The sequence below is a fragment of the Caulobacter sp. ALps2 genome, from assembly GCF_058681635.1.
Genome location: NZ_CM178743.1, coordinates 510265 through 735852, shown reverse-complemented (window position 1 = coordinate 735852; position 225588 = coordinate 510265). Strand labels below are relative to the sequence as shown.

The following is a 225588-nucleotide window of genomic DNA, read 5'->3' as shown; positions in this document are numbered from 1 at the left end:
CCAAGGGCTGGGCCCTGTATCGCGTGCTCGAGGACTACATGCGCCGTCGCCTCGACGCGGCTGGCTACAAGGAAGTGAAGACGCCGCAGATCCTCGACAAGAGCCTGTGGGAAAAGTCGGGCCACGCCGAGAAGTTCGGCCACGCCATGTTCATGTGCGAGAGCGCCGAGGGCGAGGTCCTGGCGGTCAAGCCGATGAACTGCCCCGGCCACATCCAGATCTTCAATGTCGGCCAGAAGAGCTATCGCGAGCTGCCGCTGCGCATGGCCGAGTTCGGCGCGTGCCACCGCTACGAGCCCTCGGGCGCCATGCACGGCATCATGCGCGTGCGCGCCTTCACGCAGGACGACGCCCACATCTTCTGCCGCGAAGAGCAGGTCACGGAGGAAAGCGCGAAGTTCATCGAACTGTTGCGCAGCGTCTATAGCGATCTGGGCATGACGTTGGCGGACACCAAGTTCTCGACGCGTCCGGACCTTCGCGCCGGTACCGATGAAGTCTGGGACAAGGCCGAAGCCGCTCTATCCGAAGCCGCCGAGGCAGCGGGCGAGACCTTGGTCCTGCAGCCAGGTGAAGGCGCCTTCTACGGTCCGAAACTAGAGTTCTCTCTTAAGGACGCCATTGGTCGAGTCTGGCAGTGCGGCACGCTGCAACTTGATTTCGTTTTGCCGGAACGATTGGACGCCGAGTACGTTTCGGAGGATGGTTCGAAGAAGCGTCCGGTGATGCTTCACCGTGCGATCTTGGGGTCCTTCGAGCGTTTCATCGGCATTCTGTTGGAAAACTTCGCGGGTGCGCTGCCGGTCTGGCTGGCGCCAACGCAGGTGGTCGTGGCCACGATCACGTCCGACGCCGACGCATACGCCCTGGAGGTCGTCGAGAAATTGACGAAACTGGGGATGCGCGCGGAAGTGGATCTGCGTAATGAAAAGATCAACTACAAGATTCGCGAGCACAGCCTCGCCAAGGTGCCTGTGATCGCGGTGGTTGGACGTAAGGAAGCCGAGACGGGCCAACTGGCCCTTCGCCGCCTGGGTGGCGAGGGTCAGAGCGTGCTGTCGCTGGAGGACGCCCTGCGTGTCCTGAAGGCCGACGCCACGCCGCCTGACGTCGCGCGCGCCCAAGGCGTCGCGCAGCAGCCTGCTCGGGAGGCCGTGAGCGCCTGATGAACAGCATTCTCCCGTCCGCCTCGACCCTCGCCGTGGGCGCACGTCCGGCTCGTCCGAACGTGTCCGTGGTCATGGTCGTGTACCGGACGGGAGAAGCGCTGACCCAGAGCATCAAGCACGTGCTGGCCGAGCCGCTGGTCGATGAGTTCGTCATCGTCGACAACGGCTCGAGCGGCCGCGACGAGGACATGCTGCGGTCGCTGGCCCTGACCGAGCCGCGCGTCGTGCTCAAGCAGGGCCACGGCAATATCGGCTTCGCGCGCGGCGCCAACCTCGGCGCCTCGACGGCCGGCGGCGAGTACATCGTCTTCCTCAATCCCGACGCCAATATGCAGCCCGGCTGCGTGGCCGCCCTCGTCACGGCCTTCAAGGGCCAGCCGACCCCGACGGTGGTCGGCGCGCGGGTGATGAACATCGACGGCACCGAGCAGCGTGGCGGTCGTCGCGGCGACGTCACGCCGATGAGCACGGTCCTGAGCTTTGGCCAGTTCACCCGCCGCCACCCGAATCTGGCCAGCTTCGAGATCCATCGCGAAAACGAGCCGCTGCCGGGCAAGCCGGTGCCGATGCCGACCATATCGGGCGCCTGCTTTGGCATGCGTCGCTGTGACTTCGAGGCCCTGAGCGGCTTTGACGAAGGCTACTTCCTGCACGTCGAGGACATCGATCTGTGCTGGCGCGCCCGGCGCGCCGGCGGCCAGGTGCTGTTCCAGCCCAAGGCCGAGGTCATCCACCTGGGCCACACCAGCCAGGAACATCCTCTGAAGGTGGAGTTCCACAAGGGCGTGGGCCTGACCCGCTATTTCATCAAACGCGCCGACAGCCTGCAGCTGTTCGCCGCCGCCGTGCTTCTGGCCCCGGCCATCATGCTGATGTCGATCTCGCGCCCGCTGCTGTGGAAGCTGACGGGACGGCCGATCTAGGGCGCTCTTCCCTCTCCCGCAAGGGGAGAGGGATTTTCGTCACATCGGTCCGATCGACTCGAACCGCTCGCCATTCGGCCCGACGATCGAGGTGGGGGCCTTCAAGCTCTTGGCCGGCAGCATCGCCTTGTAACGTTCATAGACCGCCTGGCCGCGACCGGCCTTGGCGGTCAGGCAGAGATCGTATTCGCCCTCACGGCCCCAGGGCTTGCGTTCGGAGTCGGCCAGATCGTGGTCGGCCTTCACGGTCGCGGCGACCTTTTCCGACAGCTCCTGGTCGATGCCCGCGCCATAGCTGGCGAACTTGATGGTCACGTCGCAGCGGGCGACTCCGCCCGAGGCTTCCGTCGGCGGGGCGGACACGCAGGCGGCCAGGGCCAGGGGAAACAGCAGGACGGGCAGGCGGCGTATCATGCGGGGAAGCCTCCGGCGTGGGCCAGGGACGAGGCGGGGGCCTTGCCCAACTTGGCGCTGATCTCGCGGCCGATCTCGATCAGCGCCGCCAGGTCGTAACCCGTCTCGAAGCCGGCCCGTTCCAGCATGTAGACCAGATCCTCGGTGCCGATATTGCCCGTGGCGTTCGGCGCGAACGGACAGCCGCCCAGGCCGCCGACCGAGGCGTCCAGCACGTCGACCCCCGCCTGGACGCTGGCATAGGCGTTGGCCAGGCCGGTGTTGCGGGTGTCGTGGAAGTGCATGCGCAGGCGCGCGTCCGGCGCGGCGGCGCGGACAGCCTCGATGCGCTTGCTTACGACCCAAGGGTCGGCGACGCCGATGGTGTCGGCGATGGCGATCTCGGGCACGCCCAGGGCTGCGGCCTCGCGGGCGATGGCCACGACCTGGTCCTGGCTGACCTCGCCGTCGAACGGACAGCCGAAGGCGACCGAGATCGTCGCGGTGATCGGCGGGCCGCCGTCGATGGCCTGGCGCTCGGCGATCGCGGCCAGGGTGTCGATCTGCTGGCGCACCGTGGCGCCCTGGTTGGCGACGCCGAAGCCGTCCGAGGCGCAGACCACGACATTGGCCTCGTCGCAGCCGGTCGAGACGCAGCGTTCCCAGCCGCGCATGTTCAGCACCAGGCCGATGCGCGAGCGGACGCGGTCAGTGGGCAGGGCGTCCATGATCTCTTCCGCCCCCGCCATCTGCGGCACGCGGTTGGGATTGACGAACGACACCACCTCGGTGCGCTTGGCGCCGGCGGCTTCCAGCTTGCGGATCAGGTCAAGCTTGTCGGCGACCGACAGGATGGACTTCTCGTTCTGCAGGCCATCGCGCGGGCCGACCTCGACGATCTGGATGAAGCGGCTCATCGGGCGGGCTCCTCGGGTTCGACAACGGCCTGGGGTGCGCCGCGATAGATCGTCAGTTTCTCGTCGTCGCCGTCGGAATAGTTCAGGCCCTCGATCACCGCCACCGGACGCGGCGTCAGGCCCAGGGCTGTCAGGGCCTGGCGGAAGGGCAGTTCCTCGCGGCCTTCGACCACGGCCGGACGACCTTCCGCGACCGCGTCGGCCGCGCCTTCGCCGGTGGTCAGCTCGGTGGCGGTGCCTAGCTGAAAGATCAGGCTGGGTTCGGAATAGCCGGTCAGGGCCACCGGGCCGGCGGCGCCCGAGCGCGGCGACAGGCGTGCGCGGTCCAAGGCGTCGGCGATGTCCTTCGACAGGAACAAGGGCTCCAGGCGCGGGATCAGGCCGGCGGTCAGGGCGATGTGGGCGCCGACGCCCAGCACCCCGGCCGTGACCAGGGCGCGCACCGAGTGGTGGCGAAGCAAGAGCACCGCGCCGGCGACGCCAGCGGCCAGGGCCAGGCCGGCGGCCAGGAGGGTCCAGGCCAGGTCGTGCGTCGTGCCGAACGTCGTCTGGCCATAGACCGCGACACCGGCCAGCAAGGCGGCCATCAGCACCGACAACGCCGCCCCGATCCAGCGCGGCCACCTGGCCAGCGGTTCCCGCACGGCGGCGGCCATCAGCAGGGCCAGGGCGCCATAGGCCGGCAGTTCGTAGTGGACCAGCTTGGTCGGCAGGATCTCGAACATCAGCCAGGTCGGGACCAGCCAGCACACGGCGAACCGCACGCCCGGCTCCTTGCGCTGGGTCCAGCCCAGAACCAGGCCCGCTGGCAGCAGCAGGGTGGCCGGAAACGACAGCAACGGCGCCAGCAGGGTGTGGTAGCCAAACGGACCGGCGTGACCTTCCTGACCGCCGGCCAGCTTGGGGGCCAGGTCGCCGCCCACGGCCGCGCCCCAGAAGGCGCCGTCGGTGGCGACGGTGATCATCATCGCCCAGGGCAGGCAGATGGCGGCGAACAGGATCAGGCCCCAGGTCCAGCCCAGGTCCTTCATCCACGCGGCCTTGCGGTCCCAGATGGCCAGGGCGGCCAGGGCGAAGAAGGCGACCAGCAGACCGACGGGGCCCTTGATCAGCGCGGCGACCGACAAGCCGATCCAGAAGGCCAGCTTGGTCCATTTGCTCGACGTCTCGCCCTTCAGGTGGGCGGCGTAGACGCGCGCCAGGGCGGCCATGGCCAGGGTCGTGCCGCCGCACAGGGCCGCGTCGGTCTTGGCGATGAAGGCCTCGGTCGACAGCAGGAAGGTCGCGCCCAGGATCGCGCCGGCGATCAGGCCAGTGCGCGGATCGAACAGCGCCGCCGCGCCCCAGGCGCAGGCCGCCGCCGCCAGCATGGCGCCCAGCAGCGAAGGCAGGCGATAGGCCCAGATCCGCCGGTCCTCGGCGTCGGAGAACGCCTTGACGCTCAGGGCCTGCAGCCAGTGGATGCCGACCGGCTTCTTGAAGCGCGGCTGGTCCTGGAACTTGATAACGACGTAATCGCCGGTTTCCAGCATCTGCGACGTGGCTTGAGCGAAGCGCGACTCGTCGCGGTCCAGCGGCGGCATGGCGAACAGGCCGGGCAGGCCCGCGATCAGGGCGACGAGCGCGGCGAACAGAGGGCCGCGCCAACCGCGGCTCCAATCATCCAGGCGAGATTCAAGCGTCATGGTCGCAGCTTTAGCACGATCCTTTCGTGTGGAAATTTTTCCGGTATTAGAGGGCGATGAACGCCGTCCCCGACTTTTCCGTCGTCGTGCCCGTCTTTGACGAGGGCGAAGCCGCGCCGAAACTGGCTCGCGAGATCGCCCAGGCCTTCGCCGGCGAGAACTACGAGATGATCTTCGTCGACGACGCCAGCCGCGACGACACCAAGGCCCGCCTGATCGCCCTGAAGGCCGAGATCCCGCAGCTGCGCGTGCTGGGCCATCGCAAGAACTCCGGCCAGAGCCGCGCGGTGCGCAGCGGCATCCTGGCCGCGCGCGGGCCGATCATCGTCACCCTGGACGGCGACGGCCAGAACGACCCGGCCGACGCTCCGCGGCTGGCCAGAACGCTCCAGGCCGGTCCCGACGTGCTGGCCCTGGTCGGCGGCGAGCGGGTCAAGCGTCAGGACAGCAACGCCAAGCGTTTCGCGTCCAAGTTCGGCAACGGAGTGCGCAAGCGTCTCTTGAAGGACACCGCCAACGACACCGGCTGCGGCCTGAAGGCCTTCCGCCGCGAGGCGTTTCTGCGCCTACCGTACTTCGATCACATCCACCGCTACATCCCGGCGCTGATGCTGCGCGAGGGTTATAAGGTGGCGTTCGAGCCGGTGAACCACCGTCACCGCGAGAGCGGCGTGTCGAAATATACGAACTTCGGCCGCCTGAAGGCCTCGGTTTCGGACCTCTTGGGCGTGATGTGGCTGCAGTCGCGGTCGCGCAATCCCCAAGGCGTGGACGAAGCCTGACGCCCAAGAGGCGAGACAGCTTCACCGAAACCAAAATTCCCGCTACGCCTTAACCATGGCATGAGACTGAACGCTCGCGCCAAGGCGTGACAGCCGAAAGTGGAAGCCGGTTTCGGCGTCCGTCACGCCTCGAAGGTTAGCTTGAGCCTGTTTATCCGTTTCAGATGTTATCTGAAACGGGCAGGCTCAAAGGGGGAAGTTCGATGTTTGCGGCCATTCCGCTGCTGGCGCTGCCGGTCATCATCTACAATCTTGTCGCCTTGACCCTGGCCGGAGGCTTCAGGGCCGCCGACGCCGGCGTGCGCATGGGCGAGAAGCTGTTCACGATCCACATGACCTCGCGGGCCGAGTGGGGCGTCAGCCTGGGCGACCTCTTGCTGGCCGCCTCGCTGGTGGTGCTGTTCGTCGAACTGCTGAAGTCCACGACCAGCCGCCGCATCGCCATCATCAACCATTCGCTGTCGATGGTGCTGTTCATCCTGTGCCTGGTCGAGTTCCTGCTCTTCCCAGCCTTCGCCACCTCGACCTTTTTCCTGGTCACCCTGATGGTGCTGCTGGACGTGCTGGCCGGCTTCATCGTCACCATCGTCGCGGCGCGTCGCGACGTCGACTTCGGCGAAAACTAAGCCAGCTTCAGGCCCATCACCGACAGCGGACGTTCCAGCGGCGAGCCCAGGATGTTGGGCGAGCCGATGTCGCCGTGCCACCAGGTGGCGTAGCCCATCGACTTGAGCAGCTTCAGCGCCGATTTGCTGCGCTCGTCGGGCTGGCATTCCATGTAGATCAGCGGGCGGTGGGCCTTGATGGTCTTGGCCGCGCCGCGCAGCACGTCGATCTCCATGCCCTCGACATCGATCTTGATCAGGTGGCAGGCGGCCAGGTTCAGGCTGTCGATGGTGATCATCTCGACCGTTTCGCCAGGCTCGTCGTCGAGATAGGTCAGGGTCTCGGCGCGGTCGCGATCGGGCGCCAGGGTCATCATGCCGAAGTTGCTGGGCGTGTCGTAGCGCACGCCGGGCAGGCGCATCGCGCCCTTCTTGGCCCCAACCAGCTTCATGTGCGTATGGACGTTGGCCCAGCTGTTCAGGGCCACGCTGGCGACCATGGCCTGGTACATGATCCGCTGCGGCTCGAACGCATGGACCCGCCCGGTCGGCCCCACGAAATTGCAGAAGGCCAGGGTGTGGGTGCCCATGTTGGCGCCGACGTCCAGCACCGTCTGGCCTGGCGTGATCAGTTGGCTCAGAAGGTCCAGCTCGTCGCCCGACCACACGCCGGTCTCGCGGATGCCGTTGAAGATGTAGAGGTCGTTGCGATTGAGCAGCATCGGCCCGAAGCGCGACGGCGCCACCTCGTTGAAATCCTTCCGGGGCGGCGGGGCCTCCGGCTCGGGCGTCTCGTCGGCGAGGGGCGCCATGGCCAGCTCCCCCGGGCGCAACGCCCTGGCGCCGGGACAGGCGGCCCAGGCCCGCCACAGGCTGACGCCGGCGGTCATCGGGGCCTTGCGCCAGGGCGAGGGCAGGGCGGCCGTCCGAATCTCGGCGAGGAACGCGCTGGCGGCGTCGCCGGAGCGCACGCCGATCAGCTCCTGGCCGATCTGGTCCCACAGCAGGCCCTCGCGGATCGCCAGGGACACGCCCTGGTCGGCGTCAGGCAGCAGGGCGTCGGGAGCCTCGGCGAAGACCGTGCGCGGATGGACCAGGATCAGGTCGCCGCCGCCCATCTCGTTAAGCGCCGCGCCGAGCGCCGCGAAGGTGCGTAGCCGGATCACGCCGAAGCGCTCGGCCAGGCTGGTGGGCGGATCGGTGACCAGCGTCTCGGTCGAGACGGTCGCGCGTCCGGCGCGCTCGCCGGTCCAGGCCGTGGCGGCCTCGGCGATCGCGGGCGAGGCGTTGCACAGGTGCAGGTGGACGCTCCAGTCGGGCGCGACCGCCTCCAGTGATTCGGCCAGCCGCATCGCGGCCTCCGCCTCACGATCGCCCAGCGCGACGCTGATGACGGTCCGCGGGGCGCTCGTCGCCACGAAGTCGAAGGCTTCTGGCGAGGAATATTTGGCGTCCGGCGGTTGATCGGGCCATTCAACGGGACGGCCCAGCCGTTCGAGGGCGGCGGCCAGGCACAGCTCGGCGACGGCGTCCGGCGAGGCCTCCAGCACGATGGCGTTGCGGGCGGCGTGGGCGCTGCCCTCATAGTCGCCCCGTTCGAGCCGGATGACCGCCAGGGCCAGCCACGACGGGCCGTGCCGGGGATATTTCTCCAGGCCGCCGACGAAACAGGCTTCGGCGACGCCCAGGTCGCGGCTGTAGCGCAGGACCATGACGCCGCAGTTGAAGTGATGCTCGGCGATGTCTGGCCAGCTGTCGCGGGCCTGCTTGAAGGCCTCGAAGGCGGCCGAGACGTCGCCGAGGCCGACCGCGGCCAGGCCGATCGCCGACAGCGTGACGCCCTGGTCCCCCTCGATCCCGAAGACCCGCCGTGCGACGGCCATCGTCTCGCTCATGCGCTGGAAGCGCTGGAAGTAGAAATCCCGCGCCGCCTGCATCAGCAACTGGTAGCGGACGGGCTCCAGCGCGTCCTGGAGCCGCAGCGGCGTCAGCTGGATCCAGTCCAGCCGCGACCTCAGATAGGCGATGTCGGCGCCGGCGCGCTGAGAATCGATCATGGGTCGATCTTAGGCAAGCTCAGGCGTCCGGGAAGCCGCCAGTCTGAAAGCCACCGGTCTGGCGCAGGGCCTCCCCCAAGGCCATGGCGGCCGTGGTGGCCAGGTTCATCGAGCGCGTTTCGGGGCGGATCGGGATGACGATGCGGCCCTGGACGGCGGCGTGGACCTCTTCTGGCGCGCCCTTGCTCTCGTTGCCGAACAGCAAGGTGTCTCCGGGTTCGAACGAAAATTGGTGGAAAGGCGTCGCGCCGCGGGTCGTGAAAAGCAGCAGGCGACCCTCCGCCCGCTCGGGCGCGGCGATGAAAGCATCCCAGCTGTTATGGCGCTTGAGGTGCGCCAAAGGCCCGTAATCCAGGGCCGCGCGCTTCAAGCTCTTATCGTCCAAGGGAAAACTGCAGGGCTCGATCACGTCCAGCCCGACGCCGAAACAGGCGCAAAGCCGGATCGCCGCCCCGACGTTTTGGGGAATGCCTGGTTGAAAAAGTGCGATACGCATAATAAGCGAACCAACCACAAGGGCAGCAGGGGCTTTGCCGGGAATCGAAAGGGCTTGCGGACTTCGTCCGCGCGTCCGATACGACGATCCGACCGCTGCCTTGTGGCGGAGATCCGCATGCGGGTCGAGCAAGATATGGCGTCGAAAGGCGCTTCTCCAAGCCGGTCGCTTCCGCGGCCAGCGGAATTAAGGGGTGACTAGGTGGCCGACACCGCCGTGGGCGCAACGACCGAGCCGGAACACGGGAGCGATCCCTCCCGGCGCGACTTTATTCACATCGCCGCGATCGCGGCCGCCGCCGGCGGCGCCGCGACTCTGGTGTGGCCGTTCATCGACCAGATGAACCCGTCCGCCGACACGCGGGCCCTGGCCTCGACCGAGTTCGACCTGACCAAGGTCGCCGAGGGCCAACAGGTCACGATCAAGTGGCGCGGCAAGCCGCTCTTCGTGCGCAACCGCACCAAGGCCGAGATCGCCAAGGCCGTGGCCGACGACAGTGCGTCGATGAAGGATCCGGCGACGGACGCCTCGCGCGTGAAGCCGGGCAAGTCCAACTGGCTGATCGTCGGCGGCAACTGCACCCACCTGGGCTGCGTGCCGACCTTCGGCGGCGGCGAGTATGGCGGCTGGTTCTGCCCGTGCCACGGCTCGGTCTATGACACCTCGGGTCGTATCCGTAAGGGCCCCGCGCCCACGAACCTGGTGGTTCCGGAATACGCCTTCCTCACCGACACCAAGGTCAAGATCGGCTAAGCGAAATGAGCGGACATTCGACCTATCAACCCAAGACCGGTATCGAGCGCTGGCTCGACGCCCGTCTGCCGATCGTGCGTCTGGGCTACGACTCGTTCGTCGACTACCCCACGCCGCGCAACCTGAACTACTGGTGGACCTTCGGCGGCATCCTGTCGCTGTGCCTGGCCTCCCAGCTGATCACCGGCATCATCCTGGTGATGCACTACAATCCGAGCGCGCAAGGCGCCTTCGCCAGCGTCGAGCACATCATGCGCGACGTGAACTACGGCTGGCTGATCCGCTACATGCACGCCAACGGCGCGTCGATGTTCTTCATCGCCGTCTACATCCACATGCTGCGCGGCCTGTACTACGGCTCCTACAAGGCGCCCCGTGAAGTGCTGTGGCTGCTGGGCTGCGTGATCTATCTGCTGATGATGGCCACCGCCTTCATGGGCTACGTCCTGCCCTGGGGCCAGATGTCGTTCCACGGCGCCGTCGTGATCACCAACCTGTTCGGCGCGCTGCCGCTGGTCGGCGAGAGCATCACCACCTGGCTGTGGGGCGGCTTCGCGGTCGACAACCCGACCCTGAACCGCTTCTTCTCGCTGCACTACCTGCTGCCCTTCATGATCGCGGGCGTCGTGATCCTGCACATCTGGGCCCTGCACGTGGTCGGCCAGAACAACCCGACGGGCGTGGACCCCAAGTCGAAGGCCGACACCGTTCCCTTCACGCCGTACGCGACGGTGAAGGACGGCTTCGCGATGAGCGTCTTCCTGATCCTCTTCGCGTTCTTCGTCTTCTACATGCCGAACGCGCTGGGCCACGCCGACAACTATGTCGAGGCCAACCCGCTGGTGACGCCGTCGCACATCGTTCCGGAATGGTACTTCCTGCCGTTCTACGCGATCCTGCGCGCCGTGCCGGACAAGCTGATGGGCGTGCTGGCCATGTTCGGCGCCATCGCCTGCCTGTTCGCCCTGCCGTGGCTCGACACCTCGAAGGTTCGCTCGATGCGCTACCGCCCGACCGCGAAGATCTATTTCATGTTCTTCCTGGTGGCCTGCATCATCCTGGGCTTCTGCGGCGCCAAGCTGCCGGACGATCCGGTGATCCCGCACCTGACCACGTTCCAGCTGGGCGGTTCGGACCTGAACAGCTTCGTGTGGCTCAGCCGCGTGGCCTCGCTCTACTACTTCGCTTTCTTCCTGGTCGTGCTCCCGGTCCTGGGTCTGGTCGAAAAGACCCTGCCCGTGCCGGATTCGATCGCCTCGCCGGCCCTCTCGGCCGACGCTCACAAGGGTTGATCCCGATGCTCCGCAAACTCTCGGTTATCGCGGCGGCGGCGGGTCTCCTGGTCGTCGGCGCCGCCGGCCCGGCCCTCGCCAACGGCGGGGCCCTGCCGGCCAAGGAAGTGCAATGGTCGTTCGAAGGCCCGTTCGGCAAGTTCGACCAGGCGCAGCTGCAGCGCGGCTTCAAGGTCTATCGCGAAGTCTGCTCGGCCTGCCACTCGCTGAAGCTGGTCTCGTTCCGGAACTTCGGTGACAAGGGCGGCCCGTTCTACAGCGAGAAGTATCCGAACTCGAACGACAACCCGTGGGTCAAGGCGATCGCCAAGGACTACGAGGTCGCCGACATCGACAGCGAGACCGGCGACGCCATCAAGCGCCCGGCCACCAGCGCCGATCACTTCCCGTCGCCGTTCGCCAACGAAGCCGCGGCGCGCGCCAGCAACGGCGGCGCCCTGCCGCCGGACATGTCGCTGTTGGCCAAGGCCCGCGAAGAAGGTCCCAACCACATCTATTCGGTGGTGACCGGCTACGTGAATCCGCCGGCCGGCCTGACGGTCCCGACGGGCGGCCACTACAACCCGTACTTCCCGGGCGACCTGACCTCGGCCTGGCACGGCGATCACAAGCACGTCCCGCCGGGCGGCTTCATCGCCATGGCCCCGCCGCTGAAGGACGGCCTGGTGACGTTCGACGACGGCACCAAGCCGACCCTCGACCAGCAGGCCAAGGACGTCTCGGCCTTCCTGATGTGGGCCGCCGAGCCCAAGCTGGAAGAACGCAAGCAGACCGGCTTCGCCGTCCTGATCTACCTGCTGCTACTCTCGGGTCTGCTGTACGCCAGCTACAAGACCGTCTGGAAGAACGAGTCGCACTGACCCGATCTTCAGAGCTGAAGTTCGAAGGGCCCGGTGGAAACACCGGGCCCTTCTTCTTTGAACGCTACAGCTCCAACGCCAGCCCAGCCAGCATGGCCAGCACCTCCGGTGGGGCTAGGGGGCTGTCGCGCAGCCGATAACGAGCGGGAGCCTAGCCGCGCGGCGGGGCGGCGAGGTCCGCGGTCTTGGCTCCCATCAGCATCACGGCGCGACCGACAGGGTGCGGGCGTCGGCGGCCAGGCGCAGGCGGTGGAGGCCCCACAGGCCCGTGCCTAGGGTCCCGGCCACGCCTTCCGGCAGGTCGTCGGCCAGGCTGGCCGGCACGTTCTGGGCCAGCACCCCGCCGATCGACAGCGCGCGCAGGCGAGCGGGCGCCTTGTGCCGCGCGCTGGTGTCCAGCTTGCCCGTGGCGGTCGCTCCGCGCGTCGACAGCCGCGCCATGGCCTTCGAGGCCGTGTCGATCGCGAAAGCGCCGCGCAGCGCCGTGGGACCGTCGCTGACGCCCGCGACGATGGTCGGCAGGCCGTCGACCACCTCGACCGGCAGGACGACCTGCCGGCGCGCCCGCCAGGGCTGGTCGATACGCACCCGGCAGTGGGCGAAGTCGATCTCGACGCTGTGGCCGGCCAGGACGTCCATGCCGATCACCCCGGCGATCGGGGTGACGAAGCCGGCCCCCCGCGCGTCCAGGTCGGCGACCTTGACCGCCACGGCCGCCGTCTTCAAACCCGCGATCTCGACGGACAGAGGCAGCTCCGGCTCGGTGATGCCGGCCATCTGGGCCTTGGTCTCGTGCAGCAGGGTGCGCGGGGCCGACAGGTCGATGACATAGTCGCCGGCCATGTCGCCGATCACCGCCGGGGCGACGATGGCTCCGTTCTCGAACCAGCACGCCGTCTCACCGGCCCTCGCGGCGCCGGCGGCGCAGAGGACGGCGGCAAAAACCAGGCTGGGCGCGCGACGATGCATCATGTCAGCCTAGCTCAGCCGTGACCATTGCGCGATGGGCTCGACAGCATCGAAGAACAGCGTTCATTCTGCGTGTCGGGCGGAGGGCGAGCATGGCCGAAGAGCATCATTCCGAGCGCGAGGCGGGCAGGCGCCTGGACGCCTTCGTCGACGCGGCCTTCGCCTTCGCCGTCACCTTGCTGATCATCGCCGGCGCCGAGCCCACGACCAGCGTCGCCGCCCTTTGGCGGGCCTTGGGCAAGATCCCGGCCTCACTGGGCGCCTTCGCGCTGATCACGATGTTCTGGCTGGCCTATCGTGAATACGGCCGCCTAGTCGCGCGCCGGGACACCCTGGCGACGCTGAACGCCCTGGCCATCGTGTTCACGGTGCTGGTCTATGTCTTCCCGCTGCGGATGCTGCTCGAATCGGGCTTCGTCTGGATCTCGGGCCGGCGATTGCCAGGGGCCGACATCATCCGCACCCTGGGGGATCTGAGCGCGCTCTTCCGTATCTATGGCGCGGGTTTCGCGATCCTGGCGGGTCTGTTCGTCGCGCTCTACCAACGCGCCCTGCGCCATCCCGACCGCCTGGGCGTCGAGCCTGAAAGCCTTGATGCGATCCGCCTTAGCCGGGACATCTGGATGATCGCCGCGGTCGCCGGCCTGGTGTCGGCGGGCCTGACCTTCGGACCCATGGCCGCCGCGCCGTGGCTGCCCGGCTGCGCCTACTGGCTGATCCCTCTGGCCATAGCCCTGCGCGGACCGATCGGCCGCCTGCTGACCCGCAAGATCGTTCCCGAAGGAGCCTCGTCATGAGTCGCATGCCTTACGTCGTCGTCGCCCTGACCCTCTGCGCGGGCGCGGCGCAGGCCCAGATCCCGCCGGACGCCGCCGCGCGCCAAGCCGCCCAGGTCGCGGCGATGGGCAAGCTGGCCAGCATGGACGGCGTCTGGCGCGGCCCGGCCTGGACGATCACCCCGACCGGTCGCCACGAGGTCACTCAGACCGAACGGATCGGGCCGCTGCTGGGCGGTTCGATCAAGGTGGTCGAGGGGCGAGGCTACAACGCCGACGGCTCGACCGGCTTCAACGCCTTCGCGGTGATCTCCTTCGAGCCCACGACCGGGGCCTACGCCATGCGTTCGTACGCGATGGGGCGCGCCGGCGACTTCAAGCTGACCCCGACGCCCGACGGCTATGCCTGGGAGATCCCCGCGGGGCCGGCGACGATCAAGTACACGGCCGTCATCAAGGACGGCGTCCTGCACGAGATCGGCGAGCGCATCGCGCCGGGCCAAGCCCCGGTTCAGTTCTTCGAGATGACCCTGAAGCGCGTCGGCGACAGCGCGTGGCCGACGGCGGGCGCGATCCCGCCGAAGTAGGCCGCCTTAAGCTTCCGCCTTGCTTCCGCCGGAACGCTGGAACAGCTGCAAGGTGCGCAGCATCGCCAGTCGAGCGCTGTCGGGGTGGTGACCGCTGGGCGCCACGAAGGCGTGACCGGCGTCGTAGAGGTGGATCGGCAGTTCCGGATGCGCATCGCGGATCGCCTCGACGTCCGACAGCGGAATCAGGCTGTCGGTCTTGCCGAAGTGCAGGATGGTCGGGACCTTGGGCGTCTCGTCGCGATAGGCCACGATGTCGCCGCCGTAGAAGGCCGAGACGGCCGACAGGCCCTCGCAGCGGCAGGCGGCCAACCAGGCCGTGGTCCCTCCATAGCAGAACCCCATGGCGAACACCGGGCCCTCCATGGCGCCAATGCAGGCCTGGACGCGCGGCAGGGTGGAGACCCCCCAGCCGGTGGCCTTGCCCATGGCCATGCGCGCGTCGAGGATCGCCGGCGTGATGTCCAGGGCCGGAAAGTAGGCGTCGGCCGCGTCCATCAGGCTGGGGGCGATGACCTCGTAGCCCTGCTCGGCCAGGCTGTCTGACAGGGCGCGGATGTGCGGGGTGACGCCCCAGATGGCGTGCAGCATGACGACGCCGCCGCGTCGGGCTTCCTTGGGCGGTGCGTGATAGGCGGCGAACGGCGCGCCTGTTTCAAGGCAGGCGAGGGCGATGCGTTCACCCATCAGGCCGCTCCCCCTTCCGAAGCGGAATGCTCGGCGAAGAAGTCCACGGTCCGCTGGCGGGCCAGTTCGGCGTCGGCCAGGTCGCTGTCGGGCCGGCCGTCATTGTTGAAGCCATGGCCGCTGTTCTCATAGACATGGATCGGGACCTCGGGATGGGCGGCCCAGATGGCGGCCTTGACGTCCTCGGCGGGGATGTGGCTGTCCTTGCGGCCCAGGTGCACCACCACGGGCGCGTTCAGCGAGAGCTCGGCATTGGCGGCGATCATGCTGCCATAATAGGCCGAGCCGGCCGCCAGCCCCGTCAGCTTGCCCGCCGCCAGCCAGACCAGCGATCCGCCCAGGCAGTAGCCGACCGCGAACACCGGGCCGCGCGCCGCCAGCTCATCGATGCAGGCCTGGATGTCCGACAGCATGGCGTCGATCCCGACCTTCTGAACGTAGCTGACGCCGGTCTGGAACCCTTTGGGATCGTGCTCGGCCACGAAGCCTGGCTCGGCGCGATCGAAGATCGACGGGGCCAGCACCTCGAAGCCCCGGGCCGCCCAGCGCGCGACGTCGGCCTGAACATACTGGTCGAGGCCGAAGATCTCCTGGATCACGACCACGCCGCCCTTGCGCGGCCCCTCGGGCTGGGCGTGAAGCGCTTGGAAGGCAAAGCCGTCGACGGCGGCGGTCAGGCTGATGGTCTCGGACATGAGGCTCCTCGAACGGCGTGGGAGGTTTAAACGCCCGGCCTCGGCGGGGATCAACGAAAAACGGCCCGCGGGGCATCCGCGGGCCGTCGTTCAGCTTGATCGAGACGCGTTCAGCCCTTCTCCGGCTTCAGGGCGCAGGCGCCCATGCCGACGGCCTTGGCCCGAGCGCATGACATGGCCAGCATGCCCGCTGTCGACTTTGGCTGCGGCGCGTCGATGATATAGCCCGCGCCGTTATCGCACAGCACTTCGTAACGCGAGATCGCGGGCGTTCCGCCGCCGCCCAGATAGTTGCCTTGTACTGCGTTGCAAGACAGTCCGGCCTTCTGCGCCAGGGTCGTCAGGCCCGAAGCCGGATTGAGGTTGTCCGCCAGGCGACACACGGCGAGCTTGCCTTTGGCGACCTTTTCAGACGCCGCGAGGGCGACGCAGTCGTAGGCGCTGACCTTGCCGCCAATCTTGCTGACGATCCAGCCGAGATCGTTCTTGCACGCGAGTTCGTAGGTGACGTCCCGCGCGTTGCCCTTGTGCTTTTCGTTCAGCACCGCCGCGCTGGTCGCGTCGCAGGTGACGCCGGCTTCGGCGGCCAGCAAGACGGCGGCTCTCTGCTGCAAGGGATTGCTCGGCTCGATGAACTTGCCGCCTTCGTTCTCGGCGCGCGCGCGGCCGGTGGTGTAGCCCGTGACGACTTCGCGCAAGCCCATGACCTGGGCCATGGCGTCGCCGGTGATCAGCGTCAGGATGATGGATAGGACGATGGTCTTTTTCATGTGCAGCCCCTCTGCATATGCACGCAGATTACACCCGCGACACTCGGCGTCGAGACTCAACTTTAGTGCGATAGGGCGTGTAGGACGCGTGGCGTCTGGAAGCCGCCGAGCCCCGTGTCGCGCGCCGGTAGCGACGACCGACCGCTTATCGGGCTTGTGGCCTCACGCCAGCCCGAGGGCGCCGGCATCATCCGCCCGCCCATACAGAGCATCATGCGGCGCCTCGTTCCGGTCGAGGCGCCGCACCAGACTAGACGTTGAAGCGGAAGTGCATCACATCGCCGTCCTTGACGACGTATTCCTTGCCCTCGGCGCGCATCTTGCCAGCTTCCTTGGCGCCGTTTTCGCCGCCCAGACGGACGAAGTCGTCGAAGGCGATGGTCTCGGCGCGGATGTAGCCCTTCTCGAAGTCGGTGTGGATGACGCCGGCCGCCTGCGGGCCGGTGTCGCCGACGTGGATGGTCCAGGCGCGGGCTTCCTTGGGACCGACCGTGAAGTAGGTCTGCAGGTTCAGCAGCGTATAGGCCTCGCGGATCAGGCGGTTCAGGCCCGGCTCTTCCAGGCCGAGGGTTTCCAGGAACTCCGCGCGTTCCTCGGAGTCCAGCAAGGCGATCTCGCTCTCGATCTGGGCCGAGATGACCACCGACTTGGCGTTGTCCTTGGCGGCGCGTTCGGCGACGAGGTCGCTGTACTTGTTGCCCTTGTCGGCCGAGCCTTCGTCGACATTGCAGACATAGAGGGCCGGCAGCGAGGTCAGCAGCTGCAGCATGTGCCACGCCTTCTCGTCGTCGGGGTCGATCTTGGCGGCGCGGGCCGGGCGGCCTTCGCGCAGCAAAGCGAGGGCGATGTTGGCCAGGCGCAGGGTGTTGGCGCTTTCCTTGTCGGCGCCGACCTTGGCGCGCTTCTCAAGGGCGGGGACGCGCTTTTCCAGGCTTTCCAGGTCGGCCAGCATCAGCTCCATCTCGATGATCTCGAGATCGCTGATCGGGTCGATGCGGCCTTCCACATGGACGATGTCGCCGTCCTCGAAGCAGCGGGCCACGAAGGCCACGGCGTCGCAGTCGCGGATGTTGGCCAGGAACTGGTTGCCCAGGCCTTCGCCCTTGGAGGCTCCGCGCACCAGACCGGCGATGTCGACGAAGGTGATGCGGGCCGGGATGATTTCCTTGGAGCCGGCGACCTTGGCCAGGGCGTCCAGGCGCGGCTCGGGCACGGCGACTTCGCCGGTGTTGGGCTCGATCGTGCAGAAGGGATAGTTCGCGGCCTGGGCCGACGCCGTCTGGGTCAGGGCGTTGAACAGGGTGGACTTGCCGACGTTGGGCAGGCCGACGATGGCGACTTTAAAGGCCATGGAACTCTCGTGGATTTCGTTGGGCGGGCGATTACCACGGATGGGCGGGAAAGGCGAACCGGCGAGGGGGTCTTGCAAGAACTGCAACCGCATCAGATATCAAAGGCGCAAAGGAGCTTCCCATGAGCGTTCGACCCGTCCTGAAGATCGTGAAGGGCATTCCCGCCTCGGACGGCGACGGCGTGCGGCTGACCCGGATGCTGGGCACGCCCGAGGCCCAGATGTTCGACCCGTTCCTGATGCTGGACTGTTTCGACAACGACCAGGCTTCAGACTACATGGGCGGCTTTCCCGACCATCCGCATCGCGGCTTCGAGACCGTGACCTACATGCTGGAAGGCCGGATGCGTCACAAGGACAACACCGGCCGCGAAGGCGTGATTGGTCCGGGCGGCATCCAGTGGATGCGGGCCGGCAAGGGCATCGTCCATTCCGAGATGCCCGAACAGGCCGAGGGCCGGATGCGCGGCTTCCAGCTGTGGGTCAACCTGCCGGCCAAGCTGAAGATGTCCGAGCCCGGCTACAGCGAGTTCGAGAGCGACGCGATCCCGGTCGAGGCTCGCGACGGCGGCGTCACGGTCAAGGTGATCTCGGGCGTGACGGACAGTGGCATGGCCGGTCCGATTGGCGGCGGCGCGGTCGACGCGCTCTATTTCGACGTCGTGCTGCCGGCCGGGACCACGTTCGAGGAACCGGTCGGCGATGACCGCAGCGCCATGCTCGCCGTCTATGAAGGTCAGGTCCGGGTCGCGCACGACACGGTCGACGCGCTGTCAGGCGTGTTTCTGGGGACGGGCGACACGGTCCGCGTCGAGGCCGTCACCGACGCGCGCCTGCTGCTGCTGGCCGGGCGTCCGATCCAGGAGCCGGTCGTCTGGCATGGTCCGTTCGTGATGAACTCGCGCGAGGAGATCGTGCAGGCGTTCGACGACTTCCAGCGCGGGCGCTTTTAGGCCCTAGCGGATGTCGACCGCGCTCTCGAAATAGGCCGTGGGGCTGCCCTCGGCGTGGGCGACGATCGCGACCTCGAAGGTCTTGCCGTCGTCGAGGGCCAAATGGACACGACCGCGCCGGAAGGCTTCGCGCATCGTCTCGGGTTCGCCGGTGAGGCCGCCCTTGGCCGAGCGCATTCCTCGGTTGTCGAGATAGTGAAGTGAGAAGGTCACCGGATGGACCTGGCGGGCGATCGTCAGTTCGCCTTGGCCGGTGTGCGGCGGCTTGGGGGGTTTTGCCATCCCCATACAACGCGCGAGACGCGGTTTAGCCTCGGCAAAAGCTGGGGAGGAAAAAAGAAAAAGCGACCCGGCGTTCGTCGGGGGGGCGTGTGGCCGGGCCGCTTGCGTCCGGAAGGACCACGATGGGCGCTGTCCGGACGCTTAAGAGAAATCGCTGAGGCGTGGTCGGTTCCAAACCATTCTTGTCGCGCGGCCTCAGGCGTCGTCTCGGGGGCGGGGCGAGGCCGAACCGCCAGCGCGGCCCGCGCGAGCGGCCAGGTCGCGGCTCTGCGAGAAGCTGCGCTTTTCGGCCGGCACGGACGCGCCGCCCTTGGCCGCGATCTCGCGCCGCTTTTCCGGCGACATGGCGGCAAAGCCACGCTTGGACTTCGTCGAAGTTTCGTTTTGCAAAGCCATCGCGGCCTCCCAGTTGTTCTCTGAAAGACAAGCTAGCGAATCGCCTAATCGTTCCAACAGCTTAGCCTGTTGTTATTTCGGAGCGTCCGTTCAGTGGATCTCGCAGGCGCGCAGCATCGCCGTGGAAGCGGCGATGGCGTCCTCCGCCGACAGGCCGCGCGTGTCTCGAGCGTGGGCCAGGGCCGACGCGCAGGCGGGCCGATCGGCGTTGGCGATGGGCGAGGTCGCGGCAGAGGACGCCTGAACCGGCGCGGGTTGTACGCCCAAGAAGACGATGACGGCGATCACGGCCACCAGCATCAGAGCGGCCAGCGCCACGGCCATGACGCCGCGGCCGCTGTCGCTGGGGATGACGATCCGCTGGGTGAGGGTCATGGGGGCGTCCGTGTCGTCGGTGGAATACGCAACAGCGAACGCCGCGAGCGACGCCTGGATGTTAACGCGCGACGGGGCAAGGCGTTCTAGCGCTCAGCGACGCAATCATTTCCCCGTCGAGCCGCCGTCGTGCTAAGGTTTTCCTTGAGGCGCGCAGTCACGCCATTCGGACCGGTCCGCCAGGCGGAAGGTCCCTAGGCCCCGAAGCCGGGGCGCCCAGACATCATCAAATTCGAAGTCGGCCACGACGGGCGACAGCAACGGTTCGGGCCTGGCCCGCTCCGCGCCCTTGGCCGACGTTCCCCCTCCCTCCAGAAGGAACGCCCTTGTCCAAAGGCAATCGTGAAGTCCGCAAACCCAAGTCGGCCAAGCCCAAGGTGATCGCCGCCGCGCCGCCGACGCTCTCGCAGACCCTGGCGCCGCGCAAGACGTAGCGGCCAAACCTCGAGAAGACCGAGCGCCGCGGACCGGCGTGCTCGACCAGAGGCCACACCATGAAAACCTACCCGGGCACGCGCCCCTCGGCTCCCAAGGGCTTCAACGATCCGCGCTCGACCGGCGGTCAGCCCGTCAAGCCGCGGCCCATCGATCCCGACGCCCTACGAGGTACAAAGTCTTGATCCACGCCCCGCGCCGCGCACCGCCGACCATCGCCTACCTGATCCTGGTCCATCGTTATCCCGAACAGTTCAAGCGGCTGTTCAAGGCGATCCACGATCCGGCCAACCACTATCTCGTCCATGTCGACAAGAACGCCGGCCCGGAGCTGGAGAGCGACCTTCGCGGGTTCCTCGCCGCCTATCCGAACGCCGCCGTCCTGGAGAGCAAGCGCGCCCTGTGGGGTGGCTACAGTCTGGTCGACGCCGAACTGCGGGGCATGGCCCGGCTGCTCGAGATGGACGCCCAGTGGGACTACTTCATCAATCTGAGCGGTCAGGACTTTCCGCTGGCGACCCAGGAACGCATCCGGGGCTTCCTCGACGCCAACCGGGGCCGGGAGTTCATCCGGGTGCTCGACCAGGCCAGCATTCGGCCCGAAACCATGGGGCGGGTTCTGCGGCACGTCGTCGAACAGGGCGGTCGCATCGTCGACAGCCTGGTGACCCGGCTCTTCCTGAAGGACGCCACGCCCTATATCGGCAACCAGTGGAAGATCGTCAGCCGGACGTTCTGCGACTTCGTCTGTCACGACCCGTCGGTCGAGCGCTACAAAGCCTTCTACCGCAACACCTTCATCGCCGATGAGGGCTTCTTCCAGACCGTGATGATGAACACCGCCGCGCACGGCGAGATCGTCAACGACGACAAGCGGATGATCGACTGGGTGCCCGACGGGGGCATCAAGCTGCGTCCCCGTACGTTCACGGCGGCCGACGCGGCCATGCTGACGTCCAGCGCGGACCTGTTCGCGCGCAAGTTCGACGCCGAGGCCGACGCGGAAATCCTCGACATCCTGGAAGCCCATTTGCGGACCCAGGTCGTCGCCAACGAACCCGCGCCGGCGGTGGTGGTCGCCGAGCCTTTTTCAATGTCGATGGCTTAGCGGGTGATCAGCCGAAACCTTCTGATGGGCCTGTGCGCGACGGCGTATGTGGGCGCGATCGGCATTTCAGTGGGGGATCTCCTGCGCGACCCGCCTTTGAAGTCCTACGTCATCGTCCCCGGCGGCGACTGGTCGCGGTGCGTGGAGATCCGCGCCACCAGCGAGCGCCTGGCGCGCCGCGAGGTGTTACGCCGGCCGACACCGAAGAGCGCCGCTGGCGATTGCCCTGTCCTGCCCGCCATCCAGGCGGTGGACTCGCGCCTGGTGATCGAGCGCGGCTTCAACGCGGGGCTGATCGTCTCGGCGATCCTGGCGGCGCTGTGGGGCGTCGGCCTGGCCTTTCGCGCTTGGCGGCGAGGCGACGACCCGTTCGACTAGCTTCCCACCGACTTATCCCACCGACTGGGCGGCGAAGTCGCGCCAGGTCTTGGCTTCCTTGCGGAAATGGCTGTGGGTCTTGGACAGGCGCTTGTCGATCTCGGCCAGCTTCGCCCGCGCCTCGTCCTTGCGGCCGGTGCGGGCCAGGAAGACGGTGTAGCGGGCGATGCCTTCGAAGCCCGGATAGTGGTCGGCGGCCCAGCTGAGCGCCGTGTCGGCCTGCTCCTCGCGGCCCAGGGCGTGATAGACCCGGCCCAGGGCCAGCATGGTGTGGGGCGTGCGGCCGGCGTTGGGCTGCTCGCCCAGCTTCTCCAGCAGGGGCAGAGCCTCGCCGGGACGGTTCAGTTCGATCAGGGCGTTGGCGCGGCCCAGCAGCAGCTGGGCGTCGTCCGCGTACATGCCCGCCAGGCTGTCGGCGTAGAGCGCTTCCGCCTCGGCGTGCTTGCCGAGTTCGGTGGCGGCCACGGCCAGGCGGACCCGGTTGGCGACGGTGGGGGCGTCATCGACCGCCTGGGCGGCCTGGCGGTACTCGCGCTGCGGGTCCAGCGCCTTGCGGGCGGCCTGGCCGACGTTCCGGACGGTCTTGCCGCCCCAGAACCGCGGGCCCAGCACGGCCACCAGATAGACGACCCCGCCAACGGGCTGGAACGCCAGGATGATCCACAGCCAATACATCTGCTGGCCCGAGCGCACGGCGTGCACGCACAGAGCGATCGAGAACAGCATCGACAGGCCCAGCAAGGGCAGGGGGAGCGAGAACATGTCTGGCTCTTTCTCTCGCCGGCCGCTTTCCGTCAATCTTCCTTGGAAGGCTTGCGCGGATCCGCCTTCGGCGCGGGCGCCAGGCGCATGACCTCAGCCTGGTATCGCTCGTCGTCGCCCACGGCGGCGAAGGGCAGGGCGTCGGCCAGGGCGTCCAGCATCGGGTCCAGCCATTGGTGCTCGACCTTGTGGAAGTCGCCCAGCACATAGTGCATGACCGCGTCCTTGTGGCCTGGATGGCCCACGCCGATGCGGCCGCGGCGGAAGGCGTCGCCGACCTGGCTGGTCACCGAGCGGATGCCGTTGTTGCCCGCGGCCCCGCCGCCGGCCTTCATCCGGAAGCGCCCCGGGGCCATGTCGATCTCGTCGTGGAAGACGATGACGTCGGACGGCGCCAGCTTGAAGAACTTCATCGCCTCGCCGACTGCGCGCCCGCTCTCGTTGTAATAGGTCTTGGGCTTGAGCAGCAGCAGCTTGACCGGACCATCGGGGGTCGAGACCTGCCCTTCGCAGGCCAGGCCCTGGAAGCGCGCGCGCCACGGGGCGGTTCCCCACTTCCGCGCCAGGGCGTCGACGGCCATGAAGCCGACGTTGTGGCGGTTCTTCTCGTACTTGGGCTCGGGATTGCCCAGGCCGGCGAGGATCAGCATCGGTTGGTGCTCAGCAGCTCAAACGAAAACGGGCGGACCCGAAGGCCCGCCCGCTCTGTAGATCGGTTCGGTGACCCGACCGAGCGATTAGGCTTCGGTCGTGGTGTCGCCGGCGTCCGACTGGGCGGCCGACGAGGCCTTCAGGGTCGCGATCACGAAGTCGCGGTCCACGGCCGGCTTGACGCCTTCCGGCAGCTTCACTTCCGAGATGCGGATGGTGTCGCCGATGTCGTGGTTAGCCAGGTCGATGACCAGCTCTTCCGGGATCTTGTCGGCCGGGCAAGCCAGTTCGACGGTGTGACGGATCACTTCCAGCGAGCCGCCCTTCTTCATGCCGACCGAGATGTCCTGGTTCTTGAAGTGAACCGGCACTTCGATCTTGATGAGTTGGTGCTCGCTGACGCGGAACAGGTCGAAGTGGACCGGCTCGTCGGTGACCGGGTGGAACTGGATCGACTTGGCGATGACAGCTTGCTTTTCGTCGCCGTGTTGCAGCGTGACCAGGTGGCCCAGCAGCTTGCCGGTGTACAGCGACTTGCGGAATTCGTTGACCTTCACGGCGATGTTCACCGGGGCCTTGCCGCCGCCGTACAGGGTGCCCGGGACCTTGCCTTCGCGACGGACGGCGCGGGCCGCGCCGGTGCCGGCGCCTTCACGGACTTCAACGTTCAGAATGATCTCGGCCATGGTCTTGTCTTTCTGGAGAGCCGTATGCTCTCCGCTGCGACCCGGCGCCTATGGCTGTATTGCCACGCTCGCCAGCGTCTTTTTAGGGTCGCGCTACATACACAAAAGGGCCGGGCGACGCAACGCCCGGCCCTTTCGGTCGTGTGGAGGCTGAAATCAGCCCTTCTTCTTGGCGGCCGTCTTGGCCTTGCGCGAGTTGGAGCCGGCGCCTTTCACGGCGATCGACTCCTTGACCGGCAGGGCGCGGGGCGGCTCGGGCGGCAGGGTCGCGCCGGCCGCCTTGACCATGCAGGCGCCCGTGTCGATCAGGATGTGCTGGCCCAGGCAGAAGATGTCCTCGTAGTGCGGCTTGGACACGGCCAGGCACTGGTAGAGGTTGAGCTTGGCCATGTTCAGGCAGCTGGCCGTGCCCGGGTCGTTGCTGATCGCGTCGACGGTGGCGAGGTCGTTGTCGCCGGCCGCGCCCAGGGCGGCCAGGGCGGCCACGGCCAGGCCGCGGATCACGACGGGCTGATATGGAGCGGGGGCCGCGCGCGGCGTCAGGCCCAGCGACTGGCCACCGGTCGAGGCCTGCCGCAGCATCGCCACGTCGGCGCTCTCGGCCAGGGCCGGCGTGGTCGACAGGGTCTTGGCCGAGGCCAGGCGACCGTCGCGATCGACCACCGAGGCCTTCGACCAGGACGACTTCTGGACGTCGTAGGCCGACTGCTTCACGGCCTTGCCAGCCATGTAGACCTTCAGGCCGTCGCCGCCGATCTGGTCGATGATCAGGCCGGCGGCGCTGTCGGCGCCCTTGAACACGGCCGCGTAGGACGGGTTGGAGATGATGTTGTTGATCATCTCCTGGCGTTGGGTCGGGTTGGCCGCGATTTCGCGCACCGAGGCGACGAAGGTCGGATCCTGCAGGGCCAGGACGGCGGCGTAGGCCACGGCGCCGTGCATGAACGACTTGTTTTCGTAGGCGGCGCCGACCTTCAGCGAGGCTTGAATCTGCTCACCGTTCTGGAAGGCGGGCGAGACGGCGCCGGCGCGGGCCATGTAGCCGCGGAAGGCGCTGGCGCGCTCGACCAGGCTGGACGACAGCGTGATCGGCGGCGGCGGCGCGGGGGCCTGGACGATCGGCGGGGGCGGCGGGGGCGGCGGGGAGCTACAGGCCGCTACCAGGGCGGCCAGCGCCACGGCGGTCGTCGTCAGGACGACGCGCGTACGCGAAAAGGAACGCATTCTCGAAACTTCCCCATCAAGTCTTGGCGGCCGGCAGGTCCCTGGGCGGCGCGCATAGCAGCCCGGGCCGGCGAGATTGTGACTGTCGCCCCGTTAACCAGACTTTTACAAGCGTGACCGTGCGAGAGGCGAACTTCGCTCGCCCATCGAGGTTCCCACCTTAGTCGAACAGCTTCGACACCGACTCTTCGTTGGCGATGCGGCGGATCGCCTCGCCGATCAGCGGGGCGCACGAGACGTAGCGGATCTTGGGGCAGGCCTTGGCCTGGTCCGAGGCTTCGATCGAGTCGGTGACCACCAGCTCGGTCAGGACCGAATTGGCGACGCGGTCGGCCGCCGCGCCCGACAGGACGCCGTGGGTGATGTAGGCGCTGACCGACTTGGCGCCATGGCTCATCAAAGCCTGGGCGGCGTTGCACAGGGTGCCGGCCGAGTCGGCGATGTCGTCGAACAGGATGCAGCGGCGATCCTTGACGTCGCCGATGATGTTCATGACTTCCGACTGGCCCGGGCCCGAGCGACGCTTGTCGACGATGGCCAGGTCGGCGTCGTCCAGGCGCTTGGCCAGGGCGCGGGCGCGGACCACGCCGCCGACGTCCGGCGACACGACCATCAGGTCGTCGCCCATCGGATAGTTCTTGCGGATGTCCTCGGCCATAAGACGCGAGGGCAGCAGATTGTCGGTCGGGATATCGAAGAAGCCTTGGATCTGGCCGGCGTGCAGGTCCATCGTCAGGACGCGGTCCGCGCCCGAGCGGGTGATCAGGTTGGCGACCAGCTTGGCCGAGATCGGCGTGCGGCCGCCGGTCTTACGATCCTGGCGGGCATAGCCGAAATAGGGCAGCACGGCGGTGATCCGCTTGCCCGACGCGCGCTTCAGGGCGTCGATGCAGATCAGCAGCTCCATCAGGTTGTCGTTGGCCGGATAGCTGGTCGACTGGATGACGAAGACGTCCTCGCCCCGCACGTTCTCGTCGATGGTGACGAACACCTCGAGGTCGGCGAACCGGCGCACCTGGGCGCGGGTCAGCGGCATGTCGAGATATTCCGCGATCGCCTGGGACAGCGGGCGGTTGGAGTTGCCGGACAGCAGCTTCATGGGGATATCTCGGGGGTGGGGGTCGGCTGTTGCCGGGCCTTCTAGCAGTGATCGCCCCCGGCACAAGTGTTAACGGCCAGACTTTTTCGCTTCCGTACGCGGAGCAACGGCTCCGTGTCCTTTGAGCCTCAGGCCTCGAGCGAGATCGCCGACAGCAGGCGGCCGTAGTCGCCCTCGTTGTTCAGGAAGGCGCGGCGGTTGGAAAAGAACCATTCTTCTTCCGCCCGGGTGTCGCGGCCGACCCATTCGCGGCGCTCGACGCCAGCGGTCGCCAGGCGGTCCAGCACGAAGGACGGCAGGTCGAAAAAGCGCTTGTCCTGCGTCTCGCCCGGCTTGAAGAACCGGCCAGAGCCCGGGCAGTCGGCCTCGAACCGGTGCAGGAACTCAAGGCCGACCTCATAGGACTTGGGACCGATGCAGGGGCCGACGACGCCGGTGATGCGTTCGGGGCGGGCGCCCAGTTCGACCATGCAGTCGACGGCGGCCTGGACGACGCCGTCCAGGGCCCCGCGCCAGCCGGCGTGGGCGGCGGCCACGATCCGGGCTTCGGGATCGACCAGCAGCACCGGGGCGCAGTCGGCCGCGAGCGCGCCACAGATCACGCCCGGCGTCTTGGTCACCACGGCGTCGCCTTCAGGGCGCGCATCGCCCCACGAGCCGTCGGCCTTGATCGCGATGGTCGAGTGGATCTGGTAGCAGGTGTTGAGGTCTTCCGGATCGCCGCCGAACCAGGCGGCCGCGCGGGCGCGGTTCTCGACCACGTCGGCCGGATCGTCCTTGCTGCCCCGCCCGACGTTCAGGCTGTCGTAGATGCCCGTCGAGGCCCCGCCCTTGCGCGTGAAGAAAGCGTGTTTCACCCCCGGCAGGCTGGACAGCAGCGGCGACTGGATGGTTGGCAGGTCGTGCGTCTTGATGGTCATGTCGCGTCCTCGAAGAGGGGGGGCGAAAGGTCGGGCGCGCAAAGGCACGCGACCTTGAACGGAACGCCCATCTGCGCCTCGTTGACCAGACGATCAAGCTGTCTTGCGACCTGGTCGGCGCGATCGGGGCGAGCGCTAGCCAACGCCTGGGCGCGCGCCTCGATCCCCAGCGCCAGTAGGAACTCGCCTTGGGTGAGGATGGGGCCAGCCTTGGCGCCGGTCTCGCGCGCGGCGGCGACCACGGCCGGGAAGTCGGCCCAGACGGTCAGGTCGGCCAGGCCGGCGGTCTTCAGCGGATCGACCTTCTGGTGGCCCTGGATCGCCTGCAGCGTGTCGCCGGCCTCGGGCCGCGCCCGGCCGTAGTCGATCAGCAGCGCCGCGCCGCCGTCGGCGGCGAGGCGATGGGCGATGTCCGAGGCCAGGGCGGCCTGGGCGGGGGAGGATTCGACGATGGCGCCGGGCGGAAAGCTCCCTTCCCCCTCGATGGGGGAAGGGGGGGGGATGGGGGAAGGGCTGGGGATGGGGGAAGGGCTGGGGATGGGGGTGATCTCGGCGTCGGACGCTTGGCGATGGCGCGCTTCATCTAGCGCGGCATTCACCCCCACCTCCGCCCCTCCCCCACCAAGGGGGAGGGAGGTTTTACCTAAGCCCCGCAGCCCGAACGCCAGCTGACCATCCTCGCCCAGCCCGATCACGCGCTCGGCCCAGCCATCCTTGGTCCGCACGAACTGGCGGGCGGGCAGGCAGTCCAGTAGTTCGTTAGCCACCAGGATCATCGGCGCGCCGCCGGGGACCTCGTCCAGTCGTTCTGTCCAGCGCGGCGTATCGCCCAGCTTCGCCGCCTGCTTGGCCTTCAGCGGCGCCGACACCTCGACCAGCCACACCTGCGCCGCATCCAGGAACGCCGGCTCCAGCCGCCCCGCGCGCAGCAGGTCGCTCATCAGCGTGCCGTCGCCGGGCCCCATCTCGACCAGGCGGAACGGCGACGGTCGGCCCATCCGCGTCCAGGTCTCGATCGCCCACAGGCCGATCAACTCGCCGAACATCTGGCTGACCAGCGGCGCGGTGATGAAGTCGCCGCCGGCGCCCCCAAGACTGCCCAAGGCAGGGCGGGTGGCGTAGTAGCCGTCGCGCGGGTCGTGCAGGCAGCGGGTGAAGAACTCAGGGACGCCGATCGGTCCGTCCTGGGCGATCTGAGCCTTCAGGCGATCAAGCAGGCTCATGAGTTTCGACGGGTTCCTTCAGCGCCTTCCACATCAACCAGCCGCCGACCAGGATCATCGGGGTCGACAGCAGCATCCCCATGGTCAGGCCCAGCGGGAAGTCGGGCATGCCCAGGTCGGGATTGCGGACGTTCTCCAGCGACAGCCGGAACAGGCCGTAGGCGATCAGGAAGGTCGCCACGATCGCCCCGCGCCGTTGCAGCCACTTCAGGCGGTAGACGCAGAAGGCCAGGATCACGAACAGCAGCAGGCCTTCCAACCCCGCCTCGTACAGCTGGCTGGGGTGGCGTGGCAGCGGGCCGGCCGGGCAGATGTGCTGCGGGTGGTTGGCCTGGATCGTGGCGTTGCAGAAGACGATGCCGAACGGCCCGTCGGTGGGACGGCCCCACAGCTCGCCGTTGATGAAGTTGGCGAGGCGGCCAAAGAAGATGCCGATCGGCGCGACCGGGGCGATCAGGTCGCCCAGCTTCAGCATGTCGATCTTGTTCTGGCGGGCGAACAGCACGATCGCCGCGCAGACGCCCAGGAAGCCGCCGTGGAACGACATGCCGCCTTCCCAGACCTTGAAGACATCCAGCGGGTGGGCCGCCAGCCAGATCCGCTGGTCCTGGTTCATCAGCATGTAGAAGAGGATGTAGCCCAACCGCCCGCCGACGATGATGCCGAGCGTGATCCATAGCACCAGGTCGTCGATCTGCGGCGGGGTGGCGGTTGGGGCGCGGCCGCCCCACAGGCTGTTGGTCCGCGTCAGCCGGATGGCGAAGCGCCAGCCCAGCAGGATCCCCGCCACATAGGCCAGGGCGTACCAGCGCAGGGCCAGCGGTCCCCATTGCAGGGCCCATGGGCCGATGTGCACGACGGGGTCGATGTCGGGGAAGATCACGCGCTGGGGCTCCCTGCGGGACACATGGTCGCACTCCTATAGCCTTCACTCTTCGCTTTCATCCACCGTTTCCCATATAAGAGCTGTCGCCCACCGTCGGGCCACTCGGAACCACGATGCACAGCCAGAACCCCTTCCTCGACGAATTCGCCAAGCTGACCCAGGCGGCCATGGGCATCGCCCAGACGGCCGGCGAAGAGGCGAAGACCGCGATGCGGGCCCAGGCCGACCGTCTGGCCGCCGAGTTCGACCTGATCCGCCGCGACGATTTCGAGGCCCTGAAGGCCGAGGTGGCGGCGCTGCGCGAGGAGGTCGCCAGCCTGAAAGCGGCCAAGAAATCGCCCGCCCAAAAAGCCTCGGGAAAAACCGCGGCTTCAGGCGAGTAGCCGAATCGCCGCTCGCTTCGGACGTGAAGCGGGTTGAGACGAACGCAACGAAGCAGATTAGTGTCCCCTGGTACGTGAGCGATTCATGGCGGGGGTAACCCCCGCCGTCGCGGGCGGGGACGTAGGTTTTTCATGGATACCCAACCGGAAGACGACGACGTCCTGATGGCTCTCGATCCCCTCGAGGTGGTCGAGCATGTGCTGTCGGCCGAAAACCTGACCTTCGATCGCACCGAGGACGGCGACCTGGCCTTCGCGCTGAAAGGCGACTGGAAGGACTACGAGCTGTGGTTCGCCTGGCGGCCCGAGGCCGACTGCCTGCAGCTGTGCCTGTCGCTGGACCTGCGCGCGCCCAAGTCCAAGCGCTCCAACGCCTATGAACTGCTGGCCCTGATCAACCAGCGTGTCTGGCTGGGCCACTTCGAGGTCTGGACCGAGGACGGCGAAGTCGTGTTCCGCCACGCCCTGGCCCTGCCGGCCGGCGAGCGCCCGACCATGGCCCAGGCCGCCTCGATGATCGACGCGGCGGTGGAAGCCGCCGACCGCTTCTTCCCGGCCTTCGAATTCCTGCTGCAAGGCGCCAAGACCCCGGACGAGGCGATGGCCGCCTGCATGTTCGAGACGGTGGGCCAGGCCTGATCCCCGCCTTGGCCCTTGGCCAAGGCTTCCGGGGGGCTTAAGGGCGACGGCGAAAGTCATTCGTCGGAGCCTTTCCATGACCCCCATTCTCCTTCTCGGCGCCGGCCGCATGGGCGGGGCCCTGGCCGAGGGCTGGCGCGACGCCAGGGCCTTCTCGGCCGCCGACCTGATCATCCGGGATCCGAACGTCGACGCCGGCGCTTTCGAGGGCGCGGTGGTCAATCCGGCGCTGGAAGCGCTCGAAGCGGCCAAGACCGTGCTGCTGGCCGTGAAGCCGCAGATCTGGCGCGAGGCGGTCAGGGACATCGTCCCGCACCTTGCCCCCGACGCCGTCATCGTCTCGATCGCCGCCGGCGTCCGCGCGGCGGATATCGCCGAAGCCTTCGGCGGCCGCCGTGTCGCGCGAGTCATGCCGACCACGGCGGTGGCGATCGGCCGGGGCACGGCCTCGATCTTCGCCGAGGACGACGCGGCCCGCGCCGCCGCCCACGCCCTGTTCGCGCCGGTCGCCACCGTGATCGACCTGCCCACCGAAGACCTGATGCACGCGGCCACCGCCGTCTCGGGTTCGGCTCCGGCCTATCTATACGCCTTCGTCGAGGCGCTGGAGGCTGCCGGCGCCGCCCAGGGTCTCGACGCGGCCGACAGCGCGCGGCTGGCCCGGGCGACGATCATCGGCGCGGCGGCGCTTATGGAAAAGGGCGGTGAGGAGCCGGCCGAACTGCGCAAGCAGGTGACCTCGCCGGGCGGCACGACGGCGGCGGCGCTGTCGGTGCTGATGGGCGAGGGCGGCTTCGGCGACCTGCTGCCCAAGGCGCTAGAGGCCGCGGTGGCGCGGTCGAAGGCGCTGGGGGGCTAAACGGCATGGGATAGGGTTGTCTCAAGGCCCGCCTCGGCTCATCTCTTCGCCATGACCGACGAAACCCTAGACCGCGCCGCCGACGCCGCCCTGGCCCTCGCCGCTGATCGCGCCTGGCCCAACGTCTCCCTGCGCGACATCGCCGTCCGCGCCGAGGTCGCGTTCGCCGACCTTTACGCGGCGGCGTCCAGCAAGCCGGCCGTCCTGGCCCACCTCTCGGCCCGCTTCGACCGCGCGGCCCTGGCCGTCGACTATCCGGAAAACTCGCAGCCGCACGACCGCCTGTTCGACGCCGCCATGGCTCGCCTGGAAGCCATGGAACCCCACCGCGCCGCCCTGCTGGCGATCGCCAAGTCCGAAGGTCCGCTGGCCTCGGCCGCCCGCTTCCCCCGCATCGCCCGCGCGATCCTGGAAGCCGCCGGGGTCCCCGCCATCCCGCCGCGCCTCATCGCCATGACCGCCGTCTGGGCCCGCGTCGTCCAGGTCTGGCGCGACGACGAAGGCGCCCTGAACCGCACCATGGCCGAGCTGGACAAGCGTCTGAAACAGATGGCCGAGCGGCTGGGAAAGCTCGGGGCTGGCTTCTAACCCGGCAGCCGGATCAGAGCCCTCAGCCCCCCCATTGTCGAGCGCGACAGCACCAGGTCCCCGCCCAGCCCCCGCGCCATGTCCCGCGCGATGGCCAAGCCCAGGCCCACGCCCTTCTCGTTCTGGTTCCGGCTTTCATCCAGGCGCGAGAACGGCTTGAAGGCTTCTTCGTAACGGTCCTCGGGGATCCCCGGCCCGTCGTCATCGACGGCGATCTCGACGCCGCCGGTGAGCCTCGCCGTGGCGGTGACCTTTACGCGATCCGCGTGGGCGACGCCGTTGTCGACCAGGTTGGCCAAGGCCCGGCGGAACGCGAGCGGCCGCAGCCTTGCCTCCAGCCCCCGGGTGATCTCGGTCTCGATCATCGCGCCGCCGCGCTCGGCCTGGGCCACCACGCCCTCGACCAGGTCCGACAGATCGACCACCCGCGCGTCCTCGCCGCCCTCGCCGCGGGCGAAGGCCAGGTACTCGTCGATCATGTGCTCCATCTCGGAGAGGTCGCCCTTCATCGCCTCCAGCTGCTCGCTGGGCTCGGACATGGCCATTTCCAGCTTCAGGCGGGTCAGCGGCGTGCGCAAGTCGTGGCTGACGCTGGCCAGCAGGGCGGTGCGCTGCTCGATGTGGCGCACGATGCGGGCCTTCATGGCGATGAAGGCGTAGGCGGCCTTGCGCACCTCGCGCGCGCCGTGCGGCTTGAAGTCGGGATCCTCGCCCCGGCCGAAGGCGTCGGCCGCATCGGCCAGACGCTCGATGGCCCGCACCTGGTTGCGGATGAACAGGATGGCGATCGCTGTCAGCAGCATGGTCGCCACGACCATCCACAGGATGAAGATGTGCCCCTGGGTGGCGTAGGCCCGGTCGCGCAGGGCGTAGATCTGCAGCACCCCGTCCGGCACCTGCACGCGGATGTCGATATAGGCGGTGTAGCGGGTGGTGTCGAACCAGAACGGGTTGTCGAGCCGGTCTTCCAGCGCCCGGTCCAGCGAGCGGTCCAAAGCCGCGAACAGCGAGGGCCGGCGCCCCGTCGGCAGCTTCCTGCCCTTCTGGAAGGCGATCGACAGGGACATCGAGTCCTCGGCCCGCTTGGCCAGCTTGTCGACGGCGGCGGGGCTGGGGTCGTCCTCGTAGGACTGCACCGCCCAGGCGATGTCGCCGGCCAGGCCTTCCGACAGGCGCGAGGTCACCGCCTGCCAGTGGGCGTCGAAAAAGGCCCAGGTCACGGCGATCTGCATCACCGCCACGGGCAGGATGATGATCAGCAGGCTGCGCCCGAACAGGGTGGTGGGCAGCAGGCGCTTGATCGGACGGGGAATGTGGAAGCGGGTAGAGAGCGGCATCAATCCGGCGCCAGTCTGTACCCCACACCCCGGACCGTCTGCAGATAGCGCGGGTTCTTCGGGTCGGGCTCGATCTTGCGGCGCAGGCGGGTGACCTGGACATCCACCGCCCGGCCGGTGGCGTCGGCGGTGTCGCGGGCCAGTTCCAGGCGGTCGACGGGTTCGTGGGCCGAGCGGGCCAGGCGGCGCAGCAGCGTCACCTCGGCCTCGGTCAGGCGCACGGCCTCGCCATCGCAGGTCAGCTCGCCCCGATCGCCGTCGAAGGCGCAATTGCCCAAGCTCAGCGCCTTGCTGCCGGTCGGCCGGGCCTGCGAGCGGCGCAGGATGGCCTCGATGCGCAGCAGCAGTTCCTGCGGCTCGAACGGCTTGCCCAGATAGTCGTCGACGCCGCTGGACAGACCCTCGATGCGGTCGCTGGTCTGGTCGCGGGCGGTCAGCATCAGGATCGGCGTGCGGCCGCTCTCACCACCCTTGGACCGCAGGCGCTTGGTGAAGGCGTAGCCGTCCTCGCCCGGCATCATCACATCCAGCACCATCAGGTCGAAGTCCAAAGCGCCGAACAGGCGGTCGGCCCCGGCCGCGTCCGCGGCGGCGGTGACCCGGAAGCCGGCGCGGCTCAGGAATTCCTTGATCAGCTTGCGCAGGCGGTCGTCGTCGTCGACCACCAGGATGTGCCTTTCGCGGCGCTCTTCCGGCGTCATCGCGTCCCCGTCATGTCGTTTGGCGCCGGCCCGGGCCCACACCCTGCCGAGAACCGGCCAGGGCCGCCAGAATACGCCGCGTGCCGGCCACGCCGTCCAGCCCGCCCGTGCGATAGGCCCGCGCCAGCAGCGCCCGCAAGCGTTCGGCCGTGCGCTGCTCGAAGGCCACGCCCTCGGGAGTCAGGGTCGCCGGGCGGCGGCGGCCGTCCAGGTCGCCGGAGCCGCGCTCGACCAGGCCGGCCTTCTGCAGGTCGGCCAGGGTGCGGCTGGCGGCCTGCTTGGACAGGCTGGTCAGTTTCGACAGATCCTGCACCCCGATGCCCGGTCGACGGCGCAGCAGGAAGGCCGCGCGCCAGTGCGAGCGGCCCAGCCCCAGGGTCTCGCTCTCCAGCGCCGCGTCGACCGCGGCCCAAAGCGCGGCCTCGGCCAGCAGGATCAGCTCCAGCCCGCCGTCCAGCTCCTCCTCGCGGAGGATCAGACGGGGATCGTCCGAACCGGGCTGCAGCGGGGCTATCATCACCAAGAGTCCATTTTATTTGACGCGTTCGCCCTCGGGGCGTCTAAGGGCCGGGTTTCCCATAAGGAGGTCTTGGGCCGATGTCTCTGGTTCCCTTCGACGATCGTGACGGTTGGATCTGGCTGGATGGCCAGTTCGTACCCTGGCGCGAGGCGAAGGTGCATATTTTGACCCATGGCCTTCACTACGCGTCCTCGGTCTTCGAGGGCGAGCGGATGTACGGCGGCGAGATTTTCAAGCTGACCGAGCATACCGAACGCCTGTTCAAGTCGGCGGAGATCCTCGATTTCAAGATCCCGTACAGCGTGGCCGAGATCGATGAGGCCTGCAAGGCGACGGCGGCCAAGAACAATCTCACAGATTGTTATGTTCGCCCGATCGCCTGGCGCGGCAGCGAAATGATCGGTGTTTCGGCGCAGCAGACCAAAATCCACGTCGCCATCGCCGTGTGGGACTGGCCCAGCTACTTCGATCCGGCCACCAAGGCCAAGGGCATCCGCCTGACCTGGGCCAAGTACCAGCGTCCGGATCCGAAGACGGCCCCCGTCGCGGCCAAGGCCGCCGGCCTCTACATGATCTGCACCATCTCCAAGCACGCCGCCGAGAAGGATGGCTATGCCGACGCGATGATGCTCGACTATCGCGGCTATGTGGCCGAAGCCACGGGTGCGAATGTGTTTTTCGTCAAGGACGGCGCGCTGCACACGCCCAAGCCCGACTGCTTCCTGGATGGCATCACCCGCCGCACGGTGATCGACATCGCCAAGGGCAAGGGCGTCGAGGTCATCGAGCGCCACATCCAGAAGGAAGAGCTCTCGACCTTCACCGAGTGCTTCATCGTCGGCACCGCCGCCGAGGTGACCCCGGTCTCGGAGATCGGCGAGTTCAAGTTCACGCCGGCCAAGCTGTCTCTGGACCTGATGGACACCTACGCGGCCCTGGTCCGCAACGAGGCGCTGCAGCCGGCCTAAGGCTGGCGCCCGTCGCTAGAAATGATGACGCCGCCCAGGGATGACCTGGGCGGCGTTTTTCGTCATTTGGCCGCCATCGTCATCGCCGCCGCCACCTCGGCCCGCGCCATGGCGATGTCGCGCAGGAACGCTTCCGAGGCGTGTTCGGCGGCGTAGATCACCGCGCCGGACATCACGCCGGCCTCGGTGGCGCTGACGGTGTGGCTGCCGCAGATCCAGCGGCTCTCGGCATAGTCGCGGCCGCGGGCGTAGAGGGCGTCGGCGCGGACGGGGACGACCTCGGCCAGGATCAGGGCGACGTGCTCGCCGAAGGCCGAGTGGCCGGACGGATAGTCGGGATTGGCCGTAAGGTCGGCGCGCTTGGGCTCGCAGACCGGCGCGGAGTCCTTGCCGACATAGGGACGTTGCGTGCCCCAGTGGGTCTTGGCCACGCCGACCACCGAGCGGTCGTCGCCGGCGCGTTCCAGCAGGGCGTTGAGGATCGGGGCATTCGCGGGGGTCAGGGTCACGCCCAGCGCCGTCCCGAAATGGTGGAAGGCCGTGCCCTTGACGTCGTCGGTGGCCAGCTTCCAGCGCGGGGTGTCCTTCAAGCTGCGGCTCTGGTCGAAGATCGTGGCATCGGCGAGAGCTCGGGGCGAGCCGGGCGCGGGCGGCTGGGCCAGGATCTTGGTCAGGTCCGGACGGGCGGCGGGCTGCAGATAGCCGCGCAGGGGCGCGCCGGGCAGGGCCTCGATCGCCAGGCCGCCGCAGGCTTTCGCGGCGCGGACGGGATTGCAGACGGCGACGTCGCCGCCGGTCAGGCGCACGGTGTAGCCGCCCGGCAGGCGCGGGTCGGCCCACATGTAGTCGGTCGAGACATATTGCGCGCCGCTGGTCAGGGCGGCCGTGCGCTGGCGCACATCATTGGTCCGCGCGGCCCAGGTGTCGGCGTCGGCGCGGGTGCGGACGATGAAGCCGGCCTTCACGGCGGCGGCGATGCGGTCCTTCTGGCCGATCGGATCGTTCAGGGTCAGGTAGGCCGCGGCCGGCGAGGCCTCATCGGTGTTGATGAACACCGCCCGGCCTTCCAGCGAGGCGCGCTTGCCGCGATAGATCGCGACCTTCTCGGGGCTTTCGTCCAGGGCGAAGAAGACCTTGCCGCGCGCCGCGCCGAGCTTCGGCCAGCCACCGGCGAGGACGCCCTCCCGCAGGGTCTTGGCCTTGCCCTGCACCTGGTCTGGCGTGATCAGGCGGTCGTCGCCGAACACCGAGCGGATCTCGGCGTCCAGGTCGTCATAGAGCTTCTCGGTGAAGACCAGCGGGACCACGCCGCCGGGGATGGTCGCCGCGCCTTCCTTGGCGTTCATCATGATCAGGATCGGGGCGTGGTCGCGATGAGCGTCCGACCAGGCGCGAACCTCCTTCAGGCAGGCCACGAAGGTCACGCACGACGACCGGAAGTCGACATCGGGCATGTGGATGGTCTTGAAGCCCGGCTTGGCCATGGCGGCGGCGACCTCGGGGGTCATCACCGTCCCGCGCCCGAACACCGTCAGCGGCTTGGCGTAGCGCCCGCCTTCGGGGTCGGCGACGATGTCGATCTCCAGCTGGCGGGCGCCGGCGTTCAGCTGCTCGGCCAGCGGACGATGGCCGTAGTCGATGCCCAGGGCCGGCTGGCCCTTCGCGGCGACCATGGCCGCCATCTCGTCGGCCGGGATCGCCTGCTTGTAGGAATTGTGCGTGCCAACCGCCATCAGGTCGGTCATCCGCAGGGCATCCATCCGTTCACGGACGCAAGTCGGGCTCTCGTCGGAAGCAGGGCAGGGGGCGGCGGCGACCGCCAGGGCGGCGAGCAGGGACAGCATGGGCGAAACTCCGGAGACCAGAGCTTCGCCCTAGCGGCGCTATGTGAAGGTTTGAAGTCGGCCGCTTACGCCGCTTCCTGCTCCTCGTTGGCCGGGACCTGGCGGATCAGGTAGTCGAAGGCCGAGAGGGAAGCCTTGGAGCCTTCGCCCATGGCGATGATGATCTGCTTGTACGGCGTGGTGGTCGCGTCGCCCGCGCCGAAGACGCCGGGGATCGACGTCTCGCCGCGATAGTCGACCTCGATCTCGCCGCGGTTCGACAACGCCACGCCGCTATCCTTCAGCCACTCGGTGTTGGGGACCAGGCCGATCTGGACGAACACGCCTTCCAGGTCCACGCGATGGACGCTGTCGTGGTTGCGGTCCTTGTAGGACAGGCCCGACACCTTGCCGTTGTCGCCATGGATCTCGGTGGTCATGGCCGAGGTGACGATCTTGACGTTCGGCAGGCTGGCCAGCTTGCGTTGCAGGACGGCGTCGGCGCGCAGCTGGCTGTCGAACTCGATCAGCGTCACGTGGGCGACGATGCCGGCCAGGTCGATGGCCGCCTCGACGCCGCTGTTGCCGCCGCCGATCACCGCCACGCGCTTGCCCTTGAACAGCGGGCCGTCGCAGTGCGGGCAGTAGGCCACGCCTTTGTTGCGGTACTCGGCCTCGCCGGGGACGTTGACGTTCCGCCAACGGGCGCCGGTCGACAGGATGACGGTGCGGGCCTTGAGGCTGGCGCCGTTCTCCAGCTTGATCTCGTGCAGGCCGCCCGGAGTCTTGGCCGGGACCAGGCCGACGGCCTTCTGCAGGTTCATCACGTCGACTTCATACTCTTTGACGTGCTGTTCCAGGGCCGAGGCCAGCTTGGGGCCTTCGGTGTGCGGGACCGAGATGAAGTTCTCGATAGCCATGGTGTCCAACACCTGGCCGCCGAAGCGCTCGGCCGCGACGCCGGTGCGGATGCCCTTGCGGGCGGCGTAGATCGCCGCGGCCGCGCCGGCCGGACCGCCGCCGACGACCAGCACCTCGAAGGCGTCCTTGGTCTTGATCTTCTCGGCCATGCGGGCCTCGGCGCCGGTGTCCAGCTTGGCCAGGATCTGCTCGACGTCCATGCGGCCCTGGCCGAACGGGACGCCGTTCAGCAGGATGGTCGGCACGGCCATGACCTCGCGGGCCTCGACCTCGGCCTTGAACAGGGCGCCGTCGATGGCGACGTGGCTGATGCGTGGGTTCAGGGCGCTCATGGTGTTCAGCGCCTGCACCACGTCGGGGCAGTTCTGGCAGGATTGCGAGAAATAGGTCTCGAAGCGGTAGTCGCCGTCCAGAGCCTTGATCCGCTCGATGACGTCCGCGTCGATGCGCGGCGGGTGGCCGCCGACGTGCAGGAGGGCCAGCACCAGCGAGGTGAATTCGTGGCCCAGCGGCAGGCCGGCGAAGCGGACGTCCGCGTCACCAGCGGCGCGGGTGATGGCGAAGGAGGGCTTGCGCGCGTTGTCGCCGGCCAGGTTCAGGCTGACCTTGTCCGACGTCGCGGCGACGTCTTCCAGAAGCGCCAGCATCTCCTTCGAGCCCGCGTCTTCCGCGAGGGAGGCGACCAGTTCGATCGGCTGGCGCAGGTTCTGCAGATACTGAGTCAGTTGGGTCTTCAGACCGGCGTCCAGCATGGAGCGCTCCCAAAAAAGCCGAGGGGAGAAAGGTTAGGCGTTCGATTGTGAGGGGAGGATCGAACGCGGCGAACGATCGGAGGGTCGCGCGCCGCCCGTCCGGTGACGGGCGGCGACGCGGGTAGTCTTTTAGATCTTGCCGACCAGGTCGAGCGACGGGGCCAGGGTCTTTTCACCCTCTTCCCACTTCGCCGGGCAGACTTCGCCCGGGTGCGAAGCCACGTACTGGGCGGCCTTGATCTTGCGCAGCAGTTCGATGGCGTTGCGGCCGATGCCTTCGGCGGTCGTTTCCGTGAACTGGATGACGCCTTCCGGGTCGATCAGGAAGGTGCCGCGGTCGGCCAGGCCGACGCCCGGACGCATCACTTCGAAGTTGTTGGTGATCGTGCCCGAGGGGTCGCCGACCATGTGGTACTTGATCTTGCCGATGGCCGGCGAGCTGTCGTGCCAGGCCTTGTGCGAGAAGTGCGTGTCGGTCGACACGGCGTAGATCTCGACGCCCAGGCGGGTGAAGACGTCATAGTTGTCGGCCAGGTCTTCCAGTTCCGTCGGGCAGACGAAGGTGAAGTCGGCCGGGTAGAAGAAGACCACCGACCACTTGCCCTTCAGGTCAGCGTCGCTGACCGTGACGAACTTGCCGTCCTTGTAGGATTGGGCGGTGAAGGGTTTGATCTCGGTGTTGATCAGCGACATGAGGCGCTCCGGTTGGAAGAAGATGCGCCCTTGTAGCCAAGCGGTTTCCGATTAATCAAATTGATAAAACTAGTTCTATGGATAGAGTGTATCTATAGCTTTCGCAAAAGCGAGATGGGTCTGGGGTTTAGCCCCCGGCCGGCTTGATCAGGCGATGAATTATCGAATGTCGAGTACGGTTTCTGGGCGGCCGGCGCCCAGGACGTGGTCAAGAATTCTTGTGGGAAAGCCGGGGCGCCAGAGACGATCGGCCTTCCACGCCGAAATCCGGCGGCGTCGTCGGGCGGCGGCGCTCCGCGCGGGCGGTTGCGGATCAGCGCGCCGCCGCGGCTGTCCCAGACGGCGATGAGCAAGCTTGTCGCCGGGTTCGCGCTGAAGTTTCCCGAGGTTTGGGAGGAGGCGGCGCCCACCTAGCGCCGCAACGCCCGGGAGGGTCGCGGATCACGCGACAAGTTTAACGCCTCATTCAAGGCGCCTCAGGAACCGCCCCGTTCAGCGCGGGTTTGGCCCTCGACCCGAAAGGCGGGATCCTAGGAGGCGACCATGGACGACGGCTTCATCACCAAGCGCGGCGCGGGCGACGAAACCCATCAGCGCGTTCCGGACGAGGGCCCGCATAACCCCGAAGGCCACCTGACCACCAACCAGGGCATCCGGGTCTCGGACAACCAAAACCAGCTGAAGGCCGGCGCACGGGGGCCGGTCCTGCTGGAGGATTTCGTCCTTCGCGAGAAGATCTTCCACTTCGACCACGAGCGCATTCCCGAGCGTATCGTCCACGCCCGCGGCTCGGCCGCCCACGGTTATTTCGAGGCCTATGAAGGCGCCGCCGAACTGTCCAAGGCCGATCTCTTCCAGCGCCCCGGCGAGAAGACTCCGGTGTTCGTGCGCTTCTCGACGGTGGCCGGCGGCGCGGGCAGCGTCGACACGCCCCGCGACGTGCGCGGCTTCGCGGTGAAGTTCTACACCCAGGAGGGCAATTGGGACCTCGTGGGCAACAACATCCCGGTGTTCTTCATCCAGGACGCCATGAAGTTTCCCGACCTCATCCACTCGGTGAAGATGGAGGCCGATCGCGGCTACCCGCAGGCCGCCAGCGCTCACGACACCTTCTGGGACTTCATCAGCCTGATGCCCGAGAGCACCCACATGATCATGTGGGCGATGAGCGACCGGACCATCCCGCGCAGCTTGCGCACCATGCAGGGCTTCGGCGTCCACACCTTCCGGCTGGTGGACGCCAAGGACAAGGTCACCTTCGTCAAGTTCCACTGGAAGCCCAAGCAGGGCGTGGCCTCGACGATCTGGGACGAGGCGGTGAAGATCGCGGGCGCCGATCCCGATTTCCAGCGCCGCGATCTGTTCGAGGCCATCCAGCGCGGCGACTTCCCCGAGTGGGAGCTGGGCGTCCAGGCCTTCGACCAGGCCTTCGCCGACAGCCTGCCGTTCGACGTGCTGGATCCGACCAAGATCATCCCCGAGGAGGTGCTGCCGGTGCGGCCGATTGGTCGGATGGTGCTGGATCGTTATCCGGACAACTTCTTCGCCGAGACCGAGCAGGTCGCCTTCTGCCCCGGCAATATCGTGCCGGGCGTCGACTTCACCGAGGACCCGCTGCTGCAGGGGCGGCTATTCTCCTATCTCGACACCCAGAAGAGCCGGCTGGGCACGGCCAACTTCCACCAGATCCCGGTCAACGCTCCCAAGTGCCCGGTGATGAACTTCCAGCGTGACGGCATGATGCAGATGCTGCGGCCGAAGGGCCGCGCCAACTACGAGCCCAACAGCCTGGCCGAGACGGCCGGCGAGGAGGGCGGGCCGCGCGAATGTCCAGTGACCGGCTTCCGGACCACCAGCGTCGGCGCCGACCTGGGCGCGGAGAAGCTGCGGGTCCGGCCCGAGAGCTTCGCCGACCATTACAGCCAGGCGCGGCTTTTCTTCCGCTCGCTGGACCCGGCCGAGCAGGCGCACCTGGCCTCGGCCCTGGTGTTCGAACTTTCCAAGGTCGGCATCGAGGCGGTGCGGACGCGGATGCTGGCCAACCTGGTCAATGTCGATCCCGACCTGGCCAAGCGCGTCGGCGCGGGCCTCAACATGCCCGTGCCCAAGGCCTCGAAGGCGGCGGTTCCGGTTCAGGACCTGGAGCTGTCGCCGGCCCTGCGGATCATCAACGGCCCGCTGGAGCCCACCGACATCAAGGGCCATGTCATTGGCGTGCTGGTCGCCGACGGCTCTGACGCCAAGGCGGTCGACAAGCTGAAGGCGGCGCTTCTGAAGGCCGGAGCGGTAGCCAAGGTCATCGCGCCGAAGATCGGCGGCGCCAAGGGCGCGGACGGAACGCTGATCCCGGCCGACGGCCAGCTGGCCGGAACCCCCTCGGTGACCGTGGACGCGATCGCGCTGGTCCTATCGGAAGACGGCTGCGCGGCTTTGCTCAAGGAGGCCGCCGCCGTCCAGTTCGTCATGGACGCCTTCGGCCACCTGAAGGCCATCGGCGCCACGGACGAGGCCAAGCCTTTGCTCGACAAGGCGGGCGTCGAGCCGGACGACGGCGTCACCGACCTGGGCGGCGATTTCATCGCGGCGGCGGCCAAGCGGTTCTGGGATCGCGAGCCGAAGGTGCGGACCCTGGCCTAACGCACCGCGAGGTGGCGCTCGCGGCCGCCAGGCCGCGCGCGTCACCTCGGGTCAGGCCCTGTACAGATCCGCATCTGGGTCGTGTTGACCCCGGATCTCGGCCGCGACGATCTGCGAGGCGATGACCGAATAGGTGATGCCGTTGCCGCCGAAACCCATCACGGCCCAGGTGTGATCCATGTTCTCGACCGGCCCGATGCTGGGCAGGCCCGTCGCGCTTTCGCCAAAGGCGCCGGCCCAGCCGTAGTCGATCTCGAACGGGGTGTCCGGCAACAACCGCCGTAGCTTGGTGGTGAGGATCTCGCACTTGCGCTTCAGTTTCGTCTTGTCCTGGTGCGCGGTCGCTGAGGCTTCATCCTCGCCGCCGACGATCAGGCGACCGTCGCCCCCCATGCGCAGATAGAGATAGGGATCGGAGGCTTCCCATACCAAGACATCCCTCAGCCAAGCGGGACAGCGCTGACGCGGCTTCGAGGCGATCGCCCAGGTCGAGATGATCTCCGCCCCCGAGGTCGGGACACTCTTGGGAAACTCGTATCCGCAACAGAACACCACCGACTTCGCGCGCACCGCGTGATCGGTGTCGGTCAGCAGGGTCACCCCGTCCGGATCGCTGACGGCCCGCAACGCCTCGACAGGCGACCAGATCCGCGCGCCGCGCGCATGGGCGCGCCTCAGCAGCGCCGCCGCCAGGCGAGCCGGGTCGCCGCTGGCCGAACCGCTTGAGAGGACGGCGCCGGTGCGCTCCACGCTGAACCGCTCGCGCAAGCCCGCGGCATCCAGATACCGGCTATCCAGGCCGATCTCCGCGCGGGCCAGCGCCTCGGCTTCCAGCGCGCGATGGCCGTGGGCGTCGCCCGTCAGGTACAATGAAGACTTGTCCTTCAGCCCGCAGACGATCCGCTCTTCGGCCACGATGCGTTTCAGCGCGTCCACCGCCTGTCGCGATCTGAGATAGGCCCGCCGGGCCTTCGCCGCGCCGATCGTCTTGGCGAGCGCCGTGAGCGGCAGATCGATCTCCCACTGCAGCAGCGCGGTCGACGCCAGGGTCGAACCCATCAGCGGCGCGCGTCGATCCAATACAGCGACCGAGCGATCCTTCGAGAGTTCATGGGCCATGAAGGCGCCGCTGATCCCGGCGCCGACAATGGCGACATCGACGCTGATCGCGGCGGTCAGCGGACGCGTCGGAACCCCCAGGCCGGGGCTATCGGCCCAAAGCGATCGCCCGGTCCTGAGGTCGCGTTTGATCGTGGTTCCGGTCATCAAGGCCTCCCTGAAGCGGAGGCTTAGCTCTTGAGGCCGGTGGCGGTTCCTCGCCGCGGGGTGTCATCGTCGGCCCGTCACCAAAATCCATCTCCGGCGTTGACCCCGAAAGGCTGGAGGCTCGACAAATGCTGGACGACTTCATCGATGACCTGATTTCACGGCTGATGACGGGCGCCGGGCTGATCATGGCGGCGGCGATCGCGGCGGTGACGGGGGCCATGGCGATCTTCGCGTTCCTCGCGCCGCATGTGGGGCGAGCCTGGGCCTATGTGGCCGTCACGGCTCTGGCGGGGGTCACGGTCGCGGTGTGGAGCCTGGCGCACAAGCGCCATCGGGCGCGCCATCGGCGACCCTCGGTCGAGCAGCGGATCGTCGACCTGATCCAGGCCCATCCCAGCGGCGCCTTCGTCGCGGGGTTGGCGGCCGGGGTGGCGGTCAAGGGCAAGCCATGGGAAGCCCTGGCCATTCTCAAGGCCAGGCCGGGCAAGCCGTCCAAACCCTAGCCGCAGGGCGCGGTCTCGCCCGTCATCAGATCGACGCGGAAGCACTGCTCGCGGCCGGTGTCGTCGTCGCGAACGATCACCGCCACCGTCTCGTCCTCATCGGCGTCGTGCGCGACGTCCTCGAGATAGGCCAGCGCGGCCGCCTCCGGACTGGGCTCGTCGATGGAGCGGCCGTGGCGGCCGTGGGCGCGAACGGTGAAGGGCATGGCGGTCTCCTGCCCCCGCACAACGCCTGGCGGCGCGATTGGATTCGCCGCGGACGGTCGTCAGACCAAGTTATATTCCGGCTTGGCGTAGGTCCCGATCAGGTCGACGCCGAAGACGTTGTGGCTGACCTGGTCGGCGAACAGGGCGTCGGCCGATTTGGCGTAGAGGCCGATGTCGGCCTTGGCGGCCTCGGCCATCAGCCAGCCGACCATGGCCGCCTTGGTCCCCTGGCCGTTGATCCCGTCCTGGCCGTAGTAAGCGAAGTACTGGGCCCGGGTGATCGTTTGACCGCCGAAGCTGAAGGTCGTGTCCAGCAGGTCGTGGACCTTGGCGGCGGTGGGAGCCGTACCGAAGATCCTGGCGTAGGCCGCGCTGGTGACGTCTTCCAGCGTGGCGCTCCCATACGTCGCGGCGAAGCTGGCCGCGCCTTCGCCGACCTTGCCCAGATTGACCGCGAAATTGATGTAGCGGTTCTCGATGTTGAACGACTGGTAGTAGGCGCTGTTGAGGTTGTTGGCGTTCGGGCCGTCGGGGTTGACCAGATAGTCCATGCCCGCCGCCGTCGGCGTCTTGCCGGTGAAGAACTGGTAGGCCAGGACCGCCACCTCGCTGGTCGAGATCGCCGCCTTGGTCACCTGGGTGATGGTGTCGGCATAGCTGGTTCCCCCGGCCATGCTGGCGGCGAAGGCCTTGGTGGTCGCGTCGCCGCCGACCGAGAAGGGGGCGACGCGCAGCACGTTGGTCATGGCCATCGCCACGCGGCTGTCGACGATCGACACCGTGCGGTCCGAGAAGATCAGGCTCTCGAGGTTGATGACGCTGTCGGAGCCTTCGCCGGCTCCGCCATTGTCCTTGATCTGCCAGCCGCCGTCGGCCTTGGCGCTGATGGCGTAGCTCGAGAACTTGCCGACGTAGACGGCGGTGTCGACGCCCCGGCCGCCGTCGATGATATCGTTGCCCGCGCCGCCTACGATGCGGTTAGCGACGGCGTTGCCATTGATGGTGTCGGCCGCCGTGCCGCCGATCGCATTCTCGATCGTCGCGCCCATGGCGATGGTGACATTGCCGGTCAGGCCGCCGACGCTGGAGAAGTAGCCCGAGCGCAGGTCGATGGTCTGGGCGACCTTGTAGCCGGAGAAGTCGAAGGTGTCGGTCCCGCCGGCGTCCCATGCCGCGAAGATCAGCTTGGCCGAGGATGAGGTCGAGCTGAACCAGTCGCGGCCGGCATTCGCGTTGAAGCCGTAGACCGTGTCGCCGGTGCGGGTGGTCATGTTGGCGCCATAGGCCAGCTGGGCGGCGGCGATGTCGTCCAGCAGCGGCGAGGAGGCATAGATCCCGGAGAACGAGCCGCCGGTGTTGGCCTCGCTGAAGTAGGACATCACCGTGTACTGGCGGCTGTCCTCGTAATACTCGGCATTGGCCGCGTAGCTGAGGGGCGTGCTGCTGTCGGCGTCGTAGTCGGCCGGGTGGGCCAGGCCGATGGCGTGGCCGATCTCGTGAACCAGCACCATGCCGCCATAGTTCGTGCCGCTCGGGTTGGCGTTGTAGCCCAGGGTGGAATTGATCCAGACGTCGCCCGAGATGCTGCTGAACGAGGTGCTGCCGGGATAGTAGGCGAACGCCGCCGCGCCGGACTGGCCGCTGCTGTAGTTGCTGAACAGTATGGCGGCGTTGTTGCTGTAGGCCTCGGCGCCGGTCCCCGAGCCCACGCGCTGGAAGACGACATTGGCCACGTCGGACCAGGCGGCGAGGGCCTTCTCGGTCTGGATGATCTGGGCGGCGCTGAATTGCGAGAACGACGCGGTGTCGCTGGGCATGGTGGTCGGCGCCGTCGCGCGGAAGGCGTAGCTGACGGTCGCGGCCTTCTGCAATGCTGGACCCCAGCCGGGCTCGCCGCGGATCAGCTGCGAGGCGGCCTGGTCGACCGTGAGGCTGGTCTTGCCGGCCACCACCCCGGCGCGGGAGTCAGCGTTGACGAAGGCGTTCGGCTGCTCGCCGCCCGAGATCGATCCCGGCGTTCCCGAAAAATCGTCCGTCGCCAGAGGGAAGGGTTCAACGCTCACGATCGTACTCCACGCGCCACTCGCAGGAAGTATGGGGAAAGCTGATTTTTCCTGCAATCTCCGTTACTTGCGACAAGTGCGCGCAGTTCTCCGGCCAAGCTAAGCGTCGCCGGATCATGGCGCCGGCCGCCACAATTTTTCCATTCTAGGCAGTTGTGTGGCGCATCGGCCACACCCGTTTTCGAACATGGCGCGTTTGTCGTGCTGAGCCGGGCAAGTCGGGCCCGCGACATTTCGATTGAAGAGGGTACAACATGAAAATGCGGTTGCTGGTCAGCGTCGCGGCGGTTGCGCTAAGCGCCGCCACGGGCGCCTTGGCCCAGAGCGCCACGAGTGGTTGGTATGTGGCGGCTGACGCCGGCTACCATGAGCCGGACTCGGTCAAGGCGACATCCACGAACAACTATCAGTGGGATTTCTCGGCCGATAAGGACTGGGCCGCCTTTGGCCGCTTCGGTTATCGCTTCACGCCGAACTTCCGCATCGAAGGCGAATACGGCTATCGCCCGAGCGACTTCAAGAGCGTCCGCGGCGTGGGCGCCAGCGGCGTCTCGGGCGGCGCCACGGGTCAGCCGTTCGGTCTCTGCACCGCCGGCGTCGGTCGCACCGCCGCCGCTCCGACGTGCGGCGAGCCGGAAGGTGAGCTGAAGGCCACCACCCTGATGGCCAACTTCATCTACGATATGGCCCCGAGCTCCAGCATCAGCCCGTTCATCGGCGCCGGTGTCGGTACGGCCTGGGTGCACAACAAGGTCTATGGCCAGCTGTCGGGCGTCCCGACCGGCGCGGCGCCCTACCAGAACACCAGCTTCGACGACGTCGATCAGGCGTTCGCCCTGCAAGGCCTGATCGGCGTGGCGTGGAACTTCGCCGACAACTGGTCGATGGACCTGACCGGCCGTTACCTGCGCACGTCCAAGCTGGACTGGGGTTCGGTGACGCAGAACGCCAGCGCCACGCCGGGTTCGATCACGGACGTCGGCACGTTCTCGGGCCGCTACAAGGACACCTCGGTGACCCTGGGTCTGCGCTACACCTTCGGGTCGCCGCCGCCTCCGCCGCCCCCGCCGCCTCCGCCGCCCCCGCCGCCCCCGCCTCCTCCGCCGCCTCCTCCGCCCCCGCCGCCGCCCCCGGCCGCTCCGGCGTATGAGTCGCGCGAGTTCGTGGTCTACTTCCCGTTCGATCAGTACGTGCTGACGCCGGAAGCCCAGGCCGTGGTCCAGCAGGCCGCTGAATACGCCAAGGCCGGCGGCGCCTCGAAGATCGTGGTGACGGGTCACACCGACACCTCGGGCTCGAACGCCTACAACCAGAAGCTCTCGGAACGTCGCGGCAAGGCCGTGGCCGATGGCCTGGTCAGCCAGGGCGTCGCCGCCACCTCGCTGTCGGTCGACTGGAAGGGCGAAAGCGCTCCGGCCGTCGCCACGGGTGATGGCGTCAAGGAACCGCTGAACCGCCGCTCGACGGTGTCGATCACGTTCTAAGCGAATAAGAAGACTAAGATGGTGGGGAAGGGGTCGGCCTTAGGGTCGGCCCCTTTTTCTTGGTCCATGGCCACAAGAAAAGACGCTCCCGATGGGGCGTCGGGAGCGTCCGATCCGGCGGACCAAGAGGGCGGAGGGCCGCCGTCGCGTGACCGGCATGAAGGGGCGTCCGGCCACGTTTGGAGATGGGAGTGGGACGCGGGAAAGGGGGACCGCTTCCGCGCTCCGATAACCATGTTCGACTATACGCCGATGCCCGTCTCAGGCGAGTCGAAACGCCGAGATTCAACCAGGTGCGACAAAATGCGCGGCAGCGGCGAGGGGCGGTTCAGCATCTTGGCGACCAGGTGCTCGGCCAACAGCGGCGCCAGGCAGAAGCCGCGCGAGCCCAGACCCGTCAGCACCAGCACCCCGTCGCCGCCGATCCCGGCCAGCGGCATACGGTCTGGTGTGGTGGCGCGGATCGCCGCCCGACCCTCGACGGCCTTGTCCGCCAGCGCCGACGCCAGGCCCGGCAGGCCCTTGCTCAGCGTGTCGAGATTGCGGGCATGGTCTTCGGAGCGGACGTCGGTCGCGGTGTCGCCACGATCGTGGGTGGCGCCGAACAGCACGCCCGCGCGCGTGGGGATCGCGTAGCCGCCGAAGGCCGTGGGGGCGGGGGCTTGGGCCCGCGTCCAGCTGGCTTGGCCGCGCACGGGCTTCAGGGGCAGGGGCAGGCGGTCGGCCGTGGCGATACCCCCGGCCAGGGCCACGCGGTCGGCGCGGAGGATCAGGTCGCCACCGGCGTCCAGGAGGCGCCACCCGTCGCCGTCACGCTCCAACTGAGCGACGCGGCGGCGGACGACCTCGCCGGACCAGGCGGAGGTGACGATCGAGGGTTCGATGACCAGGCTAGTCGCCATGGCCAGACCGGCGTCGACGACGCGCATCGCTCCGGGTTCGAACAGGTCCTGCTCGGCGACCTTGGCGAAGCGGACGGGGTCGCGCTCGGTGGTGGCCAGTTGCAGCACCTCACGGGCGATCACCGCGCCGGGCTGGGCCTCGTACAGGGTCGCGGCGCGGGCCAGGGCCTGGGCGTGGAGCGCCGCGCGAGGGCCGCCGCCGGCGTCCAGGGCCGGGGTGACCAAGGCGGCTGGATTGCCCGAGGCCGCGACGCTGTCCGGATCGTCGATGACCGTGACCGCGAGGCCCTCGGCGCGGGCGGCGCGGGCGAGGGAGGCCCCGGCGATGCCGCCGCCGATCACGGCCAGGGTTTCGGGGCGTTGGGCGATCTGACGCTCACCCGGCAGCCAGGCCTCCAGCCGCTCGCGCTTACGGCCGAAACCGGGGCGTTTGGCGATCTCGAAGCCGGCCGCTTGCAGCCCGCGTCGCACGGCCCCGGCCACGGTGAAGGTCGCCGCCCTCGCGCCTGGCGCCGAGCGCGCGGCGACGGCGGCTAGAACCTCGTCGCGCCACATGGCCGGGTTCAGGGCGGGCGAGAACCCGTCCAGGAACCAGGCGTCGGCCGCTCCGTCCCAGGCCTTCAGGGCCTCGACCACGTCCATGATGGCCAGGTCCAGCACGGCGTCGAAGCCGGGCAGGTCGACGCGGTGGAAGCCGCGCGCGCGGCCGGGCCAGTGATCCAGCAGCACCTGGGCGGCGTCACCCAGCTCGGGCCAATGGGCCAGGATGCGGGAGGCCTCCTCGCGCTCCAGCGGATGCGCCTCGATCGAAAAGATGTGAAGCTTGCCGTTCGCGGGCTTCTCGCGCCGCCACAGGTCCAGCAGGGCGGCGATGTTCAGGCCCGAGCCGAAGCCCAGTTCGCCGACGACGGTGTCTCTGGAGAACCGCTCCGGCAGGCCGCAGCCCGTCAGGAACACCGCCCGCGTCTCGGCCAGGCCGTCGACGCTGGAGAAATAGACGTCGCCGTACAGACTGGACTGCGGCAGGCCGTCCTCGCGCCAGACGAGGGGGGATGGGGCGGTGGGATCCATGGCGCTGCTAGAGCGCCGGCGGGGGGGAGCGTCAACGAAAAAGGGCCGCTCCATTTCTGGAGAGCGACCCAATCCCGAACCGTCATCCCGCGACTTGTTCGCGGGACCCATTCCGTCCGCCGCAGGTGCGGAGCGGAAGACCGCTCTCACGTAGAGGCTGAACCATGGGTCCCGCGCATGAAGCGCGGGATGACGGGTGTTGTTGTGCAGCGGAGCTTAGTGAGCCGCCTTCTTCTCTTCCTGCTTCGCGGCCTCGGCCGCCGGAGCGCTCGTGGCGCCCGTCGCGGCGGCGTCGCTCGCGGTCTGGGCGGCGGCGGCCGCGGCGGTGTCGGCCGGATCGACCGGCGCGGCGGCCGCGTCGGCGGCGGCCTTGTTGGCGTCGGCGGTGGCCTGGTCCTGGGCCGAGGCGGCGTCGGTCACGGTGCTGGCGTCGGCGGCGGCGGCCTTGGCGGCGGCGTCGTCGCCGTGGGCCTCTTCCTCCTTGCCGCCGCAAGCGGCCAGCGACAGGGCCGAGACGGCGATGCTGGCGATCAGCAGCTTGCGAATGGTGCTCATGAGGTTTCCCCTGCTTGCGGCGGTATGGGCTGTCCGCCCTTTGGCGTCCGTTGACGGCAAGGAATACCGGTTCGAAAGCGCGTGCAAGTTACGACGCGCTAACCTGCCTCGTCAGAGACGAGTCGTCCTATTCGTTCGGGATCTGGGACAGCGCCTCTTCCAGCTCGGCGAAGCTGGGTTGGGCGCTGCTGGGCACGTTGCCGCGACCGATCTCGACCGAGATCTGGGCGGCGTTGCCATGCAGGTGGGCGACCAGAACGGCCTGGATGATCTTGTAGAACGAGTGGTCCTCGTCCAGCACCGAGCCGAGGCGCTGGGCCATCGGGCCGACCAGGCCATAGGCCATGAACACGCCCATGAACGTACCGACCAGAGCGCCGCCGATCATGCCGCCCAGGACGGCCGGCGGCTCGGTGATCGAGCCCATGGTCTTGATGACGCCCAGCACGGCGGCGACGATACCCAGCGCGGGCAGGCCGTCCGAGAGCATGGTCAGGGCGTGGGCGGCCTGGTGGGCCTCGTGGTGGTGCTTCTCGAGCTGCTTCTCCATCGCGTCCTCGACCTGGTGGGGATCCTCCAGGTTCATGGTCATCATCCGCAGCGTGTCGCAGATGAAGTCGACGGCGAAGTGGTCGTGAGTGATCTTCGGATAGCGGGCGAAGATCGTGCTCTCGTGCGGCTTTTCGATATGGGCTTCCAGGGCGATGACGCCCTTGGACTTCATCGTCTTGGTCAGCAGGAACAGCAGGCTGAGCAGGTCGCGATAGTCCTGCGGCTTCCACTTGGGGCCGGCGAAGATCTTGCCGAACCCGCCGAGGGTGGCCTTGATCACCGTCATCGAGTTGGAAATCAGGAATGCGGCGATACCGGCGCCGCCGATGGCCATCAGTTCGTGCGGCGCGGCGTGAATGATCACGTCCATCTTGCCGCCCGAGATGATGTAGCTGCCGAACACCAGGCCGAAGAGCAGCACGATGCCGATGATCTGGAACATGTGGTGGCCCGACCCCTAGAATGACGGCGCATCATCCGAGTTAATCATTAATCCAAGGTTCTCACGCGTTTGGGGCGCCGCGCTGTGACCTGCGACACATCGCGCGGCGGCCTCACCGGAGCGTGGCGGCCGAAAGTGTGAGCGGTTTTCGGCGCCCGCCACGCTCCGACTAAAAATCGAACATCTCGGGTTCTGATGCTTCCATCAGAACCCGAGGGGGCCTAACAGTCGTTTGATGAGTGGGGAGATCAAGCCAGCCCGGGACCACCGGAGCGCTTTCGCCATCCTCTTCGGCGTGTCCGTCGCGACCGCGATGGGGAATACCGGCATGTTGTCGGTGCTGCCGGCGATCGGCCGCCAGATCGGCATCCCCGACGCCATGGTCGCGGCGATCTTTTCGCTGTCGGCCGTGCTCTGGGCGGTCACCTCGCCGTTGTGGGCCAGGCAGTCGGACCTAAGAGGCCGCAAGCCGCTGATCCTGCTAGGCTTGGCCGGCTTTTCCATCTCGATGCTGCTGTGCGCCTTGGTGGTGTCGGCAGGCCTTCACCACCTGGCGCCGCCGATGGTGATCTTCGTGCTGTTCCTGCTGTGCCGGGCGCTGTTCGGCGGCTTCGGTTCGGCGGCCAATCCGGCCACCCAGGCCTATATGGCCGAGCGCACCACCCGGGAGGAACGCACCCAGACCATGGCGACCCTGGCGGGGGCGTTCGGTCTGGGCACCGTGGTGGGGCCGCTGCTGGCCCCGCTGTTCGTGCTGCCGGGCGTGGGTCTGGCCGGACCGATGTTCGCCTTCGCCATCATCGCCGCGGTCATGATGGCCGTCGTCCATCGCGGCCTGCCCGAGACCTTCAAGCCTGGACGCGGCGAGACCCCACCGCGCCGTCGGTTCGGTGCGCCGTGGCGCGGCGAGGGGGCGGCGCTATGGAAGGACCCACGCCTGAAGCCGTTCCTGATCTTCGGCTTTTTGGTCGCCTCTTGTCAGACGGCCCAGACCCAGACCCTGGGCTTTCTCATTATCGACAAGTTGGGCCTGGAACCGGTCAAGGCCCAGGGCTTCATCACCTTGGCCATGGCCGCCGGCGCCGTGGCGGGCCTCTTGGCCCAGTGGGGCCTGATCCGCATGTTCCAGATGGGTCCGCGCGAGCTGATGCGCTGGGGCGTCGGCTGCGCGGCCCTGGGCAACATCGTCGTGGCCTTCGCCCCGGACTATGCCGCCGTCGCCATCGGCTACGCCATCGCCAGCCTGGGCTACGGTTTCGCCCGGCCGGGCTTCACGGCGGGCGCCTCGCTGGCGGTCGACGCCAAGGACCAGGCCGGCGCGGCCGGGGCCATCGCCGCGATCAACGGCCTCAACGTCGTGGTCGCCCCGTTGTTCGTGCTGCTCTACGAGAAGATCGGCTGGGGGCCGTTCGTGCTGAACGCGGTGATCCTGGTCGCGCTGCTGGGTTACGCGCTGAGACAGGCCATGCTGCGCGCGGCCGGCGACCGCGAGGCCCGCGACGAGGCGACGATCGCGGGGCTGGAGCGGAGCGATGAGGGCGGGGTCTAATCCACCATCCGCTCCAACGTCGGCCGATCCTTCAGCACCACGTGCCGCACCGTGGGCAGCGCGATCAGCCCTTCGTCCTGCAAGGTCGTCAGCGTCCGCGACACCGTCTCGATGGTCAGGCCCAGATAGTCGGCCATGTCCTGGCGGCCCATCGGCACGTCGAGCTCGGCGGTCGCGTGGGTGCGTTCGGCGATGTCCAGCAGCAGGCCGACGACGCGCTCCTGGGCCGACCGACGACCCAGCATCAGCACGTGGTCCTGGCTGCGCTGCAGACCCTCGGCGGTCAGGCGGAACAGAGCGCGAGCCGCGTCGCCGCGCCGGGCGGCCAGCTCGCTCAACGCTCCACGGCGGATCATGCGGATGCTGGCCTCCGTCATGGCCTCGGCCGTGATCCGGTGGGTCTCGCCCATCTCAAGGCCGAAATAGTCGCCGGCGAAGTGGAATTCGTCGATCTGCCGGCGGCCGTCGCGCAGGATGCGATAGGTGCGCACCGCGCCCGACACCACCTGATAGACGTGGGTGGCGGTCTCACCCTCGCCGAAGATCTCCTCGTCGCGGGTGAAATGCGGGCAGGCACCGGGGATGGCTAGGACGGGATCGAAGGCCCCATCCAGGGCGATGGTGGCGGCGTCGACGCGAAGCGGGGACAGCATGAAAAGACCCTTCTGTTGGTAGGGTCTTGCGCCTTTTTCCATGCGCGAACCATTCGGGAGCCGCGCCTAAGGAAACCCCCTTACGCGGGGACGCGGGTGGCCCAATGACCCTCGCGGTTTTGAGGCGGATCAAGGCCTTGGCGGGGGAGGAGGGGCATCGTGCCGCTATGTCCGACCGCTCCTTGATCCTGCTGCTCGTCGCCGACGAGCCTCTCCGCGAGGCCCTGCGCTTCTCGCTGGAGACCGAGGGCTACCGCGTGGCCACTCGGCCGGATGGGCGCCCCGTGGCGGCGGTGGTCATCGACGACGGGGACGAGGCCTGGCCCGGACCGGTCGAAGGACTGCCGACCATCATCCTGACCGGCGACGCGGAGCGGCTGCTTCGCCGTGGCGTGAGTGGCGTGTCGCTGGTGGAGAAGCCGCTGCTGGGCGATGTGCTGAGCGAACGGTTGGCCGCCGTGCTTGCGCGGGCCTAGCCCGCGCGCGCCGACAGCGTCATCCGCACCAGGGCCGCCAGGTTGTCGGCCTGCATCTTGGTCATCAGCTTGGCCCGATAGATCTCCACCGTCCGGGGACTGATCCCCAGCTCCCGCGCGATGACCTTATTCGCGTGGCCGGCGACGACGCCGTCCAGCACCTGGCGTTCGCGTTCGGAGAGGGTCTCGAGGCGGTGCAGGATGGCGGCTTGGTCGTCGGTGACCGGAGCGGTCTCGGCGGCCTTCATGGCGCGTTCGAGGGCGTCCAGCATGCGGGCTTCGGAGAACGGCTTCTCGATGAAGTCCACGACCCCCGAACGCATGGCCTCGACCGCCATCGGGATGTCGCCGTGGCCAGTGATCATGATGATCGGCATGCGGATCTTCAGCGCCGCCAGCCGGGCGACCAACTCCTGGCCGCTCATCTCGGGCATGCGGACGTCGGTGATGATCACCCCCGGCCTGGCGGCCGGCAGCGCTTCCAGGAAAGCTGGCGCGCTGGCATAGGCCACGACCTCGAAGTCCGCGGATTCCAGCAGGAAGGCCAGGGACTCGCGGGCGCTTTCGTCGTCATCGACCACGTGAACGACAGCTGCGTCAGTCATCGGCGATATCCTTCTGATGATCGGCGGGCGGCAGGGTGAAGCGGAACAGCGCCCCGCCGCCGGGATTGGCCTCGGCCCAGATGCGGCCGCCATGCGCCTCGATGATCGAGCGCGAGATCGAGAGACCCACGCCCATGCCTTGCGGCTTGGTGGTCATGAACGGCTGAAACAGGCGCTCGCGCACCGCATCGGCGATTCCGGGACCGGTGTCGGCGACGCTGACCCGCGACCAGCCTTCCTCGGTGACGTCGGTGGTGATCAAGAGCGCGCGGCGGCGGCTGCTCTGGTCCTGCATGGCGTCGATGCCGTTGCGGATCAGGTTCAGCAGCACCTGCTGCACCTGGACCCGGTCGGCATTGACCGCGTCGGCGGCCGGATCCAGCGACAGGCGGACGTCCACCTGGCGGTCCTTCTCGCCGATCAGGGCCAGGGCGCTGGCCTCCTCGATCAGCTTGGACAGGCTCTCGACGGCCCGTTCGCTGGCGCCCCTGCGTACGAAGTCGCGCATGCGGTGGATCACCTCGCCGGCGCGCAGGGCCTGGTTGGCGGCGCGGTCGATCGCGTCGCGCACCTTGGCCTGGTCGGCCTCGCGGCCCCGGTCGATCAGGCGGCGCGAGCCGGTCAAGAGGTTGGCGATGGCCGACAGCGGCTGGTTCAGCTCGTGGGCCAGGGTCGAGGCCATCTCGCCCATGGCCGTCAGGCGCGAGACGTGGATCAGCTCGTTCTGAAGCTCCTGCAGGCGGGTCTCGGTCTCCTGCGTCTCGGTCAGGTCGCGGATGAAGCCGGTGTAGGAGGGGACGGGCCCCTTGGTCTCGCCGACCGCCAGCTCCATCGGGAAGGTCGAGCCGTCCTTGCGCTGGCCGACCACGACGCGGCCGGCCCCGATGATCCGCTTCTCGCCCGTGCGGTGGTAGCGCTGGATGTAGCTGTCGTGGGCGGCCGCGTTCGGCTCGGGCATCAGCAGCTTGACGTTCTTGCCCAGCACCTCGGACGCTTTCCAGCCGAACATCCGCTCGGCGGCGGGGCTGAACGAGGTCATGATCCCGGCGCGGTCGATGACCACCACCCCGTCGGGCACGGTGTCCAGGATCGAGCGCAGGTGGTCGTTGACCGCCGCCGCCCGCCGTCGCGCGGCGTGGAACCAGCCGCCGCCCACGGCCATGCCGAAGCCCACGGACAGGAAGATCGCCGCCGACAGGGCGCTGACCATGTCGAACGGGATGTGGCGGGTCACCCACCAGACCGAGCCCCAGGCGAAGGTGGTGGCGAAGACGCCCGGGCCGAGGCCTCCCAGGGCGGCGCTGACCAACACGGCCGGCACGAACAGCAGGAATGACGACGGCGCGGTGAAGGCCTCGGGCAGGTACAGGCGCGCCACCGCCGTCGCCATCACCGCCGCGAAGGCGGCCAGGTAGGCGGTGGGATGCGGATCGCTGAACAGGGTCGAGGACAGGCCCCGGGCTGGCTTCATGGGTCTTCCCAGTCGTGAAGTCCTTATAGCCGGCCGGGTTTGAGCCAGGTCAAGGCGCGGTCATTGCGTAGGTCGGAGGCTGCCTTCCTCAAGCAGAAGGAGCGGTCCGATGTCGGGCGGGCAAATAGCGTATCTGGGTCTGGTGGTGGCGGCATTCACGGCGTTCGCCGTGGTGTTGTTCGTGACCTACATCCGGGTGAACATGAAGTAGGGCTTTCAGCTCTATCCCTCACCGTCATCCCGCGCTTTATGCGCGGGGCCCTGGTCCAGCTTTCCTGGGAGAGCGAACCTCACCGCGCGCTCGCGGCGGATGGATGGGTTCCGCGCACAGGGCGCGGGATGACGTCGTCCGGGGCGCCGGGGGCGGAGAAGTCCACCCGCCTTCCACACACCGCCGCCGGCTTCGCGCGGTGGCTGACCACCACCAGGCCCTGTCCCGTGCGGGCCAGGCGCTGCTCCAGGCGGGCGACCACGAGCGCTTCTGTCGCCGCGTCGAGGCCCTCGGTCGGCTCGTCCAGCAGCAGCCACGGAGCGTTCCTCAGATAGGCGCGGGCGAGAGCCAGGCGGCGGCGTTCACCGCCCGACAGCCGCTCGCCGTCGTCGCCCAGATAGGCGGCGAGGCCCAGTGGCGCGGCGCGGATCCGGTCGGCCAGGGCGGCGTCTTCCAGCACCGCCCACAGCTGCTCGTCGGTCGCCTTGGGCGCGGCGATGCGGAGATTTTCGCGCACCGTGCCGGCGATCAGGCTGGCGTCCTGCGGGAGCCAGGCGAAGGCTGACCGGGACCGTGGGGCTTCACCCCGAAGCCCCAGCAGCGTCTCGATCGCGGTGGTCTTGCCGCAGCCGGACGGACCGACGATCGCCAGGCGCTCGCCGGGGTTCAGGGTCTCGCCGAGGATGGTGAGGGCTGGAACGCTCTCGAGCGTCGCCGCGGGCTGGGGCTGGTGGCGCAGGATCGTGTCCAGCCGCTCGCGCGCTTGCCGCGCCGCGCCGTCCTGGTCGAAGGCGTGGGCGAGGCCCGCCAAGGCGTCCACACCCATGGCCGCGGCCAGCCCGGCCAGCGCGGCGAGCGCTGGACCAGCGGAGGCCGCGCAGGCGATGGCCGAGGCGACCGCCGCGCCCAGGATCACGGCCTGGCTGGCGAGGATCAGGCCCTGGGCGCGAGCCGCGGCGATGCGGGCCTTGTCGAGCTCGGCGGCCTTGGCGTCCAGGACCTGGCCCGCCCAGGCTTCCAGGCCGTACGCGCGCAGCTCGGTCGAGGCGGCGACGAGCGAGGCGGCGGTCTCCTTCAGCGCTCCGACCCGCGCCTGGATGGCGGCGCGGGCCGGGGTCGAGAAACGCTGGGCCAGGTCGCGGGCGGTGAGGATCGCGGCGAGGGCCGCGCCCAGGATCACGACGGCGGGCGCCCAGCCGGCGAGGGCGGCCAAGGCGATGGCGGAGGTCATGCCCGCCACGGCGCTCCAAGGAGCGGACAGGCGCACGAAACGGGTCTCGATCGCGTCGACGTCCTGCACCAGCCGGGCCGAGGCTTCGCCGCGCGACATCGCCAGCGATTCCGAAGCCGGAGCGGCGGCCAGGCCGGCGAACACCGCCGGGCGGATGGCGGCCAGTGCGCGCAGGGCGGCGGTATGGCCCGACAGGCGCTCGCCGTAGCGGGCGGCGGTCCGGCCGATGGCCAGGAAGCGGATCATGGCGCTGGGCAGCAGCACGTTGAACGTATGGGCGGCGCCCAGGCCCGCCGCCCCGGCGATGGCGCTGGCGACGATGAACCACCCCGACAGGCCCATCAGCACGGTCGAGGCCACGCCCAGCACGACGGCGCTGGCGATGGCCAGGCGCAGGGCCCCGGCGCGTTCGCGCTTCTGGGCGCGGATCAGGGCGTCGAGCGGACTCACAGTCGCACCACTTGGTCCGCGACCGCCGCGACCGCCTCCGAGTGCGTCGCGATCAGGGTCGTGCGGCCTTGGGCCGCGGCGCGGATCGCGGGCAGCAGCGCGGCTTCGGACGCGGCGTCCAGGTTGGCGGTCGGTTCGTCCAGCACCAGGATCGGGGCGGGTTTGAGCAGGGCTCGGGCCAGGGAGAGGCGCCGGCGCTCGCCGCCCGACAGGCCGCCGCCGCGCTCGTCCAGCATGAAGTCCAGGCCGCCGGGACGATCGAGAACCAGGCCCACGGCGCCGGCCGCCGCCTCGATCTCGGCCCGCGTGGCGTCGCGGCGGGCCAAAGCGATGTTGTCGGCGATCGAGGCGGGCAGGATCAGCGGCGACTGGCCGGCCCAGGCGATGTCGGCGGGGGAGGGCGCGGCGCTGTCGGCCAGGATCCGGCCACCCGTCAGGGGCGCCAGGTCCAGCAGCAGGTTCAGCAGCGAGCTCTTGCCCGCGCCGCTGGGGCCGACCAGGGCCGTGATGGTCCCGGCTTCGGCGGTGAGACTGAAGATCTCCACGGCCGGCGCGTCGGCGTCGGGGTACCGGACCGTGACGCCCTCGAAGCGGATGGTCGGAGCCTTGGCCAGTGGCGTGGCGGCCGGCCTCGCCTCGGGCGCGACGAAGGTCGAGAGGCTGGCGCTGGCGGCCTGGGCGGCCTGCCGGTCGTGATAGGCGGCGGCCAGGCGGCGCATCGGGGCGTAGACCTCGGGCGCCAAGGCCAGCACGAAGAAAGCGCGCTTCAGATCCAGGGTTTCGGGGACCGGGAAGGGCAGCAGGCGCAGCAGGTTAAAGCCGCAATAGACCGCGACCAGCGCCACCGACAGGGCCGCGAAGAACTCCAGGGCCGCCGAGGAGATGAACGCCACGCGCAGCACCCGGATGGTGCGCTCGGCCAACTCGGAGGCCGAGCGCTTGAGGGCGGCCGTGGTTGGCGCCTCGGCCTGGAAGGCCAGGACCACGGGGAGGGCGCGGACCCGGTCGAGGAACAGGCCGGACAATCGCTCGAGCGCCAGGAACTGGGCGCGGCTTTCGGCGGCGGCGGCCGTGCCGGCCAGGACCATGGCGACGATGAAGGGAATGAGGGTCGCCAGCAGGATGACGGCGCAGATCGGGCTGGCGATCGCGGCGACGGCGATCATCAATAGCGGCAGGACGGCGGCCGACAACCGGGCGGGCAGGAAGCGGGCGACATGGCCGTCCAGGGCCTCGACGCCTTCCACCAGCGCGGTGACCGCCTCGCCGGTGGGGCGACGCGGGCCGCCAAACGTGTTTTTGCCGAAGATCGAGAGGGTCAGTTCGGCGCGGACCCCGGTCTTGGCCTCGGCGGCGGCTTGCGCGCCCGCGGCCGCGGCCAGCCGGGCCAGCAACCCGCGAATCGCCATGGCCGCGACCGTCAGAGCCAGCCACGGGGCCAGGGCGCGATGTCCGGCGATCGCGTCGACGCCAAATGCGAGCCCCGCCGCGAAGGCGATCGCGGCCAGGCCGTCCAGCAGCGTGAACAGCCGCGCGCGCCGGCCCGCCGGGCTCCCGGAGCGCTCAATGCGGTCCAGCCAGGCCTTCCCCGCGGATATGTGATCAATCTGTACTATGCGGGCGCCCATGGGTTGAGTGTAGGGTCGGTTCATCCGGAAGCCTTGATCCTGATCAAGGACCGGGCGGTTGCGGCGGTCTAGGAGCTTTGGCTCTCGATCGGCGTGATCTTCGGCCGTTCGTCTCGGAGCTGTCCATGGACCCCGCCGTCATAGATCTGTCGCGCCTCCAGTTCGCGCTGACCGCCCTGTACCACTTTCTGTTCGTGCCGCTCACCCTTGGGCTCAGCTTCATGCTGGTCATCATGGAGAGCATCTATGTGATGACCAAGCGGCCAATCTGGCGAACGGTGACGCGCTTCTGGGGCGTGCTGTTCGGCATCAACTTCGCCCTGGGCGTGGCCACTGGCATCACCATGGAATTCCAGTTCGGCATGAACTGGTCCTACTACTCGCACTATGTCGGCGACATCTTCGGCGCCCCGCTGGCGATCGAAGGGCTGATGGCGTTCTTCTTGGAGGCCACCTTCGTCGGGCTGATGTTCTTCGGCTGGGACAAGCTCAGCCGCGTCGGGCACCTATTCGTGACCTTCCTGGTGGCGCTGGGCACCAACCTGTCGGCGCTGTGGATCCTGGTCGCCAACGGCTGGATGCAGAACCCGATCGGCGCGACCTTCAATCCCGACACCATGCGCATGGAGGTCTCCAGCTTCCGCGACGTGCTGTTCAACCCGGTGGCCCAGGCCAAGTTCGTGCACACGGTCAGCGCCGGCTACGTGATCGCCTCGGTGTTCGTGCTGGGGATCTCGGCCTGGTACCTGCTCAAGGGCAAGCACATCGGCGTGGCCAAGCGGTCGATGACCGTCGCGGCGGCCTTCGGCCTGGCGTCCTCGCTGTCGGTCGTCGTGCTGGGCGACGAGAGCGGGTACGCCCTGACCGACAACCAGAAAATGAAGCTCGCGGCCCTGGAGGCCATGTGGGAGACGGAAGCGGCTCCCGCCGGCCTCACCGCCTTCGGCATCCCGGATCTACGGGCTCGCAAGACCCACGCCGAGATCAAGATCCCCTACGTCCTGGGCCTGATCGCCACCCGCAGCTTCGACAAGCCGGTGGAGGGCATCTTCTCGCTGGTCGCCAAGGCCGAGGATCGCATCGAGAGCGGCGTCATCGCCTACGGAGCCGTTGAAGCGCTGAAGGTCAATCCGCGGGACGCCGCCGCCCGCGCGACCTTCGAGCAGCACCGCCGCGACCTGGGTTATGCGCTGCTGCTCAAGCGTTATGTCGCCGATCCGCGGCAGGCCTCGCCCGAGCTGATCAAGACGGCCGCCTGGGACGCGGTGCCCAACGTGCCGGTGATGTTCTGGAGCTTCCGGATCATGGCCGGGATCGGGGTGCTGATGATCGCGATGTTCGCCACGGCCTTCGTGCTGGTGACGATGCGCAAGCATGACACCAAGTGGTTCCTTTGGATCGCCGTGGTCGCCCTGCCGTTGCCGTGGATCTCCACGGAGCTGGGCTGGGTGCTGGCCGAGGTGGGGCGTCAGCCCTGGGCGGTCGACGGCGTGCTGCCGACCTTCCTGTCCGCGTCCAGTCTCTCCGTGCCGCAGCTGCTGATCAGCATCGCGGCGTTCACCCTGCTGTACGGCGCGCTGGCCGTGGTCGAGGTCGGCCTGATCCTGCGCGCCATCAAGAAAGGCCCGTTCGCTCAGCACGATCCCGTCCCGGACGGTGAGCCCGCTGAACCCGAACCGGCCGTGGCCTAAAGGAGCGCTGAGTCATGGAACTCCCTATCGACTACGCCACCCTTCGCGTCATCTGGTGGGCCCTGGTGGGCATCCTCCTGATCGGCTTCGCCCTCACCGACGGCTTCGACATGGGCGTGGGGGCCTTGCTGCCCTTCGTCGCCAAGACCGACGCCGAGCGGCGCATGGTCATCAACACCGTCGGCGCCACCTGGGAAGGCAACCAGGTGTGGTTCATCCTGGGTGGCGGCGCGATCTTCGCGGCCTGGCCGTTCGTCTACGCCATCAGCTTCTCGGGCTTTTACCTGGCCCTGTTCGTGGTGCTGGCGGCGATGATCATGCGGCCGGTCAGCTTCAAGTACCGCTCCAAGCGACCGGACCCGCGCTGGCGCTCGTTCTGGGACTGGGGCCTGTTCGTCGGCGGCTTCGTGCCGGTGCTGTGCTTCGGCGTGGCCCTGGGCAACGTGCTGCAAGGCGCGCCCTTCCGCCTGGATAGCGATCTGCGGGCCTTCTACGAGGGCAGCTTCATCGGCCTCTTCTCGCCGTTCGCCCTGCTGTGCGGCTTGCTGTCGGTGGCCATGCTGGTGCTGCACGGCGCGGCCTGGCTGACCATCAAGGCCGAGGAAGGGCCGGTCACGGAGCGGGCCCGCCTGTTCGGCGAGATCGCGGCCCTGGCCAGCATCGTGCTGTTCGCGGCCGGTGGCTTCTGGGTGGCGTTCGGCGGCATGGGCTTCCGGATCGAGGGGCTGGCCGACGCCGCCGGGCCGTCCAACCCGCTGCGCGGCGCCGCCGCCGTGCGGGCTCCCGGCGCCTGGCTGGACAACTACGGCCGCCACGGCTGGATGATGATCGCCCCGGTGCTGGGCTTCGCCGGCGCCGCTCTGGCCCTCTATGGCATGCGGTTCAACAAGGCCTGGGCGGCGTTCGGCGGTTCGTCGGCCTCGACTGTCGGCATCGTGGCCACCGTGGGCCTGTCGATGTTCCCGTTCATCCTGCCCAGCAGCTTCGATCCGCGCTCCAGCCTGACGGTGTGGAACGCTTCGTCGACCCACCTGACCCTGTTCGTGATGATGATCGTCACGGCGGTCTTCCTGCCGCTGATCCTGCTCTACACGGCCTGGGTCTACAAAGTCCTGTGGGGGCGCAGCACCACCGGCGCCCTCGCCACCAACCCTGACCTGTACTGAGGAGAGAAACCCATGTGGTACTTCACCTGGATCCTCGGCCTGGGCCTGGCCGTCGCCTTCGGCGTGCTGAACGGCATCTGGTACGAGTTCAATCTGTCGGACGAGGGCGACGAGGGACTGTCGGAGCCCTGAGCCGACTCAGTTCGAGGGGCGCGACAATCCAGCGCGCCCCTTTCGAGCTCAGCCTTAACGCTTGTTAAAGGGCCGCCGGGTTCTTCTGGCATCCAGCCACGGGAGCGCGTCGACCGCCGCTCCGGGCCAGTCATCGACCGGGGAACACCATGACCGACAATACCGCACCCGCTCTGGAGCTGATCTCGTTCTGCATCGGCGAGCAGGAATTCTGCATCGACGTGAAGACGGTCCGCGAAATCCGCGGTTGGACCCCGGCCACCCCGATCCCGCACGCCCCGGCCTACATGCGCGGCGTCATCAATCTGCGCGGCGCGATCATGCCGGTCATCGACCTGCGCAACCGTCTGGGCCTGGGCGTCACCATCCCCGAAACCCGCCACGTGATCGTGGTCGTCGAGTGCCAGGACCGCCTGGCCGGCATTCTCGTGGACGCCGTCTCGGAAACCTTCACCGTGCCGCGCGACAGCCTGCAGCCGGCCCCGGATGTCGGCGTGGAAGAGCTGCGCTACATCCAGGCGATCATCTCGATGGAAAACCGCCTGATCACCTACCTGCGCATGGACGATGTGTTCCCGACCGTGGTCAGCGAAGCGGCTTGATCCTGATTTCTCCTCCCCCGTTGGGGGAGGTGGCCCAGAGGGCCGGAGGGGACGGCTCGGCGTAGGTCGGCGATGCTCCCTCAGTCGGCTTCGCCGACAGTTCCCCCAGAAGGGGAGCAGATTAAAAGAAAAGGCCGCCGGGGTTTCCCTCGGCGGCCTTTTCTCTGTCTGGTTTCCGGGGGCTCAGCCCTTGCGGACGATCCGCGCCGCGGCGGCGTGGAAGCCGGCTTCGGCGGCGGCCAGGTCGGCCACGGCGCCGTGGCGGTCGCGGGCCACGCCCATGTTGCTGGCGGCGTAGCTCTCGGAGACCTTGCGCGCCTCCTGGGCGCGCAGGGCGGCGTTGGAGGCGGCGGTCTCGTGCCAGGTCGCCAGGCTCTCGGCGGTGACTTCGGCGTTGGCGTCCGGATGCGGGGCAACCTCGCCGAAACCGATGGCCACGAAGCCGTGGATTACGCCGCCATAGTCCTCTTCCGACAGCAGGAAGGTGATCTGACGCTCCTCGGCCTGGCCGGTGTAGGCGTCGTCTTCCGGATCGAACTCACGCAGCACCAGGATGTCGCCGACCTTGAACTCGCGGTCGTTGCGGCGAATCTCGAAGCGCTTCTGGCCCGAGCGGACGGCGGCGAAATACTTGGGCCAGGTCTTGAGTTCGTGGCGGTTCATGGTGGGCTTCAATCTGGAAATGGGAGGCAGGGGTTCTGGCTGCGGAACCCTAGCGCACTGTTAATGGCTCAAACATATCCCCAGCTCCGTCATCCCGCGACTTGTTCGCGGGACCCATTTGTCCGCTGCAGGTGCGGAGCAGAACGACGCTCTCACGTGAAAGCTGAACGATGGGTCCCGCGCATAAAGCGCGGGATGACGGGTTGGTGAGGACTCTAATTCACTCGTCGATACACAGCCGGACGATCTCCGCGCGCAGTTCCGGCATCCCTAAGCCCTTCTCGGACGAGGTTGCCAGCACGCGCGGGAAAGCGGCGGGGCGCTTGGCGATGGCTTTCAGCGTCTCGGCCACGACCTTGTCGACTTCATGCGGCTTGATCTTGTCGGCCTTGGTCAGGACGATCTGGTAGCTGACCGCCGAGACGTCCAGGGCGTCCAGCGCCTCCAGGTCGACCTTCTTGAGGCCATGGCGGGCGTCGATCAGGACGTAGACGCGCTTCAGGTTCGGACGACCACGCAGATAGGCGCGCCCCAGATCCTGGAACTTGTCGGCGATCGAGCGCGAGACGCGGGCGAAGCCGTAGCCGGGCAGGTCGACCAGGCGCACCTGCTCGGCCAGCAGGAAGAAGTTGATCTCCCGCGTGCGGCCCGGCTCGTTCGAGGCGCGGGCCAGGTATTTCTGGCCCACCAGCCCGTTGATCAGGCTGGACTTGCCGACGTTGGAGCGGCCCGCGAAGGCCACTTCCGGAAGGTCGGGCGCGGGCATGGTGTCCATGCGCACGGCGCCCATCATGAACGAGACGGGCTGGGCGAAGAAAACCCGCGCCGTCTCGATCTGCTCCTCGGAGAACTCGGACTTGTCCGAGAAGTCGGGAGTGATGATGGGTTCGTCGGTCATCAGGTCGCGCTAGCGGGTTTGCCCTTGAAGCGGGCGATGATCTTGTCGATCGGGTTCTCGACCTGGTAGCGGCGCATGATGATGTACTGCTGGATGATGGTCAGGATGTTGCTCCAGCACCAGTAGATCACCAGGCCCACCGCGAACTGCGACAGGGTGAAGGTGAAGATGATCGGGAACAGCTGGAAGATGCGCTGCTGGATGGGATCGCCGGCCGGCGGGTTCATCGCCGTCGTCAGCCACATGGTGAAGCCGTACAGCAGCGGCCAGACGCCGATGTGCAGGCTGGTGCCCAGGATGCCGCCGATCAGCGGGGCCGTCGCCGGATCCCACGGGATCGCGCCGAACAGGTTGAAGATCGTCGTCGGGTCGCGCGCGGACAGGTCGTGGATCCAGCCGAAGAACGGCGCGTGGCGCATTTCGATGGTGACGGTCAGAACCTTGTACAGCGAGTAGAAGACTGGGATCTGCACCAGCATGGGCAGGCAGCCCATCATCGGGTTGATCTTCTCCTTGGCGTACAGCTGCATCATTTCCTGCTGCTGTTTCGCCGGGTCGTCCTTGTGCTTGGCCTTGAGCTTCTCGACCTCGGGCTGGATCTTCTTGATCTTGGCCATGCTCTCATAGCTCTTGTCCGCCATCGGATAGAGAACGAGCTTGAGCACGACGGTCAGCAGCATGATGGCCAGGCCGAAGTTGCCGACCAGCTTGTAGAAGATCTCGAGGATGTTGAAGATCGGACGGGTGAACATGGAGAACATGCCCCAGTCCACGGCCCAGTCGAAACGCGGGATCTCGGCCTTGCGGCTGTCCCAGAACTTCCACCACTCGGGCGCCTGGCCGTTGTACTCGTACTTGCGCAGCAGCGGCACGGTCTTGGCGCCGGCGAACAGGCGGGTCTTCTGGGTCAGGGTCGCGCCCGGGTTAAGGGCCTGGGTCGGACCGACGATGTTGACGTCATAGACATCGGTGCCGCCGACATTAGTCATGCGGTACTGGGCCTTGATGGCCTGGTCCTGGCTCGGGACCAGGGCCGCCAGCCAGTACTTGTCGGTGATACCGGCCCAGCCGCCGACCGAGTCGAAGGTCGTGAGCGGCTTGTCCTTCTTCCACTTGCCGTACTTGTTCAGCTCAAGCTTCTGGTCCTTGCCCGAGCCCAGCACGCCGATGGCGCCTTCGTGGACGATCTGGGTCTTGCCCAGGTGGTCGGTGATGCCCTGGCGCTGGACGGTGGCGTAGGGGGCCAGCTGGAATGCGGCGGTCCCGTTGTTCTTGACGCTGTCGGTCACGGTGAACATCGCCTGGTCGTCGACGGCGATGACGCGGGTGAAGGTCAGGCCGGCGCCGTTGTCGAACGTCAGGGTGACGGGGGTGTTGGGACGCAGCACCTGGCCCGGCGCGGCGGTCCAGACGGTGCGGCTGTCGGGCAGGCCCGGCAGGTTGGCGCCTGCCCAGCCGAAATCGGCGAACCAGGCGTGCTCAGCGCCTTCCGGACGGAAGAGCTCGACCGGCGGCGAGCCCTTGTCGGTGGTCTCGGCGTACTTGCGCAAGAACAGGTCGTCGATGCGGCCGCCCTTCAGGGCGATCGAGCCCGACAGGGCCGGGGTGTCGACCACGACGCGCGGGCTGGCGGCCTTGGCCGTGTCGCGTGACAGGCGCAGCGGGGCCGGGTTGCCGTTGGCGTCCAGCGTCACGCCCGGCTGGGTCGCGACCTGGGCGGCGACGGCCTTCTTGGCGCGCGCCTCGGCCTCGGCCTTGCGCTGCTGCGGACCCAGGACGAAGAACTGGTACCCGATCAGGATCGCGAACGCGCTGACGATGAACATCAGCGTGTTTTTGTTGTCGTTCTGCATGGAGCGCTTAACCGGAAACTCTGGGATCGGGTGGTTGGGAACAGGCGACTTCAGATGATGCGCCAGGCGATCTGGAGGATGGGGGCTTGGGAACCTTGGGTCCCCCGCGATCGTACTCGGCGGCGAGGCTTATCAGCGCGGTTTTGACGTCGTCAAGCAAACGCCCCCATTCGCGCGTCGTGGTTCCTCCACGCGCTATGAACACATAGTCGTGCGAAGGGCGCGCTAGAAGGGGCAGGACCAGCCGAGCGGCCTCCCGGAGACGGCGTTTGGCGCGATTTCGGTCGACGGCCCCGCCGATCTTCTTGGTGGCGGTGAAGCCGACCCGCACCGTGGGGTCCTCGTCGGGGCGTTTGCGCATCTGGATGAAGACGGCGCCGCGCGAAAGCGCCGGGGCCTTGGCCGCCAGCAGGAAGTCGGGGCGCTTGCGCAGCCGCTCGAACTTCAGCGCGGATTGGGCTTCAGCCATGAAAAAAGCCGCCTTTCCGGCGAGAACCTGAGACCAGGTCTGTGGAAAAGGCGGCTTTGATCATCGTCTTACCTCCCGAGGGAGGAAGAGAAATTAGGCGGTCAGGCGCTTGCGGCCCTTGGCGCGGCGACGCGCAACGATCTTTTGACCGTTCTTGGTGGCCATACGCGCGCGGTAGCCGTGACGGCGAGCACGCACGAGCTTCGACGGCTGGAAGGTGCGCTTCACGACGTGGCTCCGAAATGCAAAACGTTGAACGCGGTGACTAGGTCCCCGCGAGTGAGGGGCGGTGGATAAAAGAACGGGCGAGGGATGTCAACCTGAGTCGGTTCAGGGACTTAGAGAACTTGCCCCCTCCGCGCTGCGCGCTCCTCCCCCGGAGGGGGAAGAAAGAGGCGGTGCGCTCCTTCCGCCCGCCTTTGGGGGCGGACGACCGCGAAGCGGTCAGGTGGGGGGAAGCCTTACGGCGCAATCACCGCCTTGCCCACGACCTTCCGCTCGTTCAGCAGTTCAAACGCCTCCCGCCACCGCTCCAGCGGCAGTTCGGCATGCACATGCGGCCGGATCACCCCTTCGTCGGCCATCTTCCAGATCGCCTGCGCGTTCTCCCGCCCCTTCTCCGGAAACTGGCGGCCATATTCACCCGCCCGCACGCCCATGACCGAGAAGCCCTTGATCAGCGGCATGTTGACCGAGACCGTCGGGATCCGCCCCGAGGTGAAGCCGATGACTAGCAGCCGGCCGTCGAAGGCGATGCAGCGGACGCTCTCGTCGAACACGTCGCCGCCCACCGGGTCGTAGATCACGTCGGCCCCGTGGCCGCCGGTGATGGCCTTCACCTGCTCGCGGAAGCCCCCAGAAACGTCGCGGGTGACGTTGACGACCGCGTCGGGGGCGTAGAGCGCCTGCACGGCCGCCAGCTTGTCGTCGGAGGCCGAGGCGGCGATGACCCGCGCGCCGAGGGCCTTGGCCAGGTCCACCGCCGCCAGCCCCACCCCGCCGGCCGCGCCATGGACCAGCACCCATTCGCCGGGCTCCAGCCGCGCGCGGCGGACCAGGGCGACATAAGCGGTGAGGTAGGCCGCGCCATAGGCGGCGGCCTCGGCGAAGGACAGCCGCGCGGGCTTGGGCTTCAGAGCCTCGGCCGACAGTACCGCATACTCGGCGAACCCACCCAGCCGCGCCCCGCCGACCACGGCGTCGCCGACCTGCAGGCTCGTGACGCCCTCGCCCAGCTCCGCGACCTCGCCGGCGATGTCCAGGCCCGGCGTGAAGGGCAGCGGCGGCTTGAACTGATACTCGCCGCGCGTCATCAGCAGGTCGGGGAAGTTGACGCTGGCGGCGCGGACGCGGACCAGGACCTCGCCGGGGTTCACGGTGGGGAACGGAACGTCACGGACGGCGCAGCCGGCGAAGTCGGGCGCCAGGTCCTCGACGACGAGGGCGCGCATGGTGTTCGCCATCATGCCCCCTTCCCCTTCTGATGGGGGAAGGGTTGGGGATGGGGGTGACAGCGTTTCAGGATTTGGCTCGGCCGCGCGAAATCGTCTGGCGGCGTCACCCCCATCCCCGCCCTTCCCCCATCAAAGGGGGAAGGGAGACGGTAGGCGCACACCGGCCTAGACCTTCGCCTTCTCAAACGTCTCCCGCACCAGCCCCGCGATTTCCCGGCACGCCCCATCCGCGGCCGGAATCGCGCCGGTGAACGCCGTGAACCCGTGCGCCAGACTGTCGTAGCAGCGGTACAGCACCGGCACGCCCGCCGCCTGCAGCCGCTTGGCATAGGCCTCGCCCTGGTCGACCAGCGGATCGAAGCCGGCGGTGGCGATGACGGCGGGCGCCAGGCCTGTGAGGTCGGCGGTCTTGTCCGGCGACAGGCGCGGATCGGCCGGGTCGGCGTCGGGGCCTATGTAGTGGCCCATGAACCAGTCCATGGTCGCGCGGCTCAAGGGGTAGGCATCGGCATAGGTGGTCATGGACGGCGTCTCGCTGGCCACGTCCACGGCGGGATAGATCAGGATCTGGGCGGCCGGCTGCGGTTCGCCCTTGCGCTGCAGCTCCTGGGCGATGATGGCCGCGAAGTTGCCGCCCATGCTGTCGCCGCCGATGGCCGGCGGGACCGCCGCGGCGCCAAAGCGGCCGGTGTTGTCGCGCCCCCAGCGATAGACGGCCAGCACGTCCTCGAGGCCGGCCGGGAACTTGTGGTCCGGCGCCAGGCGGTAGTCGACCGAGATCACCGCCGTGCGGACGATCCGCGCCAGGATCGAGCAGAAGGCGTGGCAGGTCTCGAGATCCCCGATCACCCCGCCGCCCATGTGGGCGTAGACGATCAAGGGCGCTGTGCTGTCCTGGTTTTCCGGCCGATAGGCGCGGGCCGGGATCGAACCATTGGGGCCTTCGATCGACAGGCTCTCGGTGCGCACGCCCGGCTCCAGCGGACCCTGGACGGCGGCCAGGCCCTTGGCGCTGCCGGCCACGGCCTCGGCGGGCGACACGCTGCTCATCGGCGGCAGCTTCTTGGCCGCGTGGGCGAAGAACTGGAAGCGGGGGTCGAGGGTGCGGCCGCCGCGATAGACGACCCCGCCACCCGACATGGCCCGCAGGACCGGGCTGGGCAGCGACAGGATCAGCTTCAGGATGGTCTTCTGGGCGGCGTCCGAGGCCATGATGCTAACTCCCCACTCTTTGTTGTTTTCTTTGGTTTCTTACAGTCTCGGCAGGGCGGGCAGCCCGCCCAGGATCAGCTTGACGGCGAAGTCCGCCGCGCCCTCGGTGTCGACGGGCCGCCGCTCCAGCATCTTGTCGCCGATCTCGCGGGCCACCGCGATGCAGGCGGTCGTCAGGTAGTCGAGGTCGACGGGCGGGGCGTGCTCGCGCTCCAGCACCCGGGCGAAAGCCTCGCGCACCTCGTCGAACACGGCCACCACCTCGGGCGTCGAGCGGGCGTGCGGGATCTGCTCGCCGGGCGGACGGTCCATCCGCCAGGCCTCCTGCTCGGTGGCCACGAAGTTGAAATAGGCCAGGATCGCCCCGCGCACGAAGCTCTCGAAGTCGGTGGCCTTCTCGGACTGTTCGCGCAGCAGCGGCCGGAAGCGGCGGGCGCCGTCGTCGGCCAGGGCGTCGAACACCTCCTCCTTGGACTTGTAGTAGTTGTAGAAGGTGCCCGAGGCCAAACCCGTGCGTCGGATGATGTCGCGCACCGTGGCCGCGTCATAGCCCAGTTCGCCGAACACCTCGCGCGCGGCGTCCAGGATCGCCTGGCGATTGGCGGTCTTGGTCCGTTCCCGCTTGCCCGGCCGCTGGTCGACATGGGGCTTGGGGAAATAGGCGATATTCGACATGGGGCGCGACTCAAGAGCGGGACGATGATGACGCCCCGTCACGATCACAGCCTTACTCTGCGGCAACACGCAATACCTTAGCGGCGCGCGGTTGAATCGGCAGGGGATTACCTTTGGATTTCGCGCGCTTGATCCCGCGCTTCAGCTCCTTGCGAAGGTCGTAGGCGTACTCTCCGCAATTGATCTGGATGGTGTGGCGGGCCGAGGCGACATAGTGCGACTTCACCGCCCGGTGCATGGCGTCGCGCTCGGCGACCATGGTCGCGGCGTCCGGCATGGCGTAGCGGCCGGTCAGGTAGGCGGCGATCAGTTTCGACTGCTCCTCGGCGATCGGCATCATGGCGCACAGCGGCTGCACCAGGGCGACCATGAACAGGTTGTCGAAACGCGGATCGACCATCCGCTTCCACAGCGCGATGTCGTTGTCCGGCGCGTCCAGGGTCAGGGTGTCGAAGAACGGAAAGGTGATCTTGTAGCCGGTGCACCAGATCACCGCGTCGGCCTCGACCACGCTGCCGTCCTTGAAGAACACCTGCTTGCCGTCGAATCGCTCGATGTCGGGCTTGATCGCCACGTCGCCCGAGCCGATGCGGTTGTAGAGCTCGTGGCTGATGGCTGGGTGGGAGGCCCCGAAGTCGTGGTCGGGCTTGGGCAGGCCGTGGTCCTCGGGCCGGCCGTGCACGGCGGCGATCTTCTTCTCCAGCATTCGGGCGACCATCTTGCCGGGCAGGATGCGCGACAGCAGCGGCGGATCCTGGCTGGGGTGGTTGTTGAAGTGGTCCAGCACCTCATTGCCGAAATAGCGCGGCACGACCCAATAGCCGCGGCGCACCGACAGATAGACCGCGTCGGCGTTCTCCTTGCGACCCAGCTCGCAGGCCAGGTCCAGCGCCGAATTGCCAAAGCCGACGATCACCACCTTCTTGCCGCGCAGGTTCTCCGGCGTGGCGGGGTCGATGTAGTAGTGGCTGTGCATCTCCAGCCCGTCGAACTTGCCGGGCGGTTTCGGGTCGGGCCAGCGGGGATCCCAGTGATGGCCGTTGGCGACGCACAAGACGTCGTAGAGCCGCTTCTCGCCGGTCTCCAGGGTGATCTCCCAGAGCCCATCGTCGCGCCGCTTGGCCCAGGTCACCGCGCACTGGAAGGTGATGTGCTGGCGGAAGCCGAAGTGATCGACGTAGCTGTCGAAATACTTGGCGATGTGGCTGTGGTGCGGATAGTCCGGATAGTCGGCCGGCATCGGGAAGTCCGAATAGGCCATCTTGTCCCGGCTGGTGTTGATGTGCAGCGAGCGATAGGCGCTGCTCATGCCGTTGCGGTTCTGGAACACCCAGTTGCCGCCGATCCGGTCCGAGGCCTCGAAGCAGTCGAACGGTATGCCCGCCGCGTACAACTGCTTGCAGGTGGCGATGCCCGAACTGCCCGCGCCGATGACGCAGACCCGGGGCAGGGCGAAGGCGGCGGAGCCGTCGGCCATCGAGCTTCCTCCCGTCGCCGGTGAGCCAGCGACTTATCGTTGTTCAGGAAGCATGCGCCGCTGGTTGGAGGCGTCAATGTTTACGCGAGGGGAACATACCAACACCCGATCTTCCCGGCGAAAGCCGGGACCCAGATGGAAGAGCGCTGGGGTGGGTTCTAGGAGCGCCGAGCCTTTCCAGTCAGCCCAAGCGCCTTGAGATCTGGGCCCCGGCTTTCGCCGGGGAGACGGGATCGGGCTGGGGGAAGCGCTCAGAGCCCCTTCACCGGAACCTCGATCTCCCAGACCGCCTCGCTGATCGCCTCCAGCTTCTCGCGATACAGCGCCGAGGCGTCGTGGAGGCCCTGGTTGTAGTAGTACGGCCCCAGCCGCTCGCTGATGAAGTCGAGCAGGAACTCGGCGTCGAAACCCTTCACCTCCAGGTCCAGCTCGGTCCGCAGATAGTCCGACAGCCCCCCGACCAGCTTGGCGCGGGTGTCCTTGTCGAAGGTGATCTTGGGCATGGAGACTCCTTTGGTGGAGAGGTACCTCACTTGCCCCCTCCGCGCCTACGGCGCTCCTCCCCCGGAGGGGGAAGAAGACCGCCGCGCGTCTTCTGCCCCCTCCGGGGGCGGACGATCGCGAAGCGATCAGGTGGGGGCCAGCAGCGGCTCCGTCTTGATCTCGGCCAGGGCCGCGACGGGCAACCGTCCGCCGGCCGCCTTGGCCCGCGCCTGGCCCTTGGCGATCTCCTTCTTGAGGTCGGCGCAATAGACGTTGAAGTCGACCTGGATGGTGTGGCGGGCCGAGGCGTAGAACTGGCCGGTGTGGCGTTCCTCGTCCTTGACGATGATCCGCCGCATCTCGGCTTCCGACGGTGGGGCGTACTCGCCGGCCAGGTAGGCGGCCGCCAATTTCGCCTGCTGCTCGGCGAAGTTGACCAGCGTGGGCAGCGGCTGGGCCAGGCCCATGAAGAACAGGTTCGGCACGCCCGGCTTCATCATCCGCTTGAACAGCGGCAGGCGGTGGTCCGCATCCGGCAGCAGGGCCGGGTCGTCGAAGAACGGGAAGCTGATCTTGTAGCCGGTGGCGAAGACGATGGCGTCGACCTCCTCGACCGTGTCGTCGGCGAAGCGGACCCGCTTGCCTTCCAGCGCCTTGATCGCCGGCTTGAACTTGATGTCGCCGCAGCCGGCGCGGGTCAGGAACTCGCCCGAGACCGACGGGTGGGCCTCCAGCGGCTCGTGGTCGGGCTTGGGCAGGCCATAGTCCTCCATCCGGCCGATGGTCTTCTTGATCACCGAGCGGGCTAGCTTCAGGCCCAGCGCCTTGGGCATCCAGGCGGGCATGGCGGATTTGTCGGCCGGCTTGCCGTTCAGGTATTTCGGGAACACCCAGACCCCGCGCCGGGCCGAGACCCACAGGTTTTTCGCGATCGGCCGCTGGGCGAGCTCGCTGGCGATGTCCATGGCCGAATTGCCCATGCCGACCACGACGACGTTCTTGCCGCGCATGTCGACCGGATCGAACGGGTCGCTATAGGCGTGGGCGTGGAAGGCGGGGCCGTCGAACTCGCCGGGATATTCAGGGATGCGCGGATCCCAATGGTGGCCGTTGCAGACGAAGAGCACGTCATAGAGCCGCGTCTCGCCGGTCGACAGCGTCACCGACCACAGGCCCTCGTCCGTGCGGCGGGCGGTCTCGACGCGGGTGTTGAAGGTGATGGTCTCGCGCAGGCCGAAGTGATCGACATAGTCCTTGAAGTACTGGAACAACTGCGCGTGGTGCGGGAAGTCGGGCCAGTCCTTCGGCACGGGGAAGTCCTCGAACGCCAGCCGCCACTTGCTGGTGTCGATATGCAGGCTCTCGTAGCAGGCCGACATGCCGTTGGGGTTCTTGAAGTACCAGTTGCCTCCGATCTCGTCGGACATCTCGAAGCAGTCGTAGGGGACGCCGTGGTCCTTCAGCCGCTTGATCGTGGTGAAGCCGCTGCAGCCCGCGCCGATGACGCACGCCTTGGGGAGCCTGGTCGTCATCGCGCCCTCCTGACTTATCGTTGTTCAGGAGCGTATCAGCGTTATGTGGGTCGGCAAGCGGACCTTAGGTCAGCGGAAGCGGGGCGCGGTGTAGGTCGCCTTACACGAGGCGGCGCACTGTGCGTAGAAGCCGCCGCAGCTGCCGTCGTCGCCGTCGACGCCGCAGAAATAGAGCTGCTTGGCGCACGAGGCCCGGCACTGGCCGGCGTCACCGCCGGGGCGCGAGGCGGCCAGCGGGACCAGGGGCTGCAGGACGTAGCTCTGGGTGTCTGGCGGCGCCTGAGAGGCCATGGCCACCGGCTTGGGCTTGGCCACGACCTTGGCCGCCGGCCCGGCGAGGGCCGGGGTGGCGAGGGTCAGGACCAGCAGGGCGAGCAGGGCGCGGCGCATGGGGCCACTCTAGGGGAACAGGGTAAAAGCCGGATTAACCATGTTTCTCCTTCTCCCCTTGCGGGAGAAGGTGTCGACGCAGTCGACGGATGAGGGGTTGAAAGGCCTGTCCGGACAGCGGAGCGCGACCCCTCACCCGGCCCTTCGGGCCACCCTCTCCCGCAAGGGGAGAGGGAACTATGCCTTCAACATCTCTCGCCCGGCCCACACACTATGCGTGCCGCTGCTGAGCTTGTGCGGCAAGGCGACCCGGCAGACGATCTTGAACGTCTTGGCGTCGACGATCGCGCACTCGGACGTTCCCTTGTTCTCGTCGATCAGGAAACTCACCAGATACCCGTCGTCCTCGTCCACGGCGCCCACCTTCGGCGCGAACGGCGCCTCGCTGGCGTACACCCCCTCCGGCAGCTGAATCTCCCAGCTCTCCCCCGTCTCCAGGTCGTGTTTCACGAACCCGTTAAACAGGAACCAGCCTGGCTTGCTGGTCGTCGAATAGGCGTAGCGATACGGCTTGCCGGCGTATTTCTGGTTGAACATGCCGAACTCAAGCACCCGGTCGTCCAGATGCTTCTCGGTCGTCTCGCCGGTCTTCAGGTTGAAGCGCCAGCGGTGCAGTTTCGGCATGAAACTGTGCTCGTCCAGATAGGCCATCAGATGGTTGTGGCCGTCGGGCGCGGTTTCCAACGGGCGCGGGATCGGGTTCTCCTGGAAGTAGCCGTCCAGCACCACCTCGTCGCCGTCCTCGTACGCATTCAGCCAATGCAGCACGTAAGTCGGCGCCGCTTCGAACCAGCGCGGTTCGCCGCCCTCGCGCGGGACCAGGGCGAAGCGCGAGGGCAGGCCCTTGTGCAGACGCACCGCGTGGACGCCCTTCGCCATCAGGTCCTGGTCCCAGAACACCGGCAGGTCGTTGAGGATCGCGTAGCGCGCCGAGAAGGCCATGTCGTGCGGCAGGCGCGGGCCGGGCAGGGGCACGCCCTGGTAGACGCTGCGTTTTCCGCCGGCGTCGACCACCCCGTAGTGCATGTAGGGCCAGGTCTTGGAGTAGTTGAAGAACATCAGCTCGCCCGTGGCCTCGTCGACCTTGGGGTGGGCCGAGACGCCCTCCAGCGGCGCCCAGGCCGCGACACCAAGGTTCTCCAGCGTCAGGGGATCCAGCCGATAGGCTTCGCCGCACTGGTAGAAGGTGGCGATGGCCTCGCCGTTGTGGACAACGATGTCGGTGCTGGCGGTGTCCTTCAAGGACCCATGAGCGCCAAAGCCTGGCAGCTTGGAGGTTCCCGGACCGTCCATCAGCCCGCCCCACAGCCCCATCCCGGCTTCCTGTTCCGCCTCGAAGCACCGTGTACGGATGAAGCGGTTGCGGTAGGTGGCCTCGCCGCCCTTGAACTCGATCTGGCAGACCATGCCGTCGCCGTCGAACGGGTGGTAGCGGCCGACCGGATCGTGGACCGGGTTCTCGGTGTTGCGCAGATAGACGCCGTCCAGGTCGGCCGGGATGGCGCCTTCCAGCACCGTGAGGTCCCAGGCGTTGACCTCCTCGTGCAGCGGCGTCCAGGCGCCGGTCATGTACGGGTGGTTGGTCGGCGACAGCGAGGTCCGCACCTTGGGCAGGCGGTCGACTTTCATGGCGGTTCCTCCTTGTTGAGGCGGACCCTGACTTAGTCAGTCTGCTTGTGCAAGCTTGCCCTGACGTCCACTCAAGAGGATGGGCAGGCATAGGAGGCCCATGACCGCGCCGGCCGTCCAGACCAGGCCCGGGAACCAGTCGCGGCTGGCGAAATAGACCTGGGCGATGACCACCGGGCCGATGACCGAGGCCAGGCTGGCCAGGCTGGCCATCACGCCCTGCAGCCGGCCCTGTTGGTCCTCGCCCACCTGGGCCGACAGCAAGGACGCGATGGCCGCGTGGCCGATGCCGCCCAGGCAGAAGAACGGCAGCAGCGCGAACGCCATCCAGCCCTTGTTGGCCAGCGCGATGGCCAGATAGGCGAAGGCGTCGCAGACGATGGCCATGGCCAGGGTCTTGCGCTCGCCGAAGCGCTCGGCGACCGGGCCGGCCACGAAGGCCTGGGCCAGGGCGGTGAACACGCCGAAGCCCGCCAGCGAGAAGCCGACCGTCCATGGATCCCAGGCGAACTTGTCCTCGCCGTACAGCACCCAGATCGTGCCGCCCACCTCGCCGACGATGGCCAGCAGGACGAAGGCGGCCATCAGCGGCAGCAGGGCCGGGAACGCCGTCGCCCAGCGCAGCGAGGCGAACGGGTTGAAGGCCGCCCGGTCGAACGGCTTGGCGCGGCTCCGCGCCAAGGTCTTGTGCGACTCCGGCAGGACCAGGAGGGCCATCAGGAAGTTCAGGCCATTCAGCGCCGCCGCCGCCAGGAATGGCGCGCGCGTCCAGACCTCCCCTAGGAACCCGCCCATTACCGGACCCAGGATGAAGCCAACCCCGAACATGGCGCTGAACAGGCCAAATCGGCGGGTGCGCTGCGCCTCGGGGGTGATGTCGGCGATATAGGCCTGAGCGACGGCCATGTTGGCCCCGGTGATCCCGGCGATGGCGCGGCCGACGAACAACCAGGCCAGGCTGGGGGCCAGGGCCATGAACACATAGTCGATCGCCGCGCCGGCCAGCGAGACCAGCAGCACCGGCCGGCGGCCGACCTTGTCACTGAGCGCGCCCAGCACCGGCGCGCACAGGAACTGCATCAGGGCGTACAAGCCCAGGAACGCCCCGAACCGCCAGCCTAGGTCGCCGGTGTGACCGACCTCGCGCAGCAGGCGCGGGATGATCGGCATGACCAGGCCGATGCCGACGGCGTCGAGCATCACGGTGGCCAGGATCAGGGGAAAGGCGAGTTTGGCGCGGCTCTTAAACGGATCGGGCATAAAATTTATCATCGATAAAGTTCCTTATCGGCGATAAAGTTCGGATCGGCCGCGAGGTCAAGCTGATTCACATCGAGGCGCATGAAAGTCGATCGCCAACGCATTCTCGACACGGCGCTGGAGCTCCTGAACGAGGTCGGGATCGACGCCCTGTCGACGCGGGCCATCGCCCAGCGCCTGGGCGTGCAGCAGCCAGCCCTGTACTGGCACTTCAAGAACAAGCGCGCCTTGCTGGACGCCATGAACGGCGAAATCTTGGCGCGGGCCTCGGACGCCCGCACGCCTCGGCCGGACGAGGGCTGGCAGGACTTTCTGAGGCGCAACGGCCGCGGCTTCCGAGCGGCCCTGCTGAGCTACCGCGACGGGGCGCGCGTGCATGCCGGCACCGAGGCCGCGCCCGACGATCTGGACCATGTCGAGATCCAGATCCGGCATCTGACGGCGGCGGGGTTTTCTCCGGGCCAGGCTCTGCAGCTGTTCGTCGCGATCAGTCGCTACGTCGTCGGCTGCGTGCTGGAGGAGCAGGCCTCGCCCATTACCGGTTCAGCGCAGCAGGCGCGACTGGACGACGCCGCCCGGGCCTATCCCGCCTTGGCCGAGGCGATCGCCGACTACCGCAAGAGCGACCACGCCGGCCTTTTCGAGCGCGGGCTGGACCTGATGGTAAAGGGCGCGGAGACGGAGCTGGCTACTTCGCCGCGCTGACCCGCCACACCACGTTCCCGACGTCATCGGCGACCAGCAGCGCGCCGGCGCCGTCCACCGTCACACCCACCGGCCGCCCCTGCGCCTTGCCGTCCGCGTCCAGGAAGCCGGTGAGGAAGTCCTCCACCGTCCCGGCCGGTTTCCCGCCGGCGAAGGGCACGAAGATCACCTTGTAGCCGGCCTGAGGCTTGCGGTTCCACGAGCCGTGCTGGCCGACGAAGACGCCGTCCTTGTAGTGCGCCGGGAAACTTGTTCCCGTGTAGAAGGTCAGGCCCAGCGAGGCGGTGTGCGAACCCAGGGCGTAGTCGGGAACCATGGCCCGCTCGACCATGTCGGGCCGGCGCTCAGAGTCGCGGACCCGCTTGTCGACGTGGCGGCCGTAGTAGCTGTAGGGCCAGCCGTAGAAGCCGCCCTCGCGCACAGAGGTCATGTAGTCGGGCACCAGGTCGTTGCCCAGTTCGTCGCGCTCGTTGACCGCGGTCCATAGCTCGCCATTGGCCGGGTTCCAGCCCATGCCGTTGGGATTGCGCAGGCCGCCGGCGAACAGGCGCTTGGACCCCGTGGCCAGGTCGACCTCGAGGATCGCGGCGCGGTCGACCTCGTTGGCCATGCCGTTCTCGCCGACATTGCTGTTGGAGCCGACCGTGGCGAACAGCTTGGTCCCGTCCGGGCTGGCGATGATGTTCTTGGTCCAGTGGTGGTTGATCGGCCCGCCCGGCAGGTCGGTGACCTTACGCGGCGCGGCGGTGATCTGGGTCGTACCGGTGGCGTAAGGGAAGGCGACGATGGCGTCGGCGTTGGCGACGTAAAGCGTCTCGCCGACCAGGGCCATGCCGAACGGCGAATAGAGGCCGGTCAGGAAAGGCGTCTTCACCTCGGCGACGCCGTCATGGTCGGCGTCGCGCAGCAGGGTGATGCGGTTGGCGCTGGGCACGCCGGCCCCGGCCTTCTTCATCAGCTTGGCCTCGAAGAAGCCCTTGATCCCCTTGGGGGGCTCCTTCTTGGGCGGCGCGTTGCTCTCGGCGACCAGCACGTCGCCATTGGGCAGCACCAGCAGCCAGCGGGGATGGTCCAGGCCGGTCGCGAACGGCCGCACGCGGAAGCCGGCCGGGGCGCGGGGCGTGACGCCAGCTGGCCAGCCGACGACCTCCGAGACCTTCACGGTCGGAATCAAGGTGCGGCGGGGCTCGGGTAGGGCGGGGTTGGGGCCGTAGCCTACGGTGCTGTTCTGCTGGCCATTACTTTGACCGCAAGCCGCCAGCGCCGCGAAGGCGCAGCCGACGATCAAGATTTCGCGAACCTGACGGCGCATGGGCGCTTCTTCCTTCAGCCTGCGTTCAACGGGCATGGACTTTAGTGTGCTCTGGAGATTGATACGGTTCGACCATGGTTAAGTTCCAGTCCCGCATTTTTGATCGTCGCGGCCTGCTGGCCGGCTTCGTCGCCTTTGCCCTGCCGGGCGGCGCGTTCGCGGCCTCGCGCAAGGCCGCGCCCAAGCCGCCACCCCCACCTCCTCCGCCGCCTTTGGTGACGGTGCTGGGCGACTCGATCACGGCGGGCCTGGGCCTCGCCAGCAACATGGCAATGCCCGCCAGACTGCAGACGGCGTTGGACCGGATGAGCATCAAGGCGCGCGTGAAGGGCTTCGGGGTGCTGGGCGACACCAGCGCCAATGGCCTGGCCCGGATCGACCGCGTGCCGTCCGAGACCAGCGTCTGCGTGATCGCCCTGGGCGGCAACGACCTTCTGCTGGGCATGGAGCCCGCGATGACCAAGGCCAACCTGCGGGCCATCATCCAGCACCTGAAGGAGCGCAATGTCCGCGTCGTACTGGCTGGGGTGAAGGCGCCCGCCCTGCTGGGCGTGGCCTATGCCCGCCGCTTCTCGGCCGTTTATCCAGACCTGGCGCGCGAGCAGCGGGTGTTCTACGCGCCGGACTTCTTCACGGGGGTGATCGGGGTGTCGCGCTACATGCAGCGGGACGGGATCCATCCCAATGCCGAAGGGGCGAGGATTATTGCTGATCGATTGGCGCCAGTGGTGGCGCAGGCGCTCAAAACCTAGGGCGTGACACTCACCCGTTTCCCCGGCTTTCGCCGGGGAAACGGTGTTGGCTCTACTCCACGATCGGCTTCTTCGCCGCCACGTGGTGCTGGCCGCCGAAGATGCGGCCCATCAGGCGGCCGGCGCGGACCGTCAGCCCGTCCATCAGGATGAAGACCACCGGGATGTAGAGCAGCGACAGCAGTGTCGAGGTGATCAGGCCGCCGATGACCGCGATAGCCATCGGAGCTCGGAATTCGACCTCGGCGCCCAGGCCGATGGCGGTGGGCAGCATGCCCGCGCCCATGGCCACGGTGGTCATCAGGATCGGCCGGGCCCGCTTGTGGGCCGCGTCGACGATGGCCGTGCGCTTGTCCATGCCGTGTTCCTTCATGGCCATGATCGCGTACTCGACCAGCAGGATCGAGTTCTTGGCCGCGATGCCCATCAGCATCAGGATCCCGATCAGGGTCGAGATCGAGAAGCTGGACTTGGCCAGCACCAGGAGGCCGAAGGCGCCGCCGATGGCGAGCGGCAGAGCCACCATGATGGTGATCGGGTGGGCGAAGCTACGGAACAGCAGCACCAGCACGACGTACATCAGGAGGATGCCGGTGATCAGCGCGCCCAGGAAGCCGCTGACCATCTCCTGGATGAACTCGGCGTCGCCCGCGGCCACTTCCTTGACGCCGGTGGGCAGGTTCTTGACCGAAGCCAGGGCGTGGACGCGCTTGCCCGCCTCGCCGACGACGATGCCGTCCAGCTCGGCGGTGATGGTGGCCACGCGCGAGCGGTCCTGGCGGTCGATCTGCGAGGGACCGGCGCCGAAGCGCACGTCGGCCACCGCGTTCAGCGGCACCGAGCCGGTCGCCGACGGCACCTGCAGGGTCTGCAGCACGGCGATGTCCTCGCGGGCGTCGTCGTTCAGGCGCAGGCGGATCGGCACCTGGCGGTCACCCAGGTTGTACTTGGGCAGGTTCTGGTCGACGTCGCCGATGGTGGCCACGCGCACGGCCTGGCTGATGGCCCCGGCCGAGACGCCGGCGCGGGCGGCCTGGTCGGGCTTGGGCGTGACGACGATCTCGGGACGGGCGATCGAGGCGGTGTTGACCACGTGGGCCAGGCCCGGCACGCCGCGCATCTCGGCCTCGACCTTGCGGGCCGCGGCTTCCAGGGCCGGACCGTTGTCGCTGAGCAGGCGCAGGGTGTAGCTGCCGCCGCTGGACGGGCCGCCGCCGTTGTTGCTGCCCGCGCCGATGCGCGCGCCGGGGATCTGGGCGAACTGGTCGACCATCTGGCGGCTGAAGGCCTGCTGGCTGATCCGCTGGCCCTTGTCGGTCAGGTCGGCGGTGATCTGGCCCTTATTGACGGCGTTGCCGCCGACCGAGGCATAAACCCCGACCACTTCCGCGCGGGCGCGCAGCTCGCGGGTCACGCGCTGCACGACGGCGTCGGTCTCGTCCAGGGTGGCGCCCGGCGGCAGCTCGACCGAGAACTCGGCCCGGCCGCGGTCGGCCTGAGGCTGGAACTCGAACGGCAGGCGGGTGGCCAGGAAGATCGAGATGAAGAACATCGGGATGCCCATCGCCAGGACCTTCCAGCGATTGTTCAGGCCCCAGTTCAGGCTCTTCAGGTAAGGACCCATCCACGGCGGGTCCTTGTCCTCGTGCTTGGCGTCGGCCTTGAGCATGTAGGCGCCCATCAGCGGCGTCAGCAGGCGGGCGACCACCAGCGAGAACAGCACCGAGATACAGGCGGCCAGGGCGAACGCCTTGAAGAACTGGCCGATGATGCCGGGCATGAAGCCCACGGGCGCGAACACCGCCACGATGGTGAAGGTGGTGGCGACGACGGCGAGGCCGATCTCGTCGGCCGCCTCCATGGCCGCCGCATAGGGGCTTTTGCCCCCGCGCATGTGGCGGACCATGTTCTCGATCTCGACGATGGCGTCGTCCACGAGGATGCCGACGGTCAGCGACAAAGCCAGCAGGGTCACGCCGTTCAGCGACTGGTTCATCGGCGCCAGGATGGCGAAGGTCGGCAGCAGCGACATCGGGATGGCGACGGCCGACAGCAGGGTGGCGCGCCAGTCGCGCAGGAACAGCAGCACCACCAGCACGGCCAGCACCGCGCCGATGATCAGGGCTTCCATCGAGGCGATGTAGCTCTCCTCGATGTACTTCACGTTCGAGGTGATCTCCTCGATCGTCAGCTCGGGATGCTCCTTGTCGAGCGTCTCGATAGCCTTGCGAACCTTCTCGGCGGTTTGGACCTCGGAGGCGCCGCGCGAGCGGACCATGTTGAAGGTCACGACTTCCTGGCCGTCGTAACGGGCGCGCGAGCGCGGCTCGGCCCAGTGGTCGGTGATCGTGCCCAGGTCGGCCAGCCGCACGGCGCCGCCCGAGGCCAGGGGCACGCGGGTCTCGCGCAGCTGTTCGACCGTGCCGGCCGCGCCCAGCGTGCGGATGGCCCGCTCGGCGCCCGAAATGGTCACCCGGCCGCCGGGCAGGTCGGCGTTGGACGAGACCAGCGCCTGGCTGACGGCGGCGGCGGTGACGCCTTGCGCGGCCAGGCGGTCGGGCGCCAGGGCGACCTCGATCTCGCGGCTGACCCCGCCCTGGCGGTTGACCTCGCCGACCCCTTTCAGGGCCAGCAGGGCGCGGCTGACGTCGTTGTCAACGAACCAGCTGCGCTGCTCGGGCGTCAGGGTCGGAGCCTTGACGACATAGGTGATCAACGGGTCGCCCGAGATGTCGATCCGGGTGACGATCGGCTCCTGCATGTCCTGGGGCAGGGAGCCGCGCAGGTTGGACATGGCGTTGCGCACGTCGTTGGTGACGCGCTCGTGGTCCACGCCCAGCTCGAACTCGATGAAGGTGGTCGAGGCGCCGTCGACGACGGTGGAGTTGATGTGGCGCACCTGGCCAAGGCCCGCGATCGAGTCCTCGATCAGGCGGGTGACCTGGGTCTCCAGCTCGCTGGGCGCGGCGCCAGGGCGCACGGCCGTGACGACGACGAACGGCAGGTCGACGTCGGGGTTGTTGTTGATCCGCATGCTCCGGAAGCCGGCCAGGCCGGCGATGGTCAGGAGCAGGAACAGCAGGATGACGGGGATCGGGTTCTTGATCGCCCAGGAGGAGATGTTGCGCATCGGTGCTGGTCCTTAGCGCGCGGGCTTGGGGGCGGGCGAGGCGCTGATGCGCACCAGGTCGCCTTCGCCCAGGAAGCCGGCGCCGTCGACCACCACGCGCTCGCCGGCGGTCAGGCCGGTGGCGGCGACGCGGTCGCCGGTGTTGGCCAGAATGGTGATGCGGCGGAAGTGGGCCTTCTTGGCGGCGTCGACCACGAACACGCCGGGGCGGTTCTCGCGGTACAGCACCGAGGCCGATGGCACGACCAAAGCGGGTTGGTCACCCGCATCGATCGTGGCGCGGGCGAACATGCCAGGACGGAAGCCGCCCATCGAGGTCAGCGCGATACGGGCCACGCCCAGGCGGTTCGTGGCGTTGACTTCCGAGGTGACGATGCGGACGCGGCCGGTCATTTCACCCAGCTTCTCCGAGTAGATCTTGGCCGGCATGCCGGCCTTGACGGCGGCCAGGTCGGTCTCGGGCAGCTCGGCGTCCAGCTCCAGGCGGCTATCGCGAACGATGCGGAAGAGCTCCGAACCGGCGGTGACGATCTGGCCCTTGGTGACGCTGCGGCGGCTGATCAGGCCGCCGACCGGGGCGCGGATCGAGGTCTGGCCCAGGCGCGCGGCGGTCTCGCCCCGGCTGGCTTCGGCGGCGGCCAGGTTGGCGGCCGACGTGCCTTGGCGGGCGGTGGCGGTGTCGAGGCCGGCTTGGCTCAGATAGCCCTTGGCCTGCAGCACCAGCACCTGGCCGGCCTGGACGACTTGGCCTTCCTCGGCATTGACCGCGACCGCCGTCAGGCCGCCGGTTTCGGCGCCCACCGGCACCTCTTCCCAGGGCGAGATCGTGCCGGTGGCGTTGATCTGGCGGGCGATGGGCTGGCTCGACACCGAGACGACGCTGACGGTCGCCGTGGCGGTGGGCGAGGACTTCGCCGTCTTCGCCTTCTTGTCGCCGCAGCCGGACAGAGCGATCGCGCTCACGCCCAAGACCAAGACCAGCGCGCTCAAAGTCGGGCGGCGCCCATTGATCCGGTAAAGCACGATATTCCCCAGCGACAGTTAGAGCCCTCGGCCTTCTAGCCGACAAACCCCCGGTCGCTGAGTTAATTTGCCGTAAGACGATAAATGAACTGGAGATCCTCCCCCGCTAGGGGGAGGGTCTTGGTTCTCAGAGCCGCTCCACGATCGTCACGTTCGCCAGCCCGCCGCCCTCGCACATCGTCTGCAGCCCGTACCGCGCGCCGCGGTCCCGCATCGCATGCACCAGGGTCGTCATCAGCTTGGCGCCCGACCCGCCCAGCGGGTGGCCCAAGGCAATCGCCCCGCCATTGACGTTGAGCTTGTCGGGATCGCCGCCGGTCACCTTCAGCCAGGCGGTCGGCACCGAGGCGAAGGCCTCGTTGACCTCGTAGAGGTCGATGTCGCCGATCTTCAGGCCGGCCCGCTCCAGCGCCTTCAGGGTGGCTGGGATCGGAGCTTCCAGCATGATGACCGGGTCGTGGCCGATCACGGTCATGCTGTGGATCCGAGCCAGCGGCGAGACACCCAAAGTCTTGAGCCCGCGCTCGTTGACGATCATCACGCCCGCCGCGCCGTCGCAGATCTGGCTGGAGGTGGCGGCGGTGATGCGACCGTCCTCGGCCAGCAGCTTCACCGACCCGATCGACTCCAGCGTGGCGTCCCAGCGGATGCCCTCGTCGGTATCGTGGCGCTCGGTCGCGCCGCCCTCCAGCGTCAGGTCGATCGGCACGATCTCGGCGGCGAACTTGCCGCCCGTCGTCGCGGCCATGGCCCGCTGGTGGCTCTTCAGGGCGTAGGCGTCGAGCTCCGCCCGCGAGAGGTCGTACTTCTTGGCCAGCATCTCGGCGCCGGTGAACTGGCTGAACTGGATGCCTGGATAGCGGTCCTCGATGCGCGGGCTTTTGTAGGTCCCGAAACCGTTCTTGTAAGGCAGCTGCGATGACAACCCCATCGGCACGCGGCTCATGCTCTCGACGCCGGCGGCGATGACGATGTCCATGGCCCCGGACATCACGGTGGCGGCGGCGAAGTGGATGGCCTGCTGCGACGAGCCGCATTGGCGGTCGACCGAGGTGCCCGGCACGCTCTCGGGCAGGCTGGAGGCGAGGATGGCGTTGCGGGCGATGTTCAGCCCCTGCTCGCCGACCTGGCCCACGCAGCCCATGATCACGTCCTCGATCAGGGCCGGATCGGCGTTGGCGCGCGCGACCAGGGCGTCCAGGATGACGCCGCCCAGATCCGCCGGATGCCAGCCAGACACCTTGCCGCCCTTGCGCCCGCCGGCCGTCCGCGCGGCCGCCACGATATAGGCTTCACCCATGACTTTCCTCCTCCTTGCCGGCGCGCGTTCGGGCGGCGAAACCGCACGCACTTTCGCCTCAGGCGCTGCCGTTGGAGGAAGTGAAACAGGCGTTCGAGGCTATGTCAGCGGTGACGCGGCGTCAGGGGCCATCTGTGGCGGCGCGGCGCGACGGCGGCGCACGGCCCCGAGGAACAGGGCGAGCATGACCAGGTAGCTGAAGACGCCGCCGCCGGCGATGTAGCCAGCGCGATTGGAGATCCGGGTGTCGAGCAGGGTGGCCAGCGTCAGGATCAGGGTCAGGCCGTGGAAACCGCAGGCCCACATCGGCCACCAACGGTCTGACCGCAGGGCGATGAACAGCAGCACCAGAAGCAGGGCCAGATCCACAAGGAAAACCGCCGTCTGCGGGCCGAACCACAGGCGGGTCTTGTAGAGCAGGCCGCTGGCGAGCCAGGCCAGGATCATGGCGCCCGCGGCCAGGCGCTCGGGCCAACCGCCGCGCCAGAGGGCCACGCCGGTCGAGATCAGCAGGGCGGCGAGGCTGATCCATTGATAGAGGTGGCTGAAGGACATCGCTTCAGGGTGGCGCCATTCTTCCAGATTGCAACGACCCCGGACAGCCAAGGCCCCGGACAGCAAAGGCCGAGACAGCAACGACCCTCATCGGCTGGAACCGACGAGGGTCGCGCGCCGCGCCAAGCGCGTGGGCAGGCCAGCGCCAGGTGGCGATGGTCTAGGCGGCGATGGTCAGGCGGCCGGCGGTCTTGACCTCGTCTCCGGGCTTTTCCGCGCCCTGGCCGAACGACACGGCCGCCAAGCCCATGTCGCGCTGGGCGACCGACAGATGCTTGTGGGTGGTGACGATGCCTTCGCGCGCCGCGCCCAGGGCCTGGATGGTGTTGATGGCCGACATCAGGGCGTCCTGGCCGATCAGGGCCGAGACACGGGCGGCCTGGCGGCTGCTGGGCATCAGGGCGGCGAGGGTGGCGGTGGTGGAGATGGCGGCGTCGATGGCTTTTTCCGCGGCGAACAGAGCTTCGGCCACGGTCTCAGCGGCTTCACGGCGTTGCTTGAGCATACGAAGTCTCCCTCACGCCGACGTCGTCGGCGCGTTGCCAGTGTTGATGATGATGGGATTGGCTCGCCCCGCTCCGCGGGCTGGTCGTTCTAGGGCAGAGGGAACAGGCTTTCCAACGCGTGGAGCCCCGCCAGGATCGAACCGAACGCTAAAGCGGTCACGATCATCACGGCCGCGATGAAGGCCAGCCGGAGGGGCAGGCTCAGGTGGTTAGATCGTCCTCCGGATCCGAAGAGCAGGATTCCGACAGGAACGTCTCGTCCATCACCGCGCTGGCGATGCACAGGATCTCGCGCATCACCAGTTCGTTCGGCTTGAACGAAGCCTGCTTGCGCGTTGCTTCCACCAGGTCGGGCACCATCGACGCGGCGGTCGGGGTGACCGCCAGGCTCTTGAGCTGGCGCTCGAGCTCGCTCCACGTGATCGGGGGCATAAGTTCGGCCGAATTCAGCCGGGGCCACATGTCCTGGAAGCTGCTCACTTCCCGGCGCAAATGCGTGGCTCGGCCGATCGCGTCCTTCTGATGGGGGGTCAACTCGTTCACTGGGAACTCCTTCCTCGATGAGGTCAGCTGACCGTGAGGAAGGGCGTTCGCCTAGCCGCGCCGTGTCGGACCCCGACGCGATCGGAGGGGGGGTAACGCCCGCCATTGGGGGGGCGCCCCTGTGATCGTAGCCACCCTGGCGGGCGCGATCGAAGACCCGGCGGGCGGCGTCGTAGCGGTCCGCCGCGCCGAGGCGCTTGCGGGCCTTGTCCAGGTGCCAGTCGACAGTGTGTTTGGAGAGGCCCAGTTCGCGGGCGATCTCCTTGGAGCTCATGTGACGATCGACGAGTCGAAGGCATTCGCGCTCACGCTCGGTGAGGCGGTCGAGGCCTTGGACCTCGTCAGAAACTGAAGGATCGCCCTTGTCCATCGCGGGGAACCTTATGCGAACGCGAGGCTTCGACAAGCCGTCGGAACATTAAACCTTGGCTATTAACCCTAGGGTAGATCGCCGATAGCCAACTTCGACGAGACCTTCCACAGGTCAACGCCGCCTTCCGAGGCATGGCTGTCGATTTCGGCCAACTCTTCGGCGGTGAACGACAGGGTGTTCAGCGCGGCCAGGGAATCCTCTAGCTGGGCCACCGTGCGGGCGCCGATCAGGGCCGAGGTGACGCGAGGATCGCGCAGCACCCACGACAAGGCCAGCTGGGCCAGGGTCTGGCCGCGACGCTTGGCGATGGCGTCCAGGGCGCGGATGCGGGCCAGATTGTCCTCGCTCAGCAGGTGACCGCCGAACGAGCCTTCCTTGGCGACGCGCGAGTCCGCCGGCACGCCGTTCAGGTACTTGTTGGTCAGCAGGCCCTGGGCCAGCGGCGAGAAGGCGATGCAGCCGACGCCCAACGTATCAAGGGTGTCCAGGAGTTCGTCCTCGATCCAGCGATTGACCATCGAATAGGACGGCTGGTGGATCAGCAGCGGCACGCCTTCGCTCTTGAGGATGGCGTGGGCCTGACGGGTCAGCTCGGGCGAGTAGGACGAAATCCCGACGTACAGCGCCTTGCCCTGGCGGTGCAGGTGAGCCAGGGCGCCCATGGTCTCTTCCAGCGGCGTCGTCGGATCCACGCGGTGCGAATAGAAGATGTCGACATAGTCGACGCCCATACGCTTGAGGCTCTGGTCGCAGCTGGCGATCAGATACTTGCGCGAGCCGCCGACGCCGCCATAGGGGCCCGGCCACATGTCCCAGCCGGCCTTGGTCGAGATCACCAGCTCGTCGCGGTGGGCCGCGAAGTCGCTGTTCAGCACCTTGCCGAAGTTCTCTTCCGCGGAGCCGTAGGGCGGGCCGTAGTTGTTGGCGAGGTCGAAGTGGGTGACCCCCAGGTCGAACGCCCGGCGCAGGATGGCGCGGCCGGTCTCGAACACGTCTGACCCGCCGAAGTTCTGCCACAGGCCCAGCGAGATGGCCGGCAAGTCGAGGCCGCTGCGGCCCGTGCGGCGGTAGGGCATCGACGAATAGCGGTCGGCGGCGGCGACGTACGGAGCTTGCACGGGACTATCCTATTTGGCGGGGATCAGGGCGTCGTGGATCGGCGCATTCCAGGCGTCGGCCTTGATGTCATAGACGATGAAGTCGCTGTCGAACTGCCAGTAAGCCCAGGCGAAACCGTGCGCTTCGGCTGACCGTGCGACAGCCTGGGTATAGGCGATGCGCGAGTCCATTGGACCTTTGTCGTAGGCTCCGAACTCGCCCAGCAGCACCGGCCGCCCTTCGGCCTTGGCCCAGGCGACGACGGTGTCGAAATCCTTGTCGATCCGGGCGCGCTCGTCCGGGGTCCCCCACGGTGTTCCGACCGGCGGGATCGGGCTGGCCCACGACGCGCCCTGGTGGGTGAACGGGAACGGATCGTAGTAGTGGAAGGTCACGATCAGGTGGCGGTCGGCCTCGGGCAGTTTCAGGTCCGCCAGGCGGTGCAGGCTGTTCCAGTTGGTCGGGCCGACGATGACGTTGCGAGTAGGGTTGGTCGCGCGGACGGCCGCCAGCAGGTCGGGGATCCAGGCGTTCCAGACCGGGTCCATCGTCCGGTTCGGCTCGTTCAGCAGCTCGAACACCACCCGGTCGGGGGCGCCCTTGTAACGCTCGGCCATCTGCGTCCAGAAGGCGGTTAGCTTGGGCTTGCAGGCGACCAGGTCGTCCTGGCAGGCGTTGAAGTCGTGCTCGTCCAGGATGACGGTCAGCTTGGCGGCCAGGCCCTGCGCGACGATCTTGTCGACGGTGGCCAGCCACTTCGGATCGAGGCGGTTGCCCGCATCCATGTGCTCGAAGGCGTGCAGGTTGACCCGCACCGTGTCGAAGCCGCCGGCCTTGATGGTCTTGAAGTGGTGATCCAGCTGGAAGCGGGCCTTGGCCGGGTCCTTCCACAGCGGGTCATAGCCCAGCACGTTGACGCCGCGCTTCATCGCCGCGACTTGGGCTTCCGGCGTGATCTCACGCGCGGCGGCGGGTAGGGCGAGGGCACCGGCGACGGCGGCCAGCGCCAGGATTTCGCGTATCAAAGCCATCGCGTCCTCCCACCTCCTCGTTGTGCGACAACGTTGTCAAATGCGGTCCGAAAGAACGGACCCGAAGGTCACGCCTCGCGGCGGGCCGCTTCGCTCTCGGTGGCCGGCGAGGCCGCGCGGATCAGCTCCAGCACGTCGACGATGATCTCGCGCATGGCCGCCGAGGCCTTGTCGGCGTCGCGGGCGATGATCGCTTCGGCCACGTCCTCGTGCGAGGGGATCGAGGCGGTGCGGCCCTTGATGCGGTTGGTGAAGCGGATCGAGATGCGCAGGGCCGTGTTCACCAGCTCGTGCAGCTCGCGATAGAACGGGTTCTTGGTCGCGCTGAGGATGGCGATGTGGAAGGCGATGTCGGCGGTAAGGGGATCGTCCTCGCCCTCGGCGGCGGCTTTCATGCGGCGCAGGCCCTTGCGGATCTCCTCCAGCCCCGCCTCGTCGGCGTTACGGGCGGCGAGCGCGGCGGCGGCGGGCTCGATCCCTAGGCGCATCTCGGTGAAATCGGCCAGCAGGCGAAGGCTGAACTTGCGCTCCAGCAGCCAGCGCAGCACGTCCGGATCGAGCATGTTCCATTCGGCTTCCGGCTCGACCACGGTGCCGTGGCGGGGGCGGGCGCTGAGCAGGCCCTTGGCGGTCAGCATCTTGACCGCCTCGCGGGTGACGGTGCGGCTGGCGCCGAACTGCTTGGACAGTTCACCCTCGGTGGGGAAGCCCACCTCGGCGTATTCGCCGGTCACGATGGCCTGACCAAGTTGCTCGACCAGACCGTAGGTCAAACTCAGACCAGGCTGAGTGCGCATCGGCGAATCTTCTTTCCTGCGGCGGCGAACAAATCGATTTCGCCGCTCTGTACCGTGTTTTGTTCCGACCGCGAATGGAGCGGTGGAGCTGAATACAGCCGCGCCGGGAGCGTTCGGCAAGAGCGTTCAGGTCGGAGGTCTGACCAAAAGAGAAAAAATGGGCGACCGCGCATGGCGCTGGCCGCCCGAATTGGTCTCACCACCAGGTGGCGTAGAGCGCGATCAGGATCAGGATGACCCCGACGCCGGCGATGTTGAAGCCGGTCGAGGTCTTGTAGCTGACCCCTTCCAGCGTCACGACGCTGACCGGCGTCTTCTGCGGGGCGACCAGCGAGACCAGCACGGCTCCCGCCAGCGACAGCAGGAAGACCACGCCCACGCGGTTCATGAACGGCATGGTGTAGATCGCCTGCTCCTGCAGGTACCAGAACAGGGCGGAGAGGACAGCCGAGCCGATGGCGGCGGTCAGGGCCCCGGCGGTGGTCGCCTTCTTCCAGAACATGCCCAGGATGAAGATCACCACGATCCCCGGCGTGAAGAAGCCGGTGAACTCCTGGATGAACTGGAACGCCTGCTCGGCCCCGCCCAGCAGCGGCTTGGCGGTCAGGACGCCAATGATTACCGCGACCACGGCGGCGATGCGGCCGACGGCGACCAGCCGACCTTCGCTCTGGTTGGGGCGCGCCTTGGCGTAGACATCGAGGGTGAAGATGGTGGCGATCGAATTGATCTTGGCCGCCAGCGAGGCGACGATCGCCGCCACCAGGGCCGCGAACACCAGGCCCAACAGGCCGGGCGGCAGCAGCTTCATCATCTCCGGATAGGCCTGGTCGGGCTTGATGCCTTGCGGGGCCAGGACCAGGGCGGCGATGCCCGGCAGCACCACGATCACCGGCATCAGCAGCTTCAGGTAGGCCGCCATGGCGATGCCCTTCTGGGCCTCCTTCAGGTCCTTGGCCCCCAGGGCGCGCTGGATGATGTACTGGTTGAAGCCCCAATAGCTGATGTTCATGATCCACAGGCCGCCGACCAGCACCGCGATGCCGGGCAGGTCCTTGTAGTGCGGATTGTCCTTGGCCAGGATCATGTCGAACTTCTCGGGGAAGGTCGTCGTCAGGTGGTGGAAGCCCGCCAGCACGTCGCCATTGCCGATCTTGCCCAGCGACAGCCAGGCGATGATCAGGCCGCCGGTGACCAGCAGGGCCACCTGGACGATGTCGGTCAGGGCCACGGCCTTCAACCCGCCCCAGAGCTGATAGGCCAGGGCGAAGACGCCGATGGCGGCGAGCGCCCACATCTGGTCCAGGCCCGTGACCGTGTGGATGGCGATCGAGCCCAGCCACAGGATCGAGGTCAGGTTCACGAAGACGTACAGACCCAGCCAGAACACGGCCATCAGGGTCCGCACGCTGGGGCCGTACCGCTGCTCCAGGAACTGCGGCATGGTGTAGACGCCGTTCTTCAGGAACACCGGCAGGAAGAACTTCCCGACGATCAGCAGGGTCAGGGCCGCCATCCACTCGTACGAGGCGATGGCCAGGCCGATGGCGTAGCCCGAGCCGCTCATGCCGATGATCTGCTCGGCCGAGATGTTGGCCGCGATCAGCGACGCGCCGATGGCCCACCAGGGCAGGGCCTTGCCGGCCAGGAAGTAGTCGGTCGAGTCCTTCTGATGACCGCCCTTGTCGCGGCTGACCCACTGGGCCAGGCCGAAGATGGCGACGGCGTAGACCGCCAGGATCACGAAATCGATGGTCTGCACGGTGTTCCTCCCCCGAGGGACTGTTGTTCTTGTGGGGACTAGACTTGGGCGTTCCAGGCCGCGACCAGGGCGGCGGCGCGTTCGCCGACCTCCTGGGCCGTGTAGCCGGGACGATAGAGCTCGCCGCCGACGCCGATGCCGGCCACGCCGGCCGCGCGCCAGGGCGCCAGGTTGGCCGCGCCGACGCCGCCGACGGCATAGACCGCGATGTCCTTAGGCAGCACGTCCTTGATCGCCTTGATGTGACCCGGGCCGAACGTACCCGCCGGAAACAGCTTCAGGGCTTTCGCGCCGGCCTTCACGGCGACGAAGGCCTCCGAGGGCGTGGCGAAGCCGGGCATGGCGGTCAGGTTCAGGGCGACGGCGCGAGCGATGACTTCGGGGTCGGTGTTGGGCGTGACGATCAGCTTGCCGCCGACCCCGGCGACGTCATCGACCGCTTGAGCCGAGAGCACCGTGCCGGCCCCGCACAGGGCCTGGTCGCCGAAGGCGTCGCACAGCTTGCCGATGCTCTCCAGCGGATCGGGCGAGTTCAACGGCACCTCGACGCCCTTGATGCCGGCGGCCACCAAGGCGGCGGCGATGTCGAGGATCTCGGCCGGCTTGACGCCGCGCAGGATGGCCACGATGGGGGCCAAGGGGGGCTGGGGAGCGGCGTTGGTCATAAGCTTTACCCTTGAACTCTGGAGATCGCCGCGAGCCCGGCGAGGACGGCCGCGTCGCCGCCGACGGTGTTGGTCGCGACGCCGATCTTGGCCAGCGCGTGCGCATAAAGATCGGAGAGGTGGCCGGCGCCGATCACGGTGACGACCTCCATCGGCCCGAACCAGTCGCGGGCGGCCGCGACGTCCGCGCCGATCAGCAGGCCCGAGAGGAAGCCCATGGCGTCAGCGGAGGACATGTCCTCCAGCAACTGGCGCGCGCGGGTCTCGAACATCAGGTGGGTCAGGCGCTGGGCGCCATGTTCGGCGATGCGGGCCAGGCCCTCGGCGAAACCCTCGGCCGAGCCGTCGGCCTGAGATCCGCCGCCCGCCGCCAGGGTCGAGTGCTGCTTTAGCAGGGCGAAGGTCTCGCCGACCGGGGCGGTGACGAAGCCCATGATCTTGCCGTCCTCGACCACGGTCCACTTGTTGTGAGTGCCGGGCAGCACAAGGAGATGGCGGCCGGCGCGCAAGGTCCCGTCCAGGGCCAGGGCGCCGAACACCTGGGTCTCCTCGCCGCGCATCACGTCGGGGCCGCCCAGCGGATTGGCGCACGACAGGCCCGGGACCAGGGTCACCGGTAGGCCGTCGGCGTCGAAGCGCAGGGCCTTGGCCGCCACCTCGGCCGGACCGGCCGGGCAGGCGGCGTAGGGCGCTTCCTTCCAGCCGATGCGCGAGCCGACCATGCCGCACAGCAAGGCGCCGGCCGGATTGGCCTCGCGCCAGTCGCCGACCAGATCGAGGAAGGTCTTCTCCGGCGTGTCGGTCAGGGCCGAGACGCCCGGGCCGTCGCGGCGATGGATGACGCTCTTGCCCTGGCGCAGCCACAGCCGCAGGCGCGAGGTGCCCCAATCGCCGACGATGACGATGTCCTGGTCCATCAGTGGCTTTCGCGGGTGACGACGGAGCCCGAGGCCCCGACCAGGAAGTCGAGATCCGCGCCCTGGTCGGCCTGCAGCACGTGGTCGACGTAAAGCTTGGCGTAGCCGCGGGTGTATTTCGCCGGCGGAGGATTGGCGCGCCAGGCGGCCAGTCGGCTCTCCAGTTCGGCGTCGCTGATGGCCAGGCTCAGCGAACGCGCCGGTCCGTCGAACACGATCTCATCGCCATCGCGCACCACGGCCAGCGGGCCGCCGGCGTCGGACTCGGGCGAGACGTGCAGGATCACCGCGCCATAGGCGGTGCCGCTCATCCGGGCGTCGCTGATCCTCAGCATGTCCTTGACGCCCTTTTCCAGCAGCTTGCGAGGCAGCGGCATGTTGCCGACCTCGGGCATGCCCGGATAGCCCTTGGGACCACAGCCCTTCAAGACCAGGATCGAGGTCGCGTCCACGTCCAGGTCCGGATCGTCGATGCGGGCGCGGAAGTCCTCGATGGTCTCGAACACCACGGCCTTGCCGCGATGCTTAAGCAGTTCGGGTGATGCGGCGCTGGGCTTCATCACCGCGCCGCCGGGCGCGAGGTTGCCGCGCAGCACCCAGATGCCGCTGTCGGGCTTCACCGGATCGGCCATGGTGCGGATGACCTCGGCGTTGAACACCTCGGCGGCCTCGTACTGGGCGCCGATGCGGTGGCCGGCCACGGTCGGGGCTTCGGGATCGAGCACGGCCTCCAGCTGCTTCATCACCGCCGGCAGCCCGCCGGCATAGTGCAGGTCCTCCATCAGGAAGCGGCCCGAGGGCTGCAGGTCGACCAGCAGCGGCACGTCGCGCGACAGGTGGTCGAAGTCCTCCAGATCCAGCTTCACGCCCAGGCGGCCGGCCAGGGCCAGCAGGTGGACGACGGCGTTGGTCGAGCCGCCGATCGCGGCGTGGACGCGCAGGGCGTTCTCGAAGGCCGCGCGGGTGGCGACCTTGGACAGGGTCCGGTCTTCCTTGACCATCCGCACGATGGTCCGGCCGGTCTCGTGCGACATCGCTCGGCGGCGGGCGTCCACGGCGGGGATGCTGGCGTTGTAGGGCAGGGACAGGCCCATCGCCTCGATGATCGCGGCCATGGTCGAGGCCGTGCCCATGGTCATACAGGTGCCCGGCGAGCGGCTCATGCCGCTCTCGGCCGACATGAAGTCCGCGAGGGTCATCTCACCGGCGCGAACGGCCTCGGAGAATTTCCAGACGTCGGTGCCCGAGCCGATGTCCTTGCCGCGGAACTTGCCGTTCAGCATCGGACCGGACGAGACGACGATGGAGGGGAGGTCGACGCTGGCGGCGCCCATCAGCTGGCCCGGCGTGGTCTTGTCGCAGCCGCCAAGCAGGACGACGCCGTCGATCGGATTGCCCCGGATCGACTCCTCGACCTCCATGGCCAGCAGGTTGCGGAACAGCATGGCCGTCGGCCGCATCTGAGTCTCGCCCAGCGACATGGCGGGGAATTCCAGCGGCAGGCCGCCGGCCTCCCAGACGCCGCGTTTCACATGCTCGGCGATCTCGCGCAGGTGGGCGTTGCAGGGGGTGATTTCGGACCAGGTGTTGCAGATGCCGATCACCGGCCGGCCGTCGAACACGTCGTCGGGCAGGCCTTGGCTCTTCATCCACGATCGGTGGATGAACCCGTCCCGATCCAGCTTGCCATAGGTTCCGCCGCTGCGCAGGCGCTTGCCCGCGGTGTCGTCGCTCATGTCCGTCCCTAATGCCGGCCCCTGAGGCCTGGCCCCCGTCATCTCGGTGGCCATTTATAATATAATAATGACCCGCGCAATCGTCGCCATGTTGGAAGCGCTTCCGGATTTCGGAGCCGTTGAGCCCGGTGTCATCGGCCCAGGTGTGGCTGAAACAACGCTGTCATGGGTGGATTGATAGCGCTATCAATTTCGGCTTGAAGGTAGGAATTATACGATTATAGCTACCGAATATGGAGCAAGCGGCGTGTAGGCCGCACGTCACCGGACGCTCAAGAACGATCCGGGACGGCTCCCAACAGGGGAAGGGAACAGCGCATGCAGCGCCTCGATTCATCTCATCGCAAACTGATGCTCGCCGGCGCTTCGGCACTTGTCCTATGCGCCGCCGCGCCCGCCGTGGCTTCGGCCCAGGCCGCGCCCGCCAAGGACGACGCCACGGTCGAGGAGATCGTCGTCACCGGCCAGCGCGCCGCCATCCAGTCGGCCCAGAAGATCAAGCAGAACGCCGAGCAGCTGGTCGACTCGATCACTTCGACGGACATCGGCGCCCTGCCGGACCGCTCGGTGACGGAAGCCCTGCAGCGCGTCGCCGGCGTCACCATCGGCCGCACCTCGGACGGCCGCGACGCCGACCGCCTCTCGGTCGAAGGTTCCGGCGTGCAGGTGCGCGGCCTGAGCTGGGTTCGCGGCGAACTGAACGGTCGCGACAGCTTCTCGGCCAAGAGCGGCCGCACCCTGAGCTTCGAAGACATCCCGCCAGAGCTGATGGCCGGCGTGGACGTCTACAAGAACCCCTCGGCCGACATCATCGAAGGCGGCGTCGGCGGCACGGTCAACCTGCGCACGCGCCTGCCGTTCGACAGCGCCAAGCGCATCATCGCCTATTCGCTGGACGGCTCGTACGGCGACCTCGCCAAGAAGTGGAAGCCCAGCGGCTCGATCCTCTACAGCGACCGCTTCCAGACCGGCATCGGCGAGGTCGGCTTCCTGATCGACCTGTCGGACTCCAAGCTGAAGAGCCGCACCGACACCATCTCGGTCGACCCCTATTTCGTCCGCACCGACCTGGTCCCCGGCAAGACGGTCTATGTCCCCGGCGGCTTCGGCTATCGCAGCCTGGACTTCGATCGGGAGCGCAAGGGCATCGACGCCGTCCTGCAATGGCGCCCGAACGACCAGTGGGAAGCGACGCTGCAGTTCCTGCGCTCGTCGGCCCTGATGGCCTCGTCCGAACACGCCGTCGGTTTCAATCCGGGCTCGACCAACGGTCCAGCCGCCGGCACGGCCTTCACCTATGACGGCGGCGGCCACTTCACCAAGGGCACGCTGGCGGGCTCGCCGGGCGGGACCAGCCTGGGCTCGTCGACCATCGACACCCGCTACGCCGAGCGCAGCTCGGTGACCTCGGACTACTCGCTGAACCTGAAGTACAATCCCAACGACAAGTGGTCGTTCAGCGGCGACGTCCAGTACATCTACGCCAAGACCAAGACGGTCGACACGACGGCCTTCAACGCGCTGAGCGGCGACGCGGCCCCGGCCAGCCTGGACGTGACGGGCAGCCTGCCGGTCATCACCATGAACAACGACAAGGCCTACACCTCGAACCCGGCCAGCTACTACCTGCAGGCCGTGATGGACCACCACGACCGCAACGAGGGCAGCGAGCTGGCTACGCGGTTCGACGGCGGCTACGAGTTCGACGAGGGCGGCTGGCTGAAGTCGCTGAAGTTCGGCGTCCGCGGCACCTATCGCCAGAGCACTACCCGCGAGACCGCCTATCGCTGGGACACGGTGGCGCCGAGCTGGTCGGCCCCGTCGATCGACCAGCTGGCCCCGTACAAGGGCCATTACGCCCTCTATCCGTTCGACAACTACTTCCGCGGCGCGGTGAATCTGCCGGCGACCTTCGTCATGCCGACCGCCGAGTTCGTCCACGACTACGCCAGCTTCGCCAAGACGATCGAGCAGATCGCCATCGCGGGCGGCGGCGGCTGGCGCCCGTTCGCCGGCGACTTCGAAAGCCAGGCCCAGACGGGCGGCAAGGGCAGCACCAACCACCAGAAGGAAAAGACCCTCGCCGGCTACGCCATGCTGCGCTTCGGCAACGACGTCTCGATCGGCGGCGAAGAGCGTGAGCTGGACGGCAATATCGGCGTCAGGGTCGTCAAGACCGAGACCACCAGCCAGGGCATCCAGGTCTTCAACGCCAACACCCAGACGACCGTCCCGGCCCAGGACCTGGCCTTCGCGAACGGGGCCAAGAGCGCCTTCGTCGGCGGTCGCGACTACGTCAACGTCCTGCCCAGCCTGAACGTGCGCCTGAAGGTGACGCCGGAGATGTTCCTGCGCTTCGCCGCCGCCAAGGCGGTGGTGCGTCCGGACTTCGCCCAGCTGCAGCCGAACTACTCGATCAGCGCCACCAACGGCTTCCTGGTCGGCGGCAATTGCGCCAATTCAATCCCCGGCGGCGCCCAGGCCAACTGCGTGTTCCAGTACACGGCCAATGCCGGCAATCCGGACCTGAAGCCGATCCGCTCCACCCAGTACGACCTGGCCTGGGAGTGGTACTTCGCCTCGACCGGCAGCCTGACGGCGACGGTGTTCTACAAGGACATCTACAATTTCATCACCAACGGCGCGCAGCCGGTCACCTTCACCAACAATGGCGTGACACGCACGGTCCAGGTGATCCAGCCGTACAACGCCGGCAAGGGCTCGATCAAAGGCTTCGAAGTCGCCTACCAGCAGTACTACGACTTCCTGCCGGGCCTGCTGAAGGGCTTCGGCGTCCAGGCCAACTTCACCTATGTCGACAGCAAGGGCGCGCGTAACGCCGCGTCCAACCCGTACGACAACAGCCAGCTCACCAACATCACGACCCACGGCGAGGAGCTGCCGCTCGAGGGTCTGTCGAAGAAGAGCTACAACGTCGCGGCCCTGTACGACCTGGGCAAGGTGTCGGCCCGCCTGGCCTACAACTGGCGTGAGCGCTACCTGCTGACGACCACGGCGGCGAACATCAACATTCCCGCCTGGTACGACGACTACGGCCAGCTGGACGGCTCGGTGTTCTACACCCTCAACGACAAGCTGAAGGTCGGCTTCCAGGCCGTGAACTTGACCAACACCAAGACCAAGATCCTGGTCAGCTATCCTGGCCGCCTGGAAGAGGGGCTGACCAAGCACAACTGGGTCGTGGCCGACCGCCGCTACTCGGTCGTGCTGCGCGGGACGTTCTAGGTCACTGTCATCCCGGCTTGGCGCGCTACGCGTCTGGCCGGGATGGCAGCCTTGGTTGAGAGATGACGATGTATCGCAAGTTCGTGGTGGTCGGCGGCGGCACGGCCGGCTGGATCGCCGCGGCGACCCTGATCCAGGCCATGAAGGGCCGGGTGGGCGAGGTCGAGCTGATCGAGTCCGAGGAGATCGGCACGGTCGGCGTCGGCGAGGCCACCATCCCGCCGATCCAGTTCCTGAACGGCTTGCTGGGCATCGACGAGATCGACTTCATCAAGCAGACCCAGGCGACCTTCAAGCTGGGCATCCAGTTCCGCGACTGGGGGCGCCTGGGCGCCGAGTACTTCCACCCCTTCGGCCCCTACGGCCAGTCGATCGAGGGCGTGGGTTTCCACCACTATTGGCTACGCCTGAAAGCCAAGGGCGAGGGTGGCGAGCTCGACAGCTACGCCCTGGCCACGGTGGCCGCCAAGGCCGGCAAGTTCGCGCTGCCGCCCAAGGATCTGCCGCCAGGCGTGCCGGGCCTGGGCTACGCCTACCACTTCGACGCCGGCCTGTACGCGAAGTACCTGCGCGGCTACGCCGAGGCGCGCGGCGTCAAACGCACCGAAGGCAAGATCGCCAAGGTCGAGCAGGACGCCGAGACCGGCTTCGTCACCGGCCTGACGCTGTCCGACGGCCGCCGCGTCGAGGGCGACTTCTTCGTCGACTGTTCGGGGTTCCGAGGCCTGCTGATCGAGCAGGCGCTGGAGGCCGGCTTCGAGGACTGGTCGCACTGGCTGCCCTGCGACCGCGCCTTGGCCGTCCCGTGCGAGAACGTCTATCCGCTGACGCCCTACACCCGCTCGACCGCTCGCGAGGCTGGCTGGCAGTGGCGGATCCCGCTACAGCACCGCACCGGCAATGGCTATGTCTATTGCAGCGCTCACATCAGTGACGACCAGGCGGCCGACACCCTGCTGGCCAATCTGGACGGCAAGGCCTTGGCCGACCCGCGCCCGCTGCGCTTCACCGCCGGCCGCCGCAAGAAGAGCTGGAGCAAGAACGTCGTGGCCCTGGGGCTGGCCGGCGGCTTCATGGAGCCCCTGGAGTCGACCAGCATCCACCTGGTCCAGACCGGGGCCATGCGCCTGCTGTCTCTGCTGCCAATCGGCGGCTACGACCCGGCCGCCGAGGCCGAGTACAACCGGCTGACCCAGATCGAATACGAGCAGATCCGCGACTTCATCATCCTGCACTACAAGGCCACCGAGCGGGACGATACCGAGCTGTGGCGCTACTGCCGGGACATGGCCGTCCCCGACAGTCTCGCCCACAAGATCGAGCTTTTCCAAAACCGCGCCAAGATCGCCCGCTTCGACGAGCAACTGTTCGCCGAGCCTAGCTGGCTGGCGGTGTTCCTGGGACAGGGGGTTCAGCCCCGCGACTACGACCGCCTGGCCGATGTGCCGGCCTATGACGACCTGGTCCGAGCGGTCCGCGGGATCGGGCAGACCAACGCCGGGATCGTGGCGCGCCTGCCGACGCATGACGCGTTCATCGCGGCGGCCTGCAAGGCCGATCCGATCGTGGTTTGAATGGATGACAACGCTATCAAAACTGCTTGTTGGTGTGAATTATACGACTATAGTCTGACTAGCTTCGGCGGCGGGGCGAGGGCCTTTTTGTCCTTGGCCTGCCTCGCGCGGCAACCTCTCCCCGAGGTCGCGCGACGTCTTATCCCGCGCATCGTCTCCTGCGGCGGTGCGCGGATTTTTTTGGACGGGGAGGCTGCTGAACTGGGCTTGTCAGCGCCATCCGGCACGGCAATGGTCCGACAATAAGATTGATAGCGCTAACATCGATTTGGCGCTCGTGTACGGAGGAGGCGGATGGGACTTTCACGCTTCACGGCAGCCCTCGGAATGTTCTCGGCCTTGGCCCTCGCGACGGGCGCCGTCGCGGCCGATCGCGAACTGCCGCGCCTGGTCGAGAAGGACGGCCGCCACGCCCTGATGGTCGACGGCGCGCCCTTCCTGGTGTTGGGCGCCCAGGTCAACAATTCCAGCGCCTGGCCCTCGCAGATGGGGAAGGTCTGGCCGGCTGTCGCCAAGATGGGCGCCAACACCGTCCAGGTCCCGATCGCCTGGGAGCAGATCGAGCCGGTCGAGGGCAAGTTCGACTTCTCGTACCTGGACCTGCTGCTCAAGCAGGCCCGCGAACATGATGTGCGCCTGGTCCTCCTGTGGTTCGGCGCCTGGAAGAACAGCTCGCCCTCCTACGCCCCCGAGTGGGTCAAGCTGGACGACAAGCGCTTCCCGCGCCTGAAGAAGGAAGACGGCGAGCGGTCGTACTCGATGTCGCCGCTGGCCCAGTCCACGCTTGATGCGGACCGCAAGGCGTTCGTCGCGCTGATGACGCACCTGAAGGCCAAGGATAGCGCCGACCGCACCGTGATCATGGTCCAGGTCGAGAACGAGACCGGCACCTACGGCACGGTCCGCGACTTTGGTCCCGCCGCCCAGAAGGTGTTCGATGGCCCCGCGCCGGCCGCGCTCGTGAAGGCCGTGGGCGCAAAGCCCGGAACCTGGAGCCAGGCCTTCGGCAAGGACGCGGATGAGTTCTTCCACGCCTGGCACATCGGTCGTTTCGTCGACCAGGTCGCGGCGGCCGGCAAGGCCGTCTATCCACTGCCGATGTACGTCAACGCCGCCCTGCGCGACCCCATCAAGCCGGGCGAGCCCAAGAGCTATTCGGCCGGCGGCCCGACCGACAACGTCATCGGCGTCTGGAAGGCCGCGGCCCCCTCGATCGACCTGATCGCGCCCGACATCTACATGAAGGAGTCGGTCAAGTATTCGGCGGCCCTGGCCCACTACAAACGGCCCGGCAACGCCCTGTTCGTGGCCGAGACCGGCAACGATCCGGTCTATGCTCGCTATGTCTTCGACACCCTGGGCCGCCAGGGCATCGGCTTCTCGCCGTTCGGCATGGACTATACCGGCTACGCCAACTACCCGCTGGGCGCGGCCAAGATGGACGACTCCACGCTGGAGGCCTTCGCGGCCAACTATCGCCTGCTGGGCGGCATGGCGCGAGAGTGGGCCAAGCTGTCGTTCGAGGGCAAGGTGTTCGGCGGCTCCGAGCCCGATGACCGTAGCCCCCAGTCGACGGTCATGGGCGCCTGGACCGTCACCCTGCGCTACGGCAAGTGGCAGTTCGGGGCGTCCGACTGGGCCTGGCTCAAGGATCGCCCGCAAGGTCCTCAGGGACCTGACGGCGGCGGCGTCGTCGCCCAGCTGTCGCCCGACGAGTTCCTGGTCACCGGCCGCAACGTCCGCTTCGAGTTCGGCCGAGCCCTCAAGGACAACAAGCCGATGCTGATGGCCCGCGTGGAAGAGGGTCACTTCGAGAACGGCCAATGGGTCTTCGACCGCCTGTGGAACGGCGACCAGACCGACTACGGCCTCAACTTCACCGGCGGCTCGCAGATCCTGCGGGTCAAGCTCGCCACCTACTGACGGGACCAGCCATGCGTATCCTAGCTCTCTCCGCTTTCAGCCTGGCCTTGATGGGCTCCACCTCGGCGTTGGCCCTCGACGGCGGCTTCGAGAAGACCGCCGACGGCGTCATCGTCACCCCCGCCTCGGGGCCGGCCAAGAAGGTCCGCCTGCAGGTGATGAGTGACCGCGCCATCCGCGTCACCGCCTCGCCGACCGACACGATCGACGCGCCGCAAAGCCTGATGGTGATCGCGCAGCCCAAGACCAGCGGCTTCACGGTCACCGAGGCCGGCGGCAAGGTCGTGCTGAAGGCCGGCAAGGCCACCGCCGAAGTGACGCTGAAGGACGGCCAGGTCTTGTTCAAGGACGCGGCGGGCAAGACCGTCCTGGCCGAGCAGGGGCGGGCGGCGTTCAAGCCGCACACGATCGACGGCAAGGGCTTCTACGCCATCAGTCAACGGTTCAATCCGTCTACGGATGAAGGCTTCTACGGCCTGGGCCAGCATCAGAACGGCCAGATGAACTACAACGGTCAGGACGTCGAGCTGGCCCAGTACAATCGCGACATCGCCATCCCGTTCGTGCTGTCCACCCGCAACTACGGCGTCCTGTGGGACAACAACGGCATCACCCGCTTCGGTGACCCTAGCCCCTACGCCCTGGCCTCGCGCGACCTGAAGATCACCGACGCCAGCGGCAAGCCCGGCGGCTTCACGGCCAAGTACTACGTCAAGGGCGAGCTGAAGCTGACCCGGACCGAGAAGGACATCGACTACCAGTACCTGGACGACCTGCCCAACTGGCCGACCGAGCTGCAAACGGCGGACAAGAAGCCGGTGAAGGGCGCGACCGTGGTCTGGGAGGGCTTCGTCGAGCCCAAGACCAGCGGCGTCCAGAAGTTCAAGCTGTACTCGTCCAGCTACGCCAAGATCTGGGTGGACGGCCAGCTGAAGATCGACCGCTGGCGGCAGAACTGGAACCCTTGGTTCCACAATTTCACCGTCCCAATGAAGGCCGGTACGAAGCACAAGGTGCGGGTCGAGTGGGATCCCAACGACGGCTATGTCGCCCTGCTGCACAACGACCCGATTCCGGCCGCTCAGCAGAAGTCGCTGACCCTTACGTCGGAAGTCGCTCACACGATCGACTACTATTTCGTGGCCGGCGACAACCTGGACCAGGTGGTCAGCGGCTATCGCGAGCTGACCGGCAAGGCCCAGGCCCTGCCGCGCTGGTCGTACGGCTTCTGGCAGAGCCGTCAGCGCTACAACACCCAGGACGAGCTGGTCGGGGTGGTCAAGGAGTACCGCAAGCGAGGCGTGCCTCTGGACAACATCGTCCTCGACTGGCGCTACTGGAAGGACGACAGCTGGGGCAGCCACGAGTTCGACAAGACCCGCTTCCCCGACCCCAAGAAGATGCTGAAGGACGTTCACGACCAGAACGCCCACTTCATGATCTCGATCTGGCCGAAGTTCTATCCGACCACCGACAACTACAAGGAACTCGACGCCAAGGGTTTCATGTACCATCGCAACATCGAGCAGGGCGCGCTGGACTGGGTCGGCCCCGGCTATCTGAACTCGTTCTACGACCCCTACACGCAAGAAGCGCGCGACATCTACTGGCGCCAGGTCAAGAAGAACCTGGGCGGCATCGGCATCGACGCCTGGTGGATGGACAGCGACGAGCCGGACATGCATTCCAACCTCGACATCCCCGAGCGCACCCTGCGCATGGGGCCGACCGCCAAGGGGCCGGGCGCGGAGTTTTTCAATTCCTACCCGCTGCTGCACACCCAGGCGGTGTTCGACGGCGAGCATGAGCGTAATCCCGACAAGCGCTCGTACATCTTCTCGCGCTCGGGCTTCGGCGGCATCCAGCGTCAGGGCGTAGCCCTGTGGAGCGGCGACGTCGTGGCGCGCTGGGACGACTTCAAGGACCAGATCTCGGCGGGCGTGAACCTGTCGATGTCGGGCATCCCCAACTGGACCACCGACATCGGCGGCTTCTCGGTCGAGGATCGTTACATCGCCAAGGAGGCCAAGCACTGGCCCGAGTGGCAGGAGCTGAACCTGCGCTGGTTCCAGTTCGGCGCCTTCAGCCCGCTGTTCCGCAGCCACGGCGAGGAGCCCTTCCGTGAGATCTGGAACCTCGCCGACGAGGGCACCGAGGTCTATAAGAGCCTCGTCTGGTACGACGAGCTACGCTACCGCCTGATGCCCTACACCCTGACCCTGGCGGGCGAGACCTATCACCGCGACGGCAGCATCATGCGCGGCCTGGTGATGGATTATCCGAACGACCTGAAGGCCCGGGACGTCAATGACGAGTACCTGTACGGCTCGGCGTTCCTCGTGGCCCCGGTGACGGAATTCAAGGCGCGCTCGCGGCCCGTTTACCTACCGGCCGGGACGACCTGGTACGACTTCGAGACGGGCAAGGCCCACGCTGGCGGGACGACCATTAAGGCTGACGCCCCGCTGGGGCGTATGCCGCTGTTCGTGAAGGCCGGCGCCATCGTGCCGACCACCGAGGTCCAGCAATATGTTGGTGAAAAGCCCGACCTGCCGATCACGCTCGTCATCTACACGGGCAAGGACGGCAAGTACGAACTCTACGAGGACGACGGCCTGACCATGGCCTACCAGCGCGGGGCCTATAGCCGCATCCCGATCAGCTACGACAACGCGTCGGGCCGGGTCGTGATCGGCGCCCGCTCGGGCAAGTTCGACGGCATGGTGGACAAACGGACCTTCAAGGTCCGGTTCATCGGGGCCGGCGCCAAACCTACGGACTTCGCCGCCGCCGCCGATGCCACGGTGGAATACGCCGGTGAGCCGGTGGTGGTCACGCGGAAGTAAACGCAGGGGGGCAGGCGCTAGTCCGCCTGCCCCCTGAACCGCTCGATCAGGAACGCCGTCGCCGGTCCCGGCGGGGTGTCGCCGCGGTGGATGGCATGCAGGGCGTAGTGCGCCTCGATCAGTTCGGGCATCTCCAGCCGCACCAGCCGGCCGGCGGCCAGATCCTCGCGGACCATCGGCTCGGGCATGTTGCCCCAGCCCAGGCCCTCCTTCAGCAGGATGTGCTTGGCGCCCAGGTCGGCCAGCCGCCACGTGTGGGCGCTGGCGACGGCGAAATCGCGGCCCTCCGTCAGCTTCGAGCGGTCGGTCAAGACCAGTTGGGTATGGTCCCGCCCCGCGCCCGGCGCGTTACGACCCTGAGCCAGCGGATGGTCGGGAGCGGCGACCGGGATCAAAAGGGTGGCGCCGACCGCGATATAGTCCAACTCGTCGCCGCCGTTGACGACGTCCAGCGGCCCCGCGACACCCAGGGTGGCGCGGCGGTTCAGCACCATCTGGGTCACGGCCCCCAGCCCCTCGACGTGCAGGCGCAGGGTCACGGTCGGGAAGGTCTCGCGGAAGGCCCGAAGGGCGTCGACCACGCGCGCCGTCGGCAGCATGACGTCCAGCACCAGGTGCACCTCGGCCTCGAGGCCCTGTAGCAGCCCCTTGGCCTGGGCGCGCAAGGCGGCGACGTCGCCAGCGATCACCCGGGCCTGGGCCAGCACCACCTTACCGGCCTCGGTCAGCGCCGGAGTCTTGGCCGTGGTCCGGTCGAACAAGGCCAGGCCCAGCTGGGCCTCCAGATTGGCGATCGCGTAGCTGATCACCGAATTGGCCCGGTTCAGCCGCCGCGCGGCGGCCGCGAATCCGCCAGTCTCGACGACGGTCAGGAACACGGTCAGCTGGTCCAGGGTCGGCGTGCCGGGCTCGTTCATGGCCGATCTCTATCGTTCGAAAATATCGAACGTAATAGACGATTTTATTCGGATATCGCGCAAGCCGAAGTAGCGCCAAAACCCACGCCAACGACGGGGGCGAGGCCCTCGCCAAGATATCAAGGCAAGGGATTAGCCGTCATGGCCAAGGTTCTGGTTCTCTACTATTCGTCCTACGGTCACCTGGAAACGATGGCCAAGGCCGTCGCCGAGGGCGCCCGCGAAGCCGGCGCGACCGTCGACATCAAGCGCGTGCCGGAAACCGTGCCGCTGGACGTCGCCAGGGGCGCCCACTTCAAGCTGGATCAAGACGCCCCGGTCGCGGCCGTCGAGGACCTGGCCAACTACGACGCCATTATCGTCGGCGCCCCGACCCGGTTTGGCCGCATGGCCTCGCAAGTCGCGGCCTTCTTCGACCAGGCCGGCGGCCTGTGGGCCCGCGGCGCCCTGCACGGCAAGGTGGCCGGCGCCTTCACCTCGACGGCGACTCAGCACGGCGGTCAGGAAACCACCCTGTTCTCGATCATCACCAACCTGCTGCACTTCGGCACGACGATCGTGGGCATGGACTATGGCCATGCCGGCCAGATGACCCTGGACGAAGTCACCGGCGGCAGCCCATACGGCGCCAGCACCATCGCTGGCGGCGACGGCTCGCGTCAGCCTAGCGAGAACGAGCTGACCGGCGCCCGCTACCAGGGCCGCCGCATCGCCGAGACCGCGATCAAGCTGCACGGCTGATCTCGCTGAATTTGTAACCGGTCGCCCATCCCCACCGGCGACCGGCGGTAGAAGGCCGGCTGGCTGCTTTCCCCTCCCATTTCTCTGGAGTTGGTGGAGCTAGCCGGCCTTTCCTTCGTTGCACTTGAAAAGAAGGAGTCTCTCGATGCGTCGTCGCGGCAGCTTTTTCGGCGATCTCTGGAAAGGGTTCGTCTTCGTCATCACGATCCGGGCGATCGCCAAGCACTATCGCTCGCCCCGTCTCTACCTCGCTGATCGCTGATTGTAGGTGAATTTAGAGCTACCCTTGGTGGTGGAGTGAGTGAAGTGAAATTGTATCATTTTGATACAGGCATTGTTTTAGTCTTCATTTAATAATTAACAAAATAGTTTGAAATCTTAATTATAGAATACTGAAATCTCAACGAAGCTTTAGCCTCGTTATGTGAGAATGCACGTGAGCAAAACGCTCACCGGCATCAAAACGACGCCGGAACACCTCGAATAGGAGTTGTTTCGTCATGGCGCTGAACAGCATCAACACGAACAGCGGGGCCATGATCGCCCTGCAAAACCTGAACTCGACCAACAGCGAGCTGCAGGTCACCCAACAGCGCATCAACACCGGCAAGAAGGTGGGCAGCGCCAAGGACAACGGCGCGATCTGGGCGATGGCCAAGAGCCAATCGGCCACGGCCTCGTCGCTGAACGCGGTGAAGGACTCGCTGCAACGCGGTCAATCGACCATCGACGTGGCGCTCGCCGCCGGTGACACGATCACCGACCTGCTCGGCAAGATGAAGGAAAAGGCCCTGGCCGCTTCCGACACCTCGCTGAACACCGCCTCGTTCAACGCCCTGGTCGCCGACTTCGGCTCGCTGCGCGACCAGATCCAGAAGGCCGCCACGAACGCCAAGTTCAACGGCGCCAGCATCGCCGACGGCACCACCAGCAAGCTGACCTTCCTGGCCAATACGGACGGCTCGACCTTCACGGTCACCGCCCAGGCCCTGAACCTGTCGGGTCTGGGTCTGACGACCACGACGACCTTCGCCACGGCCAGCGCGGCCAAGGCGATGATCGCCACGATCGACGCGGCCATCGGCACCGCCACCAACAAGCTGGCGTCGCTGGGTACGGCCTCGACGGGTCTGGACACCCACCTGACCTTCGTCGGCAAGCTGCAAGACAGCCTGGAAGCCGGCGTCGGCAACCTGGTGGACGCCGACCTGGCCAAGGAAAGCGCCAAGCTGCAATCGCTGCAAACCAAGCAGCAGCTCGGTATCCAGGCGCTGTCGATCGCGAACCAATCCAGTTCGTCGATCCTCAGCCTGTTCCGCTAAAACGGACTTCGGCGATCTTGGTCGTCGACAAGGGCGGGCCTTCGGGTCCGCCCTTCTTCTTTGCGTTCAGTGCTGGCGGCGCCGTTTGAGTCTGATCAGACTCAAGCCTGAGTCCAGTTAGACTCATTTCGCGAAGTAATTAACGATCTCTTTTGGTCGTTAAGGAAGTAACTACAACTCATAAAGGGTATCGAAAGGTCAGCGTCATATTGTCGCGGCGGGTAAAATGCCCGCCGGTTGTCAAAATGACACCGGAACACCTCGAATAGGAGATGTTTCGTCATGGCGCTGAACAGCATCAATACGAATAATGGGGCCCTGATTGCCCTGCAAAACCTGAACTCGACCAACAGTGAGCTGCAAATCGTCCAGCAGCGCATCAACACCGGCAAGAAGGTCGGTAACGCCAAGGACAACGGCGCGATCTGGGCGATGGCCAAGAGCCAGTCGGCCACCGCCAACAGCCTGAACGCGGTGAAGGACTCGCTGCAACGCGGACAGTCGACCATCGACGTGGCGCTCGCCGCTGGTGACACGATCACCGACCTGCTCGGCAAGATGAAGGAAAAGGCCCTGGCCGCTTCCGACACCTCGCTGAACACCGCCTCGTTCAACGCCCTGGTCGCCGACTTTGGCTCGCTGCGCGACCAGATCCAGAAGGCCGCCACGAACGCCAAGTTCAACGGCACCAGCATCGCCGACGGCACCACCAACAACCTGACCTTCCTGGCCAACACCGACGGCTCGACCTTCACGGTCAAGGCGCAAGCCCTGACCCTGGGCGGCCTGGGCCTGACGACCACGACGACCTTCGCCACGGCCAGCGCGGCCAAGACGATGATCAGCGACATCGACAAGGCCATCGGCACCGCCACCAACAAGCTGGCGTCGCTGGGTACGGCCTCGACGGGTCTGGACACCCACCTGACCTTCGTCGGCAAGCTGCAAGACAGCCTGGAAGCCGGCGTCGGCAACCTGGTGGACGCCGACCTGGCCAAGGAAAGCGCCAAGCTGCAATCGCTGCAGACCAAGCAGCAGCTCGGCATCCAGGCGCTATCGATCGCCAACCAGGCCAGCTCGTCGATCCTCAGCCTGTTCCGCTAGGCCAAGAACCCCTCGCGACCGCGTAATGGTCGCCTGACGAACTGGGGCGAGCCGCGAGGCGCGCCCCTTTTTCGTGGCTAGACCAGGCCGGGGCCTTCGATCTTCAGCACGGGGGTGAAGGCCGGCCGCCGCTCCGGCAGGTCGACGATCAGCCCGCCGGCCTCTCGGCGGAAGGGCAGGGGATCGCTGCCGCCCAGCAGGGTCACGCGCCGCACCTCGCCCGGCGAGCCCTTGCTTTCCTTTGGCGCCAGGCTCTCGATCTTCAGCGCCGCCTCCGGCCAGGCCATCGGCAGGGCATAGAGCGCGCCGGCCTTGGTGGTGAAGCGGATGTCGGCGGCCTCGAACGGCTTGGCGCCGCCCTCGTTCTGCATGCCCTCGACCAGCTTTGTCGGACCCTCGCCGAATATGCGCCAGGGGCGGGTGGCGTAGATCGCCTCGCCATTGACCGCGATCCAGCTGGCCATGTCGGCCAGAACCTTCTCTTCCTTGTCGTCGATCGAGCCGTCGCCGCGCTGAGGGATGGACAACAGCAGGCAGCCGTTCTTGCTGACCACGTCGATCAGGCGCTGGATCACGTCGCGTCCCGACTTGTAGCCGCCGCGCGCGTACAGCGGCCGGCTATAGTGCCAGTCGCCGATACAGGTGTCCGTCTGCCACGGCTCGGGCCGCAGACGGTCGGAGAAACCGCGCTCGACGTCCTCGACGATGGCCCGGCGCTGCGGGGGCGACAGCTTCTTGCCCGTCACCACCACGTCGCCGGCATGGCGGTTGTAGTAGTGCGCCGTGGCGTCCAGGCCCGCCTGGCCCAGCGGCAGGCCGTAGTTGTCGAAATAGACCAGGTCGGGCCGGTAGCGATCGACCAGGTCGTTCTGGCGATCCAGCCAGTTCTTCACGAAATCCGGATTGTTCGGCGGCGGCGTCTCGATCCACTCGCCGTCATGAGCGGCGTGCCAATCATTGGCGGCCTGGACGCTATCGATCCCGTCGGGGATGACCATATTTCGTCCTGTGTAGAGCGCCTGCGGATCCAGCCCCCGCCACCACTGACCCTTGCCGCTGGCCTTGGTGAGCTGGAAGGCGTCGTAGCGCTGGCCTTTGCGCGGGCCTTCGGCGTCGTAGCCATAGGCCGTCTGCCACCAGTGCCAGGCGTGGGCGCCGTGGTTGGAGACTCCGAACTTCAGGCCATGAGCCCGCGCGACCTTGGCCCAGGTCCCGACGATGTCGCGCTTGGGGCCGACCCGCGTGGTGTTCCAGGCGTGGTGGCGACTGTCGAACATGTCGAGGTTGTCGTGGTGGTTGGCCATCGACATGAAGTACTTCGCGCCCGCCGCGACGTACTTCTTCATCAGGTCCTGCGGGTCCCAGGCCAGCGCCTTCCAACGCGGGATGAACTGCATGAATCCGAAATCGGCCGGGTGGCCGTAGGTCTTCAGGTGGTGCTCGTAGACCTTGTTGCCTTGCTGGTACATCTGACGGCCGTACCAGTCGCCGAACTCGGGCACGCATTGCGGCCCCCAGTGCGACCAGATGCCGAGCTTGGCGTCCCGGAACCATTCCGGGACCTTGTAGCCGGCGGCCAGCGAGTCCCAGGACGGCTGGAAACGCGGAGCGGCGAGCGCGGGAGAGGCGGCCAGGACGGCGCCGGTGGCGATCAGGTCTCTCCGGGTGATGGTCATGTTCGCGCTCACCGAACCGGGCTCAGCCGCACGACGCCGCCGCCGCTGGGGGCGAGCGTAAGGGTTAGGCTGCTCTTGCCTGTGACGGTCTGGGTGCGGGTCTTCAGCGAGGTTGGCTCGGCGCCGTCCTCGCGGATATCGGCCTTGAAGCTGCCGCTCCCCAGGAACCCCAGCGGCGCCTTCACCGTCCGGCCGGTCTCGTTGGTCATGGCCCCGACCCACCAGTCGTCGCCCTTGCGGCGGGCGATGACGATGGACTGGCCGATCTCGCCCGACAGCACGCGGGTCTCGTCCCAGCTGGTCGGCACGGCGCTGATGAAGTCCAGCCCCGCGGGCGAGGCGGCGTAGGTGATGGGGCTGTCGCTGACCATGCTCAGCGGACTGTCGTAGACGACGTACATGGCCAGAGCCTGGCCGCGCGTGGTCTGCACCGTCGGCAGGATGAACTGGTCCTTGAAATCCTTGGGCGCGACGTTCCGAAATCCGCCGGGCGTATAGTCCATGGGCCCCAGCAGCATGCGGGTGAAGGGTAGGGTGACGTTGTGGGTGGCGGTGATCCGTCGACTCCACTTGTTGTACTCCGCGCCCAGCACGCCCTCTTGCGTGACATAGTGCGGATAGGTGCGGGTGAGGCCCGTGGGGCGATAGGCGCCGTGCAAGTCGACCATCAGCCTATGCTGGCCGGCCTTGGTCAGCAGGCGGTGGTAGTAGTCGACGATCTGCTGGTCGTCGCGGTCCATGAAGTCGACCTTGATACCCTTCACGCCCCAGGCCTCATAGGCGGCCAGGGCCTCGTCCATCTGGGCGTCCAGCGCCTTCCAGTGGACCCACAGCATGATACCGACGCCCTTGGCGCGGCCGTAGGCGATCAGGTCCTGAATGTTAATTTCAGCTATCGGCTTGGTGACATCCGTGCCCGGAAGAACCTTCGGCGCCTGGCCCGAGCCGGCGTACCAACCGTCGTCGATCAGCATATATTCCAGCTTGTTGGCGGCCGCGAAGTCGATGAAGCCCTTCATCGTCGCGTCGTTCATCCCCTCGGCCCCCGCGACCTTGGAGCCGTTCCACCAGTCCCAGGCCGCCTTGCCGGGCTTGATCCACGACGTGTCGGTCAGAGTGGTCGGCGGATTCAGGCTGGTCATCAGGTTGGAGCCGACCAGGTCGCCCGGCGTGTCGCCGACCATCACCACCCGCCAGGACGAGACGGTGTCGCTCCCGATCCGGGTGGTCACGGCCGTGGACGGATCGTCCAGGCGCGGCGACAGCTGGGCTTGCAGACCCGGGCCGCCGTCGCCCCGGCCGGTCAGGTAGAGGCCGGCCCAGTTCTTCAGATCCGCCTCGGCGAGGGCAAAGGCGGCGGTCTTGGTCTGGCAGACCACCGGCAGCTCGTAGAGCGCCGAGGCGCGGAAACTCTTGGCCTGGATGGGGTCGTACTCGCCCTCGTGCGAGGTGCCGAAGCGGCCCAGGTTCAGCGCCCAGCAACGATCGTCACCGGCGATCTCGAACTTGGTCTCCTCACCGCGCACCGCCACGCCGGCCAGATTCGGCTGGTCGGGCAGCACGTAGCGGAAGGCGACGCCGTCATCATAGGCGCGGGCGATGACTATCAGCCGCCGCCGCGAGCCGCTCGCTTCAAGAAATTCTACGGTCGTCTCGGCATAATGATCACGCACCGTGCGGGTCTTGCCGACCACTAGCTCATAGGTTTCGTCGACCTTGTGCGTGCTGGCCGAGGCGATCTTCAGGTCGCGCGACAGCAGCCCGCCCTTGTCCAGCAGCAGACCCAGGGGCGAGGGCCCGACAAGGGTCTGGCCATTGAACTTCAACGAGAAATTGGCCTGACCGTTTTCGTCCGATATGCGGATTTCTGTCTGGCCACTTGGCGAGGTGACGACCTGTTCGGCCGCTGGGGCCGGCCCCGCGGCGGCGCTCGCCAGGGCGACCGCTGTTAGCGCTGTCAAAAAGTAAGCCGACGAGTTCATTAGGAGTTCCCAACCCGATCTTCTTCTGTGTATTTATCATACAAACTAGACGGCCTATGGATCGGCGTCCAGGGGTATGACAACGTTGTCCTAGCCGTGCTTGGCGGCAACGAAAGAAGAGTTGGGGAGTATGAACACCAGGACCCTGTGCGTCGCCCTGTTGGCGTCGACCTTTCTGTCTGGCGCCGCGATGGCGCGGACCGGCCCCCAGAATACGGCCAACCCCGCCAACTGGCCCGCGGCCAAGAGCCAGGGCCTGGTCGATCCCGCGACCGAAGCCTTCGTCGACGGCCTGCTGTCCAAGCTGACGCTGGAAGAGAAGGTCGGACAGCTGATCCAGGCCGACATCGGCCAGATCAAGCCCGAAGAGCTGAAGACCTATCCGCTGGGCTCGATCCTGGGCGGCGGGAGCTCGCCGCCGCTGGGCGCGCCCGACCGTTCGCCGCAAAAGCCGTGGGTCGACACCGCCAAGGCTTTCCGTGACGCTGCTGCTCTCCGCGAGGGTGGTGTGCACATCCCGCTGATGTTCGGCATCGACGCCGTCCACGGCAACAACAACGTCGTCGGCGCGACCCTCTTCCCGCACAACATCGCCTTGGGCGCGGCGCGTGATCCCGAACTGATCCGCCGCATCGGCAAGGCCACCGCGTTCGAGACCTCGGCCGCCGGCTTCGACTGGGCGTTCGGCCCGACCCTGGCTGTTCCGCGCGACGACCGTTGGGGCCGCGCCTATGAGGGCTATTCGGAAGACCCCGCCATCGTTCGCCAATATGCCGGTGAGATGATCTTGGGCCTGCAGGGCGCCGTGTCCCAAGGTGGGGTCATCCAGCAGGGCCACGTGGCGGCCAGCGCCAAGCACTTCCTGGGCGACGGCGGCACCGAGAATGGCGTCGACCAAGGGGACACCAAGGTGTCGGAGGCCGACCTCGTCCGCCTGCACGCCCAGGGTTACGTTCCCGCGATCAACGCCGGGACCCTGACGATCATGGCCTCGTTCAACAGCTGGAACGGCGTCAAGATGCACGGCAATAAGAGCCTGCTGACCGACGTGCTGAAGGGCAAGATGGGCTTCGACGGCTTTGTCGTCGGCGACTGGAACGGCCACGGCCAGGTCACGGGCTGCAAGCCCACCGACTGCCCGCAGTCGATCAATGCCGGCCTCGACATGTTCATGGCCCCCGACAGCTGGAAGGCGCTTTACGCCAACACCCTGGCCGAGGTGAAGTCGGGCGTGATCCCGATGGCACGCCTTGACGACGCCGTCCGCCGCATTCTGCGGGTGAAGGCCAAACTTGGTCTATTTCAGGCCGCTCGTCCCTATGAGGGCCGCGAGGGCGTGATCGGCAATGCGGAGCACCGCGCCGTCGCCCGCGAGGCGGTGCGCAAGTCGCTGGTCTTGCTGAAGAACAACGGCGTCCTGCCGGTCAAGGCCAACGCGAACGTGCTGGTCGCCGGCTCGGGCGCGGACGACATCGGCAAGCAGTCAGGCGGCTGGACCCTGTCGTGGCAGGGCACGGGCAACACCAATGCCGACTTCCCCAACGCGGAGTCGATCTATGCCGGCGTGAAGACCGCGGTCGAGGCCGGCGGCGGTAAGGCGACCCTGGCGGTCGACGGCGCTTTCGAGCAGAAGCCGGACGTCGCCATCGTCGTCTTTGGTGAAAATCCGTATGCGGAGGGTGTCGGCGACCTGAAGACCACGCTGGAGTACCAGCCGGGCGCCAAGACCGACCTGGCCCTGCTCAAGAGCCTGAAGGCCAAGGGCGTCCCGGTGGTGGCGGTGTTCCTCACCGGTCGTCCGCTGTGGGTCAATCCCGAGATCAACGCCTCGGACGCCTTCGTCTCGGCCTGGCTGCCGGGCTCGGAAGGCGGGGGGATCGCCGACGTGATCATCGGTGATGCGGCGGGCAAGCCGCGCGCGGACTTCCACGGCAAGCTGTCGTTCAGCTGGCCCAAGACCGCCGCCCAGTTCAGCCTGAACAAGGGCGACAAGAACTACGATCCGCTGTTCGCCTACGGCTATGGCCTCAGCTACGCGCGGCCGGGGAAGGTGGCGAAGCTGTCGGAGGTCTCGGGCGTCAATGCCGCGGCCGACAACGGCGGGGCCTATTTCGTCGGCGGCAAGCTGGCCGCGGGGTTCACGTTCAAGGCTTCTCCCTCGACCGCGGCCCAGGTCGCGCCGGTCGACGCGGGTAACGTCCAGGAGGCGGGCCGCCAACTGACCTTCTCGGGCGACAAGCCGGCCAAGGTGTCGATCGTTGGCGACACGCCGGCGGATCTGAGCTTCCAGACCAATGCCGAGATGGCGCTGAGCTTCGAGTACCGCCTGGACGCCGCCGCGACCAAGCCGGTGATCCTGGCCATCGGCGCGGGCAAGCTGGACGTCACCCCGCCGCCCGGCGCGCCGACCGGCCAGTGGGCCAGCGTCAAGATTCCGCTGAAGTGCTTCCAGGCCGCCGGGACCGACGTGACCAAGGTCACGGCCCCGTTCGACCTGGGCACGGCCGGAACCTTCCAGGTCTCGATCGCCAACGTGAAGCTGACGGCCGATCCGGCCGGGGCGGTCTGTCCGCCCAAGGCGCAGTAGTTTGAACTAGTCCAAACCCCAACCCCGTTTCCCCGGCGAAAGCCGGGGCCCAGATCATAGGGCTGAGTGGAGCCGGACTGGTCCAAAGCTCAGGCTGTAATTGGGTCTCGGCTTTCGCCGGGAAGACGGGGTTTGGGAGGTAAAGAAGGAAAGACCCATGCGGCTGAAAGCTCTGATCCTCGCCACCGCATTGGGCTTTGCCTCCCAAGCCATCGCCGCGCCGCTAGCCTCCGTCTTCAGCGACCACGCGGTGTTGCAGCGCGACCAGCCTATCCGGGTGTGGGGTCGCGCGGCGCCGAACACGGCGGTCAGCGTCGATCTCTCCGGGACTGGCGTCAGCGCCACGGCCGATGCGCAAGGCCGTTGGAGCGCGGTGCTGCCGGCGCGTTCGGGTGGTGGTCCGGCCCTGACCCTGACGGTCCAGGCGGGCCCTGAGCGCCAGATCGTCTCCGACCTGGTCATGGGCGACGTTTGGCTGTGCTCTGGCCAGTCGAACATGGAATATCCGCTGCGCCGCACCCTGGCCGGCGACAGCGAGGTGGCCGCCGCGGCCGACCCCGATATCCGCCTGCTGCAGACCGGCAAGATCAGCACGCCCGCGCCGCAAGACGACCTGCCGGCGGGCGTCGTCTGGAAGGCCGCCACGCCCACGAGCGCGGCCGAGTTCAGCGCCGCCTGCTTCTTCCTGGGCAAGGACCTGCGGAAATCCACGAACGTCCCGATCGGCCTGATCGACGCCACCTGGGGCGGTTCGGTGATCCAGGACTGGATCAGCCGCGAGGGCCTCTCGGCGCTCAAGACCTATGACGAGGGCCTGGCGGTCCTCGACGATTACGCCCGCGACCCGGCCGTGGGCCAGGCTAAGTGGGCGGCGCTGCTGGACCGCTGGGCGGCCGCCAAGCTGGGCGCGGCCAATGACGGCATGCGTTCGGACCTCGACGACCGGGCCTGGAAAACCATGCCGATGGAGGCCTTCTGGGAGGACTCCACGCCGGCGCTCAAGACCTTCGACGGGACCATCTGGTTGCGCACCGAGGTCACCCTGACCAAGGCCCAGGCCGCCCAAGGCTCGACCCTCGCCTTGGGCCCCGTGGACGACATGGACACCACCTTCGTCAACGGCCGCGAGGTCGGCGCGACGCAGAGCTGGAACGGGCCGCGTAACTACAGGATCGCGCCGGGGACCTTGAAGGCCGGCCGCAACCTCATCGCTGTCCGCGCCATCGACTCCGGCGGCGGCGGCGGGACCTGGGGCAAGGCCGCCGACAAGGGGCTGAAGCTGGACGACGGAGCGGTCGTCCCACTCAGCGGAACCTGGCGCTACAAGATCGCCGCGCCGCTGTCGGAGACGTCCCTGCCGCCCAACGCGCCATGGCTGGGGGCCAGCGGCCTCTCGACCCTGCGCAACGGCATGATCGCTCCTCTGGTCCCGTACGGCCTCAAGGGTTTCGCCTGGTACCAGGGCGAGGCCAATGTCACCGAGGCTGGCGAATATGCCCGCCTGATGCCGGCCATGATCGCCGACTGGCGAAAAGCCTTTGGCGCGGAGGCGTTCCTGCTGGTGCAGCTCGCCGCCTTCGGTCCGCGGAAGCCAGGCACGGACCATTCCGACTGGGCCGCTCTGCGCGACGTCCAGCGCCGGGTGGCGGCCGCCGATCCGATGGTCGGCATGGCCAGCGCGGTCGACATCGGCTCGCCCTACGACATTCACCCGGCCGACAAGACGCGGGTCGGTCAGCGCCTGGCCCTGCTGGCGCGCGAGCTGGCCTATGGCGAGGCCGTCGTGGCTTCGGGCCCCGCCCCGCTTTCAGCCCGCCGTGAGGGCGCCGACGTGGTGGTGGCCCTGGACCAGCCGGCCGTGGTCTACGGCGCGGCCCGCCCGATCGGTTTCGAGCTGTGCGATCCGGCGGCGTGCCGGTTCGTCGACGCGAGCGTGGAAGGCGCAACTTTACGCCTCGTCGGCGGCGCTGGCGCGACCAAGGTCCGCTACGCCTGGGCCGACAGCCCGATCATCAACCTGTTCGGCGCGACCGGCCTGCCGGCGACGCCGTTTGAATTGCAGTTGCCGTAGAAAGCTTCAGCACGATTCCTTGGTTAGCCCTCCATTAACCAGCAACTCCTTGTTAGCAATGACATTTCGCTCTCAGTGAGGAGCGTGTCAGTGACCTACGAGGAGCGTCAGGAGTGGATCGAACTGTGGGCGGCCGTGTTCGGCGAGCCGCCGCCGATCGAGGCCGATTCCGGCGTCACCGCCCGTATCCTCGTCCAGCACCTGCCGCCGATCCTCCCCTACGAGCTCAGGTCCCGAACTGAGTGAAAGGCACCCGGTTGAAGAACTCGCGCTCGGCGCCGCGCGGGTCGTCTTCCATCCGCGAGGTGTTGTCGAAGATCATCGTCTGGCGGCGGGGCAGGGTGTAGGGCTCCCACTTGGGCAGGGCGCCGCCGTTCGGATCACCGGTGCGGGCGAAATTGACGAAGGCGTCGCTCATCGTGTTCGACATGGCCACCGACTCCGGGCCCGTGCCGACGATCGAGCCCTTGGCGTCCAGCGTGCCGAACACCAGGCCGATGTCGATGGTGTGCGGCGCGCCGAAGATGCCGCCGTCCTTGGGCGACTTCCAATTGACCTGATAGGCGTAGGCGGGCGCGCCGGCCTTGGCCCGCTCCTCGTCCTGGATGATCGCGGCTTTCCACGAGCGGCCGGCCGTCGAGGCGGCGAAATAGACGTCCGACGGCGAATAGTTCGGATAGGTCTGGCGGTAGAAGGCGATCACCGTCTCGGGATCGATGTCGATGCGGCCGGCGAACTGACTGGGCAGCTTGGCCAGCACCTCGTCCCAGGTCTTGGGGAAGGCCTTGGCGTCGAAGCCGATGAAGCCCTTGGTCTCGTCGTGGGTGTTGCCGCACATCATCGGCACGCCGAGGCCCACGGGTGAGGCGTCGGGGAAGAACGGGTGGCGGGTCAGCGACCGTTCGTCCAGCACCGGACCCATATAGACGCCGCCCTGGCCGGCGATCGGGTCGGTGGCGCGCAGGCCCTCCACCATCTTCTCCAGGGGCAGGGCGCGCAGGGCGGCCAAGTCCTTGGCGCCGACCTTGTCCATGAAGGCCTTGGCGCGCTTGGTGGCGTTGAACGGGCCGCCGGCGGTGACCTGCTGGCCGCTCATGGTGGCGGCGCGATGCAGCAGACCCTTGGCGGCCGGCATGGCCATCAGGGTGGCGATCTTGGCGCCGCCGCCCGATTGCCCGAACAGCATCACCCGTTCGGGATCGCCGCCGAACTGCGCGATGTTGTCCCGCACCCATTGCAGGGCCAGGACCAGGTCCAGCTGGCCGGCATTGCCGCTGTCGGCCACCGACGGGTCATTGAACAGGCGGGCCAGGTACAGGTAGCCGAAGGCGTTCAGGCGGTGGTTGACGGTGACCACCACGACATCGCCGCGCTTGGCGAGTTTCGTGCCTTCGTACCAGGGGCTCGAGCCCGAGCCGGTGTTGTAGGCGCCGCCGTGGATATAGAACATCACCGGCCGCTTGCCGCCGTCGGCCAGGCCCGCTTTCGAGGCTTTGGCAGGAGTCCAGACGTTCAGGAACAGGCAGTCCTCGGACTGCGCCTCATCCTCGCTTTTCCCCTGCGGACAGGACGCGCCATAGGTCAGGGCGTCCTTCACGTCGGTCCAGGGCTGCGGCTTCACGGGGACCGCGAAGCGCCGCTCGCCGCCGGTGTCTTGGCCGTAGCGCAGGCCCTTGAACACGCTGATCTCACCGTCGACATAGCCGCGCACCTTGCCGGCGGTGGTCTTGATCACCGGCGAGCGCTTCTCGGCCGCTAAGCCGGCGCTGGGCAGGGCGGCGAAGGCGGCCAGGGCGGCGGCCCCGGTGATCAGGGTGCGGCGGGCCAAAATACTGGGGTTGGGGGCGGTATCCACTGGGCTTCCTCCGGCGCGTCTAACGCACGATTTGCCTTAGCGGTAGCATGGGTGACACCGGTGACAATCCACTAATTCGGTCGCTATTGGCTAGGCTTACGCGCAGCGCGAGCAAAACGGGGGCGATCGTGTTGGACAACAATCGCGGAAGCTTTTCGAGCCCGCCCGCCCACCGGGGGCAGTGGCGCGGGTGGCCGCGCTACTCGTCGGGGCAGGCGACAGGCTTCAAGGGCTTGATGTCCTGGGCCGTGATGACCGCCCGGCGAGCTGTGATCAAGATGAAATTTACGAACGTAGTCCCCTAGAGCGCCGCCACCGCCGCGGCGTGGTCGGCGATCACGGCCTTGGTCGAGGCGTCGTTGTCGAAGACGCCGTACAGGCCCTGCTCCTCCTGGGGCGGGTCGCCGACGAAGCTCTTGTCGCCGTGTACGAACCAGGCGTCCGGGTGCTGGGCGCGGCCCTCGCCGTTCCAGGCCCAGAAGTTGGTGCCGGCGATCGGGCCGCCCGCCTTCATGTCGTCCAGCGCGAGGCCGTAGATGGTCTTGTAGAAGCGGTCCTTGTCCGCGGTGGGCGAGTTCGGCACGAATGACCGCTCTTCGCGGATCAGGCCGAACTCCTCGATGACCAGCGGCTTGTTCATCGACTTGGCCAGGGCGATGTGGCGGGTGACATAGTCGCGGCACTTGGCCTCGCCGTCGGCATAGGTGGCGGGCTGGTTCTTGACGTCGATCCAGCCCCAGTTGTTGGGCCAGACGTGCAGGGTCAGGTAGTCGATGGTCGCGGGTTTGTGAGCCTCGACCACGCAGGTCTCGCTGTGCAGGCACCCCATGCTGCCCTCGCTGCCGGTGCTGACCAGGTGCTTGGGATCCAGGGTCTTGATGATCGTCGAGACCTCGCTGATCCACTTGTAGTAGGTCGGCAGGTTCTTGTTACCGAACTCATCGGTGCCGCCCGGGCGCGGCTCGTTGGCCAGCTGCCAGGCCATGATGGTCGGGTCGTCGCGATAGGCCTTGCCGGTGACACTGTTCCGCCGCCCGACCAGCCCCATCAGGTAACGACGGAACAGGGCGTTGGCCTTCTGGTCGCCGTAGAAGCGGCCCGAATAGTCCGGGAACTCCGGCCACGGATGGGCCGGGTCGCCTTGCTGGAACCAGGGGCCATTGCCGACCCAGTTCAGATAGGCCGGCATGCCGCCAGACCAGTCCCAGAAGTTGTTGACGTAGATCACCGCCTTCATGTCGCGCGCGGCCATCTCGGCCAGCAGGACGTCCAGGCCCTTCAGCAGGTCCTGGTCGTAGACGCCGGGCTTTTCCTGGAAGGTCGGGGCGACGGCGGCCTTGGCGGGCGAGCGCTCGCCCGCGCCCAGCACCCGCAGGTTGGTGACGCCCAGGGCCTTCAGCCGGTCCAGTTCGCGCTTGAGGCGTTCGCGGTCGCCCGTGGCGCCAGGCGAGCCCAGCCAAGCGCCGTACCACAGGTTCGCGCCGGTAAAGCGGTAGGGCTTGCCGTCCAGGACCAGGCGGCCGTCCTTGACCGCGACGAAGCCTCTAGGCGGGGCGGCCGGTTTCTTGGCTGCGCCGAAGGCCGGCGCGGCGAGCAGGCCGGCGGCCGCGCCGCCCAAGAGAAAGCGTCTGCTGAGCATCCTGGAGTCCCCCGTAACCTTGTTTTACGGGAGCCTAGCCGAGGGCGGGCCGAGGGGAAAGGCGATTAAATAAAGATGATGAAAGAAATGCCGATCTCAGCGCTTCGCTGTGTGAGCGACGGTCCAGTCGACGATCGTCGCGAGCGCGTTCGGGGCGATGGTTTCCTCGATATTGGGGTACTCGCCTGGCGCGCCGGTGCGGGCGGTCTGGAAGAGGTGGTTCAGGTCCGGCAGCACCAGGGTCGTCGCGTCGGCATTGCCGGCCAGGGCCGCCTTGATCGCCGGGATGTTCACCGCCGCCGAGACCTGCATGTCCTTGGCGCCGTTGATCGCCAGGACCGGCGCGCGGACCTGGGCCAGGGCTTGGGCGGGGTCCACCGTCAGGAAGGTGCGATACCAGGCCGAGTTGATTAGGGCGGCGTTGCCCTCGGCCGCCTGCGGATTGCCGCCTCCGGAGAACAGCTTGAGCAGCTGCGGCCTGGCCTTGGCCTCGTCGGGCTCGGCCCGGACGATGGCGTTGGCGGTCTCGACCAGCTTGGCCTGCTGGCTGGCGGCCTTCTCTCCGGCCCCCGAGGACACGTAGATGTCGTGATACTGCCGGGGCAGGACCTGATCGCCGGGCACGCCCGTGCCGGCCATCAGCACGATGAAGGCGAGGCGCGGATCCTTGGCGGCGACCAGCGGCGCGATGATCCCGCCTTCGCTGTGGCCGATCAGGCCGACGCGCGCCGGGTCTATGTCCTTGCGGCCGCGGAGATAAGCGACCCCGGCGGCGACGTCGGTGGCGAAGTCCAGCGTGGTGGCCTTGGCGAAATCGCCGGGCTGCGAGCCGCCGACCCCGCGATCGTCGACGCGCAGCACCGCCACGCCGCGCTGGGTCAGGGCGTCTGCCAGCACCAGGAACGGCTTGTGGTCGAACAGGGTCTCGTCGCGGTCCTGCGGGCCCGAGCCGGTGATCAGCAGGGCCACCGGGAACGGCCCCTCGCCCGGCGGCAGGGTCAGGGTCCCGGCTAGGGTCAGGCCCGAGGCCGGGTTCGTGTAGGCGACATCCTCGGCGCGGTAGGGGAAGGGCGGCTTGGGCGTCTGCGGTCGCTTGGGCGCGACGATGGCCCGCGGCGTGCGCTCCAGCCGCAGCGGCAGGCGTCCGCCGTTCTGCACCCACTCGCCCGAGATCGACTTGCGGTCGGAGGCGACCGTGCCTTCGTAGGTTGCGGCCGGCGTGGTCAGGGTGACGGTCAGCTGGTCGCCGGCCAGGGTCGCGGTCGCTTTCAGGCCGGCCGCCTTCTGGGCCGGACTGTCGACGCTGGCGGTCCCGTCGGCCTGCAAGTGGAAGACCAGCGGCAGCTTCACCCCGACGTCCAGGGTCCCGTACCAGTCGCCGGCGACCGGCGCGATCTGGGCGGAGGCGATGGCGGGCGCGAGCAGGGCGGCGGCGAACGCGGCGCGAGGCAGGAAACGCATGTGGCTCTAGGACTCCCCGGACTTTGGGGGAGGATGATCATGGGGAGAGCCTGGCGTCTACCGTCGCTCAAGGCCATGCCAGATCCGCGAGATCGAGACACTGTCCGCATCGACCTCGTAGCGGATCACATAGCGTGCGCCACCGAATGGCACGACCAACTCCCGGATCCCTTCGCCGACCGGCCGCCCGCGTTCCGAGTAGTCGACCAAGGCTGCGAAATGGACATCCAGGACCGAGATCAACCTCAGCGCGGCATGAGGGTTCTTTTCGAAGAGCCAGTCGTGAAGCCGCTCGATGTCGAGCTCTGCCGCCGCCGAGAAGTAGAGTTGGCGGTGCAGAGGGCTAGCGACGGTGGCGCGCCAGAAGGCGGTCGCGCACTTCGGTCCAGGGGGTCAGCTCGCCCGTGCGCTTGGCTTGATCGAGGATGGCGCGATCGATGGCCGGATCGGGATCAATCGTCGGATTGGCGGCCAGTTCGATTTCGCGATCAATCAGGAGCGTGGCGTAGTCTTCCGGAGACATATCCAAGTGATCCGCCAAAGCCTTCAGCTTTTCGGCTTGCTCAGCGCTAATGTGGATGTCGAAACCGTCGGCCATGGACGAAGGGTCTCGCCCATGGCCTTCGAGGTCAAGATCAGAGATTCAACAGCGCCGGGTCGCCGCCCTGGGCGGTGATGTTGACGCTGGTCGCGCGTTCCACGGCGAAGCGGAGCAGGGCGTGGGGGCCGCCAGCCTTGGGGCCGGTGCCCGACAGGCCCTCGCCGCCGAACGGCTGGACGCCGACGACAGCGCCGGTCATCGAGCGGTTGACATAGGCGTTGCCAGCCGGGACCAGGCGCTGGACGTCGGCCGCGAAGCTCTCGATCCGCGAGTGGATGCCCAGGGTCAGGCCGTAGCGGCGGGCCGCCAGGGCGCCGGCGACCTCGTTGAGGTGCTCTGGCTTGTAGCGGACCACGTGCAGGATCGGGCCGAACACCTCGCGCTCCAGGAAGTCGGCGGCGGGGATCTCGGCCAGGACCGGGGCGAAGAAGGTCCCGTCGGCCGGCGCGGCCAGCGCATGCAGCACCTTGGCCTCCTTCTTCAGGCGGACGTGGTGTTTCTCCAGAGCGTCCTTGGCCTCGGCGTCGATGACCGGGCCGACGTCGGTGACGGCCAGGGCCGGGTCGCCGACGACCAGGGCGTCCATGGCGCCCTTCAGGCCGTCGATGATGTGCTCGGCGGTGTCCTCCGGCAGGAACAGCAAGCGCAGGGCCGAGCAGCGTTGGCCGGCGGACCCGAAGGCCGAGACGATGACGTCGTCGATGACCTGCTCGCGCTGGGCGGTGGTGTCGACGAACATGCCGTTGAGACCGCCGGTCTCGGCGATGAACGGCACGATCGGGCCCTGGCGCTGGGCGAGGGTCTGGTTGATGCGCCAGGCGGTGTCGGTGCCGCCGGTGAAGGCCACGCCGTCCAGGCCCTCGTGGCTGGTCAGGGCCGCGCCGACGGTCTCGCCGCGGCCCGGCAGCAGGGCCAGCAGGCGCGAGTCCAGGCCGGCGGCGTGATAGAGCTTCACGGCCTCGAAGGCGATCAGCGGGGTCTGCTCGGCGGGCTTGGCCAGCACGGCGTTGCCGGCGGCCAGGGCGGCGGCGATCTGGCCGGTGAAGATGGCCAGCGGGAAGTTCCACGGGCTGATGCAGACGAAGACGCCGCGCCCGGCCAGGCGCAGGGTGTTGGTCTCGCCGACCGGACCTTTCAGAACCTCGCCAGCGCCGAACTGATCCTCGGCCAGCGCCGCGTAGTAGCGGCAGAAGTCGACGGCCTCGCGGACCTCGGCGACGCCGTCGCTCAGGGTCTTGCCGGCTTCGCGGGCCAGGATGGCGATCAGGCGGTCGATGTTGCTCTCGAGCGCGTCGGCCATGGCGCGCAGGACCTTGGCGCGGGCCGGGCCGCCGGCCTGGTCCCAGGCCGGTTGCGAGGCGCGAGCCAGGCGGAAGGCCTCGTCGATCTGCGGGATCTGGGCTTCGGAGACCGCGCCGACGGTCTTGTGCTCGTCGGCGGGGGCGACGACCGCCAGCGGCGGGCCGCCGGCCGTGACCTTGCCGCCGACCAGCGGGCCGGCCGACAGGGTCACGCCGTCCAGGGCGGCGACGGCCGTTTCGAGGCGTTCGCGGTCGGCCTTCACCGACAGGTCCAGACCGGCGCTGTTCTTGCGGCGCGGGCCGTAGACCTCGATTGGCGTCGGGATCTTGGCGTGGCGTTCGGGGTGGGCTTCGACGGTGTCGATCGGGTCGGTGACGACCTTCTCGACCGGGACGCGCTCGTCCAGCAGGGCGTGGACGAAGCTGGTGTTGGCGCCGTTCTCCAGCAGGCGGCGGACCAGATAGGGCAGCAGGTCCTCGTGACCGCCGACGGGCGCATAGGCCCGCAGGGTGATGCCGTCATAGAGGTCGTCGGCGGCCTTATACAGAGCCTCGCCCATGCCGTGCAGGCGCTGGTGCTCGATACGGACGCCGGCGTTCTTGGCCATGCGGACCACGGCCGCCAGGGTGTGGGCGTTGTGGGTGGCGAACTGGGCGTAGAGGTGCGGAGCGGCCTCGATCAGGGCCTTGGCGCAGACCAGGTACGACAGGTCGGTGGCCGGCTTGGTCGTATAGACCGGATAGTCCGGACGGCCGGCGACCTGGGCGCGCTTGATCTCGCTGTCCCAATAGGCGCCCTTGACCAGACGGACCATCAGGCGACGGCCGGTCTCTTCCGAGAGCGTCTTCAGACGGGCGATCACCTCGCCGCAGCGCTTCTGATAGGCTTGGACGGCCAAACCGAGGCCCGTCCACTGGCCCAGCTCCGGCTCGCGGCACAGGCGGTCCAACAGCTTCAGCGACAGCGCCAGGCGGTCGGCCTCTTCGGCGTCGATGGTGAAGTTGATGTTGTGACGGGCCGCGATCAAGGCCAGGCGCAGGGTGCGGGGATAGAGCTCCTCCCACACGCGGTCCTCGTGCGTGGCTTCGTAGCGCGGGCACAGGGCCGACAGCTTGACCGACACGCCGTGACCGGCTTCCGGACCGGCGCCCTTCGACAGCTTGCCGACCGTCTGAATCGCGTCGGCATAGGCCTTTTCATAACGTTCGGCGTCGGCGGCGGTGCGGGCGCCTTCGCCCAGCATGTCGAACGAGCACATGGTGTCTTCGTTGGCGGCGCGCTTGATGGCGGCCTCGATCGTCCGACCCAGGACGAACTGTTCGCCCATGATGCGGATGGCCTGGCCGACGGCGGCGCGGATCACCGGCTCGCCCACGCGGCCGGCCAGCTTCTTGATGAAGCCCGGAAGGTCGTTCTTGGCCTCGTCGTCGGGCTCGACGATCTTGCCAGTCAGCATCAGGCCCCAGGTCGAGGCGTTGACGAACAGGCTGTCGCTGCCGCCCAGGTGGCTGGCCCAGTCGGCCGAGCCGATCTTTTCGGCGATCAGCTTGTCGCGGGTGTCGTCGTCGGGGGTGCGCAGCAGGGCCTCGGCCAGGCACATGAGCGCGAGGCCCTCGCGGGTGCCCAGGCTGAATTCCTGCAGGAAGCTTTCGACCACGCCCTGCTTGCGGACGCTGCGGCGGGCGCCGCGGACCAGGGCCTCGGCCTCGGCGCGGACGGCGGCGCGGTCCTCGCTGGACAAGGGCTTGGCGGCCAGCAGGTCGGCGATCACGGCGGTCTCATCGCGATACTTGCCGTTATCCAGGCTGTCCCAATGGGCCAAGTCGGTCATGGTCGGTCCTTCGTTAGAATATCATCGGTCTAACTTGGCTTCGACAGAAGGTGCTTCGTTTGTTGAAGTGGCGGTCCGTATCTTCTTCGGTGAAAGCGCGAAAAACGTTCATCCGCTCCAGCGGGCGCGACCGCGTGACGCGGCAAATGCGCGGCGAGCATGCTCTGGAAGTGGGGAGGCCGAAAGTGGGGAGGGAGGAAGGGGTGCGGCTTTTGGGGGGAGCGCTCGCACCCCTTCCTCTCTTGCGCGACGCCCTGGGGGAGGGGGGATGGGCGTCGCGTAGGTTCCAGACGACCGGTGGCTGACCGGGCCGCTCACGCCTTCAGGAGGAGGGGAGCGCAAGCAGCACTGGAACGATTGGAGGTGTAACGCTAAGCTTGCCGAAGGTGCTACGTTTGTGAGCGCTACTTTTCGAAGCTTCTTCGGGGAAATCGCGCCATGTCCATTTCCGCTCTGGATGACACCGATCGCCGGCTGTTGAAGGTTCTGCAGGCCGACGGCCGCATCACCAACGCCGAGCTGGCCAAACGCTGCAACCTGTCGCCGGCGGCCACCTTCGATCGCGTGCGCCGCCTGCGCGAGCGCGGCTACATCACCGGCTACGCGGCCCTGCTGGACCCGGCCAAGGTCGACCGCGCCCTGCTGATCTTCGTCGAGGTGGTGCTGGAGCGCACGACGGGCGAGGTGTTCGAGGACTTCGCCGCCGCCGTTCGCCGCGCGCCCGAGATCCTGGAATGCCACATGGTGGCCGGCGGCTTCGACTACCTGATCAAGGCCCGGGTGCGTGATATGGAGGCGTACCGGAACTTCCTGGGCGACATTCTGGTCAAGATGCCCGGCGTGCGCGAGACGCGGACCTATGCGGTGCTCGAGGAGGTCAAGAGCACCGTGCAACTGCCGCTCTAGCGCTTTTCCCGCTCCCGGAAGGCCGCGACCTTGGCCCTGTTGCCGCAAGCGCTCATCGAGCACCAGCGGCGGTCGCCCTTGCGGGACGTATCCAGGAACAGAATGGCGCGGACCGGCCCCTGACATTGCCGGCTGATCGTCGATGCGACCGGCCGCTACAGCCTGCGGATCTTCAAGAGCGAGCGCACCCGGCTTCGCCTCGGGCGACAAGAAGCGTGGCGCGCCGCAGGAATATGCCGACGCCGCCCCGGGCTCCTCGACCCACTACGGCGTGATCACCCTCGACGAAGCCGCCCACCAGCTGGTGTTCAAGATCGAGGGCGCGTCGTTCAAGAACTGGGAGGGCACGACCCAGCGCCGGACCTACGAGCTCGAGGGCGACGCCCTAGGCTCGCGCGTCCCGGCCGCGCCAGATGGCAACGTGCCGATCTCGGAGTGGAAGCGGGAGCGGTAGGCAGCGTCCGAAACTGGGTGGAACGGGCGGCTCCAGGGATGGGGGGAGGAGCACGCCCGTTCCGTTCGCGACCATCGGGGTGGGGGATGATGGCCAGCGAACTTCCCCGGATGGGCCTCCGGGGAAGGGCTGTAGAGCCTGTCCATTTCGGATCCGCGATCCGAAATGGATAAACAGGCTCGTTTCAAAGAACAGGAGCGTGGCGAGCCACGCTCCGACTTACGAGGCGGCCGGAGCGCCGCCGCCGAGGGTCTTGTAGAGAGTGACCAGGTTGGTGGCCCGGGCTAGGCGCGCGGTGATCAGGCCCTGCTGGGCCGAGTACAGCGTGCGCTGGCTGTCCAGCAGCGTCAGGGCGCTGTCGAGGCCGGCGTCACGGCGCTGCTGCGACAGGCGCTGGCTGTCGGTGGCCGCCACCACGAGGCGCTCCTGGGCGGTCAGGCGGTCGGTGACCGTCTGGCGCACGGACAGGGCGTCGGAGACCTCGCGGAACGCCGTCTGCACCGACTTCTCGTAGGTCGCCACGGCGATGTCGCGGTTGGCCTTCGAGACGCTCAGATTGGCCACATTGGCTCCGCCGGCGAAGATCGGCAGGGTGATCGAGGGCGTGAAGCTCCAGGCCTTGGTGCCGCCCTTGAACAGCCCGTCCAGGTCGCCGCTGGCCGAGCCGTACGAGCCGGTCAGGGCGATGCGCGGGAAGAAGGCCGCGCGGGCCGCGCCGATATTGGCGTTGGCGCCCTGCAGCTGATGCTCGGCCGCCAGCACGTCGGGACGACGCGCCAGCACGTCCGACGGCACGCCCGCCGGCAGGTCGGCCAGGATCTGCGCCGAGGCCAAGTCCGCCGAGGGAAGCAGCGTGTCGGGCACATTGCCGCCGGTCAGCAGGGTCAAGGCGTTGAGGTCCTGGGCGACCTGGGCGGTGTAGACCGCCACGTCGCTGCGGGCCGTTTCGGCCTGGACCTGGGCGTTGCGCAGGGTCGCCAGCGAGCCGACGCCGCCATCGACCTGCTGCTGGGTCAGGCGCAGCGTGTCCTCGCGGGTGCCAAGCGTGCTCCGGGCCAGGGTCAGGCGTTCCTGGTCGGCGGCCAGGGTCAGCCAGGCGTTGGCCGTCTCGGCGATCAGGCTGACGCGCACCGAGCGGGCGGTCTCCCGCTGGGCCAGGAAGGCCTGCAGGGCCTGGGCGTTCAGGCTGCGGACGCGGCCGAACAGGTCCAGCTCATAGGCCGTGAATCCGATCGTGGCGGTATAAGCCTCGATCTCCATCGCCGTGCCGATCTGCGAGGTCGCCGCCGGGGTGTGGCTGCGTTGCTCGCTGAGCGTGCCGTTGATGCCCGGGAACAGGGCCGAGCGCTGGACGCCGTACTGGCCGCGGGCCTTCTCGATGTTCAGCACCGCCACGCGCAGGTCGCGGTTCTGCTTGAGGGCCAGGTCGACCACGCCTTGCAGGCGCGGATCGACCAGCACCTGGCGCCAGTCGAGGTCGGCGGCCGAGACGGAAGCCGCGGGCTCGGCGCTCGGCGTGGACCAGGCCTGGGCCACCGGCAGGGTCGGACGCTTGTAGTCCGGGGCCATGGTGCAGGCGCTGACCGCCGTGGAGGCCAGCAGGATCAGGGTGAGGTTACGCGGCATGATCAGTGGGCCTCCGTCGACGGAGCTTCGCCGGTGGCGGCGACGGCTTCGTCATGGCCCCGTTCTTGTGGGCCCTTGTGCTTGGGTTTGAAGATCCGCTCGACCAGCACGAAGAACAGCGGGACGAAGAAGATCGCCAGGATGGTGGCCGACAGCATGCCGCCGATCACGCCGGTGCCGATCGCGTGCTGGCTGCCCGAGCCCGCGCCGTTGGAGATGGCCAGGGGCAGCACGCCGAACACGAAGGCCAGCGAGGTCATGATGATCGGCCGCAGGCGGATGCGGACGGCCTCGACCGTCGCCTCCACCAGGCCCATGCCCTTCTCGTACAGGTCCTTGGCGAACTCGACGATCAGGATGGCGTTCTTGGACGCCAGGCCCATGGTCGTCAGCAGGCCGACCTGGAAGTAGATGTCGTTGCTGAGGCCGCGCAGGGTGGTTGCCAGCAGGGCGCCGACGATGCCCAGCGGGATGACCATGATCACCGACAGCGGGATCGACCAGCTCTCGTAGAGGGCCGCCAGCAGCAGGAACACCACCAGGATCGAGATGCCGTACAGGGCGGGCGCCTGGTTGCCAGACTCCAGTTCCTGGGCCGACAGCCCGGTCCACTCGTAGCCGATGCCCGGGGGCAGCTGGGCGGCGATCTTTTCCATGGCCTTGATCGCGTCGCCCGAGCTCTTGCCCGGGGCCGGCGAGCCCTGGATGTTCAGCGACGACAGGCCGTTGTAGCGCTCCAGGCGCGGCGAGCCGTAGATCCAGTGCGTGGTGGCGAACGACGAGAACGGCGCCATCGTGCCGCTGCTGGTGCGGACGTACCAGTTGTTCAGGTCTTCCGGACGCATGCGGTAGGGCGCGTCGGCCTGGACATAGACCTTTTTGACCCGGCCGCGATCGATGAAGTCGTTGACGTAGGCGCCGCCCCACGCGGCGCTGAGCGCGGCGTTGATGTCGGCGGTGGTCAGGCCCATCGCCCCGGCCTTGGCTTGGTCGATGTCGATCTTCAGCTGCGGAGTGTCGTCCTGGCCGTTGGGGCGAACCCCGGCCAGGGTCGGATCCTGGGCGGCCATGCCCAGCACCTGGTTGCGCGCGGCGACCAGGGCCTCGTGGCCGACGCCGCCGATGTCCTGAAGCTGGAAGTCGAAGCCCGACGAAGTGCCCAGTTCCGGCACGGCCGGCGGCACGATCGCGAAGACCATGGCGTCACGGATCTGCATGAACTTGCCCATGGCGCGGCCGGCGATGGCCGGGGCCTTGAGATTGGCGGCCTTGCGCTCTTCGAAGTCCTTCAGGCGGATGAAGGCCAGGCCCGCGTTCTGGCCGGCGCCGGCGAAGCTGAAGCCGGCGACGGTGAAGACGGCCTGAACCGACTCCTTCTCGTCGACCAGGAAGTGGCTGCGCACGGTGTCGAGCACGGCCTGAGTGCGTTCTTCCGGCGCGCCGGGCGGCAGCTGGACGATGGTGAACATCGTCCCCTGGTCTTCCTCGGGCAGGAAGGCGCTGGGCAGGCGGATGAACAGGAAGCCCATGACCAGGATGACCACGCCATAGGCGACCATCCAGCGACCGCTCTTGCCGAGCAGGTTGCGGACCGTGCCTTGATAGCGGCCGCTAACGTCGTCGAAGCTGCGGTTGAACCAGCCGAAGAAGCCGGTCTTGTGCTCCTTGTGGCCCTTCTCGACGGGCTTGAGCAGGGTGGCGCACAGGGCCGGGGTCAGGATCAGGGCGACCAGCACCGACAGGCCCATGGCCGAGACGATGGTGATCGAGAACTGACGGTAGATCACGCCTTGCGAGCCGCCGAAGAACGCCATGGGCACGAACACCGCCGACAGCACCAGGGCGATACCGATCAGCGCGCCGGTGATCTCGTTCATCGACTTGCGGGTGGCCTCGACGGGGCTGAGGCCCTCTTCTTCCATCACGCGCTCGACGTTCTCGACCACGACGATGGCGTCGTCGACCAGCAGGCCGATGGCCAGCACCAGGCCGAACATGGTCAGGGTGTTGATCGAGTAGCCGAACAGCGACAGCACCCCGAAGGTGCCCAGCAGCACCACCGGCACGGCGATGGTCGGGATCAGGGTGGCGCGCCAGTTCTGCAGGAACAGGAACATGACGATGAAGACCAGCACGATGGCTTCGAGCAGGGTCTTGACCACTTCCTCGATCGACAGCTTCACGAACGGCGTCGAGTCGTAGGGGATCACATAGCGGAAGTTGGCCGGGAAGTTCTTCTCCAGCTGGGCCATCCGCGACTTGATGGCGTCGGCGGTGTTCAGCGCGTTCGCGCCCGGGGCCAGGCGGATGGCCAGGCCGGCGGCGGGCTTGCCGTTGTACTTGGCGCCGAAGCCGTAGCTTTCCGCGCCCAGCTCGACCCGCGCGACGTCACGCAGGTGAACGGTGGCGCCGCCGGGGCTGTTCTTGACGATAATGTCCTCGAACTGGGCCGGAGTGGTCAGGCGCGACTGGGCCGTGATCGTGGCGTTCAAGGCGGTGCCGGGCAGGTTGGGCACGCCGCCCAGCTGGCCGGCCGAGACCTGGGCATTCTGAGCCTTGATCGCGGCGATGACGTCGGCGGGGGTCAGGTTGTAGCTGGTCAGCTGGTTGGGGTTCAGCCAGATACGCATGGCGTATTGCGCGCCGAACAGCTGGACCTCGCCCACGCCGTCGACACGGCTCAGGGGGTCTTGCAGGTTGCTGGCGATATAGTCGGCCAGGTCGGTGTTGGTGGTCTTCGGGTCATCGGAATACATGCCGACGATCAGCAGGAAGTTCCGCGCCGACTTGGCGACGGTCAGGCCCTGCTGCTGCACTTCCTGCGGCAGGAGCGCGGTGGCCGTCTGCAGCTTGTTCTGGACCTGCACCTGGGCGATGTCGATGTTGGTGCCGGCCTTGAAGCTCAGGGTCGTGGTGGCCGCGCCCGAGCTGTCGCTGGTCGACGACATGTAATCCAGGCCGTCCAGGCCCTTCATCTTCTGCTCGATGACCTGGGTGACGCTGTCCTCGACGGTCTTGGCCGAGGCGCCGGGATAGATGGCGCTGACCGAGACCTGGGGCAGGGCGATGTCGGGATACTGGGCGATCGGCAGCGTGCGGATGGCCAAGGCCCCCGCCAGCATGATCACGATCGCGACGACCCACGCGAAGATAGGCCGGTCGATGAAAAAGCGGGAAAGCATGACGGGCCGGCCTTAGCGTTGAGCTTGAGCGGTGATGGGGACGGCCTTGACCGGCGCGCCGGGGCGGACCTTCTGCAGGCCTTCGACGATGACCTTGTCGCCGACGTTCAGGCCGCTGGTGATCAGCCACTTGTCGCCGACCGTCTGAGAGGCGGTGACCGGACGCGGCGAGACCGCGCCCTTGGCGTCGACGATCTGGACGATGGCGTTGCCCTTCGGATCGCGGCTGACGGCGGCCTGCGGGATCAGGATGCCGCCGTTGGCCACGCCCTTGTCGAGCACGGCGCGGACGTACATGCCCGGCAGCAGCACGCCGTTGGGGTTGTCGAAGATGGCGCGCAGCACCACCGAGCCCGTGGTCGGATCGACGGTCACGTCCGAGAACTCAAGGCGACCGGCGACGGGATAGGTCGAGCCGTCTTCCAGCTTCAGGGTCACCCGGGCCGAGCCCGAACGGCCCAGCTTGCCGCTGTTGAACTGAGCTTGCAGCTTCAGCAGCTCGGCCGAGGTCTGGGTCAGGTCGACATAGACTTTCGACAGGTCCTGCACCGTCGCCAGCGGCGTGGCCTGGCTGGCGGTGACCAGGGCGCCCGGCGTCACGGCGCTCTTGCCGATGCGGCCCGAGATCGGCGCCGCGACCTTGGTGTAGTTCAGGTTGATGCGGGCGGTGTCCAGCGCGGCCTTCTGAACGGCCACGGCGGCGGCCGTCTGGGCGGCGGCGGCCTGGGCGTCGTCATTGTCCTGCTTGGAGACCGCGCCGCTCTCGACCAGGGTCTTGTAGCGGTCGGCCTTCAGCTTGGCGGCGGTCGCGGTCGCCTGGGCCTGGGCGAGGGCGGCGGCGGCGCTGTTGACGCTGGCCTGATAGGTCGCCGGGTCGATCTGGTACAGTGACTGGCCGGCGCGGACGAACGAACCTTCCTGGAACAGGCGCGACTTGATCACGCCGCCCACCTGCGGGCGCACTTCCGAGACCAGATAGGCCGAGGTGCGGCCGGACAACTCACTGGTTAGGCCGACTTGCTGGCTCTGGGCGACGACGTAGCCGACCTCGGTCGGGCCGCCAGCGCCCATGCCGCCGGCGCCGCCTTTCTGGCCACAGGCCGCGAGGGTGAGGGCGATGGCGGCGAGCCCCACGGTCGCGACCGTGGCGGAGCGTTGGAAGTGCATATTTGACCCCGGATGCGATGGCTGCGTGAGCTATTGCTCTTGACGAAGCCGGCATGATGAACAATCTGAGAATGAACGTTCATTCTCAAGCGGGCTGGACATAGGAGCGGTACTGTCGCAAGTCAACCTCCCCAGCAAAAGCTTCGGCTGACCTAACGGAAATGTAATGCCGACCGGAATTTTCAATGGTTGACGAGACACAATCGGGTCGTCCTTCGCCGGAATCGCGTCGTCAGCAGATTCTGGACGCGGCTTGCGAGCGCGTGAGGCAGTCGGGCTTCCATGGCGCCAGCATGGCGGACATCGCCAAGGCCGCCGGTCTCAGCGTCGGGCAGATCTACCGATATTTCGAGAACAAGGAAGCGATCATCGCCGCCATCGTGGCCCAGGACCTGGCCGAGATGCGCGACAAGTTCGCCGAGATGGAGAGCCGCCCGGGCACCCTGGGCGACGCCATCGACGAGCACCTGCCCGAAGGCGTCGACAAGTGTTTCGACCAGCGCCGCGCGGCCCTGGCCCTTGAGGTCGTGGCCGAGGCGGCCCGCAATCCCAAGGTCGCCGCCATCGTCCGCGAGGCCGACCAGCAGGAACGCGCACTGGCCAGGACCATGATGGAGCGCGACCGCAAGCCCGAATGGAGCGAGGACGAGTTCCAGGCCCGATGCGAGGTCATCGGCCTGATCTTCGACGGCCTGCTGATGCGCGCGGTCAACCACCCCGACCTCAACCGCGAGGCCCTGACGGCGGTCCTGCGCTCGACCATCCGGCACCTGCTGAGCTAGGGGTTGTGGCGGAAATTCGCCAATGAATTCATAGCTTAAGCATGAATTTTCGCGACGTCCGGTCGCATGGCGGAGGCGCGTTAACCAATCCATATCTGCCGGCCATTGGTTCAACGGCGGAAAGTCTCCCATGACCGCATCGATCGCGAAGACGTCCGCCGCCCTGCGCTGCGCCCTGGGCCTGGCGGTTGTCTTCGCGCCGATGGTGGTGGCGGCCATGGAGCGCCCGGTCTCGCGCCAGCCGACCCAGCTGCCGATCGTCAAGCTGCTGGCCAGCATCGCCCCGGCCAAGGCCAAGCCCGTCATGCAGCTGGTCTGGAAAGGCGCCGACATCGACGGCGACGGGGCCAGCGACTTCGCCAATCCCACCGGCGCGGCCCCGCGCGGCCACGACGACTTCGGCGACGGCGAGTTTGGCGCCCGCCGCGACGGCGGAACCCGCGCCCACGAGGGCGTCGACTACATCGCCCAGGCCGGCCAGGCCGTCCACGCCCCGATGTCGGGCTACGTCACCAAGATCGGCTACGCCTATGCCGGCGACACCGAGCTGAAGTTCGTCGAGATCACCAATCCGGCGCTGGGCTACGCCGCCCGCGCCTTCTACGTGAGCCCGGGTGTTGAGCTGGGCCAAACGGTCCGCCTGGGCGACACGATCGGCAAGGTCGAGAGCCTGCAGGACCATTACCCCGGCATCACCGACCACGTGCACCTGGAGATCCTGGCCCCCGGCGGGGATCGGGTGAACGCGGCGGGGCTGATCGCGCCGACGATGGTGGCGGTGGCGGAGGCCGAGGCTTCAGGGGACTAGTCCTCAAAAGTCGGCAGTCATCGAGTTGCGGTCCTAATGTGAGGCTCGCTATTGTCGAGTCATTCAGCGGCTCGTCAGAGCCGCCAAGGGGGGCGGATGGCCGACAATATCACGAGCGTGACGGCGCTAAGTGGCGAGACGTCCGCGACCACGATCTACATCCCGGGTGCCCAGACCGTTATCTATTCGATTACCGGCGGCGCGGATCAGGCGCTGTTCACCCTTGGTCGCGACGGCAACCAGTTGCCAAGCGCCACCCGGCTATCGTTCAGCCAGCGACCTGACTTTGCTCATCCGGCGGATGTCGGGGGAGACAACATCTATGAGGTGGAGGTGACGGCCACCTACGGCGCAATCACTCAGACGACGCTCTATAAGATCGCGGTTGTTGCGGACGATTACCGTGGCGATACGTCCGCGGCCGCGGTGATCCCGACGGATGGAACTCTGGTTTCGGGCCGTATCAATGCGTTGAACGATCGGGACTGGTTCCGTCTGGTTTCGGATGGGTCTCCGCATCTGCTCGTCATGCATGGCGTGGGCGGCTACGAAATCTACAACGCGGACGGCTCCAGCAGAGAGTCGATGAGCAGCAGCCAGTCCATGGTCCTGCAGTTTCTCAGCCTGCCGGTCGGGACATACTTTTTCAGCGTCGGCGGCGCCTCGTACAACGCGATTGCGACGGGCGACTACACGGTTTCCCTGTCGCCTTCCGCGCCGGGCATGACTTTCGGGTCTGATGGAGATGACACTCGGACCGGAACCACGCTCGCCGACTTCCTATCGGGCAACGGTGGGAATGACATCCTAAATGGCATGGGCGGGAACGACGTCCTGGATGGCGGCAATGGCGATGACGTTTTGAGCGGAGGCGACGGCTCCGACCTGCTGATCGGCCGGAGCGGAAATAACAAGCTCGACGGCGGGAGCGGCTACGACGTGGCGGTCTTCGCTGGTCGGCAGTCCAACTATGTGGTGACGGCGACTAAGCAGGGATGGGAGGTGCGCGGGTACGATAGCGTGGACGTTCTGACGAACATTGAAGCGCTTGAATTCTCGGACAAGCTCGCCGCGCCCATAGCCCAGTTCATCCAAATCCCTACCACCCTCTCCACGCAAATCACGAGCATTCTTAGGGGAAGCGCTACGTCCGATGACAATGCGACGCTTGCCGCGCGCCTGGCTGGCGGGTTGGCCTTAGGCGACTTGACGGCCCAAGGTGCGCTTCAGGAGATCGTAAAAGCTGCCGGCGCGAGCACGAGCGTAGCAACACTAGCCTATGAGTTCTTCACGGGGAAAATTCCTGGCCAAGCTGGGATCGACTATCTTGTCTCGCCGACTGGACCGAATGCTAACAATCTCAACGGCACCTATTATCAGTCCTTCAACTTGGAGAACCGCTACATCAACTTTGCGGTCAATCTAGGCAAGGTGGGCGAAGGTGCCGCCAAGTTCACAACGGACTACGGGTCCCTGTCGCTATTCGATGCGACCCGGAAAGCCTACCTCGCGATCTTCGGTGGCACACCGACGGACGCGAAGGTTCATGCCCTAATCGACAGTCGAGTGGGCTATTTCGCAAGCTATGGCGGCGACGGTACGAGCGGGATTGGGACCAAGGCCGCTATGGTCGGTTGGCTGCTCGCCGAAGCGGTTAAAGCCGATGTCGGCGTAATGGCCAGAGCAAACGACGCTTGGCTGGCAGACCTAGCCGATGGCGCCGCGCCGTTCGCGATCGACATCCTCGACCCCGCCAAGGGGTACTACAAGGCGGACTTCATCTTCGGCGGCTAGCGCGCTGGACGTCACGGGAGCAGCTGCCGGCCCAGCTCCGGCACGACCTCCGCCAGCGCCTTCGCCACAATGGCCGAGAAGTAGTCCGCGCCCTCGGCGCCCACGTGGGTGTAGTCGAACACCGGCTTGAAGCTGCCCATGGCCGAGGGCGGCGAGGGCGGAGCCGCTGGCGGACGCGGCGGGACGACGGCGCCGGGGATGGCGGGTTCATAGAAGGCCGCGCCGGTGGTGGTGCCGGACTTGGCGGCCACCGCGACATCGGCCGGCGGCGGGGCTTCGCCGAGCTTCAACGCCTCGCCCGGGCCCATCGCCTGGACGGCGTCCTTGGACAGCTTGTGCAGGTCGACGAGCGGCGTCCTGGCCTCGGCGGCGACCTTGCGGATCGCGTCGGCCCAGGGGGCCAGGTCGTCATGGACCTGGCCGTCCTTGAACTGGCGACGGATCAGTGGGGTGAGCAGCACCGGCGTCGCGCCGGCCGCGCGGGCCTCGTCGACGAAGCGCCTGATGTTGGCCGGAAACTCGGTCGCCAGGTCCGTCGAGCGCTCGGGCCGGCCCGGCTGGTCGTTGTGGGCCAGCTGGATCAGGACGTAGGTCTTGGTAAAGCCCCCAGACGTCATCTCCTTCAGGGCCAGGGCCCACGAGCCCTCCTCGCGATAGGTCCGGGTGGAGCGCCCGCCGCGTCCCAGGTTCACGCAGGCGACGTTCGAGTTGACGTGCCGGGCGCAGAAGCTGCCGCCCCAGCCGCTGTTCACGGCCGTGGTGGAATCGCCCACGAGGACGATCTTCGGGGCCTTGAACATGGGTTCGGCGGCCTGGGCCTGAGCCCCGAACGGCGCCGCGATCAGCGCCGCCGCGAGGAAGGCGCCGCGCATCAGTCCAGCGCCCGATACTTGAAGTTCTTGAACCGCGCGGAGCCCTTGCCGGCCGCGTACAGGCCCGGCTTCAGCATCAGGAAGCCGCCGCGCACATTGTGGTGGTAGCCGCTGACTTCCATGCCGCGGTCGAAGCGCTTCCAGGTCTGGCCGCCGTCACCGCTGGTGTGGAAGCTGACGATGTGGCGGGTGTTGATCAGCTTCATCAACATCTTCGACCCGTGCGGGTTGGCGGGACGCCCGCGCTCGATGCCGTACTGGTGGGTGACGAAGTTCTTGGCGTCGAAGCCCAGGCCGCAATAGAGCTGGCGGTCGTAGAACAGGATCAGGCCGGCGCGGGTGTCGGGATCGATGTCGATCTCGCACTCGATCTCATAGGCTTGGTCGCCGTTGACGAAGATCAGCGGCGCGCCGCTGGACGGGGCCTCGCCGGCGCCCTTCAGGGTCATGACGCCATTGGCGCGGGTCAGGCGCTGGTGCTCGCCCGGCTTGGGGTCGAAGAAGTTCCACTGCACGCCGTACTTGTCGGTGGAGAAGTCGTCCGACAGCGCCATGCCGTGCGGGCCGGCCTTGCCGCCCTTGGGCTTGGGGATGGGTTGGGACAGGTCGCCGCCGCCCACGTCGAACCAGCCATCGTCGGTCCAGGTGACCGGGGCCAGCAGGGTCTGGCGGCCCAGGGTGTAATAGCCGTTCTCGTAGCCATGGTAGACGGTCCACCAGTCGCCCGGCGTCGGCCCCTCGACCAGCGTGGCGTGGCCGCGCGACCACCACTTCTCGCTGTTGTCGACGGTGCGCACGATCGGGTTGCGCGGATGGTCCTCCCAAGGGCCGGCCAGCGATTTGGCGCGGGCCACGATGACCATGTGGCCGGTCGGCGGTCCCGCCGTGCCGCCCACGGCGGTGATCATGTAGAAGTACTCGCCGCGCTTCATGACCTTGGGGCCTTCGGGCGAGAAGCCCTCGACGTCCCAGGTGTCCGGGTAGCGCCACGGATCATAGACGTGCTCGGGCTTGCCGACCGTCGACAGGCCGTCGGGCGCCAGCTTGATGCGGTCGCCGCCCGACAGGAACAGCCAGCGGTCGCCCTTCTCGTCGACGATGTGGCCGGGGTCGATGTAGCGGGGCAGCTTCAGGTCTACCGGCTCTGACCACGGGCCTTCGATCTTATCGGCCCAGATCACGTAGCTGGTGTTGTTGTTGGGCATCTTGGCCGGCAGGTAGATGTAGTAGCGGCCCTTGTGCTTGCAGATCTCGGGCGCCCAGATCGAGCCGACATTGGTCTTCAGCGTGGTGGTGACCGGCGTCCAGTTCACCAGGTCCTTGGAGCGCCAGATCAGCAGGCCCGGATAGGCGTCGAACGACGAGTGGGTCATGTAGTAGTCGTCGCCGTCCTTCAGGATCGACGGGTCGGGATGGTCGCCGGCCAGGATCGGGTTCAGGAACGTGCCGTCGCCCAAGTCGGCCTTGCGCTGGCCTTCGACGCCCTTGACCCAGGTCGGGCCGGTGGTCGCCTTGGCGGGCAAGAGGCCCATCTGCCTGGCCTCTACCGTGGCGGGCAGGGCGGCCAGGCCGGCGCCGGTCAGCAGCGAGCCCAGCGCGCCGCGACGATTGATATCGACCATGGGGTGTTCCTCCCGACGAGTACTTTGGTTGCGGTCACTTAGCGGCAAGCCGGTGACGCTGTCCACCGGTGTCATACTTTGTTGCAGTTGATTTCTATGAAGTTTTTCAGAAGCGCTACAACGGGCTTTAACAACGTTCCGCCCGGAAAATCCGCACAAAAAAACGCCCGGGAGATGACCCCGGGCGTTCTGTTTCGTCGGTGACGGCGAGCCTTAGCCCTCCATCGCCTCCAGTTCCTTGCCACGGGTTTCGTGGATCAGTTTCTGGACCAGGAAGAACGAGACCACGGCGCTGGCGGCGTAGAAGCCATAGGTCGCCGACAGGCTCAGCTTGGCCATGGCCGGGAAGCTGAACGAGATGGCGAAGTTGGCCATCCACTGGGCGAAACCGGCGATGGCCAGGGCCGAGCCGCGCATCTGGTTCGGGAACATTTCGCCCAGCATGACCCACATGACCGGACCCCAGGAGAGGTTGAAGAAGATCACGTACAGGTTGGCGGCGACCAGGGCGATCGGGCCGACGCTGCCGTCCAGGTGCAGGGCGCCGTTGACCGTGGTGGCGGTCGAGAAGCACCAGGTCAGGACGCCGAGAGTGACGGCCATGCCGGCCGAGCCGATCAGCAGCAGCGGCTTGCGGCCGATACGGTCGATCAGGCCGATGGCGGCCAGGCAGGCCAGGATCGACAGCGCGCCCGACAGGATGTTGATCTTCAGGCTGTCGTCCTCGGTGAAGCCCACCGACTGCCACAGCACCGAGCCGTAGTAGAAGACGATGTTGATGCCGACGAACTGCTGGAAGATCGCCAGGACCAGGCCGGCCCACAGGATCGGACGGATCTTCTTGGTCACCGGATCCAGCAGGTCCGAGAACTTCGGCTTGTGGTCGGCGTTCAGCGAGGCGCGGATCTCGGCGACCTTCTTGGCGCCCTGGCCTTCGCCGAACAGGCGCGACAGGACCTTCTCGGCTTCGGCTTCCTTGCCCTTGGCGACCAGGTAGCGCGGGCTTTCCGGGATGCCCAACAGGCACAGGAAGAACACGCCGGCGGGGATGACCTGCATCCAGAACATCCAGCGCCAGGCGGGCAGGCCCAGCCAGAAATCGGCGGTCGAGCTGCCGGCGGTGTGGGCCAGCACGTAGTTGGCCAGGAACGCGCCGGTCAGGCCGGTGATGATCATGATCTGCTGCACGGACGACAGGCGGCCGCGGATGTTCGCGGGCGTGACTTCCGAGATGTAGACGGGGCAGAGCACGCTGGCCGCGCCGACGCCCAGGCCGCCGATCAGGCGGAAGATGACGAAGATGGTCGAGGTGTGGGCCGCGCCCGTGCCCAGGGCGCTGATGATGAACAGGACGGCCGAGATGATCATCACGGTCCTGCGGCCCCAGACGTCGGCCAGGCGGCCCGCCGCGAAAGCGCCAATCGCGCAGCCGATCAGGATGGCGGCCACGTTCAGGCCGGTGCCGAATTCCGTGAGATTGAAGGCGCTGTTCAGGCCTTCCTGGGTGCCGTTGATGACGCCGCTGTCATAGCCGAACATGAAGCCGCCGATCGTGGCGACGGCGACGATGCCGGCGACGAAGGCCATGTTGACCTTGCCCCCATCGGCGCTCATGCCGGCGCTGGGGCCGGCGTTGGAAACTGAAGCCACAGGTGTCCTCCCCGTTGGGCCTGTGCGGCCCGTTTGATGCCCTATGGTCCTTGTCGGACCTCTAGTTGCCGGCGACATTAGTGTTACCGGTATCAGCGCGCAAGCGGCGGTTCTTAGGGCCCCCTGACAGCGCACGAGACTCACCCCTGCGGCCCTTGGATAGCAGTTTCCGCAACGTCAGGGAGTAGGACGCGCGAGGCCGAACATTGCGGAAAAGATATTTGTCTTGCGGCCAGAAGCGGGGCCTAAGTGCGATACGCTCGACTTTACACATGTACATTTTGTAATGATGCCGGTGTCGCCTTGGCGCCGGTTCCGCTTCCTGGGGGATATCCGTGCGTCTGAAGCTTGCTCTCTTCGTCGCCGCGACGGCGCTGTCGCCGGCCGCTGGCCATGCGCAGACCGCTCCCGCGGCGGCTGCTCAAGCCGCGCCCAAGGCTCCGGCGAGGGACGCCCCGACCGCCGTCGAGGGCGTGACGATCACATCGGACTCGACCGCGACCCGCACCTCGATCGACAGTCGCAGCTACAGCGTCACCAACGACCTGGCGGCCAAGACCGGCTCGATCGCCGACGCCCTGCGCAACGTGCCCTCGGTCGAGGTCGACGTACGCGGCAATGTCAGCCTGCGCGGCGACGCCAACGTCACCATCATGATCGACGGCAAGCCCAGCAACCAGTTCACCGGCGAGGGCAAGGGCGACGCCCTGATGTCGATGCCGGCCGACCAGATCGACCGCGTCGAGGTGATGACCAATCCCTCGGCGGCCTTCCGTCCGGACGGTTCGGCCGGGATCATCAACCTGGTCACCAAGAAGACCATGAAGCCGGGCACGAACGGGACCTTCCGATTCAACGCCGACACCCAAGGCCGCCACAACGGCGGCGTCAGCGCCACGCGCCGCAACGGCAAGCTGACCCTGTCGGGCGACGCGAGCTACCGGCGCGACACTCAGGACGCCCGCCAGCTGATCCAGCGCGAGACCCTGGACGCCACCAGTGGCCGCTTCCTGCCCAGCACCCAGGACGCCGATGTCGACAACACCGGCGGCATGGTCAATCTGCGCGGCGGCGCCGACTACGATCTCGACAAGCAGAACCGTATCAGCGGCGAGGCGCGCTACCGCCGCATCGCCTTCGACAGCGACATCCACGAGACCTACTCGGCCCAGAACGCGGCCGGGGCCACCGCCCGCGCCTATGTCCGCGACCTGGACGGCGAGATGACCCGCGACAACGCCGCCGTCAGCGCCGACTGGCGCCGGCAGCTGAAGGGCGCCGACCACCTGCTGACCTCGCACATCGAGTACGAGATCACCGATTTCCAGCGCGACTTCGACGCCCGCACCGTCAACATGCCCGGCGGGACCGTCTATGAGCAGGTCGGCCTGGGCGTCGACCAGGAGCGGGCGAACTTCAAGCTGGACTACACCAAGCCGCTGCCCAAGGACGTCAAGCTGAAGACCGGCGTCGACTTCGAGCTCTCCAGCAACGACTTCACCAACTTTGGCGCCAGCGGCGCCACGGCGGCAGGCCTGGTGACCGACCCGGCGCGAACCAACCGCTACCTCTATGATCAGGACGTCTATGCCGGCTACGTCACCTACGAGCGGCCGTTCGGCGACTTCACGGTGCAGGGCGGTCTGCGGGCCGAGCAGGTTCAGATCGACCTGAACGACGTCACCCACGCCGTGAAGGCCGACAACAGCTACTTCAAGGTCTATCCGACCCTGCACACCGGCTATCGCCTGAACGAGAACCAGAACCTCAGCGCCAGCTTCAGCCGTCGCGTCCAGCGGCCGGGCGCCCAGGACCTGCATCCGTATCGGGTCTATATCGACCCCTACAACTACCGGCAGGGCAATCCGAACCTCAAACCCCAGATCACCGACTCGTTCGAGCTGGGCTGGCAGTACCGCAAGGGGCCGACGACCTACCTGGCCACGGCCTATTTCCGCGACGCCAAGGACGGGGTGACGGATGTCGTCAGCAACCTCGGCGGCGGCGTCTTCCTGACCACCCGCGAGAACCTGGGCAAGAGCCGCAGCGGCGGCCTGGAGTTGGTCGCTAATGGCCGGCTGACCAAGACCCTGACCTACAATCTCAGCGGCAACATGTTCTGGAACGAGATCGACGCCGCCAATCTGGGCTTTTCCCGCACGCGCTCGGGCACGACCCTGTCGGGCCGCGCCAACCTGAACTGGCAGGCCACGCCGAAGGACTTTTTCCAGGTCAACGTCTTCAGCTCTGGCAAGCGGATCACGCCGCAGGGCTATCGCGAGCCGTTCAAGATGCTGAACCTGGGCTACCGCCGGAAGGTCAACGACAAGCTCTCGGTCGTGGTCACGGCCCAGGACGCGGCGGACTGGTTCCAGGAGGTGGTCGTCACCGAGACCCCGACCCTGCGCGACCGCACCCGCCGCAGCGCCAATGTCCGCTCGGTGTTCTTCGGCTTCAGCTACGCCTTTGGCGGCGGCAGGGCGCGGCCCGAGCAGTTCGATTTCAGCGGCGGCGGCCCGGGCTAGGCCAGTCGCTTCTCATAGCGCCAGACCTGGAGCGGGAACCAACCCGCCGAGGTCTCGGTCGGGACGGTCTCGACGCGGGCGAGGGTCCAGCCGGTCTTTTCATAAAAGCGGGCCGCGCGGGCGTTGCCGATGGCGCAGGCTAGCCAGGGCGTGGCGACGCCAAGCGCGAGCAGGCGCGTCTCGGCGTCGGCCATGAGAGCGGCGGCCGCGCCGGTGCCCCGCGCCTCGCCGGCCAGGTAGAACTGGTTCAACTCGTCGGCCTTGAGGAGATGGAAGCCCAACGGCGCGCCGACCGGTCCCAGCACCCGGACGCCGGGCAAGGCGGCGGCCATGCGGTCGGTGAAGCTCTCCAGCGTCCGTAGGGCGACAAGTGGCGCGGGGACCAGGGTGAGGTGCGCGTCGCGCCAACCCCGCCACCACAGGCGGGCCAGGACATCTAGTTCGGAGGGGTCGGCGGAACGGAGGTCCATGGCGTCACTCTATGAAGGCGTTCCTCCAACTGGCTGGCGCGTTCGCCGATAGGCCGCGACACGAACAGCTCGTTTTCAGCGCGGCCGGCCCAGGCCGAGGGCTCAGCCAACTGCTTCTCATAGCGCCAGACCTTGAGCGGATACCAGCCGCCCGGGATCTCCGTCGGGATGGCCTGCGGGCGGGCCAGGCTCCAGCCCACCTTCTGGCAGAAGCGGGCGGCGCGGGCGTTGCCGATGGGGCAGGCCAGCCAAGGCGTGGTGATCCCGGCGTCCAGCAGGCGGTCCTCGGCGTCTACCATCAACATGGTGGCGATGCCCGCGCCGCGAAACTCCTCGTCCACATAGAGCTGGTTCAGCTCGTCGTCCTTGATCAGGTGGAAGCCCAGCGGCGCGCCGACCGGTCCCAGCGTGCGGACGCGAGGCAGGGCCAGCGCCATGCGGTCGATGAAACTGTCCAGGGTGCGGCGGGCGACGAGGGCCTTTGGGGCGAGCGATTGATGGGCGTCGCGCCAGCCTTGCCACCAGAGGCGGGCCAGGGGCGCGAGATCCGGAGCCTGGGCGAGGCGGACGCTCATCGATCGGTCCCCGCGGACGGGAGCACGACCGGCGTCTTGCGCAGTGCGCCGCGCACGGTCTTGAAGATCAGCACGGTCAAGGCGGCGATCGCGGCGGGGATCAGGGCCAGCAGCCAGACCACCACGACCAGCGATAGCTGTAAAATCGTCGTCACGACCACCAGGGCCGGCGATTCAGAGCGTCGATCGAGAGGGCGGTTCGCTGCCAACATCATGAACGCACAATAGAAACGGGGCCCCCCGTGCTTTTGTTATACGCCCTATTTTGAGTTCAACCTACGAGAGAATTTTACAATTCACCGCAGGTTTTTTAGGACTTCGTTAGCCTTCTGGTGAGTGGTCAGGCTTGTTTACCGACTGTCCGAACCGCGCGCCAAGCCGCGAGCACGGCCGCCACGGTGATCGCGCCGTCGCGATCGGTGGTCGCGGCCGACGAAACCGACACCCGCATCACCCAGTGGCCCCGCCAGGTCGCCGCGCCGATGAAGGCGATGGCGTCGGCCTGGATGCGCTCGACCGTGGCCAGGGTGGCTGCGTCGTCGTCGCCGAAGCGGACCATGAACTGGTTCAGCACCACCTCGCGGACCAGCGCGACGCCGGGCTCGGCCGCAAGAGCGGCGGCCATCGACTGGGCGATGCGGCAGCCGCGCTCGACCAGTTCGGCGACGCCGGCGCGGCCGAACTGACGCAGCATGGCCCAGGTTCCCAGGCCTCGCGCCCGCCGCGATAGCTCCGGCACATAGGCCGAGGGCTCGCGGTCGGCGCCTTGGGCGGGCGGCAGGTAGCTGGCCGAAATGGCCATGGCCCGGCGATGGGCCTCGGGGTCGCGGACGATGGCGAAGCCGCAGTCATAAGGCGTCTGCAGCCACTTGTGGCCGTCGGTGGCCCAGCTGTCGGCCTGGTCCACGCCATCCAGTTGCGCGGCGCGCGCAGGGGCGGCGCGCGCCCAAAGACCGAAGGCGCCGTCGACGTGCAACCATGCCCCGGCGGCTTTGGCCATCGGAGCGATTTCCGCGAAGGGGTCGCTGGCGCCGGTATTGATCTGGCCGGCCTGGGCGATGGCGATGACGGGGCCATCACCGCTGACCAAAGCGCGCTCGAAGGCGGCGGGCAACATGCGGCCTAGGTCGTCGGTCTCGACCGTGGTCACCCGCCTGGCGCCCAGGCCAAGATATTTGAGCCCCGAGAACACCGTGGCGTGGGCGTCGGCGCCGATCAGCACTCGCACCGGCGGCGCGCCGAACAGGCCGTCGGCCTCGACATCCCACCCCACCCGGCGAAGGACTTCCGACCGCGCGGCGGCCAGGCAGACGAAGTTGGCGACCGTGGCGCCGGTCACGTAGCCGACCGAGGCCTCGCGTGGCAGGTCCAGGATCTCCAGCAGCCAACCGGCCGCCACCGTTTCGATCGCCGCGGCGGCCGGGGCCGAGGTTAGGTTGCCGACATTCTGGCCCCAGGCGGCGGCCAGCCAGTCGGCGGCGACCCCGGTCGGATGCGAATTGCCGATCACCCAGCCGAAGAAGCGTGGCCCCGTCGCCGCGCGGATCCCGGGTGTGGCCAGCCGGATCAGGTCCTCGATGACGGCGCCCGGCTCGCCCGGCGCCTCGGGCAGGGGCGCATGGAATGCGGCGACCATCTCGCGATAGTTGGCCACGGGCGTCGTCTCGGCGGCGGCCACCCCGCGTCGGTAGGCAATCGCCTCGCGCGCGGCCGCTTCCATGGCCGCGAGACCGTCCTCGAGTTCCTGCGATGTCATGAGCCCCTCCGTTCACCATGAGGCGTCTCCGAGGCAACGCGGTCAAGCTGCCATGCTCTGGCCAAATTACCCCTCGACCTTGGGTTCAGTTTCTTGAGCCCGTCTATGTCCGACCAGAACCGAAACCTTTCCGTCCGCCGCTACGGCGATCGCTGGGCCGTCGCGGTCGGTGAAGAGATCGTGCTGGTCTCGCGCTCGCGCCAGGACGCGGAATCGGTGCTGGCCATAGCCAACGACGTGCTCGAGCAGAGCGGCATCAGCGCCGAGCAGCGCACATTCGCCGAGGACTAACAAAAAAGCCCCGGATCGCTCCGGGGCTTCGTCGTTTCTAGTGATTGTGCCGGGGAAGCTTGGACGCCAGGTCCTGGTACTTCACGGCGAACTCCAGAACCCCGCCGGTCTCCAACTGGCCCGTGTGGGCGCGGTAGATTTCCTGCCAGGGAGTCATGGTCTCCGGCACGGCCGGCATGCCTTCCTTGCGGCGCTCGGCGATCGTCGCCTCGTCCACCAGCGCGTCGCAGCGGCCGGTGTTGATGTCGATGCGGATCGTGTCGCCGGTGCGCAGCCATGACAGGCCGCCGCCGATGGCGCTTTCCGGGGAGGCGTTGAGGATCGAGGGGCTGTCGGCGGTGCCCGACTGGCGGCCATCGCCCAGGGTGGGCAGGCTCATGACGCCCTTCTTCAGCAGGTGATCCGGCGGTTGCATGTTGACGACTTCCGCCGAGCCCGGCCAACCGATCGGGCCGGCGCCGCGGATCACCAGGATGCAGTGCTCGTCGATCGCCAGCGCGGGATCGTTGATCCGGTGGTGATAGTCGTCCGAGCCGTCGAACACGATGGCCCGGGCCTCGAACACACCCTCACGGCCGGGTTCGCTCAGGTAGCGGTCGCGGAAGTCGGCGCCGATGACGCTGGCCTTCATGATCGCGAAGTCGAACAGGTTGCCCTTCAGCACCAGGAAGCCAGCCTTCTCGGCCAGCGGCTCGGCATAGGGGAAGATCACCTCGCGGTCGTGGGTCTCACGGCCTTCCAGGTTCTCGGCCATGGTCTTGCCGGTGACGGTCAGGACGTCGCCGTGCAGGCGGCCCTGCTGCAGCAGTTCCCACAGCACGGCGGGGGCGCCGCCGGCGCGGTGGAAGCGCTCGCCCAGATACTTGCCGGCCGGCTGCATGTTGACGATCAGCGGGATGTCGTAGGCCGCGCGCCAGTCGTCGGCGGTGACCTCCAGGCCCGCATGCCGCGCCATGGCCGCGATGTGCGGCTGGGCGTTGGTCGAGCCACCGGCCGCCGCCACCAGGGCGATGGCGTTCTCGAAGGCCTTCTTCGTCAGGATGTCCTTGGGCTTGATGTCCTCATAGGCCAGGTCGACGATCCGCTGGCCCGTGCGATAGGCCATCTGGCCGCGCTCGCGGTAGGGGGCGGGGATGGCCGCGCAGCCGGTCAGCGACAGGCCCAGGGCCTCGGCGACCGCGTTCATGGTCGAGGCCGTGCCCATCGTGTTGCAGTGGCCGGCCGAGGGGGCCGAGGAGGCGGCGCGCTCGATGAACTCGGCCTCGGTGATCTCGCCGGCCGCCAGCTTGCGGCGCGAGCGCCAGATCACCGTGCCCGAGCCGACCAGCTCGTTCTCGTGCCAGCCGTCCAGCATCGGACCGCCCGACAGGACGATGGCCGGGATGTTGACCGTGGTGGCGGCCATGATGCCGGCCGGGGTGGTCTTATCGCAGCCGGTGGTCAGGACCACGGCGTCGATCGGATAGCCGTGCAGGGTCTCGACGAGACCCAGGTAGGAGAGGTTCCGGTCCAGCGCCGCCGTCGGGCGACGGCAGTTCTCGAAGATCGGATGGACCGGGAACTCCATGGGAATGCCCCCGGCGTCGCGGATCCCGTCGCGCACGCGCGTCACCAGGTCGAGGTGGATGCGGTTGCACGGCGAGATATCGCTGCCGGTCTGGGCGATGCCGATGATCGGCTTGCCACTGCGCAGCTCCTCCGGCGTGATCCCGTAGTTCATGAAGCGCTCCAGATAGAGCGCGGTCATGTCGATATGGTCGGGATTATCGAACCAATCGCGGGACCGGAACCGGCGGGGCGTGCGATCAGACAAGGCGAACCTCGTATTGGGGCTGGCCCGCGACATCGACCTGAACCGCGAACAGACCCCCGGCCAGCGGATACTGGGCCAGGGTCTCGTCGCTCAGGCCCTTGCGGGCGGTGGTGAAATAAAGGGTTTTCAGGTCAGGCCCGCCGAAGCAAGGCTTGGTGACGTTGGGCGCGGGCAGCTCGACGCGGGCCACGGCCTCGCCGGCGGGCGAGAAGCGGATGGCGCCGAAGCCGCCCCACAGCGCCGTCCAGACATAGCCTTCGGCGTCGACCACCGAGCCGTCCGGATAGACCTCGTCGCCGACGGCGATCCGCACGAAGACGCGCTTGTTCGACAGCGTCCCATCCTCGGCCAGGTCGTAGGCGAAGATCGTCTTTTCCAGGGTGTCGGTGTGATAGAACGTCTTGCCATCGGGCGAGACGCAGGGGCCGTTGGTGATGCAGATGTCCTTGTCCATCCGCGCCACGCCGGTCGCGTCCATGCGGTAGAGCGAACCGCTCTTGGTGAACTCGCCGTCGTGCATGGTGCCGAACCACAGGCGGCCCTGGACATCGACGGTGGCGTCGTTGGGACGGTTGTCCAGCGCCGGGTCCTCGACTTCCATCATCTTCTGAAAGCCCGACAGCGGGTGGAACTTGTGCAGGCCCGACTTCAGGCCGGCGAGGAAGCCGCCGCCCACGGCCAGCGGGGCCAGGAAGGTGACCTGCTCGGGCGCGTTCACCGTCAAGGCGTCGCCGGTGGCGGGCTCATAGCGGTGGATCTTGTGGCCCTTGATGTCCACGAACCACAGCGCGTTGCCCGTCCAGATGGGGCCCTCACCCAGAGTGGCCTTCAGATCCCAGACGCAGGTGGCGGCGCTCATACTCGAAGTCTCCGTAGAACCGGTGTTGGCCGTTCGATAAGGCCGAGAGGGCTTCCAGGGAAGACCTCCTTTCGTCGAACAGCCATTCCGGCCAGCGGGGCCGGCTAGCGCCAGCCCGCGTCGATCCAGTACTCATGACCGGTGCAGAGCGAGGCGTCGTCCGAGGCCAGGAACAGCACCAGCGAGGCGACGTTCTCGGGGACCAGGCGGCCCTTCAGGCACTGGGCCTTGACGATCTCGGCCTCGCCTTCCGGCGTGTACCACTTCTCCTGGCGCTTGGTCTTGACGTTGCCCGGCACCACGCAGGTGACGCGGATGTCGTCCGGACCCAGCTCCCGGGCCAGGGCCCGGGTCATGCCCTCGATGCCGGCCTTGGCGGTTTCGTAGAGGACCAGGTCCTCCAGACCCAGGTGCCAGCTGATCGAACCGAAGTTGATCACCGCGCCGCCGCCACGCTTGGCCATGCCCGGCGCGACGGCCTGGGTGCAGAACAGCATGTGGCGCAGATTGACGTTGATCCGCTCGTCCCAATAGGCGCCGGTCACGTCGCCCAGCTTGTGGCGATCGTCATTGCCGGCGTTGTTGACCAGCACATCGACGTCGCCGATCTCGGCGAAGGTCGCCTTGATCGCGTCCAGGCTCATCAGGTCGCAGCGCTTGTAGACCGGCGGAATGGCCGAGCCCGAGAGCTCGGCTTCCAACGCCTTGGAGTCCTCGTCGGCGATGTCGAGGAAGATCACTTCCGCGCCCTGGCGGGCGAAGCCGGCGGTCAGGCCGGCGCCGATCCCCGAGCCGCCGCCGGTGATGACGACGCGCTTGCCCTTCAGGCTGGGGTAGATGGCTGACGACATGCTGCTTACGACCACGAGTAGGAGGTTTTGGTCTGGGTGAAGAACTCGACCGCCGCGAAGCCCTGTTCGCGGGCGCCGTAGCTGGAGCTCTTCGTGCCCCCGAACGGCACGTGGTAGTCGACGCCGGCGGTGGCCAGGTTGACCATGGTCATGCCGGCCTTGGCGTGGCGCTGGAAGTGACGGGCGTACTTCAGCGAGGTCGTGGCGATGCCGGCCGACAGGCCGAACTCGACGCCGTTGGCGATCTCCAGGGCCTCTTCGTACGACCCGACGCGGATGGTCGAGGCGACGGGGCCGAAGACCTCCTCATTGTTGATCCGCATGCCGGCTTGGGTGTCGGCGATCAGGGTCGGCTGCACGTACCAGCCCGGATTGTCGAGCTTGAGACGGTCACCGCCGGTGACCAGGCGGCCGCCTTCCCCGCGAGCGATGTCGATGTACTTGTAGCTCGTCTCCATCTGGTCTTCGGAGACGGCCGGGCCGATCTGGGTGTTGGCGTCAAGAGCATCGCCGACGCGCAGGGCGGCGACCTTCTCGGCCAGCAGGGCCACGAACTTGTCGTGGATGCCATCCTGGACGATCAGGCGCGAACTGGCGGTGCAGCGCTGGCCGGTGGCGAAGAACGAGCCGTCCAGGGCGATGGCAACGGCGCGTTCCAGGTCGGCGTCGTCCAGGATGATCAGCGGGTTCTTGCCGCCCATCTCCAGCTGCACGCGGGCCTGGCGAGCCACGGCGGCGGCGGCGACCTGCGCGCCCACGCCTTGCGAGCCGGTGAACGAGACGCCGTCGACGTCCTTGTGCTTGATCAGGGCGTCGCCCATCGCGCCGCGGCCGAACAGCATGTTGAACACGCCGGCCGGCGCGCCGCTTTCCTGGAAGATGTCGGCCAGCACGTTGGCGGTGGCCGGAGTCGGGCCGGCCGGCTTGATCACCACGGTGTTGCCGAAGGCCAGGGCCGGAGCGGCCTTCCAGGCCGGGATGGCGATCGGGAAGTTCCAGGGGGTGACCAGGGCGAAGACGCCGACGGCCTGGCGGTAGGTCTGGACCTCGACCCCCGGACGGGTGCTTTCCAGGTTCTGGCCGTGGCGGCGCAGGGCCTCGCCGGCGAAGTACTTGAAGATGCGGCCGGCGCGGACGGTCTCGCCGATGCCCTCCGGCACGGTCTTACCCTCTTCGCGAGCCAGCAGCTTACCGATCTCGGCGCTGCGGGCGATGATGGTGCTGCCCACCTTGTCCAGCAGGTCCGAGCGGACTTCCGGCGAGGCTTCCGACCACGACGGGAAGGCTTTCTTGGCCGCGTCGACGGCGGCGTCGACCTCGGCCTGGCCGCCCATAGGCACCTTGGCGACGACGTCGTTGGTGTTGGATGGGTTCAGGCTCTCGGCCGGAGCGTCGGCGGCGACGCGTTCGCCGCCGATATAGTGGCGCAGGGTGTCGGTCATCGCCGAGCTCCTTCGATCTGGATTAGAGGAGGCCGCGGCCGGCCAGGTTGCGGATCAGGGCCGAAATGCCGAACGTCCACGGCTGGGCCTTGTCGCAGGTGGTGACTTCGTTCTCGAGCACGCCCAGCTTGGCGGTCGAGACGCGGACGCGGTCGCCGACCTTGTGGGTGAAGCCTTGGCCGGGCGTGTCGCGATCCTGGATCGGCGCGAACATGGTGCCCAGGAACAAAGCAAAGCCGTCCGGGTACTGGTGCTGCTTGCCGAAGGCTTGGCCCGCGAGGACCGCCGGATCGCGGCTGATCAGGCTCATGTTCGATTTGCCGTCGAGCACGAAATTGTCCCGGCCGGTGATCTTCAGCTCGACCTCGGCCGAGCGGACGTCGTCCAGGGCGAAGGTGTCGTCGAACAGGCGGAAGAACGGGCCGATCGCGCAGCTGGCGTTGTTGTCCTTGGCCTTGCTGAGCAGCAGGGCCGAACGGCCTTCGAAGTCGCGCAGATTGACGTCGTTGCCCAGCGAGGCGCCCCGGATCTGACCCGAGCCGTCACACAGCAGCACGACTTCCGGCTCGGGGTTGTTCCAGTGGCTATCGTAACGAACGCCGACATGGTCGCCCCAGCCCATCGACGACAGGGTCGGGCCCTTGGTGAAGATCTCGGCGTCGGGGCCGATGGCGACCTCAAGGTACTGCGACCACAGGCCGTCCTTGATCAGGGTCTGCTTCAGGCGCTCGGCGCCGTCCGAACCCGGGTTCACGCCGCGCAGGTCGCCGCCCATGCTCTCGGACAGCTGCTCGCGGATCTTCAGAGCGGCGGCGGCGTCGCCCCGGGCGCGTTCCTCGATCACCCGCTCCAGGGTCGAGACGGCGAAGGTCACGCCGGCGGCCTTCAGGCATTGCAGGTCGACGGGGGCCAGCAGCTTCACGGGCGCGGCGCCGTCGGCGTCTTCCCAGACGGGACGGATGTCCAGGGCTTCCAGCGGACCCTTGTCCTCGCCGCGCGGGATCGCGACGCCGGGGCCAAAGGCGTTCATCAGGTCGGCGACGGTGGGGGCGATTTTCGAGACATCCTCGACACGGCCGCCGCGCACCAGCACGGGCGTCGGGCCATCGCCGAAGTCGATGCGACCCAGCAGAGTCGCGTCTTTCCAGTCTTCCGGAAGGAATTCACTCACGCCCACGGCGTCGTCTCCCCTTTGTTCGAGCGTCTCAAGGCTGCCGATACATCGGCGGCGCTCGTTCGTCAGATGCTTGGTAGCGCTAACATGCGTAGACGGCAAGCGGCTTGTCAGACCAATCTTATTTCACCCTCTCCCCTGGGAGAGGGCGGGGCCCGCGCCGCAGGCGTGGGAGGGTGAGGGGACTAGAGGTGAGCCGCCCGAAGCGTGGCGATAATGGAGTCGGCGACCTCGCCCGGAGCATTGAGCACCTGGCTGTTGGAAAAGCGGACCAGGAGATAACCACACGCCTCCAGTATGGCGGTGCGCTCGATATCCCTGAGCTGCGCCTCTTCATCATCGTGAACACGGCCATCAAGCTCGACAATCAGTCTGGCCTCCACGCACACGAAATCGGCGATGAAGCGGTCTATGGGGACTTGGCGGCGGAACTTGGCGTTCGCCAGGCGGCGGCCACGAACGAGATGCCATAGGTGCGCTTCGGCAGGAGTTTGTTCGCGACGGAGGTGGCGGGCGAGGACGGTGTGGCGCATGCCGCCAGAGAATTTTGTTCGCCTTTTGTTTTCAAGTTAAGGAATCGAGATTTTTCGGCGAGCGGCTTTTCCCCTTGTCTGTGGGCGATTGTCGTAAGGTGTTGCGGTCTTCCGGGACGCCCGCCTGGCGCGCCAACGCCAAGCGGGCAGTCGGCGGAGGGGCCGATAGCCCCTGAGCGTTGGGCGCTGAGGGTGAGCAGGGCCGCCGCCGACGTTTCATGACCCGGATGGTTGCAGGGACGGATGGGTCCGAAGCCACAAGGATGGGTCGATGGAACGGGTGCAGCGTAACACGACAATCGCCGGGATCGATGTGGGCAAGTCTTGGCTGGACGTGGCGATCCACGGCCAGGAGGAGGCGCGTCGGTTCGGCAACGACGAGGCGGGCCTGGCGGCGCTGATCGCCTGGCTGGTCGAGCAAGGCGTGGTCCGGGCGGGGTTGGAGGCGACGGCCGGCTACGAGCGGGCGGCGCGGTCGAGGCTGGAGGCGGCGGGCTTTGAGGTGATCGTCCACCAGCCGCTGGAGGTTCGGCTCTTTGCTCGGCTCAAGCGCTGGAAGGCCAAGACCGACCGGCTGGACGCGGCCCTGATCGCGGCGGCGACAGCCCAGGTCGAGGCGGTTCGAGCCGCCCAGGACCCGCGCTTGGTCGAACTGGCCCAACGCTTGACCGCCTATGAGCAGATTACCGACCAGGCCGCCGAGCTGAAGACCTTCATGGAGCACGTCGACCTGCCGGATCTGGTCGAGGCGATGGGCGAGCAGATCCAGAGCCTGTCGCGTCTCAAGGCCAGACTGGCCGCCGAGATCCTCGTTCGGATCAAGGCCCGCGCCGATCTTCTGGCGCGCTACCGCCTGCTGCTGTCGCTGCCCGGCGTCGGGCCGATCGTCGCCGCCAGCCTGGTGATCCGCATGCCCGAGCTTGGCGCCATGCGGCGCGGCCAGCCGGCCGCCTTGCTCGGCGTCGCCCCGTTCGACCGGCAATCGGGTCAATGGAAAGGCCAGAGCTTCATTGGAGGCGGTCGAAACCGACCCCGCCGAATGCTCTATCTCGCCGCCATCGCCGCCAAGCGCTGCGACCCAGGCTTCAAGGCCTTCGCCAGCCGCCTGCTCAAGGCCGGCAAGCCCCCAAAGGTCGCCATCGTCGCCGTCATGCGAAAGCTCATCGAGGCCGCCAACCTCGTTCTGGCCAGACAGCAGCCTTGGACCATGCAAACCACATCAACAACATAGTTGCTCACCCTCCCACCGCTACGCGGCGGGCCCCGCCCTCTCTCAAAGAGAGAGGGCGGTCTATTCGCTCACCGGCCCGCTGGAATCCCGCACGATCAGGGTGTGCGGGTGCATCAGCTGCCTCGGTTCGCCGCCGCCATCGCGGTGGCGACGGATTTCTTCCAGCACCAGGTCGACGGCGGCGCGGGCCATGGCGGCGATCGGCTGGTGGACAGTGGTCAGGGCCGGCCAGATGTTGTCGGCGATCGAGGTGTCGTCGAAGCCGACGATCGACACGTCGCCCGGCACGTCCAGGCCCAGGCGATGGGCCAGGCCCGCGGCGGCGGCGGCCATGTCGTCATTGGCGGCGAAGATGGCGGTGGGGCGCGGCTCGCGGGCCATCAGCTTTTCGGCGGCCTCGAGGCCCGAGCGATAGGTGAAGTAGCCCTGCTCGACCCGGATGTCCTCCATCGGGACGCCTGCGGCCTTGAGGGCGGCCATGAAGCCGTCCAGGCGCTGCTGGCTGACGGTCTGGTTCGGGTGACCCTTGATGAAGCCGAAGCGCTTGTGGCCCAGGTTCAGCAGGTGCTGGGTTAGCTCGTAGGCCGCCGCCTCGTTGTCGATGCGGATGGTGGCCATGTCGGTGCTGGTCGTGCCCGGCGCCACGGCGACGGCGGCCGCGCCGGCGGCCTTCACCTCGGCCAGGACCTGGGGCGACTCGCACAGGGGCGGCGGCAGGATCAGGCCGTCGACGCCGGTCTTCAACAGGCGGGTCAGGGTGGCGCCGGCCAGCTCGGGCTCGGCGCATTTCTCGATGACGATCTGGGCGCCGGTGCGGCTGCTCTCGTCCAGCGCGCCGACCAGGAATTCCGACAGGTAGCCGGTCGAGGGATTGTCGTAGAGCAGGCCGATACGGAACGGGGCGCTGCCGGCCAGGCTGCGAGCCGCGGGATTGGGGGCGTAGTTGAGGTCGGCGATGGCCTTCTCGACCAGGGCCCGGGTCTCTTCCTTCACCGTGCTCTCGCGATTGATGACTCGCGACACGGTCATCGGCGAGACGCCCGCGCGAGCGGCCACGTCACGGATCGTGGCGCTCTGGGTCGTACGACGACGCTGGCGCTCGACAGGCTGGCTCATTCTTTTTCCGTCCCTTTGCGGGCCGGACACTAGACCGCTTCGGGCTCGGCTTGGAAGACCACGGAGAAATCCTGCTAAGACGCGGGCATGACCATGCTCGGCGCGATCATTCTGTGCGGCGGCGGCTCCCGGCGAATGGGGCGCGACAAGGCCTTGCTCGATTGGGACGGTTCGCGGGCCGTGGACCGGGTGGCGGCCTTGGCCAAGGCGGTCGGGGCGGAGGCGGTGGTGACCGCCGGGGCGGATCTGGGCCTGCCGTGGATCGCCGATGACCAGGCGGGGGCCGGGCCGGTGGGCGGGGTGCTGGCCGGTGCGCGGGCGCTGGGCCGCGAGCGATTGCTGGTGCTGGCCGTGGATGCGCCGACCCTGACGGTCGAGGACCTGGCGCCGCTGCTGGCGAGCGGTGGCTACTACGAGGGCCTGCCCGTGCCGATGGTGGTGACGGCCAGCGCGATCCCCGCCGACGCCGAAGCCGGCTGGCCGCTTCGACGGTTCGTGGAGCGGGCGGGGCTCACAGCCCTGCCGGTCCCGGACGGCGCGATGGCGCGGTTGCGGGGGGCCAATACGCCGGAGGAGCGCGAGGCGTTGCGGCGCTAGTACACGTCCCGCCGATAGCGCCCTTCGTCCGTCAGCCGCTCCAGCGTCTCGGCGCCCAGCACCTCGACCAGCGCCGCATGAACGTCGCGGGACATGCCTTCCAGCGACCCGCAGACATAGATCGCCGCGCCTTCGCCGACCCAGTGCTCGAGCACGTCGGCCGCCGCGCGCAGGCGGTGCTGAACGTAGATACGGTCGCCCTGGTCGCGGGAGAAGGCCAGGTCCAGGCGGTCCAGTACGCCGGCGGCCTTCCAGGTCTCGATCTCGGCGCGATGGAAGAAGTCGTGGGCGGCCGTGCGCTCGCCGAACACCAGCCAGTTGCGTTTGGCTCCGATCGCCGCGCGGGCCTTCAGATGGGCGCGCAGGCCGGCCAGGCCCGTGCCCGAGCCGATCAGGATCAGCGGGCGCGTCTTGTCCGGCGCGTGGAAGCCGCGGTTCGTGCGCACGCGGGCGTCGATGCCGCCGCCGACCTCGGCGAAGCGGCACAGCCAGCCCGAGCCCAGGCCCGGCGCGCCGTCGGCGCGGGGCGTCAGGCGGACGATCAGCTCGACTCCGCCGTCGGACGGCAGCGAGGCGATCGAGTATTCGCGATGCGGGAGCTCAGGGTCGTTCCGCGGGCCGACTTCCAGGATGTCGCCTGCCTGCCAGGTCGTGGCGTCACCAGAGGGAGGTACCAGGCGGATGTGCCAGGCCTCGCCGCCGGGGCTACCGGGGTTGAGCAAGGTGCGCTCGGCCAGGGTCCAGCGGCCGTAGGCGGGCCGGCTCCAATCTGGCGCGTCGGTGACGCCGGTCAGCAGGGACAGCTGCCCCTGCCAGTGGCGCAGGGCGGCCGGATCGCCGTCGTCGACCTCGACCCGGTCGAACAGCGGCGTGGCGCCAGACCGCGCCAGCCAGGTGTCCAGCGACCGGCCGAAGGCGCAATATTCGGCATAGGTCGAGTCCCCCAGCGCCAGCACGCCGTAGCGCAGGCCTGCGAGGTCCGCGCCGTCCTTCATCACGTCGCGGATGAAGGCGCGGGCCGGGTCGGGCGCGTCGCCCTCGCCGGTGGTGCTGACCACGAACAGGGCGCGGCCGGTCAGGTCGGCGGCGGTGACGGCGGAGAGCTCGCGCAGGGTGACGGGCGCGCCGGCTTCCGACAGGGCCTTGGCGGTGGCGTTGGCGAGTTCCTCGGCGAAACCCGTCTGGCTGGCGAAGGCCACTAGCACGGGCTCGCCAGCGCCCTGCGACAGGGCCTTGGCCTCGCGACGGACGGCGGCGGCGCGCAGGGTTTCGCGCAGGGCGATGGCCCCGCAGAACAGGGCGTAGACCCCGGCCACCGCGCCAGCGGCGATCAGGCGGCGGGTTTCGGGCGGGAAGGCTTCGAGGTCTATCATCAGTCCAGCATCGCCCGCAGGGCCGGCGACAGGCGCTCTTCCAATCCGCTAGCGCTACGGCTGACGATCAGCACGGCCAGGTCGTGCTCGGCGGCAAACGCCAGCGCGGCGTCAGGGGCCATGACGGTCAGGGCCGTGGCCCAGGCGTCGGCGCTCATGCAGTCCTTGGCCAGCACGGTGACGCTGACGGTCGGATTGGTGGTCGGCGCGCCGGTGGCCGGGTCCAGGGTGTGGGCGTAGCGGTGGCCGTCATGCTCGAAGAATCGGCGGTAGTCGCCCGAGGTGGCGACGGCCAGGTCATGCAGGGCGACCATGGTGCGTTCGGTGTCGTTGGCTGCCAATTCGTATGGGGGCGGGCGTTCGAGCTCGACCCACCAGGGTTGGCCGTCGGGCTTGGCGCCCGTGCCGCGCAGTTCGCCGCCAACCTCGACGAGGTAGCTCTTCACGCCGGCGCGGTTCAGGGCGGCGGCGGCCTGGTCGACGCCGAAACCCTTGGCGATGCCGTTGAGATCCAGGCGCAGCGCGCCCGGCTGGAATAGGGCGTCGCCATCCAACGTCAGGCGCTTCCAGCCGCCGGCGTCGCGCAACGGAGCGATGTCGGCCGCCAGCGGCGGCCCGCCGGAAAAGGGACGCGGGCCGAAACCCCAGAGGTCGGTGAGCGCGCCGAGGGTTGGGTCGAAGGCGCCATGGCTCTGGTCAGCGACATCGATCGCGCGGCGCAGGACCGTGGTGATCGCCGCGGGCAGGGCGGTCCAGCTACCGGCAGCGGCGCGGTTGTAGCGCGAGAGGTCCGACAGCGGCTCCCACGGGCTCATCTCGCGCACGACCGCGTCGAGGGCGCGCTGGACCATGGCTTCCAGCGCCGGGAGGTTGGTGGTCGCGGGCAGCACCGCCTTCACCGACCAGGTCGTGCCCATGGTCGCGCCGCCGAACGCGCGCACGCTGCCGCCGACGGGGCGGGCAGGCGGCGTGGTCAGGGCGGGGACGAGGACGCGGGGCATGGCGCTCAAATCGAACCCTTCCCCCTTGATGGGGGAAGGGCAGGGTTGGGGGTGATGCGGCGGTGAGGCTGACGCGACGTCGCTGGTTCTGACGCGACGCCACCCCCATCCCCGACCCTTCCCCCATCCAAGGGGGAAGGGAGTCCTTATTACGGACGTTGGGCTTCGATCACGGCGGTGTAGCTGGCGCTGTAGCCGTCGCCGGCCAGGGGCTGGGCCGGGGCGGGAGCCGCGCCCGGCGCACCGCCGCCACTTGGAGCACCCATGCCACCCGGGCCGCCCGGACCACGGCCAGCCGTCGCGCCCGAGCGCACCGAGGCGTTGATCCAGTACATGCCGGCTTCCGGCAGGGTGAACTTCAGGACGCCGTCGGCGCCGGTCTTCACCTTCTGGTCGGCGCGCGGGCTATAGCGCGAGCCGCCTTCGGCGATGGTCACCTCCAGGTCGGCGGCGGGCTTGCCGTCGAGCAGGAACTTGAAGCTGGCGGCCTCGCCGGCGACCAGGTCGTTGGGGTGGGTGACCGGGACCAGCTCCAGGCCCTTGCCAGTCGGCTTGAAGACCTCGGTCGTCGGCTTGTCGCGGGTGACGAAGACCTCGTTGCGGCTGAAGCTCTTGATGGTTTTCAGGTCGGCGGCGCCGGCTGGGACCTGCTTGGCGAAGTCCTCGGAGCCGCCACGGAAGCGCTTAACCACGCCGCCGTCGGTGTAGCTGGCCGTCACGCTTTGGCTGGACGTGCCGATCTTCCAGGTGCCCGGCTTGGATAGGGCCACGTCGAAGGTCGAGCGGTACTTGCCGGTCGCGCCGTTCTGGATCTTGTCGACAGAGCCGTCCGGCGCGGTGGCGACCACGCCGTCCAGGCGCATGGCGTTGTGGTCGGGATAGAACAGCTCGTTGGAGATGGCCGCGTCGAACGTCACCCAGACGTCGCCCGACAACACGGTGGCGGACGGCACGATCCAGCCGCGGTGGGCGGAGGCGGTCATCGGCAGGGCGAGGGCCGCGACGCCCAGGGCGGCGGCCAGAAGGCGCTTCTTGAAGGTCATGGCTTTTCTCACTTCACGGAAACGGTGACGGCGCCGAGTTCGGTCGAACCCTTGGCGGTGGCGGGCTTGCCGGACTTGCCCCAGGTAAAGGGCACGCGGACGGCCTCGTGGCCGCCGACTTCGCGGGCGGCCTCGACGACCAGGTTGTACTGGCCGGGCTTCAGGGTCTTCAGCGCGCCCTTCGAGCCGGCGAAGACCATGGACTGCGGACCTGGCGCGCGGGTGGCGCCCGAGACGCCGTCGGCCGGGAAGGTCATTTCGCGGCCGGCCTTGCGCCACCACTGGCGCATGTCCTTCAGCCACTTGGAGCCATTGTCCTCGCGGTTGTCCGCGTCGTACCAGACGGCCAGGGTGCCGGCGGCGGTGCTATCGGCCGGGTTCTCGATCCAGATGGCGACATAGGGCTTGTGGTACTCGGCCACCGTCAGCTTCGGCACCTGGACGGTGACGTTCAGGTCGGCGGCCATGGCGGGAGCCGCGCCAATCGCGGCGCCGGCGAAGGTGAGCAGGGAGATCGAACGCTTCACGTGGGTCTGCCTCTAAAGGTGGACGAACAGGATGATGAGAATGAGCGGGGCGGCCAGGCCCAGCGCCACCAGCGGCCAGGTCAGCGGTCGGGCGCGGGCGTGGAACTGCAGCAGGATCAGGCCGGTGACGGTGAAGATCACGCAGGCGGCGGCGAAGATGTCGATGAACCAGGCCCAGGCCTTGCCGGTGTTGCGGCCCTTGTGCAGGTCGTTGAGTAGGGACACCGCGCCGCGCGTGGTCTTCTCGTGCTCGACGGCGCCGGTCTCGCGGTCGATCGAGACCCAGGCGTCGCCGCCCGGACGGGCCAGGGCGACATAGACCTCGTCGGCCGACCATTCACCTTCGCGGCCCGCGACCTCGGCGCCGACGGTCTTGTCGAGGAACGGCTCCAGCTGGACGGGCAGGGGGCGCTTGCCCTCGTCCGGACCCTTGGCCAGCACGGCCAACAGGTCGGGCGGCAAGGTGACCTTGCGCGAGACGACGACGGGTTTGCCCTCGATCTGGCCGGCGTGGTTCAGGGTGATGCCGGTGATCGCGAACAGCAGCATGCCAATCAGGGATACGGCCGCGCTGATCCAATGCCACTGATGCAGCTGCTTCAGCCAGAAAGAGCGGCGATGCTGGTCGACGGTGGATTTCACGAGCGTCTAACGAAACCTTAGCGTTGGAGGCTCGTCCTTACTTGAGAACGAATTGCAATATCAAGCCACATAACCGAGCGCGAGGATCGGAGACGCTTTTTCGCTCGTCCACGAGGGGTTCTGACGACTAAGCCACCACGGGAACGCCACGCGCCAGGGCGCCCAGCAGGGCGCTGGCGGCCACGGGCTTGCGCAGGATCGGGCCATCATCGACGTCGGGCTCTTGGTAGCCGGTCAGGTAGACGAACGGGATGCGGCGGCGGATCAGGGCCTTGGCCACGGGGGTGATCAGGCGGCCGCCCAGATTGACATCCAGCAGGGCGCGATCGATCGGCTGGTCGTCCAGAAGGTCGAGGGCCTCCTCGATCGTGCCGACAGGGCCCACGACCTTGGCGCCGGCGGCGGTTAGAACGCGGGTCAACTCCATGGCCACCACGGCCTCGTCCTCGACCACCAGCACGCGCTGGTCGCGCAGGGCGGGGCTCTCGTCCACGGTAAGGCCGGGGCGATAGGCGGGCGTGCTCTCGGCGGCGCGGGCCTGGGCGCCCTTCAGGATGTCGAGGCGAACCTTCAGGCCTTGCGGTCGCCAGGTCAGCTCGACACGGCCGCCCACCTGCTTGACCGCGCTCTCGATCAGGGTCGAGCCGAAGCCGCGCCGGGCGGGTGGCGTGACGGGCGCGCCGGCGTCCTCGCGCCAGGTCAGGCGCAGCACATTGTTGGCGCCCCAGACCCAGCTGACATTCAAGCGGCCCAGCGGTCGCGAGAGGGCGCCATACTTGCTAGCGTTGGTGGCCAGCTCGTGGATGACCAGGGCCAGGGACTGGGCGGCCTGGGCGTCGATCAGCGCCGGCGGGCCCTCGATCACCACTTGGCTACCGCCGTCTCCGCCATAGGGATCCAGTTCCAGCCGCAGGAGATCGTGCAGGTCGACGCCGCTCCAGCGGGCGGTCGACAGCAGGCTGTGGGCGCGGGCCAGCGAGCCGATGCGGCCCGACAGCGCCTGGACGTACTGGGCCTTGTCCTCGAACGGGGTCAGCTGGGCCAGAGACTGGACGACGGCCAGCACGTTCTTGGCGCGGTGGTCGACCTCGCGGATCAGCAGGCGCTCGGTCTCCTGGGCGCGCTTGAGGGCCAGGTCCGAGCGGGCCCGCTCGCTGGCCGTCCAGATCAGCTCGGCGACGTCGGCCACGAAGGCGGTCTCGTCGGCGGTGAAGGCGCGCGGCCCATCGTGGGCCAGGAACAGATAGGCCGACAGCTGGCCGGCCTTGACCAGCGAGATGGTGAGAAAGGCGCGGACGCCGATGGCCTGATAGGCCTCCAGGGCGTCGGGGTCGTTGGTGCGCGGATCCAGGGCGACGTCGCCGACCCTCACCGTCTGGCCCGCGTGCATGTCGGCGCTCATCGATGGCCCGAAATCGTCTAGGCGCAGATGCCGACCTTTCAGCGACGCGACGCCGCCGTCGGCATGGCCATCGTCGGCCACGATCTCGGCCAGGTCACTGTCGGGGTTCATCTCGGCATAACCCGCGCGGGCCACGCCCAGCTGCTCGGCCAGCATGCGCGCGGCCGTCTGGGCGATGCAGATCGGGTCAGCCTCGTCGCGCAGCTTCTGGCCCAGATCCAGCAGGGCTGTTCGCCGCCGCTCGCCGACCAGCAGGCGCTCCAGCTCGAAGGCGGTCTGTTTGCGGTCCGAGATGTCGGTGACAAGGACGTAGTAGCCGGGGATCTCGCCGTCGGGGGCGATGTCCGGCACGTACTGGGCCTCGATGTAGCGGGCGCCCTGGCCCTGATAGTCGAACTCGCCCTCGAAGGTAACGGCCTGGCCGCCCAGGGCGCTGGCCACGTGATGGCGCAGCCGACCATAGGCCTCGTCGCCCAGAACTTCCTTCAGGGTTCGCCCTTCAATCCGCGACCGATCGACCCCGAACCAGCGCTCATAGGCGCGGTTGACGAAGCGATAGCGCTCCTCACGGTCGACATAGCCGATCAGAATGGGCACCGCGTCGGCCATCGCGCTGGAGAATACGGCGCGGCGCTCCCCAGGCAGATTGGCCAGTGGCGGGTAGGGCGAGAGCAAGGGTTGGTCGTCTCGAGACATGCGTGACGGGCGCCAATCCCGCGGGAAGAGGAGCCTCACCGTGGCACGTCGTGATCACAGTCCGCATGCGACAAGCGGTCGCAGTGGCAACCATGGCGAGCGGTTGATTAGGCGGCGCCCTCACGGCGATAGGTGACCACCAGCACGTCGCGGATGGCCGGCAGGGCCGGATCCAGCGGCCGGATCGCGGTCACGCCGTGCAGCACCCGACGGTCGTCCAGGAACACCGCGTCGCCGGGCGCGACCAGAGTGAACGAGCCAAGGCTGGCCCCGTCCGGGGCGAAGATGTCGGTGACGCCGCTGTCGACGTTCCGGCGGTCCACCAGCATGACGATCACCCAGTCGACGCCGTCGCGGTGCGCGCCCTCGGGCGTCGGCAGGCCCTGCTCGCCGGCCAGGGCTTCGATGCGGAACTGGTGCAGCTCGACGTGCCACGGTTCGTCCGAGGCGGGCGACAGCGGATGGAAGAGATCCAGGCCGGTCTTGATCACACCCTGGGTCACCGGGTGCGCGGCGATCGTGTCGGCGACCGGCTCGAACCAGCGCTGCACGCCGCCATTCAGCGGATTGTAGTCGCGGCTCTGCCAGTGCGGTTGGTGCGGCTTACGTTCGACCGAGCCGGGCAGGGCGGAGAAGGCCGCGAAGCGCCGGCGGCGATACCGGCCGCCGTCGGCCATGAATCCGTCCAGACCCAGGTCGTTCCAGCTGTCGGCGAAACTGGTCCAGGCGGCTGTCGTCTCGGGGCCCAGCAGGGCTTGTGTCTCCTTGGCCTCGAAGCGGACGAAGCCTTCCGTGGCGAGACCGCTCAAGCGACCGCGTCCGGCTTGAAGAACAAACCCAGTTTCAGGCTGGCGGCGATGCGCTCGGCCTTCTGGCCGACGATGGCGGCGCGCGGGGCGTCGAACAGCTCGACGCAGGTCTGATGGAACAGGTTCAGCCAGGGCATGAAAAGGCCTTCGCTCAGACCCTCGACATGCTGGTGCACGACCATCGGCTGACCCTTGTAGCGGCCGGTGGTGTTCAACACCGATGACCAGAAGTCCTTCAAGGTCGCCAAGTGCGCGGGCCAGCCGTCCTCGCCGATCGCTTGCTCGAAGATCGGTCCCAGGCGGTGATGCCGGCGGATGCGCGCGTAGAACGTCTCGACCAACCGGTCGATCTCTTCGTCTGTAAACTGGGCGGGAGGAACAGCCATGGCCGGAACATGGGCGTTCCGGCCGCGTGACTGAACCCCGCCGCGATCAAACTTCACTTCGGATTCTTACTTAAGGGCGGCGCGAACGCTCTCCGGCGGGCCGAGATAGCTGGCCGGGACGGGACGGCGCGACAGCACCAGGCGCTGGAACACCACGCCCGGATCCACCCGCCACAGCCGCACCGTGTGCGGGCCGGCCGAGGGGACGGTCAACGTCGTGGTCCGCGAACGGATATTGTCGGCGACGGCCTTGTCCCAGGCCTGGGTCGACAGGTCCGGCTGGCTGTTGACCACGACCGGCGCGCCATCGTCGATCGAGACGGCGTAGGACAGGCCCTTGCCGCCCCGGAAGTCCAAGGTGGGCGAGACCAGGACGGTCAGGTCGACGGGGCCGGCCTTTTCGAAGTCGACCAGATAGTCCAGCGACGGCGCGCCTTTCCCGGGCGTGCTGGCCGGCGCGGTCGAGGGATAGCTGGTCACGCCCGACAGGGTGCGGCCCAGGTTCGGGATCACCTTCCAGACGCCGCCCGTCGCGGCCGCGTAGTGCTCGGCCTCGATCGCCGTCAGGCCGCCGGCCTCGACGAAGGCGCCCTTGGCCGGCTTGCGGTCGGGATTGGAGACCTGGACGCCGATCGTCCTGGTCTCGCCGTCGACCAGCGTCACGGTCGCTGTGTGATCCCCCTTCGGGGCCTTGGTCCAGTCGACCGAGACCTCCAGGCGGACATCGCCGAAGCCGCTGGCCCGCCCCTTGGCCACCTTCAGCCAGGTGACGTCGACCGTGGGCCGGACATTGATCGGCGCCCACTTGGTGAAGACGTCGATCCAGCGGCTTTGCGGTCCCCAGCGGGTCAGGGGCGGCAGGGTCTCGGCTCCGCCTTCCAGGGCCACGCCCCAGCCGCCGGTCGGGTCGGCGCGCTCGGTCCTGGGCATCATGTTCGTGTCCGGCTGCTGCCAGGTCGTGTAGCCGATGTGGGTCTGGTCCATCATGTGGACCCACTTGCCGCCGTTGATCGCATCGTGCTGGCGGGTCAGCTCGGCGTCGCGGTCGAACAGGTTCTGCACCAGCGTCGCCTGGGCGTTGGCGGCGATCCGGCCCTGGCTGGCATACAGCCGGTTGCGACCCGTGGCGATGTACAGCCGGTTGAAGTTGGCGCTGGCCTTGATCGGGAACCAGGCCAGCTGGAAGAAGGCGCTGTCCTGGTCCTTGGAGATGGCCGCGCGGACGGCGTCGGCGCGTTTCTCGAGGTCGGCCCACTCGGCCTCGACCCGCTCGGCCTCGCGGAAATTGACCAGGCTGAAGGTCTTGTCGTCGATCAGCTCGGGCTTGCGGCGGGCGTTGAGCCTGGTGTAGCCGTCCAGCAGCGCCGCGATCTCGCCCGCGCGCTCGGGCCCGAACTGCTGGGCCGCCCAGCCCTTGGTGTAGGCCGGCAGCGCTTCGACCGGCATGGCGGCCGGGTTCCAGGCGTAGTCCAGGAAGAACTCGGTCGGCAGCTCCATGGGTTTCAGGTCGCCGACATTGACGATCCACAGCTGGTCGGCGCCGTACTCGGCGGCCAGCTTCATCTGCTCCCAGACGCGCTCGATCTGGTTGGTGTTTAGCCACTTGTAGTTCCGGGGGCCGCCCACATAGTCGAAGTGGTAGTAGACCCCATAGCCGCCGGGGCGCTTCTTTCCCGGTTCCGGCAGCCGGCGGATGTTGCCCCAGTTGTCGTCGGCGAAAAGTAATGTGACGTCGTCTGGCGCGCGCATGCCGGCGTCGTAATAATCCTGGACCTCCTTGTAGAGCGCCCAGACCTGAGGGGTCTTGGCCGGGTCCTGGCCGGTCACCTCGCCGATGATCTTGCGTTGGTCGGCGACGATGGTCTCCAAGAGCTGGGTGGCGGTGCCCTCGCTCATCGGCTCGTCGCCGTCGCCGCGCATGCCGACCGTGACGAGGCTCTCGTTCGACCCCATCCGCGTGACGCCCTCGCGCCAGAACTGGCGGAGCTTCTCGGGGTTCTTGGCGTAGTCCCAGCGGCCTTGGCCGTAGCGCTCCCACTCGACGTGGGCGCGGCTCATCGGCTCATGGTGCGAGGTTCCCAGCACGACGCCCATCTGGTCGGCCAGGGGCGCGCTCAGCGGGTCGTCGTCATAGATCGACTTGCCCCACATGGCCGGCCACAGATAGTCGCCCTTCAGCCGTAGGATCAGCTCGAACACTCGCTCGTAAAAGGCGTGGTTGAAGCCGCCGAAGGTCTTGTTGGCCCAGCCATACAGGGCCGGGTTCTCGTCGTTCAGGAAGATGCCGCGATATTTCACGGCCGGCTTCTGGACGTTGGCGCCGGGGGCGATGAAGACGTCGGTGCGCTTCGGCACGGGCACGTCGGCCCACCAGGTCCAGGGCGAGACGCCGGCCCGTTCAGACAGGTCATAGGCCCCGAAGATCGTGCCGCGTTTGTCGGACCCGGCGATGACCAGGGCGCGGGCGACGCCGGGACGTGGGTTCTCGACCACCTGCTGGACGAAGGCTTCCCACTGGCCAGCGACCCTCGACACGTCGAGCTTGCCCGAGGCGACCAGGGCGTCGATGGCGGCGCTTTGACCGATCGTGCCCACGATCACGACGGGGGCGTCCTTGGCCGGGGCTGGCGTACCCGACAGGGCGACCAGGTCGTCGCGCAGGCCCTGGATAGCGCGGATCGCGCCGGGGAAGTCGGTCTGGTCGTACTCGATCCGCGCGGTCTTGCCGGCCGCGATCAGGGGGAAGGCCTCGGCGGACGCGCTCAGCGAGATGGCGGCGGGTTCGGCGGCGTGGGCAGGGCTCGCCAGGGCCAGCATGCACGCCAGGGTCAGGGCGGAGACGGCGCTACGCACTACTGAACCGCGATCTCGAACGGCCCCGCCGGAAGCCCAGCCGCGTCGAACAGGTTGAAGGTCGGGCTGTCGGCCCAGGCGAAGCGGACCTTGGCCCCGGCGCCGGTCAACACCACGGTGTTCCCGACGATCTTCCCGTCGGCCCAGCGGCAGATCGTATCGCACAGCTCGAAGCCGATGACCCGGTCAGAACCGCGCGCCACGAGACGTCCGCCGACCTGGGCGAAGGTCACGACCACGCTGTCACCGGCCCGCTTGGCCGAGACGACCTCCGGACCCGTGGTCACGGCCTCGCCATAGACGCGGCGGGCGGCCAGGGCGAGACGGCGGCCAGCCTCTTGCTTGTTGCCGGGATGGATGTCGTAGGGATCGCCGATGTCGTGGGTCACCGCCAGGCCCGCGCGGCTGTCGGCGAGCACCGCGCGGCGCTGGGCGTCCCGCAGGGCGGCGGTGGCGAAGGCGCCCGGCTGTTCGGCGAAGGCGCCATAGTTGGCCAGTTGCACCACCAGGAACGGAATGTCGGCGGTCTGGCCCTGGCGGCGCTCGGCCATGAAGGCGGTCAGCAGAGGAGCGTAGGTCTGGTCGCGGCCGACATTGGTCTCGCCTTGGTACCAGGCCACGCCGGCATAGGCGTAGGGACCCATGGGCGCGAGCATGCCGTTATAGAGCGTCGAGACGCCGGCCAGGGTGTCCCACGGCGCGCGGGGCGGATCGCCGCCCGCCTTGGGCTCTATCTGGTAGGTCCAGGCGGTCAGCGGCAGGCGCGTCCCGTCGGCCAGGGTCAGGGCGCGTTTGGCCGGATCGCCGTACATGCCGCCATTGGCGTAGGTGTCGTAGGCCGAGACCACGATGACGTTCTTGCCAGCCCTCAGCGACCCGGTCGCCAGCGGATAAGTCCGGTCCAGCCACGAGCCCGAGGTCGCCCCGACACCAGCGCCGTTGACATAGGTCGTGTCCATCTCGTCGACCTGGCCGACGGTCAGGGTTGAGGCCTGCTGGGCCTGGGCGGCGGTCAGCTCGACCTCGGCCTTGAACCAGACCACGCCGTTGAAGTTGGCCAGCGCCGCGACGCCCCAGCGCTCCCAGACGCCCTGGCCGTCCGGCGCTCGCGTCCACGAACCCGCGCCGGTCCATGGCGCGGAAGCCGTCGCGGCAGGATGCTTGGCGGTCCACCAGGCCTTGATCGTCTCGCCCCAGCGGCGGTTGGCGGCTACCGGGTCCTTGATCGAGAGGTTCAGCGTCGCGATGGCCTCGTCATAGCCGCCGACCTCGCGCAGCGCGGCCGGCGTCATCCACGCCTCGATACCGGATCCGCCCCACGAGGCGTGGACCAGGCCCAGCGGGACCTTCCGTGTCTTCTGCAGCTCGCGGGCGAAGTAGAAGCAGGCGGCCGAGAAGGCGCCGACATTGTCCTTGTCGGTCAGCTTCCAGGCCGGCGGCTTCTTGTAGTCGGCGGCGGGCGCGCGGCCGTCGGCCTTCTCGATCGTCGCCATGCGGATGGTGTCGTTGGGCGCGCCGTTGTTGATCTGGTTCCAGGCGTCGCCCGAGGCGCTGACCTGCATCTCCATGTTCGACTGGCCCGAACACAGCCAGACGTCGCCGACCAGGATGTCGGAAGCGGTGGCCCTGGCGGACGGGGTGGCGGCGGTGAGGGTGTAGGGACCGCCGGCCGGCGTGGCCGGGAAGTCGACGCGCCAGGCGCCATCGGGACCGGCCTTGGCGGTCAGCGTCTGGCCAGCGAAGGCGGCGGTGACGGTCTCGCCGGGCTTGGCCGTGCCAAACACGGGCAGGGGCCGGTCGCGCTGGACGACGGCGTGGTCGGAGAACAGGCCGTTGAGGAGGGCCAAATTTCCTGAAGACTGGGCGGAGGCTGGGGTGACGGCCAGCGCGGCCAGCAGGATCGGCGCGAAACGGCGCATGGTGTTCTCCTCCGTCTTTTATATCTCCTCCCCTCTTGGAGGAGGTGGTCCGGAGGACCGGAGGGGGCTAGCTCCGCCTAAGCCGAGCTGCCCCCTCAGTCGCTCCGCGACAGCTCCCCCAGAGGGGGAGCAGAGTTACTATGCCACCGTCAGCGTCGCCGTCTTCAGGTCCACCGAGTTCGGACCCACCAGGATCTTGAAGTCCCCCGGCTCGACGACCCGCTTCATGTCCAGGTTCCAGAACCACAGGTCTGACGGCTTGATCTCGAAGGTCACCGTCGTCTTGGCGCCCGCCGCCAGGGTCACGCGCTTGAAGTGCTTCAGCTCCAGCACCGGACGGGTGACCGAGGCCTCTTCGTCGTGGATATAGAGCTGCACCACCTCGTCGCCGGCGACCTTGCCGGTGTTGGTCACGTCGACCTCGACCTTGACGGTCTCGCCCTGGCCGATCTTGGCCTTGGCCAGGCGCGGGGCCGAGATGTCGAAGCTGGTGTACGACAGGCCGAAGCCGAACGGATACAGCGGGCTGGTGTCGCCCAGCAGATAGCCGCGGCGGGCCGTGGGCTTGCGGTTGTAATAGATCGGCAGCTGGCCGACGTCGCGAGCGATGCTGACCGGCAGCTTGCCGCCCGGATTGGCGCGGCCAAACAGCACGTCGGCGGCGGCGAAGCCGGTCTGCTCGCCCAGGTACCAGCCCTCGATGATGGCGTCGGCGCGCTGGGCCAGCAGGTTGATCGACAGGGGACGGCCGTTCAGCAGGAACACCACCGTCGGCTTGCCCAGATCGAAGATCGCCTTGGCCAGGTCATTCTGCTGGCCGATCAGGTCCAGGCTGTCGCGGTCGCCCAGGTGGGCGTCGGCCCAGGCCTCGCGGCTGGTCTGCTCGTTGTCGCCCAGCACCATGACCACCACGTCGGCGTTCTTGGCGACCTCGACGGCCTCGGCGATCAGCTTGGCGTTGACGGCCGGGTCGACCAGTTTGACCTCGTCCTGCGCCCAGATCCGCGACTCCGTGATCCGCACGGCCTCGGCGTAGTCGAGCGTGAAGCCTTGCGCCTTCGCTTCAGCGGTCAGGCCCTCGTGGATCGAGACCACGTGGCGCGGAACGTCGGAATAGCCGCCGATCGGCGTGTCCTTGGCGTGGGTCCCGAGCAGGGCCAGGCGCTTGATCTTCTTGCCGTCCAGCGGCAGCAGGCCCCCACCGTTCTTGCTGTCATTCTTCAGCAGGACCACGGCCTTGCGGGCGGCTTCGCGGGCCAGGGCGACGGCGTCCGGCGTGGCCGTCTTGGCGTCGGCCGTCTTCTCGTCGCAGTAGGGGTTCTCGAACAGTCCGCCCTCGAACTTCATGGTCAGCACGCGCGAGACGGCGGCGTCGACCTCGAACTGCGGGATGCGACCGTCCTTCACCAACTGCGGGATCAGGGCGTAGGCCTCGCCGTCGGGCAGTTCGACATCGACGCCCGCATGCATGGCCATCACCGCCGTGTCGCCCAGGTCGCTGGTCAGCTTGTGGCGGGCGATCAGCTCCTTGATCGCGAAATAGTCGCTCTGGATCGAGCCCTTGTAGCCCCACTCCTCGCGCAGCACCTTGGTCAGCAGCCAGCGGTTGGCATGCGACGGGACGCCGTCGATTTCGTTGTACGACGGCATGACCGCGCGCACCGGCAGCTCGGTGACCGCGCGCTCGAACGGCGGGAAGAAGTTCTCGCGCAGGGTGCGCTCGGCGATCTGGGCCGGGCCGACATTGGTGCCGTTCTCGGGCTGGCCGTGGCCGGTCATGTGCTTGAGGGTGACGAAGACCTTGTCCTTGGCCAGCGGCAGGGTCGCGCCCTGGAAGCCGCGGATGGCGGCCAGGCCGATCTCGGCGCAGACGTGCGGGTCCTCGCCATAGGTCTCCTCGATGCGGCCCCAGCGCGGGTCGCGGGCCACGTCGACCACGGGGGCCAGGGCCAGGTTCGAGCCCCGGGCGCGCATCTCGCGGGCCGCGACGCTGAAGATCTTCTCGGTCAGCTCGGTGTCGAAGGTCGAGGCCAGGGCGATGGCCTGCGGGAAGCTGGTCGCGTCACGGGCGACATAACCGTGCAGGGCTTCGTCGTGCATCAGCAGCGGAATACCCAGGCGGGTCTTCTCGACGGCCCACTTCTGGGCGGCGTTGGTGTAGCGGGCGGTTTCCTTGGCGTTGCGGTTGGTCGCGCCGTCGTCGGCGCCGGCGGCCGCGTCGACCACGGTGGCGGGCTTCAGGCCCTTGCGGTCCGACGGGCGCGAGATCTGGCCCAGGCCGTTGGGGAAGTTCTTGGACGCCTCTTCCGGTGAGAACTCGCCTTCCGGGGTCTGGATCTTGGCCTTGGTCAGCCAGATGCCGATCAGCTGCGCGGCCTTCTCTTCCAGCGTCATGCGGCCCAGCAGGTCCTGGACCCGGGCGTCGATCGGCTGGCTGGCGTCCTTGTAGAGCGGCTTGTCGCCCTTCTTCGCGGCTTTTTCAGCGGCCTGAACCAGGCCGGGCATGGCGGCGGCGGACAGCGCCGCGAGGCTCGCGCCGAACAGGCGGCGGGTGAGGGTGGTGGTCATCCTGGCGTTTCCCCGAGGCTGCGCAATGGCCGGCGGCTCTGAGGCCGCCTTCGTCAAGGCACTATGGGGGCAGTTGTCAGACCACTCAAGACAGAAATGGTACCGGTCTCATTTCGAGCGGCCGCCTTTAGTGCAGGGCCGCCGAGGTCTGGACGGTCGAGAGGGCGTGCGTCTCGTCCATCCAGGCGGGCCAAGCCGTCGTCGGCCAGGCGCCCAGGACGTACTGGTTGCGGACGATGGCCAGCCATTGGCGCAAGGCGTGGGTCGGCATCGGCAGGCTGACCTGCCGGGCGTCGCCGTCGGACTTCAGGATCAGGGTGACACCGTCCGGACCTTGGCCGATGTCGACCGTGATAACGCACCACTCGGTCTCCGGCGAGCTCGCCTGCACCGGCGGCTGCGGCGCCAACGACGCCTCGGCGGCCTGCTGGGCGAACTCCTGCAAGGCCTCGCCGCCGGCCGCGTCCTGCCGTTCCAGCCAGCCGGTCAGCTGCGGCGCCAAGAGGTTCATCAGCCGCTGGGTCAGCCACAGCACCACGGTCGTTCCGTCCGCCGTCTCGCCCGACAGCCGGAGGCGGTCCTCGGTGGCCACGTACTCGGTGGTGATGCGCTGGAGTTCAGGCTGATCCTGCATAGCCGACAGATACCGGCCTTGCCGACTAAATGCCACGGTTCGCGGGCCGCAACCTCCGCGAACCCGCTCCCGGTTGCGCGCTCTAGACGCGACGAAAGCTTGGCCTTAAGCCTTTGAGTACAATTCCTTGGGGGGAAACCATGAAACTCAAACTCGCCGCCGCGCTGGGCGGCCTGATGCTGCTCGCATCTACGCCGGTCTTCGCCGAGATCGTCATTCCGGAGGGCACAGAACTGGCGATGCGCCTGGAGGATGCGCTCTCCAGCTCGGTCGCCAAGGAAGGAGACCGCTTCACGATCAGCCTGGACGACGACGTCAAGCTGCCGGACGGAACGATCCTGCGCGCCGGCTATCGTGGCGTGGGAGAGGTCGTCGAGGCCCGCGACAACGGCATGCTAGGCAAGAACGGCAAGCTGAACGTCCGCCTGCTGTACATGAAGGTGGGCGACGACCGCGTCCGACTGCGCGCCAACCGGGGCGCCAAGGGCGAGACCCGCGTGGGCGCCACTGTCGTGACGACGCTACTGTTCTGGCCCGCCGCGCCCTTCATCAAGGGCAAGGATGTCGGCATGAAGAAGGGCACGGTCATGACGGCCTATGTCGATCAGGACGTGAAGCTGCCGTCCCCGCTGACGCCGCCACCCGTGGCGGACTGAGGCTGAACTCCAGGCGCAAAAAAGGGCCCGCCTTGGGAGAGGGAGCGGGCCCTTTTCGGTACGCGTTCAGAGGGATTGAACAGTCAGGAAGATGACAGATGTGTCGGCTTCCCGCCCTTCCCCAAATCGTCGCAGGCTGCGAGTGGATCGCAACCTGGCGACGAGTGTTTCGCGCTTTACTTGCGCGGCGTCAGGATGTCGTCCAGGCGCGACGGGACGCCGGGGATCTTCTCCAGGCGCGGGTAGCGCAGGCCGCCGCGATAGTCGATCTTGACCATCTTGTAGCGGCCGCCGTTCTTGATCAGCAGTTCGACCAGCGGGTTTTCGGGCTTCATGGCGGCGGTGACGGCGGCCTTCAGCTTGTCGCCGTCGAAGGCGTCGCCATTGACCGCGACGATCGTAAGGCCCTGGGTCAGGCCGGCCTTGAACGCCGGGCCGCCCCACTGCACGTCGCTGATCACGCCGTCCGAACCGACCGACAGGCCCAGCGAATAGCTGAGGCCGGTGCTCTTGGCCTTGGTCTCGGCCGCCTTCATGAACTCGGTCGGGGTGTCGGTATAGACGAGCTTGTAGCCGCCGCGGGCGTAGCCATCCAGCGGGGCCTTTTCCTGGACGTCCTGGATGCGGGTCTTCAGGAAAGTCGCCCAGTCATAGGCGTAGACGCCATTCAGCGTGCTGACCACGTCGTCGAACGTATAGGTGCGCGGCACGTACGAGCCGTTGTCGACGCCGAAGAAGGCCTTGGCGAAATCGTCCAGCGACTTCTTACCGCCGGTCTTCTCGCGGATCAGGGTGTCGGCGTCGAGCCAGACCAGCAGGCCTTCCGAGTAATAGTCTTCGCTGCGCTGCCAGCTGAGCCACGACAGCGGCTTGCGGTTGGCGATGATCGGGTCGTTGGTGGTGTCCTGCACCGGACGCCAGTCGCGGCCGCGACGGTTGTCGTAGGCGGCGGCCGTGGCGGCCAGGCTGTCCAGCGCCTGTTGTTTGGTCAGCAGGCCCGAGCGGGCCGCCAGGACGTTGCCCCAGTACTGGGTTTGACCCTCATAGACCCACATCATGCTGTCGCGCATCGGCACGTTCAGGTTGGGGGTCCACAGGTCGGCGGCGCGGCGGAACTTGCCGTTCCACGAGTGGGTGTACTCGTGGCTGAGCAGGTCGCGGCCGACGAAGCTCTTGTCCCATTCCGTGAAGTACTTCGGGACCACGCGGTTCTCGGACGAGCGATGGTGCTCCAGTCCGATACCGCCGATCTTGTCCGACAGGGCGACCAGGAAGTCGTAGTGGTCGTAGTGGTGCGAGCCATACAGCTTATAGGCCTGCTGCACGAGATCCTTGTGGATCTGGATGTGCTCGGCCTTGGCGTCCAGCAGCTCGGGGCTGTCGGCGACCAGGTTCAGGCGCACAGGCACGGGGCCGTTCGGATCCAGGTCGATCGACTTGAAGTACTTGCCAGCGAAGATCGGCGAGTCGACCAGGGTCTCGACAGTGGTGGTCTTGAAGGTGGTGGTCGCGCCGTCGGTCTTGGCGGCTTCCAGCGCCGTGGCCAGCTTCCAGCCGTCGGGCAGCTTGACGCTGGCGTCGATCGGGATCTGGCGGGTGTAGTACCCGGCCGGGTACATCGTCACCTGCAGCCATTGCAGGTTCAGCATCTCGGGCGTGACCTCGGTGCGGCCGACCTTGGCTTCGACGGCGGTCAGGAACTGGTAGCTGATCGAAAGCTCGCTCACACCGGCCGGGACGTCGACGTGGAAGGCGTTCACGCTGACGACGTCACGCGTCCAGGGGATGCGCTTGCCATTGGCCGTGACGACCAGGCCCGCCAGTTTGTCCAGGTCGTTGCGCGGCGAGTGGCCGCCCGGGACCCACTGCGGATACAGGAACACGAAGTCGCCGGCCTTGCTGACCGGCATGGTCGTGGTGACATTCCAGATCTTGCGGTCCAGGTCCGTTGCGTCGACCACCAGCTTCAGCGTGCCGGCGTACGGTGTATCGCGCGGGGCTTCGATTGGCGGCGTGGCGGGCGCCGACTCCGGCAGAGGCTGGGTCTGCGCAAAGGCGGCCGTGGCAGCCAGCGACAGGACGGACACGGAGAAGAACAGCGCTTTCACGAAACACCCCAATGCGACGCGCGGGTATGCGTCCCGCAGCGGAAGGCGGGATTTTTGTGGCGTTAATCCCGGCTTGTCGAGGCCAAGTTGGCCGCCAAGCGCAGAACGTGGGTACGTGGAGTGTGTTTCATTTCCGGCCGGTAACAAAGTGACCGGGCGGCAAACGGAACCTCCCCTGAAAAGGGGAGGTTCCGGCTCGAGGACCTATTTAAAGGGGGTCCGACAGCGGCACGGTGGTCGCCGTCGTTCCGGTTCCGCGATCAACGCGCAGGTTGTTCTGGACGTTGTCGACGCCCGTGACGCTTTCGGCCAGGGCCTCGGCGCGCTTCTTGTCCTCGCGCGAGCGGACCGAGCCGGTCAGGGTGACGTCGCCGTCCGAGACCGACACCTCGACATCGCTGGCGTTCAGCCAGCTGTCGTCGGTCAATCGGTCGCTGACGTCCTCGCGGATCCGTTCGTCCGAACGGCGATAGCCTTTGGGGCCGCGACCGCGATGGGCGCCGTCGGCCTCGCGGCGGTGCAGAGCGTCCTGATCGCCCATCCACGAGGAGACCTCGTCGCGGGCCCGGTCGAACCAGGTGCGCTCTTCCTCGTGGCGTTGGCCGGGACCGAACGACCGGTAAGGCTCGTGACGGCCGTAGGCGCCTTGGCGCCCGCGATCCCGGGCCTCGCGATCCCGGTCTCGGTGTTCGAAATAGCGCTCGTCGCCATAGTCGGCCGTGCGGCTGGAATAGCCGCTGGAGCCGTAGTCGCCGGTCGCGCCGCCGAAGTCGTGGCCGCCGACGCGGCCGTAGTCGCCCGGCGAGCGGTAGCCGCTGGCGCCGGCTCCGTAGTCGGCGCCTGAGCGCGAGCGGCCATAACCGATGTCGCCGCCTTGCTGGGCCGCGCGCAGGAACTCGCCGCCGTGGCGACGGCCGCGGTCGCCGCGATAGCCTTCGCGCCCGCCATAGGACGCATCATAGCCGGAATTGGCGTAGCTGGATCTCTCCGGATCACGGCGGGGCGGCGCATCGCCGCCATAGGTCCGATTGCGGTCGAAATCGCCGTCCGCCTCGACATCGAAGCGGCCTTCGCGGTCATTCCATCTCTGGGGCATGGTCTTCTCCGTGGCGTTCTTGAAAGCTGCGGGCGCGTCGAGGCGCCCCGGTTCTCGAAACGGATGGCGGGAGTCGGTGTTCCTAGTGCAGCGCTTGTGGATCGGCTCGGTTTGGGCGTGCGCGGCGCACGCTGGGCGCATATGTTAAAGGGCTCGCCCCAACCCCGGTCCCCAATTCCGCCTAGATGCGTTTCGACGATCGTTTCCTCGAAGAACTGAAGTCCCGTCTTCGCCCGTCCGATGTCGTCGGCAAGTCGGTGAAGCTGCGGCGGCAGGGGCGCGAGTATGCGGGGCTGTCGCCATTCACCAAGGAGAAGAGCCCGTCGTTCTTCGTCAACGACGAGAAGGGCTTCTATCACTGCTTCTCCAGCGGCAAGCACGGCGACATCATCAGCTTCCTGCAGGAGACCGAGCGCCTGACCTTCGCCGAGGCGGTCGAGCGCCTGGCGGCGGAGGCTGGCATGAGCCTGCCCGCCGTCGACCCGCACGCCGCCCGCGAAGAACAGAAGCGGTCGTCCCTAGGCGACTGGATGGAACTGGCCAGCGCCTGGTTCGAGGCCGAGCTGCGCCGCCCCGTCGGCCAGGCCGCCCGCGCCTATCTGGAAAAGCGCGGCCTGCCCGAGAGCGAGTGGGGCCGCTTCCACATCGGCTTCGCGCCCAACAACCGCACGGGGCTGAAGGACTACCTGATCGCCAAGGGCGCCAAGCCGGGCGACCTAGTCGATGCCGGGGTGCTGATCTCGCCCGAGGATGGAGGCCAGCCCTATGACCGCTTCCGCGACCGGATCATCTTCCCGATCACCGACAGCCGGGGGAAGGTCGTGTCGTTCGGCGGCCGGGCCATGGATCCGAACGCCCGCGCCAAGTACCTGAACGGTCCCGAGACCGGGCTCTTCCACAAGAGCCGAGTGCTGTACGGCCTGTTCGAGGCCCGCAAGCTCCTTCACGCCAACCAATCGGCCGCGCCGAACGAGCGCACGCCGATGGTGGTGGTCGAAGGCTATATGGACGTCATCGCCTGCCAGCGCGCCAATATCCCGGCCGTGGCGGCCATGGGCACGGCCCTGACCGAGGAACAGATGGAGGCGCTGTGGCGCCTGCATCCCGAGCCCACCCTGTGCTTCGACGGCGACAAGGCCGGCCAGCGCGCCGCCCATCGTTCGATCGACCGCGCCCTGCCGCTGCTGAAACCCGGCCGCTCGTTCCGCTTCTCGATGCCGGTCGGCGGCAAGGATCCCGACGACGTCCTACGCGACCAGGGGCCGGACGCGCTGCGAGCCCAGCTGGCCGAGACCAAGCCCTTTGTCCTGGCCCTGTTCGAGCGCGAGCGGGACCTGGAGGAGCTGGACACGCCCGAGCGCAAGGCCGGCCTGCGCCAGCGCCTGCGCGCGGCCGCCGCGACCATCGCCGACAAGGACCTGGCCCAGGCCTACAAGGACGACCTGCGCGAACGTTATGACGAGCTGTTCCAGCGTTCGCGCTCTGGTCCGCCGAACGATGGCGGCGGCTACGGGAGCGGCTATGGCGGCGGGGGCGGTGGTTTCCGCGACCGGCCGTTCACGCCTCGCAATGGCGGCGGGAGCTGGAAGAACGGCAAGCGCGAGCCGCCGGACCCCGGCCTGCGTCCCACCGCGCGGGTGCAGATCACTGGCCGCCTCAAGCCCTTTCACGCCGCCATCGCCCTGGCCGCCATCGACCATCCGGGCTGGGCGCGGTCGTACGACGAAGCGATCGAGCGGGTCGGCTTTGGTGATCCGCGTCTGAAGCCTCTGTCGCAGGAGCTGTTCATGGCCCTATGCGACGACCACGGCGACGACGTGCCGCTACGCGAGCGCCTTGGCCGCAAGGGTCTTTCCGAGTCCCTGGCCGAGATCGAGCGTATCGCCGTGGCCGACGCGCCGTTCCTGGACGCCCGTTTCGATCCCGCCAAGGCTCGCGCTTTGTGGGCCGCCTGCTACGAGGCGGTGATCGAGATCGCCGACTCCGAAAGAGCCCTGGACGGCATGCGGCGCGAGGAAGTGACCGCCGGCAGCCTGGCCGCCACCCGCGACCTGCGCGACCGGATCGCGGTCCTGCAACGCCAGATCAGCAACCTCGAGTTCTGGCGGGCGCAGCAGTAGTCCGACCCGCGATTTCGCCGCGAAGGCCGGGGAAACGGAGAGGCGAGGGGAGTTCTAGCGGATGCAAATCTTTGCGTTGAATACCCCGTCCCATCTTGACACGGGCGTCACCCAAAGCCACATGCCGACTCAAGGAACTGCCAAGCAACTGACTGACATCACTCGGGCCGCCGCTGCGCGCGCCCTATACCGAAACAGGATGTCACCCTCGTTTGCCGCACCAGGTCCCCAGCGGTCGTCGACCCGTCAGGGAAGACGCCAGGCCGCGCCCACGCCTCTGGGCCTCCGCCGGGTTTCCCGCGGAGCGTTCGCACATGGCGAAAGGGCGCGCTTAGGCGGCTTCTGACGGGAACGTGATCTTTGGGAGCGCGCTGACTCTAAAGCGTCGACCGAACGGGCAGGGCCTTTTCGAAACGGATTTTTTCGGCGCCGCTCTTGCAGAGCCAGCGGTGTCGATTTCGGAGAGCTTGATGAGCAACAATTCCTCGGCCGAGACGGAAGCGCCAGAAGCCACCGGTGGTGACGGCCCGCTGCTCGACCTGACCGACGCTGGCGTAAAGAAGTTCATCAAGCAGGCGAAGGCCCGCGGCTACGTCACGATGGACGAGCTGAACAAGGTGCTGCCGTCCGAGGAAGTCAGCCCCGACGCCATCGAAGACACCCTCGCCATGCTGAGCGAGATGGGCGTCAACGTGGTCGAGGCCGAAGAGGACGCCGAGGGCTCGGAAGGCGGCGAAGTCGCCACCCGCGACGAGAACACCACGGTCATCACCAGCGACAAGCCGGCCGCCTACGACCGCACCGACGACCCCGTGCGCATGTACCTGCGCGAGATGGGCTCGGTCGAGCTGCTGTCGCGCGAGGGCGAAATCGCCATCGCCAAGCGCATCGAGGCCGGCCGCGACACCATGATCCGCGGCCTGTGCGAGTCCGCCCTGACCTTCGAAGCCATCATGGTGTGGCGCGAAGAATTGGGCACGGGCCGCATCCTGCTGCGTGAAGTCATCGACCTGGAAGGCACCTACGCCGCCATCAACGGCGTCGCCGCCCAGCCGGCCGCCGAGGATGACGACGGCGAACCGGCCGAGCCGGTCGACCAGGAAGCCGGCGGCGAGCCCAAGCCCGAGGGCGAAGGCGAGGACGACGACGATTTCGACGACGGCGCCGGTCCGACCGTCAGCGCCATGGAAGGCGAACTGCGCGAAGGCGTCATGGCCATCCTGGACGCCATCGCCAGCGAGTTCGAAAGCTTCCGCAAGCTGCAGGACAAGCTGGTCGGCAGCCGCCTGAAGGGCGAGGACCTGACCGACGCCGATCGCAAGGCCTATGAAGGCCTGTCGCAGACGATCATCCAGCACCTGAAGACGCTGAAGCTGAACAACAACCGCATCGAGGCGCTGGTCGAGCAGCTCTATGCGATCAACAAGCGCCTGATCGGTCTGGAAGGCCGCCTGCTGCGCCTGGCCGACAGCTACGGCATCAGCCGCGGCGAATTCCTGAAGGCCTATTTCGGCTCCGAGCTGAACCCGAACTGGTCGGACCAGGTCAAGGGCATGGGCGTGCGCTGGACCAAGTTCGTCGAGAACGACAGCCAGTCGGTCGTCGACATCCGTGGCGAGATCGCCGCGCTGGCCACCGAGACCGGCGTGCCGATCGACGACTATCGCCGCATCGTCCAGACCGTGCAGAAGGGCGAGCGCGAGGCCCGTCAGGCCAAGAAGGAAATGGTCGAGGCCAACCTGCGCCTCGTGATCTCGATCGCCAAGAAGTACACCAACCGCGGCCTGCAGTTCCTGGACCTGATCCAGGAAGGCAATATCGGCCTGATGAAGGCCGTCGATAAGTTCGAATATCGCCGCGGCTACAAGTTCTCGACCTACGCCACCTGGTGGATCCGCCAGGCGATCACCCGTTCGATCGCCGACCAGGCCCGGACCATCCGTATCCCGGTGCACATGATCGAGACGATCAACAAGATCGTCCGCACCAGCCGCCAGATGCTGCACGAGATCGGCCGCGAGCCGACCCCGGAAGAGCTGGCCGAAAAGCTGGCCATGCCGCTGGAAAAGGTCCGTAAGGTCCTGAAGATCGCCAAGGAGCCGATCTCGCTCGAAACGCCGATCGGCGACGAGGAAGACAGCCACCTGGGCGACTTCATCGAGGACAAGAACGCCATCCTGCCGATCGACGCGGCCATCCAGAGCAATCTTCGTGAGACCACGACGCGAGTGCTCGCGTCGCTGACCCCGCGTGAAGAACGCGTGCTGCGCATGCGCTTCGGCATCGGCATGAACACCGACCACACCCTGGAAGAAGTCGGCCAGCAGTTCTCGGTCACCCGCGAACGCATCCGCCAGATCGAAGCCAAGGCGCTGCGCAAGCTCAAGCACCCGAGCCGGTCGCGGAAGCTGCGGAGCTTCCTGGACTCGTAAGAGGGCTGCGGACTGGTTCCGCACCTTTTCAAAACAGAGGCGCCCCGGTCGCAGGACCGGGGCGTTTTTGTTTTATGCCTGCGAAGTCCTATTCCGTCTGGTAAAAACGGAATTCCCCTATAAAGTTTGCTTCTAAGTCGTTGCTCTCATGGGGGGAATTATGGCTCTTGGGCCCAAACTAGAAGCATTTCGCCAGCAACTGCGTTCGCTTCCCGCGCGCAACCCTACGCAAGAAGCGTTGTTGCGAGAGCTCGATCAGCTCGGCGATAGGAGCGTGTTCAATGAGAGCGCCGGCGCCACCCGAATGACCGGGCCTGCGGGCAATACTTGCGGCGGATGTGGTAGGCCGTTTTGAGCGATCTAGAGGATAGCGCTGCTAAGCCTGAGGCGATCAAAGGCTTCTGGACCGTCTACGAAATAGACATCAACGGAAGCCGGGATATTTATTTCGGGGTAGTGCGCCAGGGGTGCCCGGCAGCTCAACAGCAGCTCAAGGATGAAATCGAACGAACGCTCAGTGCCCTGCGGTCTATCTACGGCAATGGGAGCAAATTCAATGAGTCTTTCGACAAGCTTCTAGGGCTCGCTAAGGTTGGTCTTCCCGGAGAAAATCCGGCGGTTTCTACGGCTCAAGCTGCGTTGGGCAGTCTTCAAGCAGAGATCGTTGATCGCGAGGCTGGAAAAATAAAGAACGCTTACATGGTCAAGTTGGGTATGTGGGCGTTGGTGGGGGGGATCGTTAGTGCGATCGCTTTCTTTATCCTTGATCAGCACTTCTCGTGGATTTCCCCGAGAATATTCAAATATAGGTTCTTTTTGCTGCTGTGGTCCGGCTGCATGGCTGGGGCGTGGGTTTCGTTCGCCACCAGAAAGGCCATGCTGGGGTTTTTCGATCTGGTGGCCGTCGAAGAGGATCGCATAGAGCCGGCGCTCCGGCTTATCTTCACGGGAGTTCTGACGGTCATGCTGGCGCTGGTCTTTACGACGGGGCTCGCCAATGTCGTCATCGGAGGGTTCCAGGCGTCTGCCCTGATGACGTCCGGATCGACGGCGATCTTGGTGGGTGCGTTCGCTGGCCTATCTGAGAAGGCCCTGCCTGCTGCTCTGATGAAGAGAGCGCAGGATTTCATCTCCGCCAGCGCCGCGTCTGCTGGAAAGTAGCAGGAAGTTATAAGCGAAGAGCTCCGGTACAAGCCGGAGCTCTCTAAGTTTGGCGCGTCTTTCGCTTCAGCTCATGTCGCGAGCCTTTTCCGCCAGCCGTTCGGCCTGGCGTTCCAGGTCGTCGGCTTGGCCGGGGAGGCGTCGGGAGAGGTCGATCAGTTCTTCGTCGGAGACCTCGCGGTTCCCCCGGGCGCGATTTTCGGCGATCTGTTTGGCGCGGTAAGCGGGGTCCCGCAGGCGGGCGGCTTCCTCGCGCATCTGGCGGGCGCCGGCGCGCATCTGGCCAGCGCCCTTGGTCATCTCGACGCTGGCCTGCTTCATGGCCTGAACGCGGATCCGCTCGCCGTTGCGGCGGGCCTCTTCACCCGCGCGCCGGGCGTCCTCGCCGGCTCGGCGGGCCTGTTCGCCGATACGGCGGGCGTCTTCGGCCGACAGGCGGGCCTGTTGGGCGGCGATGCGGGCGGCGGCTTCGATCTCGCCGCGATGGGCCTCGACCTCGCGGCGGGCGGCCTCGGCGATGCGGCGCATGTCTTCGGCGCTCAGGCGGGCCAACTCGGCCTCGGCGCGGGCGTGCTCGGCCTGATGGCGGGCCTGCTCGATGGCCTTGATGTCGGCTTCGGACAGGTGGCGGTGCGAGGTGAAGGCGAAGTCCCAGGCCTTGGCGGGGGCCGCGGGCGGCGCCGGCGCGGCGGGCGGCGCCGGGGGCGCGGCTTCCGCCATCGGGGCTGGCGGCGCGGGCGGGGCAGGCGGAGCCACCTCGGCGATGGCGGCCGGCGGCGCCGGGGGAACAGGCGGCAGCGGGGCGGCCTGGCGGCTCAGACCGAAGGCGGCCAGCGGGGTGGCGACGATCGCCAGGGCGGCGACGGTGAGGCCCACGGTCAGCGGACGGCGGCGGTCGGGCGTGTCGGTCATCAGGCAGGCGATCCTTGTCTTGAGCGTCTTGGCGTCGGCGGCCATGGCGGTGGCTCCAAACGGGACGGGGGAAGCGGCCAGGCGCACCAGGGTGCGCGCGTAGAGGGCGCGGTCCACGCTGCCGACGGCGGCGGCGTCGGCCGCTTCCTCGGTGCGCTCGGCCAGCACCGCGTGCAGGCGCCAGACCAGCGGGTTGAACCAGAAGATGGCCAGGGCCAGGCGCGACAGGATCAGGAAGATCCAGTCGTGGCGGCGCAGGTGCGCCAGCTCGTGGGCCATGATGGCCGGGGCGGAGCGCGGCTCGGCCAGGGTGGCCGGGTCCAGCAGGATGGCGCCGGGCGCGACGCCCCAGCTGAGCGGGCCGGCGACACGGTCGCTGGCGACCAGGCCGGGACGGTCGGCGAACGGCAGGTCCTCGATCGGGGCCAGCCAAGCCGGGTCGGTCACCGGCTGCCCCTTGCGGGTCCAGCGCTCCAGGGTGCGCAGGCCCAGGGCCAGGCGGCCGCCGATCAGGGCCGCGCCCAGCAGCCAGACGCCGCCGGTGATCGCGCCGGGCGACATCCACCAGGGATTGGGGTCGAGTTGCGTTGGCGCGGCGCCGGGCGTCGGCAGCACGACCGGCTCGGCCGGCAGCGGCGGCAGCAGGGCCAGTTCCAGCGGCGGCAGCATGTTCATGATCGCCGGCAGGGCCAGCAGCAGGCAGACCGTTCCGCGCAGGATGTCGACGCGCTCGACCGGCCGGCGGGTCATGTAGCACGAGCAAGCCAGGCCCGCGCCGGCCACCAGGCTGGACTTGGCCAGCAGCGAGATCAGCAGGATCCAGGTCACGACTTACCCTCCACGGTTTCGTCGATGATCGCTTCGAGCGCCGCGGCCTCTTGCGGCGTCAGGCGCTGGCCCATGCCCAGGAGGGCGGTGGCGGCGCTGGCGGCCGAGCCGGCGAAGAAGGTGTCGATCACCCGGCGCAGGGCGCTGACGGCCACTGTCTCGGTCTCCTGCACCGGGCGGAAGCGCACGCCGTCGGGGCCGCTGGCCCGCTCGACCAGGCCCTTGGCTTCCAGGCGCGAGAGCATGGTGCGGACGGCGCTGTCGCTGAGCGGATCCGACAACGCGCCCCGCACCTCGGCGGTCGTGCCGGCCTCGAGCCGGCACAGGGTCTCGAAGACCTCGCGTTCGCGTCTGGGCAGGGCGTCGATCACAAGCGGTTCCGATCTCTGTTCGCTACAGGTGTAGCGCCACGTCTGTAGCGATGGAAGTGAACTCGGCGTAATGCGTGGATTGCGCTGGGTCGCGTCGATAAGCTGCCAACCGCGACCCTCACTCTTGCGGAAACGGTAGGCCGGATGGATCGTATCGAAGCGATGCGGGTGTTCGTGGCGGCGCTGGACGAGGGCAGTCTGGCCGGGGCCGGCCGCCGGCTGAACCGCTCGCCCGCCGCCGTCAGCCGGGCCATCGCCTTCCTGGAGCAGCATGTCGGGGCCGAGCTCCTGCACCGCACGACCCGCTCGCTGCGGCTGTCGGAGGCCGGTGAGCGTTACGCCGCCGCCTGTCGTCGCATCCTGACCGACCTGGAGGAGGCCGACCTCGCGGCCCTGGGCGAGCGCTCGGCCCCGCGCGGCATGCTGACCATCACCGCCCCGCCGATCAGCGGCGAGGACGTGTTGCGGCCGATCGTCGACGCCTATCTGGACGCCTATCCGGCGGTGTCGGTGAACCTGGTCCTGCTGGACCGCCACACCAACCTGGTCGAGGAGGGCTTCGACGTCGCCCTGCGGGTGGGCCAGTTGCCGGACAGCTCGCTGGTGGCCACGCGGGTCGGCGGCGACGTGCGTCGGGTGATCGTCGGGGCGCCGCGCTACCTGGACCAGCATCCGCGCATCGTCGAGCCGGCGGATCTCTCCAAGCACCAGGTCGTCACCACCACCCATTTCGGCCACGACACCTGGGTGTTCCCGCCCGCGCCGGGCCAGACCATCGCCCGAGCGGTGCACTTCAAGCCGCGCCTGGTGGTCAACAGCGTCCGCGCGGCCCTGGCCTCAGCGGTCGAGGGGCGGGGCGTGACGCGGCTCTACACCTATCACGTGGCCGAGCGAGTGCTGGACGGCAGCTTGCGGATCATATTGCGCGACGCGGAGCCCGCGCCCTTACCGGTGCACCTGATGACGCCCCAAGGGCGGACCGCCACGCCCAAGGTTCGGGCCTTCCTCGACTTCGCCGCGCCGAGGCTGCGGGCCGTGTTCGCGAGGCTGTCAGCGGACTCCGAAGTGCTGAGTAATTCTACCGTTTGAAGGAAGAGTGAACGCCGAAAGGCGGCCATTCACCCGATCATCGATCGATACGACATTCCTGCTCATCCGGTGGCGATCTTCGCCCCGGCAACGCCAAAGAGGCAAGTCATGAGCAACGAACAGAAGGTCGCCATCGTCACCGGAGCCTCGCAAGGCATCGGCGAAGCGCTGGTCAAAGCCTATCGCGACCGCGACTACCGCGTGGTCGCCACCTCGCGCTCGATCAAGCAAGGCAGCGACCCCGACATCCTGGCCGTCGCCGGCGACATCGGCGATCCGGCCACCGCCGAGCGCGTGGTCACCGAAGCCCTGGCCCGTTTCGGCCGCGTCGACACCCTGGTCAACAACGCCGGGATCTTCATGGCCAAGCCATTCACGACCTACACCGAAGAAGACTTCCAGACCAAGATCGCCACCAACCTGGCCGGCTTCTTCCACATCACCCAGCGCGCCTCGGCCGAAATGCTGAAGCAGGGCGCGGGCCACATCGTCAGCATCACCACCACCCTGACCGACCACGCCCTGGCCGACGTGCCCTCGGTGCTGGCCAGCCTGACCAAGGGCGGGATCAACTCGGCCACGAAGTCGCTGGCCATCGAGTTCGCCGACAAGGGCGTGCGGGTCAACGCCGTCTCGCCGGGGGTGATCAAGACCCCGATGCATGCGCCCGAGACCCACGCCTTCCTGGCCGGCCTGCATCCGGTGGGCCGCCTGGGCGAAATCCGCGACGTGGTCGGGGCCGTGCTCTACCTGGAAACCGCCGGCTTCGTGACGGGTGAGATCCTGCACGTCGACGGCGGCCAGAGCGCCGGTCACTAGGGGAGAAGTGTTATGCCGATGGTCAATATCCAGGTCACCCGTGAAGGCTCCGCCCCCGGCCGCTCGGCCGTCACCGCCGAGGAAAAGGCGAAGCTGATCGCCGGCGTCAGCCAGCTGCTGCTGGACGTGCTGGGCAAGCCGCTGGACTCGACCTTCGTGGTGATCCAGGAGGTCGAGCTGGAGAACTGGGGCTGGGGCGGCATGCCCGTGCCCGAATATCGTCGGCGCGTCGCGGCCGGCGAGGTCTAGAGGAGGTTCCGTGATGGCCGCTTCCAACCGCGTGCTTGACCTGTTCGGCGTCGACCTGCCGATCATCCAGGCCCCGATGGCCGGCTCGACCTCGCCGGAGATGGTGGTCGCCGTCAGCAACGCGGGGGGCCTCGGCTCCTTGCCCAGCGCGCTCTATTCCGAGACGCGGCTGCGAGCGGCGCTGGACACGGTGCGGGCCGGCACGAAGAAGCCGATCAACGTCAACTTCTTCAGCCACCAGACCCCGGACGACGATCCGGCCGCGCAGGCGGCGTGGCGCGAGCGGCTGCGGGGCTTCTATGTCGAGGAGGGCTTGGATCCCGACCCGCCGATCCCGGCCGCGGGCCGCGCGCCGTTCGACGAGACCTTCGCCAAGGTGGTCGAGGACTATCGCCCCGAGGTGGTCAGCTTCCACTTCGGTCTGCCGTCGCCGGAGCTGGTCGAGCGGGTCAGGCGAACCGGGGCGAAGGTCATCTCATCGGCGACGACGGTGGCCGAGGCCGTGTGGCTGGAGGCGCGGGGCGTCGATGCGGTGATCGCCATGGGCTTCGACGCCGGCGGCCATCGCGGCAACTTTCTGACCCACGACATGGGCCAGCAGGTCGGGACCTTCTCGCTGGTCCCCCGGATCGTCGACGCCGTCTCGGTCCCGGTGATCGCGGCCGGGGGCATCGCCGACCGGCGCGGCGTGCGGGCCGCCTTCGCGTTAGGGGCGCAGGCCGCCCAGGTCGGCACCGCCTATCTGTTGACGCCCGAGGCCGCGATCTCGGACGTCTATCGTGAGGCTTTGGCCTCGGCCGAGGAGGTCACGGCGGTGACCAACCTCTTCACCGGCCGCCCAGCGCGCGGCATCGTCAACAGGCTGATGGCCGAGGTCGGCCCGCTCTCGGATATCGCGCCCCCGTTCCCGACCGCCGGCGCGGCGGTGGCCCCGCTGCGCAAAGCCGCGGAGGCCGCCGGCCGCGGCGACTTCAGTCCGCTCTGGGCCGGCCAGGCCTTCCGCTCCAGCCGGCCGATGGGTTCAGCGGAACTGACACGCGTGTTGGCGGGGGTCTAGGCGCTGGCGGTCGCGGCGGGCGCGGCGTCGCCGCATTGCAAGGCCCGTGCGACCGCCGCGATCAGCTCCTCGCGGCGGATGGGCTTGGCGACGTGGTCGTCCATGCCGGCGGCGCGGCAGCGGGCGATCTGTTCGGGCAGGACGTCGGCGCTGAGCGCCACGATCGGGATGGACGCGATCGGGCCGGGCAGGGCGCGGATGGCGCGGGTGGCGGCCAGGCCGTCCATCCCCGGCATGTGCACGTCCATCAGCACGAGGTCGAAGTCGCCGGCCTGGACGGTCTCCAGCGCCTGGACGCCGTCGTCGGCGGTGATCACCTCGCAGCCGGCCAGGGTCAGCAGGGCCTTGCCCAGCTCGCGGTTCATCGGATGGTCGTCGACCAGCAGCACCCGAGCCGTACGCTCGGGCGTCTCCGGCGCGGGGCCGTCGGAGGCCAGCGGCAGGGTGGCCGGCTCGGCCGTCAGGGTGATCCAGAAGCGCGCGCCTTGGCCAAGCTCGCTCTCGACGCCGATCGCGCCGCCCATGCGGGTGACCAGGGCGCGGCTGATCGCCAGGCCCAGACCCGTGCCGCCATAGCTGCGGCTGATCGAGCTGTCGGCCTGGGAGAAGCGCTGGAACAGGCGGGCCTGCACCTCGGGCGTGATGCCGATGCCGGTGTCGATCACCTCGAACCGCAAGGCGCCCAGCGCGGGCCCCGCGGTGAGTTTGACGGTGACGCCGCCTTCCGACGTGAACTTCAGGGCGTTGGCCAGCAGGTTCAGCAGCACCTGGCGCAGGCGGGTCTCGTCCAGCGACAGGGGCTGATCGATGTCGGCCTCGCCAGAGGCCTCGCAGAGCGTGCGTAGGTACAAGCCCTTGGCCGCCGCCTCGGGGGCGATGATGGCTACCGCGTCACGCAGCAGGGCCGACGGCGAGGCGGGGGTCAGGGTAAGGTCCAGACGGCCGGCCTCGACCTTGGCGAAGTCCAGCAGGTCGCCGACGATCTCGGCCAGGGAGCGGCCGGCGCGGCCGACCAGGTCCAAGCGACGGCGGTTCTCGGGCGACAGGTCCGGGGCGTCGGCGACCAGGGCCGCAAAACCCAGGATGCTGTTCAGCGGGGTGCGGATCTCGTGGCTGATCGTCGCCAAAAAGTCGGACTTGGCCTGGCTGGCGGCCTGGGCGCGGGCCTGGGCGGCGCGGGCGGCGGCCTGGCGGCGCAGTAGCAGGGCCTGCAGGCGCGCCTGGCGGCTCAGGGCCAGGGCGGCCACGAAGCTGACGGCGTACAGCACGACGTGGAACAGCAGGGCGTGGCGCAGCGGCGACAGGGCGGTCTTGATGTCCAGGCCGGTGCGATGCAGCACCGCGGGAATGGCCACGGCCAGCGAGGTGGTGACGATCACGGCGACGGCGCGCGGCCCGCCTCGGAACGCGGCCAGCAAAGCGGGCGCGAACAAGAGCACCTGCAGGCTGGCGTCATTGACGAACACCCAGGACGAGACGGCGATCACCAGCAGCAGGGTGGCGGCGGCCTCGGTCGGGCGGACATTGAAGCCCTCGCGGTGGCGATGATCGGTCAGGATCAGCACCACGGGCAGGATGACGGCCACGCCCAGCACGTTGGACGTCGTCCAGTCGCCCCAGCCCTGGAACAGGGCTCGCCCGCCGCTCAGCGCCAGCAGGACATGGACCATGATCGAGGTGATCGCCGTCAGGACCGAGGCCACGACGATGACCGTGAACAGGCTACGGGGATCGCGCACCTTGGTCGGCACGCGCAACCAGCGCAGCAGCATCGCGGTGCCGGCCGTCTGGAACGTGTCCAGCACGGTGACGACCAGGACGAAGCGCAAGGGCGCGCCGATCGTCAGCTCCAGCACGATGTGCAGCACGCTGGTGGCGACCAGGAACGCCAGCGCCTGGCGCCGGTTCAGGATCATGAAGGCGGCGATGGCGACGGCGTTGGCCGTCCAGATCGTCGGGATGTTGTGCGTGGCGCCGGCGAGGAACAGGCTGTAGGCCAGACCGGCGACATAGGCGCAGACCAGGGCGACCGCGTGGGTCGCGCCATTGAACGCGGTCTTGCGCTGTACGACAGCCGTCACTTCGCCCCACCTCTCCCCGATGCTCGAAGGTCCGCGACTATGCGCCGCAAAGGTCGGTGTTTCGTTAAGGGGGACGCACAGCGTGAGCTTGGTCACTGGACGGGGAGGCTGGCTGTGAGAAGCTGCACTTTATGAGATGGACGGCGATTCTGTTGGCCGTAATGGCCATGGTGTTGGTCACGGCTTGGTGCGTGGCCCTCACAAAGATCCTTGGAGGCCAAAACAAAGACTGGGCAGCTTGGGGCCAGGCGGTTGGATCTCTATTCGCGGTCGGCGCGGCAATATGGGCTGCGCACCACGCCACTGAGGCTCAGGCTCGCTTACAGCGCGACGAGCGCCGCGATTTGATCAGGGGTATCGGTCAAGCGATCGCCCTTGCCCTGAAAGCCTATGACGGACTTGCCGACGCAATGGCAGACAGCGATCGCATGGAGGTATCCAGGCAGCGGAGAACTTTCGATTGGAACCAACAGCGAGCTCTGGACCGATACCTAGAGATGGCAATCGAACGCTGGCCCAGCGCAGTTCTCTATACTCAAGCTGTCAGTATCAAAGCTGCGATGGAAGTGCTTATGAACACCGCACAGCAGTTCCTCGCGGGCCCAGATTTGAACGACGAAACCGAGATAATGCGTGCCGCGATGCGCTTTCGAGCGGCAGAATCCACTTTTTCGCACTCATTACAGGATCTGGTTCGCTGAGGGCTTTTCGAGCTGCTGAATGTAGGCTTTGTCTGCCGCCACTTCCTGGGCTCGTATGAGCGAACCGGCTGGTTTTAAACCCGCCGCGCGAACACATCCGCCAGAGCCCGACACGTCGCCTTCGCCTCGCCGGCCTCGTCGAACAGCAGCGGTTGATCGGTCGGACGTTGGCCGGAGTCGCCGCGCAGCCAGGTGTCGCTGTCGCGCAGGCCCCAGACGGTGAAGGCGAAGCGCTGGCGGGCGGGGAGGGCCATGAAGGCCTCGGCCACTTCCGTGTACTTGGCGATCTGGCGCTTGACCCGGTCGCCGGGGAGGGCCGGGACGTAGTGGTCGCCCAGCGAGATATCCAATTCCGACAGATGGATCGGCAGGCCGAAGCTGGCCAGGTCCTTGAGCGCGGCGTCGACCGCGCCGGCCGGCAGGTCGTAGTCGATGTGGGTCTGGGTCCCGATCCCGCCCAGCGGCGCGCCGCGCTTCAGCAGGCGCTCGATCAGCCGCATGAAGGTCGCGCGTTTGTTGGGCTTCAGTTCCAGATGGTAGTCGTTGAGGAACAGCACCGCGTGCGGATCGGCCTCGCGGGCGTGCTCCAGGGCGAGGGCGATGTGGTCGTCCGAGCCCAGATTGCGTGACCACAGGCTCTCGCGCGGGCGCTCGCCGTCGTCGGTGATTGGCTCGTTGACCACGTCCCAGCTGCGGGCCGCGCCCTTATAGCGTCCGGCGACCGCCAGGATGTAGTTGCGATAGGCGTCGGCGAAGGGTTTGCCACTGCCGTCCAGGCGCTTGAAGGCGTCGGGTTCGTTGGCGAACCAGACCAGGGAGTGGCCGTGCAGGGCCATGTCACGCGCCTTGGCGAACGAGGCGATGCTGTCGGGCCGGTCGAACTGGAAGCCCCCGTCCTCGCGCAGGATGTATTCCATCTTCATCTCCCACTCGGCCGTGAGTTGGGAGAACTGCTCGGCCAGCAGGTCGAGATAGTCGGGCGCGTGCAGCCAGCGTTCCTGCACGCAGCAACCGATGGGAAACGCGGTCAGGGTCCGCAGCGGTGGGATCGGCGCAAGCGCCGGCTGGCTCTTGGCCCCTTGGCCGCAGGCGGAGAGGGCGAGCGCCGAGGCGATCGCGGAGCGGCGCGTGAGCCGCCGCACGCCTAGCGCCCGGCCATGGCGGCGCGGCGGATGCTCAGCTCGTCCATCTGAGCGGACTCGAAGGCGCCCAGCTTCTTGGCGGCCAGCACCTTGGCCTGCTCGGCGACGTGCTCGTACTTCTTGAGGTTCTCGAAGGCCTCGGACAGGGCGTCGCGGGCGCCGATCTCTTCGGCCTGGCACTGCTCGATCTGGACCAGCATGTCGGCCTTTCGGCGCTTGTGGCCTTCGCGATAGCCGATCATGTACCAGCCGGCGGCGGCGTCACCCTCGGCGTTCTTGGCCTCGGCCTCGGCCTCGGCGTCCAGCATGGTGATGCGAAGCTCAGCCGCCATGCGGCGTTCGGTGATCTCGGCGAGGCGCTTTTGCAGCGTCTCGACCTCGTGGTTGGAGATCCGGATCAGCGAGGCGGCCCACTTGGTCATCAGTACTCACTTTGCAGGATCTGCCCCAGGTAGCCGAAAGAGTCGTCCAGAGACGTTGCTTCTTCCTTATCTTGGCTGAGGAAAGCCTCGATCGCGGGATTTAGGCGGATCGCGCGGTCGACCGTCGGGTCGGCCCCGGCGCGATAGGCGCCGATGCGGATCAGTTCTTCCATGTTGGCGTAGGCGGCCATCACCTGGCGCGCGCCCTTGACGATGTCGCGCTCGTGCGGGTGTTGGCAGCCCGGCATGGTCCGGCTGATCGACTTCAGCACATTGATGGCGGGAAAGCGGCCGCGCTCGGCGATGGCGCGCTCCATGACGATGTGGCCGTCCAGGATACCGCGCGTGGCGTCGGCGATCGGCTCGTTGTGGTCGTCGCCGTCCACCAGCACGGTGAAGAGGGCGGTGATGGGAGCGGCCGTGGTGCCGTCGGCGCGGATCGGGCCTGGTCCTGCCCGCTCCAGCAGCTTGGGCAGCTCGGTGAAGACGGTGGGCGTGTAGCCCTTGGTGGTCGGAGGCTCGCCGGCGGCCAGGCCGATCTCGCGCTGGGCCATGGCGAAGCGGGTGACGGAGTCCATCAGGCACAGGACTTCCTGGTCTTGGTCGCGCATATATTCACTGATCGCCAGCGTCATGTACGCGGCCTGACGGCGGGTCAGGGCGGGCTCGTCGGAGGTGGCGACCACGACGACGGCGCGCCGCAGGCCTTCCTCGCCCAGGGTCTCTTCCACGAACTCGCGGACTTCGCGGCCCCGCTCGCCGATCAGGCCGACGACGACGGCGTCGCAGGTGGCCTCTTTGGCCAGCATCGACAGCAGCACCGACTTGCCGACGCCCGAGCCGGCGAAGATGCCCAGCCGCTGGCCCCGGCAGGTGGTGGTGAAGACGTTCATCGAGCGCACGCCCAGGTCCAGGCGCTCACCCACCCGGCCGCGGGCGTGAGCCGGCGGCGGCGAGGTCTTCAGCGGATAAGGAACCTCGCCTTGGGGCAAGGGGCCGAGACCGTCGATCGGTTCGCCGAAGGCGTTGATGATGCGGCCCAGCCACGCCTTGGTCGGGCGGACGACCGCGCCTTCCGGCACGATGCGGATCTCCGCGCCCGGGCCAACGCCCTCGACGGGACCGAACGGCATCAGCAGGGCGCGGGTTTCGCGGAAGCCCACCACCTCGGCTGGCAGGGGCTTCTGGCCCAGGCGCTCGATCTCGACGCGGGCCCCTACCGACAGCCGGGTCAGGCCGCCACGGACCTCGATCAGCAGACCGTTCACGGCGGCGACGCGGCCGTAGATGGTCAGCGGATCGATACGTTCGACGGCGGCGATGAGGCTACGCAAGACAGCTCCCGAAGTGACCCGCGCAGACTCGATGATCGTGGTTAACCAGGTGTGAAATTACGGTCCAGGAGGCGACTTCACCGGTGCGACCAATTGGTCGGTGAAGAACCGCGTGACCGCCGTGTTGAAGTCGCGGTGGAAGGCGACGCGGTCGAAGCCGGGCGCGCTGGCGCACAGGATCTCCACGCCCTTGGTGTTGGCGCAGGGCGTCAGGAAGTCGAAGTGCCGCGCGCCTTGCACGACGTGATAGTCGTGCGGCCGCCCGAGATTGCGATGCACGAACTCGGCATAGTTGTCGCCGGGCAGCACCTCGTCGTCGCTGGCCTTCCACAGCTGCAGCGGGACCTTGATCCCCTTCAGCCCGTCGGTTCCGAACGTGAAGCCCAAGGCGGGGGCGGCCGAGACCACGGCCTTGATGCGGGCGTCATGCGTCCACTTGGCCGTCAGGACGTCGGCCGGGATCGGGTGGCTGGCGGTCAGCTTGCAGTCGTAGTTGCTAGGATGGACCTTGCAGTGACTGGGCACCTTGCCGATGTCGGGCTCGCCGCCGGCCGCCGCCAGCACGGTGAAGCCGCCGGACGAGAAGCCGAATGCCCCGACCTTGTCGGGATCGATCTTCGTCTTGAGGGGCGAGGCGTCCAGCATCCAGCCGATCAGGTCCGACAGGGCGGCCGGGCGATCGGCCATCGCGGTGGCGCGGCTCTGGTCCTTGTAGTTGTCGCCCGGATGGGTGAGGGCGGCGACCACGAAGCCGGCCTCGGCCAGCGCCTGGGCGGTGTCGGCATGACCGCCGAAGAAGCCGCCATTGCCGTGTGACATGACGATCAGCGGCAGATGCTCGCCGACGATCGGCGCGCCGGCCGCCACGGTATGGCCCCAACCGCCCAGCGCCATGAAGGCCGGCTTGGCCTCGGTGGGATACCAGACCCCGACCTCGACCGGCGGCGCGTTCGGGCGGGGCTCCTGCAACACCATGAAACCGGCGTTGGATGCGAGGGCTGGCGAGGCCGCGGCGGCCGTCATGAAGGCGGCGGCGAGGAGGGCGCGGAGCGACATGGTGGTCCTTCAGCGAGTGATGAAGACCTCGCTGTGAAGCCGGGTTTCCGCTGCCGCCAGCGCTCCTGCGCGAATGGGCGAATGGGTTCGCGACCGGGCGAACGGTCGCTATACCTCAAGCATGACCGCCGCGAATCCACCGCTTCTTGGGAGCGCCCGAGAATGGGCGATAGACCTGGCCGTGGGCGTGGGGATCGGCCTGCTCCTGGGGCTGATGGGGCCGTTCGGCAGCTTCTTCAACGACAACCCGCCGCTGCGGATCGCCTATTGGATCGGGACCGTCTCCAGCGGCATGGTGTTCTTCGGGGTCGTCACGCGACTGGCGGCGGCGGGCGCGCAACGACTCGGCGCGCCGGACTGGGCGATAATCCCGCCGGTGGTCCTGGTCGGCAGCGCCGTACAAGGGATGCCGCTGCGCGCGGTCGCGATCGCCATCTGGCCGCAGATCGACCGGGCCGTGCCGCCGCTCGAGTGGTACGGCCAGTGCCTGGCGATCACGACGCCGATCGTGCTGGCCTACTACTTCATCCGCGTGCGCTCACGTGCGCACATGCCCGCGCGCGAGGGGCTGGAGCCTGTCGAAGCCTCAACGCCGGTCACCGATCCGGGCGCGGTGCTTTATCTGAGGATGGAGGATCACTACGTCCGGATCCGCACCGAGCACGGCTCGCGCCTGGAGATGGGACCGTTGGGCCGCGTGACGGCGGGGCTGTCCGGCGTCGAGGGACTGCGGGTGCATCGTTCGTGGTGGGTGGCCCGGCGGGCGATCCAGGGCGTCGAGCGCGACGGCCGCAACCTGCGTCTGAGGCTCGTCGACGGCGAAACCGCCCCCGTCAGCCGCGCCTCGGTGGCCAAGCTGCGGGCGGCGGGCTGGCTGGCCGAAGAAAATCCGGCTTGAGCCCCGCGGCGGGGCGTCGCGGGGCGCCCAGAATGGTCAAGCTTCCACCATCCTTTGGTCGCTCGCGAAGCGCGAGCATGGCGTTCAATTTCCCGCGACGGAACGCCGCAATCTCGCCTCAAGAGCGAACAGCGAGGTAGCTCCGCCTTAACGGCGTAACGACGTTCGGACCGCTATCAGGGCACGGATTTAAGGGATTTGCATTGGTTAATAGCAGCGTCAGACGGGCCCCCTGCGACGCGTGCGACCAATGTGACCAAGGGGCCGCCGGCCGCTTGCACCCGATTCGCAAATCAGATTAACCATTCGACCAACGGAAACATTCACCATTAACCAGTCTTAAATTAACTCTCCGGCAAAGTGACCGAAGGGTTTTCCGGCGGGGTTCCGCCTTAAGACGTTCGAATACGCCAGATTTGGCGTGGAGGGGCTCATGCGCGTACTGTTGATCGAGGATGACAGCGCGACGGCGCAGACCATCGAACTGATGCTGAAGTCTGAAGGCTTCAACGTCTATACGACGGATCTGGGTGAGGAAGGCGTGGATCTGGGTAAGATCTACGACTACGACCTCATTCTGCTCGACCTCAATCTTCCTGACATGAGCGGCATCGATGTTCTGCGCACCCTGCGGGTCGCGAAGATCAACACGCCGATCATGATCCTGTCGGGTTCGTCGGAGATCGATACGAAGGTGAAGACCTTCTCGGGCGGCGCCGACGACTATATGACCAAGCCGTTCCACAAGGACGAGATGATCGCCCGCATCCATGCGGTGGTCCGTCGTTCGAAGGGTCACGCGCAATCGGTCATCAAGACCGGCGACATCATCGTCAATCTGGACGCCAAGACGGTCGAAGTGAACGGCAACCGCGTTCACCTGACCGGCAAAGAGTACCAGATGCTCGAGCTGCTCTCCCTGCGTAAGGGCACGACCCTGACCAAGGAAATGTTCCTGAACCACCTGTACGGCGGCATGGACGAGCCCGAGCTGAAGATCATCGACGTGTTCATCTGCAAGCTGCGCAAGAAGCTGGCCGCTTCGGCGCACGGCAAGCACCACATCGAGACGGTCTGGGGCCGCGGCTACGTGCTGCGCGACCCGAACGAGCAGGTCAACGCCGCTTAAGGTCTCGTGAGTTCGTAAGCGTACAAGTACCGCGTACCCAAAACGCCCATCGGTAACGGTGGGCGTTTTCTTTTACCCATCATATGGTTGCGCTTCCGGGCCTTAACCGGCGTTAACCATGCCGTGACAAAACGACCGAAGCGCCGAATAGTCCTTGCGGTCAAGAGCGCGCCTGAGCATGTTCCGGCCCGACGATTGCTGGGGGGCTACCCAGCCGTGTCATTTTGACTTGCGCGGCATCGAACCGACGGGGGCACGATGCAGGAATTTGATCCGCGACGCAGCGCAACGCGCTGGGCGCCGAGAGTTTTCACCGCGGTCGCCGGCTTGGCCGCGCTGAGCCTGGGCTGGAAGCTGACCGCCGACGACGCCAAGACTCCGGGTACGGAGAAGGCCGCCCTGGATCCGGCCGCCCTGGTCGCCCTGCAGCACGTGGCCTTCGCCAGCGCCGAGGCCCAGCCCGGCTTCGAGCGTCCCGAGAACGTCGCCGTCAAGGTGCGTCCGGGCGAGACCCTGCAAGGCGCCGTGCAGCGCGCCGGCGTGGCTCCCGAGGACGCGCAAGCGGTCGTCGCGACCCTGCAAGGCGCCATCGACACCGTGAACATCAAGGCCGGCATGGCCTTCGAGGCCGCCATCGCCCAGCGTCGCGGCCAGCGCGGGCCGGCCCGCCTGATTGGCCTGTCCATGCGGGCCAGCCCGTCCTCGACCCTGACCGTCTCGCGCACCTTCGACGGCGCCATGCGCCTGCGCGAGCTGGAGGAAAAGGTCCGCGACGAGCAGAAGGTCGCCTGCGGCGAGATGAACGGCTCGTTCTACGAGAGCGTGGCCAATGTCGGCGGCACGCCGGCGATCATCAGCCAGGCCGCCAAGCTGTTCTCGCACAAGATCGACTTCTCGCGCGACATTCACGAGGGTGACCGGTTCTGCCTGGTGTTCGACCGAAAGGTCACCGAGAGCGGCCGCACCATCGAGGCCGGCGATCTCGAATACGCCGAGGTCAAGGGCCAGAAATTCTACGCCTTCGACCGCAGGGGCGACAGCGACGGCAAGAGCCAGTTCTTCGACGAGTTCGGAAAGAACATCAAAGGCTTCCTGCTGCGCACCCCAGTGGATGGCGCTCGCATCACCTCGGTGTTCGGCACGCGCCGCCACCCGGTTCTCGGCTATACCCGCGCCCACAAGGGCGTCGACTTCGGGGCCGGCACCGGCACCCCGATCCTGGCCGCCGGCGACGGCGTGGTCCTGGAAGCGCGCCGCTGGAGCGGTTACGGCAACTGGCTGCGCATCCGCCACTCCGGCCAGTGGGACACTGGCTATGGCCACATCTCACGCTACGCCCCCGGCATCCGCGCCGGCACGCGCGTACGCCAGGGCCAGGTCGTGGCCTATGTCGGCTCGACCGGCCTGGCGACTGGCCCGCACCTGCATTACGAGGTCTGGCTGAAGGGCCAGCGGGTCAATCCGATCGGGGCGAAGGTCCCGCAAGGCACCATCCTGGCCGGCTCGGAACTGGCCTCGTTCAAGTCGCAGAAGTCGCGCATCGACCGCATGCTGGCCGCCGGCGGCGAAGCCGTCAGCGGCGAGGACACGCCCAAGCTGGCCGCGACGGATCTGGACAAGGTCAAGCTGCGCTAGGCGTCCTTCCCCTAACCGCGCGCGGGCGGCGAACCGCTCACACTTCGCCTAGCGCGCTTTTGCCCATCGCCGCCTGGATCCCCGCCAGCAGATTGGCGGCGGTGATCGGCTTGGAGACGTGCAGGTCCGCTCCGGCCGCCAGGGTCTGTTCGCGGTGGCCGGTCAGGCGTTGGCGCTGAGCATGATGATCGGGGTGCGCGCCGCGCCGGTTTCGACCTCCAGCACCCGGATCGCGCGGGTGGCTTCCAGCCCATCCATGCGCGGCATCTGCATGTCCATCAGCACCACGTCGAAGGTCCCGGCCTTGAAGGCGTCGATGGCGTCCAGGCCGTCGCCGACCGTGACGACCTCCGCGCCCTGGGTGGCCAGGATCAGCTGGGCGACGCGCTGATTGGTCGGGTGGTCCTCGACCAGCAGCACCCGCAGGGGCGAGTCCGTGAACTCTGGAGGCTCGGCGGGGGTCCCGGGGACCCCTTCAGCGCCCCCAACGCTGGGCAGGGGCAGTGAGACGACGAAACGGCTGCCGACGCCCAGCGTCGAGGTGGCCGAGATCTCCCCGCCCATTATGGCGACCAGCGAGTGACAGATCGACAGGCCCAGGCCCGTGCCGCCGAACCGGCGGCTGATCGACGCGTCGGCCTGGTGAAAGCGGGCGAAAAGGCTGGCGGCGTGCTCGGCGTCGAAGCCGATGCCGGTGTCGGTGATCTCAAGGGTCAGGCTAGAGTCCTCGGCCGCGATGCGCAGGGTGACGCCGCCGGTCTGCGTGAACTTGATGGCGTTCGACAGCAGGTTGCCGACCACCTGGCCGATCCGCGTGCCGTCGCCGAGGTAGCGACCGTCGGCCGCGCCGACCACTTGGAAGGCCAGCCCCTTCTCCTCGGCCCGATGGCGCATGACCTCGATGCAGGGGCGCAGGGCCTGGTCCAGGTCGAAGGGCTGCTCTTCCAGCTGGAGTTGGCCGGCCTCGATCTTGGCGACATCCAGGAAGTCGGACACCAGCCGCTCCAGGGTCGCGCCGGAGTCGCGGATCAGTCCGACCATCTCGGCCTGGTCGGCGCTCATGGGCGTGCGGGCCAGCGCGTCGACGATGCCGATGACGCCGTTCAGCGGGGTGCGGATCTCGTGGCTGATGTTCGCGAGAAAGTCGGTCTTGGCGCGATTGGCCGCCTCGGCCGCGGCCTTGGCCTCGACCAGGGCCCGCTCGGCCGCCACCCGCTGCGTGACGTCCCGCGCCACGCCGTAGATGCGGTCGCCATTGCGTTGGGCGCGCCATTCCAGGGTCAGGTAATGACCGTCGGCGTGCCGGTAACGGTTGATGTAGCCCAGGACCGGATCGCCGTCCTTCCGGTTCTCGACCTCGATCACGCTGCTGAGCGTGCCGGGCATGTCCTCGGGATGGACAAGGCGCAGCAGCTTCAGGCCTTCCATGTCCTCGGGGCGATGGCCCAGCGTGGTTTGCCACGAGCGGCTGGCCTTCAGGACGCGGCCTTCGATGTCGCGAATGATCAACAGGTCCAGCGAGACGTCGAAGAACGCGCTGACGTCCTCGGCGAGCGTCTCGTGAGCAGTCGTCTGGGTCATCGCGGCCGAAATCCTAGCTGGCGCCGAAAAGTCTTGGCGCCGAAGCACTCAGACAAAACACGGATATCAGCGAAGCTTGCGGGGCGTGAACAACCCTAGGGGGATTTCGCTTAAGACTTGTCCGATGCGTCAAAAAGTCTCCCAGTTTCTGGACAAATGTGAGTTGTATAACATCGTTATTTATGGATGGGTGATGAATATTTCCAGCCATAGGCGTGGCGATTGAAGCGCGGGCCGCCTGGCCCTAGAAGCAACGCTTGATCCTGCTGCCGAGAGTGCGTTTGTCCAGTTCCTCCGCCGACCTCCATGGCGACAGTCTCTATCGGGATCGGCGTTTCGTCATCGGCATGGCGGTGCTGTGTTGCCTGCTTTGGGGCAGCGCCTTTCCGGCGGTGAAGATCGGCTACGCCCTGCTTAGCGTGGCCAAGACCGACACGGCCAGTCAGCTTCTGTTCGCCGGTTGGCGGTTTCTGGCGGCCGGGCTGATCCTGCTGGTGCTGGCGCTGCTGAACCGCAAGCCGGTCGCCCTGCCGCGTGACCAAGTCGGACGGGTGATTGGCCTCGGCCTGTTCCAGACCACGGTGCAGTACGTGTTCTTCTATGTCGGCCTGGCCCACGCCACCGGCGTGAAGTCGTCGATCATGAACGCCACCGGCGCGTTCTTCGGCGTAATCCTGGCCCACTTCCTGTTCAAGGACGACCGCCTGACCTCGCGCAAGGCCGTCGGCTGCCTGCTGGGCTTCGCCGGCGTTCTGGCCGTGAATCTGGGCGGCCCAAGGGGTTTTGGAGGCCTGGACTTCGAGTTCAGCCTGCTGGGCGAGGGCTTCGTGGTCGCCGCGGCCTTCGTGCTGGCCGCCGCCTCGATCTGGGGCAAGAGCATCTCGCGGAAAGTCGACCCGATGGTGATGACCGGCTGGCAGTTGGCCATCGGCGGAAGCGTGCTGCTGGCGATCGGCGCGGTCGCGGGCGGCCATCTCTCCGGCTTCGACATCCGCTCCGTGACCCTGCTGGCCTATATGGCCGCGTTGTCGGCGGCGGCTTTCGCGCTGTGGAGCCTGCTGATCAAGCACAACCCTGTCGGCATGCTGGCCGTGTTCAACTTCCTGATCCCGGTGTTCGGGGTTCTGCTGTCGGCGGTGTTCCTGCACGAGCCGGTGCTGGCGTGGAAGAACGCCGCCGCCCTGGCGCTGGTGTGCGCCGGGATCTGGCTGGTGACGCGCAAGCCCAGGGCCCGCGCCTAGTCGACTCCGGCCACGGCCAACAGCGTCGCCAGGCCCACCTGCATGCCCTTCAGGCTCGAGGCCTTCTCGACGTCGATCCATTCGTCCAAGGCGTGGGCGCGGCCGGCCTTGCCGCCCGCGCCGATGGTGACGGCGGGGATGCCAAGGCTCATTGGCACGTTGCTGTCGGTCGAGCTGTCTTCGTGCTGTGGCGAAAAGCCCAAGGCGGTGATCGCGCCGGCCGTCAGCTTCACGATCTCGGACGTCCGCGGCGTATTCCCCGCCGGCCGCTCGCCGATCACCTTGGCCTCGTAGCTGACCTTGCCGTCACGGGTGTCGCGGGCGGCGTTCTCGGCGGCGTCGGCCTTGTCGAGGATGCCGACCAGGGTCTGGTCCAGCTTGGCCAATTCGGCGGCGCTTTCCGAGCGCATGTCGAACTCCATGAACACTGAGTTCGGGATCGAGTTCACCGAAGTGCCGCCGCCGGTGACGCTGGCCGAATAGGTGGTCTTGGGCGCTTTCGGCGTCTCGACGGCGTAGAGGTCGGTCACCGCCCGGGCCATGGCCGCCATCGGATTGACGATGCCGAACGCGCCATAGCTATGGCCGCCAGGGCCCTTGAAGGTCACCCGATAACGCTTGGAGCCGACGCCCTTGTCGACGATCCGCGACGGGTCCGAGCCGTCCATCGAGAAGAAGGCGGTGATCCGGCCCTTGTAGGGGCCCTTGTTGAACAGGAACCGCGTGCCGCGCAGGTCGCCGGGGCCTTCCTCGCCGACATTTCCGACGACCAGGATGTCGGCCTTGGTCTTGACGCCCGCCGCGTCCAGGGCGCGCAAATAGGCCAGCAGGGTGGCCAGGGCGCGGGTGTCGTCGCCGACGCCGGGGGCCATCAGTCTGGTTCCCTCGCGCTTGACCTTCACGTCCGTGCCTTCGGGGAAGACGGTGTCGAGATGGGCGGCGATGACCACGAACGGGCCCTTGCCCTTGGTCGCCGTACCGGGCCTTACGCCCATGACATTGCCCTCGGCGTCCATCTCGACATTGGACAGGCCGTGGGCCTTCAACATCTCCAGATAGGCCTTCGCGCGGGCCTCTTCCTTGAACGGCGGGGCCGGGATCTCGGTCAGGGTCACGATGTCGGCGACCGTGCGGTCATAGTCCGCGTCCAGCTTGGCCACGGCCTTCTTGAACGCGGGCGACACGACCAGCTTGGCCGGATCGGTCGCGGCCGAGGCGGGCAGGGCGATCAGCGCGACGGCCAGGGCGAGCGGAGAGGGACGGAGCATGGGGCGAATCCTTGGGTTCGCCGCCACCCTAACGCGGCGCGGGTTAGAGCGTCAGCATAGCCGTCCCGCCCATCAGCGGATCGCTGATCGAGTCCTTGCCGGTCTCCACCCGTCCGGCCAGGCGCCGCACCCAGGTCGGGTCGTCGTCGCGGCGGATGGTCAGGTCGTACCAGCCCTGTCTGGTGGCGAAGGCCCGCGCCTGCGTCGCGCCGGCGCCCTTCAGCGTGACGCGCCAGGGCGCGGCGCCGTCGACGGAGAGGATGCGCGGTTCGCGGCCGGTGTTGCTCAGGGTCAAAAGCACCCGATCGCCGTCGGCGCGCGCGGTGACCTCCACGCCCGCCAGCGCGCCGGCGAAGCGGCGATGGAAACCGTTCGGGCCCAGCACCCACAGGTCGTGGGCGCCGGCCGGCCAGACGTCTTCCAGCCAAGCCTTGGGACCGACCGTGTAGCGGCGCGGAACCGCGTCCAGCCGCAACTGGTCGTAGACATGGATCACCGCCGCCTGCGCGCCGCTGTTGGCGAAGCTCAGCGTCATGGCTCCATCCTTGACCCGTCCGTCCACGGCCAGGGCGTAGGGCAGGGCGCGCGAGGGGCGGGTCCCCTTATCCTGCACCGGGGCGACCATCGTGGTCGGCGTCGGTGGCTTGGTCTCCGGCAGCTTGGCCGCCCGGGCGGCGGTCTCGGCCACTGACGGCAGCGGGGCGAACGGCTTGTGGTTCGGCGTCCTGAAATCGAAGCACGAGGTCAGGTCGCCGCACACCGCCCGCCGCCACGGCGCGATGTTCGGCTCCTGCACGCCGAAACGCGTCTCCAGAAAACGGATCACCGAGGTGTGGTCGAAGACCTGGCTATTGGCCCAACCGCCCCGGCTCCAGGGAGAGATCGCGTACAGCGGCACGCGCGGCCCCAGACCGTAGGGCCGGTTCATCAGGTCGTCGCGCTCGGCCTTGGCCTCGGTCGGGTTGCGCACCGTGTGGTGCATGCCGGCCAGGTCGATGGTCGAGCCGCCGATCAGCTTGCCGTCCGCATCCTTCGACGGTGGCGACGGCGGCGGCATGTGGTCGAAGAAGCCGTCGTTCTCATCGAAATTCACGATCAGCACCGTCCGCGCCCAGACCTTGGGATCGGCGGTCAGGGCGTCGATCACCCGGGCGGTGTAGTCAGCGCCCTGAGCCGGGCTGGAGGGGCTGGGGTGCTCGGAGTCGGCGGCCGGGGCGATGATCCACGACACCTGCGGCAGGCGGCCGGCGACGACGTCCTCGCGCAGCTTGTCCAGATGCCAGGTCGACAGCGCCAGGTCCTTCAGGCGCTTGTCCGAGCCCGGCACGTCCTTGTAGGCGTCACGATAGACCTTGAAGCCGGCCAGTGGGTTGTCGGTGAAGTTGTCGGCCATGTCCTGGTAGATCCGCCAGGAGACGCCGGCCTTCAACAGTCGCTCTGGATAGGTGGTCCAGGTGTAGGACTCCGCCGCTCCGCCCTGTTCGGCGAAGTTGTCGTGTGAGTTCGAGATCGACGGTCCGCCCTGCGTTCCGGACGGGTCGTTGGTCCCGGTCCACAGGAACAGGCGGTTGGTGTTGGTGCCGGTCTGGGTCGAGCAGTGATACGCGTCGCAGAGGGTGAAGGTCTCGGCCAGGGCGAACTGGAACGGGATGTCGGCCCGCTCGAAATAGCCCATCGACCACGGCTCCTTGGAGTCCGGCCAGCGATCCATGCGGCCCTGGTCCCAGGCGTCCTGGGCGTTGGTCCAGCTGTGCGGCGTGCTCTCGACCCGCATGTGGGCGAAGGTCTTGGTGGTCTCCAGCGGGAACGGCGCCAGCAGCTGGTCCTTGTAGGCTTGGGTGAAGACCGAGGCGCCCTTGCGAGAACCCTTGTCACGGACGGGCGCGGGGAAGCGGTCGCCGAAGCCGCGCACTCCGGCCAGCGTCCCGAAGTAGTGATCGAAGCTGCGGTTCTCCTGCATCAGGATCACCACGTGCTCGACGTCCTTGATGGTGCCGGTGCGCACGTCGGCGTCGATGGCCGCCGCCTTGGCCAGGGCCGGCGGCAAGGCCATCGCGCCGATGGCGGCGAGCAGGGCGCGGCGGTCGAGCTGGGGCATGGCGAGGCTCCGATGAAACTGCGTCGGAGCTAACACGCCTGTCTGGTCAGTGATGTGACAACTGGACTAGACCAGACGCTTTTGGGCGATCAATCAAACACGATCACTGACCGCGCCAGCTCGCCGCGCTTCAGCTCGTCGAACGCGCTGTTCACGTCCTCCAGCCTGATCCGCCGCGAGATCAGTTCGTCCAGCTTCAGCTTGCCGTTCATGTAGAAGTCCACCAGTCGCGGCATGTCGACCGGGAAGCGGTTTGAGCCCATGTAGCTGCCCTGGATCCGGCGCTCGCCCAGGAAGTCGACGCCGTGCAGCTCGATCTTGACGCCGACCGGGATCATGCCGATCACATTGGCCGTGCCGCCCCGGCGCAGCATCTTGAACGAGGCTTCCGCCGTGGCCTTCAGGCCGATGGCCTCGAAGCTGTGGTGGACGCCGCCGCCGGTCAGCTCGACCACGGCCTTGGCGATGTCGTCGACCGCCGAGGCGTCGATCACGTCGGTCGCGCCGAAGGTCTTGGCCAGCTCCAGCTTGGAGGCGAAGCGGTCGATGGCGATGATCCGGCCCGCGCCGGCGATCGCCGCGCCGTTGATGGTGGCCAGGCCCACGCCACCGCAGCCGATCACCGCCACGGTCTCGCCCGGCCGGACGTTGGAGGTGTGCATCACCGCCCCGACCCCGGTCATGACCGAGCAGCCGATCAGGGCGGCGCGGTCGAACGGCATGTCCTTACGGATCGCCACGCAGGCGTGCTCGTGCACCAGCATCATCTCGGCGAAGGAAGACAGATTGAGGAACTGGGCCATCGGGCCGCGTTCTCCCCCGAGATCCTCTTTGAACAGGCGTGGCTCGCCGCCCTTGGGGCGCTTGGTCTCCGGGCTGATGCACAGGTTCATGTGCCCGGTCAGGCAGACCTCGCAGTGGCCGCAATAGGGGTTGAGGCAGGTGATGACGTGGTCGCCGACCTTCACGGTGCGGACCTCGCTGCCGACCGCCTCGACGATCCCGGCGCTCTCGTGACCCAGCACCGCGGGCAGGGGGTGGCTGTAGGAGCCTTCGACGAAGTGCAGGTCGGAGTGGCAGACGCCGGCCGCCTTCGTGCGGATCAGCACCTCGCGCGGGCCGGGCTTGCCGATGGCCACGGTCTCGATCTCGAGGGGCTTGCCCACCTCGCGCAGAACAGCGGCCTTCATGCGTCTCTCCCGTAAATTTGTGGGGAGACTAGCGTTCGGCGAGGGGGCAGCGGAAGAGGAAATTCGAACAAATGTTTGGAGAGGGTGTCAGGCGACCTCGATAGGATCGGCGACCAGGGCGGTGCGCTCGGCCAGGTCGTTGATCCGGGCGAAATAGTCCTGGAAGTGCGGCGTCTGGCGGTGGGCGGCCACGGCGGCGTTGTCGATGTACAGCTCGTCCAGCACGAAGCGCGTGGCGTCGGCCTGGTCGCGCCAGATGTCCCAGCGCAGATTGCCCGGCTCGGCGCGGCTGGGGGCGACCATGCCGGAGAGCAGGGTCCACAGCGCTTCGGCCTTGCCCGGACGGGCGGTTAGGATGGCCACGATCTTCACGGTGTTCGACATCGTTCAAGTTCCTCGTTCAGAGACCGGGCGGCCGGTGCGACCGACCGCCCAGGCTGTCAGGGATTAGGCCGCCACCAGCGACCGGTCGAGCGCGGCGATCAGTGTCGCGGCCAGGGGGTGGTCCGACCGGGGGTTCTGGCCGGTGATCAGCTCGCGGTCCTCGATCACGTTCGGCTCGAAATCGACCGGGTTGGTGATGACCTTGCCGCCCGCGATCTCCAAGGCGTCGGCCACGGTGAAATAGAGCTTGTCGTGCAGGATGTGGTCCTCGACGACCTTCTCCTCGGTGTTGGAGAAGATGGTCATGTTGTATCCGGCATATTGCCAGCCCTTGGCCAGGTCGGCGGCCTTGGCGGTGTCGCCGGCGATCAAGGCGGCGCGGAATTCGACCGCGTTCTCCATGGCCGAGGCGATGGCGATCGGGCCGTGGCACAGCAGGGCCGTCGGCTGACCGCGTTCGTGGAAGTGGCGCAGGATCAGGCCGGTCTCGGCGTCCTGCATCAGGTCCACGCCGGGCGCCTGGCCGCCGGGCACGAACACACCGGCGAAGCTGTCCAGGCCCTCGCCGATCACCGAGCGCAGGGTGCGCGGCCGGTTCATCGCCGGATCGCTCTCGTAGAAGGCCTTGGCCCGCTCATAGGCGCCCTGGTCGCTGTCGAAGTGGTCGGCGCTGTCCGAGGCCGGATCGATATGCGGCTTCGTGCCATTCGGCGTGGCCAGCACGATCTCGTAGCCAGCGGCGACCAGCGCCATGGCCGGCACGACGGTTTCGTTCAGATATTGGCCGGTGGCGCCCGTGCCGCCACGGACTTCGATCCGGGTGGCGTTCGAGCCGATGATGAGAACTTTGCCCTTAGACATGATGGCCTCCTGAGCCGGTGGTTGGCGTCCTCTCGGGACAGGCCAAACATGCGCTCGGACCATGTATTTCAGAACTTTATTGATGTGATTTTAGATATCCATCAAAGTGATATCTAATGCGGTACGACCTCAATCTCCTGCCGATCTTCGTGGCCCTAATGGAGGAGCGCAGCGTGACCCGCGCCGCCCAGCGCCTGGGGATCACCCAGCCGGCCCTGTCCAACGCCCTGGCGCGCCTGCGCGTGACGATGCGCGACCCGTTGTTCATCCGTGAGCGCTACGGCGTACGGCCCACCCAGATGGCCGAGGAGTTGGCCCCCGTGATCGCCGCGGCGCTGGCCCGGCTGGACGACGCGATCCTGGGCCAGCAGGACTTCGATCCCGCGCGGGCCCAGCGGCTCTTCACGATCGCGCCCAACAGCTATGTCGAGTTCGTGCTGGCCCCGGCGATCGTGGCGCGGCTGCGCGAGCGGGCGCCGGGGATCAAGCTGCGGCTCATGCCGTTCGGCAACGACCTGACCGAGACGGGGGTGATGTCGGGCGACACGGCGATGGTGCTGGGGCGCATCGTCGACCCGCCGGACAATCTGGTTGTGCAGCACCTGATGGACGAGGGCCTGGCCTGCGTGGTGCGGGCAGACCATCCGGAGATCGGCGAGGCGATCTCGCGCGAACAGTACGAGCGACTCAAGCACGTCAACGTGCTGCCGCCGGGCCGCATGCGGACGGGCCTGTTCCAGGCGCTGGATCAGAGAGGACTGCGGCGCGAAGTGGCGGTGTCGGTCACCCATTTCCTGGCGGTGCCGGAGATGGTCGCGGCCACGGACTATTGCGCGACCCTGCCCAGCCTGATCTGCCGCCACCTGATGCGGGATCCCCGGCTGAAGGTGCTGTCAGCGCCCGTCGACCTGGGGACTTTCCCGGTGCAGATGGGCTGGCACGTGCGTTATCGGCAGGATCCGGCGCACCGCTGGCTGAGGGCGCTGATCGCTGAGGTCGCGACGAGCGTGGTCGGCAAAGCGGCTTAGGCCGCCGCCATCATCGCCTGTTGGCGTTCCGGCAGGATGCGGCTGACGGCCAGAAGGACCGTCATGTCGCCTTCGCCGGAGGTGATCACGGCCGACACCAGCGGGGAGTCTTCGCCATCGCCCAGGGCCGGCGGCGCGTTGATGTGCTCGGCCTCGACGGTGAAGCTGTCGCAGACGGCGTCGACCAGCAGGCCGGCGACGTCGTTCTGGTTCTCGACCACGATGATCACCTGGCGCGGGCCGTCTTCCGCCGCGCCCTTGCCCAGGCGCCACGACAGGTCGATGACCGGCATGACCTGGCCACGCAGGTTGATGACGCCGCGCACATAAGGCGGAGCCTCGGGCAGCGGGGTCGGCGGGGTGACGCCGCGGATCTCGCGAACGGCGCTGACGGGAACGCAATAGGTCTGGGCGCCAACCTCGAACGACAGGACCTGCAGGGCCTGGCCTTGGGCGTACGACACGGTGCTGGACATGGCGGTCTCCGTAGCGCGAGGGCCGCTTGGAACCCCCGTTCGAGGCCACCCTGGCGCAAAAAGGTGAACAAACCGGTTCCGCCGGCCGTTGAATTATTCCGTTCAGGCGCCGTTCAGGCAGGAAGTCCGATCGTCCCTGTGACGCTGGACGACGCGAAGGGCGCCGGGAAGCGAAACCCAAGGAGGGCATCATGGCCCACAAGCTGTTCAGCTCGATCGGCAAGATCGCCGCCGGCGCGGCGGTCGTGTCCCTGGTGGTGGCGACGAGCGCCTCGGCCGATCCCCGCCACTATCGCCGTCACCACGACCGTGGCGGCGACACCGCCGCCGTCGCGATCGCCGCCGGCATCGTCGGCCTGGCCGTTGGCGCAGCCATTTCGGACGGCAACCGCAACGATCGTTACGATGACCGTTATTACGGCCGTCGCGCCTACGCCCCGCCGCCCCCGCCGCGCTACGGCTACGGATACGCCCCGCGTCCCTACTATGGCGACCGCGAGTGCTGGACGACCCGCGACTACGATCGCTACGAGGGCGTCTATCGCGAGCGGACTGTCTGCCGCTAAGCCGAAAAGGCCGTGAAAATGATCAAAGCCCCGGACCGACGTCCGGGGCTTTTTCGATGTCCCGAAATGGGGACTCGACTCTCTTGCGCGATGCGAACAAAAAAGGAACATTACTGCCGACCGCAGGAGGCCGTCATGTCGCTCGCCGCTGAATATCCTATCTGTCAGAGCCCGTTCGGGGCTGGCCTCGCGCTTGCCGAGGACCGGCTGGACATCGCCGAGGCCGTGCTGGCCGGCGCCTGGCGCACCTTGCGCGCGGCGGGGTTCGGCGAGGCCGAGGTCCAGGCCCTGTTCGACCAGATCGCCGACCGGCCCGAAGACCTGGCGCGGCGTCTGCGCAAGATGGCGAACGCGGCGGGCTGAGCCGTTTTGGTACAAAGCGGATCGGTTAGTGCAGCCGCTCCAGCAACGCCCGCAGGATCTCCGCCCGCTGGGCCGTGTCCACCCCGATGCGGCCCGCCAGTTCGCGGATGCCGGCGGGATAGGCCTCGCCGCCGTCGGCGATCGACTTCGCCTGATCGGCTAGTTTGCGGAGGTCGCGGTCCAGGCGCTCGACCTCTTCGCGAGCCAGAAGGCGGGCCTCGTTCTGGAGGCGCTTGACGCGTTGGGCGGTGGACTCGGGACCGCGTCCCAGGTCGTAGACTTCCGCCACGCCCGAGACGGGCGGCACGATCTTCAACGGCTTGCCGGCCATGGATTTGGGCTCCTCGATCCGGGCTGGTTCGCGCCAACCCACACCGTATCAAAGCCCGGCTTAGCGCCAGTGTTCCGTCGGGTTTCCCAAAAGCGGAACCGCGTGGCCGCCGCGCCACACACCAGCTTGATAGCCGAAAGTGGCTGCTGCTTTCGGTGGCCATCAGGCTCCAAAAGCAAGGCGCGGCGCCGAAAAAGGCGTCAGAATCCTAGTGGGACACGTGGCTGTAGGGCGTCTGCGAAGCCGACGGCGCGGTCGGGGCCGGCTGCGGCGCGGCCTGCTGCGGGGCCGGAGCTTGCTGCGCGTGAGGCTGCGGCGCGTGGCCCTGCGGTTGCGGCGGGGCTGGGCGGCGGAACTTCAGGCTGCGGCCCTGGAACTCCGCGCCGGTCTCCATGGCCAGCTGCTCGTGGGTAATGTCGCCGTCCACGCGCGAGGTGCCGTACAGGCGCACCGCCTGGGCGGTGACCGCGCCGATGACCAGGCCGTGGATCTCGATGGCCTGGGCGACGATCGAACCCTCGATGCGGGCATTGGGGCCGACCACCAGCTTGCCCACCTTGACGTCGCCCAGCACGGCGCAGTCGACATGGACCTCGACGTCGCCGACGATGTCGCCGCGAACGGTCAGGCCTTGCGAGAACAGCGAGGCGGGCTTGGGGCGGGTGGGCGCCGGGGCGACCGGCTGCGACTGGACCTGGGGCGCCGCCGGGTGCGCCAGCGGAGTCAGGGCCAGCGACGCGGGGGCTTCTTTCTTCTTGGCGAACATCGGCGGCGACCTTGTCTCAAAATGGGCTTCAGGAAGCTCTGCGCGGCAAGATCAGGGCCAATTTCCGAACGAGGCTATTCGGCGTCCCGCACATGGGTGGTCGGACGATCGTCGCCGGACGCGACCTCGCCATGCCAGACGGCGTTCTTGTCCTCGTAGGTAATGCCTTCGGTCTCGCCGGGCTGTTCTTGCTCGGCCGCGGCGGTCTTGGCCGCCTTCAGCGCCGCGTCATGCGTCGGAAATGTCTCGGAGAAGGTGTCGCCAACCTTGTAGGCCCAGCCGCCGTCGTGTTCGACGATGGTGTAGGTGATGTCGGTCATGGAGCGTCTCCGAGAAGTGTCGCAGGTCAACGGACCGCCAGTAGAGGTGGTTCCGATGACGCTGTCTTGTCGGAAATACGCGAGCCCTTAGGCCACCTTCACCCGCGCCGCGCTTTCCGGCAGGTCCGTGCCGAACGCGCGCTGGAAGAACTCGGCCACCGTGGGGCGTTCGAGTTCGTCGCACTTGTTCAGGAAGGTCAGGCGGAAGGCCAGGGCCACGTCGTGATCGAAGATCTCGGCGTTCTGGGCCCAGGTGATCACGGTGCGCGGGCTCATGACGGTCGAGATGTCGCCGTTCATGAAGGCGTTGCGGGTCATGTCGGCGACGCGAACCATGGCGGCCAGGGTGCGCTTGCCCTCGGCCGTGTCGTACGAAGGGTTCTTGGCCAGCACGATGGCGGCTTCGACGTCGTGCTCCAGATAGTTCAGGGTCGTGACGATCGACCAGCGGTCCATCTGACCTTGGTTGATCTGCTGGGTGCCGTGGTAGAGGCCGGTGGTGTCGCCCAGACCGATGGTGTTGGTCGTGGAGAACAGCCGGAAATACGGATTGGCGCGGATGACACGGTTCTGGTCCAGCAGCGTCAGCTTGCCGCCGGCTTCCAGCACGCGCTGAATCACGAACATCACGTCCGGGCGGCCAGCGTCATATTCGTCGAACACCAGGGCGATCGGGCGCTGCAGGGCCCAGGGCAGGATGCCTTCGCGGAATTCGGTGACCTGCTTGCCTTCCTTCAGGACGATGGCGTCCTTGCCCACCAGATCGATACGCGAGACGTGGCTGTCCAGGTTCACGCGAACCAGCGGCCAGTTCAGGCGCGCGGCGATCTGCTCGATGTGGGTCGACTTGCCGGTGCCGTGATAGCCTTGGACCATCACGCGGCGATCCTTGGCGAAGCCGGCGCAGATGGCTTTCGTCGTCTGCGGGTCGAACTTGTAGGCCGTGTCGATCTCGGGGACGTGCGCGTCGCGGTGCGAGAAGCACGGGACCTTCATGTCGCTGTCGACGCCGAACGCGTCGCGGAGCGTCACCCACTTGTCAGGGACCAGGGTGATCAGGGGATCGTTGGCGGAGCTGGTGTCGGCGAACTCGGGCATGTCCACCGGATTAGCGCTTTGACCTAGGGTGAGGGAAGGGGGCGCCGCGATGCGGCGTCCCCTCGAGACCCATTTTTTTTAGCGGTTGGCCAGGATCACCGAGGCGATCAGGCCCGTGGCGACGGCGGCCAGGACGTACTGGTCGTCCACACGCTGCCAGCGATAGCCGCGCGGCGGGGCGCGCAGGCCGTGGCGACGATAGTCGCTGACATAGTAGCCATTGCCGCGGTAACGGGCGTCCAGACGCTGGCCCTTGGCCCAGCGGCGGTATTCGCGACGGTCCTGGCGGTTTTCGGCGCGAGCTTGGTCGCGACGGCCATTCTCGTAGGCGCGGTCGCGGCTGTCGTAGCGACCGTTGTTGTTATGGTCGCGACGCCAGTCCTGGGCGGAAGCGGCGCTGGCGCCGCCGGCCAGCATCAGAACGGCGAGCGAAGCGGTAATCAGGCGTTTCATGTTCGGGTCTCCTTTGAAGAGAAGTCGAACCTACAAGGTCCAACATGGTCGGAACCTGAACGGCCTTGGTCAGCTTAAGTTCATGTTTCAAAAGAGAAATGTTGTAGCCTGAACCCGCCGCCCAGGAGTTATCCGCTTGATCCGTATCGCCTTTCGAGGACTGCTGGCCGCCGCCCGACGCGAGCTGGGCGCTACCGGGGCCCTGCTGATCGTGGCCTTGGGCGCCTGGGGCTTCCTGTCGATCGCCGACGAAGTGGCCGAAGGCGAGACCCGGGCGCTGGACATGGCGGTGCTGCGAGCGCTGCGAGTCGACAGCCAGCCACACGAACTGGTCGGGCCTCAGTGGCTGCACCTGGCGGCGACCGACATCACGGCGCTGGGATCGGTGGCGGTGCTGGCCCTGCTGATCCTGATGGCCTTCGCCCTCTTGGCCAGTTTGCGGCGCTGGACCGAGGGCCTGCTGCTGATCGCGGGCGCGGGCGGGGGGCTGGTCATCAGCCAGACCCTGAAGCGAGTGTTCGAGCGCGAGCGGCCGGACCTTGTCTATCGGGCGGTGGAGGCGGTCAACGCCAGCTTCCCGTCAGGCCACGCCATGCTGTCGGCCGTGGTGTTCCTGACCCTTGGCGTTCTGGCCGCGCGCTTCGCCGACAAGCGACGGGTCAAGGTGCTGGCGATGGTGTCGGCGGTCCTGATCAGCCTGCTGGTGGGGATCAGCCGGGTCTATCTGGGCGTCCACTGGGCCAGCGACGTGCTGGCCGGCTGGTGCGTGGGCGCGGCCTGGGCCATGACCTGCTGGTTCGCGGCGTTCCTGGTCCAGAGGCGGTTCAAGCCGTCTTCGGTTTCGGGCGCCACCTGAGTTCCAGGGTCGTCCACACCGCGCCGACGAAATCGACGAGCCCCACGGCCAGCCAGGCCTTGGGCAGCCAGTCCAGCAGCACGAACGCGCCGATCACCACCAGCGAGAACACCCGCAGCACCACCGAGGCCCGCATGTAGGTGCGCTGCCCCGTCCAGCCGGCGACATGGTAGCCCATGGCGTAGGCTAGGAGGACTAGGCCCGCGAACCGCACCCAGGGCAGGGAGGTCGCGTCGACATGGGCGTCAAGCAGGTGCAGCACCTGGCGCGGCGCGACGGCCAGGGCCAGGCCCGCGGTCGAGATCAGCCCGCCCCAGAACCAGATGCTCCACGGCTTGCCGAACGGAACGGGCGTCACCGGCGTCGGCGGCTCGGCTGGGGCGCGCCATTCGCGATCGCTGTCGGTCATCGAAGAGTCGTCCCTCGCCCAGTGGCGGCGAAAGATGGCTCAGTCACGGGGCGCTTCGCAAGTCGCCTAGGTAAACGGTTTGAACGGCTGGTCCTTGGAGGCGATGACACGGCCGGCGACGTCGAACTCGATGGCGATCAGGCCAGGCTTCTCGCGGAACGGCATCTGGTCGTCATTGCCGAAGAAGGTCTGCCACCAGCGGCCGGTCTTGTCGCGGAAGAGGTTGCCGCCGCCGCCGCCCGGCGGGCCTTCGTGGCGTCCGGCATAGGGGCCCAGCAGGTTGTCCGACGAGGCGAACCAGAAGGAATAGCGGCCCTCGTCCTTGTTGCAGGCCCCGACGTAGTACTTGCCGTTGGCCCGGAAGAAGGTCGCGCCCTCGAAGCCGACGCGACGCACCGGCTTGCTGGCCTTCGCCGCCCGGGGATCGACGCCGCTGTCGTCGAACACCAGGTCCTGCCAGTCGCCGGCGAAGTCGCTGAAGTCGGGCTTGATCTCGCGGACCTTCGTGGCCGCGCCCCACGATAGATAAACCTTGCCGTCGGCGGCCTCGAACAGCGTCGAGTCGATGCCGCCCTTGATCGGCGCGTCGGACAGGGCGTGGACGTAAGGGCCCTCGGCGCGGCCGGTGGTGCTCTTCAGCACGCCGATGCCGACGCCGCTGATGCAGTGGCAGATGTAGAAGTTGCCGCCCAGGAAGTGGATCTCCGGGGCCCACAGCGCGCGGAACGGCACGCCGGCGCGGGCGGTCCAGTTCTTCTCCCAGGTCCCCTCGCGGTCGATGCTCCAGACCAGGCCCATATAGTCCCAGGCCTTGAGGTCGCGGGAGCGCCACAGCTCGACGCCGTCGTTCACCGCCCAGCAGTTATCGCCGGTGGTGCCGGTCATATAGTAGAAACCGTCGCCGCCCAGGCAGACGATGGTGTCGCGGATGTGGGCGTTCCAGATCGGGCGGATGGCCGGCAACTTGCCGCTCTTCACGGCCGAGCCGCTGTCGGCCTCACCCCAGGGCGCGACGGGATAGGCGCGCGGTTCGGGGCCCTTGTAGCTGACCTCCGACAGGCCCGAGCGCCAGCCGCCGTCCTGAGTGGCCTTGGTCACGGGGCGACCGGCGCCGCTGATCCGGGCATAGGGCCAGTAGTCCTGGGCGGGCGGTGGGACAACCCGCCGGCTGTTGTCGGCGCCCTCCAGCTTGGGCGTGCCCGGCTTGGGATAGGTCGGATAGAACAGCCCCTGGACCTGGGCGAAGGCCGGCGCGCCCATCAGGCCCAGAGCGGCTGTGCTCAATCCGGCCAGCAGCGCCCGACGGTCGGTGTTCTTTCCGTAGCGCGGCATGTTTCCTCACGGCGGGTTTATTACTCCGACAAATAGCGCCGAGACTTGCCGGATCAAACCCACTTTTGGCGAGAGGCGCCGCCCTAGTTCTTCACCAGCCCTGCCTTCTGCAGCTGCTTGTAGGCCTTGATGACCCGCTGCAGCTTGTGCTCGGCGCTGCGGTCGCCGCCGTTGGCGTCGGGGTGGCAGCGCTTGAGCAGTTCCTTGTACTTCGCCTTGATCGTAGCGCTGTCGGCGCCGGCTTCCAGGTCCAGGTCGGCCAGAGACTGGCGTTCCAGCTTACCCAGGCTGCGCTCGGCGGCGCTGCGTTGCGATTCGGCCTTGCGCTGCTGGGCGCGGAAGATCCCGAACGGGTCGGCGAAGGCCCGGGCGTCGCGCGCGGCGGCCGCGGCGGCTTCACGCGAATTGGCGTCGGCCTTGAAGCTCCAGGTCGGACGACCGCCGGTCATCCGCTCGCTCTCCTGAGCGGCGCGGATCTGCGCTTCGCTCATGCCGGCGTAGAAGTTCCAGTTCTTGTTGTATTCGGCCGCGTGCTGCTGACAGAACCAGTAGTGCTGGTTCGGCAGGTCGCGCGACTTCGGAGCCTTGGTCGAGCCCGCCAGGCGACAATCGGGATGGTCGCAGCGTTTCTCGCCCGGCTTGAGGCCCAGGACGTCGTTCACCGGGTCGTCCTCGCCCTTCTTGGGCGGCCGGACCCGGATGTCGGTGAATTTGGGACGATATTCGAACTGCCGGCTCATGGCGTCTAGAGTAAGCCCGCGCTATTTCCGTTCAAGGATTGACAAGCAAGAGACACACATGGGCGATGTCACCGACACCCTCCTTCGCAAGCTGAACGAGGCTTTTTCGCCCACCCGCCTGGAGCTGGTGGACGATAGCGACCGTCACCACGGCCACGCTGGCCACACCGGTTCGGGCGAAAGTCACTTCAATCTGCGAATCGAGGCGGACGCCTTTGCAGGCAAGGCCCGCGTGATGCGCCAGCGCATGGTGATGAAGGTGTTGGCCGACGAATTGGCGGGCCCGGTCCACGCTCTGTCGATCGTCGCGACGGCGCCCGGCGAGGGGTAGGGAGGGGCGGCGTTTTTCGCTTGCGCGAAAGGGCTGCGGCTGATTGCCTCTCTCCCCGGCGCGATCCTCTGCCGGAAGGCAGGAAGCAGCATGAGCGCCACCCCCGAAACGGTTGAACAGGAAGCCGCCAAGGTTCTGCCCGGTCTGCTGGCGCGGTCGTACGCCCGCTATTCCAGCTTCACGGTGGCCGCGGCGGTGATCGACGACGAGGGGAGCGTCCACTACGGCGTCAATGTCGAGAACGCGGCCTATCCGGTCGGGACCTGCGCCGAACAGACGGCGATCGGGGCGATGATCACCGCCGGCGGTTCGCGGGTCATCGACAAGGTGCTCATCGCGGCCGGCTCCGACGCCGTGGTCCAGCCTTGCGGAGCCTGTCGGCAGCGCATCGCCGAGTTTGCCAGCGAGGCTTGCCAGATCGTCTCGGTGCAGGGCGGTGAGACGACCGAAAGGCTCGATTTCTGGGGCCTCCTGCCCCATTCGTTCGGCCCGCGCGATCTCGACTAAGGCCTAATTTGGGCAATTAAGGTCCAAATAATAGACGCTACAAATTCGCGACGCCGTTCAATCGGCCCTCCGAACTCGATCGTCGAATTGCGCCACTATGTGAAAATTATTGCCTCAAAAGCGTGACATGTATGAAAAAATGGATGTTTTTGCCGACATTGTGCGGCATATGGGTAGAATATATTAACTTGCGGTAATGCAACATTGTGTGTCGAAGTTCGGCTCGCATGGCATTTCTGTGTCCTCACGGTAACGCTTTCACCACGAAGTCGTCCAATTCGCCTTATTGCAGGTGTCACCGACCTGACGCAGGCCGTACCCTCCCCCTAAGGCTCACTCCGACCTCTGCATTTGGCTCATGCGGGGGCAGTGGGCCAATTGTCCAATTCGGGGGTTTTTTCTAAAAATGATCAGTCGTTCACTCCTCCTCGGCACGAGCATGCTGATCGCGCTGGCTAGCGCGACCACTGCCTTCGCTCAAACCGAGACGGCCGCCGCGCCCAAGGAAGATGTCGCTGAAGTCGACGCCGTCGTCGTCACCGGCTCGCGCATCCGTCGTCCCGACCTGGTTTCGGCCCAGCCGATCCAAGTCATCAGCTCGGAGTCGGTGGACGCCAAGGGCTACACCAACCTGGCCGACGCCCTGAACGACATGCCGTCGGCCGGTATCCCGATCAACCCGATCGGCGACCAGGGCTCGTTCGGTACGGGCCGCAACTACATCAACCTGTTCAACCTGGGCACCAACCGCACCCTGACGCTGGTGAACGGCCGCCGCTTCGTCGGCAGCAACGTCGCCTCGCTGTTCTCGGGCGCGGGCGGCGGTGGCCAGGTCGACTTCAACGGCATTCCGACCGGCCTCGTCGACCGCACTGAAATCATTCAAGCCGGCGGCGCCGCCGTCTACGGCTCGGACGCCATCGCCGGCGTCATCAACATCATCACCAAGACGCACTTCGAAGGCGTCGAGGTCGATGGCCAGTACGGCGTCTCGGACAAGGGCGACGCGGACACCTACCGCGCCCGCATCACCGCCGGCCGCAACTTCATGGACGGCCGCCTCAACGTCTCGGGCAGCTACGAATACAACGAGACCACGCAGCTCGGCTTCAACGATCGTGACATCACGGCCCGTCAGCTGGCCTTTGTCGTCAATCCCGCCAACCGTACGGCCACCGACGGCATCCCTGGCTCGATCATCGCCATCAACCGCCGCATCCCGGAAGTCACCTTGGGCGGCATCGGCTTCCGCAACAGCGGTTCGTCGTTGGGGCAGCTGCTGACCATTCCGGATCCGAACAACCCGGGTCAACGCATCGCGGCCCAGTTCGGCCCGGGCGGCACGCTGATCCCGTACAACAGCGGCACCTTCTACAGCGCCAGCGTCGCCACGGGCGGCGACGGCATGAACCTGGCCGACCTGTCCTCGCTGGTCTCGCCAGTGAAGCGTCACGTCGCGACGCTGTTCAGCCGCTTCGACATCACCGACCGCATCCGCCTGAACACGGAAGTGTTCTACAATCACCAGACCTCGGTCGAGCCGTACAACCAGCCGATCTACAACGCCCCGATCTTCGGCGGCAATTCGGCTTCGCTGCGCTTCTCGACGGCCAACCCGTTCCTGCCGGCGGCCACCCGCGCCGCCATCCTGTCGCAACCGACCGGTGGCGCTCTGGCGACCTTGGCCGCCGATACGGCCAGCCCTGGTGACGTGCTGTTCTATCTGAGCCGCGCCTCGGCCGACCTCGGCAACAACAAGACCAACACCGAAGGCGATCTGCTGCGTACGGTGTTCAACCTGGAAGGCGACTTTGAATTCGCCGACCGCAACTTCTACTGGAACGTCGCGGCCAACCTGGGCAAGTCGTGGGGTTCGTTCCAGTCGCCGAACATCATCCAGACGCGCTTCGTCGAAGCCATCGACGCGGTTCGTGACAGCTCGGGCGCCATCGTCTGCCGTAGCGCCGCGGCGCGCGCCGCCGGCTGCGCCCCTCTGAACATGTTCGGTCTGGGCGCGCCTAGCCAAGCGGCCAAGGACTACATCAACGTCCAGTTCGAGAGCAAATACGCCCTCATCCAGCAAGGCTACGAAGCCAACTTCGGCGGTGACCTGATCCGTCTGCCGGGTGGTATGGTCAGCTTCAACGCCGGCTACGAGTACCGCAAGGAAAAGTCGCGCTTCACCCCGAACGAACCGCAACGCCTCGGCGTCGGTCGCTCGGCCGCGATCACCGCCCTCAGCGGTTCGTACGACACCAAGGAAGTCTACATCGAAGGTCTGATCCCGATCTTCGGCGGCGACTTCTCGTTCCCGGGCATGCGTAGCCTGGAAGTCGAAGGCGCTCGCCGTCGCGTGAAGAACTCGCTGGCCGGCACCAACGACGCGTGGAGCTATGGCGTCCGCTGGAAGCCGATCAACGACCTGCTGATCCGCGGTACGGTCAGCGCGGCCTTCCGCGCTCCGGCGATCACCGAGCTGTTCCTGCCGAACGCGACCAGCTTCTTCACCGCCACCGACCCCTGCGACGCCCGCAACATCGGTACGGGCCCGAACCCGGCGACCCGCACGGCCAACTGCCGGGCCGACTTCGCCGCCCTGGGTCTGCCGGCCAACTTCAACCTGACCTCGACCGTCCAGGCCGCGACCGTCCAAGGCACCACCTCGGGCAACACCAGCCTGCGCAACGAAGTGGCTGATGAATGGTCGGTGGGCTTTGTCTACCAACCCTCGTTCATCAAGGGTCTGGCGGTCAGCTTCGACTGGGTGAACATCGACATCAAAGATGCGATCGTGAACTTCAGCCTCAGCTCGATCATGCAGGTCTGCTACGACTCGCCGAGCAAGCCGGCCGATGTCTGCTCGCGCTTCCGTCGTAACTCGCAAGGTCAGATCGTCACCGCCGATGCGGCCAGCGGCTACACGGGCCCGGCCCAAGGCTTCGTCAACGCGGGCTACACCAACTTCCAGGGCGCGACCCTGGGCGTCGACTACAACTTCGACCTGGCCGACGCGCCGTTCCTCAACAAGGCCGCCAACGGCGCCGACCTGGGTAACCTGGACTTCAACTTCGACCTGTTCCACGTCAACAAGCAGGAGACCTCGGTCACCGGCCTGGGCTTCGACCTGAACGACGACAAGGGCGAAATCGGCAACCCGGATGTGGGTTGGCAGCTGGACACGACCTACAAGCGCGGTCCGCTGTCGGTCACGCTGACCACCAACTTCACGGGCAAGTCCTACTTCAACAAGGACTTCACGCCGGAAACCCGCGATCCGCTGTGGGTCAAGGACTACTACGTGAACCACCTGCAGATGTCGTACGACCTGACCGACTTCGTCGGCGGCCGCTACGGCTTCGACAAGGTCAAGGCTCGCCTGAACATCCGCAACCTCTTCGACGAGGAAGCGCCGTGGGGCACCACCGGCCTGGGCGTCTACGACGTCATGGGTCGCTACTACCAAGTCGGCCTGACCGCTCGCTTCTAAACGACGACGGCCGGGAGGCCTGGCCTCCCGGCTGATCGCCGAGCAAACGGTAGGCAAAAAGAAAGGGCGGCTCCTCGCGGGGCCGCCCTTTTTCGTGTCTGCTACCGAGAGCGCCTAAGCCGTCTGGCTGACCAGGCTTTCCAGCACGCGGCGCAGGTCGGCCTCGCGGAAGGGCTTCTGCAACACCGTGGCGCCCTTGTGATCCTCGGTCAGGCCCGCCTCGCCATAGCCGCTGGCGAAGGCGAAGGGCACGCCGCGCGCCTTCAGGGCGTCGGCCACGGGGAAGATCGGGCGGCCGCCCAGATTAACGTCCAGCAGAGCCGCGTCGATGTCGGCCGAGCCCGCCAGGCGCAGGGCTTCCTCGATCTCGGCGGCCGGGCCGACGACGGTGCAGCCGAGATCGGTCAGCATGTCCTCGACCAGCATCGAAACCAGCGCCTCGTCTTCGACGACCAGGACCTTCAGGGACGAGAGAGTAGTCATGTTTCAGGGCTCCAGCGCGCGCAGGGGCAACGCCATTTGGCAGACGAGGCCGAGGGTATCATAGGTCAGCTCGACCCCGCCGGATAGCTCGGCCGCGAGGCCGCGCTCCAGAAGGCGGACGCCGAAGCCACGACGGGCCGGCGGGCGGACGGGTGGGCCGTCGCTTTCGGTCCAGGTCAGGCGCAGGACGCCGTCTTCCTGAGACCAGGCCACAGCCACGCGGCCATCCGGCGTCGACAGGGCGCCGTACTTGGACGCGTTGGTGGCCAGCTCGTGGATACCCATGCCCAAGGCCACCGCGGCCTTGGGGTTCAGGCGCACGTCGCCGGCATAATCGAAAGTCACCCGGTCCTCGCCGGCCATGGCGTGCAGCTCGACGTCGAACACTTCGCGCAGGCTGGCGCCGGCCCAGCTTTCGCGGGTCAACAGGTCGTGGGTCTGTGACAGGGCGATCAAGCGGGTCTCGAAAGCGTCGCGGAAGTACTCGGGCGCGGCCACCGAACGCAGGGTCTGGGCGGCGATCGACTGCACCGTGGCCAAGCTGTTCTTGACCCGGTGGTTCAGCTCGTTGACCAGCAGTTTCTGGCGTTCATCGGCGCGCTTGCGCTCGGTGATGTCCAGCGAGACCCCGGCCAGGCGGCGTACGCCGCCGTCGTCGGCGGTCTGGGCGGCGCGGCCCCGCGCGTGTAGCCAGCGCAACTCGCCGGTCGGATGCACAACGCGGTACTCGACATCGTAATCGGCGCCGTCGCGGATCGCGGCCTCGATCGCGCCCAGGATGCGCGGGCGATCCTCGGGATGGATCGTGGCGATCAGGTCGGCGAAGGTGAAGCTCTCGTCCGGGCGGCGGCCGTAATTGGCCCTGCACAGGTCCGAGGCCTCGTAGGTCTTCGTGGCCACGTCCAGGTCCCACGAGCCCATGCGGCCACTGTCGAGGGCGAACTTCAAGCGTTCCTCGGCCCGGCGGCGCTGGGTCAACTCGGCCACGGCGTCGCCGTTCAGCTTGATCGACTCGATGGTGGCCGCGACCTGGGCCCCCAGGCTGACCAGCAGGGACTCGTCGCGAACGCTGAAGCGGCCCGCCTCGGGATGACCGAAGAACAGGCCGCCCAGCACCTCGCCCTGCCGAGTCGCGACGGGAATGGCCAGATAGCTGCGCACCGGCAGGTGGCCCTCGGGCATGCCCTTGCGCGGCGCGTTGCGGCCGTACCGGGGGTCGAGGGTGATGTCGTCCGATCGCACCACGCTGGTGTTTTCGAAGGTGGGAGCGAAGACCTCGGTCTTGCGCACCTTCGGAAAACTAGCGAAGGCTTCGGGCGCGGCGCCGGACAGGCGATACAGCGCGTAGGATTCGCCGTCAGGCTCGACAAGATTGTAGAAGAAAGCGCCAAAGGCGGCGCCGCTGATCTCACGGGCTCCGTCGATCGCCACCTGCACGCACGCGTCGATGTCGAGGCTGGAAGCGATCGCCTCGCTGACCCGCGCCAAGGTGTCGGACTTGCGCATTTCGTCGGCGAGGGCGGTCTCCAGCCTGGCCAGACGCGCGCGCGGAACGGCTTCGCCGTCCTCGCGAATGTCGGTCTCAGCCAACTTGACCAACGCGCCCCTCCACGCCGAACCGCCCCTGGTCCGTAAGGACACGAAACGCGTCCTTTTCGATCTAGTTCCCGAACTCGCGCGGAAACTTCACCGTAGTGATTCAGAGTTCGCTGTCGTCGTCCAGAGGGGCGCTGATCCGCAGGGCCGTGATCTGGTTTCTCTGACGCCGGAACACCTGGAAACGGTGGCGGTGGAATATGAAGGTCTGGCCTGGCTCCGGGATCATTTGGGCCTCGTGGATGACCAGGCCAGCGATGGTGACGGCGTCGCCTTCGGGCAGTCGCCAGTCCATGGCGCGGTTCAGGTCGCGCACCGTGACATGGCCGTCGACGTTGACCGAGCCGTCGCCCTGCCGCCGCACGCCATCCAGGGCGGTGTCGTGCTCGTCGTCGATCTCGCCGACGATCTCCTCGAGGATGTCTTCCAGCGTCACCAGGCCCTGCAGCGCGCCGTACTCATCGACGACCAAAGCGAAGTGGCTCTTGCGCTTGAGGAAGGCGTTCAGCTGGTCCTTGAGATTGGTGGTGTCGGGAATGAACCACGGCTCGCGGAGGATGGCGGCGATATCGAGGCCTTCCACGCCCGTCGGCGACTGGGCCAGAGCCTTGAGCAGGTCGCGGGCGTGCAGCACGCCGATGATGTTGTCGGGTTCGTCGCGATAGAGCGGGATGCGGGTGTGTTGCGCTTCCAGCACCTCGTCGACCAACTCGCGAGCGGGCAGGTCAGCATCCAGCAGGACCATCGACTTACGGTGGACCATGATCTCGGAGACATCCATGTCCGAGAGGTCCAGCACCCCACCCAGCATCCGCCGGTCGCCGGCCTCGACCAGGCCTTCGGAGTGGTGGTAGTCGACCGCGCCGCGGATCTCCTCGTGGGCGGCCAGCACGTCGACAGCCATGTCCAGCTTGACCCCGAACAATCGCAGGGTGCGGCGCACGATCCACTGGATGGCGTAGATGATGGGCCCAAACAGCCGGACCACCAGCAGGGTCGGGCCCGACAGCGTGCGGGCGACGTCGTCGGAGCGGACGATGGCCACGGTCTTGGGCAGCACCTCGGCGAAGACCAGAACGAGCACGGTCATGACGGCGGTGGCGGTCGCCACGCCCCACGGACCGGGGATCAGGGTCGTCAGCACCTGGGTGGTCAGGGCCGAGGCCAGGATGTTGATCAGGTTGTTGCCCAGCAGCACCGCCCCGATCATCGTCTCCTGGTCGGCCAGCAGCTTGTTGACCCGTCGGGCTGGCGCGTCGCCCTCGCGCTCCAGCTGGTGCATGCGCGAGCGGCTGGCGCCGGTCATCGAGGTCTCGGCCGCCGAGAAGATCGCCGACAGGGCCAGAAGGGCGACGACGATGGGCGCGAGGCCGAGGAGGGCGGTGAACATGGTCTCTCCCTACCGCGTAGGCTGCGCGCTGACAAAGCGCGCGACCGAATCCCGGAACGCCTGGACGTCCTTGTTCAGCCGCACCAGCCGCGTGACGTCCATGCCAGCGGCGGCGAATAGCGTCTGGCCGAGGCAGGTGCTGCGGGCCTGCATGTCACGGCCAGCGTCTGTCAGGCTGACGACCACCTGGCGCTCGTCGGCGGGATTGCGTACGCGGCTGACCAGGCCCGCGCCCTCCATCCGCTTGACCAGCGGCGTCACGTTGCTCGAGTCCAGGCCCAGCCGCTCGCCGATCGCGCCGACGCTGAGACCGTCGCTTTCCCACAGCGTGCTCAGCACCAGGTACTGCGGATAGGTGATCTCCAGCGCGTCGAGCAGCGGCTTGTAGGCGCGATTGATCGCCATGCTGGCTCCGTAGAGCGAGAAGCACAGCTGCTCGTCGAGCGTGGGAATGTAGTCGGGCACGGCGGTCTCCTGGTCGCGACGGTTATCTACCGTGAAAATAGATGTCGTGACAAATATTGGCTGGACTCACTGGCGGTGTCCGCGCTAAGGGCTTTCATATGTCGCGACATATAATGTCTCGGCATGTAACTCTCAGCCCCTACGGAGGCCGTCATGGCCCATGTCGACACAGCCCAGCGCGACGCGCTCAAGCGCTATTATTTCCTGCGGGCCGGCGTGTCCGTGGCCTGGATCCTGGCCGCCGTGGCGGTCGGGACGCACAGCCCGCTGGCCGCCGGCGTGCTGCTGGTGGCCTATCCGGCCTGGGACGCTCTGGCCAATGCGCTCGACGCCCGGTCCAACGGCGGCTTCGCGGCCAACGGCCCGCAGACCTTCAATTTGATCGTGAGCCTGCTGGTCGCCTGCGCGGTGTTGTTCGCGCTTCAGACCGATCCGCGCCGGGTGCTGACCGTGTTCGGCGTCTGGGCGGCTTTCTCGGGCATCCTGCAGCTAGCCGCCGGCGTGCGTCGCTGGCGTTCGGTGGGCGGCCAGTGGCCGATGGTGCTGAGCGGTGCGCAGTCGGTGCTGGCCGGGGTCTTCATGATCACCCAGTCGCTGGCGGCGGGCGACCATCCGATGACCGCCGTGGCGATCGCGCCGTACGCAGGCTTCGGGGCGTTCTATTTCCTGGTGGCGGGTATCGCCTTGGCGGTGAAGGGGCGGAAGCGGGGCTAAGTAATCCCTTCTCCCGCGAGGGGGAGAAGGAAACTTACCGCGCCCCTTCCTCGACCAGGAAGGCCTTCAGCGCCTCGCGGTCCACGTCCTTGGCGACGAAGGCGTCGCCGATGCCGCGCACGAGCACGAAGGTCAGCTTGCCGCCCTCGGCCTTCTTGTCCTGGCCGCAGTGGGCGACCAGGGCGTCGGCCGAGAACGGCTCCGGCCGGACATCGGCCATGGTCGTCGGCAGGCCCGCGGCCTTGATGGCGGCTTCGGCGCGGACGGCGTCCTGGCTGGGGCACAGGCCCTGCTTCGCCGAGAAGCGGAACGCCTGGGCCATGCCTACGCCCACCGCTTCGCCGTGCTTGAGCGCGTCGCCGAAGCCCATCTCGGCCTCGATCGCGTGGCCGAAGGTGTGGCCAAGGTTCAGGAGCGCGCGGCGGCCGGCTTCCTTCTCGTCCTCGGCGACGATCTCGGCCTTCATCTCGACACTGCGGCCGACGGCGCGAACCAGGGCCTCGACGTCACGGGTCAGCACGGCGTGGACGTTGGCCTCCAGCCACTCGAAGAAGGCGAAGTCGCCCAGCAGGCCGTACTTGATGATCTCGGCATAGCCGCACGACAGCTCGCGGGCGGGCAGGGTGCACAGCACGTCCAGGTCCGCCAGGACGAGGCGTGGCTGGTGGAAGGCGCCGATCAGGTTCTTGCCGCGGGGGGTGTCGATGGCGGTCTTGCCGCCGACCGAGCTGTCGACCTGGGCCAGCAGGGTCGTCGGCACCTGCACGAAGTCGATGCCGCGCTTGTAGATAGCGGCCGCGAAGCCGGCCAGGTCGCCCACGACGCCGCCGCCGAAGGCCACGATCTGGTCGCCGCGCTCCAGGCCCAGGGCCAGCAGGCGGTCGGACAGGTCCCGCAGCCCCTCGAAGCTCTTGCTCTCCTCGCCGGGCGGGATCGTGATGACGTCGACCGCGACGCCGGCCTTTTCCAAAGACACCGCCAGCCGCTCGCCATGGTGCTCGCCAACGTTCGAGTCGGTGACGATGGCCACGCGCTTGCGTTTGCCAAGTACAGGCGCGATGCGCTCGCCGGCCTTGTCGATCAGGCCCGGACCGATGACCACGTCATAGGCGCGATCGCCCAGGCCCACGGGGACGGTGCGGATCATGGCGGTACTCCTACTCGGTAGCCGGACGGGCGCGCAGGGCGGCCAGGATGGCGTCCACCGCCACCCCATGCGGCGTGTCGCCGGTCTGGACGTGGACTTGAGCCTCGGCATAGGCCGGATAACGCACCTGCGCCAACTGGGTCAGGACCTGGATAGGATCCTTGCCCTTGACCAGCGGCCGGTTGTCCTTGCGCGAGACGCGGCGAGCCAGCAGCTCGATATCGGCCTTCAACCAGACCGAGACCGCCTTCTCGTTGATCAGCGCGCGGGTCTCGGGATTGACGAAAGCCCCGCCGCCGGTGGCCAGCACGTGCGGCGGCTCGTCCAGCAGGCGGCCGATCACCCGACGCTCGCCGTCGCGGAAGGCCGACTCGCCCAGCTCGGCGAAGATCGCGGAGATCGAGCGGCCGGCGGCGGCCTCGACCTCGTTGTCGGCGTCGCGGAACGGCAAGCCTAGCACGCCCGCCAGACGGCGGCCGACGCTGGATTTCCCCACGCCCATCAGCCCTACCAGCACGATGGTCTTTTCGCGCAGCGGAGCGAGATCTTCAGCGGTGTGAGCGAGTTCGGTCATGATGCGGTCGCGGGTTTACACGAGGCTTGGCCAAACCGCCAAGTTTGCGAGAACTCCGTCATGCGTCATAACCGGTCCATGGTCCTTTCGATGCGTTCTTCGCAAGCATGCGCGCTGCTCGTCGCCCCCTTCCTGGGACTGGGTGGCCTCGCCGGCCCTGTCGCCGCCCAGGAGGAGGTCACGGTCAAGAGCCTGGCTCCGCCCGACTACTTCTCCAGCCCCGCGGCCGACACCGGCATCGGGGGCGATCTCTGGAAAGACACCGCCCCCGACATCATGCGCGACGTCCTGCCCAAGCTGGGCGGGCCCAAGCCTCTGTCGCCGGCCTTCGCCAGACTGGCCAAGCGCCTGCTGTCGACCGGCGCCAACGGCCCGGCCGGGGTGGGCGACAATGTCGAGATGGGCGCTCAGCGAGCCCTGGCCCTGATCACCCTGGGCGAGGCCCAGGGCGCCAACACCATCCTGGACCGCGCGACCGGCGCGGCCGGCAGCTCGGCGCTTTCGATGGCCGCGGCCGAGGCGGCCCTGATC

202 protein-coding genes and 5 pseudogenes (2 of these 207 cut by a window edge) are annotated in these 225588 nt (G+C 67.6%); 70 read left to right on the top strand and 137 right to left on the bottom strand.

All coding sequences use genetic code 11. The annotated features are described in order from the left end of the window. A protein-coding gene (gene thrS / locus ACW173_RS03310; RefSeq protein WP_492083465.1) for a threonine--tRNA ligase crosses the window boundary here: on the top strand, window positions 1–1166 show its 3' portion. Its footprint begins 817 nt before the window's first position; only the last 1166 of its 1983 coding nucleotides appear in the window; its start codon lies beyond the left edge, outside the window; its stop codon occupies window positions 1164–1166. Beyond that, a complete protein-coding gene (locus ACW173_RS03305; protein ID WP_492083464.1) occupies window positions 1166–2092 on the top strand; it encodes a glycosyltransferase family 2 protein in 927 nt (308 codons plus the stop codon). The genes thrS and ACW173_RS03305 overlap by 1 nt, the downstream gene beginning before the upstream one ends. 39 nt (window positions 2093–2131) lie before the next feature. On the opposite strand, the gene ACW173_RS03300 is transcribed toward ACW173_RS03305, so the two are convergent. The 3 genes from ACW173_RS03300 to ACW173_RS03290 are packed head-to-tail and all read right to left on the bottom strand — an operon-like array spanning window position 2132 to window position 5087. After that, entirely contained in the window at window positions 2132–2506 is a 375-nt protein-coding gene (locus tag ACW173_RS03300; protein WP_492083463.1) for a hypothetical protein, read from the bottom strand. Further along, a complete protein-coding gene (locus tag ACW173_RS03295) occupies window positions 2503–3402 on the bottom strand; it encodes a hydroxymethylglutaryl-CoA lyase (protein ID WP_492083462.1) in 900 nt (299 codons plus the stop codon). The genes ACW173_RS03300 and ACW173_RS03295 overlap by 4 nt, the downstream gene beginning before the upstream one ends. Then, entirely contained in the window at window positions 3399–5087 is a 1689-nt protein-coding gene (locus ACW173_RS03290; RefSeq protein ID WP_492083461.1) for an ArnT family glycosyltransferase, read from the bottom strand. Before ACW173_RS03290 ends, ACW173_RS03295 begins: the two co-directional genes overlap by 4 nt. Window positions 5088–5143: 56 nt before the next feature. On the opposite strand from ACW173_RS03290, the gene ACW173_RS03285 reads away from it, so the two are divergent. Together ACW173_RS03285 and ACW173_RS03280 are read left to right on the top strand one after the other, a co-directional pair. Beyond that, the gene (locus ACW173_RS03285) at window positions 5144–5869 is read left to right on the top strand and encodes a glycosyltransferase family 2 protein (RefSeq protein WP_492083460.1); all 726 of its coding nucleotides are present in this window, start codon (window positions 5144–5146) and stop codon (window positions 5867–5869) included. Window positions 5870–6072: 203 nt separating this feature from the next. Further along, a complete protein-coding gene (locus ACW173_RS03280; RefSeq protein WP_492083459.1) occupies window positions 6073–6495 on the top strand; it encodes a hypothetical protein in 423 nt (140 codons plus the stop codon). Here the strand turns inward: ACW173_RS03280 and ACW173_RS03275 are convergent. Together ACW173_RS03275 and ACW173_RS03270 are read right to left on the bottom strand one after the other, a co-directional pair. Next, window positions 6492–8531 carry a protein arginine N-methyltransferase gene (locus ACW173_RS03275; protein ID WP_492083458.1) on the bottom strand — a complete coding sequence of 680 codons (2040 nt, stop codon included), beginning with the start codon at window positions 8529–8531 and terminating at the stop codon, window positions 6492–6494. The two genes, ACW173_RS03280 and ACW173_RS03275, sit on opposite strands and share 4 nt — an antisense overlap. 19 nt (window positions 8532–8550) lie before the next feature. Then, complete coding sequence (locus ACW173_RS03270) at window positions 8551–9027, bottom strand: tRNA (cytidine(34)-2'-O)-methyltransferase (RefSeq protein WP_492085881.1); 477 nt, start codon at window positions 9025–9027, stop codon at window positions 8551–8553. A 201-nt stretch (window positions 9028–9228) separates the two neighbouring features. Between ACW173_RS03270 and petA the strand changes: the two genes are divergently transcribed. The 3 genes from petA to ACW173_RS03255 are packed head-to-tail and all read left to right on the top strand — an operon-like array spanning window position 9229 to window position 11932. Beyond that, window positions 9229–9780, top strand: coding sequence for a ubiquinol-cytochrome c reductase iron-sulfur subunit (gene petA, locus ACW173_RS03265; RefSeq protein WP_492083457.1), 552 nt, complete (start codon window positions 9229–9231; stop codon window positions 9778–9780). 5 nt (window positions 9781–9785) lie between these two features. Continuing rightward, window positions 9786–11072 carry a cytochrome b gene (locus ACW173_RS03260; protein WP_492083456.1) on the top strand — a complete coding sequence of 429 codons (1287 nt, stop codon included), beginning with the start codon at window positions 9786–9788 and terminating at the stop codon, window positions 11070–11072. A gap of 5 nt (window positions 11073–11077) precedes the next feature. Beyond that, a complete protein-coding gene (locus tag ACW173_RS03255) occupies window positions 11078–11932 on the top strand; it encodes a cytochrome c1 (RefSeq protein ID WP_492083455.1) in 855 nt (284 codons plus the stop codon). A gap of 201 nt (window positions 11933–12133) precedes the next feature. Here ACW173_RS03255 and ACW173_RS03250 read toward each other — a convergent pair whose 3' ends face one another. Further along, window positions 12134–12904 carry a hypothetical protein gene (locus tag ACW173_RS03250; protein ID WP_492083454.1) on the bottom strand — a complete coding sequence of 257 codons (771 nt, stop codon included), beginning with the start codon at window positions 12902–12904 and terminating at the stop codon, window positions 12134–12136. An 89-nt stretch (window positions 12905–12993) separates the two neighbouring features. Between ACW173_RS03250 and ACW173_RS03245 the strand changes: the two genes are divergently transcribed. After that, window positions 12994–13698 (top strand): TMEM175 family protein, encoded by a 705-nt coding sequence (locus ACW173_RS03245; protein ID WP_492083453.1) that lies wholly within the window; start codon window positions 12994–12996, stop codon window positions 13696–13698. Next, window positions 13695–14264: a DUF1579 domain-containing protein gene (locus tag ACW173_RS03240; protein WP_492083452.1), complete on the top strand. Its 570-nt coding sequence runs from the start codon at window positions 13695–13697 to the stop codon at window positions 14262–14264. The genes ACW173_RS03245 and ACW173_RS03240 overlap by 4 nt, the downstream gene beginning before the upstream one ends. 6 nt (window positions 14265–14270) lie before the next feature. Here ACW173_RS03240 and ACW173_RS03235 read toward each other — a convergent pair whose 3' ends face one another. The 4 genes from ACW173_RS03235 to ychF form a co-directional block, all read right to left on the bottom strand. Next, entirely contained in the window at window positions 14271–14951 is a 681-nt protein-coding gene (locus tag ACW173_RS03235; protein ID WP_492083451.1) for a dienelactone hydrolase family protein, read from the bottom strand. Beyond that, entirely contained in the window at window positions 14951–15646 is a 696-nt protein-coding gene (locus ACW173_RS03230) for a dienelactone hydrolase family protein (protein WP_492083450.1), read from the bottom strand. Before ACW173_RS03230 ends, ACW173_RS03235 begins: the two co-directional genes overlap by 1 nt. A gap of 110 nt (window positions 15647–15756) precedes the next feature. Then, the gene (locus tag ACW173_RS03225) at window positions 15757–16416 is read right to left on the bottom strand and encodes a hypothetical protein (RefSeq protein WP_492083449.1); all 660 of its coding nucleotides are present in this window, start codon (window positions 16414–16416) and stop codon (window positions 15757–15759) included. A gap of 250 nt (window positions 16417–16666) precedes the next feature. Then, entirely contained in the window at window positions 16667–17767 is a 1101-nt protein-coding gene (ychF, locus tag ACW173_RS03220; RefSeq protein ID WP_492083448.1) for a redox-regulated ATPase YchF, read from the bottom strand. A 122-nt stretch (window positions 17768–17889) separates the two neighbouring features. Between ychF and ACW173_RS03215 the strand changes: the two genes are divergently transcribed. After that, window positions 17890–18720, top strand: coding sequence for a pirin family protein (locus ACW173_RS03215; RefSeq protein ID WP_492083447.1), 831 nt, complete (start codon window positions 17890–17892; stop codon window positions 18718–18720). Window positions 18721–18723: 3 nt separating this feature from the next. Here ACW173_RS03215 and ACW173_RS03210 read toward each other — a convergent pair whose 3' ends face one another. The 3 genes from ACW173_RS03210 to ACW173_RS03200 form a co-directional block, all read right to left on the bottom strand. Continuing rightward, the gene (locus ACW173_RS03210; protein ID WP_492083446.1) at window positions 18724–19008 is read right to left on the bottom strand and encodes a hypothetical protein; all 285 of its coding nucleotides are present in this window, start codon (window positions 19006–19008) and stop codon (window positions 18724–18726) included. A gap of 189 nt (window positions 19009–19197) precedes the next feature. After that, the gene (locus ACW173_RS03205; protein ID WP_492083445.1) at window positions 19198–19398 is read right to left on the bottom strand and encodes a KGG domain-containing protein; all 201 of its coding nucleotides are present in this window, start codon (window positions 19396–19398) and stop codon (window positions 19198–19200) included. A gap of 90 nt (window positions 19399–19488) precedes the next feature. Then, window positions 19489–19773, bottom strand: coding sequence for a hypothetical protein (locus ACW173_RS03200; protein WP_492083444.1), 285 nt, complete (start codon window positions 19771–19773; stop codon window positions 19489–19491). Between the two features lie 494 nt (window positions 19774–20267). Between ACW173_RS03200 and ACW173_RS03195 the strand changes: the two genes are divergently transcribed. The 3 genes and pseudogenes from ACW173_RS03195 to ACW173_RS03185 all read left to right on the top strand — a co-directional run bounded on the left by ACW173_RS03195 (window position 20268) and on the right by ACW173_RS03185 (window position 21694). Then, a complete protein-coding gene (locus tag ACW173_RS03195; protein WP_492083443.1) occupies window positions 20268–20393 on the top strand; it encodes a hypothetical protein in 126 nt (41 codons plus the stop codon). Between the two features lie 26 nt (window positions 20394–20419). Continuing rightward, a pseudogene (locus ACW173_RS03190) lies at window positions 20420–21316 on the top strand (beta-1,6-N-acetylglucosaminyltransferase); the annotation flags it as partial. A gap of 3 nt (window positions 21317–21319) precedes the next feature. Next, the gene (locus tag ACW173_RS03185; protein ID WP_492083442.1) at window positions 21320–21694 is read left to right on the top strand and encodes a hypothetical protein; all 375 of its coding nucleotides are present in this window, start codon (window positions 21320–21322) and stop codon (window positions 21692–21694) included. A 12-nt stretch (window positions 21695–21706) separates the two neighbouring features. On the opposite strand, the gene ACW173_RS03180 is transcribed toward ACW173_RS03185, so the two are convergent. The 8 genes from ACW173_RS03180 to lgt form a co-directional block, all read right to left on the bottom strand. Continuing rightward, complete coding sequence (locus ACW173_RS03180) at window positions 21707–22456, bottom strand: tetratricopeptide repeat protein (protein WP_492083441.1); 750 nt, start codon at window positions 22454–22456, stop codon at window positions 21707–21709. A 32-nt stretch (window positions 22457–22488) separates the two neighbouring features. Beyond that, on the bottom strand, window positions 22489–23106 hold the full coding sequence (gene pth / locus ACW173_RS03175; RefSeq protein WP_492083440.1) for an aminoacyl-tRNA hydrolase: 618 nt from the start codon (window positions 23104–23106) through the stop codon (window positions 22489–22491). Window positions 23107–23193: 87 nt separating this feature from the next. Beyond that, window positions 23194–23793, bottom strand: coding sequence for a 50S ribosomal protein L25/general stress protein Ctc (locus tag ACW173_RS03170; RefSeq protein ID WP_492083439.1), 600 nt, complete (start codon window positions 23791–23793; stop codon window positions 23194–23196). Window positions 23794–23949: 156 nt separating this feature from the next. Then, window positions 23950–25017, bottom strand: a complete 1068-nt coding sequence (locus ACW173_RS03165; RefSeq protein ID WP_492083438.1) for a hypothetical protein — start codon at window positions 25015–25017, stop codon at window positions 23950–23952. Window positions 25018–25177: 160 nt separating this feature from the next. After that, complete coding sequence (locus tag ACW173_RS03160; RefSeq protein ID WP_492083437.1) at window positions 25178–26116, bottom strand: ribose-phosphate pyrophosphokinase; 939 nt, start codon at window positions 26114–26116, stop codon at window positions 25178–25180. A 128-nt stretch (window positions 26117–26244) separates the two neighbouring features. Beyond that, window positions 26245–27030, bottom strand: a complete 786-nt coding sequence (gene pgeF, locus ACW173_RS03155) for a peptidoglycan editing factor PgeF (RefSeq protein WP_492085879.1) — start codon at window positions 27028–27030, stop codon at window positions 26245–26247. A 2-nt stretch (window positions 27031–27032) separates the two neighbouring features. Beyond that, the gene (locus ACW173_RS03150) at window positions 27033–28259 is read right to left on the bottom strand and encodes a class I SAM-dependent methyltransferase (RefSeq protein ID WP_492083436.1); all 1227 of its coding nucleotides are present in this window, start codon (window positions 28257–28259) and stop codon (window positions 27033–27035) included. Then, a complete protein-coding gene (gene lgt / locus ACW173_RS03145; protein ID WP_492083435.1) occupies window positions 28246–29142 on the bottom strand; it encodes a prolipoprotein diacylglyceryl transferase in 897 nt (298 codons plus the stop codon). The genes ACW173_RS03150 and lgt overlap by 14 nt, the downstream gene beginning before the upstream one ends. A gap of 116 nt (window positions 29143–29258) precedes the next feature. Here lgt and ACW173_RS03140 point away from each other — a divergent pair, with 116 nt between their 5' ends. The 4 genes from ACW173_RS03140 (at window position 29259) to ACW173_RS03125 (ending at window position 31614) form a co-directional block, all read left to right on the top strand. Beyond that, window positions 29259–29528: an accessory factor UbiK family protein gene (locus ACW173_RS03140; RefSeq protein ID WP_492083434.1), complete on the top strand. Its 270-nt coding sequence runs from the start codon at window positions 29259–29261 to the stop codon at window positions 29526–29528. A 132-nt stretch (window positions 29529–29660) separates the two neighbouring features. Continuing rightward, window positions 29661–30167 carry a type III secretion system chaperone family protein gene (locus ACW173_RS03135; protein WP_492083433.1) on the top strand — a complete coding sequence of 169 codons (507 nt, stop codon included), beginning with the start codon at window positions 29661–29663 and terminating at the stop codon, window positions 30165–30167. Window positions 30168–30243: 76 nt separating this feature from the next. Further along, window positions 30244–31026: a pyrroline-5-carboxylate reductase gene (gene proC / locus ACW173_RS03130; protein ID WP_492083432.1), complete on the top strand. Its 783-nt coding sequence runs from the start codon at window positions 30244–30246 to the stop codon at window positions 31024–31026. A gap of 51 nt (window positions 31027–31077) precedes the next feature. Further along, window positions 31078–31614, top strand: coding sequence for a TetR family transcriptional regulator (locus ACW173_RS03125; RefSeq protein ID WP_492083431.1), 537 nt, complete (start codon window positions 31078–31080; stop codon window positions 31612–31614). Here ACW173_RS03125 and ACW173_RS03120 read toward each other — a convergent pair. Genes ACW173_RS03120 through ACW173_RS03110 form a run of 3 tightly spaced genes read right to left on the bottom strand, consistent with a single transcriptional unit; the run spans window position 31611 to window position 34169 of the window. Beyond that, a complete protein-coding gene (locus ACW173_RS03120; protein ID WP_492083430.1) occupies window positions 31611–32951 on the bottom strand; it encodes an ATP-binding protein in 1341 nt (446 codons plus the stop codon). The genes ACW173_RS03125 and ACW173_RS03120 overlap by 4 nt on opposite strands. Continuing rightward, window positions 32951–33652, bottom strand: coding sequence for a response regulator (locus ACW173_RS03115; protein WP_492083429.1), 702 nt, complete (start codon window positions 33650–33652; stop codon window positions 32951–32953). The genes ACW173_RS03120 and ACW173_RS03115 overlap by 1 nt, the downstream gene beginning before the upstream one ends. 10 nt (window positions 33653–33662) lie before the next feature. Beyond that, window positions 33663–34169 (bottom strand): MarR family winged helix-turn-helix transcriptional regulator, encoded by a 507-nt coding sequence (locus tag ACW173_RS03110; RefSeq protein WP_492083428.1) that lies wholly within the window; start codon window positions 34167–34169, stop codon window positions 33663–33665. Window positions 34170–34249: 80 nt separating this feature from the next. Between ACW173_RS03110 and ACW173_RS03105 the strand changes: the two genes are divergently transcribed. Next, on the top strand, window positions 34250–35140 hold the full coding sequence (locus tag ACW173_RS03105) for a branched-chain amino acid aminotransferase (RefSeq protein ID WP_492083427.1): 891 nt from the start codon (window positions 34250–34252) through the stop codon (window positions 35138–35140). Between the two features lie 728 nt (window positions 35141–35868). Here the strand turns inward: ACW173_RS03105 and ACW173_RS03100 are convergent. The 3 genes and pseudogenes from ACW173_RS03100 to ahpC form a co-directional block, all read right to left on the bottom strand. Next, window positions 35869–36984 (bottom strand): annotated as a pseudogene (locus ACW173_RS03100) (phosphatidylinositol-specific phospholipase C1-like protein); the annotation flags it as partial. Between the two features lie 65 nt (window positions 36985–37049). After that, entirely contained in the window at window positions 37050–38636 is a 1587-nt protein-coding gene (ahpF, locus tag ACW173_RS03095) for an alkyl hydroperoxide reductase subunit F (protein WP_492083426.1), read from the bottom strand. Between the two features lie 129 nt (window positions 38637–38765). Next, window positions 38766–39329 (bottom strand): alkyl hydroperoxide reductase subunit C, encoded by a 564-nt coding sequence (gene ahpC / locus ACW173_RS03090; protein WP_454761490.1) that lies wholly within the window; start codon window positions 39327–39329, stop codon window positions 38766–38768. A 543-nt stretch (window positions 39330–39872) separates the two neighbouring features. On the opposite strand from ahpC, the gene ACW173_RS03085 reads away from it, so the two are divergent. Further along, complete coding sequence (locus ACW173_RS03085) at window positions 39873–41966, top strand: catalase (RefSeq protein WP_492083425.1); 2094 nt, start codon at window positions 39873–39875, stop codon at window positions 41964–41966. 51 nt (window positions 41967–42017) lie between these two features. On the opposite strand, the gene ACW173_RS03080 is transcribed toward ACW173_RS03085, so the two are convergent. Continuing rightward, window positions 42018–43232, bottom strand: a complete 1215-nt coding sequence (locus tag ACW173_RS03080; RefSeq protein WP_492083424.1) for an NAD(P)/FAD-dependent oxidoreductase — start codon at window positions 43230–43232, stop codon at window positions 42018–42020. Between the two features lie 128 nt (window positions 43233–43360). Between ACW173_RS03080 and ACW173_RS03075 the strand changes: the two genes are divergently transcribed. Continuing rightward, window positions 43361–43738, top strand: coding sequence for a hypothetical protein (locus ACW173_RS03075; protein WP_492083423.1), 378 nt, complete (start codon window positions 43361–43363; stop codon window positions 43736–43738). Here the strand turns inward: ACW173_RS03075 and ACW173_RS03070 are convergent. Further along, window positions 43735–43944, bottom strand: coding sequence for a DUF5961 family protein (locus tag ACW173_RS03070; RefSeq protein WP_492083422.1), 210 nt, complete (start codon window positions 43942–43944; stop codon window positions 43735–43737). The genes ACW173_RS03075 and ACW173_RS03070 overlap by 4 nt on opposite strands. A 60-nt stretch (window positions 43945–44004) precedes the next feature. Then, entirely contained in the window at window positions 44005–46008 is a 2004-nt protein-coding gene (gene sapA, locus ACW173_RS03065; RefSeq protein WP_492083421.1) for a protease SapA, read from the bottom strand. A gap of 254 nt (window positions 46009–46262) precedes the next feature. Between sapA and ACW173_RS03060 the strand changes: the two genes are divergently transcribed. After that, window positions 46263–47492: an OmpA family protein gene (locus ACW173_RS03060; protein WP_492083420.1), complete on the top strand. Its 1230-nt coding sequence runs from the start codon at window positions 46263–46265 to the stop codon at window positions 47490–47492. Window positions 47493–47734: 242 nt separating this feature from the next. Here the strand turns inward: ACW173_RS03060 and mnmC2 are convergent, their stop codons facing one another. From mnmC2 to motA, 3 genes are all read right to left on the bottom strand, one after another. Next, window positions 47735–49465 (bottom strand): tRNA (5-methylaminomethyl-2-thiouridine)(34)-methyltransferase MnmC2, encoded by a 1731-nt coding sequence (gene mnmC2 / locus ACW173_RS03055; protein ID WP_492083419.1) that lies wholly within the window; start codon window positions 49463–49465, stop codon window positions 47735–47737. A 216-nt stretch (window positions 49466–49681) separates the two neighbouring features. Beyond that, window positions 49682–50020, bottom strand: a complete 339-nt coding sequence (locus tag ACW173_RS03050; RefSeq protein ID WP_492083418.1) for a hypothetical protein — start codon at window positions 50018–50020, stop codon at window positions 49682–49684. A 127-nt stretch (window positions 50021–50147) separates the two neighbouring features. Beyond that, on the bottom strand, window positions 50148–51014 hold the full coding sequence (gene motA / locus ACW173_RS03045; protein WP_492083417.1) for a flagellar motor stator protein MotA: 867 nt from the start codon (window positions 51012–51014) through the stop codon (window positions 50148–50150). Window positions 51015–51249: 235 nt separating this feature from the next. Between motA and ACW173_RS03040 the strand changes: the two genes are divergently transcribed. After that, window positions 51250–52563, top strand: a complete 1314-nt coding sequence (locus ACW173_RS03040; RefSeq protein WP_492083416.1) for an MFS transporter — start codon at window positions 51250–51252, stop codon at window positions 52561–52563. Here ACW173_RS03040 and fixK read toward each other — a convergent pair. Beyond that, window positions 52560–53216 (bottom strand): transcriptional regulator FixK, encoded by a 657-nt coding sequence (gene fixK / locus ACW173_RS03035; RefSeq protein WP_492083415.1) that lies wholly within the window; start codon window positions 53214–53216, stop codon window positions 52560–52562. The two genes, ACW173_RS03040 and fixK, sit on opposite strands and share 4 nt — an antisense overlap. Window positions 53217–53320: 104 nt before the next feature. On the opposite strand from fixK, the gene fixT reads away from it, so the two are divergent. Further along, window positions 53321–53692 carry an oxygen-responsive sensory/signaling system negative regulator FixT gene (gene fixT / locus ACW173_RS03030; RefSeq protein WP_492083414.1) on the top strand — a complete coding sequence of 124 codons (372 nt, stop codon included), beginning with the start codon at window positions 53321–53323 and terminating at the stop codon, window positions 53690–53692. On the opposite strand, the gene fixJ is transcribed toward fixT, so the two are convergent. The 4 genes from fixJ to cydD all read right to left on the bottom strand — a co-directional run bounded on the left by fixJ (window position 53689) and on the right by cydD (window position 59288). Then, window positions 53689–54297 (bottom strand): response regulator FixJ, encoded by a 609-nt coding sequence (gene fixJ / locus ACW173_RS03025; RefSeq protein WP_492083413.1) that lies wholly within the window; start codon window positions 54295–54297, stop codon window positions 53689–53691. The two genes, fixT and fixJ, sit on opposite strands and share 4 nt — an antisense overlap. Further along, the gene (locus ACW173_RS03020) at window positions 54290–55768 is read right to left on the bottom strand and encodes a PAS domain S-box protein (RefSeq protein ID WP_492083412.1); all 1479 of its coding nucleotides are present in this window, start codon (window positions 55766–55768) and stop codon (window positions 54290–54292) included. The genes fixJ and ACW173_RS03020 overlap by 8 nt, the downstream gene beginning before the upstream one ends. Before the next feature lie 290 nt (window positions 55769–56058). Then, window positions 56059–57660, bottom strand: coding sequence for an amino acid ABC transporter ATP-binding/permease protein (locus ACW173_RS03015; protein ID WP_492083411.1), 1602 nt, complete (start codon window positions 57658–57660; stop codon window positions 56059–56061). Further along, window positions 57657–59288 (bottom strand): thiol reductant ABC exporter subunit CydD, encoded by a 1632-nt coding sequence (cydD, locus tag ACW173_RS03010; RefSeq protein ID WP_492085878.1) that lies wholly within the window; start codon window positions 59286–59288, stop codon window positions 57657–57659. Before cydD ends, ACW173_RS03015 begins: the two co-directional genes overlap by 4 nt. A gap of 125 nt (window positions 59289–59413) precedes the next feature. Here cydD and ACW173_RS03005 point away from each other — a divergent pair, with 125 nt between their 5' ends. From ACW173_RS03005 to ACW173_RS02990, 4 genes are all read left to right on the top strand, one after another. Continuing rightward, window positions 59414–60979, top strand: a complete 1566-nt coding sequence (locus tag ACW173_RS03005; protein WP_492083410.1) for a cytochrome ubiquinol oxidase subunit I — start codon at window positions 59414–59416, stop codon at window positions 60977–60979. 14 nt (window positions 60980–60993) lie between these two features. Then, on the top strand, window positions 60994–62145 hold the full coding sequence (gene cydB / locus ACW173_RS03000) for a cytochrome d ubiquinol oxidase subunit II (RefSeq protein ID WP_492083409.1): 1152 nt from the start codon (window positions 60994–60996) through the stop codon (window positions 62143–62145). 12 nt (window positions 62146–62157) lie between these two features. Next, window positions 62158–62277, top strand: a complete 120-nt coding sequence (cydX, locus tag ACW173_RS02995; RefSeq protein WP_492083408.1) for a cytochrome bd-I oxidase subunit CydX — start codon at window positions 62158–62160, stop codon at window positions 62275–62277. A 149-nt stretch (window positions 62278–62426) separates the two neighbouring features. Next, window positions 62427–62879: a chemotaxis protein CheW gene (locus tag ACW173_RS02990; RefSeq protein WP_492083407.1), complete on the top strand. Its 453-nt coding sequence runs from the start codon at window positions 62427–62429 to the stop codon at window positions 62877–62879. Between the two features lie 183 nt (window positions 62880–63062). Here ACW173_RS02990 and ACW173_RS02985 read toward each other — a convergent pair whose 3' ends face one another. The 14 genes from ACW173_RS02985 to tet form a co-directional block, all read right to left on the bottom strand. After that, window positions 63063–63542: an ASCH/PUA domain-containing protein gene (locus tag ACW173_RS02985; RefSeq protein ID WP_492083406.1), complete on the bottom strand. Its 480-nt coding sequence runs from the start codon at window positions 63540–63542 to the stop codon at window positions 63063–63065. A gap of 220 nt (window positions 63543–63762) precedes the next feature. Then, on the bottom strand, window positions 63763–64440 hold the full coding sequence (gene yihA, locus ACW173_RS02980) for a ribosome biogenesis GTP-binding protein YihA/YsxC (RefSeq protein WP_492083405.1): 678 nt from the start codon (window positions 64438–64440) through the stop codon (window positions 63763–63765). Further along, on the bottom strand, window positions 64440–66293 hold the full coding sequence (gene yidC, locus ACW173_RS02975; RefSeq protein ID WP_492083404.1) for a membrane protein insertase YidC: 1854 nt from the start codon (window positions 66291–66293) through the stop codon (window positions 64440–64442). The genes yihA and yidC overlap by 1 nt, the downstream gene beginning before the upstream one ends. 7 nt (window positions 66294–66300) lie before the next feature. Next, window positions 66301–66762, bottom strand: coding sequence for a ribonuclease P protein component (gene rnpA / locus ACW173_RS02970; protein ID WP_492083403.1), 462 nt, complete (start codon window positions 66760–66762; stop codon window positions 66301–66303). Between the two features lie 93 nt (window positions 66763–66855). Then, the gene (gene rpmH, locus ACW173_RS02965; RefSeq protein WP_012284717.1) at window positions 66856–66990 is read right to left on the bottom strand and encodes a 50S ribosomal protein L34; all 135 of its coding nucleotides are present in this window, start codon (window positions 66988–66990) and stop codon (window positions 66856–66858) included. A gap of 233 nt (window positions 66991–67223) precedes the next feature. Next, window positions 67224–68228 carry an NADPH:quinone oxidoreductase family protein gene (locus ACW173_RS02960; RefSeq protein WP_492083402.1) on the bottom strand — a complete coding sequence of 335 codons (1005 nt, stop codon included), beginning with the start codon at window positions 68226–68228 and terminating at the stop codon, window positions 67224–67226. 153 nt (window positions 68229–68381) lie between these two features. Next, window positions 68382–69428, bottom strand: coding sequence for an alpha/beta hydrolase (locus ACW173_RS02955; RefSeq protein WP_492083401.1), 1047 nt, complete (start codon window positions 69426–69428; stop codon window positions 68382–68384). A 39-nt stretch (window positions 69429–69467) separates the two neighbouring features. Beyond that, on the bottom strand, window positions 69468–70103 hold the full coding sequence (locus ACW173_RS02950) for a TetR/AcrR family transcriptional regulator (RefSeq protein WP_454758674.1): 636 nt from the start codon (window positions 70101–70103) through the stop codon (window positions 69468–69470). A gap of 52 nt (window positions 70104–70155) precedes the next feature. Then, on the bottom strand, window positions 70156–71580 hold the full coding sequence (locus tag ACW173_RS02945; protein WP_492083400.1) for a flavin-containing monooxygenase: 1425 nt from the start codon (window positions 71578–71580) through the stop codon (window positions 70156–70158). 251 nt (window positions 71581–71831) lie between these two features. Then, a complete protein-coding gene (locus tag ACW173_RS02940) occupies window positions 71832–72083 on the bottom strand; it encodes a DUF2164 domain-containing protein (protein ID WP_492083399.1) in 252 nt (83 codons plus the stop codon). A 126-nt stretch (window positions 72084–72209) separates the two neighbouring features. After that, window positions 72210–73595 carry a flavin-containing monooxygenase gene (locus tag ACW173_RS02935; RefSeq protein WP_492083398.1) on the bottom strand — a complete coding sequence of 462 codons (1386 nt, stop codon included), beginning with the start codon at window positions 73593–73595 and terminating at the stop codon, window positions 72210–72212. 69 nt (window positions 73596–73664) lie between these two features. Next, window positions 73665–73985 carry a hypothetical protein gene (locus ACW173_RS02930; protein ID WP_492083397.1) on the bottom strand — a complete coding sequence of 107 codons (321 nt, stop codon included), beginning with the start codon at window positions 73983–73985 and terminating at the stop codon, window positions 73665–73667. A 177-nt stretch (window positions 73986–74162) separates the two neighbouring features. Further along, window positions 74163–75614, bottom strand: a complete 1452-nt coding sequence (locus ACW173_RS02925) for a carotenoid oxygenase family protein (protein WP_492083396.1) — start codon at window positions 75612–75614, stop codon at window positions 74163–74165. A gap of 36 nt (window positions 75615–75650) precedes the next feature. Then, on the bottom strand, window positions 75651–76874 hold the full coding sequence (gene tet / locus ACW173_RS02920) for a Tet(A)/Tet(B)/Tet(C) family tetracycline efflux MFS transporter (protein ID WP_492083395.1): 1224 nt from the start codon (window positions 76872–76874) through the stop codon (window positions 75651–75653). A gap of 81 nt (window positions 76875–76955) precedes the next feature. On the opposite strand from tet, the gene ACW173_RS02915 reads away from it, so the two are divergent. Beyond that, window positions 76956–77579, top strand: a complete 624-nt coding sequence (locus tag ACW173_RS02915; RefSeq protein WP_492083394.1) for a TetR/AcrR family transcriptional regulator C-terminal domain-containing protein — start codon at window positions 76956–76958, stop codon at window positions 77577–77579. Here the strand turns inward: ACW173_RS02915 and ACW173_RS02910 are convergent. Next, window positions 77563–78891 (bottom strand): PQQ-dependent sugar dehydrogenase, encoded by a 1329-nt coding sequence (locus tag ACW173_RS02910; protein ID WP_492083393.1) that lies wholly within the window; start codon window positions 78889–78891, stop codon window positions 77563–77565. The genes ACW173_RS02915 and ACW173_RS02910 overlap by 17 nt on opposite strands. 74 nt (window positions 78892–78965) lie before the next feature. Here ACW173_RS02910 and ACW173_RS02905 point away from each other — a divergent pair, with 74 nt between their 5' ends. Then, on the top strand, window positions 78966–79643 hold the full coding sequence (locus ACW173_RS02905) for an arylesterase (protein ID WP_492083392.1): 678 nt from the start codon (window positions 78966–78968) through the stop codon (window positions 79641–79643). Window positions 79644–79695: 52 nt separating this feature from the next. Here ACW173_RS02905 and ACW173_RS02900 read toward each other — a convergent pair whose 3' ends face one another. The 14 genes and pseudogenes from ACW173_RS02900 to ACW173_RS02835 all read right to left on the bottom strand — a co-directional run bounded on the left by ACW173_RS02900 (window position 79696) and on the right by ACW173_RS02835 (window position 95079). Then, window positions 79696–82773, bottom strand: coding sequence for an efflux RND transporter permease subunit (locus ACW173_RS02900; protein ID WP_492083391.1), 3078 nt, complete (start codon window positions 82771–82773; stop codon window positions 79696–79698). A 12-nt stretch (window positions 82774–82785) separates the two neighbouring features. After that, window positions 82786–83736, bottom strand: a complete 951-nt coding sequence (locus ACW173_RS02895; RefSeq protein WP_492083390.1) for an efflux RND transporter periplasmic adaptor subunit — start codon at window positions 83734–83736, stop codon at window positions 82786–82788. Between the two features lie 187 nt (window positions 83737–83923). Next, on the bottom strand, window positions 83924–85096 hold the full coding sequence (locus tag ACW173_RS02890) for an acetyl-CoA C-acetyltransferase (RefSeq protein ID WP_492083389.1): 1173 nt from the start codon (window positions 85094–85096) through the stop codon (window positions 83924–83926). 99 nt (window positions 85097–85195) lie between these two features. After that, window positions 85196–85651, bottom strand: coding sequence for a hypothetical protein (locus ACW173_RS02885; RefSeq protein WP_492083388.1), 456 nt, complete (start codon window positions 85649–85651; stop codon window positions 85196–85198). A 160-nt stretch (window positions 85652–85811) separates the two neighbouring features. Then, the gene (locus ACW173_RS02880; protein ID WP_492083387.1) at window positions 85812–86156 is read right to left on the bottom strand and encodes a hypothetical protein; all 345 of its coding nucleotides are present in this window, start codon (window positions 86154–86156) and stop codon (window positions 85812–85814) included. 202 nt (window positions 86157–86358) lie between these two features. Continuing rightward, a complete protein-coding gene (locus tag ACW173_RS02875) occupies window positions 86359–86700 on the bottom strand; it encodes a hypothetical protein (protein ID WP_492083386.1) in 342 nt (113 codons plus the stop codon). 220 nt (window positions 86701–86920) lie between these two features. Further along, a pseudogene (locus tag ACW173_RS02870) lies at window positions 86921–86974 on the bottom strand (hypothetical protein); the annotation flags it as partial. A 164-nt stretch (window positions 86975–87138) separates the two neighbouring features. Beyond that, window positions 87139–88149: an L-glyceraldehyde 3-phosphate reductase gene (gene mgrA, locus ACW173_RS02865; RefSeq protein WP_492085877.1), complete on the bottom strand. Its 1011-nt coding sequence runs from the start codon at window positions 88147–88149 to the stop codon at window positions 87139–87141. 51 nt (window positions 88150–88200) lie between these two features. Further along, window positions 88201–89202 (bottom strand): glycoside hydrolase family 5 protein, encoded by a 1002-nt coding sequence (locus tag ACW173_RS02860; protein ID WP_492083385.1) that lies wholly within the window; start codon window positions 89200–89202, stop codon window positions 88201–88203. Window positions 89203–89270: 68 nt separating this feature from the next. Next, the gene (locus tag ACW173_RS02855; RefSeq protein ID WP_492083384.1) at window positions 89271–89999 is read right to left on the bottom strand and encodes a FadR/GntR family transcriptional regulator; all 729 of its coding nucleotides are present in this window, start codon (window positions 89997–89999) and stop codon (window positions 89271–89273) included. A 196-nt stretch (window positions 90000–90195) separates the two neighbouring features. After that, window positions 90196–91761, bottom strand: a complete 1566-nt coding sequence (locus ACW173_RS02850) for a sodium/sugar symporter (protein ID WP_492083383.1) — start codon at window positions 91759–91761, stop codon at window positions 90196–90198. A 38-nt stretch (window positions 91762–91799) separates the two neighbouring features. Beyond that, complete coding sequence (locus ACW173_RS02845; protein ID WP_492083382.1) at window positions 91800–92426, bottom strand: 2-dehydro-3-deoxy-6-phosphogalactonate aldolase; 627 nt, start codon at window positions 92424–92426, stop codon at window positions 91800–91802. A 5-nt stretch (window positions 92427–92431) separates the two neighbouring features. Next, window positions 92432–93343 carry a 2-dehydro-3-deoxygalactonokinase gene (locus ACW173_RS02840; RefSeq protein WP_492083381.1) on the bottom strand — a complete coding sequence of 304 codons (912 nt, stop codon included), beginning with the start codon at window positions 93341–93343 and terminating at the stop codon, window positions 92432–92434. Next, entirely contained in the window at window positions 93343–95079 is a 1737-nt protein-coding gene (locus ACW173_RS02835; protein ID WP_492083380.1) for an IlvD/Edd family dehydratase, read from the bottom strand. The genes ACW173_RS02840 and ACW173_RS02835 overlap by 1 nt, the downstream gene beginning before the upstream one ends. Window positions 95080–95397: 318 nt before the next feature. On the opposite strand from ACW173_RS02835, the gene ACW173_RS02830 reads away from it, so the two are divergent. The 4 genes from ACW173_RS02830 (at window position 95398) to ACW173_RS02815 (ending at window position 104668) form a co-directional block, all read left to right on the top strand. Further along, window positions 95398–98325: a TonB-dependent receptor gene (locus ACW173_RS02830; RefSeq protein ID WP_492083379.1), complete on the top strand. Its 2928-nt coding sequence runs from the start codon at window positions 95398–95400 to the stop codon at window positions 98323–98325. A gap of 62 nt (window positions 98326–98387) precedes the next feature. Continuing rightward, window positions 98388–99899: a tryptophan halogenase family protein gene (locus ACW173_RS02825; RefSeq protein WP_492083378.1), complete on the top strand. Its 1512-nt coding sequence runs from the start codon at window positions 98388–98390 to the stop codon at window positions 99897–99899. A gap of 294 nt (window positions 99900–100193) precedes the next feature. Beyond that, window positions 100194–101822, top strand: coding sequence for a GH35 family beta-galactosidase (locus tag ACW173_RS02820; protein ID WP_492083377.1), 1629 nt, complete (start codon window positions 100194–100196; stop codon window positions 101820–101822). After that, window positions 101723–104668, top strand: coding sequence for a glycoside hydrolase family 31 protein (locus tag ACW173_RS02815; RefSeq protein WP_492083376.1), 2946 nt, complete (start codon window positions 101723–101725; stop codon window positions 104666–104668). The genes ACW173_RS02820 and ACW173_RS02815 overlap by 100 nt, the downstream gene beginning before the upstream one ends. A gap of 17 nt (window positions 104669–104685) precedes the next feature. Here the strand turns inward: ACW173_RS02815 and ACW173_RS02810 are convergent, their stop codons facing one another. Then, complete coding sequence (locus ACW173_RS02810; protein ID WP_492083375.1) at window positions 104686–105585, bottom strand: LysR family transcriptional regulator; 900 nt, start codon at window positions 105583–105585, stop codon at window positions 104686–104688. Window positions 105586–105726: 141 nt separating this feature from the next. Here ACW173_RS02810 and wrbA point away from each other — a divergent pair, with 141 nt between their 5' ends. The 3 genes from wrbA (at window position 105727) to ACW173_RS02795 (ending at window position 108752) form a co-directional block, all read left to right on the top strand. Beyond that, window positions 105727–106326 (top strand): NAD(P)H:quinone oxidoreductase, encoded by a 600-nt coding sequence (wrbA, locus tag ACW173_RS02805; protein WP_492083374.1) that lies wholly within the window; start codon window positions 105727–105729, stop codon window positions 106324–106326. Between the two features lie 500 nt (window positions 106327–106826). Next, window positions 106827–107648, top strand: a complete 822-nt coding sequence (locus ACW173_RS02800; RefSeq protein WP_492083373.1) for a flagellin — start codon at window positions 106827–106829, stop codon at window positions 107646–107648. Between the two features lie 282 nt (window positions 107649–107930). Next, window positions 107931–108752: a flagellin gene (locus ACW173_RS02795; protein ID WP_492083372.1), complete on the top strand. Its 822-nt coding sequence runs from the start codon at window positions 107931–107933 to the stop codon at window positions 108750–108752. Between the two features lie 77 nt (window positions 108753–108829). Here the strand turns inward: ACW173_RS02795 and ACW173_RS02790 are convergent, their stop codons facing one another. Beyond that, window positions 108830–110428 carry an alpha-L-fucosidase gene (locus ACW173_RS02790; protein WP_492083371.1) on the bottom strand — a complete coding sequence of 533 codons (1599 nt, stop codon included), beginning with the start codon at window positions 110426–110428 and terminating at the stop codon, window positions 108830–108832. 8 nt (window positions 110429–110436) lie between these two features. After that, window positions 110437–112410, bottom strand: a complete 1974-nt coding sequence (locus tag ACW173_RS02785) for a glycoside hydrolase family 97 protein (protein WP_492083370.1) — start codon at window positions 112408–112410, stop codon at window positions 110437–110439. A gap of 121 nt (window positions 112411–112531) precedes the next feature. Here ACW173_RS02785 and ACW173_RS02780 point away from each other — a divergent pair, with 121 nt between their 5' ends. From ACW173_RS02780 to ACW173_RS02770, 3 genes are all read left to right on the top strand, one after another. Then, complete coding sequence (locus ACW173_RS02780) at window positions 112532–114997, top strand: glycoside hydrolase family 3 N-terminal domain-containing protein (protein WP_492083369.1); 2466 nt, start codon at window positions 112532–112534, stop codon at window positions 114995–114997. Window positions 114998–115154: 157 nt separating this feature from the next. Beyond that, window positions 115155–117068 (top strand): sialate O-acetylesterase family protein, encoded by a 1914-nt coding sequence (locus tag ACW173_RS02775; RefSeq protein ID WP_492083368.1) that lies wholly within the window; start codon window positions 115155–115157, stop codon window positions 117066–117068. A 90-nt stretch (window positions 117069–117158) separates the two neighbouring features. After that, window positions 117159–117314 carry a hypothetical protein gene (locus tag ACW173_RS02770; RefSeq protein ID WP_492083367.1) on the top strand — a complete coding sequence of 52 codons (156 nt, stop codon included), beginning with the start codon at window positions 117159–117161 and terminating at the stop codon, window positions 117312–117314. Here the strand turns inward: ACW173_RS02770 and ACW173_RS02765 are convergent. The 6 genes from ACW173_RS02765 to putA form a co-directional block, all read right to left on the bottom strand. Further along, window positions 117295–118923 (bottom strand): carboxylesterase/lipase family protein, encoded by a 1629-nt coding sequence (locus ACW173_RS02765; protein ID WP_492083366.1) that lies wholly within the window; start codon window positions 118921–118923, stop codon window positions 117295–117297. The genes ACW173_RS02770 and ACW173_RS02765 overlap by 20 nt on opposite strands. Window positions 118924–119224: 301 nt before the next feature. After that, complete coding sequence (locus ACW173_RS02760) at window positions 119225–120562, bottom strand: glycoside hydrolase 5 family protein (RefSeq protein WP_492083365.1); 1338 nt, start codon at window positions 120560–120562, stop codon at window positions 119225–119227. 96 nt (window positions 120563–120658) lie between these two features. Continuing rightward, window positions 120659–122023, bottom strand: a complete 1365-nt coding sequence (locus tag ACW173_RS02755) for an alpha/beta hydrolase family protein (RefSeq protein ID WP_492083364.1) — start codon at window positions 122021–122023, stop codon at window positions 120659–120661. 57 nt (window positions 122024–122080) lie between these two features. Continuing rightward, window positions 122081–122362, bottom strand: coding sequence for a type II toxin-antitoxin system RelE/ParE family toxin (locus ACW173_RS02750; protein ID WP_492085875.1), 282 nt, complete (start codon window positions 122360–122362; stop codon window positions 122081–122083). Window positions 122363–122366: 4 nt separating this feature from the next. Further along, window positions 122367–122621, bottom strand: a complete 255-nt coding sequence (locus tag ACW173_RS02745; RefSeq protein WP_492083363.1) for an antitoxin — start codon at window positions 122619–122621, stop codon at window positions 122367–122369. A gap of 37 nt (window positions 122622–122658) precedes the next feature. Continuing rightward, window positions 122659–125748 carry a bifunctional proline dehydrogenase/L-glutamate gamma-semialdehyde dehydrogenase PutA gene (putA, locus tag ACW173_RS02740; protein ID WP_492085873.1) on the bottom strand — a complete coding sequence of 1030 codons (3090 nt, stop codon included), beginning with the start codon at window positions 125746–125748 and terminating at the stop codon, window positions 122659–122661. 447 nt (window positions 125749–126195) lie between these two features. Here putA and ACW173_RS02735 point away from each other — a divergent pair, with 447 nt between their 5' ends. Next, window positions 126196–126663 (top strand): Lrp/AsnC ligand binding domain-containing protein, encoded by a 468-nt coding sequence (locus tag ACW173_RS02735; RefSeq protein ID WP_454714191.1) that lies wholly within the window; start codon window positions 126196–126198, stop codon window positions 126661–126663. Here the strand turns inward: ACW173_RS02735 and ACW173_RS02730 are convergent. Further along, window positions 126660–126758: a CGNR zinc finger domain-containing protein gene (locus ACW173_RS02730; protein WP_492085871.1), complete on the bottom strand. Its 99-nt coding sequence runs from the start codon at window positions 126756–126758 to the stop codon at window positions 126660–126662. The two genes, ACW173_RS02735 and ACW173_RS02730, sit on opposite strands and share 4 nt — an antisense overlap. 47 nt (window positions 126759–126805) lie before the next feature. Here ACW173_RS02730 and ACW173_RS02725 point away from each other — a divergent pair, with 47 nt between their 5' ends. Next, window positions 126806–127117 carry a lipocalin-like domain-containing protein gene (locus tag ACW173_RS02725; protein ID WP_492083362.1) on the top strand — a complete coding sequence of 104 codons (312 nt, stop codon included), beginning with the start codon at window positions 126806–126808 and terminating at the stop codon, window positions 127115–127117. Window positions 127118–127336: 219 nt separating this feature from the next. Here the strand turns inward: ACW173_RS02725 and ACW173_RS02720 are convergent, their stop codons facing one another. Genes ACW173_RS02720 through ACW173_RS02710 form a run of 3 tightly spaced genes read right to left on the bottom strand, consistent with a single transcriptional unit; the run spans window position 127337 to window position 133092 of the window. Next, complete coding sequence (locus tag ACW173_RS02720) at window positions 127337–128743, bottom strand: efflux transporter outer membrane subunit (protein ID WP_492083361.1); 1407 nt, start codon at window positions 128741–128743, stop codon at window positions 127337–127339. Window positions 128744–128745: 2 nt separating this feature from the next. Then, window positions 128746–131925 (bottom strand): efflux RND transporter permease subunit, encoded by a 3180-nt coding sequence (locus ACW173_RS02715; RefSeq protein ID WP_492083360.1) that lies wholly within the window; start codon window positions 131923–131925, stop codon window positions 128746–128748. Window positions 131926–131937: 12 nt separating this feature from the next. Beyond that, the gene (locus tag ACW173_RS02710) at window positions 131938–133092 is read right to left on the bottom strand and encodes an efflux RND transporter periplasmic adaptor subunit (protein ID WP_492083359.1); all 1155 of its coding nucleotides are present in this window, start codon (window positions 133090–133092) and stop codon (window positions 131938–131940) included. 185 nt (window positions 133093–133277) lie between these two features. Here ACW173_RS02710 and ACW173_RS02705 point away from each other — a divergent pair, with 185 nt between their 5' ends. From ACW173_RS02705 to ACW173_RS02695, 3 genes are all read left to right on the top strand, one after another. After that, window positions 133278–133874 (top strand): TetR/AcrR family transcriptional regulator, encoded by a 597-nt coding sequence (locus tag ACW173_RS02705; RefSeq protein WP_492083358.1) that lies wholly within the window; start codon window positions 133278–133280, stop codon window positions 133872–133874. A gap of 130 nt (window positions 133875–134004) precedes the next feature. Continuing rightward, entirely contained in the window at window positions 134005–134682 is a 678-nt protein-coding gene (locus tag ACW173_RS02700; RefSeq protein ID WP_492083357.1) for a M23 family metallopeptidase, read from the top strand. A 96-nt stretch (window positions 134683–134778) separates the two neighbouring features. Continuing rightward, the gene (locus ACW173_RS02695; RefSeq protein WP_492083356.1) at window positions 134779–136476 is read left to right on the top strand and encodes a hypothetical protein; all 1698 of its coding nucleotides are present in this window, start codon (window positions 134779–134781) and stop codon (window positions 136474–136476) included. An 11-nt stretch (window positions 136477–136487) separates the two neighbouring features. Here the strand turns inward: ACW173_RS02695 and ACW173_RS02690 are convergent, their stop codons facing one another. The 3 genes from ACW173_RS02690 to ACW173_RS02680 all read right to left on the bottom strand — a co-directional run bounded on the left by ACW173_RS02690 (window position 136488) and on the right by ACW173_RS02680 (window position 140620). Next, on the bottom strand, window positions 136488–137348 hold the full coding sequence (locus ACW173_RS02690; protein ID WP_492083355.1) for a rhamnogalacturonan acetylesterase: 861 nt from the start codon (window positions 137346–137348) through the stop codon (window positions 136488–136490). Continuing rightward, window positions 137348–138970 carry a family 43 glycosylhydrolase gene (locus tag ACW173_RS02685; RefSeq protein ID WP_492083354.1) on the bottom strand — a complete coding sequence of 541 codons (1623 nt, stop codon included), beginning with the start codon at window positions 138968–138970 and terminating at the stop codon, window positions 137348–137350. Before ACW173_RS02685 ends, ACW173_RS02690 begins: the two co-directional genes overlap by 1 nt. A 213-nt stretch (window positions 138971–139183) precedes the next feature. Beyond that, window positions 139184–140620, bottom strand: coding sequence for a sugar porter family MFS transporter (locus tag ACW173_RS02680; protein ID WP_492083353.1), 1437 nt, complete (start codon window positions 140618–140620; stop codon window positions 139184–139186). Between the two features lie 335 nt (window positions 140621–140955). Between ACW173_RS02680 and ACW173_RS02675 the strand changes: the two genes are divergently transcribed. After that, entirely contained in the window at window positions 140956–143145 is a 2190-nt protein-coding gene (locus tag ACW173_RS02675) for a TonB-dependent receptor domain-containing protein (RefSeq protein WP_492083352.1), read from the top strand. Here the strand turns inward: ACW173_RS02675 and ACW173_RS02670 are convergent. The 4 genes from ACW173_RS02670 to ACW173_RS02655 form a co-directional block, all read right to left on the bottom strand. Continuing rightward, window positions 143142–143615, bottom strand: a complete 474-nt coding sequence (locus ACW173_RS02670) for a GNAT family N-acetyltransferase (protein WP_492083351.1) — start codon at window positions 143613–143615, stop codon at window positions 143142–143144. The two genes, ACW173_RS02675 and ACW173_RS02670, sit on opposite strands and share 4 nt — an antisense overlap. Next, window positions 143582–144190, bottom strand: coding sequence for a GNAT family N-acetyltransferase (locus tag ACW173_RS02665; RefSeq protein WP_492083350.1), 609 nt, complete (start codon window positions 144188–144190; stop codon window positions 143582–143584). The genes ACW173_RS02670 and ACW173_RS02665 overlap by 34 nt, the downstream gene beginning before the upstream one ends. Beyond that, window positions 144187–144345, bottom strand: a complete 159-nt coding sequence (locus tag ACW173_RS02660) for a hypothetical protein (protein ID WP_492083349.1) — start codon at window positions 144343–144345, stop codon at window positions 144187–144189. The genes ACW173_RS02665 and ACW173_RS02660 overlap by 4 nt, the downstream gene beginning before the upstream one ends. Before the next feature lie 185 nt (window positions 144346–144530). Further along, complete coding sequence (locus ACW173_RS02655; protein WP_492083348.1) at window positions 144531–145946, bottom strand: pyridoxal phosphate-dependent decarboxylase family protein; 1416 nt, start codon at window positions 145944–145946, stop codon at window positions 144531–144533. 105 nt (window positions 145947–146051) lie between these two features. On the opposite strand from ACW173_RS02655, the gene ACW173_RS02650 reads away from it, so the two are divergent. Further along, the gene (locus tag ACW173_RS02650; protein ID WP_492083347.1) at window positions 146052–146237 is read left to right on the top strand and encodes a hypothetical protein; all 186 of its coding nucleotides are present in this window, start codon (window positions 146052–146054) and stop codon (window positions 146235–146237) included. 37 nt (window positions 146238–146274) lie between these two features. Here the strand turns inward: ACW173_RS02650 and xylD are convergent, their stop codons facing one another. The 6 genes from xylD to ACW173_RS02620 form a co-directional block, all read right to left on the bottom strand. Next, window positions 146275–148050, bottom strand: coding sequence for a xylonate dehydratase XylD (xylD, locus tag ACW173_RS02645; RefSeq protein ID WP_492083346.1), 1776 nt, complete (start codon window positions 148048–148050; stop codon window positions 146275–146277). Further along, window positions 148043–148909 carry a D-xylonolactone lactonase gene (xylC, locus tag ACW173_RS02640; protein WP_492083345.1) on the bottom strand — a complete coding sequence of 289 codons (867 nt, stop codon included), beginning with the start codon at window positions 148907–148909 and terminating at the stop codon, window positions 148043–148045. The genes xylD and xylC overlap by 8 nt, the downstream gene beginning before the upstream one ends. 104 nt (window positions 148910–149013) lie before the next feature. Then, entirely contained in the window at window positions 149014–149760 is a 747-nt protein-coding gene (xylB, locus tag ACW173_RS02635) for a D-xylose 1-dehydrogenase (protein ID WP_492083344.1), read from the bottom strand. 5 nt (window positions 149761–149765) lie between these two features. Next, a complete protein-coding gene (locus ACW173_RS02630) occupies window positions 149766–151202 on the bottom strand; it encodes an aldehyde dehydrogenase family protein (RefSeq protein ID WP_492083343.1) in 1437 nt (478 codons plus the stop codon). Between the two features lie 22 nt (window positions 151203–151224). Next, complete coding sequence (locus ACW173_RS02625; protein WP_492083342.1) at window positions 151225–152379, bottom strand: fumarylacetoacetate hydrolase family protein; 1155 nt, start codon at window positions 152377–152379, stop codon at window positions 151225–151227. Between the two features lie 182 nt (window positions 152380–152561). Beyond that, entirely contained in the window at window positions 152562–152909 is a 348-nt protein-coding gene (locus ACW173_RS02620) for an endonuclease domain-containing protein (RefSeq protein ID WP_492083341.1), read from the bottom strand. A gap of 271 nt (window positions 152910–153180) precedes the next feature. Between ACW173_RS02620 and ACW173_RS02615 the strand changes: the two genes are divergently transcribed. After that, complete coding sequence (locus ACW173_RS02615; protein ID WP_492081387.1) at window positions 153181–154140, top strand: IS110 family RNA-guided transposase; 960 nt, start codon at window positions 153181–153183, stop codon at window positions 154138–154140. A 60-nt stretch (window positions 154141–154200) separates the two neighbouring features. Here ACW173_RS02615 and xylR read toward each other — a convergent pair whose 3' ends face one another. Next, entirely contained in the window at window positions 154201–155256 is a 1056-nt protein-coding gene (gene xylR / locus ACW173_RS02610) for a transcriptional regulatory XylR (protein ID WP_492083340.1), read from the bottom strand. A gap of 87 nt (window positions 155257–155343) precedes the next feature. On the opposite strand from xylR, the gene mobA reads away from it, so the two are divergent. Next, window positions 155344–155853, top strand: a complete 510-nt coding sequence (mobA, locus tag ACW173_RS02605; protein WP_492083339.1) for a molybdenum cofactor guanylyltransferase — start codon at window positions 155344–155346, stop codon at window positions 155851–155853. Here the strand turns inward: mobA and ACW173_RS02600 are convergent. The 13 genes and pseudogenes from ACW173_RS02600 to ACW173_RS02540 all read right to left on the bottom strand — a co-directional run bounded on the left by ACW173_RS02600 (window position 155850) and on the right by ACW173_RS02540 (window position 171706). After that, window positions 155850–157226 carry a sulfite reductase subunit alpha gene (locus ACW173_RS02600; RefSeq protein ID WP_492083338.1) on the bottom strand — a complete coding sequence of 459 codons (1377 nt, stop codon included), beginning with the start codon at window positions 157224–157226 and terminating at the stop codon, window positions 155850–155852. The two genes, mobA and ACW173_RS02600, sit on opposite strands and share 4 nt — an antisense overlap. Next, window positions 157226–158227 (bottom strand): FAD:protein FMN transferase, encoded by a 1002-nt coding sequence (locus tag ACW173_RS02595; RefSeq protein ID WP_492083337.1) that lies wholly within the window; start codon window positions 158225–158227, stop codon window positions 157226–157228. Before ACW173_RS02595 ends, ACW173_RS02600 begins: the two co-directional genes overlap by 1 nt. 149 nt (window positions 158228–158376) lie before the next feature. Continuing rightward, window positions 158377–159270, bottom strand: coding sequence for a DUF4198 domain-containing protein (locus ACW173_RS02590; protein ID WP_492083336.1), 894 nt, complete (start codon window positions 159268–159270; stop codon window positions 158377–158379). An 8-nt stretch (window positions 159271–159278) separates the two neighbouring features. After that, window positions 159279–159797, bottom strand: a complete 519-nt coding sequence (locus tag ACW173_RS02585) for a DUF2271 domain-containing protein (protein ID WP_492083335.1) — start codon at window positions 159795–159797, stop codon at window positions 159279–159281. Window positions 159798–159809: 12 nt separating this feature from the next. Further along, entirely contained in the window at window positions 159810–160439 is a 630-nt protein-coding gene (locus ACW173_RS02580; RefSeq protein WP_492083334.1) for a PepSY-associated TM helix domain-containing protein, read from the bottom strand. A 127-nt stretch (window positions 160440–160566) separates the two neighbouring features. Then, window positions 160567–161565 (bottom strand): annotated as a pseudogene (locus ACW173_RS02575) (HWE histidine kinase domain-containing protein); the annotation flags it as partial. Between the two features lie 42 nt (window positions 161566–161607). After that, window positions 161608–162450 (bottom strand): annotated as a pseudogene (locus tag ACW173_RS02570) (PAS domain-containing protein); the annotation flags it as partial. A 194-nt stretch (window positions 162451–162644) separates the two neighbouring features. Then, entirely contained in the window at window positions 162645–163346 is a 702-nt protein-coding gene (locus ACW173_RS02565; protein ID WP_492083333.1) for a 2OG-Fe dioxygenase family protein, read from the bottom strand. Continuing rightward, window positions 163343–163732, bottom strand: coding sequence for a group III truncated hemoglobin (locus ACW173_RS02560; RefSeq protein WP_492083332.1), 390 nt, complete (start codon window positions 163730–163732; stop codon window positions 163343–163345). The genes ACW173_RS02565 and ACW173_RS02560 overlap by 4 nt, the downstream gene beginning before the upstream one ends. 66 nt (window positions 163733–163798) lie before the next feature. Further along, window positions 163799–166585 (bottom strand): glycosyl hydrolase 115 family protein, encoded by a 2787-nt coding sequence (locus ACW173_RS02555; RefSeq protein WP_492083331.1) that lies wholly within the window; start codon window positions 166583–166585, stop codon window positions 163799–163801. Further along, complete coding sequence (locus ACW173_RS02550) at window positions 166585–168504, bottom strand: sialate O-acetylesterase (RefSeq protein ID WP_492083330.1); 1920 nt, start codon at window positions 168502–168504, stop codon at window positions 166585–166587. Before ACW173_RS02550 ends, ACW173_RS02555 begins: the two co-directional genes overlap by 1 nt. Window positions 168505–168642: 138 nt before the next feature. After that, window positions 168643–171072 carry a glycoside hydrolase family 3 N-terminal domain-containing protein gene (locus tag ACW173_RS02545; RefSeq protein WP_492083329.1) on the bottom strand — a complete coding sequence of 810 codons (2430 nt, stop codon included), beginning with the start codon at window positions 171070–171072 and terminating at the stop codon, window positions 168643–168645. A 127-nt stretch (window positions 171073–171199) separates the two neighbouring features. After that, a complete protein-coding gene (locus ACW173_RS02540; RefSeq protein WP_492083328.1) occupies window positions 171200–171706 on the bottom strand; it encodes a hypothetical protein in 507 nt (168 codons plus the stop codon). A gap of 140 nt (window positions 171707–171846) precedes the next feature. Between ACW173_RS02540 and ACW173_RS02535 the strand changes: the two genes are divergently transcribed. Next, entirely contained in the window at window positions 171847–172362 is a 516-nt protein-coding gene (locus ACW173_RS02535) for a hypothetical protein (protein ID WP_492083327.1), read from the top strand. Window positions 172363–172538: 176 nt separating this feature from the next. Here the strand turns inward: ACW173_RS02535 and ACW173_RS02530 are convergent, their stop codons facing one another. Together ACW173_RS02530 and ACW173_RS02525 are read right to left on the bottom strand one after the other, a co-directional pair. Continuing rightward, complete coding sequence (locus tag ACW173_RS02530) at window positions 172539–174482, bottom strand: M61 family metallopeptidase (protein WP_492083326.1); 1944 nt, start codon at window positions 174480–174482, stop codon at window positions 172539–172541. 196 nt (window positions 174483–174678) lie between these two features. Next, window positions 174679–175566: a BON domain-containing protein gene (locus ACW173_RS02525; RefSeq protein WP_492083325.1), complete on the bottom strand. Its 888-nt coding sequence runs from the start codon at window positions 175564–175566 to the stop codon at window positions 174679–174681. 185 nt (window positions 175567–175751) lie between these two features. Between ACW173_RS02525 and dnaG the strand changes: the two genes are divergently transcribed. From dnaG to ACW173_RS02510, 3 genes are all read left to right on the top strand, one after another. Then, the gene (gene dnaG / locus ACW173_RS02520) at window positions 175752–177686 is read left to right on the top strand and encodes a DNA primase (RefSeq protein WP_492083324.1); all 1935 of its coding nucleotides are present in this window, start codon (window positions 175752–175754) and stop codon (window positions 177684–177686) included. A gap of 470 nt (window positions 177687–178156) precedes the next feature. Then, complete coding sequence (gene rpoD / locus ACW173_RS02515) at window positions 178157–180118, top strand: RNA polymerase sigma factor RpoD (RefSeq protein ID WP_492083323.1); 1962 nt, start codon at window positions 178157–178159, stop codon at window positions 180116–180118. Window positions 180119–180469: 351 nt separating this feature from the next. Next, window positions 180470–181279 carry a hypothetical protein gene (locus ACW173_RS02510; RefSeq protein ID WP_492083322.1) on the top strand — a complete coding sequence of 270 codons (810 nt, stop codon included), beginning with the start codon at window positions 180470–180472 and terminating at the stop codon, window positions 181277–181279. 66 nt (window positions 181280–181345) lie between these two features. Here ACW173_RS02510 and ACW173_RS02505 read toward each other — a convergent pair whose 3' ends face one another. Beyond that, window positions 181346–183019, bottom strand: coding sequence for a M56 family metallopeptidase (locus ACW173_RS02505; RefSeq protein WP_492083321.1), 1674 nt, complete (start codon window positions 183017–183019; stop codon window positions 181346–181348). Beyond that, a complete protein-coding gene (locus tag ACW173_RS02500) occupies window positions 183016–183390 on the bottom strand; it encodes a BlaI/MecI/CopY family transcriptional regulator (RefSeq protein WP_492083320.1) in 375 nt (124 codons plus the stop codon). The genes ACW173_RS02505 and ACW173_RS02500 overlap by 4 nt, the downstream gene beginning before the upstream one ends. 144 nt (window positions 183391–183534) lie before the next feature. Between ACW173_RS02500 and ACW173_RS02495 the strand changes: the two genes are divergently transcribed. From ACW173_RS02495 to ACW173_RS02480, 4 genes are all read left to right on the top strand, one after another. Beyond that, complete coding sequence (locus ACW173_RS02495) at window positions 183535–184479, top strand: LysR family transcriptional regulator (RefSeq protein ID WP_492083319.1); 945 nt, start codon at window positions 183535–183537, stop codon at window positions 184477–184479. 108 nt (window positions 184480–184587) lie between these two features. Next, on the top strand, window positions 184588–185298 hold the full coding sequence (locus ACW173_RS02490) for an SDR family NAD(P)-dependent oxidoreductase (RefSeq protein WP_492083318.1): 711 nt from the start codon (window positions 184588–184590) through the stop codon (window positions 185296–185298). A 12-nt stretch (window positions 185299–185310) separates the two neighbouring features. Then, window positions 185311–185547 (top strand): tautomerase family protein, encoded by a 237-nt coding sequence (locus tag ACW173_RS02485; RefSeq protein WP_492083317.1) that lies wholly within the window; start codon window positions 185311–185313, stop codon window positions 185545–185547. Between the two features lie 13 nt (window positions 185548–185560). After that, on the top strand, window positions 185561–186604 hold the full coding sequence (locus tag ACW173_RS02480; protein ID WP_492083316.1) for an NAD(P)H-dependent flavin oxidoreductase: 1044 nt from the start codon (window positions 185561–185563) through the stop codon (window positions 186602–186604). Here the strand turns inward: ACW173_RS02480 and ACW173_RS02475 are convergent. Continuing rightward, on the bottom strand, window positions 186601–188685 hold the full coding sequence (locus tag ACW173_RS02475; protein WP_492083315.1) for a hybrid sensor histidine kinase/response regulator: 2085 nt from the start codon (window positions 188683–188685) through the stop codon (window positions 186601–186603). The two genes, ACW173_RS02480 and ACW173_RS02475, sit on opposite strands and share 4 nt — an antisense overlap. A 152-nt stretch (window positions 188686–188837) precedes the next feature. On the opposite strand from ACW173_RS02475, the gene ACW173_RS02470 reads away from it, so the two are divergent. Beyond that, window positions 188838–189386, top strand: a complete 549-nt coding sequence (locus ACW173_RS02470) for a hypothetical protein (RefSeq protein WP_492083314.1) — start codon at window positions 188838–188840, stop codon at window positions 189384–189386. 74 nt (window positions 189387–189460) lie between these two features. Here the strand turns inward: ACW173_RS02470 and ACW173_RS02465 are convergent, their stop codons facing one another. The 4 genes from ACW173_RS02465 to ACW173_RS02450 are packed head-to-tail and all read right to left on the bottom strand — an operon-like array spanning window position 189461 to window position 193340. Continuing rightward, the gene (locus tag ACW173_RS02465; RefSeq protein ID WP_492083313.1) at window positions 189461–190528 is read right to left on the bottom strand and encodes an endo-1,4-beta-xylanase; all 1068 of its coding nucleotides are present in this window, start codon (window positions 190526–190528) and stop codon (window positions 189461–189463) included. Between the two features lie 2 nt (window positions 190529–190530). Then, a complete protein-coding gene (locus ACW173_RS02460) occupies window positions 190531–190950 on the bottom strand; it encodes a flagellar export protein FliJ (RefSeq protein WP_492083312.1) in 420 nt (139 codons plus the stop codon). Next, on the bottom strand, window positions 190950–192284 hold the full coding sequence (gene fliI, locus ACW173_RS02455) for a flagellar protein export ATPase FliI (RefSeq protein ID WP_492083311.1): 1335 nt from the start codon (window positions 192282–192284) through the stop codon (window positions 190950–190952). Before fliI ends, ACW173_RS02460 begins: the two co-directional genes overlap by 1 nt. Before the next feature lie 57 nt (window positions 192285–192341). Continuing rightward, complete coding sequence (locus ACW173_RS02450) at window positions 192342–193340, bottom strand: alpha/beta hydrolase family protein (RefSeq protein WP_492083310.1); 999 nt, start codon at window positions 193338–193340, stop codon at window positions 192342–192344. Window positions 193341–193461: 121 nt separating this feature from the next. Between ACW173_RS02450 and ACW173_RS02445 the strand changes: the two genes are divergently transcribed. The 3 genes from ACW173_RS02445 (at window position 193462) to ACW173_RS02435 (ending at window position 197002) form a co-directional block, all read left to right on the top strand. Beyond that, window positions 193462–194238, top strand: coding sequence for a LytTR family DNA-binding domain-containing protein (locus tag ACW173_RS02445; RefSeq protein WP_492083309.1), 777 nt, complete (start codon window positions 193462–193464; stop codon window positions 194236–194238). A 433-nt stretch (window positions 194239–194671) separates the two neighbouring features. Then, complete coding sequence (gene ctrA, locus ACW173_RS02440) at window positions 194672–195367, top strand: response regulator transcription factor CtrA (protein ID WP_047407858.1); 696 nt, start codon at window positions 194672–194674, stop codon at window positions 195365–195367. A 258-nt stretch (window positions 195368–195625) separates the two neighbouring features. Then, on the top strand, window positions 195626–197002 hold the full coding sequence (locus tag ACW173_RS02435; protein ID WP_492083307.1) for a M23 family metallopeptidase: 1377 nt from the start codon (window positions 195626–195628) through the stop codon (window positions 197000–197002). Window positions 197003–197164: 162 nt separating this feature from the next. Here ACW173_RS02435 and ACW173_RS02430 read toward each other — a convergent pair whose 3' ends face one another. After that, window positions 197165–198583: an ATP-binding protein gene (locus ACW173_RS02430; protein ID WP_492083306.1), complete on the bottom strand. Its 1419-nt coding sequence runs from the start codon at window positions 198581–198583 to the stop codon at window positions 197165–197167. A 347-nt stretch (window positions 198584–198930) separates the two neighbouring features. On the opposite strand from ACW173_RS02430, the gene ACW173_RS02425 reads away from it, so the two are divergent. Then, window positions 198931–199824 (top strand): DMT family transporter, encoded by an 894-nt coding sequence (locus tag ACW173_RS02425; protein WP_492085869.1) that lies wholly within the window; start codon window positions 198931–198933, stop codon window positions 199822–199824. Here the strand turns inward: ACW173_RS02425 and ACW173_RS02420 are convergent. From ACW173_RS02420 to ACW173_RS02400, 5 genes are all read right to left on the bottom strand, one after another. After that, entirely contained in the window at window positions 199821–201092 is a 1272-nt protein-coding gene (locus ACW173_RS02420; protein WP_492083305.1) for a M20/M25/M40 family metallo-hydrolase, read from the bottom strand. The two genes, ACW173_RS02425 and ACW173_RS02420, sit on opposite strands and share 4 nt — an antisense overlap. A 43-nt stretch (window positions 201093–201135) precedes the next feature. Continuing rightward, a complete protein-coding gene (locus tag ACW173_RS02415; RefSeq protein WP_492083304.1) occupies window positions 201136–203190 on the bottom strand; it encodes a phosphocholine-specific phospholipase C in 2055 nt (684 codons plus the stop codon). Between the two features lie 89 nt (window positions 203191–203279). Next, entirely contained in the window at window positions 203280–204380 is a 1101-nt protein-coding gene (locus ACW173_RS02410) for a Zn-dependent alcohol dehydrogenase (protein ID WP_492083303.1), read from the bottom strand. An 87-nt stretch (window positions 204381–204467) separates the two neighbouring features. Further along, the gene (locus ACW173_RS02405; protein ID WP_492083302.1) at window positions 204468–204764 is read right to left on the bottom strand and encodes a putative quinol monooxygenase; all 297 of its coding nucleotides are present in this window, start codon (window positions 204762–204764) and stop codon (window positions 204468–204470) included. A gap of 63 nt (window positions 204765–204827) precedes the next feature. Beyond that, complete coding sequence (locus ACW173_RS02400; RefSeq protein WP_492083301.1) at window positions 204828–205625, bottom strand: type 1 glutamine amidotransferase domain-containing protein; 798 nt, start codon at window positions 205623–205625, stop codon at window positions 204828–204830. 116 nt (window positions 205626–205741) lie between these two features. On the opposite strand from ACW173_RS02400, the gene ACW173_RS02395 reads away from it, so the two are divergent. Further along, window positions 205742–206653 carry a LysR family transcriptional regulator gene (locus ACW173_RS02395; protein ID WP_492083300.1) on the top strand — a complete coding sequence of 304 codons (912 nt, stop codon included), beginning with the start codon at window positions 205742–205744 and terminating at the stop codon, window positions 206651–206653. On the opposite strand, the gene ACW173_RS02390 is transcribed toward ACW173_RS02395, so the two are convergent. After that, window positions 206650–207129, bottom strand: a complete 480-nt coding sequence (locus tag ACW173_RS02390; RefSeq protein ID WP_492083299.1) for a chemotaxis protein CheW — start codon at window positions 207127–207129, stop codon at window positions 206650–206652. The genes ACW173_RS02395 and ACW173_RS02390 overlap by 4 nt on opposite strands. Before the next feature lie 191 nt (window positions 207130–207320). On the opposite strand from ACW173_RS02390, the gene ACW173_RS02385 reads away from it, so the two are divergent. Then, complete coding sequence (locus tag ACW173_RS02385) at window positions 207321–207695, top strand: hypothetical protein (RefSeq protein ID WP_492083298.1); 375 nt, start codon at window positions 207321–207323, stop codon at window positions 207693–207695. A gap of 135 nt (window positions 207696–207830) precedes the next feature. Beyond that, entirely contained in the window at window positions 207831–208058 is a 228-nt protein-coding gene (locus tag ACW173_RS02380) for a hypothetical protein (protein WP_492083297.1), read from the top strand. Window positions 208059–208083: 25 nt separating this feature from the next. Here ACW173_RS02380 and ACW173_RS02375 read toward each other — a convergent pair whose 3' ends face one another. From ACW173_RS02375 to ACW173_RS02355, 5 genes are all read right to left on the bottom strand, one after another. Continuing rightward, window positions 208084–208389, bottom strand: coding sequence for a hypothetical protein (locus tag ACW173_RS02375; RefSeq protein ID WP_492083296.1), 306 nt, complete (start codon window positions 208387–208389; stop codon window positions 208084–208086). 208 nt (window positions 208390–208597) lie between these two features. Next, complete coding sequence (locus ACW173_RS02370) at window positions 208598–209155, bottom strand: bactofilin family protein (RefSeq protein ID WP_492083295.1); 558 nt, start codon at window positions 209153–209155, stop codon at window positions 208598–208600. 74 nt (window positions 209156–209229) lie between these two features. After that, window positions 209230–209475 carry a DUF2188 domain-containing protein gene (locus tag ACW173_RS02365; RefSeq protein ID WP_492083294.1) on the bottom strand — a complete coding sequence of 82 codons (246 nt, stop codon included), beginning with the start codon at window positions 209473–209475 and terminating at the stop codon, window positions 209230–209232. Between the two features lie 87 nt (window positions 209476–209562). Beyond that, entirely contained in the window at window positions 209563–210573 is a 1011-nt protein-coding gene (gene cobS / locus ACW173_RS02360) for a cobaltochelatase subunit CobS (RefSeq protein ID WP_492083293.1), read from the bottom strand. A 78-nt stretch (window positions 210574–210651) separates the two neighbouring features. Beyond that, window positions 210652–211026: an RcnB family protein gene (locus tag ACW173_RS02355; protein ID WP_492083292.1), complete on the bottom strand. Its 375-nt coding sequence runs from the start codon at window positions 211024–211026 to the stop codon at window positions 210652–210654. 136 nt (window positions 211027–211162) lie between these two features. Between ACW173_RS02355 and ACW173_RS02350 the strand changes: the two genes are divergently transcribed. Continuing rightward, window positions 211163–211882, top strand: a complete 720-nt coding sequence (locus ACW173_RS02350) for a phosphatase PAP2 family protein (RefSeq protein WP_492083290.1) — start codon at window positions 211163–211165, stop codon at window positions 211880–211882. Here ACW173_RS02350 and ACW173_RS02345 read toward each other — a convergent pair. The 3 genes from ACW173_RS02345 to ACW173_RS02335 form a co-directional block, all read right to left on the bottom strand. Beyond that, entirely contained in the window at window positions 211851–212291 is a 441-nt protein-coding gene (locus tag ACW173_RS02345) for a hypothetical protein (protein ID WP_492083289.1), read from the bottom strand. The two genes, ACW173_RS02350 and ACW173_RS02345, sit on opposite strands and share 32 nt — an antisense overlap. 66 nt (window positions 212292–212357) lie before the next feature. Beyond that, the gene (locus tag ACW173_RS02340) at window positions 212358–213623 is read right to left on the bottom strand and encodes a family 43 glycosylhydrolase (protein ID WP_492083288.1); all 1266 of its coding nucleotides are present in this window, start codon (window positions 213621–213623) and stop codon (window positions 212358–212360) included. An 83-nt stretch (window positions 213624–213706) separates the two neighbouring features. Continuing rightward, window positions 213707–214363: a J domain-containing protein gene (locus ACW173_RS02335; protein WP_492083287.1), complete on the bottom strand. Its 657-nt coding sequence runs from the start codon at window positions 214361–214363 to the stop codon at window positions 213707–213709. Window positions 214364–214421: 58 nt separating this feature from the next. On the opposite strand from ACW173_RS02335, the gene ACW173_RS02330 reads away from it, so the two are divergent. The 3 genes from ACW173_RS02330 (at window position 214422) to ACW173_RS02320 (ending at window position 218688) form a co-directional block, all read left to right on the top strand. After that, entirely contained in the window at window positions 214422–214694 is a 273-nt protein-coding gene (locus ACW173_RS02330) for a BolA family protein (protein WP_492083286.1), read from the top strand. Between the two features lie 90 nt (window positions 214695–214784). Further along, window positions 214785–215201: a cytidine deaminase gene (gene cdd, locus ACW173_RS02325; RefSeq protein ID WP_492083285.1), complete on the top strand. Its 417-nt coding sequence runs from the start codon at window positions 214785–214787 to the stop codon at window positions 215199–215201. A gap of 439 nt (window positions 215202–215640) precedes the next feature. Next, entirely contained in the window at window positions 215641–218688 is a 3048-nt protein-coding gene (locus ACW173_RS02320) for a TonB-dependent receptor domain-containing protein (protein ID WP_492083284.1), read from the top strand. Between the two features lie 114 nt (window positions 218689–218802). Here the strand turns inward: ACW173_RS02320 and ACW173_RS02315 are convergent, their stop codons facing one another. The 4 genes from ACW173_RS02315 to ACW173_RS02300 all read right to left on the bottom strand — a co-directional run bounded on the left by ACW173_RS02315 (window position 218803) and on the right by ACW173_RS02300 (window position 222562). After that, on the bottom strand, window positions 218803–219171 hold the full coding sequence (locus tag ACW173_RS02315) for a response regulator (RefSeq protein WP_492083283.1): 369 nt from the start codon (window positions 219169–219171) through the stop codon (window positions 218803–218805). A gap of 3 nt (window positions 219172–219174) precedes the next feature. Beyond that, window positions 219175–220770, bottom strand: coding sequence for an HWE histidine kinase domain-containing protein (locus tag ACW173_RS02310; protein ID WP_492083282.1), 1596 nt, complete (start codon window positions 220768–220770; stop codon window positions 219175–219177). A 100-nt stretch (window positions 220771–220870) separates the two neighbouring features. Then, a complete protein-coding gene (locus ACW173_RS02305) occupies window positions 220871–222157 on the bottom strand; it encodes an HlyC/CorC family transporter (protein WP_492083281.1) in 1287 nt (428 codons plus the stop codon). A gap of 9 nt (window positions 222158–222166) precedes the next feature. Then, window positions 222167–222562, bottom strand: a complete 396-nt coding sequence (locus tag ACW173_RS02300; RefSeq protein WP_492085867.1) for a MarR family winged helix-turn-helix transcriptional regulator — start codon at window positions 222560–222562, stop codon at window positions 222167–222169. A gap of 213 nt (window positions 222563–222775) precedes the next feature. Between ACW173_RS02300 and ACW173_RS02295 the strand changes: the two genes are divergently transcribed. Continuing rightward, window positions 222776–223336, top strand: coding sequence for a DUF7994 family protein (locus ACW173_RS02295; RefSeq protein WP_492083280.1), 561 nt, complete (start codon window positions 222776–222778; stop codon window positions 223334–223336). Between the two features lie 34 nt (window positions 223337–223370). Here ACW173_RS02295 and aroB read toward each other — a convergent pair whose 3' ends face one another. Together aroB and ACW173_RS02285 are read right to left on the bottom strand one after the other, a co-directional pair. Continuing rightward, a complete protein-coding gene (gene aroB / locus ACW173_RS02290; RefSeq protein WP_492083279.1) occupies window positions 223371–224483 on the bottom strand; it encodes a 3-dehydroquinate synthase in 1113 nt (370 codons plus the stop codon). A gap of 10 nt (window positions 224484–224493) precedes the next feature. Next, window positions 224494–225057 carry a shikimate kinase gene (locus ACW173_RS02285; protein WP_492083278.1) on the bottom strand — a complete coding sequence of 188 codons (564 nt, stop codon included), beginning with the start codon at window positions 225055–225057 and terminating at the stop codon, window positions 224494–224496. 60 nt (window positions 225058–225117) lie between these two features. Here ACW173_RS02285 and ACW173_RS02280 point away from each other — a divergent pair, with 60 nt between their 5' ends. Further along, window positions 225118–225588: the 5' end (the start) of a hypothetical protein gene (locus ACW173_RS02280; RefSeq protein ID WP_492083277.1), read on the top strand. It continues 1041 nt past the right edge of the window; 471 of the gene's 1512 nt are visible here — the first part of the coding sequence; it begins with the start codon at window positions 225118–225120; its stop codon lies beyond the right edge, outside the window.

What these genes read in the sequence shown, in the direction of transcription:
- ACW173_RS03305 (WP_492083464.1), top strand. Translation starts at nt 1,166, where the DNA reads ATGAACAGCATTCTCCCGTCCGCCTCGACCCTCGCCGTGGGCGCACGT.
- ACW173_RS03300 (WP_492083463.1), bottom strand. Translation starts at nt 2,506, where the DNA reads ATGATACGCCGCCTGCCCGTCCTGCTGTTTCCCCTGGCCCTGGCCGCC.
- ACW173_RS03295 (WP_492083462.1), bottom strand. Translation starts at nt 3,402, where the DNA reads ATGAGCCGCTTCATCCAGATCGTCGAGGTCGGCCCGCGCGATGGCCTG.
- ACW173_RS03290 (WP_492083461.1), bottom strand. Translation starts at nt 5,087, where the DNA reads ATGACGCTTGAATCTCGCCTGGATGATTGGAGCCGCGGTTGGCGCGGC.
- ACW173_RS03285 (WP_492083460.1), top strand. Translation starts at nt 5,144, where the DNA reads ATGAACGCCGTCCCCGACTTTTCCGTCGTCGTGCCCGTCTTTGACGAG.
- ACW173_RS03280 (WP_492083459.1), top strand. Translation starts at nt 6,073, where the DNA reads ATGTTTGCGGCCATTCCGCTGCTGGCGCTGCCGGTCATCATCTACAAT.
- ACW173_RS03275 (WP_492083458.1), bottom strand. Translation starts at nt 8,531, where the DNA reads ATGATCGATTCTCAGCGCGCCGGCGCCGACATCGCCTATCTGAGGTCG.
- ACW173_RS03270 (WP_492085881.1), bottom strand. Translation starts at nt 9,027, where the DNA reads ATGCGTATCGCACTTTTTCAACCAGGCATTCCCCAAAACGTCGGGGCG.
- ACW173_RS03260 (WP_492083456.1), top strand. Translation starts at nt 9,786, where the DNA reads ATGAGCGGACATTCGACCTATCAACCCAAGACCGGTATCGAGCGCTGG.
- ACW173_RS03255 (WP_492083455.1), top strand. Translation starts at nt 11,078, where the DNA reads ATGCTCCGCAAACTCTCGGTTATCGCGGCGGCGGCGGGTCTCCTGGTC.
- ACW173_RS03250 (WP_492083454.1), bottom strand. Translation starts at nt 12,904, where the DNA reads ATGATGCATCGTCGCGCGCCCAGCCTGGTTTTTGCCGCCGTCCTCTGC.
- ACW173_RS03245 (WP_492083453.1), top strand. Translation starts at nt 12,994, where the DNA reads ATGGCCGAAGAGCATCATTCCGAGCGCGAGGCGGGCAGGCGCCTGGAC.
- ACW173_RS03240 (WP_492083452.1), top strand. Translation starts at nt 13,695, where the DNA reads ATGAGTCGCATGCCTTACGTCGTCGTCGCCCTGACCCTCTGCGCGGGC.
- ACW173_RS03235 (WP_492083451.1), bottom strand. Translation starts at nt 14,951, where the DNA reads ATGGGTGAACGCATCGCCCTCGCCTGCCTTGAAACAGGCGCGCCGTTC.
- ACW173_RS03230 (WP_492083450.1), bottom strand. Translation starts at nt 15,646, where the DNA reads ATGTCCGAGACCATCAGCCTGACCGCCGCCGTCGACGGCTTTGCCTTC.
- ACW173_RS03225 (WP_492083449.1), bottom strand. Translation starts at nt 16,416, where the DNA reads ATGAAAAAGACCATCGTCCTATCCATCATCCTGACGCTGATCACCGGC.
- ychF (WP_492083448.1), bottom strand. Translation starts at nt 17,767, where the DNA reads ATGGCCTTTAAAGTCGCCATCGTCGGCCTGCCCAACGTCGGCAAGTCC.
- ACW173_RS03215 (WP_492083447.1), top strand. Translation starts at nt 17,890, where the DNA reads ATGAGCGTTCGACCCGTCCTGAAGATCGTGAAGGGCATTCCCGCCTCG.
- ACW173_RS03210 (WP_492083446.1), bottom strand. Translation starts at nt 19,008, where the DNA reads ATGGGGATGGCAAAACCCCCCAAGCCGCCGCACACCGGCCAAGGCGAA.
- ACW173_RS03205 (WP_492083445.1), bottom strand. Translation starts at nt 19,398, where the DNA reads ATGGCTTTGCAAAACGAAACTTCGACGAAGTCCAAGCGTGGCTTTGCC.
- ACW173_RS03200 (WP_492083444.1), bottom strand. Translation starts at nt 19,773, where the DNA reads ATGACCCTCACCCAGCGGATCGTCATCCCCAGCGACAGCGGCCGCGGC.
- ACW173_RS03195 (WP_492083443.1), top strand. Translation starts at nt 20,268, where the DNA reads ATGAAAACCTACCCGGGCACGCGCCCCTCGGCTCCCAAGGGCTTCAAC.
- ACW173_RS03180 (WP_492083441.1), bottom strand. Translation starts at nt 22,456, where the DNA reads ATGTTCTCGCTCCCCCTGCCCTTGCTGGGCCTGTCGATGCTGTTCTCG.
- pth (WP_492083440.1), bottom strand. Translation starts at nt 23,106, where the DNA reads ATGCTGATCCTCGCCGGCCTGGGCAATCCCGAGCCCAAGTACGAGAAG.
- ACW173_RS03170 (WP_492083439.1), bottom strand. Translation starts at nt 23,793, where the DNA reads ATGGCCGAGATCATTCTGAACGTTGAAGTCCGTGAAGGCGCCGGCACC.
- ACW173_RS03165 (WP_492083438.1), bottom strand. Translation starts at nt 25,017, where the DNA reads ATGCGTTCCTTTTCGCGTACGCGCGTCGTCCTGACGACGACCGCCGTG.
- ACW173_RS03160 (WP_492083437.1), bottom strand. Translation starts at nt 26,116, where the DNA reads ATGAAGCTGCTGTCCGGCAACTCCAACCGCCCGCTGTCCCAGGCGATC.
- ACW173_RS03150 (WP_492083436.1), bottom strand. Translation starts at nt 28,259, where the DNA reads ATGAGCCTGCTTGATCGCCTGAAGGCTCAGATCGCCCAGGACGGACCG.
- ACW173_RS03140 (WP_492083434.1), top strand. Translation starts at nt 29,259, where the DNA reads ATGCACAGCCAGAACCCCTTCCTCGACGAATTCGCCAAGCTGACCCAG.
- ACW173_RS03135 (WP_492083433.1), top strand. Translation starts at nt 29,661, where the DNA reads ATGGATACCCAACCGGAAGACGACGACGTCCTGATGGCTCTCGATCCC.
- proC (WP_492083432.1), top strand. Translation starts at nt 30,244, where the DNA reads ATGACCCCCATTCTCCTTCTCGGCGCCGGCCGCATGGGCGGGGCCCTG.
- ACW173_RS03125 (WP_492083431.1), top strand. Translation starts at nt 31,078, where the DNA reads ATGACCGACGAAACCCTAGACCGCGCCGCCGACGCCGCCCTGGCCCTC.
- ACW173_RS03120 (WP_492083430.1), bottom strand. Translation starts at nt 32,951, where the DNA reads ATGCCGCTCTCTACCCGCTTCCACATTCCCCGTCCGATCAAGCGCCTG.
- ACW173_RS03115 (WP_492083429.1), bottom strand. Translation starts at nt 33,652, where the DNA reads ATGACGCCGGAAGAGCGCCGCGAAAGGCACATCCTGGTGGTCGACGAC.
- ACW173_RS03110 (WP_492083428.1), bottom strand. Translation starts at nt 34,169, where the DNA reads ATGATAGCCCCGCTGCAGCCCGGTTCGGACGATCCCCGTCTGATCCTC.
- ACW173_RS03105 (WP_492083427.1), top strand. Translation starts at nt 34,250, where the DNA reads ATGTCTCTGGTTCCCTTCGACGATCGTGACGGTTGGATCTGGCTGGAT.
- ahpF (WP_492083426.1), bottom strand. Translation starts at nt 38,636, where the DNA reads ATGCTGGACGCCGGTCTGAAGACCCAACTGACTCAGTATCTGCAGAAC.
- ahpC (WP_454761490.1), bottom strand. Translation starts at nt 39,329, where the DNA reads ATGTCGCTGATCAACACCGAGATCAAACCCTTCACCGCCCAATCCTAC.
- ACW173_RS03085 (WP_492083425.1), top strand. Translation starts at nt 39,873, where the DNA reads ATGGACGACGGCTTCATCACCAAGCGCGGCGCGGGCGACGAAACCCAT.
- ACW173_RS03080 (WP_492083424.1), bottom strand. Translation starts at nt 43,232, where the DNA reads ATGACCGGAACCACGATCAAACGCGACCTCAGGACCGGGCGATCGCTT.
- ACW173_RS03075 (WP_492083423.1), top strand. Translation starts at nt 43,361, where the DNA reads ATGCTGGACGACTTCATCGATGACCTGATTTCACGGCTGATGACGGGC.
- ACW173_RS03070 (WP_492083422.1), bottom strand. Translation starts at nt 43,944, where the DNA reads ATGCCCTTCACCGTTCGCGCCCACGGCCGCCACGGCCGCTCCATCGAC.
- ACW173_RS03060 (WP_492083420.1), top strand. Translation starts at nt 46,263, where the DNA reads ATGAAAATGCGGTTGCTGGTCAGCGTCGCGGCGGTTGCGCTAAGCGCC.
- mnmC2 (WP_492083419.1), bottom strand. Translation starts at nt 49,465, where the DNA reads ATGGATCCCACCGCCCCATCCCCCCTCGTCTGGCGCGAGGACGGCCTG.
- ACW173_RS03050 (WP_492083418.1), bottom strand. Translation starts at nt 50,020, where the DNA reads ATGAGCACCATTCGCAAGCTGCTGATCGCCAGCATCGCCGTCTCGGCC.
- motA (WP_492083417.1), bottom strand. Translation starts at nt 51,014, where the DNA reads ATGTTCCAGATCATCGGCATCGTGCTGCTCTTCGGCCTGGTGTTCGGC.
- ACW173_RS03040 (WP_492083416.1), top strand. Translation starts at nt 51,250, where the DNA reads ATGAGTGGGGAGATCAAGCCAGCCCGGGACCACCGGAGCGCTTTCGCC.
- fixK (WP_492083415.1), bottom strand. Translation starts at nt 53,216, where the DNA reads ATGCTGTCCCCGCTTCGCGTCGACGCCGCCACCATCGCCCTGGATGGG.
- fixT (WP_492083414.1), top strand. Translation starts at nt 53,321, where the DNA reads ATGACCCTCGCGGTTTTGAGGCGGATCAAGGCCTTGGCGGGGGAGGAG.
- fixJ (WP_492083413.1), bottom strand. Translation starts at nt 54,297, where the DNA reads ATGACTGACGCAGCTGTCGTTCACGTGGTCGATGACGACGAAAGCGCC.
- ACW173_RS03020 (WP_492083412.1), bottom strand. Translation starts at nt 55,768, where the DNA reads ATGAAGCCAGCCCGGGGCCTGTCCTCGACCCTGTTCAGCGATCCGCAT.
- cydD (WP_492085878.1), bottom strand. Translation starts at nt 59,288, where the DNA reads ATGGGCGCCCGCATAGTACAGATTGATCACATATCCGCGGGGAAGGCC.
- ACW173_RS03005 (WP_492083410.1), top strand. Translation starts at nt 59,414, where the DNA reads ATGGACCCCGCCGTCATAGATCTGTCGCGCCTCCAGTTCGCGCTGACC.
- cydB (WP_492083409.1), top strand. Translation starts at nt 60,994, where the DNA reads ATGGAACTCCCTATCGACTACGCCACCCTTCGCGTCATCTGGTGGGCC.
- cydX (WP_492083408.1), top strand. Translation starts at nt 62,158, where the DNA reads ATGTGGTACTTCACCTGGATCCTCGGCCTGGGCCTGGCCGTCGCCTTC.
- ACW173_RS02990 (WP_492083407.1), top strand. Translation starts at nt 62,427, where the DNA reads ATGACCGACAATACCGCACCCGCTCTGGAGCTGATCTCGTTCTGCATC.
- ACW173_RS02985 (WP_492083406.1), bottom strand. Translation starts at nt 63,542, where the DNA reads ATGAACCGCCACGAACTCAAGACCTGGCCCAAGTATTTCGCCGCCGTC.
- yihA (WP_492083405.1), bottom strand. Translation starts at nt 64,440, where the DNA reads ATGACCGACGAACCCATCATCACTCCCGACTTCTCGGACAAGTCCGAG.
- yidC (WP_492083404.1), bottom strand. Translation starts at nt 66,293, where the DNA reads ATGCAGAACGACAACAAAAACACGCTGATGTTCATCGTCAGCGCGTTC.
- rnpA (WP_492083403.1), bottom strand. Translation starts at nt 66,762, where the DNA reads ATGGCTGAAGCCCAATCCGCGCTGAAGTTCGAGCGGCTGCGCAAGCGC.
- ACW173_RS02960 (WP_492083402.1), bottom strand. Translation starts at nt 68,228, where the DNA reads ATGATGGCGAACACCATGCGCGCCCTCGTCGTCGAGGACCTGGCGCCC.
- ACW173_RS02955 (WP_492083401.1), bottom strand. Translation starts at nt 69,428, where the DNA reads ATGGCCTCGGACGCCGCCCAGAAGACCATCCTGAAGCTGATCCTGTCG.
- ACW173_RS02950 (WP_454758674.1), bottom strand. Translation starts at nt 70,103, where the DNA reads ATGTCGAATATCGCCTATTTCCCCAAGCCCCATGTCGACCAGCGGCCG.
- ACW173_RS02945 (WP_492083400.1), bottom strand. Translation starts at nt 71,580, where the DNA reads ATGGCCGACGGCTCCGCCGCCTTCGCCCTGCCCCGGGTCTGCGTCATC.
- ACW173_RS02940 (WP_492083399.1), bottom strand. Translation starts at nt 72,083, where the DNA reads ATGCCCAAGATCACCTTCGACAAGGACACCCGCGCCAAGCTGGTCGGG.
- ACW173_RS02935 (WP_492083398.1), bottom strand. Translation starts at nt 73,595, where the DNA reads ATGACGACCAGGCTCCCCAAGGCGTGCGTCATCGGCGCGGGCTGCAGC.
- ACW173_RS02930 (WP_492083397.1), bottom strand. Translation starts at nt 73,985, where the DNA reads ATGCGCCGCGCCCTGCTCGCCCTGCTGGTCCTGACCCTCGCCACCCCG.
- ACW173_RS02925 (WP_492083396.1), bottom strand. Translation starts at nt 75,614, where the DNA reads ATGAAAGTCGACCGCCTGCCCAAGGTGCGGACCTCGCTGTCGCCGACC.
- tet (WP_492083395.1), bottom strand. Translation starts at nt 76,874, where the DNA reads ATGCCCGATCCGTTTAAGAGCCGCGCCAAACTCGCCTTTCCCCTGATC.
- ACW173_RS02915 (WP_492083394.1), top strand. Translation starts at nt 76,956, where the DNA reads ATGAAAGTCGATCGCCAACGCATTCTCGACACGGCGCTGGAGCTCCTG.
- ACW173_RS02910 (WP_492083393.1), bottom strand. Translation starts at nt 78,891, where the DNA reads ATGCGCCGTCAGGTTCGCGAAATCTTGATCGTCGGCTGCGCCTTCGCG.
- ACW173_RS02905 (WP_492083392.1), top strand. Translation starts at nt 78,966, where the DNA reads ATGGTTAAGTTCCAGTCCCGCATTTTTGATCGTCGCGGCCTGCTGGCC.
- ACW173_RS02900 (WP_492083391.1), bottom strand. Translation starts at nt 82,773, where the DNA reads ATGCGCAACATCTCCTCCTGGGCGATCAAGAACCCGATCCCCGTCATC.
- ACW173_RS02890 (WP_492083389.1), bottom strand. Translation starts at nt 85,096, where the DNA reads ATGGGTGAAGCCTATATCGTGGCGGCCGCGCGGACGGCCGGCGGGCGC.
- ACW173_RS02885 (WP_492083388.1), bottom strand. Translation starts at nt 85,651, where the DNA reads ATGTCCTTCAGCCACCTCTATCAATGGATCAGCCTCGCCGCCCTGCTG.
- ACW173_RS02880 (WP_492083387.1), bottom strand. Translation starts at nt 86,156, where the DNA reads ATGCTCAAGCAACGCCGTGAAGCCGCTGAGACCGTGGCCGAAGCTCTG.
- mgrA (WP_492085877.1), bottom strand. Translation starts at nt 88,149, where the DNA reads ATGCCCTACCGCCGCACGGGCCGCAGCGGCCTCGACTTGCCGGCCATC.
- ACW173_RS02860 (WP_492083385.1), bottom strand. Translation starts at nt 89,202, where the DNA reads ATGGCTTTGATACGCGAAATCCTGGCGCTGGCCGCCGTCGCCGGTGCC.
- ACW173_RS02855 (WP_492083384.1), bottom strand. Translation starts at nt 89,999, where the DNA reads ATGCGCACTCAGCCTGGTCTGAGTTTGACCTACGGTCTGGTCGAGCAA.
- ACW173_RS02845 (WP_492083382.1), bottom strand. Translation starts at nt 92,426, where the DNA reads ATGACCAACGCCGCTCCCCAGCCCCCCTTGGCCCCCATCGTGGCCATC.
- ACW173_RS02840 (WP_492083381.1), bottom strand. Translation starts at nt 93,343, where the DNA reads ATGGACCAGGACATCGTCATCGTCGGCGATTGGGGCACCTCGCGCCTG.
- ACW173_RS02835 (WP_492083380.1), bottom strand. Translation starts at nt 95,079, where the DNA reads ATGAGCGACGACACCGCGGGCAAGCGCCTGCGCAGCGGCGGAACCTAT.
- ACW173_RS02830 (WP_492083379.1), top strand. Translation starts at nt 95,398, where the DNA reads ATGCAGCGCCTCGATTCATCTCATCGCAAACTGATGCTCGCCGGCGCT.
- ACW173_RS02825 (WP_492083378.1), top strand. Translation starts at nt 98,388, where the DNA reads ATGACGATGTATCGCAAGTTCGTGGTGGTCGGCGGCGGCACGGCCGGC.
- ACW173_RS02820 (WP_492083377.1), top strand. Translation starts at nt 100,194, where the DNA reads ATGGGACTTTCACGCTTCACGGCAGCCCTCGGAATGTTCTCGGCCTTG.
- ACW173_RS02815 (WP_492083376.1), top strand. Translation starts at nt 101,723, where the DNA reads ATGGGTCTTCGACCGCCTGTGGAACGGCGACCAGACCGACTACGGCCT.
- ACW173_RS02810 (WP_492083375.1), bottom strand. Translation starts at nt 105,585, where the DNA reads ATGAACGAGCCCGGCACGCCGACCCTGGACCAGCTGACCGTGTTCCTG.
- wrbA (WP_492083374.1), top strand. Translation starts at nt 105,727, where the DNA reads ATGGCCAAGGTTCTGGTTCTCTACTATTCGTCCTACGGTCACCTGGAA.
- ACW173_RS02800 (WP_492083373.1), top strand. Translation starts at nt 106,827, where the DNA reads ATGGCGCTGAACAGCATCAACACGAACAGCGGGGCCATGATCGCCCTG.
- ACW173_RS02795 (WP_492083372.1), top strand. Translation starts at nt 107,931, where the DNA reads ATGGCGCTGAACAGCATCAATACGAATAATGGGGCCCTGATTGCCCTG.
- ACW173_RS02790 (WP_492083371.1), bottom strand. Translation starts at nt 110,428, where the DNA reads ATGACCATCACCCGGAGAGACCTGATCGCCACCGGCGCCGTCCTGGCC.
- ACW173_RS02785 (WP_492083370.1), bottom strand. Translation starts at nt 112,410, where the DNA reads ATGAACTCGTCGGCTTACTTTTTGACAGCGCTAACAGCGGTCGCCCTG.
- ACW173_RS02775 (WP_492083368.1), top strand. Translation starts at nt 115,155, where the DNA reads ATGCGGCTGAAAGCTCTGATCCTCGCCACCGCATTGGGCTTTGCCTCC.
- ACW173_RS02760 (WP_492083365.1), bottom strand. Translation starts at nt 120,562, where the DNA reads ATGCTCAGCAGACGCTTTCTCTTGGGCGGCGCGGCCGCCGGCCTGCTC.
- ACW173_RS02755 (WP_492083364.1), bottom strand. Translation starts at nt 122,023, where the DNA reads ATGCGTTTCCTGCCTCGCGCCGCGTTCGCCGCCGCCCTGCTCGCGCCC.
- ACW173_RS02745 (WP_492083363.1), bottom strand. Translation starts at nt 122,621, where the DNA reads ATGGCCGACGGTTTCGACATCCACATTAGCGCTGAGCAAGCCGAAAAG.
- ACW173_RS02735 (WP_454714191.1), top strand. Translation starts at nt 126,196, where the DNA reads ATGTCCATTTCCGCTCTGGATGACACCGATCGCCGGCTGTTGAAGGTT.
- ACW173_RS02725 (WP_492083362.1), top strand. Translation starts at nt 126,806, where the DNA reads ATGCGACCGGCCGCTACAGCCTGCGGATCTTCAAGAGCGAGCGCACCC.
- ACW173_RS02720 (WP_492083361.1), bottom strand. Translation starts at nt 128,743, where the DNA reads ATGCCGCGTAACCTCACCCTGATCCTGCTGGCCTCCACGGCGGTCAGC.
- ACW173_RS02715 (WP_492083360.1), bottom strand. Translation starts at nt 131,925, where the DNA reads ATGCTTTCCCGCTTTTTCATCGACCGGCCTATCTTCGCGTGGGTCGTC.
- ACW173_RS02710 (WP_492083359.1), bottom strand. Translation starts at nt 133,092, where the DNA reads ATGCACTTCCAACGCTCCGCCACGGTCGCGACCGTGGGGCTCGCCGCC.
- ACW173_RS02705 (WP_492083358.1), top strand. Translation starts at nt 133,278, where the DNA reads ATGGTTGACGAGACACAATCGGGTCGTCCTTCGCCGGAATCGCGTCGT.
- ACW173_RS02700 (WP_492083357.1), top strand. Translation starts at nt 134,005, where the DNA reads ATGACCGCATCGATCGCGAAGACGTCCGCCGCCCTGCGCTGCGCCCTG.
- ACW173_RS02695 (WP_492083356.1), top strand. Translation starts at nt 134,779, where the DNA reads ATGGCCGACAATATCACGAGCGTGACGGCGCTAAGTGGCGAGACGTCC.
- ACW173_RS02690 (WP_492083355.1), bottom strand. Translation starts at nt 137,348, where the DNA reads ATGCGCGGCGCCTTCCTCGCGGCGGCGCTGATCGCGGCGCCGTTCGGG.
- ACW173_RS02685 (WP_492083354.1), bottom strand. Translation starts at nt 138,970, where the DNA reads ATGGTCGATATCAATCGTCGCGGCGCGCTGGGCTCGCTGCTGACCGGC.
- ACW173_RS02670 (WP_492083351.1), bottom strand. Translation starts at nt 143,615, where the DNA reads ATGGACCTCCGTTCCGCCGACCCCTCCGAACTAGATGTCCTGGCCCGC.
- ACW173_RS02665 (WP_492083350.1), bottom strand. Translation starts at nt 144,190, where the DNA reads ATGAGCGTCCGCCTCGCCCAGGCTCCGGATCTCGCGCCCCTGGCCCGC.
- ACW173_RS02655 (WP_492083348.1), bottom strand. Translation starts at nt 145,946, where the DNA reads ATGACATCGCAGGAACTCGAGGACGGTCTCGCGGCCATGGAAGCGGCC.
- ACW173_RS02650 (WP_492083347.1), top strand. Translation starts at nt 146,052, where the DNA reads ATGTCCGACCAGAACCGAAACCTTTCCGTCCGCCGCTACGGCGATCGC.
- xylC (WP_492083345.1), bottom strand. Translation starts at nt 148,909, where the DNA reads ATGAGCGCCGCCACCTGCGTCTGGGATCTGAAGGCCACTCTGGGTGAG.
- xylB (WP_492083344.1), bottom strand. Translation starts at nt 149,760, where the DNA reads ATGTCGTCAGCCATCTACCCCAGCCTGAAGGGCAAGCGCGTCGTCATC.
- ACW173_RS02630 (WP_492083343.1), bottom strand. Translation starts at nt 151,202, where the DNA reads ATGACCGACACCCTGCGCCACTATATCGGCGGCGAACGCGTCGCCGCC.
- ACW173_RS02620 (WP_492083341.1), bottom strand. Translation starts at nt 152,909, where the DNA reads ATGCGCCACACCGTCCTCGCCCGCCACCTCCGTCGCGAACAAACTCCT.
- ACW173_RS02615 (WP_492081387.1), top strand. Translation starts at nt 153,181, where the DNA reads ATGGAACGGGTGCAGCGTAACACGACAATCGCCGGGATCGATGTGGGC.
- xylR (WP_492083340.1), bottom strand. Translation starts at nt 155,256, where the DNA reads ATGAGCCAGCCTGTCGAGCGCCAGCGTCGTCGTACGACCCAGAGCGCC.
- mobA (WP_492083339.1), top strand. Translation starts at nt 155,344, where the DNA reads ATGACCATGCTCGGCGCGATCATTCTGTGCGGCGGCGGCTCCCGGCGA.
- ACW173_RS02600 (WP_492083338.1), bottom strand. Translation starts at nt 157,226, where the DNA reads ATGATAGACCTCGAAGCCTTCCCGCCCGAAACCCGCCGCCTGATCGCC.
- ACW173_RS02595 (WP_492083337.1), bottom strand. Translation starts at nt 158,227, where the DNA reads ATGCCCCGCGTCCTCGTCCCCGCCCTGACCACGCCGCCTGCCCGCCCC.
- ACW173_RS02590 (WP_492083336.1), bottom strand. Translation starts at nt 159,270, where the DNA reads ATGACCTTCAAGAAGCGCCTTCTGGCCGCCGCCCTGGGCGTCGCGGCC.
- ACW173_RS02560 (WP_492083332.1), bottom strand. Translation starts at nt 163,732, where the DNA reads ATGGCTGTTCCTCCCGCCCAGTTTACAGACGAAGAGATCGACCGGTTG.
- ACW173_RS02550 (WP_492083330.1), bottom strand. Translation starts at nt 168,504, where the DNA reads ATGCGCCGTTTCGCGCCGATCCTGCTGGCCGCGCTGGCCGTCACCCCA.
- ACW173_RS02545 (WP_492083329.1), bottom strand. Translation starts at nt 171,072, where the DNA reads ATGACCACCACCCTCACCCGCCGCCTGTTCGGCGCGAGCCTCGCGGCG.
- ACW173_RS02540 (WP_492083328.1), bottom strand. Translation starts at nt 171,706, where the DNA reads ATGCAGGATCAGCCTGAACTCCAGCGCATCACCACCGAGTACGTGGCC.
- ACW173_RS02535 (WP_492083327.1), top strand. Translation starts at nt 171,847, where the DNA reads ATGAAACTCAAACTCGCCGCCGCGCTGGGCGGCCTGATGCTGCTCGCA.
- ACW173_RS02525 (WP_492083325.1), bottom strand. Translation starts at nt 175,566, where the DNA reads ATGCCCCAGAGATGGAATGACCGCGAAGGCCGCTTCGATGTCGAGGCG.
- dnaG (WP_492083324.1), top strand. Translation starts at nt 175,752, where the DNA reads ATGCGTTTCGACGATCGTTTCCTCGAAGAACTGAAGTCCCGTCTTCGC.
- rpoD (WP_492083323.1), top strand. Translation starts at nt 178,157, where the DNA reads ATGAGCAACAATTCCTCGGCCGAGACGGAAGCGCCAGAAGCCACCGGT.
- ACW173_RS02495 (WP_492083319.1), top strand. Translation starts at nt 183,535, where the DNA reads ATGGATCGTATCGAAGCGATGCGGGTGTTCGTGGCGGCGCTGGACGAG.
- ACW173_RS02490 (WP_492083318.1), top strand. Translation starts at nt 184,588, where the DNA reads ATGAGCAACGAACAGAAGGTCGCCATCGTCACCGGAGCCTCGCAAGGC.
- ACW173_RS02485 (WP_492083317.1), top strand. Translation starts at nt 185,311, where the DNA reads ATGCCGATGGTCAATATCCAGGTCACCCGTGAAGGCTCCGCCCCCGGC.
- ACW173_RS02480 (WP_492083316.1), top strand. Translation starts at nt 185,561, where the DNA reads ATGGCCGCTTCCAACCGCGTGCTTGACCTGTTCGGCGTCGACCTGCCG.
- ACW173_RS02460 (WP_492083312.1), bottom strand. Translation starts at nt 190,950, where the DNA reads ATGACCAAGTGGGCCGCCTCGCTGATCCGGATCTCCAACCACGAGGTC.
- ACW173_RS02450 (WP_492083310.1), bottom strand. Translation starts at nt 193,340, where the DNA reads ATGTCGCTCCGCGCCCTCCTCGCCGCCGCCTTCATGACGGCCGCCGCG.
- ACW173_RS02445 (WP_492083309.1), top strand. Translation starts at nt 193,462, where the DNA reads ATGACCGCCGCGAATCCACCGCTTCTTGGGAGCGCCCGAGAATGGGCG.
- ctrA (WP_047407858.1), top strand. Translation starts at nt 194,672, where the DNA reads ATGCGCGTACTGTTGATCGAGGATGACAGCGCGACGGCGCAGACCATC.
- ACW173_RS02435 (WP_492083307.1), top strand. Translation starts at nt 195,626, where the DNA reads ATGCAGGAATTTGATCCGCGACGCAGCGCAACGCGCTGGGCGCCGAGA.
- ACW173_RS02430 (WP_492083306.1), bottom strand. Translation starts at nt 198,583, where the DNA reads ATGACCCAGACGACTGCTCACGAGACGCTCGCCGAGGACGTCAGCGCG.
- ACW173_RS02425 (WP_492085869.1), top strand. Translation starts at nt 198,931, where the DNA reads ATGGCGGTGCTGTGTTGCCTGCTTTGGGGCAGCGCCTTTCCGGCGGTG.
- ACW173_RS02420 (WP_492083305.1), bottom strand. Translation starts at nt 201,092, where the DNA reads ATGCTCCGTCCCTCTCCGCTCGCCCTGGCCGTCGCGCTGATCGCCCTG.
- ACW173_RS02415 (WP_492083304.1), bottom strand. Translation starts at nt 203,190, where the DNA reads ATGCCCCAGCTCGACCGCCGCGCCCTGCTCGCCGCCATCGGCGCGATG.
- ACW173_RS02410 (WP_492083303.1), bottom strand. Translation starts at nt 204,380, where the DNA reads ATGAAGGCCGCTGTTCTGCGCGAGGTGGGCAAGCCCCTCGAGATCGAG.
- ACW173_RS02405 (WP_492083302.1), bottom strand. Translation starts at nt 204,764, where the DNA reads ATGTCGAACACCGTGAAGATCGTGGCCATCCTAACCGCCCGTCCGGGC.
- ACW173_RS02400 (WP_492083301.1), bottom strand. Translation starts at nt 205,625, where the DNA reads ATGTCTAAGGGCAAAGTTCTCATCATCGGCTCGAACGCCACCCGGATC.
- ACW173_RS02395 (WP_492083300.1), top strand. Translation starts at nt 205,742, where the DNA reads ATGCGGTACGACCTCAATCTCCTGCCGATCTTCGTGGCCCTAATGGAG.
- ACW173_RS02390 (WP_492083299.1), bottom strand. Translation starts at nt 207,129, where the DNA reads ATGTCCAGCACCGTGTCGTACGCCCAAGGCCAGGCCCTGCAGGTCCTG.
- ACW173_RS02385 (WP_492083298.1), top strand. Translation starts at nt 207,321, where the DNA reads ATGGCCCACAAGCTGTTCAGCTCGATCGGCAAGATCGCCGCCGGCGCG.
- ACW173_RS02380 (WP_492083297.1), top strand. Translation starts at nt 207,831, where the DNA reads ATGTCGCTCGCCGCTGAATATCCTATCTGTCAGAGCCCGTTCGGGGCT.
- ACW173_RS02375 (WP_492083296.1), bottom strand. Translation starts at nt 208,389, where the DNA reads ATGGCCGGCAAGCCGTTGAAGATCGTGCCGCCCGTCTCGGGCGTGGCG.
- ACW173_RS02370 (WP_492083295.1), bottom strand. Translation starts at nt 209,155, where the DNA reads ATGTTCGCCAAGAAGAAAGAAGCCCCCGCGTCGCTGGCCCTGACTCCG.
- ACW173_RS02365 (WP_492083294.1), bottom strand. Translation starts at nt 209,475, where the DNA reads ATGACCGACATCACCTACACCATCGTCGAACACGACGGCGGCTGGGCC.
- cobS (WP_492083293.1), bottom strand. Translation starts at nt 210,573, where the DNA reads ATGCCCGAGTTCGCCGACACCAGCTCCGCCAACGATCCCCTGATCACC.
- ACW173_RS02355 (WP_492083292.1), bottom strand. Translation starts at nt 211,026, where the DNA reads ATGAAACGCCTGATTACCGCTTCGCTCGCCGTTCTGATGCTGGCCGGC.
- ACW173_RS02345 (WP_492083289.1), bottom strand. Translation starts at nt 212,291, where the DNA reads ATGACCGACAGCGATCGCGAATGGCGCGCCCCAGCCGAGCCGCCGACG.
- ACW173_RS02340 (WP_492083288.1), bottom strand. Translation starts at nt 213,623, where the DNA reads ATGCCGCGCTACGGAAAGAACACCGACCGTCGGGCGCTGCTGGCCGGA.
- ACW173_RS02335 (WP_492083287.1), bottom strand. Translation starts at nt 214,363, where the DNA reads ATGAGCCGGCAGTTCGAATATCGTCCCAAATTCACCGACATCCGGGTC.
- ACW173_RS02330 (WP_492083286.1), top strand. Translation starts at nt 214,422, where the DNA reads ATGGGCGATGTCACCGACACCCTCCTTCGCAAGCTGAACGAGGCTTTT.
- cdd (WP_492083285.1), top strand. Translation starts at nt 214,785, where the DNA reads ATGAGCGCCACCCCCGAAACGGTTGAACAGGAAGCCGCCAAGGTTCTG.
- ACW173_RS02320 (WP_492083284.1), top strand. Translation starts at nt 215,641, where the DNA reads ATGCTGATCGCGCTGGCTAGCGCGACCACTGCCTTCGCTCAAACCGAG.
- ACW173_RS02315 (WP_492083283.1), bottom strand. Translation starts at nt 219,171, where the DNA reads ATGACTACTCTCTCGTCCCTGAAGGTCCTGGTCGTCGAAGACGAGGCG.
- ACW173_RS02305 (WP_492083281.1), bottom strand. Translation starts at nt 222,157, where the DNA reads ATGTTCACCGCCCTCCTCGGCCTCGCGCCCATCGTCGTCGCCCTTCTG.
- ACW173_RS02300 (WP_492085867.1), bottom strand. Translation starts at nt 222,562, where the DNA reads ATGGCGATCAATCGCGCCTACAAGCCGCTGCTCGACGCGCTGGAGATC.
- ACW173_RS02295 (WP_492083280.1), top strand. Translation starts at nt 222,776, where the DNA reads ATGGCCCATGTCGACACAGCCCAGCGCGACGCGCTCAAGCGCTATTAT.
- aroB (WP_492083279.1), bottom strand. Translation starts at nt 224,483, where the DNA reads ATGATCCGCACCGTCCCCGTGGGCCTGGGCGATCGCGCCTATGACGTG.
- ACW173_RS02285 (WP_492083278.1), bottom strand. Translation starts at nt 225,057, where the DNA reads ATGACCGAACTCGCTCACACCGCTGAAGATCTCGCTCCGCTGCGCGAA.